The following is a 229,217-nucleotide window of genomic DNA, read 5'->3' as shown; positions in this document are numbered from 1 at the left end:
CGAGCGGCTCGCGCAACAGATCGGCGGTGTGGTGATCGAGCTCACCCGCCGGGGTCACGACGGCGCTGGCGCCCTCTTCCCGCACCTCGACCCGTAGCCGGCCCGACTGTGCGCTGCCGACCGTCCCACGGTCCATGCCGTCATCTCTCCCGACCGTCGTGGCTGCTGACTCGCCCTCGAACACTACGCCTTCTCCACACTCCCCGACACCCGAACAATCACCCACAAAGGGACATATCGTCACAGTAGGCACTTGCGACGGTGTCCCGGAACCGGGTAGGCCTAGTAGTGACACCAATCAACACGGCCGGCTTCGGAGGCGCCGCACACCGCAGTGCACGTATTGGCATCGGCGGCCATATGCCGAGAACGATGGAGGACATCATGTCACCCCGGCTCGACGAATCGCATACCCAGAGGGCGACGTCGACACCCTCTCTGGAAGACGGTCTCGACGACATCGCCCACCCATCGGGCGACTCGCTCGACGACCTCCCGGAGATCCCCCCGTACGACGAGGTGGGGCCGGTGGACGCACGGGCCCTGTCCAAGACCCTCTTCGAGCGCCTCGAATCGCTCGAGGAAGGCACGCACGAATACTCATACGTCCGCAACACCCTGGTGGAGCTGAACCTCGCGCTCGTGAAGTTCGCCGCCTCCCGGTTCCGCTCGCGCAGCGAACCCATGGAGGACATCATCCAGGTCGGGACGATCGGCCTGATCAAGGCCATCGACCGCTTCGAGCTGAGCCGAGGCGTGGAGTTCCCCACCTTCGCGATGCCGACGATCGTCGGCGAGATCAAGCGTTTCTTCCGTGACACGAGCTGGTCCGTGCGGGTCCCGCGCAGGCTCCAGGAGCTCCGCCTCGACCTGGCCAAGGCCGGTGACGAGCTCGCCCAGAAGCTCGATCGCGCTCCGACAGTGGGAGAGTTGGCGGAGCGCCTGGGTCTCACGAACGACGAGGTCGTCGAGGGCATGGCCGCGTCGAACGCGTACACGGCCTCGTCGCTGGACGCCCAGCCCGAGGAGGACGACTCCGAGGGCGCCCTGGCCGACCGCATCGGCTACGAGGACCACGGGCTGGAGGGCATCGAGTACGTCGAGTCCCTGAAGCCGCTGATCGCCGGGCTGGCACCGCGTGACCGACAGATCCTTTCCCTCCGGTTCGTCGCCAACATGACGCAGTCCGAGATCGGGGACGAGCTGGGCATCTCCCAGATGCACGTCTCCCGACTGCTGTCCCGCACGCTGGTCCGCCTGCGCAAGGGGCTGACCCTCGACGAGTAGCACGCGTCGGCCACGACGAAACATTTCGGCCGGGTGCGGCAGGAGCCATGTTCCTCCCGCACCCGGCCGAACTGTGTCCGGGCCCCGGCCGCCCGCTCAGACCTCGCGCACGCCCCTGCGCCACACACCCGTGACCAGGGGCACGCCCGGCCGGTAGGCGAGGTGGACATGGCTGGGCGCGTCCAGCAGGACCAGGTCGGCGTACGCGCCCGGGGTGAGGCGGCCGATGTCGTCCCGGCGCAGCGCCCGCGCGCCCCCGGCCGTGGCCGACCAGACCGCCTCGTCCGGCGTCATCCGCATGTCCCGCACGGCGAGCGCGACGCAGAAGGGCACCGACGATGTGAAGGACGAACCGGGGTTGCAGTCGGTCGACAGGGCGACGGTGACGCCCGCGTCGAGCAGACGGCGGGCGTCCGGCCACTCGGCACGGGTGGAGAACTCGGCGCCGGGCAGCAGGGTGGCGACCGTACGGCTGTGGGCGAGGGCGTCGACGTCGGCGTCGGTCAGATGGGTGCAGTGGTCGGCGCTCGCCGCGTCCAGTTCGACGGCGAGCTGCACGCCGGGGCCGTGGGAGAGCTGGTTGGCGTGGATACGCGGGTGCAGCCCCTTGGCCTTGCCGGCGGTGAGGATCGCGCGGGCCTGGTCGCCGTCGAAGGCGCCCTTCTCGCAGAAGACGTCGATCCAACGGGCGTACGGGGCGCAGGCGTCGAGCATCTCGCCGGTGACGAGGTCCACGTACGCGGCAGGGTCCTCGGCGTGGTCCGGGGACACGATGTGCGCGCCCAGGTAGGTCACCTCGTCGGTGTGCCGGGCGGCGATGCGCAGGGCCCGCGCCTCGTCCTCGACGGTCAGGCCGTAGCCCGACTTCGTCTCGAAGGTGGTCGTGCCCTGGCGGAGGGCCTCGTGGAGGTAGCGGGTGAGGTTCGCCTCCAACTCCTCGTCGCTGGCGGCGCGGGTGGCGGCGACGGTGGTGCGGATGCCGCCCGCGCTGTAGGCCCGGCCGGACATCCGGGCGTTGAACTCGGCGGTCCGGTCGCCCGCGAAGACGAGGTGGGAGTGGGAGTCCACGAAGCCGGGGAGCACCGCCCGGCCACCGGCGTCGACCCGATTGTCAGTGGCGGGTGCTTTGCTTCGTTCACCGGTCCACGCGACGCGTTGACCGTCGATGACGAGTGCCGCGTCCCGGATCAGGCCGAGAGGGGATCCGTCGCCGAGAGAGGGGTCGTTGGTGACCAGGGCAGCGATGTTGGTGATGAGTGTGCTGGCGGTGCTCGCGGAGTGGGCGGGGCTGTCGGTCGTCGGGCTGCTCATGGCGTCCTTGGTGGCCTTCTCGGCGGTCGGGTCGGGTGCGGGCTCTGCTTCGGGTGCGCGGTCGGGCCTCATCCGCGCAGGGCTGCGACGGCCTCGGCGAGCGCCTTCGGCACATCCGGTACGAGGGCGTGCGCCCCGTCCCGTACGACGTGCCGACCTCCCACGACCGTGTGCGACACGTCTGCTGCCGACGCGGCGAATACAGCCGTCTCCGCGCCCAGCCGTGGAAGCGGGCCTGCCGTCCTGACGGAGTCGAGCGCGATCGTCGTGAAGTCGGCGAGCGCTCCGGGCTCCAGGGTGCCCGCCTCGTCCCAGCCGAGCGCCGCGTGGCCGTCGGCCGAGGCCGCCCGCAGGAGGGCCGCCGCCGTCCAGTGGCCGCGGGTGCGGCTGCGGAGCCGTTCGTTCAGCTCCATCGCGCGGGCCTCTTCGAACAGGTCGATGACGGCGTGGCTGTCGGAGCCGAGGGAGAGCGGGGAGCCGGCCCGTTGGAGGGCGACGGCCGGTCCGATGCCGTCGGCGAGGTCGCGTTCGGTGGTGGGGCACATACAGGTGCCGGTGCCGCTGCCGCCGATCAGCGCGATGTCGGTGTCGGTGAGGTGGGTGTTGTGGACGCCGGTGGTGCGGGGCCCCAGGACCCCGTGGTCGGCGAGGAGTTGGGTGGGGGTGCGGCCGTGCGCCGCGTGGCAGGCGTCGTTCTCGGCCGTCTGCTCCGACAGATGGACGTGCAGCGGGGCCCGCCGCTCCTCGGCCCAGCGGGCCACGGTCGCCAGTTGTCCGGCGGGCACGGCCCGTACGGAGTGGATGGCCGCCCCGATCCGCGCGTGATCCCGTTCCTTGAGAACAGAACAGCGTTCGGCCCAGGCGTCCGCGGTGCCGTCGGAGAAGCGGAGCTGGTGTTGGTCGGGTGCCTGGCCGAAGCCGGAGGAGAGATAGGCGGTGTCGAGAAGGGTGATCCGGATCCCGGCCTCGGCGGCGGCCGCGATCAGCGCCTCGCCCATGGCGTTCGGGTCGGCGTAGGGGGTGCCGCCGGGCGCGTGGTGGACGTAGTGGAATTCACCGACGGCGGTGATGCCGGCGAGCGCCATCTCCGCGTACACGGCGCGGGCGAGCGCGTGGTAGCTGTCGGGGGTCAGCCGGTGCGCCACCTGGTACATGACCTCGCGCCAGGTCCAGAAGGTGCCCGAGCCGACCTGGACGGTGGCGCGCAGGGCCCGGTGGAAGGCGTGGCTGTGGGCGTTGGCCAGTCCGGGGAGGGTGAGCCCCCGGAGGGGCTCGGCGCCGGGGGGCGGGGTGGGGGTGCCGGTGTGGACGGCGGTGATGCGGCCGGCCCGGGGGCTGCCCGGCCCGGCCACGGTCAGGGTCACGCCCGGCTCGACGTCGCTGCCGAGCCAGGCGTGTTCGAGCCAGTAGGTCGTCTCCGTCACCTGCGGGCCAGCCCTTCCAGTACGTCGGCGAGCGCGGTCACCCCAGCCAGGCAGTCGTCCTCGGCGGCGTGCTCGGCCGGGGAGTGCGAGACGCCCGTGGGGTTGCGTACGAACAGCATGGCGGTCGGGACGTGTCCGGAGAGGATCCCGGCGTCGTGTCCGGCGCCGGTCCCGAGCACCGGCACCTTCAGCTCGGCGGCGCCCCGGCCGAGGATGCGGGCGAGTTCGTCGCGCAGGGCGTGCTCGAACTCGACGACCGGGGTGAAGGACTCGCGGACGACGTCCAGTTCGACCCCGTGGAGCTGGGCGTAGTCGCGGGCCGCCTCCTGGATCGCGTCGACGACCGTGTCCAGCGTCTCCTGGTCCTCGGCGCGGGAGTCGAGCCAGCCGCGGACGAGGGAGGGGATGGCGTTCACCCCGTTGGGTTCGACGGAGATCTTGCCGAAGGTGGCGACGGCGCCGGCGAGCCGTGCCTCGCGGCGGGCGGCGAGCACGGTCTCCGCGTACGACAGCATGGGGTCGCGGCGGTCGACGAGCCGGGTCGTGCCCGCGTGGTTGGCCTCGCCCCGGAAGTCGAAGCGCCACCGTCCGTGCGGCCAGATGGCGCTGGCGATCCCGACGGCGTCGCCGGACAGGTCCAGTGCCCGTCCCTGTTCGACGTGCAGTTCGACGAACGCGCCGATCCGGGCGAGCCGCTCGGGGTCGGCGCCGATGCCCTCCGGGTCGTACCCGGCGGCCTCCATCGCCTGCGGCAGGGTCACCCCGTCGCCGTCGGTCAGCCGGTGCGCCTGTTCGACGGTCAGCTGCCCCGAGCTGAGCCGGGAGCCCACGCAGGCGAGGCCGAAGCGGGCGCCCTCCTCGTCGCCGAAGTTCACGATCCCGATCGGCTTGTCGAACCGGGCGCCCCGGGCGCGGAGTTCGTCGAGCGCGGCGAAGGAGGACACGACGCCGAGGGGGCCGTCGAAGGCCCCGCCGTCGGGTACGGAGTCGAGGTGGGACCCGGTGACGACGGCGTCGCCCTGCCGGGGGTCGCCCAGCCAGGCCCACTGGTTGCCGTTCCGGTCGACCTCGTGGGTCAGCCCCCGGTCGCGGGCCTGCTCCTCGAACCAGGCCCGGCACTCGGCGTCCGCGCCGGTCCAGGCGAACCGCCGGTATCCACCGGAGTCGGGGTGCCGCCCGATGGGGAGGAGATCACGCCACATCTCGTGGAAGGAGGCGCCGCCGGGCCCGGTCGGGCCCGCGGGTGCCGGTGAGGCGGCGGCTCCCGCCAGGGAGCCGCCGTCGTGGCCGCCGTGGCTCGGGGTCACGCGTCCTCACCCTCGCCGTTCGCGGCGTCGGCGCCCTCGCGCATCGGTACCCGCACGCCCCGCTCGTCGGCGACCGACTCGGCGATGTCGTAGCCGGCGTCGACATGGCGGATGACGCCCATGCCGGGGTCGTTGGTGAGGACGCGGCGGATCTTCTCGCCGCCCAGCTTGGTGCCGTCGGCGACCGTGACCTGGCCGGCGTGGATGGAACGGCCCATGCCGACGCCGCCGCCGTGGTGGAGGGAGACCCAGGAGGCGCCGGAGGCGACGTTGACCATGGCGTTGAGCAGCGGCCAGTCGGCGATCGCGTCCGAGCCGTCGAGCATGGCCTCGGTCTCGCGGTAGGGGGAGGCGACGGAGCCGCAGTCGAGGTGGTCGCGGCCAATGGCCAGCGGGGCGGCCAGTTCACCGCTCGCGACCATGTCGTTGAAGCGCTCGCCGGCCTTGTCGCGCTCGCCGTAGCCGAGCCAGCAGATGCGGGCGGGCAGGCCCTGGAAGTGGACGCGCTCGCCGGCCATCTTGATCCAGCGGTGCAGGGACTCGTTCTCGGGGAAGAGGTCGAGGATCGCCTTGTCGGTCTTGGCGATGTCGGCGGGGTCGCCGGACAGGGCGGCCCAGCGGAAGGGGCCCTTGCCCTCGCAGAACAGCGGCCGGATGTAGGCGGGGACGAAGCCGGGGAAGGCGAAGGCGCGGTCGTACCCGGCGAGCTGGGCCTCGCCGCGGATGGAGTTGCCGTAGTCGAAGACCTCGGCGCCGGCGTCCTGGAAGCCGACCATGGCCTCGACGTGCCGGGCCATGGACTCGCGGGCGCGGGTGGTGAAGCCGGCCGGGTCCTTGGCGGCGTAGGAGGCCATGTCGTCGAAGTCGACGCCGACGGGGAGGTACGACAGGGGGTCGTGGGCCGAGGTCTGGTCCGTGACGATGTCGATGGGGGCGCCCATGGCGAGGAGCTGCGGGACGAGGTCGGCGGCGTTGCCGAGGACGCCGATGGACAGCGGGCGGCGGGCGTCGCGGGCCTCGGTGGCGAGCTGGAGGGCGTGGTCGAGGTTGTCGGCCTTCACGTCCAGGTAGCGGTGCTCGATGCGGCGCTCGATGGCGCGCGGGTCGCAGTCGATGCAGAGCGCGACGCCGTCGTTCATGGTGACGGCGAGCGGCTGGGCGCCGCCCATGCCGCCGAGGCCGGCGGTGAGGGTGATCGTCCCGGCGAGGGTGCCGCCGAACTTCTTGGCGGCGACGGCCGCGAAGGTCTCATAGGTGCCCTGGAGGATGCCCTGGGTGCCGATGTAGATCCAGGACCCGGCGGTCATCTGGCCGTACATGGTCAGGCCGAGCTGTTCCAGGCGGCGGAACTCCTCCCAGTTCGCCCAGTCGCCGACGAGGTTGGAGTTGGCGATGAGGACGCGCGGGGCCCACTCGTGGGTCTGCATGACACCGACGGGGCGGCCGGACTGGACGAGCATCGTCTCGTCCTGCTTGAGGGTCCTCAGGGTGCGGACCATGGCGTCGAAGGAGCGCCAGTCGCGGGCGGCCTTGCCCGTGCCGCCGTAGACGACGAGCTTGTCGGGGTGCTCGGCCACCTCGGGGTCCAGGTTGTTCTGCAGCATGCGGAGGGCGGCTTCCTGCTGCCAGCCCAGGGTGCTCAGTTCCGTACCGCGCGGGGCTCGAACAGGGCGGGGTCCTGACACGGGTCTGCCTCCTCGATTTACAGCAACTATTCACATCCTGACTCGATGAATAGAGCTAGTCAATACGCCCGTACGCCAGCGACGGCGCGCCATGGATGTTTGGCTGGACACACTGGGTGCATGGGCCCGGGAACGACACCACCACGGGGGGACGAGATGGGAGACGCGACGCGCGGGGCCGACGGGACGGGGCCCGCCGCCCGGCGTGACGGGGCGGCGGAGGATCCCGCCGCGCGGCGGGAGAGCGCGGCCGCGGACCGCGCTTCCCGGCCGGACGGGGACGCCGAGGCGGACGCCGAGCGCACGCTCCGGCTGTTCGAGACGGACGACGAGCGCGCGGCCCGGCGGGACGACGCCGTGCGGGCGGCCGTGGAGCAGGGGCTGCTCGGACCGGCCACCCCGCTGATCGGGCTGCTGGACGTCGCCGGGATCCGGGCGTCGGCGGCGGCACTGCGGCGGGCGTTCGACGAGGTGACGGCGCCCGGCACACCGGTGCTGCACGCGTTCGCGGTGAAGGCGACACCGCTGGTGCCGGTGCTGCGGCTGCTGCGCGAGGCGGGGATCGGCGCGGAGGTCGCGAGCGCCGGTGAGCTGGCCCTGGCGCGGGCCGCCGGGGTGTCGCCCCGGCAGACCGTGCTGGACTCCCCCGCCAAGACCCCGGCGGAGCTGCGGGAGGCACTGGCGCTGGGCATCGCCGTCAACGCGGACAACCCGCAGGAGCTGGACCGCCTCGACGCGCTCGTCCGCTCCGCCACCACCCGCTCCCCGCTCGGCATCCGGGTGAACCCGCAGGTGGGCGGGGGCGCGATCGACGCGCTGTCCACCGCGACGGCCACCTCGAAGTTCGGGGTGCCGCTGCGGGACGAGGGCGCCCGGGAGTGGGTCGTACGGGCGTATCTGGAGCGGCCGTGGCTGAGCCGGCTGCACGCGCACTCCGGGTCGCAGGGCATGCCGCTGTCGCTGATGACCCGGGGGATCGCGGAGACGTACGAACTCGCCGAGGAGATCAACCGGCGGATCGGGCGGCAGCAGATCGACACGATCGACATCGGCGGCGGCCTGCCGGTGAACTTCGCGTCGGAGGCGGCGACACCGACGCACGCACAGTACGCGCGGCTGCTGGCGGAGGCGGTGCCGGGGCTGTTCGACGGGCGGTACGGGCTGGTCACCGAGTTCGGACGGTCGCTGCTCGCCAAGCACGGGACGGTGGTGGCGCGCGTGGAGTACACCAAGAGCGCGGGCGGGCGGGCCGTGGCGGTCACCCACGCGGGGGTGCAGGTGGCGGCCCGGACGGTGTACGCGCCGGGGGCGTGGCCGCTGCGGATCGCGGCGTACGACAGCAAGGGCCGGGTCAAGGAGGGGCCGGCGGTCGAGCAGGACGTGGCGGGACCGGCCTGCTTCGCGGGCGACCTGCTCGCCCGGGGGCGCTCCCTGCCGCGCCTCGAACCGGGGGACTACGCGGCGGCGTTGGACACCGGGGCGTACTACTTCGCGCACCACTACGGGTACAACTCGCTGCCAAGGCCCGCGATCCACGGCTACGCGCCCGGTGAGGGCGAGGGCGGGGTGCGTTTCGCGGTGGTCCGGCGGGCGCAGACGACGGAGGAGATCGTCGTGGAGTCGGGCGGCGGGGAACGGTCGGGGCTCCTGGGGCTCTGACGCCCCTCCACCACCTGGTAAATACCGTGCGGCGGGCGGACGTTGCCCCGGCCCGTCGCGCGGCTCCCCGCGCGTTCGCCAACGCCGTTCCCCGCGCGTCCGCCAACGCGGGGGCTCGCGGGATGCCGGACGCTTCACTTCGCGCGCCCCGCGCGCCCCCCACAATGGTTGCTGCCCGGCGGTCCATCCCGGGTCCGTATGCGCGTGGATCGCATACCCGCACCTCAGCGCACCGGCCGCCCTCGCGGACCTCAACAGCGGTGAAAATGAGGCAAGTCGACCCACCTTAGTCACCTCTCCGCATGTTCCGCTGGAAATTGCCAGATCACTCACCCCTCGCGCACACGTTGCGTAGCGTCTGCGTCACTCAGCCGAACCGCAGGCAGGAGGGGAGCCACGGTGCCCGGAATCGACGAGTGTCTGGTGGAGGCCATGAGGCTGCCCGGTGCCCTGGGCGCCGCGGTGGTCGACTGGACCAGCGGACTGGCGCTGGGCACGGTCGGGGACGCACCCGGCGGTGACCACGAGACGACCGCGGCGGAGGCGGCGGAGCTGGCCCGGCTCGCGGCGGAGCACCGGGCGTTCGCCCCGGAGGAGGGTTCTGACTGGTCCGGGGCCGATCTCCCCGTCGAGGACCTGATCGTCAGCAACCGCGACACGTACCACGTGCTGCGGTTCGTGCGGACGACGTTCGACAGCAGTGTCTTCCTGCATCTGTGGCTGGCCAGGTCGGACGGCAATCTCGCGCTGGCCCGGATCCGGCTGGGCGAGATGGCGGGGCGGCTGGTGCTGGCATGAGTGTGATCACCACATCGGCTCCCCCACTGCCCGTGCGCGGCGAGCACACCCGGCACGCCGTCTCCCCCATGCTGCACCGGCTCGCCGCCGAGCGGGCCACCGGCGTCCTGCTGCGCGAGTCCGGCTCGCTCTATCTGTCCGACGGCGAGGTCGTGCACGCCGAGAGCCCCCGCTCCCCCGGGCTCGACGTGCTGCTCAGCGCCGGGGGCGTCCTCGACACCGACGGCTGGCGCGAGGCCGTCGACACGGCGGGGGCCGGGCTGCGGGTCGGACGGTTCCTCGTCGACAGCGGCCGGGTCACCAAGGGCGCGCTGGAACTGTGCCACGCGGGCGCCATGTTCGACGCGGCGTACTTCGTGCTCGGGCCGAGCAGCGCCCCGGCCCGCTTCCGCTACGGGGCCGCGCACTGGCTGGGACCGATACGCCCGGTGCCGGTGGCCACGATCACGCGGGAGGCGCTGCGCCGCAGGGACCTGCTGCACCGCATCTGGCCCGACGCTGCGGCGGACGACGCCCCGCTGATGCGGGCGGTCGGCCTCTCCTCCCCACCGGTCCCCATCCGCCAGGGGGCCGTGCTCGACCAGATCAACGGTTTCCGCACCGCCGCCGACATCTCCCTGACCCTCGGCCGCCCCACCTTCCACACCCTGGTGGCCGTCCGCCGACTGGCCGCGGCGGGCCTCATCTCCCCGGCACCACCCCATCCGCCCAGAACCCCACCGGCACCGGACACCACCCCGGGCCGCACCGCACCCGCACCGGACACCCCACAGGGCCCCTCCGCGCCGACACGGGCCACCGTCCCGTACGCCACCCCCTACGCCGCCCCGCACCCCGGCTCGTACGGCGCCCCCGACGGCCCCGCGGGCGGCTCCCCGGCCGGGACGGCCACCGCGCCCGGCACCCTCCCACCGGAGCCGGCCGACGTACCGGGCTCCACCCCGCCGCACCCCGTCCCCGTCCCCGCACCGCCGTGGCCGCTGGTCACCGCCGACCCCGACATCGCCCTACTGCAAAGGCTCAGGGATGCGCTGGAGGCCCTTTGAGCGGCAGCGGGAGCGCCCCGCCGAGAGGAGATTACCCATGGCCGCCGAGGCGGAAGTCCTCGACGAACTGCACCGGTTGCGGGCCCGTGTGCCCCAGCTGACCGGGGCGCTCGCGGCCAGCGTGGACGGGCTGGTGCTGGCCCACGACACCCCCGGCGTGGAGCCGGAGGGCCTGGCCGCACTCACCGCCGCCGCACTGGGCGTCGCCGTACGCATCACCGACGCGGGCGGCCGGGGCGACCTCCGCGAGCTGCTGCTGCGCGGCGAGCAGGGCTATGTGGCGACGTACGCGGCGGGTGCCTCCGCCGTGCTCACGCTGCTCGCCCAGGACCGGGTCAACGTGGGCCGGCTGCACCTGGAGGGCCGCCGGACCGGCACCCGTATCGGGGAGCTGGTCGACGCCTCGCCCCGCCGCGCGGCCGACCCGGTCGCCGGCCGGGCCGCGATCAAGGCCCCGGCCGACACGACCGGGCGGAGCCCGGCCAGGTCCCTCGCCCGGACGCCCCCGGGCACCGAACCGACCACGTCGCAGACGCCGTCCAGGGCCACGGTCAGGTCGACCATGCCCCGCCGGACGCCCGGCGCCTCGACCGCACGATCCACCCCCCGTACCACTCCCAACGCACCGACCACGTCAGAGAGTTGAAAGGACCGCACATCATGGCCAACACCGAGACCGCACTCAAAGAGGCCCTTGCGTCGATCGAGGGCGCGACCGGCGCCGCCCTCGTCGACTACACCAGCGGCATGGCACTGGGCACGATCGGCGGCAGCAAGGGCTTCGACCTCACCGTCGCCGCCGCGGGCAACACGGACGTCGTCCGCGCCAAGTTGCGCACCATGGAGCACCTCGGCCTCAAGGGCGAGATCGAGGACATCCTGATCACCCTGTCCGACGCCTACCACCTGATCCGGCTGCTCACCGGCCGCGGCGGCAACGGCCTCTTCCTGTACCTGGTGCTCGACGCCAAGCGGGCCAACCTGGCGATGGCCAGGCACCAGTTGAGGAGGATCGAGGCGGAACTGGAGGTCTGACACCCCCAAGGCCCCCCCACGAGGCGGCGCACCCCGACCGGGGCGCGCCGCCCAGGCATGCCCCGCGGCACCCGCACGCCCGTGCGAACGTCAAGCCGCCCCCTCGGCTACCGTGTCCGCCTCGGGCCGAGAGGAGAAGGTGACGGTGCGCAGAGCGGTACGGGGGGCGGCGCTCGCCCAGGTGGCGGTGCTGGCCGGCCTGTTGGCGGGGTGCTCGCAGCCGGCGGAGGGCGACGGGGCCAAGCCGTCGGCCTCGGCCAACGGGGCGGCGGACTCCGCCGGCTCCGGCAAGGGGGACGACGTCGCCGCGAGCGGCGGTTCGGTGGGCGCGGCCGGTTCCGCCTGCGAGCTGCCGATCGCCTTCGACACGGCGGAGAACTGGAAGGCGGAGGCCATCGACACCGGCACGGCGGAGGGCGGGGACGAGGTCGCCGCCGAACTGGCCGAGGCGCTGCTGCACCAGGGCCCCTTCACCGCCGCGTGCGAGATCGACGCCAAGCCCGCCGGGAACCTCGGCTTCATCCGGGTGTGGAGGGGCGAGGCGGGCGCCGGGGCCGGGGACGCTCGGGCGCTGCTCAGGGAGTTCGTGAAGGCCGAGGGCGACACCAGCAAGGCGAAGTACAGCGCCTTCTCCTCGGACTCCGACGTCTCCGGCGCCGAGGTCGAGTACCTCTACACCAGTGAGGCGCTGGACGCGACGAAGAAGGAACGGGCCTTCCTCACCGTGACCGCCGAGGGCCCCGTCGTCGTCCACCTCGGCGGCCTCGACACCGGGGAACACGAGGACATGCTCCCGGCGTACGAGCTGGCCAAGCGGACCCTGCGCACCACCTGAGCCGACCCCCCGGCGAAGCTCCGGACTGCGGATGCGCGGCGAGACGTGGCCCCGGGCCGGGCGCGGCCCGGTCAGGCGCCGCTCTGCTCCGGCCCGGCGAGCACGGCACGGCAGTCCCGCCAGGCCGCCTCGCCGAGCAGGTCGCGGAAGCCGGTGAACAGGGCGAGCAGTTCGGGACCCCACCGCTCGCGGAAGGCGGGGTCCACGTCGGCGATGTCCAGTTCGTTGGCGGCCGACAGCGCGGCGAAGTCGCGCCGCAGCCGCGGCCCGGGGGTGTGCGTGCGGCCGGTGAAACGGTCGTGGAAGGCGCCGTCCGGCAGGCTGAGGGTCGGATAGGTGGCCTCGCGGTCGCAGGAGGCATAGAGGTACACGATCGCCTCGGCCTCCTGGCCGATCACCGCGGCGAGCTCCGCACGGCGGGCCGGCGCCAGCAGCGCCGTCGGGAAGCCGTCGGTGCCGTAGAACGCGTGGGACAGGCCCGCCAGACACAGCGCCGGGCGGGCGCCCCACGCCGCGAGCCGGTCCCGTACCCGCTGGAGATGGGCGAGCAGGGTGCCGCCGGGGTGCGCGACACCGGCGGCCCCGGACGCGCGCAGCAGCGCGAGGGCGCCCTCGGTCGCGGCGGAACCAGCGGGCACGGCGGAAGCAGCGGACACGGCCTCGTCCTTTCGGCGGGCGGAACCTCCGGTCGGCGCCCTTACGGCACCACGAAGATCCTCGGCTGATGCCGTTGCCCCAGTCAATCCTGGGGTTTTCTTGCCCCCACCCAAGACGGAGCTAAGACGGAGCTATGAGGCCGCTCGCTGGTGAGGGCCTCCTACGCCCGCCCGGCCGCCGTCGCCCTCGTGGGCCGCCTGCCGCCGCCGGGGCCCGCGTCGCCCGCGGCGGAGCCCGTCGACCGGTAGGCGGTGACGCGCTTGCCGGCCGGGGCGCCGCCGCGGGGCGAGAGCCAGTCGACGCGGACCCACAGCAGGTGTCCGTCGGCGCGTTCGCGGCGGCCGAGCCGGCCCGCCTTGAGCCACAGGCCGGTGCCGGCGCCGGCCAGCAGCATCCCGCCCGCCGCCGGGACGGCGAACGACGAGGCGAGTGCCGCTACGAACGCGAGCAGCAGCCACCAGCGGTGTCCGCGCCGCCAGTTCCGCAGGGTCACCGCACGGTCCTGGAGCACATCGTGCTTGCCCGCCCGCGCGGCCCCGCGCGCCAGTGCCGCGTACCGGCCCCGCCGCAGCGCGGCGACGACCACGGCCGCGACGATGAACAACGCCGCCCCGCCGAGCACCCCGATCCGCCGTCCGGTCACCCCCGACGGCACCAGACCGGCACCCGCCGCGATCATTCCGAGCCACCCCATGGGTGCCGCCCCGGCCCGTACCACGACGGCCACCCGAGCCAGCCCCTGTCCTCCGCGCGCCACTCTCCCGCCTCCCGTGTCCCAGGTTCGGTTTCCCTGTCGTACGTCGGTCGCCAGGTACGTTAACCAGCGAACGTGAAACGTGTCTGAGAAAGCGGGATACCACTCACCGGGCCGGAACCCAAGAGGTACTACTCCACGAACAGTCCCCGGGCGGCGGCCTTCGTGTCGAACTCCTCCAGGCGCGCCTGCGCCTCGGGCAGGTCGTCGCACATGGCCTCCAGCAGCACCCGTCCGAGCAGCATCGGCGCGCAGGCGGTGTCGAAGGCCAGGCCGGTCCCGACGGCGGCGGGGAGCAGCAGGTCGGAGACCTTGGCGACGGGCGCGAACGCGGAGTCGGCGACGGTGACGACGGTCAGCCCGGCCTCCTTGGCGTACGCGAGGCTGTCGACGACCTCGCGCGGGTGCCGGGGCAGCGCGAAGCAGAGCAGCGCGGTGGCCCCGGCGCGTACCGCCGCGTCGATCCGGTCGTGGAGCATGCTGCCGCCCTCGTGCAGCAGCCGTACGTCGGGGTGGACCTTCCCGGCGAAGTACGCGAAGCCGTACGCCTGGGCGGCGGCGGCCCGCAGGCCGAGGACCGGCAGCGGCCTGGACGCGGCGAGCAGCCGCCCGGCGCGTGCCACCGGGGCGGGGTCGGCGAGCACCTCGGCCAGGTGGCGCAGGTTCTCGATCTCGGCCTCGACGGCCTGCTGGTACTCGTTGAGGGCGGCGGCGGCCGATGCCGGTTCGGCGGGCGCGACCTCGCGCAGGTGCCGGCGCAGCGCGGGGTATCCGTCGAAGCCGAGCGCCACCGCGAACCGGGTCACCGACGGCTGGCTCACCCCGGCGAGTTCCGCCAGTTCCACGCTCGACAGGAACGGCACGTCGGCGGCGCGCCGCACCATGCTGTGGGCGATCCGCCGCTGAGTGGGCGTCAGCCGGTGTCCCTCGAACAGGGTCTGCAGGCGCGCGGCGGGGCTGTCCGCACCGCTCGCCGCCGCCGTGCCGCCGGTGTTCCGCTCGGCGCTCATGCCGCGCTCCCGTTCCGCATTGGGCCTCCCTCGATCAGCGCAGCGCAGCACCCACCTTATTCAGTCACCGAAAAGTCTGCATGAGCCTATGCATCATCTTTGTCGCGGGGCCGTGTGTGCCGGGTCTGCTCGGCTCCCGGTCCCGCCCGCGCGGCCGGGGGTGCCGGGACCCCTGGGGCGCCTCCCGCGGGCGGGCGGCGTCCCAGGGGCCGGGGTGATCAGAAGCGGCCGGCCAGGCCCGGGATGCCCGGGGGTGTCGGGAGCGGCAGCGGGTTGGGGGTGGCGCGCTCCTCAGCGCCCGGACGGGCCTTGCAGGTGACGTCCTTCGCGGGGAGCTTGCCGGTGGTCAGGTAGGCGGTGGCCGTCTTGTCGGCGCACGACTTGTTGCCGTAGATGCCGTGTCCGACGCCTCCGGCGACCGTGACCATCTTCGCGCCCTTCATGACGCGGCGCAGGCCCTGGCCGCTGGTCAGCGGCGTCTGGGAGTCCCACTCGTTCTGGAGGATCAGCGCGCCGACCTTGTTGTCGATCGTGGTGGCGGGCTCACTGCCCTGCTTCTTCCAGAAGGCGCACGGTTTGATGGAGGAGGCGAAGTCGCCGTACAGCGGGTACTTGGCCTTGTCCTTGATCGCGTCCTCGCGGTACTGCTCGGGATCGCGCGGCCAGTCGCGGGTGTCGGCGCAGACGACGGCCCAGAAGGCGGCGTCGTTGTTGTCCTTGGGCACGGTCCGGCCGAAGGACGGCGGAACGGGCTCCGGCGTCCTGGGCTTGCCGGTGCCGGCCGACGGGGTCTTGTCCGCGGCCTTCTTCAGTTCGACGACCGCTTCGGCGACGTCGCGCGTGCCGCCGAAGAACAGGGCCCGCAGGCCGGAGCGGATGTCGTCACCGGTCAGCAGCGTGCCGTCGAGGTCGATCGGCTTGCGGTCGGCCCGGGCGACCAGGTCGTAGAAGGTCGTGCGGACCGCATCGGGAGTGGCGCCCAGCTTGTACTTGGCGTCCCGTGCGGCGGTCCACTCGGTCCACCGGGTGAAGGCGGGTTCGGCGCCCTCCGCCCAGACCTGGATCATCCCGCGCCAGATCCGGGCCGGGTCGACGGCGCTGTCCAGCACGATGCGGTCGGAGCGCTTGGGGAACAGCTGCGTGTAGACGGCTCCGAGATAGGTGCCGTAGGAGTATCCGAGGTAGGAGATCTTCTTCTCACCGAGCACCGCGCGGATGACGTCCATGTCCCGGGCGGTGTTGCGGGTGGTGAGGTGGCGGAGCTTGTCGCCCTGCTTCTTGTCGCACTTCTCGGCGACGGTCCGGGCCCACTTGACGTCCTTGTCGAACGTCTCGGGCTTGTACGGCCGTTCCCAGTTCCGCTCGCCGGACGTCAGGCCGCAGCCGACGGGGGAACTCAGGCCGATGCCCCGCGGGTCGAAGCCGACGAGGTCGTATGTGTTCTTCACCGACTTCGGCAGTTCGCGGGCCATGTAGTACGGCATGTCGACGCCCGGACCGCCCGGGCCGCCCGGGTTGAGCAGGAGCACACCGCGCCGTTCCTTCTTGGTGCTCGTGCGCATCCGGGATATCTCCAGGTCGAGCTTCTTGCCGCCCGGCTTGGCGTAGTCCAGCGGCACCTTGATCGTGGCGCACTGGAGCGAGGCGGGCAGCGACTTGTCGCAGCGGTGCCAGGAAGGTTTCTGCTTGAGGTAGGGGCGCAGGGGGTCACCCGCGGCGGATGCGGCGGTCGGGGTCAGCACGGGGACCAGCGTGGTGACGGCGCTGACCGCCACGAGGAGGGCTATTCGGCTGTTGCGCACGCGTGTGGCGTCCTTGGGTCGATGGGTGAGGGACGCGACCCATCCTGTCGAGCACGGAACGCGGAGTGATCCTTCCACGGGACGGAGTTCCTCCCCCCTTGGGCGGAGGGGGAGTTGGCGCCGAATAGTGCTGGGGTCGGACAACCGCGACCGGCTGTTTGCCGTCCGGGGTGAAAGAGGGGGGCTGTCCCCAGTGCCGGGCGGGTCGCGGCTGCCTACCGTGAGAGGCATGACCGGAATGGATGCCCGTGACGCGCAGCTCGGGGACGCCGAGCTGAAGAAGGAACTCGCCGCGACCCTGCACGCGCGCAGGGAACTGGGCGAGGACTACGAGTCCGCACTCGTGGAGTCGTTCCTGGAGAAGGTGGACCAGCGCATCGACGGCGCGGTCGACCGCCGGGTCCGGCGCCAGGTGGCGGAGCAGCAGGTGGTGGTGGCCCGCGGCTCCCGCTCACCCAAGTCCACCGACTCCTGGGGCGAGCGCTACGGCTTCGGCGTCGTCTCCCTCGTCGTCGCCATCCCGCTCTCCGGCATCGGCGGCGGCGTGGCCGAACTCCCCGGTCTCTTCGTCACCTGGGCGGGCATCGTCGGCGTGAACGTGGCCTGGGCGCTGCGCACGTCCCCGCGCCTGGGCAGGCGGAAGGGCGACACGTCCGGTGACCCGGACTGGCGGGAGTAGGAGTGCGCCGGGCGCGAGCCACGAGGCGCGAAGCAGGAGATATATGCGCGGGGACCGCCGCACCCCCGTGTGACGGGGGGCGGGACGACGGCGGTCCCCGCGGGGACGCGGGCCGGGTCAGGCCGGGCTTCGCGTCCGTGGCGTCCATGGAGGTCCGGGAGCCGCTCCGGAGGTCCTTGACGCCGTTTCGGATGCCGGCCGGGGCGGGGAGCCGCTCCCGCCCTGCCGACATCCACTAATGTGCCGGACCCGTGTTAAGCGGGTGCTGCGCGCACGTGACGCGCTCGTACCACTTCTGCGAAGTCGCACGCGATACCCGCTCAAATCTTCAGCCACGAAGCCCTCTCGGAGGGATTCCTCCGGGTATGGGCCGAAGCCGGTCCCGTTCGGTCCTACTGCTTGCCGCCGTCCTTGGCGAGGAACGACAGCAGGTCCTGGCGGCTGACGACCCCGGTCGGCTTGCCCTCGACCAGCACGATCGCCGCGTCGGCCCGGCCGAGCACGGACATCAGGTCGCCGACCGGCTCACCGGAACCGACCTGCGGCAGTGGCGCCGACATGTGCTTCTCCAGCGGGTCGTCGAGCGAGGCCCGCTGGGTGAACAGCGCGTCGAGCAGCTCCCGTTCGACGACGGACCCCACGACTTCGGCGGCCATGACGTCCGGGTGCCCGGCACCCGGCTTCACGATCGGCATCTGGGAGACGCCGTACTCGCGCAGCACCTCGATCGCCTGACCGACCGTCTCGTCCGGGTGCATATGGACGAGGGAGGGGATGGAGCCGCCCTCCTTGTCGGTGAGGACGTCGGCGACGCGGGCGCTCGGCCCCTCGTCCTCCAGGAAGCCGTAGTCGGCCATCCACTCGTCGTTGAAGATCTTGCTGAGGTAGCCACGCCCGCTGTCCGGGAGCAGCACGACCACGACGTCGTCCGGGCCGAGCCGCTCGGCGACGCGCAGCGCGGCGACGACCGCCATGCCGCAGGAGCCGCCCACCAGGAGCCCCTCCTCCTTGGCCAGACGCCGGGTCATCTGGAACGAGTCCTTGTCGGACACGGCCACGATCTCGTCGGCGACGGTCCGGTCGTACGCCGTCGGCCAGAAGTCCTCACCGACGCCCTCGACCAGGTACGGCCGACCCGACCCGCCGGAGTACACGGAGCCCTCGGGGTCGGCGCCGATGACCTGGACGCGGCCGCCGCTCGCCTCCTTGAGGTAGCGCCCGGTGCCGGAGATGGTCCCGCCGGTGCCGACCCCGGCCACGAAGTGGGTGATGCGCCCCTCCGTCTGTTCCCACAGCTCAGGGCCGGTCGAGTGGTAGTGGGACTCGGGATTGTTGGGGTTGGAGTACTGGTCCGGCTTCCAGGCGCCGGGCGTCTCGCGCACCAGCCGGTCGGAGACGTTGTAGTACGAGTCGGGGTGCTCGGGGTCGACGGCCGTGGGGCAGACCACGACCTCGGCGCCGTACGCGCGCAGCACATTGATCTTGTCGGTGCTCACCTTGTCGGGGCACACGAAGATGCACTTGTACCCCTTCTGTTGCGCGACGATCGCGAGGCCGACGCCCGTGTTGCCGCTGGTCGGCTCGACGATCGTGCCGCCGGGCTGCAGCTCTCCGCTCTTCTCCGCCGCCTCGATCATGCGCAGGGCGATGCGGTCCTTCACGGACCCGCCGGGATTGAAGTACTCAACCTTGGCCAGGACGGTCGCCTGGATGCCCTCGGTCACGCTGTTGAGCCTCACGAGCGGGGTGTTGCCGACGAGGCTGATCATCGAGTCGTGGAATTGCACCGTTGTCTCCGGAGCCGCAAAAGTGATGGTCGTGATGTCACGCCAGCCTAAGCCCCGCCCCTCTTGATCCCCTCACTGTTCATTCCCCGCAGGGATTGGCCGAGGGCCGCTTCGGGGCAATGAGTGGTTGTACGGCTACGAGGAGGTGGCGGCGACGCATGTCGAGCATGTCCAGAGCGAGGGTGGCCCGGCGCATCGCGGCGGGCGCGGCGTACGGCGGCGGCGGCATCGGACTGGTCGGGGCGGCGGCCGTCGGCGTGCTGCTGGCCGAGGTGCGGATGGCCAAGCGGGTCGTCGGCAACGGCAACAGTCCGCATCCGCCGAGCGCGGAGGGCCTCTACGGCCGTGCCTACGGCAGTCGGTACGGCCGCCCGTTCGGCCCGTTCGCCCCGCACTACGGCACGAACGGCCCCTCCGAGGATCCGCCGATCCGTCTGGTCATGCTGGGTGACTCCACCGCCGCGGGCCAGGGCGTCCACCGGGCACGGCAGACGCCGGGCGCGCTCCTCGCCTCGGGGCTCGCGGCGGTGGCGGAGCACCCCGTGGAGCTGCGGAACGTCGCACTGCCGGGCGCCCAGTCCGACGACCTGGACCGCCAGGTCGCGCTGGTCCTGGAGGACCCGGCCCGGGTCCCCGACGTCTGCGTGATCATGATCGGCGCGAACGACGTGACCCGCCGCATGCCGCCGACCCGCTCGGTGCGGCACCTGTCGGCCGCGGTACGCCGACTGCGCACGGCCGGCGCGGAGGTCGTCGTCGGCACCTGCCCCGACCTCGGCACGATCGAGCCCGTGCAGCAGCCCCTGCGCTGGCTCGCCCGACGGGCGTCCCGGCAGCTGGCGGCCGCCCAGACGATCGGTGTCGTCGAGCAGGGCGGCCGTACGGTGTCGCTGGGCGACCTACTGGGCCCCGAGTTCGCGGCGAACCCCCGCGAGCTGTTCGGCCCCGACAACTACCACCCCTCCGCGGAGGGGTACGCGACGGCGGCGATGGCCATACTCCCCACCGTGTGCGCGGCGCTCAACCTGTGGCCCGCGGAGGAGGAGCGCCCCGACGTCTCCCGCCGCGAGGGCTTCCTGCCGGTCGCCCGTGCGGCCGCCGAGGCGGCGTCCGAGGCCGGCACGGAGGTGACGGCGGCGATGCCGACGGGACCGAGGGGACCGTGGGCCCTGCTGAAACGGCGCCGGCGCCGCCGGGTACCGGCGACGGACCCGGCCCCCACGACGGCGACCGCGCCGGGCGCCCAGTAGCTCGGGGGTGCGTGTGCTTGGGCGGGTGCGAGTGGTTCGTGGTTTCTCGCGCAGTTCCCCGCGCCCCCTGGAGGGACGGGCCTGCGGCCCGCCCTCCCCATGAAAAGCACGGGGCGCAGCCCCGGCCGCTTTTCAGGGGGCGCGGGGAACTGCGCGACCAGCCCCCACGCACCCGCAGTCGCCCAAGCACACGCACCCCCGAGCTCCTAGGCGCCCCGGCCCCAAAAAAGCAAGCGCTTAGAAAAGTGCGGTCGGAGTCACACCTCCATGCCCGTGACCTCGACCATACGTACGGGTAACTTCCCCCACAGCCCTGCCCCGCCCGACCGGGGGCACCGTCTGTACGCCAATGGAGCCGTGATGCCCGAAGCCGTGATCGTCTCAGCCGCCCGCTCCCCCATCGGCCGCGCCTTCAAGGGCTCGCTCAAGGACCTGCGCCCCGACGACCTGACCGCCACCATCATCCAGGCGGCCCTGGACAAGATCCCGGCGCTGGACCCCAAGGACATCGACGACCTGATGCTCGGCTGTGGTCTCCCCGGCGGTGAGCAGGGCCACAACCTCGGCCGGATCGTCGCCGTGCAGATGGGCATGGACCACCTGCCGGGCTGCACCGTGACCCGTTACTGTTCCTCCTCGCTGCAGACCTCCCGCATGGCCCTGCACGCCATCAAGGCCGGCGAGGGCGACGTCTTCATCTCGGCCGGCGTCGAGATGGTGTCCCGCAGCGTGAAGGGCAGCAGCGACGGCATGCCCGACACCCACAACCCGGTGTTCGCCGAGGCGGAGGCCCGTACGGAGGCCGTGTCGAAGTCGGTCGGCGCCACCTGGCACGACCCGCGTGAGGACGGCCTGCTCCCCGACGCGTACATCTCGATGGGGCAGACCGCCGAGAACCTGGCCCGCTCCTGGGGTGTGACCCGCGAGGACATGGACGAGTTCGGTGTCCGTTCGCAGAACCTCGCCGAGGAAGCCATCAAGAAGGGCTTCTGGGAGCGTGAGATCACCCCGGTGACGCTGCCCGACGGCACCGTCGTCAGCAAGGACGACGGCCCCCGCGCCGGCGTCACCCTGGAGGCCGTGCAGGGCCTGAAGCCCGTCTTCCGTGAGGACGGCCTGGTCACCGCCGGCAACTGCTGCCCGCTCAACGACGGCGCCGCCGCCCTCGTGATCATGTCCGACACGAAGGCCCGCGAGCTGGGCCTGACCCCGCTCGCCCGGATCGTCTCGACCGGCGTCTCCGGCCTGTCCCCCGAGATCATGGGCTACGGCCCGGTGGAGGCGTCCAAGCAGGCCCTCTCCCGCGCCGGCCTGACCATCGGCGACATCGACCTCGTCGAGATCAACGAGGCGTTCGCCGCCCAGGTGATCCCCTCGTACCGCGACCTGAACATCCCGCTGGAGAAGCTGAACGTGAACGGCGGCGCCATCGCCGTCGGCCACCCCTTCGGCATGACCGGCGCCCGCATCACCGGCACGCTGATCAACTCCCTCCAGTTCCACGACAAGCAGTTCGGCCTGGAGACGATGTGCGTCGGCGGCGGCCAGGGCATGGCGATGGTCATCGAGCGCCTCAGCTGACCTCTTTGCCGTAGCCGCACGGGAACCCACCGTGACGCTGTGGCCCGGAGTCCCGGAATCCCCGGGGCTCCGGGCCGTTTTGTGATCCAATCTCCCCCAGGATGTGACCTATCTCCCCCCGGAGAGCGATTTACGCAGGTCAGAGCCGTTTCACCACGAAACACCCAGGCAAAGTCCTGTCCCTTTCGTGACGTTACGCACTGACAGCTGGTTAGTCCGCCCTTCAAGCTGATGTAGGAAGTCGGGGGTCGACTTTGAACCGGGAGTACGTCAGTGAGCGCCATGCCGATCGCCTTGCTGCTCACCACGGCCGCCACCGCCGCCGTGGGCGTCGCCGTCCTGCACAGCCTCACGGGGCTGCGCCGTCAGGTCGCCGCTCTGCGGAAGGAACTGGCCGAGAGCCGGCCCGCCGGTGCGCGGGCCGTCGTGCCCGCCGCCCGTCCGGCCGCGGACACGGAGGAGATACGCGCTGCCGTGGCCGAGGCGCTCGCCGAGGAGCGGGAGCGTGAGCTGGCCGAGGCGCGGGCGTTCTGGGCCGCCCAGGAGGCCCGTGACGCCTCCGACGCGCCCACCCTGCTGGGTCTGCCCGACAGTGAGCTGTTCCTGCCCCGGCAGTCCGATTTCGCGGGCCTGGAGCACCTGGAGCCGGTGACCGAGCCGAGCCTGGAGGGCGACGAGTTCGCCGGGGAGTCGGCGGAGCTGGCCGCGGCCCGCCGCCGCCACCCCTCGCACCCCGACTTCGTGCCGGTGCAGTCCCCGGTCGCCAACGACCATGAGCGCACCGTGGCCTGTCTGGAGGACCTGGCCGCCTCCCGCACCGAGCTGGCCGACGTCCGTCCGGGCCCGCTCGGCACCCTCGACGTGTATGTCTTCGCCGACGGCACCACCCTGTGCATGACCCCCGGTCACCGGGAGACCGCCGAGCGCCTCGCCAAGGCCCTCCAGTCCGGTGACACCCCGGTCCTGCTGGGCGGCTCGGGCGTCTCGGGCGCGTACACCCTCACGTTCGAGTGCGGCGACGACATGGTCTACATCCTGGCGGACCGGGTCATCGCCTCCCTGTAGGCGACCTGCGAGGGGCGCCCGGCGGGATCACACACCCGCCCTCTTCTGGGCCTCCTCCACCAGCGCCACCGCCTCCGCCAGCCCGGCCTCGTCGGCCAGCACCAGCGCGAGATCGTTCCCGGCGACCATCACCTGATCCGCCGCGGCGAACATGCCCGCGTCCGGCATCTCCCGGGGCGCCTGATCGGGCGCCTCCAGCCGCTGGGCACGCAGTGCCAATTCCCTGGCCAGCCCCAGTGCCTCCGCCGCGGCGCCCCGTTGCAGCCGGCTCTGCGGCGCGGCCCGCAACCGGTCGGCGAAATGGTCCACGGCACGGGTCAACGGCGTCGTATCAAGCACGCCGCGAGCGTACGCGCAGGAACCGGACTGTTGCCAACACGCCGCCACTCAGGCAACGTGACCTGAAGGACCGGCTTACATTTCCTTTCGTCCGGAGGCGCCGATGTCCCAAGTCTTCTCCGAGGAGACCCATCGCAATCTGCTCGCCCGCATCCCCCATTGCACCGGTCGTGAAATCTCCGACTGGCTGCGCAAAGTCGATGATGGACCCGCTCTCCACAACTTCGAGGAGAAGGTCAGCTGGCTCCGGCACGAGTACGACCTCGCGTACGGCCATGCCAAAGCCATCGTTCATGAGTACGACCTGAGGAGGGCCGCGAGGAAGCTCCGCTGAGAGCGCCCTGACACCACGAAGGGCCCCCCGACCGTGAGGTCCGGGGGCCCTTCGCCTGGCCGACTGCGGGAGGGCGGGCGCGGGCCCGCCCCCCTGCTAGTCGTCGCCGCTGAAGATGGCGACAAGGCGGAGCATCTCGATGTAGATCCACACGAGGGTCATGGTGAGGCCGAACGCGGCCAGCCAGGACTCCTCACGCGGGGCGCCGTACGCGATGCCGTCCTCGATCTGCTTGAAGTCGAGGGTCAGGAAGAACGCGCCGAGCAGGATCGCGAAGATGCCGACGATCGCGCCGAGCGGGCCCATGCTGCGCAGACCGCCGTCGGGGGCGACCCCGAAGACGACCAGCAGCAGGTTGACCGCCATCACCAGGATGAACGCGATCGCGATGGTCAGACCGATACGGGCGTACCGTGCGGTGACCCGGATCCAGCCGGCCTTGTAGACCAGCAGAGTGGCGCCGGAGACGGCCATGGTGCCGAGCACCGCCTGGAAGGGCGCGCCGTCCCACTGGCTGTTGAACATCTCGCTGATCACGCCGAGGAACACGCCCTCGAAGGCGGCGTACGCGAGGATCAGCGCGGGCGAGGCCTTGCGCTTGAAGGACTGCACCATCGCCAGGACGAAGGCGATCAGCGCGGCACCGACGGCCAGGCCGTAGCTGCTGGGCGAGACCGGCAGGAGGGTCCAGGCGAGAACGGCGCCGACGATGACCGTGCCGAGGGTCATGCCCGTGCGCATGACGACGTCGTCCATCGTCATACGGCCGGCGGTGACCGGGGCCTGCGGCGGGGCGCCGTGCTGGAGGTCCTGCTGGGCGTACGGGTTCGTCGCGTAGGGGTTGGCGCCCTGCTGGGCGTACGGGTTGCCCTGGGTGCCGACAGCTGCTCCCCCGGCCTGCGGCGCGGTGTTGAAGCCCGCGTAGCCGTTGTCGCGGCTGAACCCCCGTCGCGAGAAGACCGGGTTGCTGCTCCTCATTTCACTCCTCCATGGCCACCCTGCGTGGCCTTGGCTCAAGAGTAATAGGTAGGCAAAGGGATTGACTCTAGTGCTCAGGGAGGATCTTTCCCCTGCCGTGTCATCGAACACGCTACGCGTCTCCCTGATTCCCCGCCCCAACCCCCTCAACCTCTGACCAAGCCGCTACCGGCTCGCGACCATTCGGAGATCAACGCAGCGGTGCGGGCGGGCGTCGAGGCGGACTCCACCGCTCCTCCGGGCGCGCGGGTGGCGGGGCGGGAACGAGGCAGGAGGGAAAGGGGAGGCGGGCCTGCGACCTTTCGGGTGCCGGCGGAAAGCACGCGGCGAACCGAGGGACGACCCAAGGAACCTAAGGAGAGGGATCCGGTGCCTACCCTGCTCGACACCGACCGCTCACGCGGTGAGACGCCCGAGGCGTCGGCCGCGCCCGCCCCGGAGGCCACCGCTCCCGCCGCGGGGCACTCCCGTGACTGGCCGCGCCTGCTGACCACGTTCGATCTGCGGGGAGCCCGCTACCGGGTCATCCCGCACGCGCCGGAGGCCCGTGTCGAGGAGGCCAGCAGGCTCCGGGACAACCCTCTGGAGCAGTCGGCCCGGTGCCACATGGTCCGGGTCAGGCGGGGCCGCCGCGTCATCCGGGACGTCGTCGCGGTGGTGCCGGGCGACCGGACGGTCGACCTGGTCGCGGTGGCCCGGCTGTTCGGCGGTACGGCGGCCTCGTTCACCCCGCCGGAGGAGGCGGAGCGGCTCAGCGGGACCCCGCGGGGCGCGGTCCTCCCCTTCGCCTGCGGTCCGGAGCTGGAGCTGGTCGTCGCCCCGGCGCTGCTGGAGCACGAGGAGATCTACTTCACCGCGGGCCGCCTCGACCTCTCGGTCGCGATCCGCACCGAGGACTACAAGGTGCTCGCCCGCCCCCGGTTGGCACCGATCGCCGGCTGAGCCGACACCCGCGCCGGGCCACGGGGCCGCTGGGCCACCGGACCACCGGGCCACCGGACCACAAGGCTTCCGGACCACCGGACCGCCGGGCCACCGGACCGCCGGACCGCCGGGCCACCGGGCCACCGGACCGCCGGGCCACCGGGCCACCGGACCGCCGGGCCGCCGGGCCGCCGGGCCGCGGAGCCATCAGGCCACAAGGCCGCTGGGCGTCCGGGCCTCCGGGCCACGGGGTCACGAGGCCGCCTGGCCCGCAGCACCATCGGGGCCCCCGGCGCCGGAGCCTCGGGCCTACGCGGGCCACGGGACCCCGGACCGCCGGGTCACCGAGCCACCAGGCCACCGGGCCACGAGGCCGCCGGGCCGCCTGGCCCGCAGCACCATCAGGGCCCCCGGCGCCGAAGCCTCGGGCCCAGGCGGGCCACGGGACCCCGGACCGCCGGGCCACCAGGCCTACGGGCCACAGGGCCACGAGGCCGCCGGGCCGCCTGGCCCGCAGCACCATCGGGGCCCCCGGCGCCGAAGCCTCGGGCCTACGCGGGCCACGGGGCCACCCAGACCGCCGGGCCACCGCACGCACCGTCGCGGTCCCCGGCTCCCCCTCGACTCCCCGGCCGGTTGTCCCCCGGCCGGCCGGGGCTCCCACCCCGCCGCCGGGCCCCACACCGGCGGCCTTCGCACCCGCGGCCCCCGGGCCACGGGGCCCCCGCTTCCGGGTCCCGCGCGAGACGGTTCCCCCCCCCGTCCGTCTCCGCGCGGGGCCCGGGATCTCTCCCGGCCGACGCCCCGGATTCCCGCGCGGTGCCGCACATGGCAGCCCGGGGAGGCGGGCGGGAACAGGACGGGAACGGGACGGGAACGGGGCCCGGCATGCTCGCCCTTCAACGACCGGAGCCGGGTCGCGCGCCCGGAAGGAACCTCGGAGAGGACCCCAAGCCATGCCCAAGATCGTGCTCGCCTCCGGCAGCATCCGCCGGGAGTCGGCGAACGCCGCCGTGATCTCCACCGTCCGGCGGCTGTTGGAGCAGCGGGACGAGAGCTACGAGGTGACGGAGCTGTCGCTGCGTCACTTCCCGCTGTTCGACGAGGACCTGGAGAGCGACGGCGGCACACCCGAGCTGCTCGCCGCGAAGGCGCAGGTCGCGTCCGCCGATGTGCTGATCATCAGCAGCCCCGCCTACAACGGTTACCCGTCGGGCGTCCTCAAGAACGCCCTCGACTGGCTGTCCCGGCCGGGCGACGCGGACCGCGCGCCGCTGGAGGGCCTGCCCACGGTCGTCGTCAGCGCCTCCCCGGGCCCGGCCGGCGGGGAGAACGTACAGCCGCACGTCCGTCAGATCCTCGGCAACTGCGGTGCCACGCTCATCGACTGCGACCAGGTGGCGGTCGGCAACGCGATCGAGCTGCGCACACCGGAGGGCGTCATCACCGAGCCCTCCGTGGTCAAGGCCCTCGACGGTCTGGTCGACGCGGTCGCCGGCCACCTCTCCGCCACTCCGCAGGAAGCGGCGGCGTAACCGACCGGGTTCCGGCTCCGGTTCCTCCACAACAAGAGAGAGGCGGGCTCGTGACCATGGCGGGTCGAATCGACGACCGGCGGCTGCTGCTGGTGCTGCCCCGGTACCGGGTCGTCCGGAAGGCCGTCGCCGCCGGATTCGACGTGTGGTCCCTGTGGGATCCCGGCCTCGCCGACGCGCGGAGCCTGCGCCAGATCGAGGACGCCTCGCACGAGCTCCTGCTCACGGACCACTCCGACGAGCAGGGGCTGCGTGCGTTGGTGAGCGGGACCGTGCGGCGGCACGGCATCGGCCATGTGCTGCATCTGTCCGCCGACGACCCGCTGGAGCTCGTGCTGCCGGCGCTGGAGGAGGGCTGGCGGCTCGGCCGGGCCCCCAACCCCCCGTCCGCCGTCCGTGCCCTGAGCCGTGTCCGCCCCGCCCCGCCCGATCCGCTTCCTCGTCCCGGTCCCTCCGGCCCCGTGCCGGAGTGGCCGGGATTCAGCGTTCAGGCGTTCTCCGCGGAGGGACGACATCAGGTCATCGGGGTGACCGCCCGCCGCGGCACGGGCCATCTCCATCCCGCGCCGCCCGCTGCGCTGGACCGGTCCGTGGTGGACCGGCTGGTCACCGGGGCGCTGGACGCGGCGGGACACCGCTTCGGACCGGCGCACTTCGAGTTCGCGGCCACCTCGGACGGTCCTCGTCTCCTGGCGGCGCGGGCCGGTCTCGGCGGTGACCGCATTCCGCTGCTCGTGGACATCGCCCGGGGCCTCGATCTCGAGGCGGCGGTATTCGCCGCTCTCCTCGGCAAGGAGCTGGGCCCGGTGCCCGAGCCCGCCCGTTTCGCCGCGATCGATTTCTTCCGCATGCCCGCGGGGCGACTGCGCACGGTCGCGGGAATCGACAGCATCTGTGCCCTGCCGTATACCCAGGCGGTGAATTTCCCCTATTCCCCTGGGGACTCCGTTCCTTTTCCGGACGGCACCGGCAACGGATATGTGGTGGTGTCCGGTGGGACCGCGCAGGAGGCGGCTCGGCGCAGCGATGGCGCGGTGGAACTTCTCCGCGCCGACGTGCGGGAGGAGAAACCGGTCGACGATCCGGTTTGTAAACCGGTCGGGAAGCCGGTTTCAGAACCGGATGGAAACCCGGTTTCGAAACCGGTCGGGCAGCCGGAAAAGGGAACGGGACGGCGGTCGGCGGAAAGACGGGTAGAAAGGCGGGAAGAGGCGCGGGAATGAGGCGGTAACGGTGCTGTTTTCCCAGCTCAGAGGCGAGGAAGACGCAGGTCGGAAGAGAGGAACGGCACGGGAGGAGGTACTGGAAATGTCGGTGGTGTCAGAGGAGATGACATCCACCGAAGGGGCACAGAATGCGCGGCAAGATGACCGGCGTGATCGGCGTTTTCGCTACGGCTGGCATGTGGGGGATTGCTGTGACAGGTCCGGTCGGCTCTCTTCTGGCGGACGACCACGGGCCCTCCGGCGCAGCCGCGCGAGTCATCCTGGCCGACGACCACGGCCCCTCGGTCGCGCCTCTCGACGACCACGGCCCCTCGGTCGCGTCCGCCTGGGGTCCGCTGAACGACGACCACGGCCCCTCGGTCGCGTCGGCGTCGGGTCCCCTGAACGACGACCACGGGCCGTCGGTCGTACGGCGGTCGCCGGTGCTCCAGGCGGCATGAACCACCCGGTACGTCGTACCACCTGATCCACCGCGTCCCGGGCGAGCTTGCCCACCGGTCTCCCGGTGGGCCACGGGCGGCGGCAGACGGGAGCCGCTGCGGGCCCCGGCCTCGAAAGGACGAGGCCGGGGCCCGATGTCTGTTCCGGCACCGGTCGTCCGGTGCCGGCGGGGGCCGGGTCAGGCGAGGCGGCGGGCCTCGCGCGGCACCCCCATCTCGGCGAACAGCTCGTCGGCCCGGCGCCGGTGCTCCTGGGCGCTCCCGTAGTCGCCGAGTTCCTCGCCGGCCCTCGCCAGGCCGTGCAGCGCCTGCGCCGTCTCGTAGCGGAAGGCGATGCCGGAGGCCAGGTCGTGGGCGTTGCGATGCCGGTCCCGGGCCTCGGAGAACTTGCCCAGCGCGCGCAGTACCCGGCCGGCGGCGTTCTCCACCGTGGCCCGGCGCGCGGTGGTCTCGGCGGCGGCCAGTTCCGCGGCCCGCTCGATGTAGGGCAGCGCCTGCTCGGGCCGGCCGAGCATCACGTAGGCGTCGGCGCAGTAGGACAGGATGAGGGCCGTGTTGGCGGGCTTGTTCAGCCGGTCGCAGAGTTGCAGCGCCTCGTCGAGCCGTTCCAGGGCGGTCTGCGGTCTTCGTAGGCCCAGCAGAGCCAGGGCCAGCGTCGACAGGGAGACGATCGAGTTGCTGATCTCCCCGATCTCCCGGTACAGCGCGAGCGAGCGTGCCGCAGCGTCGGCCGCCTCCTGGTAGCGGCCCAGGCGGGCGTTGACCGAACTGAGCAGGCCAAGGCTCACCGCCTCCTCCCGCACCTGGCCGAGTTCCTGCTGCACGCGCGCCGAGCCGGTGAGCAGTTCCAGTGCCTCGGCGAACTTGCCGAGGCTGTTGTAGACCTGGCCCAGTCTGCTCATGCACACGGCCTCGCCGAGCCGGTCGCCGCCGCGGGCGACGTCCAGCGCCTCCCGCAGATGCGCGGCGGACTCCTCGTACAGGCCGAGCCGCCACTGCCCCATCGCGAGGTTGGTCAGGCTGATGCGCAGCAGGACCGGCTGTCCGAGGCTGCGGGCGGCCGCGACGGCGGCCCGGTTGGTCTCCTGGAGGTCGTGCGGGTAGTTCCTGATGTGGGAGTGGAAGCCGAGGGCGCGCGGCAGGTACGCGGCGTGCAGCAGGTGGCCGTTCCGCACGGCCAGGTCCACCGCCGACAGCAGGCTGTCCCGCTGCCGGTCCAGCCACTGGAGGGCCTCGTCGGCCGTGGCGAAGCCGGGGTGGAGGGGGCGGCCGGGCGGCAGGAACTCCGGGAACCGGGGCCGCTTCGGGAAGAGCGTGTCGCAGGCGCTCTCCGCCGTCAGCACATAGTGGTCCAGGAGCCGCCCCACCGCCTGGTTCTCCTGCTCCGCGGCCTGCTCGGTGCCGAGGAGGCCGCGGGCGAAGCTCCGGACGAGATCATGCATCCGGTACCAGCCGGGCTCGTGCTGTTCCAGCAGGTGGGCGTCGAGCAGATGCTCCAGGACCTCCTCGGCGTCATGGGGGTGGCAGTCGAGGAGGGCCCCGGCGTCCGCGGGGTCGATGTTCCGGCCGGGGTGCAGGCCGAGCAGCCGGAAGGCGGTGCGCTTGCCGTCGTCCATCGCCTGGTACGACATGCGCAGCACGACCGCGACGCTGCGGCCGGTGGAGTTGAGTTCGTCCAGGCGGCGGGTCTCGTCGCACAGCCGGTCCACGAGCCGCTGGATCGTCCAGTGGGAGCGGTTCCTGAGGCGGGCGGCGGAGATCCGGATCGCGAGGGGCAGCCGGCCGCAGAGCCGGATCAGCTGGGCGCACGCCTCCGGTTCGCGCTCCACCCACTCCCGGCCGAGGGTCCGGGCCAGCAGTTCGGTGGCGTCGTCGTCGGTCAGCACGTCCAGCGAGAGCCAGCGGGCGCCGTCCAGGTCCACCAGGCGGGGACGGCTGGTGACGATGGTGAGGCAGTCGGGGGAGGCCGGGATCAGCGGCATGACCTGGTCGGCGGTGGCGGCGTTGTCGAGGACGATCAGCAGCCTGCGCTGCGCGGTGATCGAACGCCACAGCGCGGTACGGGCCGCGGGGTCGTCGGGCAGTTCCTCGCTGGGCACCCCCGCCGACGCCAGCAGCGCGTCGAGCGCGGCGGCCGAGCTGAGCGGCTCCTGGCCGGGGGTGAATCCGCGCATGTCGACGAAGAGCTGGCTGTCCGGCCAGTACGGGGCGAGCTGGTGGGCGGCCTGCACGGCGAGCGCGGTCTTGCCGCTTCCGCCCATGCCGTCGATGGCGACGATGTGCGCCCAGACCCCGTCCTTGTCGAGGGCCGTCTCACGGATCCAGTCCATCTCGGCGGCCCGGCCGGAGAAGTCCCGCAGCGCATACGGCAGTGTGCTCGGCGCCGAGGGCATGGCCGGCAGGGGCGGGGCGGGCACGGCCGAGGGCGTCGACGCGGCGGAGGGCATCGACGCGGCGGACGGCGCCGGGAGGGCGGACGGCGTGGTCGGGCCGGGCTCGGCCGACGGCGGGGACGGAGCGGTGGCGGGCGGCGCGGTCGGCTCCCTCACCGGCTCGGGCAGGGCCAGTTCGGGGCTCTGCCGCAGGATGTCCTCGTAGAGCTTCGTCAGGGCCCCGCTGGGGTCGATGCCCAGTTCCTCGGCGAGCAGATGGCGGACGCGCCCGTACTCCTCCAGGGCCTCGGCCTGCCGTCCCGTGCGGTACAGCGCCAGCATCAGCTGTCCGCGCAGGGTCTCGCGCAGCGGGTGCTGGTTGACCAGCACCCGCAGTTCGCCGACGACCGACGACGCCTCGCCGGCCGACAGCTGGAGGCTGAACAGCTGCTCGGCGGCCGCCAGGTGCTGCTCCTCCAGCGCCGCCGAGGCCGCGTCGATGACCGAGCCGCCGAAGCCCGCCATGACCGGGCCGCGCCACAGCTCCATCGCCGCCCTGAGCTCCTCCGCGGCGAGGGCCCGGCGGCCTTCCTCCACGGCCTTGCGCGCCCTGCGCAGCCGGGACCGGTACTGGCTGAGGTCCAGCTGGTCCTCGCCCACCGACGCCCGGTAGCCGGGGCCGTCGGTCAGTATCATCTCGGCCCCGCCCGGTATGCGCTGCCGTAGTTCGGCGACCGCCTTGCGGATCTGGTGCGAGGCGCTGATCGGCGGATTGTCGTCCCAGGCCGCCTCCACCAGGCGCGGCACGGGAACAACGCGGTTCGCTTCCAGGAGCAGCATCACCAGTGTGCGCGAACGCAGAGCCCCGCCCAGTTTCAGCGGCGAATCCTCGTACCAGCCTTCGAGAACGCCAAGGATTCGGAATCTCGGGCTCCGAATTTCTGCAGCACGATGTGCCATCTTCGCACAGCCCCCCGTCGACGATCTTTCAGGTCTGATCGACAGCTGCCAGATTCTATGCAGGCTTGTTCGATCGCATCAATTGAAACTTGTACGCTCCGCAACCGCAGTGTCACGGTAAACGCTTATTTCCCGTGACGGCTCACCAGGTCAACCGGTGGCCATTTTCAACCCCTCGTTCCGGAGCGCCCGTTCTGCCCCTGTGGCGCACGGCGCCAGCGCCTTCCCGCCATGCGGGACCGATGCGGAATCGGGCCGGGAAAGGCTCGGTACCGCCGACGGCCAGTGTGTTTTTTGGCCGGGAGTAGCCGCTCCGGCCGCCGTCCGGAGGGGGAAGGCCGATGTACGACCATCGCGACCACGTCGCAGAGATCTGCTCCAGGCTGTTCGCCTCGATGCCGCGGCGCGGCCAGCGGCTCAAGGCGGAACAGTACGTCCGGGCCCTGCTGTCGGTGCCCGGACGCAAGACGCTGCGGAACATCGCCGACTGGATGGAGGGCGAGCCCGCCGACCGGGAGCCCGCCAAGCAGAGCGTCCACCACTTCATCAGCAACTCCTCGTGGGACTGGACGCGGGTGCGGCACGCGCTCGCCGGGTACGTCGAGGACACCGTCGCTCCCCGCGCGTGGGTGGTCCGGCCCCTGGTGATCCCCAAGGCGGGGCCGCACTCCGTGGGCGTCGACCAGCAGTTCGTGCCGCACCTCGGCCTGACCGTCCACGGGCAGCAGGCGTACGGCGCCTGGCTGGCGTCCGAGCACACGGCCGTCCCCTGCGACTGGTCGCTGCTCCTCACCCGCACCTGGCTGGACGACCCCGGCCGGCGCCGCCGCGCGCAGATCCCGGCCGGCACGCTGCCCGCCGGGCCGGAGGAGGTCGCGGGCCGACTCGCCCTCGACGCGAGCCGCGGCCTGCCGTCGCGGCGGCCCGTCGTCATCGACGCGGAGGGACTCGATCCCACGCGGATGCTGCGGATGCTCGTGCCGGCCGGGGTCCCCGCCGTCGTCCGGGTGCCCGCGTCGACGCCGCTGCGGGTCGACCCCGCCGTCCTGCACAGCTACAGCGAACGGCCGTCCACAGCCGATCAGCTCGTCGCCGGGTGCCGGTGGCTGTGGCGGCCCGCCGAGGGACGCGGGGTACGGGCCGCGCTCCCGGTCGTCCTGCCCGCCGCCCCACGGCAGCCGCTGCTGCTCCTCGCCCGGTGGACGGCCGGAACCCGGGGCCCCGACCGCTACTGGCTGGCCACCACGCCGGCCCTCGGCCCGGCCCCCGGCTCGGGCACGCCCGCCGGCTCGGGGACACCGTCCGGCTTGGGCACGCACTCCGGCTGCGGCACGGCCCCCGTCCCGGGCGCGCCTCCGGGCGTCGGCGCAGCGCGCGGGACCGGTGCGCCGTACCGCTCCGACGAGACCCCGCTCGCGCTCGCCGTGCTGGCCGACACCGTGGAGCTGGCCTTCCGTCAGGTGTCCGAACAGACGGGGATACGGGACTTCGCGGGCCGCTCCTTCCAGGGCTGGCACCGGCACATGACCCTCGCGTCGGCGGCACACGCGGCGGCGGTACTCCGTGACCGCCGGGCCGTGCAGGGGGTGCGCGCGGCGTAGCACCGTCCGGCGGGGGCGGGCGGCGCCGGGGCTCGTGTCGTCCGCTCAACGCCCGTGCGCCGGGGCCGACTCCCGCTCAACACCCCTGCGCCGGGGCCGACTCCAGCCCGCGCCCCGGCATGGGCACCGGTCCGTTCCTCAACCGGGCCCCGGCGGCGGCCCGTTGCCCAGGACGCAGCGCCGAGTCACCATCGCCGCCCGCGCCCGGCCCCGCGTGCCGGGGCACCACCAACAGCCCCGCGGCGCGGGAGGGGCGTTCACCAGCCCCGTGGTACGGCCGGTCAGCCGCAGCGGCGCCCGTCACCGGCGATCAGGCCCGTCCGGGCCCGCGCCCGGCCCCGCGTGCCGGGGCACCACCACGAGACCCGCGGCGCGGGAGCGGCGTTCACCAGCCCCGCCGTACGGCCGGTCAGCCGCGGCGACGCCCCGCCGTCGGCGATCAGGCCCTCCTCGCACCCGCCCGTTCCCCGCCCGAACCCGGCACCCGCCCGTTGCCCCGACGCAGACCCGGCACCCGCCCGGCACCCGCCCGGCTCCCAGCCGGAACCCCGCACCAGGCCCTCGCCCGACCCGGACCCGGCACCACCCCCATTCCCCGACCGGCCCCCCGGCTCGTTCGAGCCCACCCCGAGCCGACCTCCAGCCCTCTCCGCGAGCGTTGCGTACGCAGCGGATGCGAGGAGACGACGATGACGGAGGCAGGGACTGTCGCGGGGGTCCCGGTGGATGCCGTACGGCAGGTGGGAGTCCCGCGGCAGGTCCTGCCTCCGTGTGGTCCGGCGGAGCGGCGGGCCGCCCTGGAGGCGGTGCTCGGTGACCCGGGCGACGCGGCGAACCCGCTGGGGGACGCCGGGGTGCTCGCGGCGGAGCGCCGCGGGGACCTGCCGCTCGGCGGTGAGCCGTCGCTCGCGTCGTTCGGGCTGCACGAGGACTTCGTGCCCGAGGAGCACGGCGGGCGCCTGGCGGGACTGGACGAGGCCGCCGCCCTGCTGCGGGCGGTGTTCCGGCGGGACGCCGCGCTCGGCCGCGGCTACGGCTCCGCCTCCCTGGGCGCCGCCCTGTACCCGTGGTGCTTCGGCACCGCCGGGCAGCGCGCCGCCACCGCCCGCCTGCTGCTCGCCGGTGAGCGGATCGCCGGCGGCGCGGCCGTCGAGGAGGGCCTGACCGCCGACGGCGGGGCGCCGCTGCGGCTGACCGGCCGTACGGCCGGGCTGGTGAACGCCCCCCGCGCCGCGGCACTCGTGGTGGTGCCCCGGCACGCGGGGCCGGGCGCGGGCGGCGACGGTGAGTCGGTGCTGCTCCTGCGCCGCGGGGACCTGCCGCCGGGCGCGGTGGGACAGCTGTCGCCGTACGACGTCGGCGTTCCGCCGCGCATCCCGGCGGGTGAACTCGTGCTGGACGACTGGACGGTGCCGGCCGGAGCGGTGATCGGCGAGGTGGGCGACGGCCAGTGGGTCACCCGCCGGGTGGCGCAGGCCCGCCTCCCGCTGCTCCCGTCGATGGCGGTCGGCTGCGCCGACACCGCTCTGCGCGCCGTGCTGACTGCGGTGCTGACGGAGCGGGGCGGGGTGCGGGGCATGCGCTCCCGGGTCACGCGCCGCACCGTGGTGGGCGCGTTCGCGGACCTGCTGGCCGCGGACTGCCTGTCGCTGGTGACGCTGCGCTCGCTGCACCTGATGCCGGAACGGTCGAGCATCTGGTCGGCAGCGGCCAGGTATCTGGTGCTGCGGCTGCTGCAGGAGGGCGTGGGCGACCTGATGACGGTGCTGGGGACCGACTCGCTGCGGGACGGGGACGGTCTCGGCACGTTCCACAAGCAGGTCCGCGATCTCGCGGCGATGCCGCCCGGCCCCGCCGGATCGGCCGCCGCCCTCGCCACGCTGCTGCCGCAACTGCCCACCCTGGCCCGACGTTCCTGGACGGCTCAGGGGCCGCCGGCCCTGGCGGAACTGTTCCGGCCGGACGGGCCGGTGCCGCCCCTGGCGGGCGCGCGGCTGAAACTGGCGGCGGCCGACGACGGCCTGACGGTGCTGCTCGCGCGGGCCCGCGACGGGCTGGCCGACGAGGGGCTCGCGAACTGGCCGACCGCGCTCTCGGACGAACTGGCCGCACTGCGCGACCAGTGCCGGCGGCTGCCCGAGCTGGATCCCGCCGTGCTCGCCAACCCGCGCGGCTTCGCCCTGAGCGAGCGCTACGCGCTGCTCGCCGCGGCCGCCGCCTGCCTCGGGGTGTGGCGTGCGGCCCGGCGCGCGGGCACCGGCGGGTTCCTCGCCGAGCCGGCCTGGCTGCTCACCGCGCTGGGACGGATCTGTGTGCGTCTCGGCCTGCCGGTGACGGCCGCTTCGGCCGACCACGAGGACGTGATGCTCGCCGAGGCCGTACGGCGCTGCCGCGAGGGTCACAGCCTCGATCTGTACGACACCGCGCTGGGCACACCGGCCCGGCACCGCGAGAAGGGATGAGCATGTCCGTACGCCGTGGTCTGGCAGGGCCGCCTCCGCTGCGCGTCACCTCCCCCGACGGTCCCTGGGAGGCGCTGAGCGGCGCCGTCCGCGACGGCGGGTACGGGCTGGCGTACGGCCTGGCGAGCGAATGGGCGCCCGCGGCGCGCGGTCCCGCCCTGCGCGGGCTCCTCGGTCACGAGTACGGCCGCTACCTGGCGGTGAACGGTGAGGAGGCCCGCGCCCGGTTCGCCGTGTCGCGCCTGGTGCTGAAGCACGGGGCGGCCGCGGTGCTGGGCGCCGACCCGGCCGACCTGGAGCTGGCCCGCCGCCCGAACGGCCGCCCGTATCTGCGGGGGTGCGGGCGGCTGGACGTGAGCCTCAGCCACACGGGCGACGTCGTCGCGGTGGGGCTGAGCCGGCTGGGCCCGATCGGCGTGGACGTCGAACCGCAGGACAGGGCGGCGTACGGCACGGGCCTGGAGGAGGACGTGTGCACGGCCCATGAGCGGGCGGCCCTGGGATGGCTACCGGAGGAGGACCGCAACGCCGCGGTGATCCGGCTGTGGACGCTCAAGGAGGCGTACACGAAGGCGCTGGGCCTCGGCATGCGCCTGTCGTTCCGTTCGTTCGGGTTCACCACCCCGTCGACCCGGACGGCCGCGCCGCGGCTGCTGGGCACGGACGGGCTGCCCGCCGACGACGGGGGCTGGCACTTCGAGACCCACACCCTCGACGACCGGTGCACCCTCAGCGCGGCCGTGGGGCCGGCGCCCCATGCCGCCGCCGGGACGGTGGACGCGTCCGGGATGGTGGACAGCGGCCTGATGCGGGCGGTGATGACCTGCTCCCGCAAGGACGCCCTGGCCACGACCGGCGCCGAGGACGGCGACGGCACGGGGAGGACCGCGTGAGCCGGCACTCCCCGGCGGACGCCCGCATGGTCGAGGTCGGCGACGGGGTGTACGCGTACGTCCAGCCGGACGGCGGCTGGTGCCTGAACAACGCGGGGCTGATCACCGCCGGCGGGCGGCCCGCGCTGATCGACACGGCGGCCACCGAGGCACGGGCACTGGCGCTGAGGGAGGCGGTCGCTGCCGTCGCCACGCGTCCCCCGCGTTATGTGGTCAACACCCATCCGCACGGGGACCACACCTTCGGCAACCGGTTCTTCGCGGACGACGCGGTGGTGATCGCCCACGAGGCGACCCGCGCCGAGATGGACCTGGCCCAGCTGCATCTGACCGGGCTGTGGCCCGAGGTGTGCTGGGGCGATCTGGCCGTGGAGCTGCCGACCCTGACGTTCCGTGAGCCGGTGACGCTGCATCTGGGCCATGTCCGGGCCGAGTTGACGCATCCGGGCGTGGCGCACACGACCAACGACACCGTGGTGTGGCTGCCGGAGCAGGGGGTGCTGTTCGCGGGCGACCTGGTGATGAACGGGGCCACGCCGTTCTGCCTGACCGGGTCCGTGGCGGGCACGATCGACGTCGTCGGCAAGCTGCGGGCGCTCGGGCCGCGGGTCGTCGTGCCCGGTCACGGCCCGGTCGGCGGGCCGGAGTTGCTGGACACCACCGAGGAGTACCTGCGCTGGGTGCAGGACTTGGCGGGGCGGGGCCTCGCGGCGGGTCTGACCCCGCTGGAGACCGCGCGGGAGGCCGACCTCGGCCCGTACGCGGAACTCCTCGACAGCGAGCGGCTGGTGCCGAATCTGCACCGGGCGTTCGCGGAGGCCGGCGGCGCACCGCCAGGCCATCCTCTCGACATCGGACTGCTGTTCTCGGAAATGGTCGAGTTCCACGGCCGCCTCCCCGAATGCCACGCATGAGAGACCGAAAGGGGCAGAAGTGAGTGTCATCCAGGAGACCGAGGAAGCGCCGGCGGCCGCCGGCACCACCCGGGCACGGGTGCAGGAGCTGACCTCGCTGCGCGCGGCGGTGGTCGCGGGGCCGGGCGAGAAGGCCACCTCGGCGCAGAAGGCGAGGGGCAAGCTGACCGTACGGGAGCGGCTGGACATCCTGTTCGACGAGGGCTCGTTCGTCGAGATCGAGGGGCTGCGCCGGCACCGTGCCACGGGCTTCGGGCTGGAGGACCGCCGTCCGCACACGGACGGGGTCGTCACCGGCTGGGGCACGGTGGACGGCCGGCCCGTCTTCGCGTACGCCCATGACTTCCGGATCTTCGGCGGCGCGCTCGGCGAGGCGCACGCGCAGAAGATCCACAAGCTGATGGACCTGGCGGAGTCCGCGGGCGCGCCCGTCGTGGGGCTGTGCGACGGCGCGGGCGCCCGTATCCAGGAGGGGGTGACGGCCCTCGCCGGGTACGGCGGCATCTTCCGCCGCAACGTGCGCAACTCCGGGGTGATCCCGCAGATCAGCGTGATCATGGGGCCCTGCGCGGGCGGCGCCGCCTACTCCCCCGCACTGACGGACTTCGTGTTCATGGTGCGCGGCACCTCGCAGATGTTCATCACGGGCCCCGACGTGGTGCAGGCGGTCACCGGCGAGCAGATCACCCATGACGACCTGGGCGGCGCCGATGTGCACGCCGAGCGGTCCGGGGTGGCGGGGTTCGTGTACGACAACGAGGAGTGCTGCCTGCGGGACGTACGGCACCTGCTGTCGTTCCTGCCGTCGAACAACCGGGAGACGCCGCCCGGCGGCCCCACCTGCGACCCCTCGGACCGGCGCGTGGAGGCGCTGGTGGACCTGGTGCCGGCCGACCCGAACCAGGCCTACGACATGACGAAGGTCATCGAGGAGATCGCGGACCACGGCGAGTTCTTCGAGGTCCACGAGCGGTGGGCGCCGAACGTGATCTGCGCGCTGACCCGCATGGGCGGCGAGGTGGTGGGCGTCGTCGCCAACCAGCCCCAGCGGATGGCCGGGGTGCTGGACATCGAGGCCAGCGAGAAGGCCGCCCGCTTCGTGCAGATGTGCGACGCCTTCAATATTCCGCTGGTGACGCTGGTGGACGTGCCGGGCTTCCTGCCGGGCGTGGACCAGGAGCACGGCGGTGTCATCCGGCACGGCGCCAAGCTGCTGTACGCCTACTGCAACGCCACCGTGCCACGGGTCCAGCTCATCCTGCGCAAGGCCTACGGCGGCGCCTACATCGTCATGGACTCGCGGTCCATCGGGACGGACGTGTCGCTGGCGTGGCCGATCAACGAGATCGCCGTGATGGGCGCGGAGGGCGCCGCGGGCGTCGTCTTCCGCCGGCAGATCGCGCAGGCGGACGACCCCGAGGCCATGCGGGCCCGCCTGGTCAAGGAGTACAAGGAGGAGCTGATGCACCCGTACTACGCGGCGGAGCGGGGTCTGGTCGACGATGTCATCGACCCGGCCGACACCCGGTCCGTCCTCATCCGCACCCTGTCCGTGCTGCGCTCCAAGCACGCGCCGCTGCCCAGCCGCAAGCACGGGAACCAGCCCCAGTGAGCGCCGACGGCACGCCCACCGGACCGGAGGCGCAGACGCGGGACGTGCTCAGCGGCGCGTCCTGGCGGATCACCCGCGGCGATCCCACACCGGAGGAACTGGCCGCGCTGGCCGTCGTCCTGGCGGCCCGTCTGCGGGCCGCGCAGGCCGACGACGGCACCGCGGCGCCGCTGCGCGGCGCGTCCTGGGACGGCGGCCCGGAGCGCCGCCCGGCGCCCGCCTGGACGGCGCGCTCCCTGCCGGGCTGGCGCTCGGCGGCGTGACGACCCGTCAGGACGCCGCGCCGCAAGGAGAACAGGGCGAGAGTGACACTCTCGCCCTGTCGGCGTAGGGGGGCACCTCGCACCACGCCTACCGTTCTGGTCATCACCTCACAGAACGCGGCAACCGGCATTCTTCGCCCCCACATGAAGAGGAGCAAGCGTGGTGCGGTTCAACCTCATAGGCCCGTTCGAGATCGTCGCGCAGGACGGCAGATCGTATCTGCCGAGCACGCCGAAGGTGTGCCAGACCCTGGCGTTGCTGCTGACCCGGGCGAACGAGATCGTCACGTCCGACTCCCTCATCCACGAGCTGTGGGGCGAGAGCCCGCCCCGCAGCGCCGTCACGACGCTCCAGACCTACGTCTACCACGCCCGGCGCATGTTCGTGGCCGAGAACCTCGTCCCCGCCGAGCGGCCCCTCCTGGTCACCCGCGCCCCCGGCTACGCCGTCCAGGTCGAGGACGACGAGGTCGACATACGGATCTTCGAGCGGCTGGTCGCCGAGGCGCACACCGACCTCGGGGCGCACCGCTACGAGTCGGCCGTGCGCAGGATCGACGGGGCCCTGGAGCTGTGGCGGGGGCCCGCCCTGTCCAACATCCCCGCCGGTGACCTGCTCACCGGGCACATCGTGCACCTGGAGGAGCTGCGCATCCGGGCGCTGGAGATCCGGATCGAGGCGGAGGGCGGGCTGAACCGGCACCGCGAGTCCATTCCCCAGCTGCGCAAGCTCGTCAACGACTACCCGCTCAACGAGTGGTTCCACAGCCGGCTCATCATGGCGCTCGGCTCCTCCGGGCGGCGCGCGGAGGCCCTCCAGGCGTACCAGAACCTGCGGCGCATCCTCGCGGAGGAGCTGGGCCTGGAGCCCTCCGCGGACCTTCAGCGGCTCCAGCTGGAGCTGCTGGGTTCCCGACCGGACGGCGGGACGCGGGGGACCCCGCACTCCGGTTCCGGGAACACCGCGCAGGGCCCCACGCGACTGCCCGTCTTCACCTGAGCACCTCACACGTTCGCCCCCGCCGGCCCTGGGCCGGCGGGGGCGAACGTGTGTCGGGGGACCGTACGGCTCAGGACTTCTTCGCCGCGAAGTCGCGGACGCTCTCGGCGATCCAGTCGACGCGCTGCTCGTCCAGGCCCGGGTAGACGCCCACCCAGAAGGTGTGCTCGGCGACGAGGTCGCTGTTCACCAGGGAGCCCACCACGCGGTGGGGGCGGTCCTGGTAGGCGGGGTGCCGGGTGAGGTTGCCGGCGAAGAAGCGGCGGGTGCCGATCTTTCGGGCCTCCAGGAAGTCCACCAGTTCCTTGCGGGTGAAGCGGGCCTCGGGGCGGACCGTGAGGGCGAAACCGAACCAGCTGGGGTCGCTGTCGGGCGTCGCCTCGGGCAGGATCAGTCCGGGCACGCCGTCCAGTCCCTCCCGCAGCCGGCGCCAGTTGGCGCGGCGGGCGTCGCCGAAGGCGTCCAGCCGGCGGAGCTGGCTCAGGCCGAGGGCGGCCTGGAGGTCGGTGGCCTTCAGGTTGTAACCGACGTGGGAGAAGATGTACTTGTGGTCGTAGCCGTGCGGCAGCGTGCCCATCTGGTAGTCGAACCGCTTGAAGCAGCGGTTGTTCTCCCCCGGCTCGCACCAGCAGTCCCGGCCCCAGTCGCGCAGTGACTCCACGATCCGGGCCAGCGACAGATTGCTGGTGAGGACGCAGCCGCCCTCGCCCATCGCGATGTGGTGCGCCGGGTAGAAGCTGGTGGTGGCGATGTCGCCGAAGGTGCCGGTGAGTTTGCCGCGATAGGTCGAGCCGACGGCGTCGCAGTTGTCCTCGATCAGGAACAGGTCGTGTTCCTCGGCGAGCGCGGCGATCTCCTCGACGGCGAACGGGTTGCCCAGGGCGTGGGCGATCATGATGGCCCGGGTGCGCGGGCCGATGGCCGCGGCCACCCGTTCCGGGGTGGTGTTGTACGTCGGGATGTCGACGTCGACGAAGACGGGCACGAGGCCGTTCTGGATGATCGGGTTGACGGTGGTCGGGAAGCCCGCCGCGACGGTGATCACCTCGTCGCCGGGCCGCAGCCGGCGGTCCTCCAGCAGGTGCGAGGTGAACGCGGACAGCGCCAGCAGGTTCGCGGAGGAACCGGAGTTGGCGAGGTGCGCCTTGCGCAGTTTGAAGTACCGGGCGAAGTCCCGCTCGAAGCGGCGGGAGCTGACCCCCGACGCGATCCGCATCTCCAGCGCGGCCTCGACGAGCGCCGCCCGGTCCTCGGCGTCGAAGACGGCGCCGGAGGGCCACACCTCGGTCTCGCCGGGCACGAACGCGCCTCCCCCACCGCCGTGCTGGTCGCCGTGGGCGTGGTAGTCACGGACCTGTTCCAGGATGCGGGCCTTGGCCGCCGCCCGCTCCTGCTTGGCCTCGGGGGAACCGGTCACCAGGGTCTCGGTCATCGAGCATCGCCTCCCACGGCGTACTGGGCCTGTCGTTGGATGTCGGCGGTGAGCTCCGCCTGTCGGGTACTGATCGCGCCGGACGTACCGGCCTCGTCGCCGGTCGGGTCGTCGCTCGGGTCGTCGGTCGTGCCGCCCCCCGGGCCGCCGGTCGCCTCGACGCCGGCGACCGCGTGGGCGAACGCCTCGACGCCGCCGAGGCACTGGTCGTACGGCTCCAGCTCGTGGCGCCGGACGCCGTCCGGGCCCTCCAGCAGCAGGACGGGGCGGTGGTCGGGGGGTGGGGTGAAGGCGTGGTCGAGGCGGAGCCTGCCGGTGCTGCCGAGCACTTCGTAGCGGGACGTGTACCGGTGCTCCATGCCGAAGGTGAGGTGGGCCGTGGCGCCGTCCGCGTCCCGGGACAGCAGGGCCGCGCCCGCCACGTCCACGCCCCGCGCGGGATCGGTGCTCAACACCGCGCCCGCGACCCGCAGCTCCGGGCCGAGCAGCAACTGGGCGGCCCGCAGCGGGTACACGCCGACGTCGAGGAGGGCGCCGCCGCCGAGGTCGGGGCGGTAGCGGATGTCGGCCGGGGGCCGCGGGGGGATGGTGAAGGCGGCCGAGACCGCGCGGACCTCGCCGACGGCGCCCCGTGCGATCAGGTCGAGCACCGCCCGGTGCTGCGGATGGTGGACGAACAGGTAGTTCTCCCGCAGCACCAGCCCCGACTTCCGGGCCAGGGCGACCAGTTCGGCGGTCGTGCGGGGGTCGGTGGTCAGCGGCTTCTCGGCGAGGACGTGCTTGCCCGCCTCCAGGGCGGCGCGCACCCAGTCGGCGTGCAGCGCCGCAGGCACCGGCACATACACCGCGTCCACGCGGGGGTCGGCGAGCACCGCCCGGTAGTCGGGCAGCGCGTCGGCCCCGTACGCGGCGGCCAAGGTCCTCGCGCGATCGGGGTCGCGGCTCGCCACGGCGGTCAGGGTGATGCCGGGCGCGCGGGACACGGCGGGCAGGACCCGGCGGACGGCGATGTCGGCGGCGCCCAGCAGGCCGAGCCGTACGGTGCGCCCGGTCATCGGTCCCGCTGCCGCAGGAAGCGCAGGCAGGTCAGCAGGTTGCGGGCCTCGACGTTGACGTGGTTGGAGTACCTCAGCAGGCTGCCGAGCTGTCCGGGCGTCATCCAGATGTGGTCCTCGCCCGCGTCGAGCGGCACGCCGTCGTCGGCCTCGACGGCGAGGTAGCGGTTCTCGGCGTGGTGGAAGCGGCCGCCCTCCTCCGAGTGCACCACGTCGAACAGGATCCGCGACGGGTCCGCCGACAGGACCGTGTCGAGGAAGCGGGGCCGCTCGTCCTCGGGGCGGCCCTCGTAGTTGGCCGGGCAGCACTGCACGCTCGGCGCCATCTCGGCGATGTCGCGGGAGCCGGCCTCCGTGCGGGCGTTCACCAGCACATGGCGGCGGCCGTCGATCCACCGGGTGAGGAAGGCGATCACACCGCGTCCGGCGGGGGCCAGCATCGGCTGCGACCAGCGGGCCACCTCGCGGCCGTCCGCCTCGACGTCCACGCCGATCACCGAGAAGTAGCGGCCCTCCTCGTGGACGAAACGGTCCCCGGTGTGGGTCCAGCCCTTCACCTCGGCGAGCGGGATACGACGCCGGTGCAGGTCCTGCGGGGCCTTGACGTCGGTGAACCAGCTGAGCAGCTCGGTCATCGAGTGCCGGCCGCGGTCCTCGGCGCCGGGCCCGCCGAGGTCGTCGGGCCAGGGCGCCGGCAGGCCCGACAGGACGGTGCGGGTGTCCATGTTGACGATGTTGTCCAGGGCGAGCAGGTCCCCGATCTGCTCCAGGGTCAGCCAGCAGAAGCCCTCGCGCGGCGGCACGTCCTCGTCGGGCGGCAGCTCCACGATCATGTTCCGGTTGCGCTTGCTGTGGAACCAGGAGCCCTGCTCGGACTGGAGCGCGTCGAACAGGACCCGCCGCCGGGGCGGCGCCAGGAAGTACTCCAAGTACGGGACGGCGCCGCCCTGGTGGACGCGGGTGAAGTTGGACCGGGTGGCCTGCACGGTCGGGGACATCTGCAGGACGTTGATGTTGCCCGGCTCCATCTTGGCCTGGAGCAGGAAGTGCCGCACGCCGCCGAAGTCCTTGACGAGGATGCCGAGGATGCCGGCCTCGGGCTGCACGATGATCGGCTGCGTCCAGGACCGGGTCTCCCGGCGGCCGGTGGTGATCTCGACGCCCTCGACGGTGAAGAACTTCCCCGTGCGGTGCCGCAGGTTCCCGGTCTCCGGGTCGCTCGCCCAGCCGTCCAGGGCGTCGAGCGGCACGGGCGTCACCCGGTGCCGGTGGGTGCGGTTCCGTTCGGCGAACCAGTCGAGGAACTCCGACGTCTGTCGGAAGCGGAACACAGTGGGGAACACGGTGGGGCCCTCCCGGTCGGCTGCTGTGCCGCCAGCATTCGGCACGGCGGTAGAAGGGGGCTCGAAGTCGGGGCGCGGCGGTGACCTGGGGTTTAGGGCCCTTCTGATGGATCTCCGCGGGAGAAGGAGCGGCGTTCGGTGCGTGCTCTCGGTGTGCCGGGCGGAAGCCCTCGTAGCGGAGCTACTAGGGCTTTTGTCCGGTGCGGCGAGTGGGGGTACCCCCTGCTCGAAGAGCTTGGGGGAGTGCCGGGCGTCGCGACGCCGCGGAGATCCATCAGAAGGGCCCTAGGGGTAAGCAGGACCGGCGGGTGCCGTGGGGGCACCCGCCGGTCGGAGGGCGCGGGCCCAACCGGGCTCGCGCGGGCCGTCGTTCAGGCTTGGCGGTCGCCGACCTCCGCCAGTGCCCTGAGGACGGCGGTCTGCCGGGTGTCGCGCTCGCGCACCAGCTCCTCGTACGACGAGCCGCCGTACACCTCCTCGGCCTGCTCGATGAGGGACTGGATCGTCGCCTCGTCCAGGGTGGGGCGGCCGAGCAGCTCCCAGCCCTTCTCCAGGCCGGAGCCGAGCGTGCCCAGCCACTTGCGCAGGCCGCCCGTGCCGCCGCCCAGGTGGAAGGCGAGGAAGGGACCCACGGTCGCCCAGCGCAGCCCGATGGAGTGCGTGACGACGCGGTCCAGCTCCTCCAGGGAGACCACGCCCTCCTTCACCAGGTGGATCGACTCGCGCAGCAGCGCGGACTGCAGCCGGTTCGCCGCGAACGCGAGGACCGGCTTGCGCAGCACCACCGGGACCCGGCTCACCGACTCGAAGAACGCCACGGCCTCCCGCACGGCCTCCGGTGAGGTGCGCTCACCGGCGACGACCTCCACGAGCGGGACGACGTGCGGCGGGTTGAAGGGGTGGCCGACGACGAGCCGGGTGGAGTCGGCCATGAGCGCGCCCATGTCGTCGGGGTTGAGGGTGGAGGTGGAGGACAGGATCAGCGCGTCGGGCCGGGCCGCCTTGCCGATCCGGGCGAAGAGTTCCTGCTTGAGTTCCAGGTTCTCCGGCGCGTTCTCCACGACGACGTCGGTGTCCGCGACGGCACGCTCCACGTCGGGCTCGAACTCCAGGCGCTCCCCGAACCCGGCCGGGTCCCCGCTCCCCTCGGGGAGGAACGGGGCGAACAGGTCTAGGGCCTCCTGGACGATGCGCGGCGCGTCGGGCCTGCGGCTGTTGACGCGGACGCGCAGTCCGTGGCCGAGGAACAGCGCGATCCAGCCGAGGCCGATGGTGCCGGCGCCGATCACGGTGACCGTCCGCGGCGGTGCTGGGGTGGTCATGGGTGGGTGCCTCGCTTCGGGGTCGACGGGCCGGCGGTCATCGGGCGGCGGACAGCTTCGGGATGACGTGCTCGGCCATCAACCGCATGGTCGTGGCGGCGTCCTCGAAGGACAGATGGCCGGAGTGGACGCCGAGGCTGATGGTGATGTCGTCGCCGAACCACTCGGCGATCTGCTCCAGTTGGGCGCGGACCTGGTCCGGGGCGCCGATGAGGAGCTTGTTCTGCGCCAGCTTCCCCTCGAAGTGCGAGGTCCTCGTGGCCTCGACGAGCTTCTCGTAGCCGGGGTAGGCGGAGCTGCGCGTGGTCTCCCAGGAGGCGACGGCGGCGCGGATCGCGGCGGAGTTGCGGTCGTCGTCGTGACGGCCCTTCGTCCGGGCCGTGTCGCCGTCCTCGGACACCACGCACGGGTAGCTGAAGTGGATCTGCTCGGTGCCCGGGGTGCGGCCGGAGGCGGCCCACTCCTCGCGGTAGACGGCGAGCCGGCTCTGGAGCTCCTCGGTGGACATCACGTTGGGCACGGTCTGGAGGTGGTGCCCGGCGCGGCCCGCCTCGGCGCAGGACTCGGCGCTGCGGGCGGTGGTGACGAACACCGGCGGGTGCGGGTCCTGCACCGGGCGGGGCAGCAGGGTGACCGGGCCGAAGCGGTGGAAGCGGCCCTCGAAGACCACGTCCTCCTCGGCCCACAGCCGCTTGATCGCCTCGACGCCCTCGGTGAAGCGGTCCTTGGACTCGTCGATGGGGATGCCGAACGCCGTGAACTCGTCCGGCAGGAAGGCCCGTCCGAACGCGGCGTCGACCCGGCCGCCCGACATGGCGTCGAGCATGGCCAGCTTGCCCGCCAGCTTCACCGGGTGCTGGAAGGCGGGGATGGTGGCGCTGGTGCCCAGCCGGACCCGGCGGGTGCGGCCCGCGGCGGCCGCCAGGAACGTCACCGGGTCGGGGCTGTAGCCGCCGTACGCGAAGAAGTAGTGCTCGACCATCTTCACGTGGTCGAAGCCCAGTTCCTCGGCGAGGTCCACCAGGCGCAGCGCCTCGTCGAAGTACTGCGGGGCCGGTTTGTCGGCGGGGCCGACGGTGGGGAAGAAGACGATGCCGAACTTCATCGTGTGCTCCTCAGTCCCGGGCCGAGCCGTCGTGGGTCAGATCGCGCTGCCGCACCTGCCAGGCGCCGTTCACCCGGACGAGGTGGTCGTGGCAGACGACGCTGGCGAAGATCTCCAGCTGCCCGCCGCGCGGGGTGCGCATGGCGAGGGCGTACGCGCGGGTGCGCACCGAACCGTCGGCCTGGGGGCGGACGTCGAGCATGCCCAGCCAGTGCCGGAAGTCGATCTTGTCGGCGTCGAGGCGCTCCTGCCGTGCCCGGGACGAGGCACGGATCACCTCGCGGCCGCGCAGCGGCTCGGCCAGCCGGCTGGCCTCGGCGAACACCGCGTCGGTGGTGAAGGTGTCGGCCCAGTCGTCGGGCCTGCCGTCGTCCAGCAGGCCCATCTGGCGGGCGTAGAACTGCTGGACCTCCGCGTACAGGTCGGCCGGGGCGAACGACGCCGTCGCCTGGTCCGGGGTGGTGGGGTGGCTCATGCCAGCTGCCTTCCGTAGGTCGTGTGACAGGTCGGTACGAGGACGGGGGCGGCGCCGGGATCAGCCGGCGGCGGGCTCCAACAGCCGGGCGCCGTACGCACCGCCCGCGGTGTCGAAGCGCAGGGCGACATGGCTGGCCAGGCAGTGCACGTCGCGCCAGATCCGCTGGAGGGGGTGGGCGGCGAGCTGGCCGGTGCTGCCGACGGTGCGGAACAACTGCCCGACGACGTCGACGAGCTGGTCCACGGCGTGCGCGCAGTCGGCGGGGTTGCGCACCTGCTCCAGGGGGGTCGCCGCGGGGGCGTCGGCGACGCGGGCCGCGCGCTCCAGCAGCAGATGGGCCGCGTCGACCGTGACGGCGGCACGGGCGAGGGCGATCCGGGGGCCGGGGTTGCGTTCGTCGGTGTCCATCGCCGTGTGCTCGGACCACACCCGCAGCGCGCCGCGGGCCGCGCCGAGCGCGGGGGCGGCGAACAGCAGGCCGCTGACCAGCCGCAGCGGAACGGTGTGGCAGCGGGCGGTGGAGGCGACGGCGCGCCCGGCGAGCATGGTGTCCCGGGTGAAGCCGCGGTGCCGGGGCACGAAGACGTTGTCGACGGTGAGGGTGTGGCTGCCGGTGCCGCGCATACCGATCGCCGACCAGGTGTCGACGACCTGGTAGTCGGCGCGGGGCAGCGCGAAGAACCACGGCACGTGCCGGTCGTCCTGCGGCACCAGCGCGCACACCAGCGCCCAGTCGGAGAAGCCGACCGCGCTGGTGAACTCCCATTCGCCGGTCACCCGCCAGCCGTCCGCGACCTCCGTGACCGCGCCCCTCGGCATGAGCGCGCCGACGACCACGGTGTCGGGGCCGCGCTCCCACAGTTCCCGCTGGCCCCGCTCGGGCAGGTAGGCGCCCATGCGGGCGGCGCCCGCGGTGACCGACGCACACCAGGCGGCCGAGGTGCAGCCCTCCGCCAGCGCGGCGACCGCGTCCAGCAGTTCCCGGGCGCCGCCCTCGGCGCCGCCGAAGCGGGCGGGCACGAAGTGCCGTGCGAAGCCGGCACGGACGATGCCGTCCGTGACCGCCGGTGCCAGTTCCCGGTCGGTGTCCGCGTCGGCGGCGTACCGGGCCGCGGTCGCGGCGAGGTCACCGGCGCGCTCCGGCAGACCGGTTCGGCTGGTTGTCGACTGGCTCGGCATAGAACCCACTTCCTCACCCGGTGATCTGCTGGAACCCGTCCGGCACCGCCGCACGCCGCCCACCGTGCGGGGGCCCGGTGGAACCGGTCTCGAGCCGCGCTCGACGGGGCGGCCCGTGTCGGGGTACGAGCCGTCCGCCCCGTGCCGCGGCTGAGTGCCCCACGGTGGCCGCCGGGGGTTGGGGGCCGGTCCAGGACGCCTTGAGATGCGCTCGATGCGGGGGGGCGGCGGGGGGTGGCCCGGACGCCGGGGTTCGGCCGGGACACCGGGGGTTGGCCGGGGACACCAGGTCGGGTTGGGGAACGCCGGAGCTCGGCCGGGACACCGGGGGTCGGCCGAGGACACCGGGTCGGGTTGGGGAACGCCGGAGCTCGGCCGGGACACCGGGGGTCGGCCGAGGACACCGGGTCGGGTTGGGGAACGCCGGAGCTCGGCCGGGGACGCCGGGCTCACCGGAGGTCGCCGCAGGTTGCCGGAGGGTCGGACGCCGTCCGGGGGCTCAGTCGCCGGGTCGGCCGTCGGGGACGAGGCGGCGGTGGCGGACCAGCCAGCCCGAGCCTTCGTCGGCGCGGACGAGTTCGTCGTGGCAGACGAGGGAGCCACGGATGTCCAGGGCGCCGCCGCGGGGCGTGGCCATGGCGAGTGCGTAGTACCGGGTGCGCAGCGAGCCGTCCTCGCCGGGGCGGACGTCGAGCATGCCGAACCAGTGGCGGAAGTCCCAGCCCTGGGCGGCGATATGGGCGACCCCGGCGGCCACCGAGGCGCGGATGGCCTCACGGCCGACGTCGGGTGTGTCCCCGGCCAGCTCGATGACCGCGTCCTCGGTGAACGTCTCCGCCCAGGCGTCGGGGTCGGCGTCCGCGCCCTCGATCAGGTGCATCTGCCGGGCGTAGAACTGCTGGACGCCGGCGTACAGGGAGGCCGGAACGGGCGCGCCGGCGGGGGAGGCGAGGAGCTCCGGGCCCATGACCGGATCCGGGGTGGTGCGGGCGTCCGGCGCCGTACCGGGGCCCGGGGTCGTGCCGAGGTCCGGGGTGGTGCCGGCGTCCGGCCCCGTGTCGGGGTCCGGGATCGTGCCGAGGTCCGGCGCCGTATTGGGGTCCAAGGCCGTGCCGGGGCCCGGGGCCGTGCGGGGAGCCGGCGCCATGCCGGGATCCGGCGCCATGCCCAGGGGCGGGGCCGTGCCCAGGGGCGGGGCCGTGCCCAGGGGCGGGGCCGTACGGGGGGCCGGGGTCGTGCTGGTGCCCGGCATCACGAAGGGGTCCGTGGGCATAGGTGGGGGCCTTTCGTCGGGCGGTGGCGTGTGTGGCGGCGAGTGTCGGTGCCGTCTCTCGAGCACGGGTTGAGCCGCCCCCGGCACGGTCACGGCAGCGGAGTCCACCGCAGACCCGATGTCCACGGAAACGAGGTAACCGCCATGCGCGTGCTGTTCAACGTCTCCCCCGGCCTCGACCACCTGTATCCGGCACTGGGCCTGGCCTGGGCGTTCCGTACGGCCGGCCACGACGTGGCCGTGGCGACCGCGGGCGTCTCCGTCGACGCCGCGGCCCGGGCGGGCCTGACCGTGCGGGACGTCGCCCCGGACGCCGACTTCAGCACGGTGTTCCCGAAGAAGGGCACACCCGAGGAGCGCGTGCGGATGATGCGGGAGCGGGGCGCGGAGATCACCCGCTCGCAGCGGACGCCGGAGATCATCCTGGAGAAGTTCGGCCTGATCAACGACATGATGGCCGACGGGACGCTGGAGTTCGCCCGCGGCTGGCGCCCCGACCTGATCGTGTACTCCCGGTTGCAGGGCACCGCGCTGCTCGCCGCCCGCGACCTCGGCGTCCCGGCGGTGGAGAACGGCTTCAGCTTCCTGCGCGAGGGCGACCTCCCGTCCCGGATGCTCCCCCACCTCGCTCCGACGTTCGAACGGCTCGGTGTGCCGGTGGAGCTGCCGTTCGTGCAGCCCGTGTACTTCGCGCCGCAGAAGCTGATGCGCGGCGAGGGCGAGGGCTGGTCGATGCGGTCGATGCCGTTCCAGGGCGGCGGTGTGCTGCCGGACTGGCTGGCGGCGCCGAAGGAGCGGGCGCGGATCGTGGTGACGCTCGGCACCATCGTGCCGGGCGTGGCCGGTTCGGGCAGCCTGCGCAGTGTGCTGGACGCCTCGGCGGGTCTGGACGTCGAGTTGATCCTCGCGCTCGGCGACAACGTCGACCTGGCGCCGCTGGGCCCCCTCCCGGAGAACGTGCGGCCGGTCGGCTGGACCCCGCTCAGCGCGCTGATGCCGACCCTCGACGGCGTCGTCCACCACGGCGGCTGCGGCACCATGCTCGCCGCCGCGCAGTCCGGCGTCCCCCAGCTGGCCATGCCGTACGGGGCCGACAACTGGATCAACGCCTCGATCATCGAGAGCGAGGGCATCGGCTTCGACCGGCAGCCGGAGCAGGTCGACGCCTCCGTGCTGCGCGCCCTGGTCGAGGACGGGCCGGTCCGCAAGAACGCCGCCGCGCTGGCCGAGGAACTGGCCGTGGAGCCCGGCCCGGACCACATGGTGACCCGTCTCGTCGAGCTGGCGGGCAAGGGGCGCTGAACCCCCGACCATCCGGCCGCGGACCTCGACCGCGCCACGACCCGGACTCGACCGGCGGTGGAGCGGGCGCCGAGAGCATCGGCCGTATCTGAAAGAGGAAGGCAGGCAAGCACGTGAGAACCCAACTGTCGCCCATGGCCGTGCGCGGCCTCGGTGTCGCCCTGGGCACCGCCGCCCTGACGGCCGCGACCGCGTTCCCGGCGGGAGCGAAGACCACCGTCACCGACCTGGGCACGCTGCCCGGCGGCACGACCAGCCTCGCGTACGCCGTGAACGACGCGGGGACCGTCGTCGGCTCCTCGGCGAACGCCGACGGTGTCACCCGCCCGGTCCGCTGGAGCGCCGACGGGCTGATATCCGACCTGGGGACGCTGCCGGGCGACGTGTCCGGCACGGCGTACAACATCAACCGCGCGGGTGTCGTCGTGGGACGCTCGGTCGGCGCCGACAAGGCCGAGCACGCGGTGCGCTGGACCCCCGACGGCCGCACCGCGCAGCTCGCGGGGCTGCCCGGCTCGACCCGGAGCAGGGCCTACGGCGTGAACACGCACGGGGTCGCCGTGGGCTTCTCGGCCACGCCGGAGCTGGTGTACAAGGCGCAGCGCTGGGACGTGGACGGCAAGGCCACGCATCTGCCGCCGCTGCCGGGCGATGTGTCCAGCGCCGCCGCGAAGATCAACGACAGCGGGGCGGCCGTCGGCTTCTCCGGCACCTCCGACGGCAAGCAGCACGCGGTGCGCTGGAACGCCGACGGCACCGCGGTGTCCCTCGGCGGCGTCCTGCCCGGTGACGACTCCAGCCAGGCCAGCTGGATCAACAACCGCGGGGCCATGGTGGGCAACTCCTACCGGGCGGGCAAGGGGTACGACGGCCCCTTCCACGCGGTCAAGTGGACGCGCTCGGGCACGGCGGTCCCGCTGAGCCCGCTGCCCGGTGACACGGGCTCGGCGGTGTACGGCATCAACGACGCCGGTGTCGCGGTCGGGTTCTCGTACACGCCGGGCGGGGTGTTCCACGCGGTGCGCTGGTCACCCGGCGGCCAGGTCACCAACATCGGCGCGGTCGTGTCGGGGCCGAGCGAGGCGTACCTGCTGAACAACGAGGGCGTCACCGTCGGCTATCTGACCACCGATCAGGGCACGGTCCGCGCGGCCCGCTGGAGCGGCTGAGCGGTCCCCGACGCGAGGAGGAGCACATGGCATCGCCACAAGCGGTGAGCGAACGGCACGAGGTCACGGTGCGGGCGGCGGCCGGCGACGTCTACCGGCTGCTGACGGATCTCGACGCCTGGCCGCGGATCTTCCCGCCCTTCGTGCACCTGGAGCGGCTCAATTCCGTGGACGGGTACGAGCGGGTCGGCATGTGGGCGCTGTCCGGGGCGGGTGAGCCGGCCGACGACCGCGTCGAGCACTGGGTGGCGCTGCGCCGTACCGACGAGGACACGCTGCGCGTCGAGTTCCGGCCGGAGCGCGTGGAGCCGCCGCTGGAGTCGCTGTGCCGCACCTGGTCCGTGGAGGCGGCCGGGGACGACCGCTGCGTGGTGCGGCTGGAGCACGACTACCGGCTGAGGGACGACGACCCGCAGGCCGCGGAGGCGGTGCGGCGCACCACCGAGGAGATCGCCCACAGCGAGCTGGCCGCGCTGCAGACGGCCGCCGAGATCACCTGCCGCTTCCCCGAGCTGCTGATGACGGTCGAGGACGCGGTGGAGATCGACGGGCCGCCCGAGGAGGTCTACGCGCTGCTCTTCGACGCGGCCGGGTGGCCCTCGGTGATGGCGCACGTGGTCCGGGCCGAGGTACGCGCGAGCGGACCCGGGGCGCATGTCCTGGAGATGGAGACGCTGGAGCGGCACGGCGGCCGGTTCACCACGCGCACCGCCCGCGTGGGGCTGCCGCACCACGGGATCGCGTACAAGCAGCTGCTGCTGCCGCCGCTGGGTAGTTCGCACCATGTGCGCTGGCGGATCGGGGCCGGCCCGGATGGTTCGACGACGGTGGCGTCCCGGCAGACGGTGGTGATCAGGGAGTCCGGCATCGCGGCCGTCCTCGGGGAGGGCACCGGGCTGGAGACGGCGCGTGAGTTCGTGCGGGCCGAGCTGAGTTCCAAGGTGCGGCTGATTCTGGACGCCGTGAAGGAGCGCGTCGAGTACAAACGGCAGCACGATCAAGGCGAGCGCAGTGGAAAGGACGCATGATGCGAGCGGCGACGTTGTCCTCGTTCGGGCCCCCCGAGGTGCTGGAAGAGACGACGCTGAAGGAACCGCAGGCCGGGCCGGGTGAGGTCCGGGTACGGGTGAGGGCGGCCGGGGTGCTGCCGTTCGACGTGCGGGTGCGCGGCGGGTGGACCCCGCCGTTCATCAAGCGCGAGTTCCCGATGGTGCTGGGCAACGAGTTCGCCGGGGTCGTCGACCAGGCGGGCGAGGGCGTGACGGCGTTCGCGCCCGGCGACGAGGTGCTCGGCTACAGCGTGCTCGGCGCCTACGCGGAGTACCTGACGGTGCCCGCCGACCAGATCGTCCGCAAGCCGGCGGACATGCCGTGGGAGATCGCCGCCGGTTTCCCGGGCAACGGGCAGGGCGCGCACATGGCACTGTCGACCGTGGGCGTGGAGCCGGGTGACACGGTGCTCATCAACGCGGCCGCCGGCGGCTTCGGCACGTTCGCCGTGCAGCTGGCCCTGGCCTGGGGCGCGGGCACGGTCATCGGCACGGCCAGCGAACGCAACCACGACCATCTGCGGGCCCTGGGCGCCGTGCCGGTCACCTACGGCGAGGGGCTGGAGGAGCGGGTGCGGGCCATCGCGCCCGACGGGGTGGACGCGGCCGTCGACGCGGCCGGCCCCGAGGCGCTGCGGGCGTCGGTGGCGGTGGCGAAGAACCGCGACCGGGTGGTCACGATGATCGCCACGGAGGAGGCCGAGCGCCTGGGCCTGCGGGACGTGGCCGGTGCCCGGTCGGCGCAGCGGCTCGCGGGACTGGTGGAGCTGTACACGCAGGGCAAGGTGACGATCCATCTGCGCGCCACGCACCCGCTGGCCCACGCCGCTGAGGCGCACCGGGACGTGGAGAGCGGGCACGGCCGGGGCAAGGTCGTGCTGACCGTCGACTGAGCGCGCGCAGGACCGGGCCGCCACGGGCGCCGGTCCCCTGAAGGGGCGGGCCCTGCCGGGGCTCGCCCCTTCCGGCGTCGGTGCCCCGCGGCCCGCGCGGCACCCACGACCTCCGAAGAACCCACGACCTCCGAAGAACCCACGGCCTTCGAGGTGCCCACGACCGGGGCTTCGAACGGGTGGGCGCACGCTCGTCACGACGACGGCACGAGCCGACGACGACAAGCCGACTACAGAGGTGAGCAGGACGTGAAGGGAATCATCCTCGCCGGCGGGAACGGCACCCGGCTCCACCCCATCACCCTCGGGGTCTCCAAGCAGCTGCTCCCGGTCTACGACAAGCCCATGGTCTACTACCCGCTCTCGGTGCTGATGCTGGCCGGCATCCGGGACATCCTCGTCATCTCCGCGCCGAAGGACCTGCCGCAGTTCCGCCGGGTCCTCGGCGACGGCAGCCGGCTCGGCCTGCGCCTGTCGTACGCCGAGCAGCCCGAACCGCGGGGCCTGGCCGAGGCGTTCGTCATCGGGGCGGACCACATCGGCGACGGCCCGGTCGCGCTGGTCCTCGGTGACAACGTCTTCCACGGCCCCGGCTTCTCCCAGGTGCTGCGCGGCCATCTCCCGCACCGGGAGGGCGCGTTGCTGTTCGGCTACCCGGTGCGCGACCCGGAGCGGTACGGCGTGGGCGAGGCCGACGCGGAGGGCCGTCTGCTGTCGGTCGAGGAGAAGCCGAAGCACCCGAGGTCCAACCGGGCCATCACGGGCCTGTACTTCTACGACAACGACGTGGTCCGCATCGCCCGGAACCTGAAGCCGTCGGCGCGCGGCGAGTTGGAGATCACCGACGTCAACAAGGAGTACCTGGCTCGTGGTCAGGCGCGTCTGGTGGACCTGGGGCGCGGCTTCGCGTGGCTGGACACCGGCACGCACGACTCGCTGCTCGACGCCTCCCTGTACGTGCAGACGCTGGAACGGCGCCAGGGCCTCAGGATCGCGTGCGTGGAGGAGGTGGCGCTGCGGATGGGGTTCATCGACGCGGACCAGTGCCACCGGCTGGGCGAGGAGCTGGGCAAGTCCGGCTACGGGGAGTACGTGATGGCGGTCGCCCGCGCCGCGCGGGCCGACGGCACGACGGTGGGCGCCCAGGCGGGCGTCTCGACGGGCATCACGGCGGACCCGCGGGGCATCCGGCGGGTGGCGTGACGGGAGCGCGGGAGAGGGACCGTCCGGTCATCCACAGGACGACCGGACGGTCCCTTCGTGGGTGCGTGCGGCCGTGGGTCCCACGCCGACGCGGACGCGCGGGTGCAGTCGGTCGCCACGGTGACGTCAGTGGTGTCCCGACTCCGCCGGCTGTCCCTCCTCCTGCTCCACGCCGGTCTCCGGCTCCCTCGGCTTGCGCGGCATGAGGAGCGCCGGCAGCAGCATCAGCGCGACCAGGCCGAGCACCCACCAGAACGTGTCGCCGTACGCCGCCGCGTCCCCCGCCCCCGCCTCACCGGGCGCGGCGGTGAGGCCGACGGACAGCAGCAGGGCGACGACGGCCGTGCCGAAGGACGCGCCGACCCGCTGCCCGACCGCGATCAGTACGGTGCCCCGCGCGATGCGGTCGGCGGGCACGTCACGGTAGGCCGTGGTGATGACGGCCACGCCGATGACACCCAGGCCGAGGCCCCGCACGCACAGGGACAGGCCGAGCAGCAGGTCGCCGGGGTGCTCGGCGAGCTGGGTGAAGGCGACGGTGCCGAGGGCGGCGACCACGGTGCTGCCGAGGATGAGGGTGCGCGGGTCGTACCGGTCGGTGAGCGCGCCGGCCAGCGAGATGCCGATCAGCATGCCGAGGCCCTGCGGGGCGAGCAGCCAGCCCGTGGTGGAACTGTCGTGGCCGAGCACCCGCGTGTAGTACAGCGGCAGCACGAAGAGGGTGCCGTAGATGGCCACGCCGTGCAGCAGGATCAGCGCCGAGGAGGTGGAGAACACCCGGGAGCGGAACAGCCGTACGTCGAGCAGGGGGTCCGTGGACCGCGCGGAGTGCACACAGAACCCGGCGACCAGGGCGAGGCCGGCCAGCAGCACACCGAGGGTGAACGGGTCGGTCAGCTGGGACACGTCCCGGACCCGGGAGAAGCCGTAGACGAGGGCGACCATGCCGGGCGGCAGGAGCAGCATGCCGACGCGGTCGACCCGGGTGCCGCGCCGCTCGCCGGAGGAGGGCAGCACCTTCCAGGCGAGGGCGAGGGCGAGCAGGATGACAGGCACGTTGACGAAGAAGATCCACCGCCAGCCCGCCGCGTCGATGATCAGCCCGCCGGCCACCGGGCCCATGATGGGGGCGAGTTGTCCGGGGATGCCGACCAGGCTCATCACCCGGCCGAAGCGCTTCGGCCCGGCCGCCTCCGCGAGGATCGCCTGCACCATCGGCAGCACCATGCCGCCGCCGATGCCCTTGACCACACGGAAGGCGATCAGGCTCTCCACGGACCAGGCGAGTCCGCACAGCACCGAGCCGGCCAGGAACACCACGAGGGCGAACATCCACATCCGCTTGTCGCCGAAGCGGTCCACGGCCCAGCCGACGAGCGGGGTGACCAGGGCCAGGGTCAGCAGATAGGACGTGTTGACCCAGGACAGCGCGGTCTCGGAGGCGTCCAGTTCCTCACCGATGTCGTTCAGGGCGACACTGACGATGGTCGAGTCCAGGAGGGACGCGATGGCACCGATGAGGAGGGTGCCCGCGAGGACGAGGAGCTTGCGGTCCAACCGTTCGGGGGGCGAAGTCTGCATGAGGGCAACCTAAGAGCCCCTGATCCCGCCCCCTTCGAATCCCGCTCGAGATCCGGCCACCTCCCGGACGCCCGCGCGCCGGCTGCCCGCCAGGTCCGGACGGGTACGGCAGCGCTGCCGGGCCGTCGGGGCGGACGGTACGGCAGCGCTGCCGAGGGGCCCGGGGGGCCGGTGTTCAGGCCGGGTTGATGTCGATGCGTCCCATCTGGCCGCCGGAGGAGTGGCCGAGCTGGTGGCAGTGGTAGAGGTACTGGCCGGTGTAGGGGCCCCAGGTCATGGCGATCTTCACGGTCTCGCCGGGGCCGAGGCACACGGTGTCCTTGAGTCCCGAGTCCCGGACGCCGGCCGGTTGGCCGTTGCGTTCGAGGACCCGGAAGTACGTCAGGTGCGTGTGGAAGCTGTGGTACAGGTGGAAGTCCGGGGGCGCCGGGAGCGGTGCCTCCACGTTGCGGATCGTCCAGATCTCGCTGCTGCCGACGGTGGTCGCCACGTCGACCCGGTCCGGGTCGTAGCTGACGCCGTTGATGGTCATCGCGGGGAACGTGCGCAGCTCGAAGTCCCGTTCCACCGTGCCCCGCGGCACCGGCGGCAGTGTGGAGAGTCGGGCCGGCACCTCACTGTTGTCGGTGCTCCTGCGGTCGATGTCGAAGCGGAGCACCTCGGGGCGCTCGGTGGGCAGGGCGCCGGTGTTCTCCAGCACCACCGACTGGCCCACGGCGTAGCGGGAGAAGTCCACGACGACCTCGACGCGTTCGCCGCCCAGCATCAGCAACTCGTCGCGTTGCACGGGGCGTTCCAGCAGACCGCCGTCGGAGGCGATCTGGGTGAAGGGCGTGCCGTCGGCGAGCCGCAGCCTGATGTAGCGGTTGGCGCAGGCGTTGTAGAGGCGCAGCCGGTACTTGCGGGCCGCGACCTTGAAGTACGGCCGCTCCTTGCCGTTGACCAGCATGTGCGGGCAGTCGGAGGGGCGGGTGTAGCGCAGGGTGCCGTCGGTCTCCACGCGGGCGTCCCGGATGACCAGCGGCACGTCGTAGGCGCCGCGGGGCAGCGGCAGCTTCCTCTCCTCGGCGTCGCTGATCAGGTAGAGCCCGTGCAGGCCCTTGTAGACGTTCTCCGCCTCCAGGTGGTGTGCGTGGTCGTGGTACCAGAGGGAGGCCGCCCGCTGCTTGTTCGGGTAGTGGTAGGTCCGGTTGCCGCCGGGTGCGATGACGTCCATGGGGAGGCCGTCGTGCTCGGAGAGGACCTCGCCGCCATGCAGGTGGACGGCGGCGTTCACGGTCAGGTCGTTGTACTGGCGCACCTCCACCGCGCGCCCGTGGCACGCCTTGATGGTGGGGCCGGGGAACGTGCCGTCGAAGGTGCGGACGCGGGAGGTCAGCCCTTTGACGATCTCGACGTCGGCCTCCCGCATCCGCATCTCGTAGATGTCGGTGGTGGCGCCGCGGGTGACGGGGGTGAGGGTCTTCGGCAGCGGCAGGGCGTGCGCGAAGGGCACCGTCTCCGCGAGGTCGCCGGCCGCGGCGGCGGATCCGCTGCCGCTCAGCCCCTCCCAGGGGAACAGCGCGGCGGCGCCGCCCACGACGGCGGCCTTGAGCAGATGGCGTCGGTTCAGCATGATCGGGTTCTCTTCTCCACGAGTCTCGGCGGACGGTCCGCGCGGTGCCGTGCGCTCGACGGCACCCCGACGGCGACGGCGAGCAGCAGACCGGCCGGGGCGCAGATGCGCAGCGCGGTCAGGGCGTGGTCGCCCGCCGCGGTCCACGACTCGGCGGGCGCGCCGGGGGTCAGGGCGATCGCGAGGGCGGTCACGGGCACGGCGACGGCCGCGCTCACCACGCCGCCCACGAGGGCGAAGGTCCACGCCCCGCCGCCCAGGTGGCGCACGGTGTGTGCGGCGAGGGCGAACAGGGGCAGCAGCAGGTACAGGGCGGCCGTGGCCAGCGCGAGGTACAGCACGGGCCCGCTGCCGTCCCCGCCGGCGTGCGCGGTGTGCCCGGCGGCGGACGGGCCGCCGCCGTGCCACCAGGCGTGGTCGCCGGGCTGCGGGGCGGGCGGACGCGTCCGCTCGTACGCGATCCAGGCGACGGCGGCTGCCTGCGCGAAGGCGCAGACGCCCAGCGCGAGCGGCCGCAGGGACAGGACCGCACGCCAGGCGACCCGCCGGGCACGCAGGGCAACCCCACGGACGAACCGCCCCGGCCCCTCGGGCCAGGTCGCCGGGCGCGCGGTCAGGCTCACGGTCCGGTGTCCGTTCCGTCGTGATCCGTCGTGCGGGCCAGCGCGTCCCACTCCTCCCACTCCGCGAGGCGGTCGCGCAGCACGCGGGGGGCGAGGTCGGCGGCGCTGTTGCCGAGCAGGATCCTGAGCGGCGGCCGCTCCGCGTCGAGCAGCTTCAGCAGGGCCTCGCCCGCCTTGCGTGGGTCGCCGGGCTGGAGGTGGGCGTACGCCCCGGACAGTCCGTGCCGCCGCCCCGCGAGCACCTCGTCGTACTCGGGCATGGGCGTGGCGCGGACCATGCTGCCGGCGCTCCACTCGGTGCGGAACTCGCCGGGCTCGACGATCGTGACGCGGATGCCGAAGCCGGCGACCTCCAGCGCCAGGGTCTCGCTCATGGCCTCCAGGGCCCACTTGCCGGCGCAGTACATGCCGAGGTTCGGGTAGGTCGTGAGGCCGGCGATGCTGGACATCTGGAGGATGTGGCCCGCCCCCTGGCGGCGCATCACCGGCAACACGGCCTGGGTGACCCACAGCGCGCCGAAGAAGTTGACGTCGAACTGGTCCCGGACCTGCCGTTCGTCGACCTCCTCGACGCCCCCGGCGAGGCCGTAGCCCGCGTTGTTGAGCAGGACGTCGATCCGGCCCGCCCGCTCGGCGGCCTCGGCGACGGTGGCGAGGACGGCGGCGCGGTCGGTGACGTCGAGGGCGAGCGCGACGACACGGTCGCCGTACCGTTCGACCAGGTCGTCGAGGGTCTCGGGCTTGCGGGCGGTGGCGACGACGGTGTCGCCCGCCTCCAGCGCGACCTCGGTGATGGCCCGGCCGAGGCCCCGGGAGGCGCCGGTGACCAGCCAGGTGCGCGGGGTGTGCCCGCTCATCGCGCGGCCGCCCTGCGCTTCTCGGCGTACTCCTTGGCGTGGCCCAGCGTGGCGCGGCTGTTGGAGCCGAGGGCGCCGCGGATGAACTCGCGGGCCTCGGGCACCCCCGCGTCGGGCCCCAGGATCTTCGTGATGTTGTCGGCGTTGAGGACCACGGTGTGCTGGGAGGTGGCGGTGGTGACGCCGTCCTCGTCCTCGTCGAGCTGCCAGTAGCCGGTGTGCAGGGTCATCAGCGCGGGCAGGGTGGTCTGCTTGTAGGCGATGCGGTGGTGGGGGAAGCAGACGCGGATCGACTCGGTGGTGTGCCGGGAGCCGTCCTTGGTGAGGGTGTCCATGCGCAGCACTTGCAGGCCCGGGGTGTCCTCGCGCAGGGAGACCTCGGCGACGTGCGGGAGGCGCTCGCGCCAGCGGTCGGCCTCGTTGATGAAGTCGTACACGTCCTTGGCGGAGCCTTCGATGCGGACGCTGTCCTCGAAGGAGAGGGTGAGCCCGACGGCCCGCACGGCGAGTTCCGCGTTGGTCTTCAGGGAGGCCAGCTCGGCGCGGCTGTTGCGGTCCACGGCCGCGTCGATCCAGGCGAGCCGCTCGGGGTCGTCGTCGATCGCGGAGTAGTCGTGCAGGAGCCGCACGCGGGACTCGGCGTCGCCGAGCGGTTCGATGATCCAGGTGCCGCCCATCGCGGCCACCGGCGGGGCGGGGACCTCCTGGCGGAACTCGATGCGCAGCTCCTCGGGGTGCAGGACGCGGCGCGACGTCCAGTTCTTCGGCTCGCCGTTGGCGGTGGCCCAGATCCGGATGCGCTCCTCGCGCTCGCCCTTCTCGACGTGGTCGACGTAGACGGACGGCGGGAAGATCCGGGGCCAGTTCTCCACCTCGGCGATCAGCCGGTACAGCTCGGCGGCCGGGGCGGCGACGGTGATCTCGTGCTCGACCTCACGGGTCGTCATGTCCTTCTCCCTTTTCGTCGGGCCGGTCAGAAGTTGCCGAGGCCGCCGCAGACGTTCAGGGCCTGCGAGGTGATGGAGGCGGCCGTGTCGGAGGCCAGGTAGCCGACGAGGCCGGCGACCTCCTCGGGGGTGGAGTAGCGGCCGAGCGGGATCTTGGCCTGGAACTTCTCCAGGATCTTGTCCTCGGTGGTGTCGTACGCGTCGGCGTAGCCCTGCCGCACGCGCTGCGCCATGGGCGTCTCGACATAGCCGGGGCACACGGCGTTGACGGTGATGCCGGTCGGGGCGAGCTCGTTGCCGAGGGCCTTGGTGAAGCCGACGACGCCGTGCTTGGACGCCGAGTAGGGGGCGCCGAGCACCACGCCCTGCTTGCCGGCGGTGGAGGCGATGTTGATGATCCGGCCGCGGTCCTTGTGGCGCATGCCGCCGGTGGTGAGGACCTCGCGGGTCATCCGGAAGACACTGTTGAGGTTGGTGTCGATGACGTCGTCCCACAGCTCGTCGGTGAGGTCGGCGGTCACCCCGCCCCCGTTGCGGCCGGCGTTGTTCACGAGCACGTCGACGGTGCCGAAGCGGTCCACCGCGGCCCGCACGAACGCCTTGACGTCGTCGGCGGAGCGCACGTCGCAGGCGACGCCGTCCACCTCCAGGCCCTCCTCACCGAGTTCCTTGACCGTGTCGCGCACGGCGTCCTCGCCGCGCGCGCAGAGGAACACCCGGTGGCCCTGCTGCGCCAGCAGCCGGGTCACCGCGAGGCCGATACCGCTGGTCGCACCCGTGACGACGGCGACCCGTCGCTCCTGTTCCGACATGAGCTCTCCTGGATAGTCCGGTCCTGGCGGCAGGAGGTTCGCGTCCGGTGCTGGAGCGGCGCTCGAACACCTCTCGGGACCGTCGGCGGCGGCCCGTCCGCCATCGCGCCGACCATCACGGCTCGATCCCGTGTCGAGGGGATCCGGCCAGAGTCGGCCCCGACACGAGGACCTGAGAGGCGGCTATGATCAATCTCTTCCAGCCCCAGGTGGGCGCTGAGGAACTGAACGCGATCGCCGATGTGTTCGAGGACAGATGGCTCGGGCACGGCCCCCGCACCAAGGCCTTCGAGGCGGCCTTCGCCGCGCACCTCGGAGTGGACGCCGAGCACGTCGTCTTCCTCAACTCCGGTACCGCCGGACTCTTCCTGGCGCTGGAGTCGCTGGACCTGGAGCGGGGCGACGAGGTCGTGCTGCCCTCGCTCAGCTTCGTCGCGGCGGCCAACGCGATCCTGACCACCGGGGCGACGCCGGTCTTCTGCGATGTCGACGCCCGCACCCTCAACCCCACCGCCGAGGACGTCGAACGTGCCCTGACCGACCGCACCCGCGCGGTGGTCGTGCTGCACTACGGCGGCTACCCGGGCGAGGTCGCGCGGATCGCGGAGCTGTGCCGGGAACGGGGCGTCGCCCTGGTCGAGGACGCCGCCTGCTCGGTGGCCTCCCGGGTGGACGGGCGGGCCGTGGGCACCTTCGGCGACCTCGCCATGTGGAGCTTCGACGCCATGAAGGTCCTGATCACCGGCGACGGCGGCATGATCTACGCCAAGGACGCCGAACGGGCCGCCCGGGTACGGCGCCTGGCCTACCACGGGCTGGTCCAGCCCAGCGGCTTCGGCTACGCCAAGGTGTCGGCCCGCTGGTGGGAGCTCGACGTCCCCGAGCCGGGCCGGCGGGTCATCGGCAACGACATGACCGCCGCCATCGGCGCCGTGCAGCTGCGCCGACTGCCCGAGCTGGTCGGCCGCCGCCGGGAGATCGTCGCCCTGTACGACCGTGAACTCGCCGACGCCGAGGGGCTGTTGCTGCCGCCGCCGCTGCCGGAGGGCCACGAGTCGACGTACTACTTCTACTGGGTGCAGATGGACCCGCGGATCCGGGACGCCGTGGCGGGCGACCTGCTGGCCGCCGACATCTACACCACCTTCCGCTACGCCCCGCTGCACAAGGTGCCGGCGTACGCGCACGGCGCGCCCGAGCCGGGCCTGCCGGGCTCCGACTGGGCGGCCGACCGCACCCTGTGCCTGCCGCTGCACCCGGGCCTGTCCGACGCCGACGTGCTCACCGTGGTCGCGGCGCTGCGCAAGTCCGTCGCCGAGCGCACGGCGGAGGTGACGGCATGAGGATCCTCGTCACCGGCGGCGCCGGCTTCATCGGCTCCCACTACGTACGCACCCTGCTGGCCGGCGGCTACGAGGGCTTCGAGGACGCCCGCGTCACCGTCCTCGACAAGCTGTCCTACGCCGGGAACACCGCCAACCTGCCGATGGACCACCCCCGGCTGGACTTCGTGCGGGGCGACATCCTCAACACCGAGCTGCTGGACCATCTGCTGCCGGGGCACGACGCGGTGGTGCACTTCGCCGCCGAGTCGCACGTCGACCGGTCGGTGGCCGGCGCCGCCGCCTTCGTCACCACCAATGTCCTCGGCACCCAGAGCCTGCTGGACGCCTGTCTGCGGCTCGGCGTCGGACCGGTGGTGCAGGTGTCCACCGACGAGGTGTACGGCTCGATCGACAGCGGCGCGTGGACCGAGGAGGAGCCGCTGCTGCCCAACTCGCCGTACTCGGCGTCGAAGGCCGCCGCCGACCTGTTGGCCCGCTCCTACCACCGCACCCACGGCCTCGACGTCCGCGTCACCCGCTGCACCAACAACTACGGCACCCACCAGCACGTCGAGAAGCTCATCCCGAACTTCGTGACCCGGCTGCTGCGCGGCATGACCGTCCCCCTCTACGGCGACGGCTCCAACATCCGCGAATGGCTGCACGTCGACGACCACTGCCGGGCCGTCCAGCTGGTCCTCACCGGCGGGCGGGCCGGGGAGATCTACAACATCGGCGGGGCGACCGCGCTGACCAACCTGGAGATGACGAAGCGGCTGCTCGACCTGTGCGGCGCCGACTTCTCGTCCGTCCAGTACGTCGAGGACCGCAAGGGCCACGACCTGCGCTACGCCATCGACGACCGCAAGATCCGCGCCGAACTCGGCTACGCGCCCCGCCGCACGCTGGACGAGGGGCTGCGCGAGGTCGTCGCCTGGTACCGGGACCGCCCCGACTGGTGGAAGCCGCAGGCCGACGCCACGTCCACGGGGGGTGCGGCATGAGGCTGTACTGCTTCCCGCACGCCGGCGCCGGCACCTCCGCGTTCGCCCGCTGGCCCGAGCAGTTCGGCCCGAAGGTGGAGGCCGTGCCGGTGCTGCTGCCCGGCCGGGACGCCCGCCGCCGCGAGACCCGCGTCACCGGGCGCCGCGCCCTCTTCGCCGACCTGCTGCGCCACCACAAGCCCGTGCCCAGCTCCCCCTACGTCCTGTACGGGCACAGCCTCGGCGGCATGATCGCCTACTCGGTGGCCCGTGCCCTGGAGCAGGCCGGACGCCCGGCCCCCGCGCTGGTGGTCGTGGGCGCCTGCCCGCCGCCGGACGCCCGGGTGCGGCTCGTCCAGGCCGCCGATCTGCCGGACTGCCGGCTGATGGAGACGCTGCGGGAGGCGGGCGCCGTACCACCCGACACCCCGCGCGGCGGGGTGTGGCAGCGCTCGGCCCTGAAGGTGATCCGCGACGACCTGCGGCTCGCCCAGTCCCTGCGGGAGGCCGCCGACGGACCCCTCTCGGTGCCGCTGCTCGCCGTCTCCGGCGACCTCGACCCACTCGCGGGGCGGGAGGTGATGGCCGGCTGGCGGGACTGGACCACCGGCCCGTTCGTCGAACGCACCCTCCCCGGCGACCACTTCTTCCTGCGCGGGCCGACGCTGCCGCGGCTGCTGGACCGGGCGTGCCGGGTCGTGCAGCGCCGGGCCGGGACGCCGGAGTCCGCCGGGGCCGCCCGTACCCACCCGACCACCTGGACCGCACCTCAGCAGGAGGACTCTCCCGTGAAGGACGACAAATGAACCGACGACAAGTGAACCGACGTGTCGTCATCACCGGTATCGGGGTGGTCGCCCCGGGCGGCGTGGGCACCAAGGAGTTCTGGTCGCTGCTGACCGCCGGACGGACCGCGACCCGCGGCATCACCCTGTTCGACGCCTCGTCGTTCCGGTCCCGGATCGCCGCCGAGGCCGACTTCGACCCGCTGCTGCACGGCTTCACCCCCGAGGAGGCCGAACGCCTGGACCGGGCCGCGCAGTTCGCCCTCGTCAGCGCCGACGAGGCCCTGCGCGACAGCGGCCTCTCCCCCGAGGGCCTGGACCCGCTGCGCACAGGGGTGACGCTGGGCAGCGCCGTCGGCTGCACGATGGGCCTGGACCGCGAGTACAACACCGTCAGCCGGGGCGGCTCCACCTGGCAGGTGGACCACACCCTCGCCGTACCGCACCTGTTCGACTACTTCGTGCCCAGCTCCATGGCGGCCGAGGTCGCCTGGCGGACCGGCGCGCAGGGCCCGGTCTCCATGGTCTCCACCGGCTGCACCTCGGGCCTGGACTCCATCGGGCACGCCGTCGAGCTGATCCGCGAGGGCAGCGCCGACGTGATGGTCGCCGGTGCCACGGAGGCGCCGATCTCCCCGATCACGGTGGCCTGCTTCGACGCCATCAAGGCCACCTCCCCCCGCAACGACGAACCCGAGACGGCCTCCCGCCCGTTCGACGCCTCCCGCAACGGCTTCGTCCTCGGCGAGGGGTCGGCGGTGCTGATCCTGGAGGAGTTCGAGGCCGCCCGCCGACGCGGCGCGCACGTCTACGCCGAGATCGCGGGCTTCGCCACCCGCTGCAACGCGTACCACATGACCGGCCTGACGAAGGACGGCACCGAGATGGCCGAGGCGATCCGGGTGGCCCTCGACGAGGCCCGCCTCGACCCCACGGCCGTCGACTACATCAACGCGCACGGCTCCGGCACCAAGCAGAACGACCGCCACGAGACGGCGGCGTTCAAGCGCAGCCTCGGCAGCCACGCCTACGAGGTGCCGGTCAGCTCCATCAAGTCGATGGTCGGGCACTCCCTGGGCGCCATCGGCTCCCTGGAGGTCGCCGCCAGCGCGCTGGCGATCGAGCACAACACCGTGCCGCCCACCGCCAACCTGCACACCCCCGACCCCGCCTGCGACCTGGACTACACCCCGCTGACCGCCCGCGAACAGCGCACCGACACGGTGCTCAGCGTGGGCAGCGGCTTCGGCGGTTTCCAGAGCGCGATGATCCTGACCCGCCCGCGCACGGGAGAGGCAGCATGACCACCCAGACCCTCGACCGCTCCGCCGCCGCCACGGACGGCCCCTCCCCGGGCACGCCCCTGGTCACCGGCCTCGGTGTGACCGCGCCCAACGGCCTGGGCACCGAGGCCTGGTGGGCCGCGACCCTGCGCGGCGAGAGCGGCATCCGGCCCGTCACCCGCTTCGACGCCGACCAGTACCCGGCGAAGCTCGCCGGTGAGGTGCCCGGCTTCGATCCGGCCGCCCACGTCTCCAGCCGGCTGCTCCCGCAGACCGACCACATGACGCGGCTGGCACTCGCCGCCGCCGCGGAGGCCCTCTCCGACGCCGGTATCGACGCCTCCAAGCTGCCCGACTTCTCCGCGGGGGTCGTCACCGCCGCCTCGGCGGGCGGCTTCGAGTTCGGCCAGCGGGAGCTCCAGGCCCTGTGGAGCAAGGGCGGCCACCACGTCAGCGCCTACCAGTCGTTCGCCTGGTTCTACGCCGTCAACACCGGCCAGATCTCCATCCGGCACGGGCTGCGCGGACCCAGCGGGGTGCTGGTCACCGAGCAGGCCGGCGGCCTCGACGCCGTCGCGCAGGCCCGCAGGCAGCTGCGCAAGGGCGTTCCGGTGCTGCTCACCGGCGGCGTGGACTCCTCGCTGTGCCCGTGGGGCTGGGCGGCGCACCTGGCCGGCGGCGAGCTGAGCACCGTCGAGGACGCGGCCCGCGCGTATCTGCCGTTCTCCGCCGACGCGTGCGGCCATGTCGCCGGTGAGGGCGGCGCGTTGCTGGTCCTGGAGGACGCGGCCGCGGCCCGCGCGCGCGGCGTCCACGGGTACGGCACGGTCGCCGGATACGCGGCGACCTTCGACCCGCCACGCGGCAAGGGCGCCCCGCGGCTGGACGCGGCCGCCGAACTGGCCCTGGCCGACGCGGGGCTGGCCGCCGCCGACGTGGACGTGGTGTTCGCGGACGCGGCGGGCCGCCGGGACGCCGACCGGGCCGAGGCGGATGCGCTCGCCGCGCTGTTCGGCGCGCGGGGTGTGCCGGTCACCGCCCCGAAGACCATGACGGGACGGCTGGCGGCGGGCGGTGCCTCGCTGGACCTGGCGGCGGCGCTGCTGGCGCTGCGGGACCAGGTGATCCCGCCGACCGTCAACGTGTCCGAGCCCGCCGACGACTGCCCCGTGGACCTCGTCACCGGCGAGGCCCGCCCCGCCGCCCTGCGCACCGCGCTGGTGCTGGCGCGCGGCCGGGGCGGCTTCAACGCGGCGATGGTGGTCCGCGCCGCCGGCTGACCGTCCCCCTCACACCTCACTCCCCTGTTGTCCTTCGAAATCCCCTGGAACCGAAAGCGATTGAGAGGAAACCCCATGCCCGCACTCACCATCACCGAGCTGACCGACCTGCTGCGCGAGTGCGCCGGTGAGGCCGAGGCGGTGAACCTCGACGGCGATGTGCTGGACGTCCCGTTCGAGGTCCTCGGCTACGACTCGCTGGCCGTCCTGCAGACCACGGGCCGCATCGAGCGCGACTACGACGTGACCCTCGACGAGGACGCCGTCACGGACGCCGAGACGCCCCGCCAGTACCTGGAGCTGGTCAACGAGGCCATCTCCGTGAAGGCCGCCGCCTGATCCGCGGGCGGCCCGCCAGGTAGCCGTTCCTCCCTTCCGCACCCCTTTTCGGGCCCGTGTCCCGGCCGAGCGCCGGGCACGGGCCCGACGTGCGTTTTCCCCGCAAACCGGCAGAACCCTTGAACTATCAACGGGAACCGGAAGGAATCACACCGGGACGGACACGGGACCGCAACCGGAGACGCTCGGCACAGCCACCCCTGATGAGAGGAGGGGCCAGATGTCCGCGACGAAGGCGGTCTCCCCCGCCCCCGAACGCCGGGCCGGCGCCCGGCCCGCACCACCCGGCGGTGCCCGGTGAAACCCCGTGCGGCCGACGCCGTGACGGCCGCGCTCGCGCCCGTGGTGTGGGGCAGCACCTACCTCGTCACCACCGAGTTCCTGCCGGAGAACCGCCCGTTGCTCGCCGCCACGGTCCGCGCCCTGCCGTCCGGGCTGCTGCTGGTCCTGATCACGCGCAGCCTGCCGAGGGATGTGTGGATCGGGCGGGCCGCCGTGCTCGGCGTGCTCAACATCGGCGCGTTCTTCGCCCTGCTCTTCGTGGCGGCGTACCGCCTGCCCGGCGGTATCGCCGCGCTGATCGGCTCCCTCCAGCCGATGCTCGTCCTCGGCCTCGCCGCCTTGCTGCTCGGCGAGCGGGCCCGCGGCCGGGACCTGGCGGCCTGTCTGCTCGGCACGGCGGGGGTGGCGCTGCTGGTGGGCGCCTCCGCCACCGCCCTCGACCCGGTCGGGGTGGCCGCCGCGCTGGGCTGCGCCGGCTGCATGGCCCTCGGCATCGTGCTCACCAAGCGGTGGGGCCGCCCGGCCGGGCTGGTGGCCTTCACCGGCTGGCAACTCGCCCTGGGCGGACTGTTCCTGCTGCCTCTGACCCTGCTGTTCGAGGGGCTCCCCCAGCGGGTCACGACCGTGAATCTAACGGCCTACGGCTATCTGTGCCTGGTGGGCGCGGTGTTCGCCTACACCGTGTGGTTCCGCGGTGTGGAGCGGCTGCCCGCCGTGGCCGTGTCCCTCCTGGGCCTGCTCAGCCCGGTCGTCGCCGCGCTGCTCGGCCTGGTGGTGCTCGGTCAGGGCTTCACCCCGCCGCAGCTCGCCGGGGCCGCCGCCGTCCTGGCCGGGATCGTCCTCGCCCAGCTCCCCTCCCTCCGTCCCGCACGACCCCAGCGAAAGGAAAGCCATGAGCACCGCAACCGTCCAGGGCGCCGTCATCAAGTCCGGCGAACTGGAGTTCCGTCAGCTTGACGGCTGCCGGGTCGCCACAGCGGTCGGCCCGCACCTCGGGGCGCGGATCGTGCGGCTCGACGTGGTCCGGGTGCCCAGCGGTGCCGTGTGGCGGCCGCAGTCCTCGGCGCACGAGGAGAACGTCGTGGTCGTCTTCGCGGGCTCCGGCTCCGCCGCCTCCGGCGCCGCCCGCAGGCGCGTCAACCGCGCCGACACGGTGTACACGCCGACCGGCGACCTGTACGAGCTGAGCGCCGACGCCGGCATGGACCTCACGGCCTACGTGTGGAACACCACGCTGCGCCCGGACCGCGCCCCCGGCACCGAGCCCCGCCGCTTCTCCCGGTTGTGGAACGAGGAGACCCAGCTGAAGGGCTTCACCGGCACCGGCCAGGCGGAGGCCTCCGCCCGGACCGCCACCATGAACTTCCTCTTCTGGCCGGGCACCGGCTCCCCGCAGCTGTGCCTCCACTGCGGCTTCATGCAGCCCGGCGAGTACTTCAACGTCCACGTCCACCCCGAGAGCGAGGAGGCGTTCATCGCCTTCGAGGGCAGGGGCCAGCTCCACCTCGACGGCCAGTGGTACGACGCCGAGCCCGGCGACGTGCTCTACGCGCCCCCCGGAGTGCCGCACGGCACCCGGCACCCCGACGAAGACCCCGCCGCTCCCCGCTTCGCCACGTGCGGTGGCCCCACTCCGTTCGATCCGGTGCTCTATCAGCGCGCCGGTGTCTCGACAAAGGTCCGGTGATCTTCAGACATGTGCAGAATATTCGGCCACTTCGACGCCCTGGCCACACCGCACGAGCTGCGGTCCGTGGCGGCGGCCCAGCGGCACGGCGGCCCCGACGCGCAGACCCACGCGTACGGCGCGGGCTGGGCGCTGGGCAACAACCGGCTCGCGATCATGGATCTCGACGGCGGGGACCAGCCGTACACCCTCGGCGAGGACATCGTCGTCGTCTTCAACGGCGAGATCTACAACCACGACGAGCTGCGGCAGAAGCTCTCCGCCCGCGGGCACACCTTCCAGGACACCTGCGACGGCTCGGTCATCCCGGCCCTGTACGCGGAGTACGGGGCGGCCTTCCCCGAGTACCTCGACGGCATGTACTCGGTGGCCGTCGTCGACCTGCGCGGTGAGCCGACGCTGTACCTCGCCACCGACGAGGTCGGCATGAAGCCGCTGTACTACCACTGGGACGCGGCCCGGCGGCACCTGTACTTCGCCTCCGAGCTGCCCGCCCTGCTGTCGTTCCGCCAGGTGGGGGCCACCCCCTCGGAGGCCGGCCTCGACGCCTACCTCGCGACGAAGACGCCGTTCGGCGAGCAGACCATGTTCGAGGGCGTCAAGGTGCTCCCGCCCGCCGCGACCGTCCGGGTCACCCGCGCCGGCGGCATGCACGTCACCATCCGCCCCACCACCGGTGCCCGCGCCCCGCACTGCGCCGAGCCGGAGGCCGCCGCGCACGTGCGGTCGCTGCTGCGCACCGAGGTGCACCGGCTCACCGAGGCCGACGTCCCCGTCTCCGCGATCACCAGCGGCGGCCTGGACTCCAGCCTCGTCACCGTGCTGGCCGCCGAGAAGGTGCGCGACCTGCACTCCTTCAACATCGCGTACACCGGCACGTGGCCGTCCGACGAGCGGGCGTTCGCCCGGGAGGTCGCCGAGCGGGCCGGCACGACCCATCACCAGGTGGAGATCGACCCGGCGACGTTCCCGTCGCTGCTGGCCGACGTCGTCTGGCACCTCGGGCAGCCCAACGCCGACCCCATCACCCTGTCCACGTACGCCCTGTTCGGCGCCGTCCGCGACGCCGGCTTCAAGGTCGCCATCACCGGTGACGCGGCCGACGAGCTGTTCGGCGGCTACGACCGGCTGAAGAAGGCCATGGACGCCCCCTTCGGCACGGACTGGGTGCCGGACTACGTGGAGGCCCTCGCCGCCGTCCCGAGGAACCTCCGGGAGAGCCTGTACTCCTCGGACTACCTCGGCTTCGTCACGGCCAACGGCTCCGCCGCCGAGGAGATCACCGAGCGGCTGCGCGCCTCCACCGCCGACCGGATGACCACGCTCACCGAGTTCGAGATCGGTGAGCGGCTGCCCGCCTACCACCTGCGCCGCGTCGACCACCTGTCGATGTCGGCCTCGGTCGAGGTGCGGCTGCCGTTCTGCCAGCCGAGCGTCGTGCGCTACGCCCGCTCCCTCAAGGCCGACCTCAAGATCGACGGCACCCGCCGCAAGAAGGTGCTGTACGCGGCCGCCGACGGGCTGCTGCCGGAGTCGGTCCTGAACCGTCCGAAGCAGCCGTTCACGCTGCCCATCACGGCCATGCTCCAGCCCGGCCAGGCCCTGTTCGACCACGCCCGCGACCTGCTGGCCGAGGACCGGCTGCGCCGCGGCGGCAAGCTGAACCCGCGCAAGGTCGAGGAGCTGTTCCACGTCCAGGCCGAGTCCCCGAACGACCGGGCCTCGCTGGCCATCTGGTCGCTCATGGTCCACGAGCTGTGGCTGGACCAGTTCTGCTCACCCGCCGGCACGGTCGCCGGGAGCGTCCCGGGGGTGACGGTGTGATCGGCTACATCGCACGGGCCGTGGGAGCCCCGACCCCCACCCTGGTCCTGGACCACCGCCAACTGCCGCGGGACGAGGAACGGCTCACCCCGGTGCTCACCCGGATCCGGGAGTGGCTGGAGGCCAACGGCCGCGGCGACATCCTGAAGTTCGCGCTCGTCGAGCCGTCCGCGCATCCCATGTTCGACCTGGACTACCGGTTCGTGCAGGGGCTGACCGGCGGCGTCGACCGGTTCGACTTCAAGGGCAGCTGCGGGCACTCCATCCTCGCCTCGGTGGTCGCCGCCGACGGCCAGGCGTGGCTGCCCCGGCTCGCCCCCGGCGGCCGGGTCCGGGTCCGGGTCATCAACAACGGCGACCACGTGGTGTGCGAGGTGGACGAGGCGCGCCGCCGCAGCGGCAGCTTCACCGTGCATTTCCTCCAGGACGCGGGCGCCCGCCTCGACGAGCTGCTGCTCACCGGCAACCCGGTGGACCAGTTGATCACCGGGACGGGCGTGCAGGAGGCGTCCCTGGTCTCCATGGGCAACCCGTATGTGTTCGTGGACGCCGAGGAGTTGGGCCTGAACAGTGTGGAGGAGCTGTTCGGGGCGGGCGACGACATGTACGAGCGGATGCTGGAGATCCGCAGGGCCGCCTGCGAGCTGCTCAAGTGGCCCACCGACGGGGTCTTCCCGAAGATCGCGGCCGTCGGCCAGTACACGGAGGGCCGGCTCGCCGTGCGGGCCATCTCCGTGCCCAAGTGGCACCCCAGCATCGCGCTGACCGGCACTACCTGCCTGGCCGCCGCCTCCAGCATCCCGGGCACCGTCCCCGAGCGGCTGGCCCGCCGGGCCGGGCTGTCGCGCGGGGTCATCGAGATCGACACCCCGGGCGGCAGCACCGCCGCCGCGGCGTCGGTGGCGGGGCGCGGCGACGGCGCCGACACCCTGCACTGGGTCAGCGTCAGCCGCAAGCTCGCCCAGCTCGACGAGCCGGCGTGCATCGCCTCGCTCAAGAACTACGACTACAAGGAGGAAACGGCATGGCTCCCGCTGGCGGTCTGACCCTCACTCAGGCGGGTACCGGGGCCGCGACCCGCGCCGAACTCGCCGAGCGGTACGCGAGCCTCACCGAGGTCCTGCACCGGCACGCGCAGAGCGCGGACGCCGTCGCGAAGCTCCCGGAGGAGGTCTTCGCCGCCCTGCGCGCCTCGGGGATCCTCGGTGCGGCCATCGCCGTGGAGTACGGCGGCCAGGGGGGCGACTCCCTGCTCACCAACCGGCTGATCGAGCTGACGGCCGCCGCGGACCCGTCGGTCGCGATCATCCTGTTCCAGCACTACGCCGTCAGCTCCCGGATCAGCGAGTGGGGCAGCGAGGCCCAGCGCGAGCGCTACCTGCCGCGGCTGGCGAGCGGCGAGTGGATCGCCGCCTCCGCGTGGAGCGAGTCCGGTTCGGGCGCCGACAAACGCAACCTCGCCACCAGGGCGCGGCGCACCGAGGGCGGCGGCTGGCTGTTGGAGGGCGCCAAGGCGTTCACCACGGGAGCGGGCCTGGCCGACGTGTATCTGGTGCTCGCCCAGACGTCGGCGCCGACCGACGGCGTCGCCAGCACCTACGGCAGCGACGGCCAGACGTTCTTCCTCATCGAGGCGGGCAACCCTGGCCTGTTCGCCAACACCGGCATGGACCTGGTCGGCATGCGCTCCTCCGCGACCGGTTTCGTCGAGTTGACGGCCTGCGAGGCCGACGACTCGGCGGTGCTCGGCCCGGTGGGCGCGGCGGTCCGGATCATCGCCGGGGTGCGGGAGTCCGGTGCCACGCTGGGCGCCGTCTCGGCGGGGATCGCCGCCGCCGCGTACCGGACGGCGTTCGCCCACGCTCAGCGCCGCGGCCTGGAGGGGCAGCAGGCGGTGCGACACCGGCTGGTGGACCTCGCCGCGAAGGTGGAGGCCGCCCGTGCCCTGGTCGACGCGTCGGCCCGCCGGGACTCGGCGGAACCGGGCAACACCACCCTCTACAGCAAGATCCTCGGTTCGCGGATCTCGGAGGAGGTCGTGCAGGAGGCGCTGCGGCTCCTGGGCAGCGCCGGCTATCTGCACGACCACCCGCTGAACAAGCTGGCCCGCGACGCCCGCGCGGTCGGCCTGATGGGCCCGACGAACGACCTGGCCCGGGAACTGGTCAGCGCCCCCTGGACCGCCGCCTGATCGCGGCCTGACCGCCATCTGATCGCCGCCCGACAGGCGGCCTGACCGCCCCCGTCCGCTCCCTGTCCGCGGCCGCGCCGCGGCATCACCTCATCCACCGTCCTGCCCACCCATCGACCCGGAGGACCTGTGACGCAGTCCTACGACCTCGTCGTCACCAACGCGCGCGTAGTCACCCCTGACGGGGTCACGTCCGGAGGCCTCGCCGTCTCCGGTGAGCGAATATCGGCGATCCTCGCGGACGGCGAACAGCCGCCCGCCAAGGAGACCATCGACGCCGGGGGCCGCTATCTGCTGCCCGGCGGCATCGACCCGCACGTCCACTTCCGTACACCGGGCCTCACCCACAAGGAGGACTGGGCGCACGGCAGCCGGGCGGCGGCCGCCGGCGGTGTCACCACCGTCATCGACATGCCCAACACCCAGCCGCCGCTGATCGAGCCGGAGTTGGCCGCGGAGAAGGCGTCCACCGTCTCCGGTGACTCCCTGGTCGACTTCCGCTTCCACATGGGCGTCACCGTCGACAGCGTGGAGAACCTCCGCCGTCTCCAGCCCCGCCAGGCGACCTCGGTGAAGGTCTTCATGACCGGCCACCACACCGCGCCCAACATCATCCGCGACCCGGTCGTCCTCGACCGGATCTTCCAGGTCGCCGCCGAACGCGGGATCCGGCTGGTCCTGCACGCGGAGGACGACAGCGTCTTCTCGCTGCTGGACGAGACCCAGGACCCGCCGACCGGCTACGACGCGTACGAGTCGGCGCACCCGCGCACGGGCGGCATCGTCGCCTCGTCCCGCGTCATCGAACTGGTGCGCAAGCACGGCACCGCCGCACACATCCTGCACGTCTCCTCCTCCGAGGAGTCGGACCTGCTGAAGGCCGCCGCGAAGGCGGGCCTGCCGATCACCTACGAGGTGACCGCGCACCACCTGTCCTTCTCCGCGCCCGACACCCAACGCCTCGGCGCCCGGATCCGGTTGCGTCCCGCGATCCGCTGCGAGAAGGACAAGGGGCGGCTGTGGGACGCGGTGATGGAGGGCAGCGTCGCCAGCCTCGGCAGCGACCACGCCCCGCACACCGTCGAGGAGAAGCTGCTGGCCGTCGCGGACGCCCCGCCCGGGCTGCCCGGTGTGCAGGAGCTGATCATCGCCCTGTACACGGGGATGCGGCGCCGCTACCCCGGCATGTCCACCGACGAGGCCATGCGGCACGTCGCCCGGCTCACCGCCGAGGGGCCGGCCGACCTGTTCGGGCTGGGTGGCCGCAAGGGCCGGATCGCGGTCGGTCTCGACGCCGACTTCACGCTGTTCGACCCGGACGTCACCTGGATCATGGCCGCGAAGCACACCTACGCCAAGGTCGGCTGGTCGGCGTACGAGGGCTGGACCTTCACCGGCCGCCCCGACGTCACCGTCCGCCGCGGCGAGACCATCTGGGACGGCCGGGACCCGGAGCAGCCGCGCTTCGGCACCGCGTCCGGTATCTGGCTCGACGCCGAACCCGCGGTACCCGGCGGGTTCACCGCGCAGCGCGAGACCAGCGCCTGATCCGCACGGACCGCAGGGGGGGAGGGGCCGACGGTCCCTCCCCACCGCCCCCATCCGCTTCCCGGCCCCTGGAGGACCGATGTCCGCCGTCGCCCCATCGGATTTCACCCGCGCCATGGCCCAAGTGCCGAGCCCCGTCACGATCGTGACCACCACGGACGGCAGCGGCCGGCGCTGGGGATTCACCGCGAGCTCGTTCAGCTCGCTCTCCCTGGACCCGCCGCTGGTGCTGGTCTGCCCCGCCAAGTCGGCCGGCTCGCACGACACGTTCGTGGCCGCCGAGCGCTTCATGATCAATATCCTGTCCGCCGAACAGGCCGCGATCGCACGGCACTTCGCCCGCTCCGGCCACGACAAGTTCACCACCGGCGACATGGTCCCCTGCGAGCTGGACCTGCCCGGTCTGCCCGGCGCCACGGCCCGGCTGGCCTGCACCGCGCACGCGGTGCTCGACGGCGGCGACCACAGTATTCTCGTGGGCCGTGTCGAGGCCGTGTACGTCGGCGACCAGGAGCCGCTCGTCTACCACAACCGCACCTTCACCCGCCCGGAGGCGGCCAGCCCCGCACTGGCCGCGGCCCGCTGAGGACGGAACGCCCTGTGATGAACACCGTGACCGTGTACTCCGACATCGGCTGCCCCTGGGCCTCGCTGGGGCTGTTCAACCTGCGGCGGGCGGCCGCCGAGGAGGGTGTCGCGCTCGCCGTCGACCACCGGGCGTTCCCGCTGGAGCTGTTCAACTCCCGGCCCACGCCCAAGTGGATCCTCGACCCGGAGATCGCCGCCGTGGCGGAGCGGGAACCCGCTCTCGGGTGGACGGACTGGCAGGGCCCGGAGTCCGGCTATCCGGTGACCATGCTGCCCGCCATGGAGGCGGTCCAGGCCGTCAAGACCCAGCCCGGTACGCCGGAGGCGGGCCTGGCCGCCTCGGACCAGCTCGACGCGGCCCTGCGCCACGCCTTCTACGCCGAGTCCCGCTGCGTCAGCGTCCACTCCGAGATCCTCGCGGTCGCCGAGGGCTGCCCGCTGGTCGACACCGCCCATCTCGACGGGGCGCTGCGCCGCGGTACGTGCCGCGGGGTCCTCTTCGACCAGTGGGAGGAGTCGAAGGCGCCGGAGGTGCGGGGCAGTCCGCACTTCTTCCTCCCCGACGGTACCGACCTGCACAATCCGGGCATCGCCTTCACCTGGCCGAAGGGCACGCCCCGGCCGCTGATCACGGAGTACACACCGGCGTTCTGGACGTCCCTGGTCCGCGCCCTGGCCGACCGGGCCCCGGCGGCCTCCCTGCCGGACTGACACCGCGCACGGGGCCGGCTGCCGAACCCTGCTCCCACCGAGATGCGCCGCGGCCCCCGGAACGCACCGTTCCGGGGGCCGCAGCAACCTTCACAGCACACCAGCAGCGCGCCGCTGCGATCGACAACGGGTTCTCACGCACTCACGCCCTGTGAGGGAAGGTGCCCGGAACCGGACTTGAACCGGTACGCCCGCGAGGGGCAGCGAGGTTTAAGCTCGCCGTGTCTGCATTCCACCATCCGGGCAGGCCATGGGCCCCGCGCTGCGGTTCCGAGCCTATCGGGAGGCTTCCCCCGAACAGCGGAACAGCCGACCGATGTTGTCTTATTTTATTGACGTCTGAGGGTGCATCAGCCCATGGAACACGCCATCCGCACTTGCCAATAGCCTTTCGGACGGTGCGACCCGGCGTATGCGGAATGACGGAATTTCACCGCCCGAACGAGCGCCCTCTCGACGCCCCGCACGGTGACGACTGACTCGTGTAGGCCAAACCGTCCGAATACCGCCGCTCCCCAGGTCCGCGTCACACCCGCCTCGGGCCCGCGTCACACCCGCCCCGGGTCCGCGTCACACCCGCCTCGGGTCCGCCGTCACGCCTTGCCTCGGGTCCGCCGTCATCCCCGGCCCGGGTCCGCCGTCACGCCTTGCCCCGGGTCCGCCGTCACACCCGCCCCGGGTCCGCCGTCATCCCCGGCTCGGGGTCGGCCGTCATACCCAGGTATGACGGGGCGTCCCTGCGTCCGTCAGAAGTCTGCCCCCGGAACCGGAACAGCGGCTGACTACACGGCGGCCCGGCGTCGCGACGATGGATACAGCGCCGGAAAAACCGGACACCGCCCCGTCCACCCGCGCACATCCATCCCCTCGAACCCCTCGAACCGTCCAAACGCCGTCGCCCCGACAGGAGTTCCCACCCGTGACCACCACTCCCCTCGCCGACCGGGCCACCGCCGTGGCCGCCCGTGCCACGGAACTGTCGAAGGTCTACGGACAGGGCGAGACCCGGGTCGTCGCCCTGGACCGGGTGACCGTCGACTTCCGGCAGGCCCAGTTCACCGCGATCATGGGCCCCTCCGGTTCCGGCAAGTCCACGCTGATGCACTGCGTGGCGGGCCTGGACAGCTTCTCCGCCGGGTCCGTGCGCATCGGCGACACCGAGCTGGGCTCCCTGAAGGACAAGCAGCTCACCAAGCTCCGCCGGGACAAGATCGGCTTCATCTTCCAGGCGTTCAACCTGCTGCCGACGCTGACCGCGCTGGAGAACATCACCCTTCCGATGGACATCGCGGGCCGCAAGCCGGACAAGCAGTGGCTGGACACCGTGATCGGGATGATCGGTCTCGCCGACCGGCTGAGCCACCGGCCCTCCCAGCTCTCCGGCGGCCAGCAGCAGCGCGTCGCGGTGGCGCGGGCCCTCGCCTCCCGACCGGACATCATCTTCGGCGACGAGCCCACCGGAAACCTCGACTCCCGCTCGGGCGCCGAGGTCCTGGGCTTCCTGCGCAACTCCGTGCGGGAGCTGGGGCAGACCGTGGTGATGGTGACGCACGACCCGGTGGCGGCGGCGTACGCGGACCGGGTCATCTTCCTCGCCGACGGACGGATCGTGGACGAGCTGTACGAGCCGACGGCGGACTCCGTCCTGGACCGCATGAAGCGGTTCGACGCCAAGGGCCGCACCAGCTAGGCCGTGTCAGGCGGCGTTCGCCCCGCCGCGACCGGCGGCGTCCGCCCCGCCTCGGCGAGCGGCACCGCCCGCCGGCCCCGTCCGCCTCCCCACCCCCCCGTCCACCTCACCACCCGACCCCGAACAGGGACCCCTTTCATGTTCCGTACCGCCCTGCGCAACGTGCTCGCGCACAAGGCCAGACTCCTGATGACCGTGCTCGCCGTGATGCTGGGCGTCGCCTTCGTGTCGGGGACGCTGGTCTTCACGAACACCATCTCCGAGGCCTACCAGAAGAGTTCCGCCAAGGGCTTCGACCAGGTGGACGTCGCGGTCCAGCAGGCGTACCGCCCGGACGAGGGCGACCGGATCGCCGAGCAGCCGAAGCTGACGCCGGAGCTGCTGAGGAAGGTCGCGAAGGTACCCGGCGCCGAGTCCGCGACCGGGGTCGTCACCGGCTTCACCGCGCTCGCCGACAAGGACGGCAAGCTGATCGGCGGCGGCTTCCAGTCCCAGGGCGGGAACTACTGGGGCAAGGACGACCCCCGGTACCCGATCGAGGAGGGCCGCGCGCCCCGCGGCCCAAACGAGATCGCCATCGACGCGAAGACCGCCGAGCGCGCCGGGTACAAGGTCGGCGACACCGTCCGGCTGTCCGTCGACGGTCCGGTCCTCAGTCCCACCGTCAGCGGCGTCTTCCGCACGGACGACGGCAACGTCGCCGCCGGCGGCAGCCTCACCCTGTTCGACACGGCGACCGCGCAGAAGCTGTTCCACAGCCCGGGCGCCTACGACGAGATCACCGTGACCGCGACCCCCGGCACCAGCCAGGACCGGCTCCGGTCGGCCATCGACAAGGTCGTCCCCGAGGACGTCGCCGCCACGATCACCGGTGAGCAGCTCGCCGACCGGCAGGCCACGCAGATCGCCGCGTCCATGAGCGGGCTGAAGAACGGCCTGCTGGTCTTCGCCGGCATCGCCCTGTTCGTGGGCACGTTCATCATCGCCAACACCTTCACGATGCTGGTGGCCCAGCGCACCAAGGAGCTGGCCCTGCTGCGGGCGGTGGGCGCCTCCCGCCGCCAGGTGACCCGCTCGGTGCTGATCGAGGCGTTCGTGGTGGGCGCGATCGCCGCGGTCGCCGGTCTGGCCGTCGGGGTCGGCATCGGCGCCGCGATGCGCACGCTGATCAGCACGCTCGGCGAGACCGTCCCCGACGGTCCGCTGGTGGTCACCCCCGGCACGGTCGCCACCGCCCTGCTGGTCGGCGTGCTGATCACCATGCTGGCCGCCTGGCTGCCGGGCCGCCGCGCGGCGAAGATCCCACCGGTGGCGGCGATGAGCAGCGTGCACGCGAAGGCCACGACCAGGTCCCTCGTCCTGCGGAACACGATCGGCGCGCTGTTCTCCGGCGCGGGCGTCGCCACCGTCCTGTACGCCACGACCCTGGAGGGTTCGGACGGCCAGGTGCCCATGGGCATCGGCGCGGTGGTGCTGATCATCGGTGTGTTCGTGCTGACGCCGCTGCTGTCCCGCCCGCTGATCGCGGCCGCCGCACCGGTCCTGCGGATCTTCGGCATCTCCGGCAAGCTCGCCCGGCAGAACTCGGTGCGCAACCCGCGCCGCACCGCCGCCACCGCCTCGGCGCTGATGATCGGCCTCACCCTGATCACCGGTATGACGGTGATGGCGGGCAGCCTCCAGACCGCCATCGGCAAGATGGCCGCCGACTCCATCAAGGCGGACTACGTCGTCTCGATGGCCAACGGCAGCTATCTCTCCTCCGACGTGGAGAAGAAGCTCGCCGGCGCCGAGGGCGTCACTGCGGTCTCGCCGCTGCGCAACGCCGAGTCCCGCATCGACGGACAGACGGAGTACGTCACCGGCGTCAACGGCGACGCGATCGGCGAGCTGACGACGTTCCCCCTCGACGAGGGCGCGTTCGAGGTCGGCGGCACGAAGGTGGTGGTGGACACCGAGAGCGCGCAGCGCAACGGCTGGAAGGCCGGCACGTCGTTCACGGCCGGGTTCGAGGGCGGCGAGCGGCAGAAGCTGACCGTGGCGGGGGTCTACGAGGCCAACGAGCTGATCCGGGGCATCCTCCTGGACAACCGGACGCTGGAGAAGCGACTGCCCGCCGACACCCGCCCGGCCGACATGATGGTCATGGTGAGGACGTCGTCCGGTGCCTCGGACGCCGCCAAGGACCGGCTGGCGAAGGCCCTCGGCGACAACCCGGCGATCAAGATCCAGGACGGCGACGACCTCTCCGACGACATCGCCCAGATGTTCACACTGATGCTGAACCTGCTGTACGGCCTGCTGGCCATGGCCGTGATCGTCGCCGTCCTCGGTGTCATCAACACGCTGGCCATGTCCGTCTTCGAGCGGTCCCAGGAGATCGGCATGCTCCGCGCGATCGGTCTCGACCGCCGCGCCATCAAGCGGATGGTCCGTCTGGAGTCCCTGGTCATCTCCCTGTTCGGCGGTGTCCTCGGCATCGGTCTCGGTGTCTTCTTCGGCTGGGCGGCCGGTGAGCTCGTCGCCTCCCGGATGGCGACGTACGAACTGGTCCTGCCCTGGGCCCGGATGGGTGTCTTCCTGCTGCTGGCGGGCACGGTCGGCGTCCTGGCCGCGATGTGGCCGGCCCGGCGGGCGGCGAAGCTGAACATGCTGGCGGCGATCAAGGCGGAGTAGGGGCGTCGTCACAGCAGCCCGCGGGGCCCGTTCCTTCCCGGAACGGGCCCCGCGGGCGTACGGGCGCTCAGGCGCCCCAGGTGCGGGCCCTGAGCGGCAGCCCCGACGCACCCCCTTCCGGCGTCCGCACCGCGAGCACCTGGTTGACACCGAGGCGGTTGCGTTCGAAGCCGAGGGCGCAGGCGGCCATGTACAGGCGCCACACGCGGGCCCGGCCGGGTCCGGCGAGGGCGACGGCCCGGGACCACTGGGCTTCGAGGTTCGCGACCCAGGCGCGCAGCGTGAGGTTGTAGTGCTCGCGCAGGGACTCCACGTCGCGGACCTCGAACCCGGCGCGTTCGAGCTGGGTCACGGTGGTGCCGATGGGGGCGAGTTCACCGTCGGGGAAGACGTACGCGTCGATGAACCCGTCGATGGAGTACGCGCTCTCGTCGGACTGCGGCCGCCGTGAGATCTGGTGGTTGAGGAGCCGTCCGCCGGGCCGGAGGAGGGCGTACAGGTTCTGGGCGTACTCCAGGTACCTGTCGGCGCCGACGTGTTCGGCCATGCCGATGGAGGAGATGGCGTCGTAGGGCCCGTCGGTGACGTCCCGGTAGTCCTGGACGCGGATCTCGATCCGGTCGGTCAGCCCCTCGTCCGCGACGCGTTTGCGGGCGTACGCGGCCTGTTCCTGGGAGAGGGTGATGCCGACGACGTGCACGCCGTACTCGCGGGCGGCGTGCAGGGCCATGGAGCCCCAGCCGCAGCCGACGTCGAGGAGGCGCTGTCCCGGTGCGAGGGCGAGCTTGCGGCAGATGAGGTCGAGCTTGTCGCGCTGGGCGGCTTCGAGGGTGGTGGTGCCGTCGTCGGTCTTCCAGAAGGCGCAGGAGTACACCATGGACGGGCCGAGGACGATCTCGTAGAAGTCGTTGCCGACGTCGTAGTGGTGGCTGACGGCCCGTTTGTCGGTGCGTCTGGTGTGCAGATGGCGGGTTCTGCGCACCTCTTCGCGGGGCGGCTCGGGCGGCACCAGCACGGCGGGTCCGGCCAGCTTCAGCAGCCCCCGGACGGCCGCGCGGGCCTGCGGGTCGCGCAGGGCGTCGGCGAGGCTCCGGGAGTCGTCGTCCCGCTCCCACACGTGCCCGGCCATCAGGTCCAGTACGGCGTACAGGTCCCCCTCGACGCCCAGGTCACCGGCGACCCAGGCACGGGCGAGGCCCAGCTCGCCCGGCTTCCACAGCAGCCGGCGCAGGGCCCTGCGGTTCCGTACCACCAGCGCGGGGGCCCGAGGGGGGCCGGCCTCCGAACCGTCCCACGCCCGAAGCCGGACCGGGAGCGGGGCCCCGATCACCTGCTCGAACAGGGCCTTCAGCCGCGACGCGGCGTCCTGCATGGCGCACACCTCCGTGACAACAGATCCCGGAATGTCCAACGCCACGGTAAACACGGGCGGGGCTCCGCCGTAGTCCCGGTAGGGGGTGTGTTGTTCGGGTGCGGGTGAGTGGGGGTTGTTCGCGCCCACGCGGCGGAGCCGCATGTGTCACCGCCCCGCGCCCCCGAAGGGCGGGCCGCAGGCCCGTTCCCTTCAGGGGCGCGGGGAACTGCGCGAGAAACCACGACGCACCCGCACCCGCCGACGAACAGGCGCCCCCACCCCACTGGACGCCCCCGGAAACGCCGAAGGACCCCCCGCACCACGGATGGCGGAAGGTCCTTCGGGTCGAACGAAGACGTGACCGGACGAGGTCAGGAGGCCTTGGCCTTCTCCTCGGTCTTGGCGGCAGCCGCGGCCGCAGCGACCGGCGCCGGCTTGGCCGCCTCGTAGAACTCCTCACGAGGCGTCTCGATCGCGCCGAGCGAGACGACCTCACGCTTGAGGAACATCGCGAGCGTCCAGTCCGCGAAGACGCGGATCTTGCGGTTCCAGGTCGGCATGGCCAGACCGTGGTAGCCACGGTGCATGTACCAGGCGAGACGGCCCTTGAGCTTGATCTTCATCTTGCCCATGACGATCATCGCGACGCCCTTGTGCAGGCCGAGACCCGCCACCGCGCCCTTGTTGGAGTGCGCGTACTCCTTCTGCGGGAAGCCCCGCATACCGGAGACCACGTTGTCGCCGAGGACCTTCGCCTGACGCAGCGCGTGCTGCGCGTTCGGCGGGCACCAGGCGTTCTCGACGCCGGCCTTGCGGGCGGCGACGTCGGGGACCTGCGCGTTGTCGCCGGCGGCCCAGATGTAGTCGGTGCCCTGGACCTGGAGGGTCGGGGCGGTGTCCACATGGCCGCGGGGGCCGAGCGGCAGACCGTAGCGGGAGAGGACCGGGTTCGGCTTGACGCCGGCGGTCCAGACGATCGTGTTGGAGTCGACCTCCAGGCCGTTCTTCAGCACGACGTGGCCGTCGACGCAGGACTCCATGGAGGTGTTGAGGTAGACCTCGACCCCACGGCCCTCCAGGTGCTCCTTGCCGTACTTGCCGAGCTTCGGGCCGACCTCGGGGAGGATCTTGTCGGCGGCGTCGACGAGCACGAACCGCATGTCCTCGCGGGACACGCTCTTGTAGTACTTCGCGGCGTCGCGGGCCATGTCCTCGACCTCGCCGATGGTCTCCGCGCCGGCGAAGCCACCGCCCACGAAGACGAAGGTCAGCGCCTTGCGGCGGACGTCCTCGTCGGTCGTGGAGTCGGCCTTGTCGAGCTGCTCCAGCACGTGGTTGCGCAGGCCGATGGCCTCCTCGATGCCCTTCATGCCGATGCCCTGCTCGGCGAGGCCGGGGATCGGGAAGGTGCGGGAGACGGCGCCGAGCGCGATCACCAGGTAGTCGAAGGGCAGCTCGTACGCCTCGCCGACCAGCGGCGCGACGGTGGCGACCTTGCGGTCCTGGTCGATGGTGGTGACCCGACCGGTGAGGACCTCCGCCTTGGGCAGCACGCGTCGCAGCGGGACGACGACATGCCGCGGGGAGATGCTGCCGGCGGCGGCTTCGGGGAGGAAGGGCTGGTAGGTCATGTACGACCGGGGGTCGACGACCGTGACGGTCGCCTCTCCGTAGCGCATCTTCTTGAGGATGCGCCGAGCTGCGTACAGGCCTACGTACCCACCGCCTACTACGAGGATCCTGGGACGCTCCGTGGTGCTCATGCCATCGAGTATGTACCCGCCATCCGGGGGGTGCTCGTGCGCCCCTTCACAAGCTTCCCCAGGCCCTCTGCTACACTGCGCGACCCTCGTGATCCGGGTTGTCGCCCGACGGGGGAACCCCACCGCACGGCCGACCGTTGTCAATGCCGCGTGAACTGCCCTTCCGGCTCCGCGGACCCCTCGCCGACACTCCGATCGGACCCCGATTGTCACTCGGACGAGTACCCCCCGGAGGCCGTTCGGAGGCACCCTCTGGACCCCTTGGAGCCCCCGAAGGCTCTACGCATCCTCAAAACGTCGCCCAACAGGGCCGATTCTCTTGTGAAGAACTTCACGAAGTTTCCCGGCGGCCCGTCAACGAGGGGCGCCCGAGCACCCCTCGGAGGCGCTCATACGTTATCCGAACAGCTCAACCGAGGCTACCGGTGAGTAGTAAACAGGTCCTCACAGGCGCCCCGAGCCCGCCGGGAGGGCGCCCGGATCCCGGCCCCGCGGCTACGCGACGGACCAGGCGATTCCGTCCAGGATGTCGTGTTCGCTCACCACGACCTCCGCGGCCCCGATCCGCTCCATGATGGCGAGCAGGACGAGCGCGCCGGCGGCGATCACGTCCACCCGGCCGGGGTGCATCGAGGGGATCGCGGCCCGCTCGGCGTGCGTGGAGCGCAGCAGCCCCTCGGTGATCTCCCGGACGCGCTCGTAGGGGATCCGGGAGTGGTGGATGGCCGTCGAGTCGTACGCGGGGAGGTCCTGGGCGATCGCGGACAGCGTCGTGACCGAGCCGGCGAGCCCCACGAGGGTGTGTGCCTCGCGCAGCGGTACGGTCCGCTCTGCGAGGTCCAGGGCGGCCTCGATGTCGGCGCGGACGGCCGCGATCTCCTCGGGGCCGGGGGGATCGACGACGGCGCCGTCCCGGACGAGGTGGCGCTCCGTCATCCGCACGCAGCCGATGTCCACGGAGCGCGCGGCGCGCACATGGTCGTCGCCGACGACGAACTCCGTGGAGCCGCCGCCGATGTCCACCACCAGGAACGGCTTGGCCAGATCGTCCCGGCCCAGCAGCTCCTTGGTGGCGCCGGTGAAGGAGAACTCGGCCTCCTGGTCACCGGAGATCACCTCGGGCTCGACACCGAGGATGTCCATGACGCCCCGGACGAACTCGTCCCGGTTCTCCGCGTCCCGCGAGGCGGACGTCGCGACGAACCGCAGCCGCTCGGCGCCCAGTTCCTTGATGACCGCCGCGTACTCCCGGCACGCGGCGAACGTCCGTTGCAGCGCCTCGGGCGCCAGCCGGCCCGTACGGTCGACGCCCTGGCCGAGCCGGACGATCGTCATCCGGCGCTCCAGATCGACGAGTTCACCCGACGCGGGGTCGGCGTCGGCGACGAGCAGCCGGATGGAGTTGGTACCGCAGTCGATGGCGGCGACACGGGTCACTTGGCGTCCTCCTCCGGGTCGACGGGCTTGGACGCGAAGTAGCCCGACTCACTCGCGTCCACATTCCAGCCCTCACCTTCCGGCGGCCCCGCGGGAATCACGCACGGTCCCTTCGCCCACCACTCCGGCAGCATCGCGATCGCCTCGTCGCCCAGCGGGTTCACCCCGGGGCCGGCGGCCAGCGAGTGCGCCACGAGGACGTGCAGGCACTTCACCCGGTCCGGCATGCCGCCCGCGCTCGGGAAGCCCTCCAGGACCTCGATCTCGTCCCGGCGGGCGATGTAGTCCTCGTGGGCGGCCCGGTAGGCGGCGGCGAGTTCGGGGTCCGTCGCCAGCCGCTCCGTCATCTCCTTCATCACGCCGTTCGCCTCCAGCGTGCCGATCGCGGAGGCGGCCCGCGGACACGTCAGGTAGTACGTCGTCGGGAACGGCGTCCCGTCCGGCAGGCGCGGCGCCGTCTCGACGACGTCCGGCTGCCCGCACGGGCACCGGTGCGCGATCGCGCGCAGTCCGCGCGGCGGGCGCCCGAGCTGCTGCTGGAAGGCCTCGACGTCCGCGTCGGTGGGCTCGGTGCGCGGGGTGGAGGGCGGGGGCGTGTCCATACCTGTACGTAAGTCCTCTGGAGCTCTGGTCGGTTACTGGGCGGCGGCGTCGGCCTTGTCGACCCCGTCCCAGACGTTGGTGTACCAGGGGAGGTGGGCCGCCCCCTGCGTCGTGCGGGACTGCTTCGCCGCGTCCGGGTCGATCATGGTGTAGCCGGTCTCGCCCGGCATGACGTAGTGCAGCCGCTCCCGGATGCGCTGCTCGGCGTACGCGTCGTCCTGCCAGCGCGCCTTGAGGTCGCGCAGCTCCTCGACGCGCTCGCGCGCCTCCTGGCGCTGGCGCCGCATGTCGGCGATCTCGGCGCGCTGGGAGACGTACTGCCTTATGGGGTAGGCGAGGGCCACGATCATCGAGCAGAGGACGAGGGCGAGCAGCGCGGCCCGGCCGGTGAGCCGGGAGCGGCGGGCCTGGCGCCGGGTCTGGGAGCGGTAGACCCGGGCGGCCGTCTGCTCGCCGAGCAGCTTCAGCCGGGTCGCGGTGGAGAAACGGTCCCGGTCCTTCACGGGCATGTCCCACTTCCCCTTCCTACGGGCCCTACGTGCGTACGTCCCCGCACACGGTACGGGACCGGGTACGGGGACGTACGTGCGACGCTTCCTACTGCCGCCCTACGGGCTCAGCCCTTGCTGTGCCCGTGGTCCGCGGAGCGGACGCCGGGAAGGCTGCTCAGCCCTTGCTGTGCCCGTGGTCCGCGGAGCGGACGCCGGGAAGGCTGCTCAGCCCTTGAAGCGCGGGAAGGCGCTGCGGCCGGCGTACACCGCGGCGTCGTCGAGGATCTCCTCGATGCGCAGCAGCTGGTTGTACTTGGCGACGCGGTCCGAGCGGGCCGGGGCGCCGGTCTTGATCTGGCCGCAGTTCACGGCGACGGCGAGGTCGGCGATGGTGACGTCCTCGGTCTCACCGGAGCGGTGGGACATCATGCACTTGAAGCCGTTGCGCTGGGCCAGCTCGACGGCGTCCAGGGTCTCGGTGAGCGAGCCGATCTGGTTGACCTTGACGAGCAGCGCGTTGGCCGCGCCCTCCTCGATGCCGCGGGCGAGGCGCTCGGGGTTGGTGACGAACAGGTCGTCGCCCACGAGCTGCACCTTGTCGCCAAGGCGCTCGGTGATGGTCTTCCAGCCGTCCCAGTCGTCCTCGAACAGCGGGTCCTCGATGGAGACGAGCGGGTACGCGTCGACGAGCTCCGCGTAGTAGTCCGTCATCTCGGCGGCGGTGCGCTCCTTGCCCTCGAAGACGTACACGCCGTCCTTGTAGAACTCGGAGGCGGCGACGTCGAGCGCCAGGGCGATCTGCTCGCCGGGGGTGTAGCCGGCCTCGTTGACGGCCTCGAGGATGAGGTCGAGGGCGGCGCGGTTGGAGTCCAGGTTCGGGGCGAAGCCGCCCTCGTCGCCGAGGCCGGTGTTCAGGCCCTTGCGCTTCAGGACCTTCTTGAGGGTGTGGTAGACCTCGGCGCCCCAGCGCAGCGCCTCGGAGAAGGACTCCGCGCCGATCGGGGCGATCATGAACTCCTGGATGTCCACGTTGGTGTCGGCGTGCGAGCCGCCGTTCAGGATGTTCATCATCGGAACGGGCAGCAGGTGCGCGTTCGGGCCGCCCAGGTAGCGGAAGAGCGGAAGGTCGCTGGCCTCGGAGGCGGCGTGGGCGACGGCGAGGGAGACGCCGAGGATGGCGTTGGCGCCGAGGGAGCCCTTGTTGTCGGTGGCGTCCAGGTCGAACATGGCCTGGTCGATCAGGCGCTGCTCGGTGGCGTCGTAGCCGACGAGCTCCGGGCCGATCTGCTCGATCACGGCGAGGACGGCCTTCTCGACGCCCTTGCCGAGGTAGCGGTTGGGGTCACCGTCGCGGAGCTCGATGGCCTCGAAGGCGCCCGTGGAGGCGCCGGACGGGACGGCGGCACGACCGGTGCTGCCGTCGTCGAGGCCGACCTCGACCTCGACCGTGGGGTTGCCTCGGGAGTCCAGGATTTCCCGGGCTACGACGACGTCGATGGACGGCACGAGCATCTCCTTCTTGGGATGTGACGCATTGGTGCGGGGCCACGGGGGCCGTGCGACTAGAGCCTAACCGCCCCGGGGCCGTCGGCAGCCGACCGACCGTCCCGTGGACAGACAGACCGTACCCATTGTTCCAGCCCGGAACAAAGGGGGGTGGGCGGGAAAGTGAACAGAAGGAGGAGCACGGCGGCCCCGGACACAGAAAAACCCCGCCCCGGTGCGTACGGGGGAATGCGCACCGGGGCGGGGAGCCCGTGGGGACGGGGGACGGCCCTCACGAGGTCTTCACTCAGGAGGACACGGCTGTGAGCGGATCCGGGTTCAGCCGGGGAGCGGCCTCTTTTCGGCCCGGCCGAACCGCGGTCCCGGCCCGGCCGCGGCGGACCCCAGGGGTCCGGCCGCGGCGACCGTCCGGAACCGGCCGTCAGCTCAGGTGGAGCTGCTGGCCGGGGTAGATGAAGTCGGCGTCGTCGATGATGTCCTTGTTCAGCTCGAAGAGCTTCTCCCAGCCACCCTTGACGTGCTTCTTGGCGGCGATGGCACTGAGGGTGTCGCCCTTGACGACCTTGTACTCGCCGTCGCCCTTCTTGACCTTCTTGCCGGTCGGGGTCTCGACGGTGGCGCGCTCGGAGGAACGCGAGGCGCGGGTCTCCTGGGTGCTCTTCTGCGAGGAAGAGGAGGAGTCCGAGGAGGAGCCGCCCGAGCCGGAGTTGCCGGAGGAGGCGGCGGCACCGTCGTACGAGGCGCCGGACAGGCCCTTGCCGCAGACCGGCCAGGCACCCTTGCCCTGGCCCGCGAGGACCTTCTCGGCGATGGCGATCTGCTGGGCCTTGCTGGCCTGGTCGGCGGTGGAGGCGTACTGCGTACCGCCGTAACCGGCCCAGGTGGAGGCCGAGAACTGCAGACCGCCGTAGTAGCCGTTGCCGGTGTTGATGGACCAGTCGCCGCCGGACTCGCACTGGGCGACGGCGTCCCACTCGGACTCGGTGGCGGCGGAGGCGCTGCCGGCCGCGATGAGCGGGGCGGCTATCGCGGCGGCGCCGGTGACACCGGCGACGGCGATGGCACGGGCGGTCTTGGACGGACGGCGGTGCTTGCCCTTGCTGGAAAACAGCATGGAGTGATCCCCTCACCGACGCCTACGAGGTGAGCTGTCGGGTTCGGGCCGGTTGAGTTGCCCGGCCGCACCCGCTCGCCTTCCGGCTCACGTGATGCGGCTTCACCCCGAGCCGGTACCGGCGGTGTGACCCCGAAGGGCCTCAACCGCCGGACCCGGCACAAACCTTGGGTCCCCCGCTCCTGCCTACGGCGCTTGACGCGACGACTGTTCCGAGCGGCCGTCGGCAGGATTCGGCGTGACGACCGCAGGGGCCCGCTGTGGCGAGCGGTCACGACCGTAAACACGTGATTCGCCGAATTTCAAAGACGATCAGGGGGTCTGTGATTCATCTCCCACCGAGATCAAAACGGGCATTAAGGGGCGAACCGTGACCTGAACTGCCGCTACTTTTCGCCCGTTTCGGCACCGACTTCCAGGGTCTGACCGGGAAGGATGAGGTCCGGGTCGGTTCCGACCGTGCCCTCGTTCTCGGCGTACAGCTCCCGCCACCCGCCGCTCAGCTCAAGTGAGTCGGCGATGGCCGTCAGACTGTCCCCGGGACGGACGGTGTACGAGCCGTCGACGGCCTCGCGGGACGCGTCACCGCCGCGGGAGGCATGACGGCCGGTGGAGGCGTCACCGCGGGAGTCGGCCACGTCGGTGTGGACGCCTTCCTCGGCGCTGGCGCCACGGTGGCGACCGGTGCCGGCGTCGGCATCGCCGCTGGTGGAAGGGGTGTCGCCCGGCGTGGAGTTGTCCGAGTCACCGCTCTTGGCGTCGGCCTCGACCGAGCTGTCGGATCCCTGTGCACCGCCGGCACGGTCGGAGTCCGAGGACTCGGAGGAGTCGCCCGCGTCCGCGTCGGCCTTGGTGGAGCCCCCGGAAGCACGGGGGGATGAATCGGATGAACCGGACGAATCCGATGATGTGGCGGAATCCGACGAGTCACTGGACTTGGTGGAGTTGTCCGACGAGTCGGACGAACCGGATGAATCACCCGAGCTGGACGAATCCCCCGCCACGCCGGTGTCCACGTCGGCCGAGGCGGAGTCGCCGTCGAGGTTGTGGAGGAGTCCACAGGTCGACCAGGCGCCCACACCCTGGTCGTCGAGGATTCTCTCGGCGACCGCGATTTGCTGCGAACGGCTGGCCTGGTCGGGGCTGGTCGCGTAGTCGAGGCCACCATGGTTCTCCCAGTCGCCCTGGGAGATCTGGAGGCCGCCGTAGCGCCCGTTCCCGGTGTCCGCGCTCCAGGAGCCACCGCTCTCGCACTCCGCCACCTGGTCCCAGGTGGTTCCACTGGCCGCACTGGCGCCGGTGGCGCCGAGGAGCGGGATGGCGATGGCGGAGCCTGTCACTCCGGCCGCGACGAGGAGTGCCGGAGCCTGACGGGGGCGACGGTGACGACCGTTCCCGGAGAGCATGCGGTTGCCTTTCACGCGACAGCAGAGATCTGCGCGAGGGATGTGACGACACCCTTCGCACTGACGTGTGAACGTAGCCGTAGACGATCAGTTGTCACAAGTTAATGCAGCGGAGATCACGTGAAGATCACGAACTTGAGGGTGTGTCACCTTCAGTCGCTGTTCCTGATAGGGGCACGGGCCGTTCATCAGCCCTGACGCGGTGTGAACTCGACGGGAAGGGTGCGCAGTCCGCGCATGATGAGCCCGCCCCGCCAGCGCAGGTCGGCCGGGTCGGCGGAGAGCCGCAGGTCGGGCAGGCGGGTGAGGAGCGTCGCCAGCGCGGTCTGCCCCTCCAGGCGGGCGAGGGGCGCGCCCAGGCAGTAGTGGATGCCGTGGCCGTATCCGAGGTGCTGGTTGTCGCGGCGGGACAGGTCGAGGGTGTCGGGGGCGGCGAAGCGTGCCGGGTCTCGGTCGGCCGCCGCGAGGACGACCAGCACCGGGTCGCCGGGGGCGACGTCCTGCCCGCCGACGGTGAGCGGCTGCGTGGCGAACCGCCAGGTGGCCAGCTCCACGGGGCCGTCGTAGCGGAGGAGTTCCTCGACACCGGTCTCCAGCAGGGCGGTCTCGCCCGCGGCGAGGGAGGTCTGGAGCCGGGCGCGCTGCTCGGGGTGGGTGAGGAGGGCATAGGTGCCGTTGCCGATGAGGTTGACGGTGGTCTCGAAACCGGCGAACAGAAGGATGAAGGCCATGGCGGCGGCCTCGTTCTCGGTGAGGTGCTCACCGTGGTCCGAAGCGCGGATGAGACCGGAGATGAGGTCCTCGCCGGGGCCGGGTTCGGCGGGCAGCGCCTCGCGCTTGCGGTGGATGAGGTCCGCGAGATAGCCGCGCATCTTCTTCACCGACCTCGCGACGCCGCCGCGCGGGCCGCCGCCGTGCCGGATCATCATGCCCGCCCAGTCCCGGAAGTCGTCCTGGTCCTCGCGAGGGACGCCGAGCAGGTCGCAGATCGCGTAGATGGGCAGCGGGAAGGCGAACTCGTGGATGAGGTCGGCCTCGCCCTTCTCCGCGAACCGGTCGATGAGGTCGTCCGTCAACTCCTGGACCCGGGGGGCGAACTCGGCGACCCGGCGCGGCGTGAAGGCCTTGGAGACGAGGCGGCGCAGCCGGGTGTGGTCCGGCGGGTCGATGTTCAGCAGGTGCGTCATCAACTCGGCCTTGCGCTCACCGGGGATACCGGTCTTGCCCTTGGCGTGCGCGGGCTCGTCGTGGTGCGCCGGGTTCTTGGACAGACGCTGGTCGGCGAGGGCCTGCTTGGCGTCGGCGTACCGGGTGACCAGCCAGGCCTCCACACCGCTGGGCAGCTTCGTACGGTGCACGGGCGCGTGCTCACGGAGCCAGGCGTAGGCGGGATAGGGGTCGGTGGCGAACTCCCAGGTGAACAGGGCGGGGGCCGGGGCCGGGGCGGGGACCTGGCCGGGGGGCGGCTGCGGCTGGGTGTGCGGCTGCGGCTGGGAGTGCGGCGGGTGGGGCTGGTTGGTCACTCGTCGACGGTATCGGGCTGGTCGCCGGGGGGAACGGGCAGCAGGCCCAGGGCGCGCATCGCGAAGTAGTGGTCCAGTTCGGCGGCCCGGTGCAGCCACTTGTCGGCCTCGTCGGTGTCGCCGCGTTTGCGGTGGTGCAGCGACAGCCAGTAGGCGGCGTCGCCGCTGCCCTGCGCGGCGTCCTCCTGGAGCAGCCGCGTGACCTCGTCCCAGGGGCCGTTGCCCATACGGAGGAGGAGAGCGCCGAGACTGCGGGACGCGGCAGGATGGCCCGCCTCCTTCGCCTCGCGGAAGAGCCGCTCCGCCTCCTCGTCGTGGTCGCCGACGCGGTGCAGGTACGCGGCGAGCGAGTGGACGGCGTGGGCGTCGCCGAGCGCGGCACCGCGGCGGAGCCAGAACTCCGCGTCCGGGCTGTTCCGGTAGTACAGCGCCCGGCCCAGGCTGGTGGCCGCCTCCTCGTGACCGGCCCGGACCGCCCTGACGAACCAGCGGAACGCGTCGCCCCGACCGTAGCCCAGCAGCAGATCGCCCAACTCGTGCGCAGCCGCCCCGTCCCCCGCCTCGGCCGCCGTCCGCAGCAGCGCCTCCGCGCGCTCGCGGTGCAACCGCCCCGCCTCACGCGCCGCCTCGACGCTTCCGCCCTGCGCGGCGATCTCCAGATACCGGATCGCGGCCGCCTCGTCCCCGGCATCGACCAGGTGCGCCGCCCACTCCTCGGCGGCCTCGCGGTGCCCGGCCTCCGCGGCCCGGCGGATCAGGTCCGCGCGTTCCTCCCCGCCCACACGCTCGGCGAGGGCGACCATCAGGTCCGGTTCGCCCGCCTCGATCCGCGGGCGCAGCGCCGCGCGGGCCGCGTCCAGCACGGCCTCGCGGTCGATCCGCGCGCCGCCCTCCGCCGCGTCCAGCAACAGCCACCACACCGCGTCCGGCACCGGCTCCAGGTCCTCCGCGCGCAGATCCTCCGCACGCAGGGCCTCCGCCCCGGCGACCAGCGCCCCGTACGCCCGCCAGGTGCGGTGCTCCTCACCGGCCACGAGCAGGCCCGAGACCCCGAACATGCGGGTCGTGGCCCAGGTGAGGGCGTCCTCGAACGACTCGCGTTCCTCCGTGCCGTACTGCTCCTGCACCTGTCGGAGCAGCTCCGTCGGTACGGCGCCCTTCACTCCGCACCGCGCCAGGTCGACGGCGGCCCGGACCAGCAGCTGTCCGCGCGGATGCTCCACCTTCGTCCCCGGCCGCCGCCACTCGTCGTACATGGTGTGCCCGATCGCGAAGTACGACGCGGCGCCCTCCTCGCCGCTCCACATGTACGCCGGGTACGCGCGCGGGTCGTCGAGATCCTTGAGGCGCTCCAGCTCGGCGTCGCTCCACTTCCGCGGAACCTCGACCGTGCGGGCCTGGTTCAGGGCGAGGCCGATGGGGTCGCTCATCATCCGGCGCTGGTAGTACTCCTCGGAGCGCATCGTGCCGAGCAGCACCACGCCGAGGCGGGCGAGCGGCCCCAACAGCCTCCGGTCCAGCCCGCCCTCGCCGAGGTGGTCGGTCAACTCGTCCAGCCAGACGACGTACTTGCCGGGCACGCCCTTCAGCGCGGCGAGCACCTCCCGCAGGTCCTCCCCCGGGTCGGGGGCGTACAGCCGGTACCCCTCCAGCGACCGCACCCCGTGCCACGCCGTGTACGACTTGCCCACGTACCGCTCGCCGAGGACCAGCACCAGTCCGCTGTGGGCGAGTTCGGCGCGCAGGGCGTCGTCGCAGTCGCGCGGCACGTACGGCGGCACCTCGGGCTGTCCCGGTATGCGCCGGGTCGGGCCCACGCCGAACTCGAGCGGCTCCACCTCGCCGACCGGCTGCCACGCGGCCGGGTCGAGCACGCTGCCGTGCCGGTCGTGCTCGGCGCCGGTGGCGCGGTCCTCGCGGGCTGCGGCGGGGCGTTCGTCGGCCGAGGGCCCCTGCGAGAGGTGGCCGATGTGGCCGGCCTGGATGACGATGCCGGTGGCGTTGCCGGTGTAGGCGTTGCCGATGTTGCCCCCGGCAGCGATGGACCTGCTGCCGGTGGCTTCCACGGACCGCTTGCCCCCGGTCTCCTCGTCCGACTCCCGCCCCACTCAAGCCCCCACGCGTCGCGACCACCCGTGAGGACAACGGTACTAAGCGTCCAGCCCTTCGGCTGCCCGCACGGCGTCGCGGTACGAGCGGGCGGCCGCCCGGAGTGCCGCCTCCGGGTCGACGCCCTCGGCCTCGGCCCGCACGGCCATCGCCAGCAGCGCGTACCCGATGCCGTCGCCCGCGGGGAGCGGGACGTCCAGGTCGGCCGTGCGGACACGGGACGCGAGCTTCGAGGCGAGCGCCAGGCCGGGCTGGCCGAGGGGTATGCCGTCGGTGACCGACTCACGCCGCTTCTCGACGGCCTTGGTACGCAGCCAGTGCTCCTTGACCTCCTCCGGTGTGGTGGCGGTCGCGTCGCCGAAGACATGGGGGTGACGGTGGATGAGCTTGGTGACGATGGTGGCGGCGACGTCGTCGATGGAGAAGGGCGCCTCGGGGTCCTCCTCGGCGATCCGGGAGTGGAAGACGACCTGGAGGAGGACGTCGCCCAGTTCCTCGCGGAGTTCGTCCCGGTCGCCCTCCTCGATCGCCTCCACCAGTTCGTAGGCCTCCTCGATGCCGTACTTGGCGAGGCCCTTGTGGGTCTGGCGGGAGGACCAGGGGCATTCCTCGCGGATGCGGTCCATGACCTGGATCAGGTCGAGGAGGCGGGCGCCGGGGAGGTCGTAGGAGGCGGGGAGGAGCTCCAGTGACGGCATCCGCAGGCGGCCGGAGCCGGCGAGGCGGGCCAGGCCGTCGGTGAGGCGGGGTTCGCCCTCGGCGGTCGCCACGACGACCACGGTGCGGTCGCCGACGCAGACGTCGACCAGCTCCTCCGCGGTCGGGGCGGCCTGCTCGACCGTGATGCCGGCCTCCCGCAGATAGGGCAGCTGCGGGTGGGCCTCGTCCGCGCACAGGACGCGGTCGGCGCCGCGCAGGGCCTGCCAGGCGGGCCAGGAGAGCAGACCGGGTGCGACACGGTGGCTGGTGGTGAGCAGGACGACCCTGCCGGGGCCGGGGGCGGGGTCCGCGGTGTCGGGGGCGTCGTCGGGACGGTGTGCGTTCACCCCACGAACGTAACCCACGCCACCGACGACCCCCGAAGTTATCCACAGGCAGGGGTCGGCGTGCATCCACAGGCAGGGGCCGCCATGCCGCGGCGTGCGGTCGGGAGGCGGCGGACCGCGGTGCGGCGACGGTCGTCGGTGGGCCCTCGCCGAGCGGGTCAGGTCGGCTGCTGCTGGGTCGCCTTCGTGACCTCGCGGACCCACGGCGTCTTGCTGTCCGCCAGGCCGAGCCGGCCGTCCTGGGCGACGCCCCAGGAGCCGTAGCGCGGGTTGAGGTCGACGCCGAGTTTCTCGGACGCGTCGGCCATCGCCTTCCAGAAGACGGTGCCGCCCTCGGGGCTGTTCATGTCGGCGCCGAGCGCGCCGGCGAGCTTCTGGACCTCGACGTCGCTGCGGAGGCTCTCCTCCAGGTGCTCGGGAGCGACGCTGTACTGCTGGAGCCAGGCCGCCTCCAGCGCCTCGGAGCCGCCCGCCTCGTGCTCCAGGTCGGAACGGTACTGCTGGACTTCCTTGCGGGTGACGGTCACACCGGCGTCCTCGAGCGCCCGGTCGAGGACCTTCTCCAGGACCATGCCGTTCAGCGTGTTGCGGGTGAGGGTGCCGGTCTGGGCGACGAGGCGCTGGTACTGGGCGTCGTCGCCGCTGGCGGCGCGCTGGGCGGTGCGCACGTCGTTCACCCGGTTCTCCAGTTGCGCGACCGTGATCCGCTCGCTGCCGACGACGGCCGCGGCGCCTGGATGCGCGTCGCTCCCGCAGGCGGTCAGGAGGGGAGCCGCGGCGGCGATCGCGGCGGAGAGGACGAGCGCGGTGCGACGACGGCGGTGCAAGTTGGCCTCCCGAGGAGATTGTGCGGCGGTGCACAAGGTCTTGCGGTGATCGATGGTAGGCAGTGGCCCTGCTCTCGGCCAGCCATTCGACCAACGATTCACACCGACTTCCGGCACCGCCGCACCGCGAGACCGCCCCCACTGGCCCCCACCGCACACCGGACGCCGCTCACCGTCCGGTCATCCGACGATCGCCACCGGTGCGTCCCACGCGTCACGGTCCACGGTGATCGTGTGGCCGCCGCGGCTCTCCTTGCTGTTGACCATGTACTGATGGGCGCGGTGGTGCCCGGTGTACAGCGTCGAGGCGTACGGCCAGTCGCTGGTCGTCGTGTTGACCTTGTCCCACTTGGCGTACCAGAGGTTGCCCGGCAGGTTGGTGCGGTCGGTGGCGGTGGCGATCGCCTTGGCGCTGGAGCTGCTGAAGCCGTAGAAGCCGGAGCGGTACTGCTTGGCGGCGAGCGCCTTGTGCCAGGCCCGGACGTAGGTGAGGACGGCGTCGTTGCACGCGGTGTTCGTGATGTCGTACGCCTCCATGTCGAGGTAGAGCGCGCTGCCGGGCTTCATGCCGAGGGCGGCGGCCTTGGCCACGGCGTCGGCTCCGTCGGCGGCGCCCTGGGAGGCGGCGGTCGACGCGGTGATCACCTCGGGGCTGGAGCCGCTCTGGCAGGGCGGCTGGGCGCCCACGTAGAGGGGGACGAGTTTCCAGCCGAGGGTGTTGACCGACTTCACCCAGGACGCGGTGAGGTTGGGCTGGGCGCAGCCGCGGTTCTTGCCGCCGATGTAGACGGCCGCCGCGCCGTAGAAGCCGGTGTTCCATGCCTTCATCGCGGACAGGGACGGTGCCGTGCAGGTGTCGAAGGCGCGGCCCGTGTAGACCTTCGCGGACGGCCAGGCGGTGGTCGTGGCGAGGGAGTTCTGCGCGGCGACGCCGGCCCCGGCGAGCACGGCGGCGCCGACCGCGGTCCAGGCGATGTATCGGCGCTTGTGGGACTGCCGGTGGCTCGGCTTCCCGGACCGTCTGCGGCTGGTCGTCTCGTCGGACATGCTTGGTCCCACCCCTTGATCGATCTGTGTGTGCACAGCTAAGCGGTGTCGGCTCCGCGTTCGGGAAACACCGCCTCTGCGGTGCGGCAAACTTCGGCCAAGGCGGCGCAAAACATACGCCTGCCGGGGGGTGTCAGCCGCGCACCTGCCCCAGCCACTGCAGGGTCCGCCGGACCTCGCCGGCCAGGGGGTGGCCGGGGCCCCGCAGGCGCTCCACGTCGAGCAGGAGGCGGCCCAGGGTCTCGTGGGCGGCGCCCCGGTCGCCGAGGGCGAGGAGCAGGTGGCCTATGCGGCGGCGGACGTCGAGGGCCAGCTCGGGGTCGCCGCCCACGTACTGGTTCTCGAAGTACGGCAGCAGCGAGCGGTACTCCGCGAGGGCCGCGGCGGGTTCGCCGAGCTGTTCGAGGCACTGGGCGGAGTCGTAGCGGAAACGCAGGGACTGCGGGTCGGCCTGGCCCGCCTCGGCGGCGCGTTCGTCGGCGAGGCGGCGCAGCTCGGGCAGGGCGCGGCGGTACTGGCCGTCGTCCATGAGCGTGGCCGCGTACTGCTTGCGCAGGGTGCGCACGACGGGTGAGTGCTCGCCGTGCTGGGCGGCGGCGGCCGGGAGGATCGCGCCGAGGATGTCGACAGCCTGGGTGATACGGCCCTCGCCGAGGAGCCGCTTGACCTCGTCGACGGCGCCCGCGACATCGGGCTTGTCGACCGGAGGGGCCTCGGCCGGGGCGGCGGAGGGCTGCGGCGCGGGGATCCGGGCGCGGTCCGGCCAGGGGGCGTGCGGGCGCAGGAAGGGGCGGGTGGGGTCGAGCGGCGAGCCCGTGGGCATGCCGCGCGCCGGGAGGAGCGGCAGGAGCTGCTCGTAGGTCTCCTGCGCGGAGGACGGGCGGTGCTGCGGATCCTTGGAGAGCAGCCGCAGCACCAGCGTCTCCAGGGCCTCGGGGACCTCGGGGCGGATCCGGCGGACGGGGACGGGCGGCTCGTACAGATGGCGGTGGAGGACGCCGAGGGCCGTGGAGCCCGTGAACGGCACGTTCCCGCTGAGCAGTTCGTGCATCAGCACACCGAGGGCGTACAGGTCGGTGTACGGGCCGACCGCGCCGCCCATGGCCTGCTCGGGGGCCATGTAGGCGGGGCTGCCGATGGGCGAGCCGGTATGGGTGAGGCGGGTGGTGTCGGTGTCCATCACGGAGGCGACACCGAGGTCGAGAACGGTGACCGTGCCGTCCTGCTTGACCATCACGTTCCGCGGCTTGAGGTCGCGGTGGATGATCGGCACCGCGTGCACGGCGGACAGCACCGCGCACAGCTGGGCGGCGACCGCGACCGTCCACTGCCACGGGTAGGGGTCGTGCTCGGCGAGGTGGTCGGAGAGGTCGGCCCCGTCGACGTACTGCATGACGAGGAACAGCTCCTCGCCCTCACTGCCCGCGTCGTGCACGGTGACCAGGCCGGGGTGGTCGACCTGGGCCGTGACCCGGCACTCGCGCACGAAGCGGCGGCGCAGCTCGTCGGCCTCCTGGCCGGCGACCTTGTCCGGGCGCAGCAGCTTGACCGCCACCCGCCGGTCGAGGCGCTGGTCGTACGCCGTCCACACCTGGCCCATGCCGCCCTGCCCGATGAGGGTGGACAGTTCGTAGCGGCCGGTGATCAGGCGTCCGGTCCCCTGGGTCACCGGTCTCCTTCGTTTCTGCGGAGATAGTCACTGAGCTCGTCGAGTTCGGCGCGCACCTGGTCGATGCGGGCCGGGCCGGGGCGCTGCTGATCCGGCGCGGGCCCCGGCTGGACGGGGGGACCCGGGATCGGCGTCGACTGCGACTGGACGGGCGGCTGCGGGGCCGGGGTGTAGGGCTGCGGCTGCGGGACCTGCACCGGCGGGTAGCTGTAGCCCGTCTGCTGGGAGTAGACCGTGGTCCGGGCGTACGCCGAGGGCGGGGCCGTGCGAGCCGGGCTGAAGTGGCGTATGTCCGCGTACAGGTAGTACGCGACGGTGGCCGCGAGTCCGCCGAACAGCATCGACATGCCGACGTCACCGCGCCAGGTGGTGAACTCCTCCTTGCCCGGGTCGCTGCCGATGATGTACAGCGTCGCGACGATGTGCACGACCGACAGGGCGAACAGGAACCAGTCGCGCGGTTTGCGGGTGACGGTGGCCAGTCGCAGCAGGCTGGCCCAGCCGAGGAGGCCGCAGCTCATGACGGTGACCACCACGAAGATCACACGCAGCGTGACCGGCGCCCCCTGCGAGGGGCCGGGGGGCTGTTGCGGCGCGTAGCCGTGGCCGTGCATGGCTGCTCCTGAAGGCCTGGTGGAAGTGGACCGCGATGTCGTTCCGAGCGTATAGGTCGACCACGACAAGCGGTCCAGGGTTGTGGACAACCGTTGCAGTCCTGGTCACGCCACCCGGAGCGGAGTGGTTCCGTCCGGTGGAACCGTGTCGGTCGTCCCGGCGGATCCACACGATCGTTCGACGGACCCACCTGATCGTAAGGGCAGTTCGTCTTTTTCAGTCCGGGGAGACCGTTCCGTCCGTCAGTCCGTCGTACATACCGCGCACGAGCCGGGTGCCCAGGCGGCCCGCCTCGCGGAGCGCGTCCTCGAAGGCGGCGAGTGCCCGGAACCGCTCACCGTAGCGGCGCTGCTGCTCCAGGGGCAGCCGGGGCAGTTGGAGGCGGCGTACGTCGAGGCGGCTGGCGGTCGAGGCGTAACTGCTGGCCTGGCGGCTATTGGCGGTGCCGCGCAGGAACCCGGCGACGAACCACGCGTCGAGCGCCGCCGGGTCGGGGCGCAGGAGCGTGAGGTTGCGGCCCAGGGCGGCTCCGGCGGTGTCCTCGTCGACGACGCGGGCGATCCCGCCGCCGCCGAGGACGGGGACGACGATGTCGCCCCGCTCCACCAGCACCGGCTCCTCCCCGGTCTCGGTGAGGGTCCCCGACGGTGCCGTGCCCGCCAGGACATCGTGGTCGGTCAGCACACGCGCGTGCGGGCCGTTCCCGCCGGTGCGCAGCAACAGGGCCCCGCCGCGCGCGAGTTCCCCCACGGTGGTGAGCGGCCAGCGCGGCGGCTGCGTCTCGTCCGCGAGCGGGGGCGTGAGATCGGCGGTCAACCGCAGGGTCTCGCCGAGGCGTTCGCGTACGGTGCCGAGTTCCGCGGCCGAGCCGCCCGCGGCCGGTGGCGGCAGATGCCGGGCGGGGGCCAGGTCCACGTCGTCGTCGAGCAGTTCGATGACCGGCATCGAACGGCTCAGCCCGGGGCGTTCCACGGCCTCGCCGGTGCGGTCGAACGGCTTCCACGCCTCCAGCACGGCGGCTGTCACGGCCGCCCAGTCGACCCCGCCCCGCCCCTCGGCGCCGAGCCGCCCGGTGTCCACGAGCAGCAGCTCCGGCGACGCCGGCGTCCTGCCCGGCCGACGCAGCACCCACAGGTGCAGCCCGATGTTGTACGGGGGTGCCGCGCCGACCGGCAGGGCGATCACGGCGCGCAGAGCGCCGCGGCGCAGCAGGTCGGCGCGGATACGGCGCCCGGAGCGGCGGCTCGCGACGGCCGGCGGCATCAGCAGGACGGCGGTGCCGCCGTCCTCCAGCCGGGCCAGCGCGTGCTGCACCCAGGCGAGTTCGGATTCGGTGCGGGCCGGGAAGCCGTACTCCCAACGCGGGTCGTAGGCGAGTTCGTCGTGGCCCCAGTTGCGCTCGTTGAACGGCGGGTGGCAGAGCACCGCCTCGGCCCTGAGGTGTGCGTGGGCGTCCGCACGGAGGCTGTCCCCGGCGGCGGTGCGGATGGCGCTCTTGGTGCGCAGGGCGAGCCGCAGCGCGGTGAGGGCGGCCAGTTCCGGGGCGCTGTCCTGGCCGTGGAGCTCCTGGCCGGGGCGGGGTGCGACGGCGCGCAGGAGGGCGCCGGTGCCGCAGGCCGGGTCGAACACGGTGCGGGCGGGCCCGGCGAGTTCGGCCATCAGCTCGGCCAGCTCGCCCGGAGTGAGCGTGTACTGGCGGGGGTTGGCGTCGAGATGGCGGGCCAGCAGGAACTCGAAGGTCTGCCGCGCGCCCAGGTCCGCCGCGAGCTCCGTGGCGCCCCGCAGCAGCGGGATCGAGGGCCGCAGCTCGGCGGCCGTGGGTGCATGCACGGCGGGCTCACCGGCCGGGCCGAAACGCGGGCCGAGAAGCTGCGCGAGGTGGTCGGCCAGAACTCCGGCCAGCTGTTCGTCGTCGCCCGTGGCGCTCGACTCCAGCCAGGCCAGGGGCCGGTCGTGGAGGTACAGCAGGGCGCAGCCGGCGTGCACCAGTGCCGTGACGGGGCCGTCGGGGTGGCCGGTGACCTGCTGCCAGACCCGCTCCTTGAGCGGGACCTCGGCGAGCTTGCCCTGCTTGCGCAGCCACTCCTCGACGTCGGTCAGCGCGAAGGACGGGCTGGTCTCGGTGCCGCCGACCGGCCTGGGGAAGTCGGCATGGCGGCGGCGCCAGTTGCTGACGGCGGCGCGGCCGACGCCGGCGAGCCGCGCGATCTCCGCGGCGGTGACCTCTGTCCCGTTGTCCTGCACGCGCCCGGCTCCCCTCGTACCTGGTGTGTGGCGTTGAGCATACCGACGCACGCAAGATCTACCGCTTCACGCCGTGTACGCACTCGTTATCGTGAACCGTGTTGACTCGGTTCACAAGCTCTGCTGTGATTAACCCATCGAACGACGGACCGCCCGCCTCGGGTGGTCACACCTCGTCGTGCGGTCACCCACCAGGAGAGGAGGCACGACCATGGGCATGAAAGCGCAGCTCGCACTGCATGCGGCGGTCGGTCTCCTCGTCATCGGAGTGGTCTCGGCGAACGCCGGGAGCGGTGACAGTGCCTCCTACGGCACCGGATCCGCCGACCGCTTCAAGACCTTTGTGAACACTCACGGCACCTCCGCCGAGAGAGTCGCCGTCTCGCATGTCACCGACGTGCACAGACCCGCGCCACCCGCGGGCGGGACCGACTCCGCCGACGTTCTCACGGACCTCACCGGCGGCCCACCGGGCGGCGGCACCCGCCCCGCCCGGCTGATCGCCGCCGCCTTCGCCGACTGGAAGCACGACGAGCGGGGCCACGTCACGGTTTACGGCGCGGCGGGCGAGCAACTCGCCACCCGCGCCTACTGACAGACACCTCCGCCCGTCGGGCGGGTGGTCACCGCCCGTCGATCCGAGATCACCGCTCACCGCTCACGTCCGCCGCCGCACGCACACCCGTGCCCGCGTGCGGCGGCGGCACCGCTCACCCATCACATCCCAGGGGGACCTCCCATGCGTCGCACCGCACTCGCCGCTCTCTGCATCGCCGCAGCGGCCACCTTCTCGCTCACCGGCTGCCTGCCCGGCGAGGACAAGTCGAACGAGCCGTTCTCCGGCCTGAGCGGCGGCGAGATCGCCGACAAGGCCGTGAAGGCCACCTCCGACGCCGACTCGCTCCGGATGAAGGGCGAGATCCAGGACGACAGCGCCGGCGGCACGATCAACCTCGACATGGCCCTCAACAAGAAGGGCGACTGCGCCGGCACGATCGGCATGAAGGACGGCAAGGCCGACCTGATCAAGACCGGCGACACGATCTACATGAAGTACGACGAGGCGTTCCTGCGCGCCCAGGGCGGCGGTTCCTCCAAGGAGGAGACCGACATGATCGTGGAGATGCTGGCCGGCAAGTGGACCAAGACGTCCGCGACCGCCGAGGACTCCAAGGAGATGGCCAGCTTCTGCGACCTGGACACCGTGCTCGCCGACTTCGAGGACACCAACTCCGACGCCGAGCGCGGCAAGACCACCACGGTCGACGGCACCCCCGCGATCCTCCTCCACGAGAAGGACGGCAAGGACCGGTACACCCTGTCCGTCGCCACCAAGGGCAAGCCGTACCTCCTGCGGGTCGTGAGCAAGTCCGCCAAGGAGCCGGGCGACATGAGCTTCACCGACTACAACAAGCCGGTCCCGGCCGACGCCCCCAAGGGCAAGGTCATCGACCTGGACAAGGACTTGAGCTGAGCCAACACCCCGGGGCTCGCATCGGGCACGACCCGCACGAGCCCCGGGGCGCGGGAGACAGGCACACCGCACAAGCCCCCGCCGCGCGCGCGAGCCCCACGGCGTCCGAGCCGCCCCGCGCTCAGCACGCCACGGTGCACGCCCTGGACGACCTGGACGACCTGGACGCCCTGGGTCGACGGCCTTCTCCGGCGCTCGGTACAGCGATCCCTCAGGGCCTCAGTCCGCGTGGAAGCGGGCCGGGGCCTTGGTCGGGTTGCCGCCGCCGGGGAGCTTCTGGTCGGGGCAGGCGCTCAGCACCCGCTTCATCGCGGACTGTTCGGCCGAGGTGACCCACAGCTCGTACTTCTTCTTCACGGCGACCTGGGCGGCCACATACGTGCACCGGTAGGCCTTGTTGGGCGGGAGCCAGGTGGCCGCGTCGCCGTCGCCCTTGCCACGGTTGGTGCCCGCGTCGACCGCGAGGAGGTTGAGCGGGTCGTTGGCCAGGGCTATGCGCTTGCTGTCGTCCCACTTCTGGGCGCCCTTCTGCCAGGCGTCGGACAGGGCCACGATGTGGTCTATGTCGATCTGGCTGCGGCCCCGCACGAACGACACGTCCTCGCCGGTGTACGGGTCCGGGTCGAGCACACCGGAGGCCACCCGGCAGTCCCCGTCGCGGAACTTCACGTCCTCCAGGTCGCGTCGGAGTATGTCGTCCCGGGTGTCGCAGTCATTGGAGTCGGTGTCGGCCCAGGGGCTGCCGAACTCCTCCCGGTCGTAACCGGTCTTCGGCGCACGGCCCTTGACGGTCAGGGACTCCGCCGCGGCCAGAGCGGGGCCTCCCCCGCCCGGGTTGTCCGCCGGCCCCGCGGAACCCTCCGTGCCCGGTTCACAGCCGCTCACGGCGGCGACCAGTACCAGGGAGGCGACGGCCACCCCACCCCTCAGACGCACCACGCGACCCTCCTCACTGTCCTTGCTGGTTGCTTCGGTCCGGTTGCCCTGCCTGTGTTCCCTGCCCACTCCGGCCGACACCGTAGCCCCCGTGGGTAAGGGGCGGATCGGCAGGCGCCGGCTCCGGGCTCACACCTTGCCTATCCCCAGCGTCGTCTCCGACGGCAGCAGCCCCGAGCCGATCGCGGCGACCCAGAACTCACCCAGCAGGTCGGCGAGTCGCGCGGTGTTCGCCGGGCCGAGCAACCGCCAGGGCGCGGAGGCCAGTCGGTCGGTGTGCCGCTCGACCTCCCGGCGCAGGCTCCGGCCGGCTTCCGTGGCCGTACCGTCGGCGTCGACCAGTCCGCGTGCGGCAAGGCGGTCGCGGGCGGCCGACCATTCGGCCGGGGTCCAGCCCCGGCTCTCGAAGCGTGCCTCCGATGCCGCGCCTATCGCCGCGAAGGAGACGAGGGATTCGGCGGGGTCGAGGTCCGCGATCAGCAGGGCCGCGAGGTGACCGTCCCCCCGGTGCTCGCGCAGGATCGTCGCCGCCCGCCAGAGCTGGAGGTGCGCGGGCTCGGGCCAGGGCAGTTCGGCGTTGGCAGCGGCCAGCGGGCGGCCCGCGGTACTCACGGACTCGGCGGCGCGGCGGGCCAGGGCGGCAGCCTCCGCGAGTTCGGGACTGTGCGTACGCTCGCCGAACAACCCGCGGTACATGAGGTCGACCGCCCGGTCCCGAGCCGCGAGCACGGCCTCCGGGCTCGCGGTCCGCCAGGCCTGCTCGATGTGCTCGGCGACCATGCGCGGGCTGAAGCTGTAGAAGGCGGAGGCCACCCGCTCGCTCCCGGCCGCGCCCAACGGGGCCGCCCGGTAGGCGAAGTAGCTGGGCCAGCGCTCCGTCACGTCGTATCCCAGCGCGGCGGCCTCCTCGAAGGTTTCCGGCGCGTAGTAGAAGACGGCGTGCAGCGGCTCCAGCAGGTGCCACATCCGGCGGACCTCGCCCAGCGCGACGCCGCCGCCCTCACCCCGGCCCTCATCCACACCCACACCACTCGCGTTGACGCTGACGCTGACGTTCTCGGACATGGCACATCCCCCTCGCCGCTCCCCCGGCCCCTACGACCGAGTCAGAACTTGTCACTGACAAGATTGCCCGACCGGCCGCAAACTTGTCAACGACAAGATTGGGCGTACGCTGACCCCATGCCGCGCACCAACTCCCCGGACGACGACCGTCCTGACAGTCCAGACCGTCCTGACACCCCAGACCGTCCCGACACCCCAGGCCGTCCCGACCGCCCCTACCACCACGGCGATCTACGGCGCGCGATCCTCCGCGCCGCGCTCGATGTCATCGCCGCCGACGGGCCTTCCGCGCTCAGCCTGCGGGACCTGGCCCGCCGCGCGGGCGTCTCGCACGCGGCGCCGGCGCACCACTTCAAGGACCGCACGGGGCTGCTCACGGCGATCGCGGCGGAGGGCCACGCGCTCCTGGCCAGCACGCTCACCGAGGCCGCCGACCTGCGGGACGCGGGCGTCCGCTACGTCCGCTTCGCCCGTGAGCACCCGGCCCATTTCCAGGTGATGTTCCGCCCGGAGCTGCTCCGCGAGGGCGACCTCGAACTGACCACCGCCCGCGCCCTGTCGGGCGAGCGGCTGCGCGACGCGGTCAGCACGGCCCGCCCCGACTTCGGCGGGGCGGACCCCCGGCTGGCCGGCATCGCCGCCTGGTCCCTCTCCCACGGCTTTGCGACGCTGCTCCTCAGCCACAACCTCGACGCGGTGGTCGGCGACCGGGACCCGGAGGACGTCTTCCGCACGGCGACGGAGCTGCTGTTCCCGTCCACAGGACGGTGACCACCGCCGTCATCGAAAACAGAAACAGCGGGGACCAGCGGGACGGAACGCGGCGCCGGGCCCCGGCGCACCCCGCCCCCCGCCCCCCTCACACCTACACCTACACCTACGGCACCTGCACCTACGACCCCAGAATCGAAGCCAGGAACTCCCCCGTCCACCCCAGCAACTCCCGCCCGAGCAGCGGCTTGCCGCCGACCTTCGCCGTCTTCGGGCGGGGGACCAGCACCTGGTGGACGGCCGGCTTGATGACCGTGCCGGGGTAGAGCCGCTTCAGGCGCAGCTCCTGCGACTCCCGCAACTCCACCGGCGCGAAGCGGATGTTGTTGCCCTGGAGCACGATCTCGCCGACGCCGCAGGCCCGCGCGAGCATCCGCAGCCCGGCCACCAGCAGCAGGTTCTCCACCGGCTCGGGCAGCTTGCCGTAGCGGTCGACGAGTTCCTCGCGCACCGCGGTGATGTCGGCCTCGGTGTTGACGGAGGCGATGGCCCGGTACGCCTGGAGACGGAGCCGCTCGCCGGGCGCGTAGTCGTGCGGGACGTGCGCGTCGACCGGCAGCTCGATCTTGACCTCGAGCGGCGGCTCCTCCTCGATCTCCCCGGTCTCCAGCTGGCGCCGGTAGTCCGCGACCGCCTCGCCGACCATGCGGACGTACAGGTCGAAGCCGACGCCCGCGATGTGGCCGGACTGCTCGCCGCCGAGCAGGTTGCCCGCGCCGCGGATCTCCAGGTCCTTCATCGCCACGTACATGCCCGCGCCCATCTCGGTGTGCTGGGCGATCGTGGCGAGGCGTTCGTGCGCCGTCTCCGTCAGCGGCTTCTCCGGCGGGTAGAGGAAGTACGCGTAGCCCCGCTCGCGACCTCGGCCGACGCGGCCGCGCAGCTGGTGGAGCTGGGACAGGCCGAAGGTGTCGCCGCGCTCCACGATCAGGGTGTTCGCGTTGGAGATGTCGATGCCGGACTCCACGATCGTCGTGGAGACGAGCACGTCGAACTTCTTCTCCCAGAAGTCGACGACGACCTGCTCCAGTGCCTGTTCCGACATCTGGCCGTGGGCGGTCGCGATGCGTGCCTCGGGGACGATGTCACGCAGCCGGGCGGCCGCGCGGTCGATCGACTCGACCCGGTTGTGGATGTAGAAGACCTGGCCCTCGCGCAGGAGTTCACGGCGGATGGCCGCGCCGATCTGCTTCTCCTCGTACGGGCCGACGAAGGTCAGGACCGGGTGGCGTTCCTCCGGGGGTGTCGTGATCGTCGACATCTCCCGGATGCCGGTGACCGCCATCTCCAGGGTTCTCGGGATCGGAGTCGCGGACATCGTCAGGACGTCGACGTTGGCGCGGAGCTTCTTCAGCTGCTCCTTGTGCTCGACGCCGAAGCGCTGCTCCTCGTCGACGATGACGAGGCCGAGGTCCTTGAACTTGGTCTCGGAGGAGAACAGGCGGTGGGTGCCGATGACGATGTCGACCGAGCCCTCGCGCAGCCCCTCCAGGGTGGCCTTGGCCTCGGTGTCCGTCTGGAAGCGGGACAGGGCCCGGACGCTGACCGGGAACTGCGAGTACCGCTCGCTGAACGTGCCGAAGTGCTGCTGCACCAGCAGTGTCGTGGGGACGAGCACCGCCACCTGCTTGCCGTCCTGGACGGCCTTGAACGCGGCGCGGACCGCGATCTCCGTCTTGCCGTAGCCCACGTCGCCGCAGATCAGGCGGTCCATCGGGACCGTCTTCTCCATGTCCTCCTTGACCTCGGCGATCGTGGTCAGCTGGTCGGGTGTCTCCGCGTACGGGAAGGCGTCCTCCAGCTCCCGCTGCCAGGGGGTGTCCGGGCCGAAGGAGTGGCCGGGGGCGGCCATGCGGGCGCTGTAGAGCTTGATCAGGTCGGCGGCGATCTCCTTGACCGCCTTCTTCGCGCGCGCCTTGGTCTTCGTCCAGTCGGCGCCGCCGAGGCGGTGCAGCGTGGGTGCCTCGCCGCCGACGTACTTGGTGATCTGTTCCAGCTGGTCGGTGGGGATGTAGAGGCGGTCGCCGGGCTGGCCGCGCTTCGCGGGGGCGTACTCGACGACGAGGTACTCGCGGGTCGCGCCCTGCACGGTCCGCTGGACCATCTCGATGTAGCGGCCGACGCCGTGCTGCTCGTGGACGATGTAGTCGCCCGATTCGAGGGTGAGCGGGTCGATGGTCTTGCGGCGGCGGGCGGGCATGCGGGCGCCGTCCTTGCCGGCCGCCTTCTGCCCGGACAGGTCGGTCTCGGTGAGGACCGCGAGCTTCAGGGACGGGGCGATGAAGCCGTAGTCGATGGAGCCGCACGCCACGTGCACCACGGAGGGGGCGATCTTCCCGAGGTCGGCCTCCAGACGGGCCGCGATGCCCTCGCCGCCGAGGACCTCGACCGTGCGGGCGGCGGGGCCGTGGCCCTCGGTCACGAAGACCGTGCGCCAGCCGTCGGCGAGCCAGCCCTTGGTGTCCGCGAGCGCCTTCGCGGTGTCGCCGCGGTAGGTCTCGGGGGCCTGCATGCCGAGCTTGAGGGTGTCCCCGTCCAGCTCCTCGTCGGCGGCGAACGGCGACACCGACCACCACATCATGTCCAGCTCACGGGCGCGGTCGCGGACGTCCGCGATGGACCACAGGGAGGCCGCGTCGACATCGATCGGCGCCTCGCCGCCGCCCGCCGTGGCCGCCCACGACGCCTGGAGGAACTCCTGCGAGGTGGCCACCAGGTCCGCGGCGCGCGTGCGCACCCGCTCCGGGTCGCAGACGACCGCCATCGCGCCCTTCGGCAGGACGTCGATCAGCAGCTCCATGTCGTCGACGAGGACCGGGGCGAGGGATTCCATGCCTTCGACGGCGATGCCCTCGGCGATCTTGCCCAGGAGTTCACCCAGCTCGGGGTGGCGTTCGGCGAGGGCGCGGGCGCGCTCGCGCACGTCGTCCGTGAGGAGGAGCTCACGGCAGGGCGGTGCCCACAGGCCGTGCTCGGCGACTTCCAGGGAGCGCTGGTCGGCGACCTTGAAGTACCGGATCTCCTCGATGTCGTCGCCCCAGAACTCCACCCGGAGGGGGTGTTCCTCGGTGGGCGGGAAGACGTCGAGGATGCCGCCGCGTACGGCGAACTCGCCGCGCTTCTCGACCAGCTCCACGCGGGAGTACGCGGCCGCCGCGAGCGCCTCGACCGTGCGGTTCAGGTCGGCGCTCTCGCCGCTGCGCAGGGAGACGGGCTCCAGGTCGCCGAGGCCCTTGACCTGGGGCTGGAGGACGGAACGCACGGGGGCGACGACGACCTGGACCGGGCCGGTCTCCGGGTCGTCGGGGCGCGGGTGGGCCAGCCGGCGCAGGACGGCGAGGCGGCGGCCGACGGTGTCGCTGCGGGGGCTGAGGCGCTCGTGGGGGAGGGTCTCCCAGGCCGGGTACTCGACGACGCCCTCCGGGGGGAGGAGGGAGCGCAGGGCGGCCGCGAGGTCCTCGGCCTCGCGGCCGGTGGCCGTGACGGCGAGCACGGGCCGGCCGGCGTCCCTCGCGAGGGCCGCGACGGCGAAGGGCCGGGCCGCCGGGGGGCCGACCAGGTCGACGTGGGTGCGGTGGCCGTCGGCCGCCGCCCTGATCGCTTCCGCGAGGGGGGCGTCCTTGACTACGGCGTCGAGCAGACCGTGGAGGCTCATGAAGGGCGTTTCCCGTCCGGGGGGTCAGGCTGCGGCTGGGGTACAGCGGGGGCAACACGAGCGCCCGACCTCATGGGAGGGGCCGGGGGTGTCCAGGGTACGACGGGTGGTGGGGGTGGTGCGGAGCCTGTGGACAACCGTGGTGGGCCTTGTCAGGGGGGTCGGCCCGCCGGGTTCGCCCCCGCCGCCCTCACCCGTCCCGTCCCCAAGGGCTCGGTCCCTTCGACCCCGCGGGGGCTGCGTCCCCGGGCCCCGCGGAGGAAGGAGAGGGGCCTGCGGTGCTCGCTCGGCTGCGGACCGTCGTGGTCGCTCGCGCAGTTCCCCGCGCCCCTCGGGGGTGCCTGCGGTCGGCTCTTGACTCACCGCTTCGTCGTGGTCGCTCGCGCAGTTCCCCGCGCCCCTTTCGGTGGCTGCGGTCCACTTTCGGCTGACCGCCTCGTCGTGGTTCCTCGCGCAGTTCCCCGCGCCCCTCAGGGCACCGCCCGCCTCAGGGCACCGCGCTCCTCAAGGCGCCGCGCTGCTTTCGATGCTGCTGTCGGCCTCGCCCGGGTGGCCCCGCCCCCGACTCCCTATCCCATTCCACGGGAATACGGAACACCTTCTTCAATTCCGCGCACTGCACCAAGGGACAATTGGCGCCCCTCCGTGGACATGGCACCGTGGCGATCGCTTCCCGAGCAGCAGCCAACCAGAAACGGAGAAAACCATGACCACGTTACGCAGAGTAATTCCCGGCGCGACCCTTTCGGCGGTTCTTCTACTGACCGGCGCCGCACCCGCCCTCGCCGGTCCCGGGGCGGACGGTGGGGCGTCCACACAGGCGGTCGCCGGCGTCACCAAGGCGCAGAAGCTGTCGAAGCTGAGCACCCTGACGGGGAACTCGTCCGGCTCGCAGACCAAGTGGTACACGGCGCTCGGGCAGTACCGGCAGCACAAGCCGGCGATCACGAAGTACAAGTTCAACTGGAGCACCAACTACTGCAATTCGTCTCCGGAGAAGATCTGGGGCGGGTACGACTTCTCGTTCGCCTGCTACCGGCACGACTTCGGATACCGCAACTACAAGACGATCGCGGGCAAGGCCACATTCAAGCGGTCCCACAAACTCCGGATCGACAAGGCATTCCTGGGCGACATGAACCGTGCCTGCGGACAGAAGTTCTGGGCCGACCCGCTGACCCCGCCCATCCGCAAGCAGGCCAAGGCCGCGTGCCTGAAGACGGCGAAGAAGTACTACCAGGCCGTCCGCGCCGCCGGCTGACGCCGCCCTCGCCCGCCCCCCGCACGTCCCCGCCCGACCGCGCGGGACCAGGCGACACCGCCGCCGCAGGAGCAGACGGCGAGCAGCCGCAGGAGCAGGCGGGCACGAGAACGGCGGGGCGTGGGGATCACTCCCACGCCCCGCCGTCCCCCGCCCTTCACAGCCCCTCGGGCGGGACCCCCGTACCGGTCCGAGGAGCCGGTCCGCCTAGGGCGTCCCCGGCACTTTCCCCGCCGCCATCAGTCCGTCGCGATCGCGTTGAGGACGTTCATCCGGCCCGCCCTGAACGCCGGGACGAGGGCGGCGAACAGGCCCACGAACGCCGAGCCGATGAAGACACCGATGATGGTCGGCCACGGGATGTCCAGGACCTCCAGGCCCTCCAGGGCGAGGAGCCGCTGAGCGGTGGCGCCCCAGCCCATCCCCAGGCCCAGGCCCAGCAGCGCGCCGAACAGGGCGATCACCACGGACTCCAGGCGGATCATGCGGCGCAGCTGGCGGCGGGAGAGGCCGATGGCCCGCATGAGGCCGATCTCCCTGGTGCGTTCGACCACCGACAGGGCGAGGGTGTTCACGACACCGAGGATCGCGACGACGATCGCCAGGGCCAGCAGGCCGTACACCATGTTGAGCAGCTGACCGACCTGGTCCTGGAGGGCCTGCTTGTAGTCGGTCTGGTCCATGACCTTGACCGTGGGGTCCTTGGCGACGGCCGTCTTGAGCGCGGCGTACGCCTGGTCCTTGCTGCCCTCGTCCGCCTTGGCGAGCAGGGCCGTGTCCAGCGGCACCCGCTCGGCCGGCACATAGCGTTCGACGGTCGTGAGGTTGGTGTACATCGCGCCCTGGTCGAGGCCCGTGTCGTCGGAGGTGATGGCCGCGACCTTCAGCTTCGCGGTGCGGCCCCCGTCGAAGGCCACGGTCAGGGTGTCGCCGACCTTCACGCCCGCCTTCTCGGCGAACTCGGAGCCGACGGACATCGCGTCGTCGCCGTACGCGGCCGCGAGGTCACCGGAGACGGTCTCGCGGCGCAGGTCCTCGGCGTAGGTGGCCTCGGCGGCGAGCAGCTGTCCCGACTCGGAGGTGCCGTCGGGCGCGGTCACCTTGGCCGGGGTCTCCTTCATCCGGGTGACGTGGCCGAGGCCCTCGACCCCTTCGACCGCCTTGACGGTGGCGGGGTTGAGGGGCTTGCCGCCGTTGCCCGCGGTGATGATGAAGTCGGCGCCGACCGATTTGTCCAGCTCGGCGGTGGCGGAGGTCACCATGGAGGAGCCGACCACGGAGAGGCAGGCGACCAGGGCCAGGCCGATCATGAGGGCCGCGCCGGTGGCGCCAGTGCGGCGGGGGTTGCGCAGCGCGTTGCGCTCGGCCATCCGGCCGACGGGTCCGAAGGCCCGCAGCAGTACGGCGCTGAGCACCCGCACGACACCGCCCGCGAGGAGCGGGCCGATCACGACGAAGCCGATGAGGCTGAGGACGATGCCCACGCCGAGGATCAGCGAGCCCTGCTTCGCCTGGTCGGCGGTGGCCGCCAGGTAGAGCGCGAAGGCACCGGCGCCGGTGAGCACCAGGCCGACCAGGCCCCGTACGAGTCCGGCCTTGCCGTCCGCCGGGGTGCCGGCGTCGCGCAGCGCGGCCATCGGGGAGACCTTGCCCGCGCGGCGGGCGGGCAGATAGGACGCGAGGACGGTGACCACGATGCCCAGCAGCATGCCGATGGCGGGGGTCGTCCACCGCACCGTCAGGTCGCGGGTGGACAGTTCCATGCCGACGGCCGACATGAGCTTCATCAGCCCGACCGCGAGGCCGACGCCCGCGCCGACACCGATGAGCGAGCCGAGGACGCCGAGGAGCGTCGCCTCGACGAGCACCGACCGGTTGACCTGTCCGCGGGAGGATCCGACGGCCCGCATCAGACCGATCTCGCGGGTGCGCTGGGCGACCAGCATCGAGAACGTGTTGATGATCAGGAAGACGCCGACGAGGAACGCGATCCCGGCGAAGCCGAGCATCCCGTACTTGATGACGTTCATGAACTCGTCGACGTCGCTGCGGTTGGCGTCCGCGGTCTCCTGCTGCGTACGGACCTTGTACGCCGTCTCCTGGGCGCCCTTCGCGCCTTGCTCGCCCTTGCCGCCCTGCTCCGTCCCCGCCGTGAGCGTGGCCAGGGCCGAGCTGACGTTCCGCTTCAGCCGGATGTCGCTGACGCCCGCCTCGGCGGTGACGTTGACCTGGGTGAACCGGCCGGTGGCGCCGAGGAGTCCGCGCTGGGCGGTGGCGGTGTCGAAGAAGACGACGGCGGCACCGGGGTTGGTCACCTTGAACGAGGCGATGCCGACGATCCGGGCGGTGATGTCCCCGCCGACGGTGATGGTGCGCAGCTCGTCACCGAGCTTCAGTCCGTGCTTGTCGGCGGTGTCGGCGTCGACCATCACCTGGGTCGGGCCGCGCGGGGCGTGCCCGGAGGTGATCTCCATGGAACGGAGGTCGTTCTTCGTCCAGTTGCCCGCGATGGTGGGGGCGCCGGTGGAGGACCCCATGTTCTTGTTGTCGCGGTCGACGACGGTCACGTCCATCGAGGAGACGGCGCCCTCGGCCGACTTGGCGCCCTCGACCGCGGCCACCTCCTTCACCAGGGAGGCGGGCAGGGAGTCGGGGCGGCCGGTCCGGGACACCTCGTCGGACTCACCGCCGGCCGCGGAGACCGTGACGTCGGAGGAGGTGGCCGCGAACAGCTTGTCGAAGGTGGTGCCCATGGTGTCGGTGAAGACGAGGGTGCCCGTCACGAACGCCACCGACAGCAGGACCGCGACGGCCGACAGCGCCATCCGTCCCTTGTGCGCGAAGAAGTTGCGCATCGATGTCTTCATCACGCTCATGACGTGCGCCCCCGGGCGTCGAAGTCCTTCATGCGGTCCAGGACCTGGTCGGCCGTCGGCTGGTACATCTCGTCGACGATGCGCCCGTCCGCCAGGTACAGCACGCGGTCGGCGTAGGAGGCGGCCACCGGGTCGTGGGTGACCATCACGATGGTCTGGCCCAGTTCGTCGACGGAGCGCCGCAGGAAGCCCAGCACCTCGGCGCCGGCCCGCGAGTCGAGGTTGCCGGTCGGCTCGTCCCCGAAGATGATCTCGGGGCGCGCCGCCAGGGCCCGGGCCACGGCGACGCGCTGCTGCTGGCCGCCGGAGAGCTGGGTGGGCCGGTGCTTCAGCCGCTGGGCGAGCCCGACGGTCTCCACGACCCGGCCGAGCCACTCCTTGTCGGGCTTGCGCCCGGCGATGTCCATGGGGAGCGTGATGTTCTCGAGGGCGTTCAGCGTGGGCAGCAGGTTGAACGCCTGGAAGATGAACCCGATCCGGTCCCGGCGCAGCTGCGTGAGCTTCTTGTCCTTCAGACCGGTGATCTCGGTCTCGTCGAGGTAGATCTGACCGCTCGTCACGGTGTCGAGTCCGGCGAGGCAGTGCATGAGCGTGGACTTGCCGGACCCCGAGGGCCCCATGATCGCGGTGAACCGACCCCGCGCGATGTCCACGTCCACATGGTCGAGGGCGACGACACGGGTCTCACCGGACCCGTACGCCTTCACGACCTGCCGCGCCCGTGCGGCAACGGCCGTACGCCCTCCAGTACCCCCGTGCCTAGTGATGGTCACAGCCGATGTCACGGTATGTCTCCTAAGTCGGTCAACAGATGGTGCTGTTGCTCAGCGGTGGTGCTGTCGCTCGGTGGTGCCTTGAGTCTGGTGGCCCAGGGGTGTCCCGCGCGCTGGTGCTCGGCGCAGTCTTCTGCTGGGGAAAACCCCACCCCCATGGGTCCGGCCCCCACCCCCATGGGTCCGGCCCCCACCCCCATGGGTCCGGCCCCCACCCCCGCGGGTCCGGTCCCCACCCCCGTGGACCCCGGTTGCACCGCCCCCCAGCGGCGTAAAGCCAGGTTAAGGACGGGTACCGTCCCGTCTCTTCCTCCGGCGGTACGAACCCGCCCCTGGTCGGAGTACGGAGATACCCCTAAGGGACCTCCACCGAGGGGTGGAGCCGGTCTCAGGGTTCGACTCCACCTTCCGGCGCAGTGAGGTTGCACCCTGCCGTGACGTGAGGGACAAGTGGCATGGTGGTCCCCGGCAGATAGATGCAGGGGGAAGGAATCCTGTGGGCGAGACACGACCCGCGCTACGCGACTCGGCACAGCCCACCGGATCCGGCAGACGAGGGGCGGTCACCGCCGCGCTCATGCTGGCCATGGGCCTGGCCGCGCTGGACTCCACGATCGTCTCGACCGCCGTCCCGCAGATCGTCGCCGACCTCGGTGGTTTCTCCGTCTTCTCCTGGCTGTTCTCGGGCTATCTGCTCGCCGTCACCGTCACCCTCCCCGTCTACGGCAAGCTCTCCGACACCTTCGGCCGCAAGCCGGTGCTGATCGCGGGCGCCGCCCTGTTCCTGCTGGGCTCGCTGCTGTGCGCGCTGGCCTGGAACATGGGCGCGCTGATCGCCTTCCGGGTCGTCCAGGGCCTCGGCGGCGGGGCGCTCCAGGGCACGGTGCAGACGCTGGCGGCCGACCTCTACCCCCTGGAGGAGCGCCCCAAGATCCAGTCCAAGCTGTCCACGGTGTGGGCGGTGTCCGCGGTGGCCGGCCCCGGCGTGGGCGGGGTCCTCGCCGCCTACGCGGACTGGCGCTGGATCTTCCTGATCAACCTCCCGCTCGGCGCGGCGGCCCTGTGGCTCCTGGTCCGGCATCTGCACGAGCCGGTCCGGGAGCGGACCGCGCGGCCCCGGGTGGACTGGGCCGGCGCCCTGACGATCTTCGCCTGCGGGGGCGCCCTGCTGACGGCGCTGGTGCAGGGCGGAGTGGCCTGGGCCTGGCTGTCCTGGCCTTCCCTGACCCTGCTGGGCACGGGGGTCGCCCTCGTCGTGGCGCTGGTCCTGATCGAACGCCGCGCCGCGGAACCGATCATCCCCGGCTGGGTGTGGCGCCGCCGCACGATCGCGGCCGTGAACCTGGCGCTGGCCGCGCTGGGCCTGCTGATGGTGGCGCCGACGGTGTTCCTGGCGACCTACGCCCAGTCGGTCCTGGGCCTGGCCCCGGTGGCCGCCGGCTTCGTCGTCTCCATCTGGACGCTGAGCTGGCCGGTGTCGGCGGCCCTGAGCCAGCACGTCTACCGCCGTATCGGCTTCCGGGACACGGCGATCCTGGGCATCACGGCGGCGGCGCTGCTGCTGTTCGCGTTCCCGTTCCTCCCCTACCCGGGCGAGGCCTGGCAGCCGACCCTGCTGATGCTGCTGCTGGGCGCCGCGCTGGGCCTGTTCCAGCTCCCGCTGATCGTGGGCGTCCAGTCGACGGTGGGCTGGGAGGAGCGGGGCACGGCGACGGCGTCGATCCTCTTCTGCCGCCAGACGGGCCAGACCCTGGGCGCTGCGGTCTTCGGCGCGGTCGCGAACGGCGTGCTGGCCTCCCGCCTGGGTGGCGCGGGCGACCTCGACGCGGTCACCCACGGTCTGGACGCGGGCACGACGGCGGAGCCGGTCCGCCGCGCGGTCGCGGAGGCGGTCCACGCGGTGTACCTGGGAGCGGCGTGCGCGGCGACGGTCGCGCTGCTGGTGCTGCTGGTGGTGGCGCCGCGCAGGTTCCCGGTACTGAAGGACTGAGCACCGCGGCCCGGCAGCGGCACGGCAGAGGACCCTCCGAAAAAACCTGAGTTAATCCGGGTAACACCCCAGGTCAGTGGAGGTTCCAAGAAGAAAGCGCATACCGACCGCTCAGTTTGCAGAAACTGTCGCGCGGTACCGAACCCACAGGTAGCGTTCACGCCCGCCCCCCGCTCCCTGCGGTCCGCAGGCACCGGACCAGAGCCACGCAAGGAGACAAGGGATGACCGACCCGTTCTCGTCACCCCCGCACCGACCCCCCTACCACCCACCCCACCCACCCTCACATCCGCAGCACCCCTCCCCCGCGTACGGCGGACCGCAGTCCTCACCCACCTACGCGCCGCACTCCTCGCCCACCTACGCGCCGCACTCCTCGCCCACGTACGCGACGCCGTACCCGTCCGGGTTCGAGGCGCCCCTCGCGCCGCCGCTCCCCGACGAGTCCGACGACCCCCTCCTGCACCACCACAGCGACCTGCGTCTGCTGCGCAGCGCGTACCGCTGGCAGCGGCGGGTGGCGACGCTGACCGCGCTGGGCTACTTCATGCTGTTCCTGACGCTCTCGGCGTTCGCCCCGTCGTTCATGACGGGCACGGTCACCGGCGGGCTGTCGACGGGGCTGCTGCTCGGGCTGCTCCAGGTGCCGGTGACCTGTCTGGCGATCTGGCTGTACGAACGCACCGCGCGCCGCCGCGTGGACCCGCTCGCGGACCGGATACGCCGACTCGCCGAGGCCGAGGCGCGCCGGGACGCCAAGCGCGAGGCGGACCGCACCCGCCGCAGCACGGACCGCACCCCCCGACGGGGCACCAACCAGAACTCCTCGTGGGGGCCCGCCCGATGATCACCGCCGCCTCCCTCCCGACCGCCGCCGGTGTCCTCACCGAGTTCAGCGGATCGGCGCAGGCCATGTCGCTCGTGGGGTTCACCGCGATCGCGACGGTCACGCTGCTGCTGTGCGTGATGACGGGCCCCGACCGGGACGACCTCGACGAGTTCTACACCGGCTACAGCTCGCTCTCCCCCATGCGCAACGGCCTGGCGATCGCCGGCGACTACATCTCCGCGGCGACGGTCCTCGGCACCGGCGGGGTGATCGCCCTCTTCGGCTACGACGGTGTCGTCCTCGCCCTCAGCACGGCCCTGTCCCTGATGCTGCTGATGTTCCTGCTGGCCGAGCCCCTGCGCAACGCGGGCCGGTTCACGATGGGCGACGCGCTGGCCCGGCGCATGCCCGGCCGGATCGTGCGCATCACGGCGTGCGTCGTGACGCTCGCGGCGCTGATGCCGATGATGCTGGTGCAGCTGGCCGGCACGGGTGACCTGCTGGCGTTCATCCTCGGCTTCTCCAACGACAGTCTGAAGACCGGTGTCGTGGTGATCGTCGGCGCGCTGATGATCGGCTACGCGGCGATCGGCGGGATGAAGGGCACCGCCCTCATCCAGATCATCAAGATCGTGATGCTGCTCGGCTCCGGCGGGATCATCGCCGTACTGATCCTGAACAGGTTCGACTGGGACCCCGGACTGCTGCTGGGCGCCGCGGCGGCGAAGAGCGGTGTCGGCACCGGCTACCTCCACTCCGGGCTCCAGTTCTCGGGCGGCCCGTACCCGGAACTCGACATGATCAGCGCCCAGTTGACCGTCGTCCTCGGCGGCGCCTGCCTGCCCCACGTCACCATGCGCATGTACACCGCGCGCAACGCCCGTCAGGTCCGCCGCTCGCTGTCATGGGCGGTGCCGTCGGTCGCCCTGTTCGTGCTGATCATCTCCGTGGTCGGCTTCGGCGCGACGGCCCTGATCGGCCGCGAGGTCATCGCGGCGGCCGACGCCCAGGGCAACACGGCCTATCTGCTGGGCTCGATGGCGGCGTTCGGCACGGAGGTGTCCACGGCGGAGACGCTGCTGTTCACCACGGTCGCCACGGCGGTGTTCCTGACGCTGCTCGCCTCGGTGGCGGGCATGATCCTCGCGTGCGCCAACTCCCTGGCCCACGACGTCTTCGCGGCCGTCGCGTCCGAACCCCTCACACCCCGCCGTGAGATGACCATCGCCCGGCTCTCCGCGGGCGCGGTCGGTGTCACCGCGATCGTCCTCGCCACACTGGTCCAGAACCACAGTCTGCAGCCGCTGGTCACGCTCTCGTTCTGCCTGGGCGCCTCGGCGATCGCACCCGCCCTGGTGTACGGCCTCTTCTGGCGCCGCTACACCCGTACGGGCCTGATGTGCACGCTCATCGGCGGCACGCTCGCCGTCCTGGTCCTCATGACCGGCACCAACCTCGTGTCCGGTTCCCCGTTCGCCGCGTTCCCGCGCGCCGACTTCAACTGGTTCCCCTTCACCACGACGGGCCTGGTCTCCATCCCGCTGGGCTTCGCCTGCGGCTGGCTGGGCACGGTGTGGTCCGGTCGCGGCAAGGCGGCGGAACAGCGCAGGCAGTACGAGGCGGTGGAGGGCTGGATCCTCGCGGGAGCGGTGGGGAGGGGCAGCGACGACTGAGGCCGCCGAAGGACCACTGGCCGGGGCCGGCCCTCGGTCCCCGGCCGGGATCGGTCCTGAACCGAAGTCGGCCACCGGCCGGCATCGGCCCTCAGCTCCGGCCCTCAGTCACCCGTGAGCGCAGACAGGCTGTCGCGGACGTAGTCCATCTGCACCTTCAGTCCCTCTCCGCGCTCGGCGTGCTCGCGCAGGACCCGCTCGGTGTCCCGTGCGACGCGCTCCTCCCGGACCCGTGCCTCCGCGATCAGCTCGGCGGCACGGGCCTCCGCCTCCGTCTGCGTCTGCGCCGCGTGCCGCTCCGCCTCGGCGAGAGCCCGCTCCGCCTCGACGACCGCGGCCTCCGCACGGGCGACCCGCTCCGCGTGGCGCGCGTCGAACACGGCCTCCCGCTCGGCGACCGCCCGCTCGATGTCGGCCACCCGCTCGGCGAACTCCTTGTCGATCTCCGTGAGCATGCCCTCGGTGCGCTCCCGCACCTCCCGCAGCGCGGCCAGTGCCTCGGTCCGCCCCTCCTTCACGGACAGCCGCGCCGCGATCCGCAGATCGTCCGCCTGCGCCCGGGCCGAGAGCACCCGCTGCCGGGCCCGCTCGTCCGCCTCGCCGCGCACCTGGTCGGCGTACGCCCGCGACTCCTCCCGCAGCCGCCGCGCGGCCTCCTCGGCCTCCTCGACGAACCGCCGGGCATCGGCACGGCCGCCCTCCCGCAGCGCCGCCGCCTCCTCGACGCAGAGCTCGAACAACTGCCGCGCCCGCCCGCCGAGCGCCTCGTACGTCTGCTGGGGCAGCCCGGCGACGGTCTCCCTGAGCCGGGCCAACTCCGCGCCCATCTCCTTGGCGAGCACGGTCAGCCGGGCCGCCCGCTCCCACGCCGCGTCACGGTCCCGCGAGAGGGCCGCCGCGCACGCGTCGACCTGGTCGGGGCGGTAGCCACGCCGTACGACGTCGAACTCGAAGTCGCACCCGTGGGGCGCCGTCGGTGCGCTGCTCATGCTGGGAACCTCTCGCCGGACGCACACGGAATGCCGATGTGGCGCATATCTTGATGGATCAGACAGACGTGTTCACAACACGACACTCCGGGCGAGGGGCCGGGCGGCGGAAGCGCGTCACGCGACACGGCGGACAACGCGGAGGGGCCGGGCCCGGTCGTACGACCGGGCCCGGCCCCTCATGTTCACACCGCCGCCGTCAGCGGCCGCGGCTCACAGCAGGCCGTCCCACATCTGCTCCAGCAGCACCGACCACCAGCTCTCCGGCGAGCCGAGCGCCGCCGGGTCCAGGGCGGCCAGCTGCGCCTGGAAGTCGACGGTCCAGCGGCCCGCCTGCTCCTGGTTCAACCCGAACCGCAGCCGCCACATCCGGCCCAGCAGCGCCAGGCAGCGCGCGAACTCCGGCAGCCCGGTGTTCACGAACTGCGGCGGTACGGGCGCACCGCCCGGCCCCGCCTCCACCGGCACCGCCACGATGTTCGCCGTGCCGTACTGCACACACAGCGCCTTGCCGAAGTCGCTGCCCATCACCAGGTACGAGCCCGCGTCCGCCGCCGGCTGCACACCCCGCTCCTGCGCCAGCTCCGCCAGCGTCGGCACCGGACGCCCCGGCTGGGCCTGCGCCCAGAAGAACGGGCCCATGTCCACCGGCAGTCCGGCCACCACCAGCGTGTGCGCCACGATCGGCGGCACACCCTGGCGCGACACCGCCTGCTGGTCGAACCGGAACACCCCCGGCCCGAACGCCGCCGCCAGCTCCTGCCCGATCGCCTCCGGAGGGATCGGCGGCGCCGGCTGCACCGGCGGCAACGGCGCACGCACCGGCGCGAGTCGCGCCGGACCGTCCGCGACCTGGTGCAACTCGCCCTGGTGCGCCAGCAGCTGCGCCATGCCCTGCTGCCGGCTCGCGTGGTCCTTGCCGTAGGGGGCGATGGACGTGATGCGCGCGTTCGGCCACTGCTCACGGATCATCCGCGCGCAGTAGGCGCCCGGCAGCTCGCACGACTCCAGCTCCGTGTGCAGCTCCAGCACCGCCTCCGGCGGAATGTTCAGCCCGCGCAGCTCGTGGAAGATCTGCCACTCCGGGTGCGGGGTGCCCGGAGCGGAACGCCGGATCACCTGCTGCTCGGAGCCGTCGGGCGCGCGGTACCGCAGGACGGCCTGGTAGCCCGGACCCACGGTCGGCTGCCCCGTCGGCTGCTGCGGATACCCGTACGCCGGCGGGCCGCCCATCGGCTGCCCGGGGTGCCCCGGGTGACCGGGATGACCAGGGTGACCGGGATGACCAGGGTGACCCGGCTGTCCGGGCATGCCCTGCGGGCCCGGCGGCACACCGGGCGGGCCGGGCGGCTGCGGCATGCCGGGCGCGCCCGGACCGCCCACCGCGGGCCCCGCCAGCATCGTCTCGGCGTGATGCACCGGAGCGGGACCACCGGGCGGGATGCCGGGCTGACCCGGAACACCGGGAGCACCCGGCGGCAGCGGAGCCCCCGGACCACCCACGGCGGGCCCGGCCAGCATCGTCGCCGCATGATGCACCCCACCGGCGGGCGTACCCCCCGGCGGATTCGGCGCACCAGGGGCACCGGGAGCACCGGGAGCACCAGGGGCACCGGGAGCACCCGGCTGGCCCGGAGCACCCGGAACACCGGGCGGCAGCGGAGCCCCCGGACCACCCACGGCGGGCCCGGCCAGCATCGTCGCCGCGTGATGCACCCCACCGGCGGGCGTACCCCCCGGCGGATTCGGCGCACCCGGCTGGCCCGGAGCGCCGGGCACGCCCTCGGGCCCGTCCGGGCCGAGGGCGGAGACCATCTGCGTCGGCACGTACGCGCCGGCCGGAGCGGACGGCGGGGGCGTCGCGCCCGGACGGGCACCCGGCGCACCCGGCACTCCCGGCGGAGGCGGCGGCGTACCCGGCCCACCGCTCCTGCCGCCCCTGCGCGGGGGCGGCGCCGCCTTGCTCGTCGCCGCGTCGGCGATGTCCCCGGCGTGCGGCGGCAGCGGACGCCCCGGCGGCGGAGTACCGGGCCCCTGCGGGCCGCCCTGCGGGTACCCGTACGACGGCGTGCCCGGCGGCGGCGTCGCCGGACCGGCCGGCGGCTGCGACTGCGGCTGCCCCGACGGGTCCAGCGCAGGAGCCACAGCTGTGCGCGGGAGCTGGCTGCCACCGGTGATCAGCGCGGTCTTGGCCTCGGGCAGGGCACTGGGCGGCGGGGTGTCGTCCTCGTCGCTCACCTCGGTCAGCTGCGGCGCGAACACCGTGTCCGGCAGCGGCACCGAACGGTCGTCCTCGATCTCGGCGTTGGTGTCCGTACCGGCCCACGGCGTCGCCCCGTCCGGCACACCCGGCACCGCGTCATGCGGCTCGGCGTCCCTCGGCGGCGGCACCGCGTCCCGCACCTCGTCCTCCGCCGACGCGGCCGCCGGCCACGGCGTGGCGTCCGCCGGCACCGGCGCCCCGCCGACGGAAGCCGGGGAGGGCGGGGAGGGCGGGGAGGGCGGACCCGACGGCCCGGCCAAGGTCTCCGGCATCGCACCACCGGCCACGGAGCCCGCCGGACGCGACCCGGCACCGTCCGACCCACCGGCACCAGCACCAGCACCGGAGCCGACAGCCGAACCGGCACCAGCACCGGCGCCCGAACGGCGGTCCGGGATGCCCATCCGGTCCGCCGCGTCCTGCAACCACTCCGGCGGAGTCAGCAGGAACGACGTCTGGTTCAGATCCACCCGCGCCGGAGGAGCCGGCGCCTCGGCGGGCGGCGCCTCCGTCCGGCCGTACTCCTCCTCGTAACGGCGGATCACCTCACCCACCGGCAGCGACGGCCACAACGTGGCCTCCCCGCTGTCCCTAGCGATCACCAGCCGCTGCGCGCCGCCGTCGGACCGCGGACCGTCCGCACGGTCCTCCGCCCACACCACGAACCCCAGGTCGAACTCCCGCACCCGCACCTCACGATGCTGATACGCGGGCAGATCACCGTTGATCCATTCCTCGGCGCGCTCCTGCGCCTGAGCGAACGTCACCATCGAGAACTCACTCCCCCACCGAGGACGTTGCGGCGACCGGCACGGCGCGGGCGAACCCACCGTCCACCATCAGATTCGCCACCGTCTCCAACTCCGGCGGATTGCCCGCCAACCGGGACAGGAACACGTCGAAGTCCTCACCGGCGGGGAGCAGCAGCCGCTCCACCCGCTCGGCCGGCGGCAAGGACGGATCCACATCACGGGCGTCGTCGTACGCGCAGAACCACACCGACCCGATCCGGTCGCCCTTCACCTTCACCGCGACCAGCCCACCCTGCGCGAACGCCACCGCCAGGTAGTCCTTGGTCAGATGGTCCCGCAGACACTTGTTGACGTACACCAGGTCATTGACCGCCGCCTCGTCCCGCACCGTGAAGAACGGCTGGTCCACCAGCAGCCCCAACTCCGCGTCCAGCGCCGCCCCCACGGGAGCACAACCGCCCGCAGCCTTCAGGAACGACCGGTACGCGCCCGGCAACCGGTACCCGAGGTCCTCCTCGACCCCCTGCACCTGCGACTCCGTCACCGCCACCGCCGACGACTTCGGCAACCCGAAGTGCGCCGGCCGCGTCTCCTGCAACGGCCGCGTGCCCCGCTTGCCCTGGTCGACCCGCGCCGTCGCGATACCCCCGTGGTGCCGCAGCAGCGCCTTCACCTCGACCGGCACCAACTCCAGCCGCCGACTGCCCACCACGTGATGCCACGTCCAGCCGTGCGGCGTCGCCACCGGCGGAATCGTGTCCCACAACGCGTGCCCCGACGCCGCCAGCGCCGCGTTCGCGGACACGTAGTCCGTCAACCGCAACTCGTCCACCCCGAACCCCTCCGGGGGATCGGCGATCTCCGCCGCGGCACGCGCGTAGGGCGAGAAATCCGGATAGCCGTGCGCGTCCACACGGACACCCCTCGGATGACGCGCGGCCCGGACCGGGTCCGGAAACTGCACGACCTGCCCGGCGTAGGCCGCGTTCGGCGGCGCGGCTTGCTGCCCGAGCCGACCTGTCGTCATGGCGGTAGCCCCCTGCGGCGTTCTCGACCTGTTCTGGTACTGGCTGACTGTGCTGGCTGACTGGTCATGGCGTCTGTACGGACTGACCACTGGCAGTGAAAAAGGCCCGTCGAAGGCCCCTTCACACTCCCCGACCCGCCCCGGACCCGCACTCGAACGCGGGACCCGCACGGATCGCGGTTGTCGACAGCCTATGCGGTACGGCGACCCCGGTCACCGGCCCTCCGCTTCCGTGACCAGCCGTCACACCACCCTCACCGTGTGCCGAAGCCCGGGCGTGTCGCACCGCCCCAGCTTCCACACCGGCCACGCCGTTTGGCACTCTGTGTCCGCTGACGGGGGATGCGACAGGAGGGGATGACGATCATGAGCACGACGCAGGCAGGACCCTCGGGTGATCCGCGCATCGGCTGGAGCGCCACCGAACTACCGCACACCCCCACCCTCCTCCATCGCCGCGACGGCATCCTGCCCACCGTCGCCGCCGCCCTCTCCGTACGCGGCGAGACCCTCACCGGCACCGCGGCACGCGGCGACCACGCCCCGCCCCTGCACCCCCTCGTCCAGGAGTTCCTCGACTCCCTCGCCACCGCACAACGCGACCGCTTCACCGGCCGCTGCGCCGAGGCCATCCTCATCTCCCGGCTCATCACCACCGCCGACGCGGCCCGCAGCAAGCGCGCCGCCCGCAGACCCATGACCAACGGCGAGGCCCGCAAGGTCCTCAAGCAGGCCAAACTCACCACCCGCCACATCCGCGAGGACGGCGACCCCCTCCACGGCGGCTTCGCCACCCCCTGCCGCTCCTGCACCGCCCTCAGCGCCCACTTCGGCGTCCGCATCGTCGACCCGACCGAGGGCAACTGAACGGGAGCCCCGCACCAGGAGTACTGAGGGAAGCCTCCCGGAGGAAACCCACCGAGCCGGACGGACTCACCGGAACCCCCCGGAACCACCGCCCCCGCCCGACACGTCACCAGCTACGCGAGCACCCACACGCCTCACGCACACCGGACACCTGGAGACCCTCGACCCCCCGCACCGACCCCCAGCCGAACCGCCGACGAACCCCCCGACGAACAAAGGGCAGATGCACACCGACCGCACCTCCACCACGCGCTTCTCCGTACCCGTCGACGCCGCCCTGCGCGCCGCCGGCTGGCAGCCCGGACGCTGGGACATAAAGCAGGCCGAGTTCTGGGCCGACACCCTGCGCGAGCACACCTCGCCCGCGGGACACCGTCACGCGGTCTTCCCGGCCGCGGTCGAGGCCTGGGCCGAATTCGGCGGCCTCCGCCTCACCTCACAGGGCCCCGGCCGCCAACTCGCCCCCGTCGACCTCCACCTCGACCCCCTGCACGGCCTCCACATGGCCCGCACCCTCGGCGACCTCGGCCGCGCCCTCGACACCGAGGTCTGCCCCCTCGGCCACGAGACCGCCACCCGCGCGCTGCTCGCCATCGACACCGACGGCCGCGCCTACGCCCTCGACCACACCGGCGACTGGTACCTGGGCCCCCACATCGACGCGGCCCTCACGACCCTCCTCACAGGCACGGCCCCGACCCGCCTGACAGCCGGCTGAGCGACCCCGCCCGCCCCCGCACCCCGCCACGCGCCGCCATACCCGTGCACGAGCAGACATAGCCGCACGCACGCAGACGCAAGAGCAGCCCCAGGCACGCGCAGACATGGCCGTAGGCACGCCCGGACGCGGCCGAAAGCCCGCTCAGCCGTGGCGACAGCCGTGAACACCAGCAGCCGTAGCCGCCCGCACGCGCGTCGCCGCACCCGTAGCAGCTGTCGGCCTCGCGCGGCGAGCCGCGGGCAGCCGTCGTACCGCAGGGGCGACGCGGGCCATCCCCGCACCGCGCGCCACGCGGAGCGCTACGCCGGTATGACCGCCGACACCCGGAAACCCCCGGCGTCGGTCGGCCCCGACACGAACACGCCCCCCAGCGCGGCCACCCGCTCCTTCATCCCGAGCAGCCCGTTCCCGCCGCTGGGCAGGCGCGCGGCCCCCGCCGCCCCCGGCTCCGGCGGCGGCCCGTTCTCCACCTGCATCGCGATCTCCGCCGAGCGGTGCGCCAGCCGCACATGCGTCTTCGCCCCCGCCGCATGCTTGTGGACGTTCGTCAACGCCTCCTGCACCACCCGGTACGCCGTCTGCTCCACCTCGGCCGCATACACCCGCACCTCCCCCTCCACCGACAGCTCCACGACCATCCCCGCGGCCGCCGACTGCCCCACCAGCACCTCCAGCTCCGCGAGACAGGGCCCCTCCCCCACCTCGTCCTCCGCCCGCGAAGCAGCGGCCGCCGCGGCCGCCCCCACCGCCGCCAACGGCACCGACGCCGGCTCGGCGGACCGCACCGTCGAGAACCCGTCCCCCGACCGCAGCACCCCGAGCATCTCCCGCAGCTCGGTCAACGCCTGCCGCCCCATGTCCCCCACCAGCGCCGCGTTCTTCACAGCCTTCTCGGGGTCCTTGCGCGCCACCGCCTGCAACGCCGCCGCGTGCACCACCATCAACGACACCCGGTGCGCGACCACGTCGTGCATCTCCCGCGCGATCCGCGTCCGCTCCTCGCCCCGGGCCCACTCCGCCCGCTCCTCCGCCCGCTCCGCGAGCAGCTGAAGCTCCCGCTCCAGCGAGTCCGCCCGCTCCCGCAGGCTCTCCATCAACCGCCGCCGGGCCCCCACGTACAGCCCCAGCAGCACGGGCGGCGCCGTCAGCCCGATCGCCACCGTCAGCGCCAGGAACAGCGCGAACCACTCGTCGCCGCCGACCACGGCGTCCCCGCCCACCCCGCCGTCCTCACCCCGGGTGATCTGCGTGGCCTGCACGAACCACACGATGAACACCCCGGTGAACGCCATCCCGGACAGTGCCCCGATGATCCGTCTCGGCGCCTCGGACGCGGCCAGGGTGTAGAGGCCGACGAGCCCCATCAGATACCCCATCTGGGCCGGCGCGACGGCGATGAAGACCAGCACGACGGCGACGGGCCACATCCGCCGCACCAGCAGCACGGAACCGGCGAGCGCCCCGAACACGACCCCCACGGACGCCGGCAGACCCGCGTCCCCGGCGAAGGCGACACCCTCCACGGAGCACTCGACCGCCGACACGAACGCCAGCGAGCCGTCGAGCACGGCCCCCCGCCACCGCTCCCACCACCACGGGCCGACCGGGCGGCCCTCCATCCTGGCCCCGGTGCGGTCTTCCCCCGTCGCGGTCATACCCCCAAGCCTACGTTCGAGCGCCCCCGCTTTTCCGGCGAGTTTCTCGTACTGGCCTACACCACACCGCCCAATCGAACAGAAGCGAAACCACCCGGTATCCCTCGAACTGCTGAATCGCACACCGTTCGACCCCGGAACCCCTCATTCCACCCAGACGGTGAGCCCATGGCACATCCCCATGGCAACTACGCCGACTTCGAAGCCCTGCGGGAGCAAGCGATCACCTTGCGCCGGGCAGGCCTCAGCCGCCGACAGATCCGCGACCGCCTGCACGTCGACAACAACGACATCCTCAACCGCCTCCTGGAGGGCGAGCCCTCTCCCGAGTGGACCAAGCGCCCACGCGCCAAGGACGACCTGCGCGCCAAGGCCAGAGAGCTTCGCACCCAGGGCTGGACGTACGACCGGATCCAGGTGGAGCTGGGCTGCTCGAAGAGCTCGATCTCCCTGTGGGTGCGCGACCTGCCCAAGCCCGAGCGCAGGCGCAGCGCCGAGGAGGCTTCGGCCATCGCCAGGAGAGGCTGGGAGGCCAGGCTGCAACGCCGCGAGGAGGAACGTCGACAGACGAAAGCCGCCGCCATGCACACGGTCGGCGAGCTGTCCGCCCGAGAGGTCTTCCTCGCGGGCGTCGCCCTCTACTGGGCGGAGGGCGCCAAGGACAAGGCGTACTGCCGTCGCGAGAGGCTGCACTTCATCAACAGCGACCCGAACGTCATCGCCTTTTTCCTGCGCTGGCTCGCCACACTGGGCGTGGAGCGCGAGCGGCTCCGCTTCCGGGTGAGCATTCACGAGTCGGCCGACGTGACGGAGGCCGAAGCCTTCTGGGCCGGGCTGGTCGGCGTAGCCCCCTCCGCGTTCCAGAAGGCCAGCCTGAAGAAGCACAACCCGAGGACGACGCGGAAGAACACCTCTCAGGCCTATCGAGGCTGCCTGATCATCTACGTGCTGGGGAGCGCCGACCTGTACCGTCGCATGGAGGGTGCCTGGTACGGCATAGTAGGGGCTGGCGTCGCTTCCGATCTAGGAAATCGGGCATAGCGACTGAACCATCCCGGATCGTCTAAGGGCAGGACAAACGGTTTTGGTCCGTTGAATGAGGGTTCGAATCCTTCTCCGGGAGCCACAGCACACAAGACCTCAGTTCGGGTCCTGACCCCAGCAAGACGGGTCAGGACCCGCTCACATTTCCCCCTCACAGCCCCCCGGTATCCTGCGGATGTCCACACCCCACTCCTCCACAGCCGAAGGGCATCCCCGTGAGCGCAACCCGCCCGGCAGCCGTCGTCGTCCTCGCAGCGGGTGAGGGCACCCGTATGAAGTCGGCCACACCCAAGGTTCTGCACAGCATCTGTGGCCGCTCCCTGGTCGGCCACGTCCTCGCCGCCGCGCGCGAGTTGGACCCGGAGAACCTGGTCGTCGTCGTGGGGCACGCCCGCGAGAAGGTCGCCGCGCATCTGACCGAGATCGACCCGGGCGTACGCACCGCGGTCCAGGCGGAGCAGAACGGCACGGGGCACGCCGTACGGATGGGTCTCGAGGAGCTCGGCGGCGGCATCGACGGCACGGTCGTCGTGGTCTGCGGCGACACCCCGCTGCTGACCGGCGCGACGCTCCGTCGCCTCGCCGAGACCCACGCGGCCGACGGCAACGCCGTCACCGTGCTGACGGCCGAGGTCCCGGACGCCACGGGCTACGGCCGCATCGTGCGGGACGGCGCCTCGGGTGCCGTGACGGCGATCGTGGAGCACAAGGACGCGACGGAGTCGCAGCGGGCGATCCGGGAGATCAACTCGGGTGTGTTCGCGTTCGACGGTCAGTTGCTCGCGGACGCGCTGGGGAAGGTGCGCACGGACAACAGCCAGGGCGAGGAGTACCTGACGGACGTGCTGGGGATCCTGCGGGAGGCCGGGCACCGGGTGGGTGCCTCGGTCGCGGTGGACCACAGGGAGATCGCCGGGATCAACAACCGTGTGCAGCTCGCCGAGGCGCGGCGGATCCTCAACGACCGGCTGCTGACCGAGGCGATGCTCGCGGGTGTGACGGTGGTGGATCCGGCGTCGACGTGGGTCGACGTGACGGTGACCTTCGAGCAGGACGCGCTGGTCCACCCCGGTACTCAGCTGCTCGGTGCCACGCATCTCGGTGAGGGTGCGGAGGTCGGGCCGAACGCGCGGTTGAAGGACACGGTGGTCGGGGCCGGCGCGCGGGTGGACAACACGGTGGCGGACGGCGCGGAGGTGGGTCCGCAGGCGACGGTGGGGCCGTACGCGTACCTGCGTCCGGGGACGCGTCTGGGCCTGAAGGCGAAGATCGGTACGTACGTCGAGACGAAGAACGCGTCGATCGGTGAGGGGACGAAGGTTCCGCATCTGTCGTACGTGGGCGACGCGACGATCGGCGAGTACTCGAACATCGGTGCGGCAAGTGTCTTTGTGAACTACGACGGTGAGCAGAAGCATCACACGACCGTCGGCTCGCACTGCAAGACGGGTTCGGACAACATGTTTGTGGCTCCTGTCACGGTCGGGGACGGTGCGTACACCGCTGCCGGGTCCGTGATCACGAAGGATGTGCCGCCCGGTTCGCTGGCCGTGGCCCGTGGCCAGCAGCGGAATATCGAGGGTTGGGTGGCTCGTAAGCGTCCGGGGAGTCCGTCGGCGAAGGCGGCCGAGGCGGCTGTTCGGGAGGCGGAAAGCGGAAGCTGACCGGAAACGGGTGCGTCGGGGACGGCGTACCGTGATAAGTGCACACCCGCACCCCAGCTGAGCGGTCATCCATGCCCAGCTGTGACACCTCTGAGGAGACAGTGCTGTGACCGGGATCAAGACGACCGGCGAGAAGAAGATGATGTTCTTCTCCGGCCGCGCCCACCCCGAGCTTGCCGAGGAGGTCGCCCAGCAGTTGGGTGTCGGGGTCGTCCCGACGAAGGCCTTCGACTTCGCCAATGGCGAGATCTATGTGCGGTATCAGGAGTCGGCGCGTGGCGCGGACTGCTTTCTGATCCAGAGCCACACGGCTCCGATCAACAAGTGGATCATGGAGCAGTTGATCATGATCGACGCGTTGAAGCGTGCGTCGGCCCGCTCCATCACGGTGATCGTGCCGTTCTACGGTTACGCGCGGCAGGACAAGAAGCACCGTGGTCGTGAACCGATCTCGGCGCGTCTGATCGCGGATCTGATGAAGACGGCGGGTGCGGACCGGATCCTGGCGGTCGATCTGCACACGGACCAGATCCAGGGCTTCTTCGACGGTCCGGTGGACCATCTGTTCGCGCTGCCGCTGCTGGCGGACTACGTGGGCGCGAAGGTGGACCGGAGCAAGCTGACGGTGGTGTCCCCGGACGCGGGTCGTGTGCGGGTGGCGGACCGTTGGTGCGACCGGCTGGGCGCGCCGCTGGCGATCGTGCACAAGCGGCGTGACAAGGACGTGGCGAACCAGGTCACGGTGCATGAGGTCGTGGGTGAGGTCAAGGGCCGTATCTGTGTCCTCGTGGACGACATGATCGACACGGGTGGGACGATCTGTGCCGCGGCGGACGCGTTGTTCGCGCACGGTGCGGAGGATGTCATCGTGACGGCGACGCACGGTGTGCTGTCGGGTCCGGCCGCCGATCGGTTGAAGAACTCGAAGGTCAGTGAGTTCGTGTTCACCAACTCGCTGCCGACGCCGAGCGAGCTGGAGTTGGACAAGATCACGGTGCTGTCGATCGCGCCGACGATCGCGAACGCGGTGCGTGAGGTGTTCGAGGACGGTTCGGTGACGAGCCTGTTCGACGAGCAGTAGGGATCGCGGAGCGGTCGCGTAGAGATCGTTTTGGGTGCGGCCTCCCTTGCCGAGTAGACTGCTGAAGTTGCTCGGCGAGGGAGGCCGTCCGCGTTCTGTGCGCGGGTTCGGCGGTCCGTTATCGACGCGCTCTTCGTAGCAGGCCGTTCGTGGCCGGGTGACCACGTCCGTTGCTATCTCTACGAGGAGTGATCATGTCCGAGGTGAAGCTCACCGCGTCGACGCGTACCGAGTTCGGCAAGGGTGCCGCCCGTCGTATCCGTCGTGACGCCAAGGTTCCCGGTGTTCTGTACGGTCACGGTTCCGACCCGCTGCACCTGACGCTGCCGGGCCACGACCTGCTGCTGGCGCTGCGTACGCCGAACGTCCTGATCTCGCTGGACATCGACGGCAAGACCTCCGAGCTGGCGATCCCGAAGTCGGTGCAGCGTGACCCGATCAAGGGTTTCCTGGAGCACGTCGACCTGCTGCTCGTGAAGAAGGGCGAGAAGGTCAACGTCGAGATCCCCGTGCACACCGAGGGTGAGCTGGCGCCGGGTGGCAACCTGCTGGAGCACGTCCTGAACGCGCTGCCGGTCGAGGCCGAGGCCACGCACATCCCCGAGTCGGTCAGCGTCTCGGTCGAGGGTCTTGAGGCGGGTGCGTCCGTCCTGGCGAAGGACATCGCGCTGCCGAAGGGTGTCTCCCTGGCGGTCGAGGAGGACGCGGTGGTCCTCCAGGTTCTGGCCGCGCAGGCGGAGGAGCCCTCGGAGGAGGGCGCCGAGGGCGAAGAGGTCGCCGAGGCCTGAGCCGTACTGCGACAGCGGTACTGCGATTCTTGATCCAGCCGCCGTTTCCCTTGCGGGAGCGGCGGCTGGTTCGCGTAGGAATGGAGACATGGACGTGACGACCGATCCCGCTGCCCCCTGGTTGATCGCCGGGTTGGGGAATCCCGGGCCCGAGTACGCCATGAATCGGCACAATGTCGGGTTCATGGTGGTGGATCTGCTGGCCGAGCGGATCGGGGGGAGGTTCAAGCGGGCCGGGAAGGCTCAGGCGCAGGTCGTGGAGGGGCGGATCGGGCCGCCGGGGCCGATGAGCCGGCGGGTGGTCCTGGTGAAGCCGATGTCGTTCATGAATCTGTCCGGTGGTCCGGTGAACGCGCTGCGGGACTTCTACAAGGTGCCGGTGGGCAACATCGTGGCCGTCCATGACGAGCTGGACATCGACTACGGGACGCTGCGGCTGAAGCTGGGCGGTGGTGACAACGGTCACAACGGGTTGAAGTCGATGACGAAGGCGATGGGGTCGGACTATCACCGGGCGCGGTTCGGGATCGGGCGGCCGCCGGGTCGGATGCCGGTCGCGGACTTCGTGCTGAAGGACTTCGCGTCGGCGGAGCGCAAGGAGTTGGACTACTTCGTGGACCGGGCGGCGGACGCGGTGGAGTGTCTGGTGATCGACGGGCTGGAGCGGGCACAGGGGACGTACAACTCCTGAGAGGTGAGCTCGGGAGGGATCCGGACAAGTCGTGATCGCATCCTCGTCCGGTTTGGCCTGCGGGAGTTGACCGACCGCGGTGCCATGGCCAATGATCCCGGCCATGCCCGCCAGCCATGCCTCCGTTCCTCGTTCGCGGCACGCCCGTGCGTTGCCGCGCAAGGGTGGTGCGTCGAGCGCGTTGCGGTACGGGCGGCTCGCGGCGATGGGTGTCGTCGCGTTGGTGATCCTTGTCGCCGGGGTGTGGGGTTCCTGGGGCTGCGCCCAGCACGTGATGCTGAGCAAGGGGCGCGAGCAGGGGACGATGACGGTGTCCCGCTGTGAGGGGACGGTCTGCTGGGGGCCGTACGAGCCGGTGTCGGCGGGGTCGACGGCGCGGCAGCGGGTGAGCATCGAGCACTCGGTGGCGGTGCGGACGGGGGAGACGTATTCGGTCGTCGTGAAGCCGGGCAGCAGTGATGTGGTGCGGACGGGCCCGGCGGGTCTGCTGCACGCGTGGGTGCCGCTCGGTGGCGCGCTGCTGCTGTCCTCGGTGGTCGTGGCGGGCGGGTTGCGGATGCGTCGCTCGGCGTGGGTGCTGGGCGGTGCGGGGCTCGCGCTGATCACGGCGGCGTGGGTGGCCCTGTGAGGCCGTCCCTCTGAGAACGACGTGCCCCCGTGGTCGTAGTACGACCACGGGGGCACGGTCGTGTTCGGGGCCGACCGGTGGGGGCTCAGCCGGTGTTGCGCAGGCCCGCCGCCACTCCGTTGACGGTGAGGAGGAGGGCTCGGGCGAGGAGCGGATCGGGGGTCTCGCCGGCGGCGGCCGCGTCGCGCTGCCGCTTGAGGAGGGCGACCTGGAGGTAGGAGATGGGGTCGAGGTAGGCGTCGCGGATGGAGAAGGTCTGCTGGAGGACGGGGTTGGCGTCGAGCAGCTTGTCCTCCCCGGTGATGCGTAGGACCTCGCGGACGGTGAGCTCGTGTTCGGCCCTGATGGTGTCGAAGACGTGCTTGAGCTCGTCGGGGACGAGGGTGTCGACGTAGTGCTGGGCGATCCGCAGGTCGGTCTTGGCCAGCGTCATCTCGACGTTGGAGAGGAAGTTGCGGAAGAAGTGCCACTGCTCGTGCATCTCTTCCAGCACGGTGTCGAGGCCGGCTTCGCGCAGCGCCTTGAGGCCGGAGCCGACGCCGAACCAGCCGGGGACGATCTGCCGTGACTGGGTCCAGCCGAACACCCAGGGGATGGCGCGCAGGCCGTCGAGCGAGACGCCGGAGCCGGGCCGGCGGGAGGGCCGGGAGCCCAGGTGCAGGTCGGCGAGCTGGTCGACCGGCGTCGACGCGAGGAAGTACGTCGGCAGGTCCGGGTCCTCGACGAGGGCGCGGTAGGCGGCGTGGGCGGCGTCGGAGACGACGTCCATGGCGGCGTCCCAGCGGGCGAGGGCCTCGACGGACTGGCGGGGCGCGGTGTGCAGGGCGGACGCCTGGAGGGTCGCGGCGACCGTGAGTTCCAGGTTCTCCCTGGCCAGGGACGGCACGAGGTACTTGTCGGAGATGACCTCGCCCTGCTCGGTGACCTTGATCTCGCCCTCGAGGGTGCCCCAGGGCTGGGCGAGGATCGCGTCGTGGGAGGGGCCGCCGCCGCGGCCGACGGTGCCGCCGCGGCCGTGGAAGAGGCGCAGGCGTACGCCGTAGCGGTGGGCGACGTCGCGCAGGCGGCGCTGGGCGCGGTGGATCTCCCACTGGCTGGTGGTGATGCCGCCGAACTTGGAGGAGTCGGAGTAGCCGAGCATGACCTCCTGGACGTCGCCGCGCAGGGCGACGAGCCGCCGGTAGGAGGGGTCGGCGAGCATGTCCTCCAGGATGGTGTCGGCGGCCTTGAGCTCGTCGGTGGTCTCCAGGAGGGGGACGATGCCGATCTTCGCCCAGCCGGCGTGGAGGTCGATGAGGCCGGCCTCGCGGGCGAGGACGGTGGCGGCGAAGACGTCGTCGGCGCCCTGGCACATGGAGATGATGTACGACTCGATGACCTCGGGGCCGAAGACCTCCAGGGCCTTCTTGACGGTCTCGAACACGCCGAGGGTCTTGGCGCCGTCGGCGTCGAGGGGTGCCGGGGTGGGGGCGAGGGGGCGGCGGGAGCGGAGCTCCTTGGCGAGGAGCTTGTGCCGGTACTCGCGGGGCATGTCCTCGTAGCGCCAGGACTCCTCGCCGAGGCGGTCGAAGAGCTGGCCGAGGGCGTGGTGGTGGGCGTCGGCGTGTTCGCGGACGTCCATGGTGGCGAGCTGGAGGCCGAACGCGGCGAGGGTGCGGATGGTGCGGTTCATGCGGCCGTCGGCGAAGAGGCCGCCGCGGTGCTCGCGCAGCGAGGTCTGGATGAGGGTGAGGTCCTTGAGGAGCTCACTGGTGCCGAGGTAGTCGCGGCCGGGCTCGTGCGGGGTGCCCTTGGCGAGGCGCTGCTTGGTGTTCTCCAGCTTCTGCCGGATGCAGGTGGCCTTGAGCCGGTAGGGCTCCTCCGCGTTGAGGCGCTTGTAGCGGGGGCTGATCTCGGGGAGGGCTTCTAGGTCGGCCTGGAGGGAGGAGAGGAGTTCCTCGGTGGCGCCGGTGTAGCGGATGGAGTTGGAGAGGAAGCCGCGCAGCTCGTCGATGAGGTCGAGGGCGTCGTTGATGCCGTGTTCGTGCTGGAGGATGAGGACGTCCCAGGTCACCTGGGGGGTGACGTTGGGGTTGCCGTCGCGGTCGCCGCCGATCCAGGTGCCGAAGGTGAGGGGGCGGGTGTGGTCGGGGAGCTGGACGCCGACGCGTTCCAGTTCCGCGGTGAGGTCCTCCAGGACGTCGCCGACGGCGTTCGCGTGCAGCTCGTCGAGGTAGTAGATGGCGTTGCGGGCCTCGTCGGCCGGTTCGGGGCGGACGACGCGCAGCTCGTCGGTCTGCCAGACGAGGTCGATGTTCTCGGCCAGTCGGGTGTCGTAGCGGCGGCGGTCGGATTCGATGACCGGGGTCTCCAGGAGCGCGGCGATACGCCGGAGCTTGTTGAGGACCGACCGGCGGGCCGCTTCGGTGGGGTGTGCGGTGAAGACGGGGCGGACGTTGAGGTTCTGGACCGTTTCGCGCAGGTGCTCGGGGTCGGCGTCCTTGAGGCGGTCGGCCGTCCGGGCGAGGAGGCCGCCCTCGGCGGCACGGCGTGCCCTCAGTTCGCGGCCGCGGTGGACCTGTTCGGTGACGTTGGCCAGGTGGAAGTAGGTGGAGAACGCCCGTACGAGCTTGGCGGCGGTCTCCAGTTCCGTGCCGCGCAGCAGTGCGGCGGCGGCTTCGCCGTCCTCGCGGGTCAGGCGGCGGACGCGCTCGACCAGCTCCAGGAGTTCGGGGCCCTCTTGGCGTACGAGGGCTTCGCCGAGCAGATCGCCCAGGCGCCGGATGTCGGCGCGCAGCTCGCTGCTGACCGTCGTGGTCTGGTCGTCGGCACTGCTCACAGGTGCGGCTCCTTGCAGTGTTGAAGCTCGTCTGGGAGGGAACCCGGAGGGCGGCCCAGCGACTCGAGGAGGTGCAGGCGCCGCTTGGTGGGCTTGGCTTCCGGGCAGGAATCAGAGCGGACCGCGCTGTCCGACCGACACCAGGATAGGTGGCCGGTGTCACGGGCAGGCCGCCAGGTGTCCGGTTGACGGCACTGAGTGCCAGATGTGGAGGTCGGAAGCCCCCGTTTTGGGCTGGATGCCGGGACGCGAGGCTGATGGGCTCTTGCCGCCGGGCGACGCGCTGACATACTTACGATGCCGTAGGTTACGGAACCGTAGGGAATGCCGTAAGGCGGCCCGCGCAGCCTGTCGTCGACAGGCACTCCCCCCTCTCTCCACCCTCGACCCCCTAGGGGACGCCCCCATGACCACAAGTTCCGATGTGATCGATGACGCCCCGAAGGCGAACGACTCCCCGGGTTCCGAGCCCGGCGCCCCCACTGTCTCGGCGACGCTGGGCGGCGAGCAGAAGCGGTCGATCGAACAGATCACGCTGCTCCTCTTCATCACGGTGCCGTTCCTGGCGCTGCTGGCGGCGGTGCCGCTGGCCTGGGGCTGGGGGGTGAGCTGGCTGGACCTCGGTCTGCTGGTGTTCTTCTACTACCTGGGCTGCCACGGCATCACGATCGGTTTCCACCGGCACTTCACCCACGGTTCGTTCAAGGCCAAGCGCCCGCTGAAGATCGCGCTGGCGATCGCCGGGTCGATGGCCGTGGAGGGCCCGCTGGTGCGCTGGGTGGCCGACCACCGCAAGCATCACAAGTTCTCCGACGCCGAGGGCGACCCCCACTCGCCGTGGCGCTACGGGGAGACGGTTCCGGCGCTGATGAAGGGCCTGTGGTGGGCCCACATCGGCTGGATGTTCGACGAGGAGCAGACCCCGCAGGACAAGTACGCCCCGGACCTGATCAAGGACAAGGCGCTACGGACGATCTCACGCCAGTTCATCCTGTGGACGGTGGTCTCCCTCGCGCTGCCCGCGCTGATCGGCGGTCTGGTGACCATGTCCTGGTGGGGCGCGTTCACGGCGTTCTTCTGGGGCTCCCTCGTCCGGGTGGCGCTGCTGCACCACGTGACGTGGTCGATCAACTCGATCTGCCACGCGGTCGGCAAGCGCCCGTTCAAGTCCCGTGACCGCTCGGGCAACGTGTGGTGGCTGGCGGTCCTGTCCTGCGGCGAGTCCTGGCACAACCTGCACCACGCCGACCCGACCTCGGCCCGGCACGGCGTCGAACGGGGCCAGCTGGACTCCTCCGCCCGCCTGATCCGGTGGTTCGAACAGCTGGGGTGGGCCTATGACGTGCGCTGGCCGTCACGCTCACGTATCGATTCCAGGCGTATCAAGGGTGAGGACGGCTCCGAGCACCGGAAGGCGCCCGCCGAGGCGGCATGATTGACGCCGTGGCGACCGACTCCAGCAGCACCCCGAGCAATGAGAAGCCGCGGCGTGCTCGCCGCACCCGGATGACGGGCGCCGAACGCCGTCAGCAACTGCTGGAGATCGGCCGCACCCTCTTCGCCGCGAAGGGCTTCGAGGGCACGTCGGTGGAGGAGATCGCCGCGAAGGCGGGGGTCTCCAAGCCGGTGGTGTACGAGCACTTCGGCGGCAAGGAGGGCCTGTACGCGGTGGTGGTGGACCGGGAGATGCGGCGCCTGCTGGACATGGTGACCAGCTCCCTCACCGCCGGCCATCCGCGGGAGCTGCTGGAGCAGGCGGCCTTCGCGCTCCTGGACTACATCGAGGAGTACACGGACGGTTTCCGCATCCTGGTCCGCGACTCCCCGATCCCCCAGTCGACGGGTTCCTTCGCCTCGCTGATCTCCGACATCGCCACCCAGGTGGAGGACATCCTGGGCCGCGAGTTCAAGAGCCGCGGATTCGACCCCAAGCTCGCCCCGCTGTACGCCCAGGCCCTGGTCGGCATGGTCGCCCTGACCGGCCAGTGGTGGCTGGACGTCCGCCGCCCGAAGAAGGCGGAGGTGGCCGCGCACCTGGTGAACCTGTCGTGGCACGGCCTGGACGGCCTGGAACAGAAGCCCCGCCTGATCGGCCACCGCAAGAGCTAGGGCTCGTTCCGTGGCCGGGGCTGCGCGCCTCTGAGGGGCGCGGAGAACTGCGCGACAAGCCACGACGAACCCGCACCCGCGAGAGACCGCACACCCCACCCCCTTGGGCGACGGCAGCGGCTCGTGCCGACCGGGCCGCGGGTGGGCTACGGCTCCCCCGCGGGTGGGCTACGGCGCTCCCGCGGATGGGCTACGGCGTTCCCGTCGAGGTCGAGCGCAGCGGCGCCATCGAGGCCGAGCGCAGCGGCGTCGTCTCCAGCATCTCCGCCGCCATCCGCCCGGCAGGCCGCTCCGTCTGTTCCGCGATGCGCCGGAACGTCTCCTGGGCCTGCCGCGCGGGCCATTCCTCCGGCAGGTGCCGGACGGGCAGCCGAGGGTCGGTCCGAATGATCCGCAGCCACTCTGCGACCAGCCGCAGCCGAATGGCGACGGGGTCGGCGGCGGCGAGGTCCGCGGTGGTCCAGCGTTTGTCGAACGCGGCGTACCGCGCGGCGAGGGCCTCCAGGTCCCAGCTCTCGCGGATCATCAGCCCGATGTCGGTGAACTCGTCGGCGCGGGCGTGGAACACCTTCACATGGGCGTCGAGCCCCAGCTCCGAGACGATCCCCCGTACGTCGACGCGCCCCGGCGCGATCCACAGGCCGCTGTAGAGCGCCCCGAACCCGGACCAGGTGAGCCGGGAGCGCAGATCGTGGCGTTGCCGTTGCCAGGACTCGGGGAGGGAGAAGCCGAGGAGGGTCCAGGTGCCGTCCCAGTCCTCGTTGACGGCGCCGTCGCGCCAGATGCGCTGTCCGCCGTCGCGCAGGATGCCGCTCGCGTGCGGCGTGAGGCCGAAGAACGTCTTCCGTCCTTCGCGCTGCCGGCGCAGCAACCCCCGGTTCACCATCCGCGTCAGCGTCGACCGGACCGCCTGCTCGCCGGTGCCGACGCGTCCGAGGACGTCGATGATGCTCCCCGAGTACACCCCGAGATCGCCCTCGCCGCGGTCCAGCACGTGGTTGCCGAAGAAGGCCAGCACGAGCGACTGCGGCCGCGGCGGCGGCACGTCGACGACATCGACGTCCAGGGTCTCGTCCTCCACAGCGGTAAGGGTACGGAGAGCAGGGGCGGAGCTGGGGTGGGGGCAGGCCCTGCCCTACCCCTCACCCCCCGGCTTCCGGGCGACGACGAAGATGCGGCGGAAGGGGAAGGCCGTGCCGTGGGGGGTGGCCGGGTAGGCCTCGCGGAGGGCGGTGCGGTACTCGGCGACGAAGGGGCCGGCGTCGTCGCCGAGTTCCGTGAGGATCGGCCGCAGCCCCGTCCCCGTGACCCAGTCGAGCACGGCGTCCTCGCCCTGGAGGAGGTGGACGTACGTCGTCTCCCAGGCGTCGACCTCGCAGCCGAGGTCGGCGAGCGTGGCCAGATACGCGGCGGGCATGTGGACGGCGTCGTCGTGGCGGAGGGCGTCACCGAGCCGGTCCCGCCACCGGTCGGACCGGGCGAGCTCCCGCATGAGGCGGTGGCTGGGCGAGTCGAAGTTGCCGGGCACCTGGAAGGCGAAGGTGCCGCCCGGCACGAGGGCGTCCACCCACACCGGGAACCGGTCGAGGTGGCCGGGCACCCATTGGAAGGTCGCGTTGCTGACGATCAGGTCGTACGGCTGAGCAGGCGCCCAGGTGCGGAGGTCGGCGGCGGCGAAGTCGATGCGTCCGCCGCCAGGTGTGGGACCTTCGTGGTCGACGTGCGCCTTGTCGAGCATCTCGGGCGAGTTGTCGTACCCGGTGATGCGGGCGCCGGGCCAGCGGTCGGCGAGCAGCCGCGTGACGTTGCCGGGGCCGCAGCCGAGGTCGGCGATGCGAGGGCGGTCGCTGACGGGCGGCTCGGGCACGTGGGCGAGCAGGTCGACGAAGGCGCGGGCACGGTGGCCGGCGTGGCGCAGGTACTGCTGGGGGTCCCAGGTGGGGGCGGTGGGACCTGTACGGGTGGCTTGGCTGGTGGGGCTGGTGGGGGGCATGGTCGGGCTACCTCCTCGTAGTCCTCAAAGCCGGACACCCAACTCTCGTACGAAAAGCATCTCGACGTCAAGAAACTTGATATCGACCCTCTTGACGGCAAGAGACTTCACATCGACACAACCACTACACTGATCGCCATGGAGGACGAGGTCGATCGGCTGGTCGCAGCGTGGCGCCGGGAGCGCCCCGACCTCGACGTGGAGCCGCTTGAAGTACTCAGCCGGGTGAGCAGACTGGCCCGGCATCTGGACCGTGCGCGCAGGCTGGCGTTCGCCGAGCACCAGCTTGAGCCGTGGGAGTTCGACGTCCTGACGGCGCTGCGGCGCGCGGGTACGCCGTACCAGCTCTCCCCCGGTCAACTACTGACGCAGACGCTCGTGACCTCGGGCACGATGACGAACCGCATCGACCGCCTGGCGAAGAAGGGGCTGGTCGAGCGGTTGCCGGACCCCAGTGACCGTCGGGGGGTGCTCGTGCGGCTGACGGACGAGGGCCGGGACCGGGCGGACCAGGCGCTCGCCGGACTCCTCGACCAGGAACGAGCGATCCTGGCCGAGCTGTCACGGGCCCAGCGGGGTGAACTGGCAGGGCTGCTACGCCAGTTGACCGCCCCGTTCGACAACATCCCCGGCTAGGTCGACGGGTCCGACGCCGGCCCGGCGGGCGAGCGCGACGGCGGCGAGGGTGCTGTGGACGCCCAGCTTGCCGAGGACGTTCTGCATATGGGTGCGGACGGTGTGGGGCGACAGGAACAGGCGCTCGGCGACGGCTTTGCGCCCCAGGCCCGCCACCATGCACCGAAGCACTTCCCGCTCACGCGGCGTGAGGGACTCGACGAGCCGCTCACTCTCCGTGCGGTGCTTGCGGGCGGCGGTCAGTTCGCGGAGCACGCCGGTGAGGAGGGCGGGTGGCAGATGCGTCTCGTCGCGCAGCACTCCGCGGATGACGGTGAGCAGCCGCGAGAGCGAGCAGTCCTTGGCAACCCATCCGGAGGCCCCCGCCTGGAGGGCGAGCGCGGCCCGGCGCGGGTCGTCCTTCTCGGCGAGCACGACGGTCCGTACGGTCGGCTGCCCCGTCCGCACACCGGCGACGAGGGACAGGCCGTCGACGAGGCCGTCCTCGCCTGTGTCCTGCACGGGCACGGGTCCGGAGACGGCGACAGGTCCGCGACCGGCCCCCGTCGGCGCCCCGGAGCCGTACGCGGCCCCTGCGGTGAGGTGGCCGGAGCGAAGGGCAGGCGGCTGACCGTGCCCGCCCAGATCGGCGTCGACCAGCAGCACGTCGAACTTGCGCCCTTCCGCCGCCGCGCGATCGAGGCAGCGCAGCGCGGCCGGGCCACTGCCGGCCGCGGACACGTCGACATCGGGCTCGGCGGCGAGGGCCGCGGCGAGCGACTCGGCGAAGATGCGGTGGTCGTCGACGACCAGGACTCGGATGCGAACCACTGAAACCCCCACTGGTCGGGGGACGACCGGCGCGGGTACGGCGCCCGGAATGTACCCCGGTGTACACCTGGGACGGGGGGCGGCAGCCGCACGGCCGCCGCCGTGCTGAACCGCTACCCCCACTCCGGGCGTCGTACCCGACTTGTCTCGCCCCCTGATCAGCACCGGCCCCCACCGGCGCTGTTCATCAGGGTAAGGCCGGGGGGCAGGAGCGGAAGGTAATTTGCAGAACTGGTAGGCCAACGCGTTTATCGTGTGCCGCATGTTTCGGATCGAGACAGAAGTCGACAAAGAACGAGCCCAATTGCTGCGTTCCCGGCTGCGGGCCACCAACACGGCGGCCTCACCGGTCCTGCGCGAGCTGCGCGGCACCCCCGACGAACGGGAGACGCCCCTGCACATCTGGGCCCTCGACACCACGGGCACGCTGGTGGGCGGCCTCGTGGGCCACACCTGGGCGACCTGGCTCCACGTGACGTACCTGTGGGTCGACGAGAACACCCGAGGCGCGGGCCTGGGTTCCCGCCTCCTGAAGGAGGCCGAACACACGGCCCACACCGACCGCGCCTGCCAGGCCTCCCGCCTGGAAACCTGGGACTTCCAGGCCCCCGACTTCTACAAGAAGCAGGGCTACGAGGTGGTGTGCGTGATCCCGGACTATCCACCGGGGGTTACGGAGTACACGCTGACGAAGCGGTTGGGGTGAGGGGTGCCCCAACCGCTAGAGGGCGCACCTCAGGTGTGTCACCAGAATCAGGAGGAAGCCGCCACCGGGTAGTACAGGATCCGACAGTCATCGAGACGCATGTGCCGAAGCTCCTGCTGCCCACCGGTCACAGCCTCCCGAAGATCACCCCACGCCAGACCCACCCCGCCTCAAGGACGGCATTCCGCAGAGGGTCCCGCAGCTCTGCACCGTCAAAGCGGAAGGTCTCCGTTACTTCGAGACGGCCACCGTTCCCCCGCTCGGTCGTCCACTGTCGGGAGACAAGCCTGTCTGGGCCACGCGTGTACTCCCCCGAGATCGCAAGCCGCGGCGGATCCCCCACCCGGGAGACCTCCCACTGCTCTTCCAGGGCACGCACCTCGTGCTCGTCAGGGACCAGACGCATCCGAACCCTCACCGCACGAATCAGTTGAGATTGGACGAACAGGTTCTGCCAGGCAGGCTCCTCCGTGCGCCACTCCGCCACAAGGTCGGCCCCCTCTCAGGCTCCGTCGTGGATGACATACGGGACGTCAGAAGAGTTGAGACCGAGTAGTGCCGCCCGGACCCCCTCGGCGGTGCGCTGCACAACACCGTCGGCGGGCGCTTGGTTCCTGTCAACATGTCGAAGAGGCCCATGGAATCAACCTATCCCCGCCCGGCCGAGGCGCTCGTCGAGAAGCGCTTGGCCAACTGGTCCCATCACCGCGCGGCGGTCAGGCCGTCAGGTATTTTGGGGTGATTGACGCACTTCAACTCGTCTCGCATCGACTTGGCCAGGGAAATCGCCAAGCCCTCGTGGAAGTCCTCTGAGAATTTCGGCGAATCCACTTTCCCGACCCTGAGCTGAAGCGGGATCCGCTCCTGCTGCCCGGCCTCAGTTCCCTGGATGCGGCAGGGGAAGATCAGACCGATGTCGCCACCCATGAGACTTCTCTCCGCCACGAGGACATCGCCCCCGCCCGCGTACCAGCGACTCGAATCGGACTTCACCTCCTTGACGCTGGATATCGACCACTCCACGGACGAGGAGAAACTTCCAGAGCTCGCCCTGAAGCTGCATACATCATATTCAGCCAACTGATATCGATCCTGAGAAGGAGCCCAGCGTTCAACCTCCTTCACCATTTCACGCGTGAGCTGATCCAGCTTCCGGGCCACGTTCGTGTAACGGATGTCCGCTTCATCCATCATCTGCCGCACGGAGGACATGGCCTTGGGTCCGAATAGCCTGTCGCACGACTGGCGCTGAACCGAAACATCCTCACGCGAGGGCTCCTCGCCGGAGCAGCCCGCAGCGAACACGAGGGCCGCGACGGAACAGTATTGCCCAAGCCGAGCAAACACACCTTTTCTCACTCAGCTCACCTTTTCCAGATCCCCGACCAAAAGTCGACCATTTCCGTAGGAATCCGAAACGCCGAAACCGAATTCTCGCATCTCCGCTTGGGGCATACCCGTAATGTTGGCATAATTCTGAGCAGGCATCCACACTCTTCGCTCACCGAACTCGCGAACTCCCTGAGTGGAAATCAACGCATCGACGTCATTGTTCCATTCATTGCCCTGCAAGTACTCCAGTGTGTGATTTCCATAAGCAGTACTCACTGCGCCACCAGCGGTCTCCATAACCAAAGGCACCGCAATGGAGGCAGCCGCACCGGCCGCAGGTCCGAGCAGAAGTGCCGAGCCCACCCCGACAACAGCACCGATCGAACCGCCGACGGCGAACTTACGCCATTCCGCCTCTTGCTCGTTCTTCAAATTCTCATCGCCCTCGATGTCCTGGAAGCCGGAGCGGATCTCGAACTCCCGGGAGGCATCAATCACTCCGCGCACTTCCGCAGCGTTTCTTGCGAATGTGACGCCAGCATCCTTGTCACCCTCATGAGCGGAAAGTCCACTCGCCATATACGCGTCCTGCGCGGCAGACAAAGCGCTGTATCCCTCTTCATCACGCGCCACAAGCATCAGGAAATTCACACTCTCCGTCCGATTAAAATCAGTGCGCATGCTTCCGTCGCTACTGTGGGCAAAAATCTCGTCCCGGCCCAGGGCATCGCCAGAGCCGCCGAAATTATAAGTGGAGTAGTTGAGGTCGTCGATGTAGGCGGCACCCATGCGGGCCAGACTGTCCTTCATGACATCCGGGGGGGCGTCCTCATTCGTGACGTTGTAGCGGCCGATGACTTTCTTCATGACCTCGGCCGTCTGCTCGTCCCTGTGCAGGCCCTGAGTCTCGGCGCCGTACGGGCGCCCCGTCGTCGCCGACTCGAGGGCGTGCCCGAGGGCGTCCGGGCCGAAGTTGCGGGCCTTCGCTGCCTCGTCGCTACCAGGATGAGAGAGAGTGTCCGCAGGCCACTCGAAATCCTTCTTGGTCAGTTCATCAAAGTAGGTGTAGTCGAGTTGTGCCTTCTTGTTTACAGTCCCATCTTCGTTGTAGACCGTGGGATTCTGGTCGTTGAAGAACTTGGTGGCAGCTTCCGGGCTGTGTGCGAGACCCTCCAGGACGCTGGTCAGCGGATCGTATCCAGCTCCATTCTTTCCTGAAGGATTGAAGCCCAAGTCGAGGTCGTACGAATGTGGCCTGTTGGAGACGAAGCGGTAAGGATCTTTGTGGTGCAACTGCACCACGTGCTCTGCAATGGGATTGATGAATCTGGCGTCATATTTACCATGCCGAAGGAGGCCGCCCAGGATCTGATATCCATAGGGTGACTGAGGCGCCCCCGGCTGGAGTTCGACCGGCTGGGTACCCAAACGGCGGAATTCATTCGCCCAGCTGGACGGGAGATGTGACTTGTTGTCGGGATCCGTTGCCGAGGCCAGGGCCATACCCATGTTGTGCTGGAACTGCTTCGTCAGGGTGAGCCGATTCTCGTCCTTTCCAGCTGTACCGTCCAGCGCCATACGACCGTAGAACTCCAGGGCATCCTTGGGGCCACCGAGGGACCTGTAGAAGGCCGTCGAAAAGTCAGAGTCCTTCGCGTTGTACTTCATGATGGAGTTCAGTTCAGTGAACTGCTTGTCCGTCATCTCCGGACCATGCTTCGCCAGCTCCGAAGCACGCTCTGCCTGTGCTTCGTCGAGGGAGCCGTACGAACTGTGCCCGGCATTGTGCGGGTCGTTGCCGTGGCTCTTGCGCAGAGCCCGTGCTACAGAGGAGTCGATCTCCGAGGCGTGTCCGAGCAGCCGGTTGATCCGGTCCTCCAGCTCCTGCTTGGCGTCGAGCTGCTCTTGGGTCCGCTCATCTGTGTCGCCCCGGATGTGAGCGAAGTAACAGCGGACTTCTCCGCCACCACTGTCCTGGACTCGGACCCCAAGGTTTTTGGCATCCACATGAACCGCGGTCCTGAGCTGCTTCTGGAGCGACGTCAACTCGATGTGCGCGTCGTCGAGAACCTGGTAGATGCTGTCTGCCTCGGAGTGGAGGTCGCCAATCTCCTTCGCCGTCTTCGTGACGAACTGCCGCGTCACCGAGGCGTTCACCCCGGCCCACCGGGCAGCATCCGACTTGGCCTTCATGCCCCTGCGGGCGTCCTCCGCCGCCGCCTTGAGGCCGTCGACCGTGTGCTTCCAGTCGGAGACCGCCGTGCCCAGCTTGCCGAGGTCGACCTCGATCAGGTCCGTATACGCGAAAGCCACCGGGCCACTCCTACTTGAAGTACTTGTCGAGTTCCGATGCGGAAACGGCCGAACCGTCACGGCCACGGAGCGCAGCCGCGATCTTCGCGTCGTCCTGGGCATGCAGCTTCTTGCTGAAGTCCAGATGGTTGGAAATGTGCGCACAGGCCTGGAGAATGGACCTGACCTGGGACGTCCACATCTCGACCGTTGTCTCCAGAACGCCGCCGGTGGCGAATCCGTGGGATTTGAGGGCGGCGGCGGCCTGCATCGTGGAACCGGCGCCCTCCTTGTTCGCACCGGCGCCGGCAATGTCGGCGGCCTTCTGCAGGTCGCCGTGGAGAACGAAAGCCTCGTGGCCCACAGCGCCCAGGTCGTCCTGGTTCACCACGAGGTCACCGTCGACGCCTCCGCCGCCTCCGCTCGCGGCGCTCTGGTTGAGCTGCATGTTCGTCGAGGTCTTCTGGGCGGCGTCGCTCTTAAGCCGCTCCCACTCATCCCAGGCCACCAGCTCGAGCCCTTCTCGTCGTTCCCGTCACGCATCCGCCGCTCGTGGCTGCCGACGGCCATCATCAGAGCCAAATCACGCTACCAACAAGCGCTTCCCACCGGTCTCAGCCGGTCCTATAACGCTCACTTCACGTAGGCACGCAGCGTTTTGCGCGATAGGGACCGTTGTAGGTCCTCGAGGCTCGCTCAGCCATGGCCAGGTCCTTGTGGAGGAGGGACGCTACTGCTCTGGGAGTGGGGAGGGCGGTACGGAGGAGCTGGATGCTGCGGTGCGGCGTACGGGGGTTGTCCCCCAGGTGTGTGATGCGGCGCCGGTGGGTTACCGGCCTCCTGCTGCACGCGGCGTCTACGGGTGATGGTGAGCGCCCCCATGGCTCCGCCGAGTACGGCTACGGCGGCGGCGCCCAGCACGACCCACACGAGGGTGCCGTCCTCCGACTTGCCTGCCGCCTTCTCAGTGTTCCCGTCCCTGGCCGGTCTATCGGCAGCGTCAGTTGCCGACGGCTCGGGAGACGGCGACGCGGAGGCCACCGCGGCCTCGAGGTCGGGAAGCGGGTACTTGTCGGCGGGGCCGGGGTCTCCTGGCTTCTGCAGGGCAATGCGGGGGCGGACAATTCCGTAGCCGATGGAGTCATTGCGCTTGGCGCCGTCGGTGGGGGCGCCGATGGTGTTGAGCATGACCCGGAGGACTTGGTTGTTGGTCCAGTTGGGGTGCTTGGACCAGATGAGGGCAGCGCTGGCGGAGGCGATGGCTGTGGCGTCGCTGGTGCCGCTGGTTTTGCAGAGGCCCGTCTTTCCGCCGCAGGCGTGGACCATGTCTACGCCTGGGGCAGATATGTCCACCTCGGGACCGTACTGAGACATGGGTGCTCGTCGGAGGTCCCTACCTACCGCCCCTACGGCCACGACACCAGGCGTGGCGGCCAATGGGTTGACGCTGCGCGTCGTCTCTGCGTCGTTGCCCATCGATGCGAAGACCAACGAACCCTTGTCAACGGCATAGCGGACCGTCTCGATCAACTCCGGGCTGCTGATGCCGCCACTCATCGATACGTTGATGATCTGAGCTTTTGAATCGACCGCGTATCGGATGCCCTTGCTGAAGTACGCAGAAACTTCAAAGGGACTGACATCGTCAGCATCAGGCATCCGGACAGGGAGAATGTCGGCACTAGGGGCAAGCCCGAACGCGCCGTTTCCGCCCTCAAGCGCACCGGTACCAGCGATGAGCCCAGCCATTCCGGTACCGTGGCCGTCATAGTCCGTATGCTCGTCGCCAGCGCGACTTGAGGGCGCAAAGTCCTTACCATCAAGCACCCGACCTCTGAGGTCAGGATTGTCTGGGTCTACTCCGGTATCAATGACGGCAACTGTGATTCCCTTCCCTGTGCTGATCTGCCACATCTGATCAGCCTTCATGGCATCAAGGAACCACTGTTGCTCACGGATTGACGTGGCATGGGCTGGTGCTCCTGCGACGCCCACCATCAACAGGCTGAGTATCGCCGACGCCGCAGCACGCAGACACCCGTGTCGCGGGCTGGTGGTGGACATGAGTTTGCTGTCTCCGCTCCTGGATGCGCGTCAGTCGATGACCGGTGGGACGGTACGCCCATTGCTCCGTCGAGCACTATCTTCGTCCTGGGGCGAACGGATTGGCCGCACGCTCCTCGTACCCACATTTCTTGAGAAGGTTGACCGGGACCCTTGGGGAGCACCAATGCTTCTGCTCTCTCCAGGCCGCTCTGGTACAGGCACACCACCCACGACGCCGCTTCTCGTCCTACCACTGGAGGTTGCAGCGGTTTCGGCAGCCCCATCCGAAGCAGCATGACCCGGAACCGCACGGCCAGTCCTCTGCGGGCTATTCCCCATGGCACCACCATTTGGCGACGGGAGACGACCAGGGGGCGCCTGCCCCGGCTGGCTGACCGCTCGCCCCACAGGAGCTGTCGGACCCATGGCCGTGCCCATCGGAGGACGACCGGTAGGGCTAGGTGCCCCCACTACCGTTCCACGGTGAATTACTCTTGGCTGCCCCACCGAGGGGGGAGTGACCGAACGGCCGCCGATGATGCCAGTCCCGCCAGAACTCCTGACAGGATTCGTAGAAGGCACGGACTGGCCGGGCATCTGCGGCATACGTCCGGTCACTGACCGCCTATGCGCCGGCGGGCCCCCGCTGGTGGCGCCGTCCCTGCCAGGCACCGGCGGCATCCAACCGGTATGTGGACTGGTTCTGTTCCCTTCCGCCCGTCCCGCGTCGGAAGGACCACTAACGGGGCCTGTCGGAGTCTGCTTGTCCGGCAGCAGGGTCTCCACCGAGTCGAGACCCATCCGGGTCGGAGGCTCCTCTTCCATGTGTACGACACGCTGTGAAGAGGCGCCGTCAAGCGGGGGGCGCAGGTCAGAGGCGTCAGATGCGATAGCTCTGTTTCTACCTGCTCCCTGAAAGTCAACATCGCCACGTGACGGGATGCCCTGCGCCGAATTACCCGGACGCTGGAGGTCAACGCTTTCATAGCTCGAGTCGTCTGGCAGAACCGCGTCCGGCGGCGGCGGAAACTTAGGCCTCTCCAGCGCGTTCAGCTGTACCGCCGAGAACTCGTACGCCTGTCCCAGCTTGATCATCTCGGCCGCCGCCTCCTGGCGGACCTTCTCCTTGCTTTCCGCCAGGGCCGCCAGTTCCGCCGCCGACTTGGTGGAGACTGCGTCCGCGTCCGGGTCGTTCGGGGCCGACGTCGCCGCGACGCTGTTGGCCTCGGCGGCCTTCGTGTCTCGGGGGATCGTCGCCTGGGCTCGGGCGATCGCGCTCGACGCCTGGGCCAGCCACTTCGCTGAGCTTTCGCTGAAGTCGCCCAGGCGGATTGTGGAGTTGGCTAGGTCGGCGGTCCACGTGCGGAACGCGTTCGCTCCCTCGCCCTTCCACTCGACCCACTGTGGGCGGATCTTCAGTTCCTCCGCGATCTTGTGGATCTCTTCCGCCGCCTTGGCCAGGCGGTCCGCGGCCGCCTGTACCGTTCCGCTGTTCGCCTGGTCCAGCCACTGCAACATGCGCTCGTGGCTCATGTCTTCGAAAGGGTTGCCGCCGGGCATCAGATCGTGCCTCCCGCGTCGCCGCCGTCCGTCGGTGTCTGAGGTTCGGTCTGGGGCCCGCTCCCCGTCTCTCCGGGTGCCGTCGGCAGGGCGGGGTCGTACGCGCCGCCGTAGTGTTCCGTCGTCTCCGCGCTGATCGTGGCCATGCGGTCGCGGATGTCGAGGTCGATGTTCTGGTAGCCCTTGTGGGACGCCATGACCGCGATGCCCATGCCCTCCATCGAGTCGGAGAGCAGCTTGGAGAGGTTCTCGAGCTCCGTGATGACCGTCTCGTACGCGGTGAACAGGCCCGCCGCCTGCGCCCACTCACCGTTGCCGCCGCCGAACTGGGCCCGGGCCAGCGGCTCCTGGCCCACCTTGCCGGGGCCCGCGTCCGAGTCCTTGAGGTCGGTGATCAACTGGTCGACGCGCTTCTGGAACGCCGTGAACGACGACAGTTCCGTGGCCACGTCCGCGGCCGCGTCGCGCGCGGTGTCGAAGATGCCCGACACCCACGAGGGGCCCGTCGCGCCGCCCGTCGAACCCCCGTCCGCCATCACTGCCCTTCCCGTAGCACTGGCAACTCATCGACCACTTTAGCCATTTGCTGTGACAGTGTGGCGTCCAGGGCGAGCGGAGCGCATGCGGGTTCGTACTCAGGTGTGGGGCGCGGAGACGGCGGTCAGCGATCGTGCTGGGGATGTCAGCGAGCGTTCGCGGGTGAAATGCGGGAAACACATGCGCGAGGCCGCGCCCCTCCGACGGTGTACGTGAAGCGGTACGTCGCCGGCTGGGCGCGGCCCACAGAGGTCGCCCACGGAGGTCTGGGTCAGGACACCCGCCGCGCCCCCGCCGACGGAACCGCCACGAACACCCTCGGGGTCGTGAAGTCCGCTGCGGCGAACGCCTCCTGGATCGCCTTCGTGACCGTGTCCGCGTCCGCCGACTCGACCAGGACGATCGCCGAGCCGCCGAAGCCGCCGCCCGTCATCCTCGCGCCCAGCGCGCCCGCCGCGATCGCCGTGTCGACGACCAGGTCCAGCTCGGGGCACGAGATGCGGAAGTCGTCGCGCAGTGACGCGTGGCCCTCGATCAGGACGGGGCCGATCGCCCGTGTCTCGCCCGCCTCCAGCAGCGCGACCACCTGTTCCACCCGGTGGTTCTCCGTGACGATGTGGCGGACCAGGCGGCGGACCTCCTCCTCGTCGCCGAGGCGCTCCAGTGCCGCGTCGAGGTCGTCGTATGCCACGTCCCGCAGGGCGTCCACGCCCAGCAGGGCCGCGCCCTTCTCGCAGCCGGCGCGGCGCTTGCCGTACTCGCCCTCGCTGTGGGAGTGCTTGACCTGGGTGTCGACGACCAGCAGTTGCATGCCCCGGGCCGCCAGGTCGAAGGGGATCTGCTTCTGGGAGAGGTCTCGGGTGTCGAGGAACAGGGCGTGGCCCTGCTCGCAGCACGCCGACGCCGTCTGGTCCATGATGCCGGTGGGCGCGCCCACGTAGACGTTCTCCGCGCGCTGGCACAGTCGGGCCAGCTGCCAGCCCTTCAGGCCGAGGTCGAAGAGGTCGTTGAGGGCGAGGGCCACCACGACCTCCAGCGCGGCCGACGAGGACAGGCCGGCGCCCGTCGGGACCGTCGACGTCAGGTGCACGTCCGCGCCGGTCACCGCGTGGCCTGCCTCGCGCAGCGCCCAGACGACGCCCGCCGGGTACGCCGTCCAGCCGCGGTCCGACTCGGGGGCGAGACCGTCCAGCGTCAGCTCGACCACACCGCCGTCCACGTCGGAGGAGTGCAGGCGCAGCACGCCGTCCGTGCGGCGGGAGACCGCGGCGACGGTGGTGTGCGGGAGGGCGAAGGGCATGACGAAGCCGTCGTTGTAGTCGGTGTGCTCGCCGATGAGGTTGACCCGTCCCGGCGCCGCCCACACCCCGTCCGGCGCCGTCCCGTACAGCTCCTCGAACCGCTCGGCGACAGCGACCTCGGCCCCGGACTCCACGGACCCGGACTCCACGGCTCCGACCTCCACGGCCTCGCCCTCTACGGCCTCGCTCATGCCCTGACCCTCACCTTTCCTTGCCCACCGGCCGACGATCCGGCCGAACCTACCGACCGCGACACCGGCCGAACCTACCGACCGGCACCCCGGCCCACACCACCCCGGCCGACGCCCTCACCGGCCGACGCCCTGACCCGTGAAACACCGGGGACGACCTCACGCGTACACGACCGGGGACGACCTCACCCGGCCTGTCGCCGCGCGAACTCCCACGCGTCCGCCACGATCCCCGCGAGGTCCGCCCGGGACGGGTTCCAGCCGAGGCGGTCGCGTGCCGTGGCCGCGGAGGCGACCAGGATCGCCGGGTCGCCGGCGCGGCGGGGGGCGACGACCTCGGGGATGGGGTGGCCCGTGACCTCGCGGACCGTCTCGATGACCTCGCGGACGGAGAAGCCGTTGCCGTTGCCCAGGTTGCAGATGAGGTGCTCGCCGGCCACCGCGGCGTCCAGCGCCAGCAGGTGCGCCTCGGCGAGGTCCGCGACGTGGATGTAGTCGCGGACGCAGGTGCCGTCGGGCGTCGGGTAGTCGTCGCCGAAGACGGAGATCGCCTCGCGGCGGCCCTGCGCGACCTGGAGGACCAGCGGGATCAGATGGGACTCGGGGTCGTGGCGCTCGCCGCAGGAGCCGTAGGCGCCGGCCACGTTGAAGTAGCGCAGCGACACCGCGCCCAGGCCGTGGGCGGCCGCCTCACCGGTGATCATGTGGTCGACGGCGAGCTTGGACGCGCCGTAGGGGCTGGTCGGACGGGTCGGCGCGGACTCCACGATCGGGGTGGTCTCGGGCTCGCCGTAGGTGGCGGCGGTCGAGGAGAAGACGAGCGTGCGCACGCCCGCCTCGCGCATCGCGCCGAGCAGCGCCATGGTGCCGCCGACGTTGTTGTCCCAGTACTTCTCGGGCTTCACGGCGGACTCGCCGACCTGTGAGAACGCGGCGAAGTGGAGCACCGCGTCGAAGGACGCGTCCAGCCACTTCGCGGCGTCCCGGATGTCGCCCTCGATGAAGGACGCGCCCGCCGGTACGCCCTCGCGGAAGCCCGTGGAGAGGTTGTCGAGGACGACGACCTCGTGGCCCGCCTCCAGCAGATGCTGGGCGACCACGCTGCCGACGTATCCCGCACCGCCCGTGACCAGGTACTTGCCGCTCATGAACTCGCTACCTCTCGCAGTCGCTCGGCCGCGCGCTCCGGCGGCACGTCGTTGATGAACACGTTCATGCCGGATTCGGAACCCGCGAGAAACTTCAGCTTGCCGGAGGTGCGGCGGATGGTGAAAAGCTCGAGGTGGAGTGCGAAGTCGTCGCGGTTGACGCCCTCGAAGTCCTCCAGCGCGCCGAACGGTGCCTGGTGCCAGGCGGCGATGTACGGCGTGGGCGGTTCACCTTCGCCGAAGATCCGGTCGAAGCGCCTCAAGAGTTCCAGATAGACCTGGGAGAACTCTGTACGCGCGTCCTCGTCGAGCGCCAGGAGGTCCGGCACGCGGCGGCGGGGGTAGAGGTGGATCTCGTACGGCCAGTGCGCCGCGTACGGCACGAACGCCACCCAGTGCTCGGTCTGGAGGACGATCCGGTCGCCGGCGAGTTCGCTCTCCAGTACGGCGTCGAAGAGGTTCTCCCCGCCGGTGGCGTCCTTGTGGGCGGCGAGCGAGCGCAGCATCAGGGCGGTGCGGGGGGTGGTGAAGGGGTAGGCGTAGATCTGCCCGTGGGGGTGGCCGAGGGTCACGCCGATCTCCGCGCCCCGGTTCTCGAAGCAGAAGACCTGCTCGACGGAGGGGAGATGCGACAGCTCCGCGGTGCGGTCGGTCCAGGCCTCCAGGACGAGGCGGGCCTGCTCCTCGGTGAGGTCGGCGAAGGACGCGTTGTGGTCCGAGGTGAAGCAGACGACCTCGCAGCGGCCGGAGTCGCCGGCCAGTGACGGGAAGCGGTTCTCGAACACGACGACGTCGTACGAGGAGTCGGGGATCTCGCTGAGCCGGTCGCCCTGGGAGGGGCACAGGGGGCATTCGTCGGCCGGCGGGTGGTAGGTGCGGCCCTGCCGGTGCGAGGCGATCGCGACGGAGTCGCCGAGCAGCGGGTCCCTGCGTACCTCCGAAGTGGTGACGGTGCGTTCCAGGGGGCGCTTGTCCACCGCGTCGCGCACGGTGTCGTCGCGCAGGTCGTAGTAGATCAGCTCACGACCGTCGGCCAGCCGGGTCGAGGTCTTCTTCACGCCGGACTCCCCATCCGTACCCGCAATCGAGCGATCAAGCGATCAAGCCATCACGACATCGAGCTCACCAAACAGAACCGAACACATCAAAGCACAAGTCCCCAAGCGCGTCACCATCACAATTAAACAAAGATCACCAGAACACCAACCGATGGCACCACTCGTGTCATCCGGCTCCCCTGCCCCCTGCCCCGCTGCCGTCATCCATCCGAAGTCACCGAACGAAGTGAGCCGCGCATGCAGAATCTCGCCGCCGAGCTACGGCTCCACACCGACTGGCTCGACTACACGATCCTGGCCGTCTACTTCGTCGTGGTCCTCGGCATCGGGTTCGCCGCCCGGCGGTCGGTACGGACGAGCCTCGACTTCTTCCTCTCCGGGCGTTCCCTGCCCGCCTGGGTGACGGGGCTCGCGTTCATCGCGGCCAACCTGGGCGCCACCGAGATCCTCGGCATGGCCGCGAACAGCGCGCAGTACGGCGTCTACACCACGCACTGGTACTGGATCGGCGCCATCCCGGCCATGGTCTTCCTGGGCCTGGTGATGATGCCCTTCTACTACGGCAGCAAGGTCCGCTCGGTCCCCGAGTTCCTGCTGCTGCGCTTCGACCGGGGCGCGCATCTGCTCAGCTCGATCCTGTTCGCCTTCGCCGCGATCCTGATCGCCGGGGTGAACCTGTACGCCCTCGCCATCGTCGTCGAGGCGCTGCTGGGCTGGCCGGAGTGGGTGTCGATCGTGGTGGCCGGGTTCTTCGTGCTCGCGTACATCACCCTGGGCGGCCTCTCCTCGGCGATCTACAACGAGGTCCTCCAGTTCTTCGTGATCCTCGCGGCGCTCATCCCGATCACCGTGCTCGGTCTGAAGAAGGTCGGCGGCTGGGACGGTCTGTCCGACTCGCTGACGGCGAGCAAGGGCCCGGACTTCGTCACCGCCTGGGACGGCACCGGCATCGGCAACGACAACCCGCTCGGCGCGAACTGGCTGACGATCGTCCTCGGCCTCGGGTTCGTCCTCTCCTTCGGCTACTGGACGACGAACTTCGCCGAGGTGCAGCGCGCGCTGTCCGCGAAGAACCTGTCGGCGGCCCAGCGCACCCCTCTCATCGCCGCCTATCCGAAGATCTTCATCGTGTTCCTGGTGATGATCCCGGGGCTGGTTGCCGCCGTCCTCGTACCGGGGTTCGGCACGGACGAGTCGGGCTACCAGTACAACGACGCGATCCCGTACCTGATGCAGGACCTGCTCCCGAACGGCGTCCTCGGTATCGCCGTCACCGGGCTCCTCGCCGCGTTCATGGCGGGCATGGCGGCCAATGTGTCGTCCTTCAACACCGTGTTCACCAACGACATCTGGGCGAAGTACGCGGTCCGGGACCGCGAGGACGAGTACTACGTCCGCTTCGGGCGGTTCATCACGGCGATCGGGGTGCTCGCGTCGATCGGGACGGCGTTCCTCGCGTCGTCCTTCTCCAACATCATGAGCTACCTCCAGACGCTGTTCTCCTTCTTCAACGTGCCGATGTTCGTCGTCTTCATCATCGGCATGTTCTGGCGGCGCGCGTCGATGAAGTCCGGCTTCTGGGGGCTGCTCGCCGGGACGACGGCCGCGATGATCAACTACTTCGTCCTCTACAAGCGGGACGTCCTCGACATCCCCACCGACCAGGGCGCCAACTTCGTCTCCGCGATCGCCGGGTTCGTGGCGGGCGCGGTGGTGATGGTCGCGGTGTCCCTCTTCACCGCGCCGAAGCCGGAGGAGGACCTCCAGGGGCTGGTGTACGGGACGCGCTCCCCCGGCATGGAGGAGCCGCCGGCCGAGGGCGACGACGCGTGGTACCGCCGGCCGGCGCTGCTCGGCTGGGGCGCGATCGTGCTGGCCGCCGCCTGTTACATCCCGTTCTCGTTCTGACGACCGGAGGACCGATACCGATGTCCGACTTCCCCGAGCCTCCTGAGCACTCCGGACGCCACGACGACGCCGGGCACGGCGGGCGGGAGCACCCCGATCACGCCGCCCGCTCCGGGTACTCCGAGCGCGACGTCCAGCGCGAGGTCACCGAACTGGAGGGCAGGTCCACCACGGCGGCCCGCCTCTTCGACATCCGCCGCATCATCGGCGGCCTCTTCGTGGTCTACGGCGTCATCGTCACCCTCGCGGGCATCACCGCGTCCGACGCCGAGATCGACAAGGCGGAGGGAATCAACATCAACCTGTGGACGGGCCTCGGCATGCTCGCGTTGGGGGTGTTCTTCTTGGCGTGGCTGTGGCTGCGGCCGATTCGGCCGGCGGAGCATGCGGAGCGCATGGAGCAGTAGGAGCAGGCCTGCGAGTGGCGGGAGGGGGAGGGAAGAGGGCCGGAGCCGCTTAGGCCCTCCTACGTCACTCGGGGGCGAAAAGGTCGGCCGGGTCGGTCACTTCATAGGCGCGGGCTCGAAGGATCTTGAGTTGGTCCATGTCGGTGGTTCCCAGGACTCTGCTCTGCACCGCGGATGGCACCTCGATCCCCCGCCTGTACAGAAGTCTCAGACCAGGCGTTGCAGCCGCCTCTGTTCGACGCCCTCCATGTAGCCCTCGGTCCAGGCCTGCTCTGCGGCCTCCAGACACGCTCGTCGCACCGAGGGATGCCAGATGTACGGGGGCAGCTTCCACCGGGCCCGGTCGGTCCCGGACTCCTTGCTCAACGGGTCAGGTTTCGTCACTGTCGAAGAGGTCGGCCGCGTCCGTGACGTCGTAGGCGCGGTCCGCCCAGACCTGGAGCAGGTCGGGGTCGGTGCAGTTGCGTACCTTCCGCCTGACGGAGTCGGGTACGTCGAGGTGACGCCGGTCGAGGGTGCGCAGGATGCTCGCGATCCGCTCCTCCACGCGACCCTCCTCGCGCAGCTTCACGGCGACCGGGTTCTTGAAGAAGTAGTTCACCGTCATCATCAGCTCCCTCCACACCTTCTTCGCCTGGTCGTCCACCAGGCCTGACTCGACGAGTTCCGCGAACACAGACGCAGTCTCCGGGTTCACGGTCTCCAGAACCGCCGCGAGCGGTTCCAGTATCGCAGCGGCGTCCGGGCCTCTACCATGCGTGATCGCCGAGAACACGGCGAGGGTGACGTCCCGTGCGACCTCCGCCTCGTCGGCCACCACGGGGACGTTTTCCGGCCCCAGGACGAGCGGCCTCACGACCAGCGAGGACCAGCTCGGCAGGCCCAAGCGGATGGGCTGGGCGGCCCACCGGGCCGTGGAGCGGCTCTGCGTCATGACGATCAGCACCGGCTGGCAGCCGTATTTCTCGTGGAGGTACGAGAGGTAGTACGGCCAGCTGCCCCGCTTCCTCTCGTCCCTCTTCCCCTGCGATTCCAGAACCAATAGGAAGTCACCCTCGTCGGTGTCCACGCGTACGAGGCTGTCCACCCTGCGCTCGACCGGAGCGATCTCGGTCAGATCCGTATTGACCACGGAGATCACGCGCGGCTCCGGAAACGGCACGTGGAATAGCCTCCGGAAGCTGCGGATCATCCCTTCGGTGTCCTTCTGACAGATCTGATGCAGTACCTCGTGCGACGAGCTGACCATCGGTTCTCCCTCCTTTCGTTCGGCTGATCAACGAGTCACGCTGCGGCCAGGTCACACGGCAGTTCGCACCACACGTATTTGCCCGACTGTCCGAACCGGGAGGACGGCTGCCAGCCCCAGGTGTTCGTGCAGGCCCGCACGAGGGCGAGGCCCCGGCCGGCCTCGGCGTGCGGCTCCCCCGGGCTGCCGGGCGGGCCGGGTGGCTCCGGGTCCCCGTCCCACGCGCCGATCCACAGCGCGCCACCCGTCCAGCGCACGCGCAGGGCCGCGGGTCCCTTGGTGTGCAGCACGGCGTTGGCGATCAGCTCGGTGGCGAGGAGTTCGGCGGTCTCCAGGAGGGAGGACAGACCGTACATCGTGAGGATGAGCCGGAGGGTACGGCGGGAGACGGTGACGGCTCGGGGGTCGTGGGGGATGTGGAGGACGTATTCCCAGGGGTCGGCGCCGGCTGTGGGCATGAGTGACTCCGTTCGGGGGTGGGGGGTTGAGGGGAGCGGAGGGTGCGGGCGGTGGCATTGCCGCAGCCGTCATGGCGTGACGGAGTGGTGCGCTTCCAGAACCCCGGCATTCCGCAGAGTGCGTAGCGCGTCACTGACGGTATGCCTAAAATTTATGACCCGGCAAGTCGTTCACGTACCCTGACACCCGAACGAGGCAGGGCGGACGGCACGTTGATCGATGGAGCTGGCGCATGGCCACGAGACGAAACCCCACCGCTCGACAGGTGCGCCTGGGCACGGAGTTGCGCAGAATGCGTGATACCGCAGGCCTGAAAGCCACTCAGGCGGCGGCTCTGCTGGGGACGACCTCCGCCCAGATGAGTCAGATCGAGTCCGGCATCGCAGGCGTGAGCGAGGATCGCCTGCGCCGCATGGCCGCCCATTACTCCTGCACCGACCGGGAGTTGGTCGACGCACTGGTGGCGATGGCGGCCGATCGGACGCGGGGCTGGTGGGAGAAGTACCGAGGGCTGCTGCCCGCGTCCTTCCTCGACCTGGCCGAGTTGGAGCACCACGCCACACTTCGGCACAACGTGGAGTTCCTGTACATCCCCGGCCTGCTCCAGACGGAGGACTACGCTCGCGCGATCTTCTCGTACCGGGTTCCCGAACTCCACTACGGCGAGCTGGAGTTGCGCGTACGCCATCGCATGGACCGGAAAGTGGTCATCGAGGGCCCCGACCCGGCGCCCTACAGGGCGGTGATCCACGAGTCGGCGCTGCGCATCCGAGTCGGCGATCGTGCCGCCGCACGCGCCCAGCTCCGCCATGTCCTGGATCTCTCGGAAGCCGACCACGTCACCGTGCGCGTCATCCCGTTCGACCTGGACGGTTTCGCGGGGGCCGCGAGCGCGATGACGTACGTCGGCGGGCCGGTGCCCAAGCTGGACACGGCGCTGCGCGACACCCCTCACGGCACGGCGTTCATCGATGCCGAAGCCCAACTCGGCGCGCTTCGAACGCTTTTCCGTAAGGTGGAGGCTGTGTCACTGGAACCCGAGCGTTCGCGTGACTTCATCCACCGACTGGTGAAGGAACTGTGAGGCAGCGGCATGGCGACCCCCGACAACTGGCAGAAGTCGTCGTTCTCAGGCTTCGGCGACGGCAACGACTGCGTGGAGCTGGCCACTGACCCGGACGACATACGCGACATCCGCCTCCGGGAGTCCGACACCCCGACCACCCAGCTCCAAACGACCCCCGCCTCCCTCGCCAGTCTCCTCCTGCACATAAAGGCGGCCGGCCGACGCCATGTGTCGGCCCACTGAGGAAGCATGGAGCGCTTCATGGCTCAAGCCCTGCACTGGCAGAAGTCCACCTTCTCCGGTGGCGCCGAGGGCAACGCGTGCGTCGAACTGGCCGCCGTCCCCGGATGCATACGTCTCCGCGAGTCCGACTCCCCCTCCACCCACCTCCGCACCACCCCCGCCCCCCTCGCCGGTCTCCTCCTCCATATAAAGGCGGGCCGTCGACGTGCGAAGGCCCGCTGAGGAAGGAGGGAGCACTTCATGCCTCAGGCCCTGCTCTGGCAGAAGTCCACGTACTCCGGCGGCGGTGAAGGGGACACCTGTGTCGAACTGGCCGCCAGCCCCAGATGCATACGTCTCCGCGAGTCCGACTCCCCCTCCACCCACCTCCGCACCACCCCCACCCCCCTCGCCGGTCTCCTCCTCCACCTCAAGGCGAGCCGCTGAGGTAAACCCCCGGTGACACGCGGGGGCTCGCTGGATGGTGGGGCTGACGTGCTCGTTCCTACGGTGGGGCCATGTCTACCCCCACGCCTCTCACCGCCCACCGCACCGCCTGCCGTCCCGGCCTCCGTCCAGCCCGGCGCACCGGCGCCGCCACGACCGTCCTCCTCGCCCTCGCCCTCCTCGGCACCCTCTCCCCCGCCCACGCCACGGCGGACCCCCTCCAACGCGACGCCGACGCCGTGCGGGACAGCGGTGTCACCGGAGTGTCCGTCCGGGTGGACTCGCCCCTTGGTGCACGGACCGCACGAAGTGGCGTGGGGGACCTCCGGACCGGGGCTCCGGTACCGCCCGCCGAGTACATCCGGATCGGCAGCACCACCAAGACGTACGTCGCGACCGTCGTCCTGCAACTCGTCGGCGAGGGACGGCTGTCCCTGGAGGACTCCGTGGACCGGTGGCTGCCCGGCGTCGTCCGCGGCAACGGCAACGACGGGCGGCGTGTCACCGTCCGCCAGTTGCTCCAGCACACCAGCGGGCTGCCGGACTACATCGCTGACGTCCTCCCGGACATGAGCGCCGCCGGCTACCTCAAGCACCGCTCCACCACATACAGCTCCCGGCAGCGCGTCGCCTTCGCCATGACGCATCCGCCCGTCTTCGCGCCGGGCACCCGCTGGGAGTACTCCAACACCAACTACATCCTCGCCGGGATGGTGATCGAGGCGGTCACCGGCCGGAGCTGGGACAAGGAGGTCGAGGAGCGGATCCTGCGTCCGCTGCGGCTCACCCGGACGTACGCGCCGGGCGACGACCCCCGGCTGCCCCGCCCCCACGCGCGGAACTACCAGCAGTTCGAGGCGGCGGAAACGCGAGGCGGGTCGGCATCAGCCGCAAGCCCCGGTTCCCTCACCGACACCACCCTTGCCTACCTCCCCTTCGACGGGGACGCCGACGGGTCGCTCATCAGTACGACCGCCGACACCAACCGCTTCTTCTCGGCGCTCCTCGGCGGACGCCTCCTCGCCCCCGCCCAGCTCGCCGAGATGCGGCGCACGGTCGCCGTGCCCGACACCCCCGGCGAAGTACCCGGCTCCCGGTACGGGCTGGGGCTGGCCTGGACGCCGCTGAGCTGCGGCGGCGGCTACTGGGGGCACAGCGGCAGCGGCTTCGGCTATCTGGCGTGGCCCGCGACCACCGGCGACGGCCGGGTGTCCATCACCGTCGCCGTGCACAGCCGGCCCGCCGACGAGACGACCGCCGTCCGGCAGATCCGCGCCATCACGGATCTGGTCGACCACGCGGTCTGCGCCCAGCCGCACCGGCAGGAGGGCAAGGGCCACAGGGATCGTACGTAGCCGTAGCCGTAGCCGTCGGCCCGGCCTCCTCCCGTCGAACGGACCCGCCTGCCGGCTGCCTACTCCTCCACCCCCGCCACCCCCTGCGCCACCGGCCCCGCCCGGTCCAGCAGGCCCGTTCGGGCCGCCAGGGCCGCCGCCTCCAGTCGTGAACCCACGCCCAGCTTCATCAGGACCCGTTGGACATGGGTGCGGGCCGTCGACGGGGCGATGCCCATGCCCGCCGCGATCAGCCTCGTGTCCTCGCCGTCCGCGACGCGGACCAGGACCTCCACCTCGCGCGGGGTCAGCATCTGGAGCAGGCGCTGGCCCTCGTCGTCCGGCTGGGCCGCCGGGTTCAGCAGTTCGCTGAACGCGCTCTGGAGCAGTTGCGGCGCCACCGCCGCCTCTCCCGCACGGGCCTTCATGATGGCCCGCTCCACGCCCTCTATGCGTTCGTCGTGCCGTACGTAGCCGGACGCGCCCGCGGCGAACGCGGCGGCTATGCCGCGCGGGTTGGGCACCGGGCCGAGCACCAGTACCGCCACCTGCGGTCGTTCCCGCTTGATCCTGACCACCGGGTCGAAGATCCCCGGCTCGGCGGGTGTCGCCGTGCCGAGCAGGCACACCTCGGGTGCCCTGCTGATCACCAGTTCCGCCGCGCCCGCGGCGGGTGCCGCCGCGGCGAGCACCCGGTGCCCCCGCAGCTTCAACGCCGAGGCCAGCGCCTCGGCGAGCAGTCGGTGGTCGTCGACCACCATGAGCCGCACTCCCATCGAGCCAGCCACCCCCCAGTCCCCCAATGGTTGCCAACTATGGCCGCCCACCGGGCCTCACGGACAGAAGCCCCCCGACTCCGCCGTCTGCTCCCCCGCTCTCATGCCCCCGGAAGCTACACGCTTGTTCGACGTTGCGCTCCCCCTACCGGAGAGAAGTGCCCCGGATTACCGAAATCCCTCCCATTCGGGAGTGATGCGGGATACGTGCACGGCCCCGCCCCTGACCAGGGGCGGGGCCGTCGCGCGGGACCCAGGGGGCGCGTGGGGTTACTTCGCCCCGAAACCGAGCGCCGTGTACTCCTTTTCGTCCTCGTCGTAGGGCTTGCTGACCAGGTCCTTGCCGATGAAGAACCGTCCGTCGGTGTAGAGCATCTCGCTCAGCGTCGGCACCATCGCGCTGATCGCGCGGAGGACCGACTCGGACGACGGGGTCTCGATGAGGGTGGTCTGCTTCAGCGTCTTGCCGTCGATGGAGACGACCTGGGCGCCCTTGTCGTACGGGCCGTCCTTGAAGGCGATGACGTTCGGGCCGTCCATGCGGATCGGGAACAGCTCGTAGTCGTCACCCGCGTCCACCCGGTCGCCGGTGGGCTTCCCCGTGGCCAGCGAGAAGGAGACGATCTCGTTGGTCCTGCTGTAGGAGCCGGTGCCGTCGTGGTTCTCGGTCGGCATGTACACCTTGTCGTTGCCGACGTAGATGCCCTTGCAGGACCAGACGCCGCGGACCGGGCAGTCGTAGTTGTACTTCTTGTCCGGGATGGAGATCTTGGCGCGCAGCTTGCCCTTGTCGTCCAGCGAGAAGATGTCGCTGGTGCCGGTCAGCGGCACGTCGCTGCCGGTCACCACGCCGAACACCACCGGCTTGGTGGAGATGATCTTGGCGCGGTCGATGCCCGAGGGCAGCTTGTACGTCCACTTGACGCTGCCCGACTTCGGGTCGAGCAGCTGGACCTCGAAGGTCTCCTCGCCGTAGTCGCCGCACTTGCGGACCGCGACCAGCTGGGCGCCGCCCGCGTAGCCCTCGTCCGTGCACTCGCCGGCCTTCGGCGACCACAGCACCTTGCCGGAGTTGACGTCGAAGGCCGCGCCACCGGAGTAGCCGCCGGCCGCGGCGACCGTCGTACCGGAGATGGTGACCTCGCCGAACGGGACCTTGCTTCCGCTGACGTCGGCGCTCTTGGTCCAGATCTCCTTGCCGGTGTCGACGTTGAACGCGATGACCTGGGTGCACGCCGGGCGCTCGTCGGCCTTGCTGCGCTTGGCCTCCTCGGTGATCACCACGGAGATCCCCTCCGTGGTGATCTCACGGGAGCTCGCGCAGGTCTGGCCGGGCAGGTCCAGCGTCCACTTGGCCTTGCCGCTGTCCGGCTCATAGCCGACGATCTTGTTCAGACCGGCCTTGGCGTACGTCTTGTCGGTGAGCCAGGACCCCTTGACGCTGTCGATCTGGCCCTTGTCCTTGATCTCGTGCGCCGGGACCTGGAAGAGGACCTTGGCGCTGGAGTTGGAGGGCGCCTTCTCCTGAGCCTCGGCCGGGATCTCCACACCGCCGGACGACGAGCCGCCGGACGACGAGGTGCCGCCGTCGGTGCCCTTCGGGTCGTCCTTGCCGCCGGTCGTCCCCTCGGAGCTGGCGGTGTTCTTCTTGTCGTCGTCGCCGCCCTTGGAGGTGGCGTACCAGACGCCGCCGCCGACGATGAGGGCGATGGCCGCGACCGCCGCGGTGATGATGATCGCCGTGGAGTTGACCTTCTTCTTGCCGCCGGGGGCATGCGGCTGCATCGCCATCGTCGGCTGCTGGTAGCCGTACGGCTGACCGGGCTGTCCGTAGGGCTGCTGACCGTACGGGCCGGGCTGCGGCTGCCCGTACGGGCCCGGCTGACCGGGCTGGCCCGGGTAGCCGTAGCCGGGCTGCGGCTGCGGCGGGGGCGTCTGCGGGTAGCCGTACCCCGGGCCCTGCGCGGGCGGCGGCGTCTGCGGCGGGCCCGCGGGAGGGGTCTGCTGCGGGTAGCCGTAGCCGGGGCCCTGCGCGGGCGGCGGGCCCTGCGGCGGGGGCGTCGGGGCGCCGAAGCCGCCGGCCGGCGGGGGTGTGGGCGCGCCGAAACCGCCCTGTGGCGGGGTGTCCTGCGGGGGCTGGGCCGGGGGCTGCGGCGGCTGGTTCGGGGGCGGGCCCGGCGGCTGGTTCGGCGGGGGCGGCGGCTGCGTCATGACGTGAATACCTCGGAGCGGAAATCGGAAGGCGGGTGAGGGACGAGAGGGGAGGTCGACCGGGACGCCGGTCCCCGGCTCATTTGCCGTAGGCCAGCATCAACTTCTCCTTCGACTCGTCCACGCCCGTCAGCAGGGTGGTGGAGATGTAGAAGCGCCCGTCCACGTAGTCGATGGCCTTCGAGTAGAAGGAACTCTCGATCTTCGCGGCGCTGTCCGGCATCTGCAGGAGCTTCGTGACCTTGGGCTTGGGGCCCGTGGTGGGGAACGACACGATCTGGCCGCCCTCGCCCCCGTACGTCGACTCGACGTACGCGATCAGCTGGGAGTTCTCGATCCTCACGGCCGACATGGCCGCGTCGGCGGGGGACTTGACCCGCCACTTCTCCTTGCCGGTGGACAGGTCGACGGCGACGATCTCGTTCGCGTCGTCCTTCGCCTCGGTCGGCAGGTAGAGGGTGTCGGCGTCGGCCGCGATACCGGAGCAGCCCTGGAGGTTGCGGGAGATGATCCCGGTGTCGCAGTCGGGCTTGAAGGAGCCCTTGATGTCGAGCTGGGAGCGGGTGGAACCGTCGGCCTTGAAGGCGGAGATGTTCCACTTCTTCTCGTCCTCGTTGCTGAGGTAGAGGACGAGCGGGTTCAGCGCGTACACGTGGTCGACCCGCCAGCCCTTGGGGATCTTCCGCGTCCACTTGGCCTTGCCGGTCTTCGGGTCGAGTTCCTGGACCTCGTCGTGTGCCTTGTCCTCGGAGCCGACCGCGCAGGAGGAGACGGCGACCAGCCGCGCTCCGCCCGCGAACCCGCCCGGGTAGCAGGCCTGGCCGTACTCCTTCTTGTCCCAGAGCTTCTTGCCGGTGTTGACGTCGTACGCGGTGCCGGACTGCGAGCGGCCCACCATGAGCGTGTCACCGGTGACGGACAGCCCGACGCTGATGTTGCTGTCGAACAGGGCGCCCTTCTCCAGCTCGGCGGTCCAGCCCGTCTTCCCGGTGTCGAGATCGATCTGCTGGAGCTGGTCGCACTCGGAGTCTTTGCTGGTGCCGCGCTTGGAGGCGACCACGATGTGACCGTCGGCGGTCGGCCGCGGGGTGACCGTGCAGATCTCGCCCTTGAACTCGATGGGGTCCCAGGCGGGGTCGCCGCTCTCGACGTCGAACGCGAACAGCTGCTTGTACGCGGCCTTCACGGCGACCTTGTCGGTGACCCACAGACCGGGCGCGTCCGCACCCGAACCGGGCGCGTCCGGCGCGCTCTTGTACCAGAGCACCTTCGCCTCGCCCGCCTTGCGGCCCTCGTTGAGGTCGGAGATGTCGAGGTCCTCGCCGCCGCCCCCGCTGCCGTCGCCCGGGTTGACGGGCGCGGACGGGGAGGAGGACGTCTTGGGGTCGTCGGCGCCCTTGCTCGCGCTCTCCTTGGCGACCGGCTTCTTCTTGCCGCCGTCGTCACCGAGGCTCGTCACCGTGAACACGGTGCCGCCGATCACGAGGAGCGCGGCCACCGCCGCGCCGACCGCCAGGGCCGGCTTGCCCTTGAAGGGGTTCTTGGAGCCGCCGCCCGACGGCGGGGTGGGCGCGCCCGGGTACTGCCCCTGCGGGTAGCCGTAACCGGCTTGCGGCGGTGGGGTGTAGGGCCCCGGCTGCTGCGCGTACGGCCCGGGCTGCTGCGCGTACGGGCCCGGCTGCGCGGGCGGTTGCTGCGGGTAGCCGTAGCCCGGGGTCGGCGCGGGCGGGCCCTGCGGCGGAGGGGTCTGCGGATAGCCGTACGGCTGCTGCGGTCCGGGGTTCTGCGGAGCTCCGAAGCCACCCTGAGGCGGCTGGTTGGGTGGCTGAGTCATCAGCGCGTTTCCCCCTGTTCGCTGCTTTCGAGCCACCCGTCGTCACGCGTGGTGTCGCTTCCCGGACTGTTGTCAGTCGGCTCTTTCTATCACTGCGACACGACCGTGCACGGGGCCGGTCGCTCCCCTGTTCCCAAGGGAGAACCGCCCCGTAATGCCTCCGTTACGCTCCTTCACGCCCCCTTCACGGGACGCACGCCCCTTGCCCCGCAAGGCTTCAGAGGCACTCGGGGGACGGGGGAACACCGGGCGCCGACAACGCCCTGACGGGGCGCGGGGAACCGCGCGACCAGCCACCCGCATCCGGCACCCGGCATCGAACAGCGGCCCCCACTGCGAAGGCCCGCATCCGACAACCGCTACGCGTCCTCCGCGAGTTCAAGCCAGCGCATCTCCAGCTCGTCCTTCTCCCCCGCCAACGCCCGCAGTTCCGCGTCGAGTTCGGCCACCTTGGCGAAGTCCGTCGCGTTGTCGGCGATCTGCGCGTGCAGCTTCGTCTCCCGCTCGGAGAGCTTGTCCAACTGCCGTTCGATCTTCTGGAGTTCCTTCTTCGCGGCGCGCGCGTCGGCCGCGGACACGGTCTTCTCCGAGGCCGAGGCGGCGGCCTTGGCGGCGACCGGCGAGGCCGCCGCGGCGGCCTCCTCCATGGCGTGGCGCCGCTCCAGGTACTCGTCGATCCCGCGCGGCAGCATCCGCAGCGTGCCGTCACCCAGCAGAGCGAACACCCGGTCCGTCGTCCGCTCGATGAAGAACCGGTCGTGGGAGATGACGATCATCGAGCCGGGCCAGCCGTCGAGGAGGTCCTCCAGCTGGGTGAGGGTCTCGATGTCGAGGTCGTTGGTGGGCTCGTCCAGGAACAGGACGTTGGGCTCGTCCATCAGCAGCCGCAGCAACTGGAGCCGCCGCCGCTCACCGCCGCTGAGGTCGCCGACCGGCGTCCACTGCTTCTCCTTGTTGAACCCGAAGGTCTCGCAGAGCTGCCCCGCCGTCATCTCGCGCCCCTTGCCGAGGTCGACCCGGTCGCGGACCTGCTGCACGGCCTGGAGCACCCGCCACTCGGGGTCGAGTTCGGCGACCTCCTGGGACAGGTAGGCGAGCTTGACGGTCTTGCCGGTGACGACGCGTCCCGCGACCGGCTGCTTCTCGCCCTCGCTGCGGGCGGCGTCGGCCATGGCCCGCAGCAGCGAGGTCTTGCCGGCGCCGTTGACGCCGACGAGGCCGATGCGGTCACCGGGGCCGAGCTGCCAGGTCAGATGCTTCAGCAGCACCTTCGGCCCGGCCTGGACCGTGACGTTCTCCAGGTCGAAGACGGTCTTGCCCAACCGGGTCGACGCGAACTTCATCAGCTCGCTGGTGTCCCGCGGCGGCGGTACGTCCGCGATCAGCTCGTTGGCCGCCTCGACGCGGAAGCGGGGCTTCGACGTACGGGCGGGGGCGCCGCGCCGCAGCCAGGCCAGCTCCTTGCGGACGAGGTTCTGCCGCTTGACCTCCTCGGTCGCGGCGATCCGCTCCCGCTCGGCCCGCGCGAAGACATAGTCGGAGTAGCCGCCCTCGTACTCGTAGACCGAGCCCTTCTGCACGTCCCACATGCGGGTGCACACCTGGTCGAGGAACCAGCGGTCGTGGGTGACGCAGACCAGCGCGGAGCGACGCTCCCGCAGGTGCTTGGCCAGCCAGGAGATGCCCTCGACGTCCAGGTGGTTCGTCGGCTCGTCCAGGACGATCAGGTCCTGCTCCTCGATGAGCAGCTTGGCGAGCGCGATACGGCGCCGCTCACCGCCGGAGAGCGGGCCGATGACGGTGTCGAGGCCCTGCGGGAAGCCGGGCAGGTCGAGGCCGCCGAACAGCCCGGTGAGGACGTCCCTGATCTTGGCGTTGCCCGCCCACTCGTGGTCCGCCATGTCCCGGATGACCTCGTGCCGGACGGTGGCGGCGGGGTCCAGGGAGTCATGCTGGGTGAGCACGCCGAGGTGGAGGCCGCCGGAGTGGGTGATCCGCCCGGTGTCGGCCTCCTCCAGCTTGGCGAGCATCCGGATGAGGGTGGTCTTGCCGTCCCCGTTCCGTCCCACGACTCCGATCCGGTCCCCTTCGGAGACGCCGAGCGAGACCCCGTCGAGCAGGGCGCGGGTGCCGTACACCTTGCTGACGTTCTCGACATTGACCAGGTTGACGGCCATTACTCTCCTGCCACGGGGACGATCGACCCTCCAGGGTAGTCGGCGACCGGCCCCTGCCGGGGGGACGGGTGGGGTCGGCGGGTGCGGGTGGGTGGGGGGCTGGTCGCGCAGTTCCCCGCGCCCCTGAAAAGCGGCCGGGGCTGCGCCCCGTGCTTTTCATGGGGAGGGCGGGCCGCAGGCCCGTCCCTCCAGGGGCGCGGGGAACTGCGCGACCAGCCCCCACTCACCCGCACCCGCCCGACAACAGTGGCCCCCGAGCTACTAGGCGCCCCGCCCCACCCGCTCCACCAGCAGCCACCCCGCGAGGGTCATCCCCACCGCCGCCGGGGCCGTCACCTGGACCGCGATCAGCAGAGCCGTCCGTCCCTCGAAGAGTCCGCCGAAGCCGACCATCGACAGCCCGAGGACGCCGAACAGGCAGAGGGTCACGCCGAGGGCCGCGGCGATCCCCGCGTACCCGGCACGCGCCGCCGGCCCGGCGGGGCGATCCTGCCCGCCGCGGGCCGCGGGCCGTTCGAAGCCACGGAACGCGGCCACGAGCACGGCCGTCAGCACGGCCGCCGCAGCGAGCCGCAGGGGCAGCTGGGCCCACCAGGCACCGGTCGCCGGGACCGGCAGAGCCGTGTCGAGGGCGAGCAGCACCCCGTACACGCCGAGCATCGCGGTCAGGTGCCACAGGAACGCCGTCATCGAGATGCCGTTGGCCGCCACGACCGCCCGCCACACCCTCGGCCGCTCCAGCCATCGCGTGACCGGCCCGCGCACCCATTCCACCGCGCCGACCAGCCACACCCCGTGGCACAGCAGCGCGAACGTCGGCGGCGCCATGTTCGACACCTTCTCGCCGGGCATCCCGACCATCGACAGCGGATACGGCCCGTACGCCACCAGCAGCGCGGCCCCGGCGAGGCCCGCCCCGGCGAGCAGGTACGGCCGCGTCAGCATGCCGTCGGCGCGCAGGAATCCGAGCTGGTGGACGGCGAGCCAGACGAAGGCGAAGTTCAGAAACTCGACGTACGGCACACCGAGCGCGAAGCGCAGCACGTCCACGGCGGCGGCCGCCGCGACGAGCCCGCCGAACGCGCCCCACCCCCATCGCTCGTGCAGCCTCAGCAGCGGCGGGGTGAACGCCACCATCGCCAGGTAGATCCCGATGAACCACAGCGGCTGCGCCACCAGCCGCAGCGCCACGTCGAGCAGTCCGCCGCCCTGTCCACCGAGGTGCAGGAGGACGGCGGCGGCGCCCCACACCCCGATGAACACCATGGTGGGCCGCAGCAGCCGCTGGAGGCGGGCGCGCAGGAAGGCCGGGTAGACGGAGGCGGCCTCCGGGGCCTTGCGGCGCAGGGAACGGTAGGAGAGGGCGTGCGAGAAGCCGCCGACGAAGAAGAACACCGGCATGATCTGCAACGCCCAGGTGAGGATCTGCAGCCGTGGCTCGACGGCGAGGAGGTTGCCGACCTCCACCCGGCCGTCGCCGCCCGTCGTCACGGCCGCCATCAGCCAGTGGCCGAGGACGACCGTGCCGAGCGAGGCGACCCGCAGCAGGTCGACGTACCGGTCACGGCTGGACGGGGTGGCGGCGGCGAGTGCGCTCGCGCTGACGCTGGCAGTCATGGGAGTACGGTCGCGCGGCACCCCGGGCGGCGGGCAGCGCTCAGGTACTCAAGTCGGGTCTGAGTACGTGCGGTTGGGCCCCCGTGGGGCCCGGGCGCTACGGGAGGATCGTCGCGCCCGGCGCAGGGGAGGCGGCCACGCGGGCCGCCTTGCACACGCCGGCGGTGCGGAGCCCCTCGGCGACGGTGTGCGCCGAGGCGGCGTCACGGGCGAGGAAGGCCGTGGTCGGCCCGGAGCCGGAGACGAGGGCGGCGAGCGCCCCGGCCGCCCGGCCCGCGGCGAGGGTGTCGGCCAGCTGCGGGAACAGGGAGAGGGCGGCGGGCTGGAGGTCGTTGGAGCCGGGCAGGAACGCCGCGAGGGCGTCGACGTCGCCCTTGGCGAGCGCGTCGAGCAGCGTCTGGGAGGCGACGGGCTCGGGTACCTCGTCGTTCTCGTGGAGCCGGTCGAACTCCCGGTACACGGCCGGGGTGGAGAGCCCGCCGTCCGCGACCGCGAACACCCAGTGGAAGACGCCGCCCACCTCCAGCGGCGTCAGCCGCTCGCCGCGCCCGGTGCCGAGCGCCGCCCCGCCCACCAGGCTGAACGGCACGTCGCTGCCCAACTCGGCGCAGATGTCGAGGAGTTCCGCACGGGAGGCGCCGGTCCCCCACAGCGCGTCGCACGCGACCAGCGCGCCCGCGGCGTCCGCGCTGCCGCCGGCCATGCCGCCCGCCACGGGGATGTCCTTGGCGATGTGCAGCCGCACGGCCGGGTCGATGCCGTGGCGTGCGGCGAGGGCGAGCGCGGCCCTGGCGGCGAGGTTGGTGCGGTCCATCGGGACCTGGTCGGCGCCGGGGCCCTCGCAGGTGACGGTCAGTTCGTCGGCGGGGGTGGCGGTGACCTCGTCGTACAGCCCGACGGCGAGGAAGACGTTGGCCAGGTCGTGGAACCCGTCGGGGCGGGCGCCGCCGACCGCGAGCTGGACGTTGACCTTGGCGGGCACGCGGACGGTGACGCTCACGACGGGCGGGACTCCTCGGTGTGCTGGGCGTGCTGGGCGGTGTCGAGGGCGTCGGCGTCGGCGCGGTTCTCGGCGATCGCGGCGAACTCCTCGACGGTCAGGGCCTCGCCGCGGGCCTGCGGGGAGACACCGGCGGCGACGAGCGCGGCCTCGGCGGCGGCGGCGGAGCCCGCCCATCCGGCGAGGGCGGCGCGCAGCGTCTTGCGCCGCTGGGCGAACGCCGCGTCGACGACGGCGAAGACCTCGGCCTTCGTCGCGGTCGTCTTGATCGGTTCGGTGCGGCGGACGAGCGACACGAGGCCGCTGTCGACGTTCGGCGCCGGCCAGAAGACGTTCCGGCCGATCGCGCCGGCCCGCTTGACCTCCGCGTACCAGTTCGCCTTCACCGAGGGGACGCCGTACACCTTCGAGCCGGGCCCGGCGGCGAGCCGGTCGGCGACCTCGGCCTGCACCATCACCAGGGTGCGCTCGATCGTCGGGAACGTGTCCAGCATGTGCAGCAGCACGGGGACCGCGACGTTGTACGGGAGGTTCGCGACGAGGGCGGTGGGCGCCGGGCCGGGCAGCTCGGCGACGTGCATCGCGTCCGAGTGCACGAGGGCGAAACGGTCGGCGCGGGCCGGCATCCGGGCGGTGATCGTCGCGGGGAGCGCGGCGGCGAGGACGTCGTCGATCTCGACGGCGGTCACCCGGTCGGCGACCTCCAGCAGCGCGAGTGTCAGGGAGCCGAGGCCCGGTCCCACCTCCACGACGACATCGTCCGGGCGGACGTCCGCGGTGCGCACGATCCGGCGCACCGTGTTCGCGTCGATCACGAAGTTCTGGCCGCGCTGCTTGGTGGGCCGCACACCGAGCGCTGCCGCGAGTTCGCGGACGTCGGCGGGGCCCAGGAGGGCGTCGGGGGTGGGGCTGCTCACGAGCACCAGGGTACGGGGGCCGGGCGCCTGGTAGCTCGGGGGTGCGTGTTCGTTGGCGGGTGCGGGTGGTGTGTGGTTTCTCGCGCAGTTCCCCGCGCCCCTGAAGGCTTGGGCCTGCGGCCCGCCCTTCATCCTGAAAAGCACGGGGCGCAGCCCCGGTCGCTTTTCAGGGGCGCGGGGAACTGCGCGAACAACCCCCACTCACCCGCGGCCGCCAACGAACACGCACCCCCGAGCTACCAGGCGCCCCGCTCATCCCGAAGGCGCGCACCGCTCATCCCCGAAGCCGCGCCCCGCAGTGGGGCCACGGGCTCGCCCCCCGCTGCGCGTACAGCTTCTTCGCCCGCATCGTCTGTTCCGCTGCCGACGCGTCCTGGGGGCGGCCCCGGCCCCCGAGGCTCTGCCAGGTGTGCGTGTCGAACTGGTAGAGCCCCCCGTACGTGCCGGACGGGTCCACCGCGTTCGGCCGGCCTCCCGACTCGCACGCTGCCAGAGCCGCCCAGTTCAGCCCGTCCGCCCCGGCCACGGACGTCGGCAGCCGCTTCGTCCCCACCTTCACGATCCGGTCCTGCGGCTCCCGCACCACCTCGGTCCGCATCAGCCGGGGCCGCTGGGCGACCCCGTTGACCGTGCGGAGCGCGTACGTGACACGCCGGGTCCCCGGCCGGCCGGCCCGCTCGACGACCTCGGTGCCCTGGAAGAGCGAGGGGTTCTCGGTGCGGTGCACCCGGAACGGGATCGGCTCCTCCCGCACCTCCGTCGAGCCGGTCACCCGCAGCACGGTGACCGTCTGCCCGTCGCGGGGGAAGCTCGTCGGCGGGACGGAGGTGGTGTCCTGTTCGCGCAGGGTGACCCCGGCCTCCGCCACGGCCTCCCCGACCGTCGCCGCGTTGGTGCGGACCGTCCGCGTCCGCCCGTCCGCCATGACGGTGACGGTCCGCTCGGTGCGCACGTCCAGTTCCAGGCCCGCGCGCCCGATCCGCTGGGAGCGCGAGGTGGAGACGTACGCGCCCTCCGCGCGCACCCCGAGCTGCTGGAGCGCCCCGTCGACCGTGCGGGCGGTCGTCCACACCTCGCGCCGGTGGCCGTCGAGGGTGAGGCGGACGGGCCGGCCGTAGAGCACGGCGACCTCGTCGCCGCTGGTCAGGGCGGTGCCGGGGGCGGGGGCGACGACGTCGTGCGTACCGAAGGCGACGCCCTCGTCGGCGAGGAGTTCGGCGACGTCGTCGGCGAAGGTGTGCAGGGTGCGCGGCTTGCCGTCGACGGTCAGCTCGATCGCCTTGTCCTTCGCCACGAACGCGGAGGTCCCGCCGGCGAGGAACGCCACCACCAGGGCCTGCGGCACCAGCCGCCGCAGCGAGCCCGGCCGGTCCGCGGCCCGTCTGCGCCGCACCGCCTGCCGGGAGCCGCCGGGCCCCGCCGGGCTGCCCGCCTCGGTGTCCGCTCCGGCCTCGTAGGCGGGGCGGTAGGTGTCCCCCGGGACGCCCGTGTCCCCGTGGACGCCGTACGGCCGGGTCTCGGCGTCGTGCGGCTGCGGGCGCGGGCGCGGCGGCTCGGGGGTGTCGTACGTCCGGTGGGTGTCGTAGGTCTCGTACGGCGACGGCGGTGAGGACTTCACGTTGCTCACGACGACACGCTCCAGAGGCGATCCGGGTCCGGGTCGGGCGACGTGAACCTAGCGGACGGCGGTCACCCTCCCAAGCAACGCGGTCACACAGTGTCGCGACACGGGGGCGCTCATCATCTTTTCGCGTCCCCCGTACGGCCGACGGGGCGTGATCCGTCAGTAATCGAACGCCCTCGCCGTGTTCGCCGCGATCGCCGTCGCCAGGGCGTCCTCGTCGATGCCGCGCACCGCGGCCATCGCCCGGACCGTGACCGGAATGAGATACGGCGCGTTGGGCCGTCCGCGGTACGGCGCGGGCGTCAGGAACGGCGCGTCGGTCTCCACGAGGACGAGTTCGAGGGGGGCGACGGCGAGGGCGTCGCGCAGCGGCTGCGCGTTCTTGAAGGTCATGTTCCCGGCGAAGGACATGAAGTAGCCGTGCTCGGCGCAGATCGCGGCCATGGCGGCGTCGCCGGAGTAGCAGTGGAAGACGGTCCGCTCGGGCGCGCCCTCCTCCTTCAGGACGCGCAGCACGTCCTCGTGGGCGTCGCGGTCGTGGATGACCAGGGCCTTGCCGTGCCGCTTGGCGATCTCGATGTGCGCGCGGAACGACCGCTCCTGGGCGGCCTTGCCCTCCGGGCCGGTCCGGAAGTAGTCGAGCCCCGTCTCGCCGACGCCCTTGACCTGCGGCAGCGCGGCCAGCCGGTCGATCTCGGCGAGCGCCTCGTCGAGGGCGGCGTCACCGCCGGCGGCGCGCGCCCCCTGCCGGGACCAGCCGTCGGGGTCGCCGTGCACGATGCGCGGGGCCTCGTTGGGGTGGAGGGCGACGGTGGCGTGGACGGCGTCGTACCGGGCGGCCGTCTCGGCGGCCCACCGCGACCCCTTGATGTCGCAGCCGACCTGCACGACCGTCGTCACCCCCACGGAGGCGGCCTTCGCGAGGCCCTCCTCGACGGTGCCGGACTGCATGTCCAGATGGGTGTGCGAGTCCGCGACGAGCACCTGGAGGGGTGCGGGCAGCGGGGGCGCGGCGTTCTTGTCCTGCTTGGCGGAGGCGGTGCCGGAGTCGTTCGAAGGCATGCCCCGATCCTACGAATCGCCGGATCGGGGCATGCCCTCAAGGCTCGCCGGGGGGAGGACGGCTCGCCTTGCGCAGGCTCGCCGGGGGTCAGCTCGCCTTGCGGTGGAAGGGGTGCAGGAGGTCGGAGAGGTGCCAGTGGTGGTGTCCGGTGGCCGGCTTCTCACCCGACGGTGCCTCGGTCCGCCCGGCCTCCGTCTCGTCGGACGGGGTCTCGACCGGGCGGGGCTTCGGCACGGTCCGGCGCCGCTCGGCGTCCCGCACCGAGGAGACCTGGCCGGCGCGCATGATCCGTACGACATGACCGTCGCAGTTCTGGCAGGTGGGCCGCGACAGCGGCGACGGCACGACATGACCGTCGGCCACGTACATCACGAAGTCGTGCCCCTGGGCGTCGTTGTGGTGCTCTATCTCGTACGACTGCTCCCAGCCGTGCCCGCAGCGCATGCAGGCGAACGAATACGACTCGTGAACGACAGCGGTGGCGGTGCTCCGTAGTACGGCCCGCTCTGCGATCTCGGTCATGCCAGCTCCTTTTGTCCGCTGGACCGTGAGGACCTTGTATGCCCTCACGACCAGTGGACGCCCGGGGCGGGGCCGAATGCACCCGACCTGCCGTCTGTTGAAGCCGATTTGGCCTCCCTTTGTGGGAAGACCCCCCGTCCGAGACCCGCGCTTTGCATGGCTTTACCGGGGCATGGGAGCGGTCCCTCGGAGTGCGGGTGGGTGGGGGCTGATCGCGCAGTTCCCCGCGCCCCTGAAAAGCGACCGGGGCTGCGCCCCGTGCTTTTCAGGATGAAGGGCGGGCCGCAGGCCCGTTCCCTTCAGGGGCGCGGGGAACTGCTCGAGCAACCACGAACCACCCGCACCCGGCAACGAACCCGCACCCCTACGGCGCCCCCCGCTTTGCGGCAACGACCGCGTCGAACACCTCCCGCTTCGGCACCCCCGCCTCCACCGCCACCGCGGCGATCGCCTCCTTGCGCCGCTCCCCCGCCTCCTCCCGCACCCGCACCCGTCGGACCAGCTCGGCCGCGTCCAGTTCCTCCGGGCCCTTCTCCGGCGCGCCCTCGACCACGACCGTGATCTCGCCGCGCACCCCCTCCGCCGCCCAGGCGGCCAGCTCTCCGAGGGGGCCCCGCTTGATCTCCTCGTACGTCTTGGTCAACTCGCGGCAGACCGCGGCACGGCGCCCCGCGCCGAAGACCTCGGCCATCGCGGTGAGCGTCGCGTCGAGGCGGTGGGGGGCCTCGAAGTAGACGAGGGTGCGGCGCTCGTCGGCGACCTCGCGGAGCCGGCCGAGCCGCTCGCCCGCCTTGCGCGGCAGGAAGCCCTCGAAGCAGAAACGGTCGACGGGCAGACCGGACAGGGCCAGTGCGGTGAGCACGGCGGAGGGGCCGGGGACGGCGGTGACCCGGATGTCCTTCTCGACAGCCGCCGCGACCAGCCGGTACCCGGGGTCGGAGACCGACGGCATCCCCGCGTCCGTGACGAGCAGTACCCGCGCGCCCCCGGCCAGCGCCTCGACCAGTTCCGGGGTGCGCGCCGCCTCGTTGCCCTCGAAGTACGACACGATCCGGCCGCTCGGCTGCACACCCAGCGCCTGGGTGAGCCGGCGCAGCCGCCGGGTGTCCTCGGCGGCGACCACGTCCGCACCGCTCAGCTCCTCGGCCAGCCGGGGCGGGGCGTCCGCGACGTCGCCGATGGGAGTACCTGCCAACACAAGGGTTCCTGTCACACCCCCCATCCTCCCAGCCGCTCGGGCAGGCGGGCGAAGCGCGGGAGGCGACGGGGCCACATCCCCGACGCACGGGACTCCCACAGCGGCGTTCCCTACGATGGCGCGGTGACCAGTACCGCGTCCTCCACGGACACCCGGCAGGACCAGGCCACCGAAGACCAGCGGCCGTCGTGGCAGCAGCGGCTGCGCCGTTTCGGCTACTCGGCGCCGCGCAGAAGCGACGTGAGCGCCCGGCTCGTGCCCCCGTACACCCGGCCCGGCCCGCGTTTCTGGGCCTCGATCGGGGTGGGCGAGGGTCTCGCCGAGCGCCTTGTGCGCTGGTCGGCGTGGGGCGGTCCGCTGCTGGTGACACTGGTCGCGGGGCTGCTGCGGTTCTGGCACCTGGGCAACCCCAAAGCGGTGATATTCGACGAGACCTACTACGCCAAGGACGCGTGGGCGATCGTCCACCGCGGATACGAGGTCAACTGGGCCAAGAACGCCAATGAGCTGATCCTCCAGAACAACGGGAACGTGCCGATCCCCACGGATGCGGCGTATGTGGTGCACCCGCCCGTCGGCAAGTACGTCATCGGTCTGGGCGAGCTGATGTTCGGGTTCAACCCGTTCGGCTGGCGCTTCATGACGGCCGTGCTCGGCACGCTGTCGGTGCTGATGCTGTGCCGGATCGGCCGCCGGATCTTCCGCTCGACGTTCCTGGGCTGCCTGGCGGGCGGGCTGATGGCGGTGGACGGGCTGCACTTCGTGATGAGCCGCACGGCGCTGCTCGACCAGGTGCTGATGTTCTTCGTGCTGGCGGCCTTCGGCTGTCTGGTCATCGACCGGGACAAGGCACGCGCGCGGCTGGCGGCGGCCCTGCCACGGGACGGCGACGGGGTCGTACGGCCCCACCCGCTCGTCGCGGAGACGACCCGGCTGGGCCTGCGCCCGTACCGGCTGCTGGCGGGGCTCTGCCTCGGCCTGGCCTTCGGCACCAAGTGGAACGCCCTGTACTTCCTGGTGTTCTTCGGAATCATGACGGTGCTGTGGGACTACTCGGCGCGCAAGGTCGCCGGTGCCCGTCAGCCGCTGATCGCAACGCTCCAGCGCGACCTGGGCTGGGCGTTCCTGTCGACGGTCCCGGTGGTGATCGTCACCTATCTGGTCTCGTGGACCGGCTGGATCGTCTCCCCGGACGACGGCACCGGCGGCTACTACCGCAACTGGGCGGCGACCGAGGGCAAGGGCGGCTGGTTCGCCTGGCTGCCGGACTGGCTGCGCAGCCTGTGGCACTACGAGCACGCGGTCTACGAGTTCCATGTGGGCCTGTCGTCGCCGCACACGTACCAGTCGAACCCGTGGAGCTGGATCATCGCCGGCCGGCCGGTCTCGTACTTCTACGAGTCGCCGCCGCCCGGCACGGACGGCTGCCCGACCGACACCGTCGAGAAGTGCGCCCGCGAGGTCCTCGCCATCGGCACCCCGCTGCTGTGGTGGGCCGCCGCCTTCGCGACCCTCTACGTCCTGTGGCGCTGGCTGTTCCGCCGCGACTGGCGCGCCGGCGCCATCGCCTGCGGGATCGCCGCCGGGTACCTCCCCTGGTTCCTGTACCAGGAACGCACGATCTTCTACTTCTACGCCGTCGTCTTCCTGCCCTTCCTGTGCCTGGCCGTGGCGATGCTCGTCGGCGCCGTCCTCGGCCCCGCGGCGGCCACGGAACGCCGGCGTGTGGCCGGCGCCGCCGCGGCGGGCGTGCTCGTGCTCCTCATCACCTGGAACTTCATCTACTTCTGGCCGCTGTACACCGGGCAGCCCATCCCGATCGACGGCTGGCGTTCACGGATGTGGCTGGATACCTGGGTCTAGGTGTTCAGGGCCTGTCGGGGCGCGCCTGCCGGCACGGGCCGATCAGCACACGTTGGCCGTCGAGTTGGCCCAGAAGACGAGGAACGACCAGGTCTGGGCGCCGATGGTGCCGTCGACGACGATGCCGGCGCACTGCTGGAACCGCTTCGTCGCCGCACTGGTGACGGGTCCGAAGTTCCCGTCCACGGCCAGCCTGGGTCCCGTCATCGAGTTGTTCAGGTAGCACTGGGCCTGCCGGACGGCGCTGCCCGACGAGCCGATCTTCAGGGTGGGCCGCTGGATGGTCTGGTTGCAGACGTCCACGGTCCCGTGCGTGACGGGCCTCTCGGGTGCCGCCGCGCGCGCCGTCGTCGTGCGCGCCGGGGAATCAGGGCTCTGGGGTACCGCTATGGCCGCGCCTCCCGCGAAGACCAGCGAGGCGGCCAGGGTCACGCAAGTGGTCGAGCGTCGCATGTCTCTCGCCTCCAAGAACCACCCCCGGGAAACACCCCCAGTACCACCGTGCACTTCAGCCCCATGAGTCGCATCCCGGCGACCGGCCCCGGTCCGCACCGCGATCGGCGTTCGCGTATGTGGAAAGGCGTCCGGGGCTAACGATTCGGGGAACACCCGTCCCGTTCGTCACCCGACGCGCTTACAGTGAGGCGCGGCAAGCGATTTCTGAACATGTTCAAAGCGGTCCGGGTCAGCTGCCCGGACCGCTCACGGGGAACGAACGGGGAGAGGTCATGCGCAAGGGGGCCAAGGTCGCCATAGTCGGCGGCGTGCTCGTGGTGCTGGTGGGGGGCGCCGGGTACGGGGCGTACAACTTCTTCGACGCGCTGAACGACGGGACGGGCACGGAGAGACGGACGGGCCCGCCGAGTTCCGACGAGGTCGCGGAGACCACGGAGAAGTTCTTCGCCGCGTGGGAGAAGGGCGACACGAAGACGGCGTCGTCGTACACCAACGACGCGGTGGGCGCGGGGAGGTTGCTCGGGGAGTACGCCGGCGCCGCGCGGATCGGCGAGGTGCGGATCGCGCCGGGCGAGCCGACCGGGGCGGGCGGCCGGACCGTGCCGTTCTCCGTCCGGGCGACGGTGTCGTACAAGGGGAAGACCGAGAAGCTCGCGTACAAGAGCCGGCTGACCGTGGTGCGGGGCGAGACCACCGGGCGGGCCCTGGTCGACTGGGCGCCGTCCGTCGTGCACCCGGACCTCAAGAAGGGCGACGAGCTGTACACCGGGGAGGCCGGGGCGCCGCCCATCAAGGCCGTGGACCGTGACGGCGCCGTCCTGACGAAGGAGAAGTACCCCTCCCTCGGGCCGATCCTGGACACCCTGCGCGAACGCTACGGCGACAAGGCGGGCGGCACCCCCGGCATCGAGCTGGCGATCCGGCACACCGCCACCAACGCCGCCGACACCCCCCTGCTGACCCTCGCCGAGGGCAAGGCGGGCGAGCTGAAGACGACGATCAGCGCGAAGGTGCAGGCAGCCGCCGAGAAGGCCGTCGAGAAGTACGCCGAGTCGTCCGTGGTCGCCGTCAAGACCGGCACCGGTGAGGTGCTGGCCGTCGCCAACCACCGCGGCGACGCCTTCAACGCGGCGTTCGAGGGGGAGGTGCCGCCCGGCTCCACCATGAAGATCCTCACCGCCGCCACGCTCATCGACAACGGCGTGGCCACGATGAACGGCCCCGCGCCCTGCCCCGACACCGCGACCTGGCAGAGCCAGACCTTCAAGAACCTGCCGGGGATGAAGCCCGACGAGTCGTCCGGCGCGACGCTCGCCAAGGCGTTCATGCGGTCCTGCAACACGGCCTTCATCAAGCTGATCGACGAGGACCCGATGGACGACGCCTCGCTGACGAAGGAGGCGCGGGAACGGTTCGGCCTCGGCAGGGACAACTGGAAGACGGGCATCACCTCCACCGACGGCACGGTGCCGGAGTCCGTGGGGCCGGACCGCGCGGCCAACGCGATCGGGCAGGGCCAGGTCACGATGAACCCGCTGAACATGGCGTCGGTGACGGCCACCGCGATCACCGGCAAATTCCGCCAGCCGTACCTGGTCTCGCCCGACCTGGACGACCGCGAACTGGCCACGGCACGGGGCCTGGACCCCGCCACCGCCTCGCAGCTCAAGCAGATGATGAAGCTCACCGCGACGTCGCCGCAGGGCACCGCCGCACGCGTCATGTCCGGACTGACCGGCGACATCGGCGCGAAGACCGGCTCCGCGGAGGTCGACGGACAGGACGTGGCGGACAGTTGGTTCACCGGCTTCCGCAACGGTGTCGCCGCGGCGGCGATGGCGGAGGCGGGGGGCCGCGGGGGCGAGGCGGCGGGGCCGATCGTGGTGGACGTACTGAGGGCCGGAGGCTGACGGGGCGGCGTTCGGGATGCGCCGTGGGGGATGCGGTTTCGTCGCGGAGTGCGGGTCGGTGGGGGCCGTTCGCGCAGTTCCCCGCGCCCCTGAAGGCTTGGGCCTGCGGCCCGGCCTTCATCCGGTGGCGCCGTTGAAAAGCACGGGGCGCAGCCCCGGTCGCTTTTCAGGGGCGCGGGGAACTGCGCGAGAAACCACACACCACCCGCACCCGCCGTCTCACAGTCACCCCCAACCCCTGAGGCACCCGGCCCCGAAGCTCTAGGGTGGGGGTCCTCGTTGTGCGCAACGAGAGGCAACCGCAGCGGAAGGTCGGGAGCGTGGGTAAGAGAAGGCGTGTCGACGATCGGAAGTCGGCGAGGCCGGCACGGCCGGACTCGGCGCACACGGCACCGGCCCCCGCGCCGGCACCGGTGCCGTCGGACCCGGCGAAGTCACCGGCGAGGTCCCGGCGCCCCGCCGTCCTGGCCGGCGCGGCGGTCGTCGCGCTCGGCGGCGGCGCCTTCGCCGTGTACTCCGTGTTCGGCGGCGGCGCGTTCGCCGAGGACCGCTCGTCCGCCGGCGACGCCAAGCCCGTGAAGACCGGCCCCTTGTCCGCCGCCGAGGTCCGGACCGCCACGACCGCCTTCCTCACCGCCTGGCAGAAGGGTTCCGTCGCCAAGGCCGCCGCCGCCACGGACGACTCCGCGGCGGCACGCACCGCGCTGACCGGCTTCGCCAAGGACGCCCACGTCAAGGACGTCACCCTCACCCGCGGCAAGCGCGCGGGTGACGACGTCGCCTTCTCGGTCAAGGGCACGGTGTCGTACAAGGGCACGGACAAGCCGCTGTCGTACACGTCGTCCCTGACCGTCGTGCGGGCCGAGAAGGACGGTGAACCGGTCGTCGACTGGCGGCCGTCCGTCGTCCACCCTGAGCTCGGTGAGGGCGACCGGCTGGTCACCGGTGAGGCGGGGACGCCCCCGGTGAAGGCCCTGGACCGGGACGGCGGGGAGCTGACGGCGAAGAAGTACCCGTCGCTGGGCACGGTCCTGGACGGGCTGCGGGAGAAGTACGGCAAGAAGGCCGGCGGCAAGGCGGGCGTCGAACTGCGCGTGGTGCGCGCGAAGGCCGAGAAGGGCAAGCAGAAGAACGCCGACAAGACGCTGCTGGAGCTGAGCGAGGGCACGCCCGGCGAGGTGAGGACGACCCTCAGCCCGTCCCTCCAGGCCGCCGCGGAGCAGCAGGTGAACACCAGGAAGCGGGCGTCGGTGGTCGTGATGCGCCCGTCGACCGGCGAGATCCTGGCCGTCGCCAACTCGGGCCACGGCTTCAACGTGGCCTTCCAGGGCTCCCTCGCCCCCGGCTCCACCATGAAGATCGTGTCGTCCGCGCTCCTCATCGACAAGGGCCTGGCCTCGGCGAACAAGGTCCACCCGTGCCCGAAGTACTCGTCGTACGGCGGCTGGAAGTTCCAGAACGACGACAAGTTCAAGATCAACGGGGGGACGTTCAAGGCGAGCTTCGCCCGCTCCTGCAACACCGCCTTCATCTCGCAGGCGAAGAAGCTCGACGACAACTCGCTGACCCTGGAGGCCCAGCAGGTCTTCGGCCTCGGCATGAACAACTGGGCGATCGGCGTGCCGACCTTCGACGGCGCGGTGCCGGTGCAGAGCGCCGCCCCGATGGCCGCCTCCCTGATCGGGCAGGGCGGGGTGCGGATGAACCCGCTGAACATGGCGTCCGTGGTGTCGACGGCCAAGACGGGCGTCTTCAAGCAGCCCTACCTGGTCGCCCCGTCCGTCGACGGCCGCACCCTCGCGACCGCCTCCCGGCCCATGTCGGGGACCGTCCGCTCGCAGCTGCGCGAACTCCTTCAGTACACCGCCGCGGCGGGTACGGCGGCCGAGGCGATGGCGGGCCTCGGCCCCGACTTCGGCGCGAAGACCGGCTCGGCGGAGGTCGACGGCCAGAAGGAGCCCAACGGCTGGTTCACCGCATGGAAGGGCGACCTGGCCTCCGCCGGCGTCGTCCAGGAGGGCGGCCACGGGAGCGAGTCCGCGGGCCCGATCGTGGCGGCGCTCCTCAAGGCGGGCAGCCGCTGAGCGCGGCGGTTCAGGTCCCGGGCGCGTCCGCCCGCTGCGCGGAACGGTCCTGGACCGCCCTCTCCTCGTACCCGTCGGAGGAGGCCGCGAGGCACCAGTCGAGCATCGACGGCCAGGGCCCGTAGCCCGAGTCGGGGTTGAGGTGGGCCTCGCCCGGCAGTACGTCGACGGGCAAGCCCAGCGGTTCGGCGTACGCGGTGGCCGCGCCCTGCGGGCAGTACGGGTCGTTGTCGGTGCCGACGACGCGGGTGAACGCGGCGGCCGCCGCGACCCGCTCCGGCTTCAGCGGCGGCGGGGCGAACTCGGCGATCTCCGGGTTCTCCAGGGCGACCTCCGCGGACGGCGGCGCGACGAGGACGACCCGCTCGACCGGCCCGGACAGGACGTCGTCGCGGGCCACGGCGTGCAGCCACAGCAGACAGGCGAGGCTGTGGCACACCACGGTGACCCGTCTGCCCGCCAACTCCCCGAGCAGCGCGTCCAGCTCCGCCAGCCACCGCTCCAGATCCGGATCGTCCGCCTCCGGAAGTTGCGGGTACACCACCTCGTGCCCCAGGTCGGCGAGCCGGTCGGCCAGCCAGTACTGCCAGTGCCCGGCCGGCCGGTGGTTCTGCCAGCCGTGCAGCACGAGGAAGGCGCGGGGGGTGTGGGTCGATGTCGGCGGAGTCTCTGTCATACCCCGATCGTCGGGGAACCGGATCACTCCGGTCCAGTGCCGTCTCTGTGTCCGGACGGGATTTCGGCTGCGGGTGAGTGGGGGTTGTTCGCGCCCACGCGGCGCAGCCGCATGTGTCACCGCCCCGCGCCCCTGAAGGAACGGGCCTGCGGCCCGCCCTTCATCCTGAAAAGCGCGGGGCGCAGCCCCGGTCGCTTTTCAGGGGCGCGGGGAACTGCGCGAGAACCACGACGCACCCGCACCCGCCGAAACCACACGCACCCCCGAGCTATTAGGCGCCCGGCCACGACCGGGTAGCGCTACGGTGCCCGCCATGACCACCGACTCACAGGACACCGGCGCCCACCCCCGTTTCGCCGAGGCGCTCGACACCCTCGGCCTCACCGAACTGCGCACCCGGATCAGGCGGTTCCCGGACGCGACCCGGACCGCCGCCGAGGCCGCCGCCGCGATCGGGTGCGAGTTGAGCGAGATCTGCAAGTCCCTCGTCTTCGCCGCCGACGGCGTCCCCGTGGTCGTCCTGATGGACGGCGCGTCACGGGTCGACGTGGAACTCGTACGGCGCGAACTCGGCGCCGAGAAGGTCACCCGCGCCAAGGCGGACGTCGTCCGGGAGACGACGGGCTACGCGATCGGCGGCGTCCCCCCGTTCGGGCACCGGACCAGGACCCGGGTCCTCGCGGACCGTTCGCTGCTCGACCACGCCGTCGTGTGGGCGGCGGCCGGCACCCCGTACACCGTCTTCCCGATGGCCCCCGACGCGCTCATCGCGCAGGCGGGCGCCACCCCGGTGGACGTCCGCGAGCAGAGCGCGTGACGCCGCTGGTCACCGCGGCGGTGCTGCTCGCCGCGGTCACCCACGCCAGTTGGAACGCGATAGCCCACAACATCACGGACAAGCTCGTCGGCTTCACGCTGATATCCGGCGGCGGCGCCCTCATCGGCTTCGCGGCCGTGCCGTTCGTGCCCGTGCCCGAGCCCGCCGCCTGGCCCTACCTCACCGCCTCGACGATCCTTCACCTCTTCTACTACGTGCTGCTGATGACGTCCTTCCGGCTGGGCGACTTCGGCCAGGCGTACCCCATCGCCCGCGGCTCCGCGCCCCTCGTCGTCACCGTTCTCGCCGCCGTCTTCACCCACGAGGTGCCGGACGGCTGGGCCGCGGCCGGCATCCTGCTGAGCTGCGCCGGGCTGACCGGGGTCGCCCTGTGGGGCCTGCGCGGGGCCCGGCCGCGCTGGGCCGCGATCGGCGCGGCGCTCGCCACGGGCCTGTCGATCGCGTCGTACACGGTCGTCGACGGCCTCGGTGTACGCGCCGCCGGGTCGCCCATGAGCTACATCGCCTGGCTGATGGCGCTGGAAGGGCTGGCCGTCCCCGCGTACGCGGTGTACCGCTGGCGCGGCGAGACGGTGGCGTTGCTGCGCCCGGTCGCCGCCGTGGGCCTGCTCGGCGCCGCGCTGTCCGTGGTGGCATACGGCCTGGTCCTGTGGGCCCAGACGAAGGCGGAGCTGGCGCCGATCGCGGCGCTGCGGGAGTCGTCGGTCAAGCCTTGCTGATGCAGCAATAACTGCGCTGGTCAGAGGGCTGGACCCCGAGCACGCGCTCGACCTGCTTCATCTCGCGGTCCAAGACGCATCAGCCCTGGCTCAGCATTGGGATGCGGACCGCGATGAGTTCTGGTCCATGCGCAGGTCCATCCCTGTACGAAGTGAGAGGAGAGGCGTGATGGGTGCACCCGAAGTCCTGCTGGAAGGCGTCGTATTCGGCGAGTCACCGCGCTGGCACAACGAACAACTCTGGTTCTCCGACTGGGGCGCGAACCAGGTGATCGCGCTTGACGTCGACGGCCGCCACGAGGTGGTCGTAACCGTCCCGTCATTCCCGATGTGCATCGACATCCTCCCTGACGGGCGACTGCTCATCGTGGACTCGGCACAACGACGGCTGCTGCGCCATGAACCCGACGGATCACTCGTCCAGCATGCCGACCTTTCCAAGGTCTCGGAGAAGCCGTGGAACGACATCGTGGTCGACGACCAGGGCAATGCCTATGTCAACACCATCGGTTTCGACTTCCCCGACGGTGAGTTCGCGCTGGGGTTGATCGTGCTCGTCACGCCGGAAGGCAAAGTCAGTCAAGTCGCCGACGACCTCGCGTTCCCCAACGGCATGGCGATCAGCCCGGACGGTGGCACGCTGATCGTCGCTGAGTCGTACGCGAACCGGCTCACCGCCTACGACATCGGCAGCCACGGTGGCCTGGGTAACCGCCGTGTCTGGGCGGAGACACCCGGCGACCACCCGGACGGGATCTGCGTGGATGCCGAGGGCGCCGTCTGGTACGCCGACGTCGGCAACCAACACTGCGTTCGTCTGCGTGAGGGCGGTGAGGTGCTCGCTACGGTCGACTTCGATCGCGGCGCCTTCGCCTGCGCGCTCAGCCGGGGGGACGACCCCCGCCTGTTCGTCGTCGGCCAGGCCTGGGGCGGACCCGAGTCGCGGCACCCCAGCGGGCGGGTCGTGGCGTTTCCGGCCCCAGCACCGGGTGCCGGGAAACCCTGACCCAGCCAAGCCCGGCATCCGGCGCCGGTATTGACCGCCTTCCATGTCCGGCCTGCGGGCGGGCAACCGCATCGCGTGCGCCCAGGGGAGCTCGATCAAGCCCTGCTGATGCAGCAATGACACCCACCTGAACTGGTCGAATACCTGATCACCGCGCCCGGCTGCCCCGCTACGAGTCCCCCTGCGGCAGAGTGCTCAGATCCAGGACATCGGCCGGCAGTGGGGGCTGAATGTCCATTCGGTCGTTGAAGCCGCTGTACTTCGTGACGCGGCGGAAGTAAGGGTCCTTGTAGTCGACCCTCAGCAGGTACGGCTTGCCCTCGGCAGCCACATAGAAGGTGTGGACGCCCTCTTCGGTTTCGTCGTCCGCCACCTTTACGGGGATGACCGGCTCGCCGTCGAGCTCGGTCAAGGTTCCCCGGGTCGCCCTGCCCAACGACGAGGACAGGAACTGCCATGCGCAGTCGGCCAGGCCGTCCGCTCCCCTGGCCTCGCTCACCGGGCTCTTCAGCCAGGGTTTGTGCCGCATCGCGGGGACCGTCTTCCGTCCCCACATCTCGAGGTACATGTCGTTGGGATGGATGTAGTCCGTCTCGCCGATCCGGATCTGCTCCATCCTGGCCCTCCCGGAGCCATAGGACGCGGTCGACTTGAAGGTGCATCTGCCCTTGAGATCAGTCGTCAAGCTGCCGGTGGATCGGTTACCGGTGGTGGCCGAGGTGACATGCCTGACGATGGTCACCGAGGTGAGAGCCTTCATGGTGCGGTCGGACTCGCGGAGCAACTGGTCGGCGGAGCGCGTGTCAGCCACAGCGTCAGCCGCGTCACCGACGTCGGCGCATCCGACCGCAACAGAACCCAACAGGCACAGCGCAGCGGTGATCGTCTTCGTACGCATGGTCCCCCTGAGGTGTAGGGCGGCAGGCTACCGAAACGAACCGCTCCGCATCTTGGCAGGTCTGGCCACCCGCCCGGCAGCCATCCACGCCCCCTGAAGCAGGCCCGGCACGCTCGCCCGACCTGGCCCCAGCGACCTATGAGCAGAGATCGTCGGCTCACCGGCCTCCGGCGCAGGTCGGGGCTCATCACCCGTCACCCTCAGCCGCGCCCTGAGCGAGCGCAGGCTGTCGGCGACCGGGTGGGCGGGGGCCGCGGAGGCCGCGGCTCGGCCAGACCGTGCGTCGGCGGGCCCGGAGGAGCACTCTGGAAACAGCGGGTTTCCGGAGGTGATCGTCATGATGCACACCGCTGTGGGATGGCACATCGAGCTGGAGTTCCAGGAGGACGAACAGAAGACACGGGCGGCGGCGCTCGTACGGCTGCCCGACGGCAAAGAGGTCCGGGCCAACGGGTACGCGAGCCGCCACCACACCGACTCCAATCAGCCACGGGTCGGCGAGGAGATAGCGGGCGCCCGGGCCCTCAACGAGCTGGCCATGAAACTGCTCACCAAGGCGCACGACGAGATAGACGAGGCGACGGGCAGGACGTCCCACCCGATAGCCCTCTGAGCTGCGACATGTCCGGGTGACCGGGCGGCTGCCCGCGGCCCCGCGCGGCCGTGGGCAGCCGTCCGCCGTGTCGGTGGGGCCGTCGGGCGGTCGGCCGTGGACGGGGTGCCAAGCGACTGTGGACTGGGTGCGAACGACAGCGCGAGCCGTGTCGCGCATGCTGGGATCGCCGCTCACGGAGGGCGGCCGTCCGGTTCATCGGAGCGCGCCAGGGCATTCTGCGGGGGAGTTCTGGGGCGTCTTCGGTGTCCGGGCGGCCGCGTCTTCGCTCCGCTGGGGTGGGGCGGGGCGCCTTATGGGTCGGGGCGCGCTCTCGTTGGCGGCTGCGGGTGGGTGGGGACTGGTCGCGCCCACGCGGCGGAGCCGCATGTGTCACCGCCCCGCGCCCCTAAAGGGCGCGAAGCGCCTTTACCAGAGACTGGGCCCTCGGGTCCGCTGTGACCGTTTTGCGGTAGCCGTTGGTGACGTAGGCGAACGCCGTGGCCGTGTCCGGGTCGGCGAAGCCGAGGGGGCCGCCCCGGCCGGGGTGGCCGAAGGAGCCGGGGCCGAGGAGCGGGGACGCGGTGCCGTGCAGCATGTAGCCGAGGCCGAAGCGGGTGTTGATGACGAGGGTGCGGTCGGGGCCGGCCGACTCCTCCCCGCGGGCCGCCTCCATCGTGGCCGGGGCGAGCAGCCGTACGCCGTCGATCTCGCCGATCAGCGCGGCGTAGAAGCGGGCCAGGGCGTCCGCCGTGGCGATGCCGTTGGTGGCGGGCAGCGCCGTCGCGCGGTACGCGGGGTCGTTCTGGTCGGGGAACGGGGTGATCGCGGCGAAAGCGCGCCGGGTGAGGGAGTCGGGGTCGTCGTAGGCGGCGGTGACCGACCGCTTCGCGCGCACGCGCAGTCCCCCGGTGGGTTCGGGTGCCGACGGCAGCCGCCCGGCGCGGCCCACCCGGCCCTCGGCCGCCACCGAGTCGGGCAGACCGAGCCAGAGGTCGAGCCCGAGGGGCGCCGCGATCTCCGACGCGATCCACTCACCGGCGCCCCGGCCCGTCACACGCCGGACCAGCTCGTCGAGGAGCCAGCCGTACGTCAGGGGGTGGTAGCCGTGCGCGGTGCCGGGCTCCCAGGCGGGGGCCTGCGCGGCGACGGCGTCGGGGCCGCGGCGGGGGTCCAACGCCTCGGCGGGGGTGAGGGGGTGGTCGAGGACGGGCAGGCCCGCCCGGTGGTTGAGGACGTGCCGTACGAGGACGCCGTCCTTGCCGTGCGCCTTGAACTCGGGCCAGTAGCGGCCCACCGGGGCGTCCAGGTCCAGCTCGCCGCGCTCGGCCAGCATCAGCAGCGCGGCGGCGGCGACGCCCTTGGTGGCGGAGCGCAGGATCTGGGCGGTGCCCGGCTGCCAAGGCTCGTCGCCGTCCACGTCGCGGGTGCCGGCCCACAGGTCGACGACCTTGCGGCCGTGCCGGTAGACGACGACCGCCGCGCCCTTCTCGCCGAACGCCTCGAAGTTGCGGAGGAACGCCTCCCGCACCGGCTCGAAGCCCTCGGCGACCGTGCCGTTCACATCCACGCCGGCGCTCCGTTCCGTTCACTCGCCACGACGACGGGTGCAACGTACACGCACGGCGGGGGATTCCTCCGGCCGGGGCTCGGGGTGCAGCGCCGGACTTCCCCCATGCCCCGTGGGGCCTCAGCCCAGCACGATCGTCACGTCGATGTTGCCGCGGGTGGCGTTGGAGTAGGGGCAGACCTGGTGGGCCGCGTCCACGAGCTTCGCCGCGATGTCCTGGTCGAGGACGGGCAGGGAGACGCTGAGGGCGACGGCGAGGCCGTAGCCGCGCTGCTTGTTGGGGCCGATGCCCACCTTCGCGGCGACCGTGGAGCCGGTGAGGTCGTAGCCCTCGCGGCGGCCGACGAGGACCAGCGCGTTGTGGAAGCAGGAGCTGTAACCGGCCGCGAACAGCTGCTCGGGGTTGGTGCCGTTGCCGTCGCCACCCAGCTCGGGGGGCATGGCGACCTTCAGGTCGATGTAGCCGTCCTGGCTGCTGATGTAGCCGTCCCGGCCACCGTGCGCGGTGGCCTCGGCCACGTACATGATCTTCGCCGGACGGGTGTCCGGACGGGCCTCCGGAGGAGTGTCGGAGCGGGTCTCGACAGCGGCGCCGTCAGTCATGAATGAGCCTCCCCCAGGAAAAGCGCGCACAAGTACATCGTGCACAAGGTACCGGCTGGTAGGTGGGAGTGGTTACCAGGGGGTAGTAACCGGCGGTAACAACGAGTGGCCCCGGAGACAGGGGCGCGGTGAGCGGTGTTGCGGGGCCGCATCCGTCCCCGTCAGGTGGCCGTCTTGGGTGTGGACCGTCCCCGTCAGGTGGCCGTCTTGGGTGTGGACCGTCCCCGTCAGGTGGCCGTCTTGGGTGTGGACCGTCCCCGTGAGGCGGCCGTCTTGCGCGTCGACCGTGCCCGTCAGGTGGCCGTCTTCCGCGTCGACCGCTCCGCCCGTGCCGCCAGCTCCCACAGCTCCGCCCGCAGGCGGGCCACGTCGCCGCCCCGCAGGCCCGTGGCGGCGGCCAGTGTCTCCGGGACGGCCTCCGCCCGGTCGCGGAGCTGTTCGCCGGGCCCGGTGAGCGTGATCCGGACCGAGCGCTCGTCGCGCGCGGAGCGGCGTCGGCTCAGCAGGCCCGCCGACTCCAGCCGCTTCAGCAGCGGCGAGACCGTGCCGTAGTCCAGCCGCAGGGCGCCGGCCAGCTCCTTGACCGTGGTCTCACGTCGCTCCCACAGGCAGAGCATGACCAGGTACTGCGGGTAGGTGAGGCCGAGTTCGTCGAGCAGCGGGCGGTACGCGGCCGTGACCGCGCGCTGGGCCGCGTACAGCGCGAAGCACAGCTGCTCGTCGAGGAGCAGCGACCCGGGCCCCGCGGCGTCCTCTTGGTTCGTCACGCGCCCCATTGTCCTCAGCTCCCCGCGGCGACCGACCTCGGGTCGAAGCCGAACGGCAACTCCAGGCGGTGGGCCCGCATCAGCTCGTCGTCCGCGAGGAGTTCACCGGTGGGTCCGTCGGCCGCGATGACGCCCTCGCTGAGCACCAGCGAACGCGGGCACAGCTCCAGGGCGTACGGCAGGTCGTGGGTGACCATGAGGACGGTGACGTCCAAGGAGCGCAGGATGTCGGCGAGTTCGCGGCGGGAGGCGGGGTCGAGGTTGGACGACGGTTCGTCGAGGACGAGGATCTCGGGCTCCATGGCGAGCACGGTGGCGACGGCGACCCGGCGGCGCTGGCCGAAGGAGAGGTGGTGCGGCGGCCGGTCCTTGAACTCGGCCATGCCGACCCGGGCGAGCGCGCGGTCGACGCGGGCCTCCAGTTCGGGGCCCTTCATCCCGGCCGCGGCCGGGCCGAACGCGACGTCCTCCCGCACGGTCGGCATGAACAGCTGGTCGTCGGGGTCCTGGAAGACGATGCCGACCTTCCGCCGGATCTCCGCCATGTGCTGCTTGCCGACCGGCAGTCCGGCGACGGCGACCGTGCCGGCGCCCCCGGTGAGGATGCCGTTGAGGTGCAGGACGAGGGTGGTCTTGCCGGCGCCGTTCGGCCCGAGCAGCGCGACCCGTTCGCCCCGGCCGATGGTGAAGTCGACGCCGAAGAGGGCCTGGTGGCCGTCGGGGTAGGCGAAGGCGAGCCCGGCGACTTCGAGGGAGGGGTGTGCGGATTCCTTGGACACGGTCACAGGGTCCATCCCAGCAGACAGACGACGAGCGCGGCGAACGGGAGGGCGGAGGCGTACGACCACTGCGCCCGCGAGGCGGTCACCTCGTCGATCACGGGCATGGTGCCGGCGTACCCCCGGCTGATCATGGCGAGGTGGACGCGTTCCCCGCGTTCGTAGGAGCGGATGAACAGCGCCCCGGCGGACTTGGCGAGCACGCCCCAGTGCCGTACGCCGCTCGCCTCGAAACCGCGTGACTCGCGGGCGATCCGCATCCGGCGCATCTCGTCGGTGATGACGTCGCCGTAGCGGATCATGAAGGAGGCGATCTGGACGAGCAGCGGCGGCAGCTTGAGGCGTTGCAGCCCGAGGAGGAGTTCGCGCAGTTCGGTGGTGGCGGCGAGGAGGACGGACGCGGCGACACCGAGGGTGCCCTTGGCGAGGACGTTCCAGGCGCCCCACAGTCCGCCGACGCTCAGCGACATGCCGAGCACCTCGACCCGTTCGCCCTGCGCCACGAACGGCATGAGCAGGGCGAAGGCGACGAACGGCACCTCGATCAGCAGCCGCCGCAGCAGGAACCCGGCGGGCACCCGGGCGATGCCCGCGACCGTGGCGAGGAGCACCGCGTACAGCGCGAACGCCCACATCGCCTCGCGCGGGGTCGACACGACGACGACCACGAAGGCGAAGACGGCCGCGAGTTTGGTGTGCGGCGGCAGGGCGTGCACCGGCGAGTGCGCGTGCCGGTAGAGCTTGTGGGCGTGACCGGCGCCCATGTCAGACGCTCTCGGGCAGGGAGGACGGGGAGGTCGTCTCGGTCTCGCCGGCCCGGCGCCTGCGCACGGCCCAGAAGATCCCGGTGCCGGCGACGACGGTGACGCCGACGCCGATCACGCCCGCGAGACCACCGGAGAGCCGGGCGTCGGTGAGGCCCTTCACGCCGTAGTCGGCGAGCGGGGAGTCGGCGGCCGCGTGGTCCTCCACCTTGGCGTCGATGCCCTTGTCGGCGGCGACCTTCTCCAGCCCGTCCGGGTTCGCGGAGGCGTAGAAGCTGACGACACCGGCGAGGAGGAGGGAGGTGCCGAGCCCGGCGAGGAGGAGCTTGCGGGGCGACCGGGCGGCCACCGGCACGGGCGCGGGACCGGCGGCGGGGGCGGCGTCGACGAGCTCGCCGTTCACCCGGAGCTTGAGCGGGGCGGTCAGCCCGCGGGCGCCGTGCACGAGGTCCGGGCGTACGGCGATGACGGCGCCGACCGTGGCGGCGGTGATCGCGGCCTCGCCGATGCCGATGAGGGTGTGCACGCCGACCATGGCGGTGAGGACGGAGCCGAGCGGCACGTCCGTGGTGCCGCCGATCGCGTAGACGAAGGTGAACGCGACGGCCGCGGCGGGCACCGAGAGGAGCGCGGCGACGAAGGCGGAGACGGTCACGGAGCGGCGCTTCCTCGGCAGGACCTTGACCAGCCCGCGGAAGACGGCGTACGCCACGACGGTGGTGACGACGGCCATGATGGTGATGTTCACGCCGAGCGCGGTCAGGCCGCCGTCGGCGAAGAGGATGCCCTGCATGAGGAGCACCACGGACACGCACAGCACCCCGGTACAGGGGCCCACGAGTATCGCGGCGAGCGCACCTCCCAGCAGGTGTCCGCTGGTGCCGGCCGCGACCGGGAAGTTCAGCATCTGCACGGCGAAGATGAACGCGGCGACCAGTCCGGCGAGCGGCGCCGTCCGCTCGTCCAGCTCCCGGCGCGCCCCGCGCAGGCTGACGGCGACAGCACCTGCGGCAACGACACCGGCGACCGCCGAGACGGGGGCATTGATGAATCCGTCGGGGACATGCATGCGAGGGCTCGCTCTCCGGATCGCCCGGTGGCGATCGCATCCGGCTGCGCGTGGCTGGAACCTTACGATGATAGGGCCTTATTGCGAGGGTCTTGCAAGAGCGCCTTCACTTCGAATAGCGAACGGATCGCCAGTGCCTGGTCGGCCCGACACTCTCCCCCACGGGCGGATGGCGGAAAATATGCGACATTGGAGGGGCACGGAGAGCGGATCAACAGCTTCTGCTTGGGTCACTCAGCGTGAGGAGCCGCCCGATGTCTGTCACCGTCGAGCAGTACGCCCGGGCTCATGTCGTCACGGACTCCCCCGAGGACCGGGACACGGTCCCCGTGATCCTCCGCTACGACCCCGACGGCGGCCCCACCGCCGTCCACGTGGGGCTGCCCGGCCCCCACGAGTGGACGTTCCCCCGCGACCTCCTCGAACGCGGCCTGCGCACCCCCGCGACCGCCGGCCCCGTCAGCATCTGGCCCTGCGGCCGGGTCCAGGCCGTCATGGAGTTCCACTCCGCCCACGGGGTCGCGGTGATGCAGTTCGACACGAAGGCCCTGATCCGCTTCCTCCGCCGCACGTACACGGCGACGCCGGTCGCGCACTGAACACCGGCGGTCGCGTAGGGGACGCCGGCGGGTCGCGCACTGAACACCTGCGGTCCCGCTGAACGCCGGCCATCCGGTCGAGCGGCATGACCGGATGGCCGTCGAGCAGAATGACCGGATGGCCGATGAGATGCACAAGAGCGGGCTCGCGGCGCCCAGTTCACTCCGCGGGCTGTGGGTGGTACGGCACGGGCAGAGCACCGCGAACGTCGCCTTCGCCGAGGCCGAGCGCACCGGCTCGACGGAACTGCCGGTCCCCGGACGGGACACGGACGTCCCCCTGTCTCCACTGGGACGTGAACAGGCCCGGTCGCTGGGCGACTGGCTCGCCGGGCTGGACGAGGGGACGGGGCCGGACCTCGTGGTCTGCTCGCCGTACGCGCGGGCCCGGGAGACCTGGCAGGTCATGGCCGCGCACCCACGGGTGACCCCGCCTCCGCTGCTCGTCGACGAGCGCCTGCGGGACCGGGAGATGGGCATCTTCGAACTGCACCCACCGGGCGCGCTGCGGGCCCGCGCCCCCGAGGAGGCCGCGCGACGGGCCCTGCTCGGCGAGTGGGCGTACCGGCCGCCGGGCGGCGAGGCGATGGCCGATGTCGCGCTGCGCGTACGGGACTTCATGACGGAGCTGGACCGGGCCGCGCCCGGACGGCGGGTGCTGCTCGTGGCGCACGACGCGATCGTCATCACCCTCCGCTTCGTCCTGGCCGGCCTGGGCGCGCCCTCCCCCGACACACTGCCGCCGGTCCCCAACGCGTCGGTCTCGTGCTGGAACGGCACAGGCGGACGGCTGAAGCTGGTGCGGTGGGGCGACACCGCGCACCTCGCCTGAACCACCGCCCCCTCGGCGCACGTCTCTGACGGCGACCACGACTCTGGCGGCGACCACCCCTACGACGCCGACCACGACTCGACCAGTACCTACGACGACGTCTCGATGACGACGGAGGGACACCCCATGACGGAGCAGCCCGATTCCGAGCCCGTGCTCTCGCGGGTGGAGCCGCTCGGCGGCGGCCTGTACGCGGATGAGCCCTACGAGGCGGCCCTCGGTGACCTGCGCAGGACCGTCGGCGAGGTCTCGGCGGCCCTGCGCGACGCCGCCGGAGCCACCCGCGAGCACCTGCTCGCACGCCAGCGGGAGCTGAACCGGCTCCAGTTGGGCCTGCGCCCCGACGACACGGACGCCCTGGCCGACGCGCACGCCCTGTGCCACCGGGTCCGTACGGAACTGGCCCGACTGCCGGGCGGCGACGCGTGAGCCGGTCGCCGAACGACCCCGCGACGTCGACGGGGACATCGGCGGGGACGCCGAAGGGGCCGGCCCTCGAAGGGCGGCTGCCCCTCGCCGAGAACCAGCGGATCTTCCGCGAGGAGATCGCCCCCGTCTTCCTCGACGGCTGCGCGCCGCAACGGGCCCCGGTCGCCGTCATCGTGGCCGGGCAGACCGGCGCCGGGAAGACCGCCGTGACCCGTATGGTCAAGGACGCGCTGGACCGGGGCGGTCCCTCGGCCTGGATCAACATGGACTTCTACAACCCGCACCACCCGGAGTACGCCCGCTGGCAGGCCGAGCGCCCCCAGGAGGCGGACGCGCTGGTCCGCCCGGACGGCGACCGCTGGTGGGAGCAGGCCCAGGACCTCGCCCTCTCCCGCGGCTACAACATCCTGCTCGAATCCGCGATGGTCACCCCGGCCGAGTACGAGGACATCTGCCGCCGCATCCGCTCGGCGCGGCTCCCCGACGGGGTCGCCCCGTACCGCATCGAGACCGCGTTCGTGGCCGTGCCCGGCCCCGTCAGCCGACTCGGCGTCATGACCCGCTACCTCGACGAACTCCAGCGGCACGGCCACGGCCGCCTGGTCGACCCCGACATCCACGACGCGGCACTGCGCGGGGTCGTACGGGGCGCCGCCGCCCTGGAACGGGAGGGCCTGGGCGACTTCGCCTCGGTGCTGCGCCGGGGCGGGGAGACCGTGCACATGCAGCACATCGCCCCCGGTGGCCCCTCCTCCGACGTCACGGGGACGCCAGGGGCCGGGGCGTCGCTGGTGGCGGCCGTCGAGCGGGAGCACGCGCGCGTGCAGACGACCGCCGAGGCGGCGCAGTTCGTGGCGCGGCACGCGGCGGCGGTCGTGACGGCCCCCGACTACGCCCTGCCGGAACTGGACCGCATCGCCCGCTCCGCCGCGCCGATCCTGCCGGCGCCCGAGGCCCCGTGGCGCGCCGTGGCCGATCGCGCGGCCGCGCTGCGCACGGCGGAGCCGCCGCACCGGCCGGAGCCCACGCTCCTGGCCCGCGGCGATCACGAGGTCATCGACCTCCTCGCCCACAACCTGGCCGAACGACACATCGCCGTCTCCCGGGGCGACACCAACCCGGCGACCGCCGCGCGACACGAACACACCACCGACCGCCTGCTCGGCGAACTGTCCCGCCGCTCCGCCCTGCCCCCGGAGGCCCGCGGCGCCGAGGAAATTCACCGCCGGGCCCTGCGAGCGGACCCCATGCCTCAGGCGACCCCGCCACCGGCCCGACAGGGGCCGGGAACGGGAACGGGAACCGGGGTTGGCGCGGTCGCGGGGGCCGCGGCAGGCTCAGGCGCCACGGCCAGGGCCGACGTAGGTACCGGAACCGGGGCCGGGACCGGGAGCAACCCCACCGCGGCCGCCGCGGCGGCACGCAGCCGGTCGGTGGTCGCTCCCCAGACACCGACGAGCGGTACGCGTACGCCCACCGCCCCTCCCCGCGCCCTCCCGGCCACCCGTCCCGCCGAACCGCCGCCCGGACGCGCCCGCTGACCGGCGGCCCGAACCGCCCACCCGTCCCACACGGGCCACACCAGCTGTCCCGGCTACACAGGAACCGTGAGATTCGCCGTGTATCCCTTCTCCACGCTGCCCTTCATCGTGGCCAGCTGCTGGTCGTAGCCGTCGCTGAAGATGCCGTCGGTCTCCAGGGAGAGCTCGCTGAGGTGGGTGACGCTCTGGCGGTAGCCGTCCGTCGCGTAGACGGTGTCGCACACGTCCTTCGGGAACGCGAGCTGCGACGTGACCACGATGTCCTGCGCGGCGGTGGCGTCGTCGAGACTGTCGTACACCTCGAAGTGGATGTGCGGCCAGCGGCCGGTGTAGCAGCCCGGGAAGACCGACGTGAAGGTGACCTGGCCCTTGGCGTCGGTCTCCTGCACGCCGCGCAGGTAGTTCTCGTCGGTGACGCCGTCCGAATAGAGGGAGTAGCGGCCCTCCCGGTCGCAGTGCCAGAGGTAGACGGCCGCGCCCTTCTTCGGCGTCCCGCACCCGGAGTCCGCCGCGACGACGGTGAGGGTCACCGTCAGCGGTACGCCCTCGGCGACACCGTTCGCCGGGCCGATGCTCCTGGTGATGTCCCGGCGGACGACACCGCTCTCCCTGAGCACGTCGGGCCCGTTGGAGCCGTCGCCGGGGTACGGGCCGGCCGTCTCCGTCGGGATGGTCTCGCAGTCGGCGGCGGACGCGGACGAGCCGGAGGGCGACGAGGAGGACGCCGACGACGTCCCGCCCGACTCGTCCGAGGAACAGGCCGCCACCAGGGGCACCATGCTCGCCCCGGCCAGCAGCCGGATCATGCGCCGCCGCGCCAGCACCGGCAGATCGTAGGAGAGCCCTCGATCGAACTCGTCAACATGGTCATGCCCGTGACTGGGACCGTGGCTGCGGCTGCGGCTGTGCGGTGTGTCGCTCATGGTGGAGGCCTGCGCGCTCTCTGTTCCGTCCGTCATGCCACGCGCGATGCTACGAGCCCAACCTGTGGAAAGTTCGAGTTCCTTGCTCGGCGGCGTCACGCGGTGGGACCGTCACGCCCCGACCTCCCCGTCCACGCCCTCCCTCAGGAGGTCCGCGTGGCCGTTGTGGCGGCCGTACTCCAGGAGGACATGGACCATGACCATCCGCAAGGAGACCTCCTCGTCCCAACGCGGCTGGCGGCCGGTCAGGTCGAGGGAGGGGGCCGCGCCCTCAATACGGCGGGAGTGCTCCACCTCCGCCTCCCACGCGGCGAACGCCTCCGCCCGTGTCGAGGCGCTGTCGTCGTACGCGGCCTGGAAGTCGATCTCGTCCGACCAGACCATGGGCGCGTCGTTGTCCTCGAACACCCGGCGGAACCAGGCCCGTTCCACCTCGGCCATGTGGCGGACCAGCGCGAGCAGCGACAGCGTCGACGGCGGCATCGACCGCTGTCGCAGCTCCGTGTCGGTGAGGCCCTCGCACTTCATGGCGAGGGTCGCGCGGTGATAGTCGAGGAAGGCCCGCAGCGTCTCCCGTTCGGATCCGAAGTGGGGCGGCCCCACCCGCTTGTCCTCGGCCATCGGCCGTCCTCCTCGTTCTCGGGTTCCCCGAAGCCGTCGGGAGCCGTGCCCGTCCGACGTCGGGTGTGTTCAGAGAATCTTGTCGAAGAAGGTGCGGATGTCGGCGGCCAGGGTCTCCGGCTCGTCCATCCCCACGAAGTGGTGGCCCGGATTGGACTCGGGCCAGTGCACGATCCGGTTGTCGCGCTCGGCGAGGCGGCGGACGGCGGGCGGTCCGCAGTACACGCCGGTCGGCACCTGCCGTTGCCCCTCCGGCCAGGTGAACTCGTCCCGCTCGTACATGAACCAGGACGACGTGCCGGACGTCCCGGTCAGCCAGTAGAGCGTGACGTTGGTGAGGAACAGATCGCGGTCCATGCCCTGGACGCCGAAGTCCCGGAACTTCTGCATCATCCACGCGAGCTGGGCGACCGGGGAGTCGTGCCAGCCGTACGCGAAGGTCTGCGGGGTGTGGCGGAGCAGAGTGTGGTGGTCGACCCCGCCCTGCGACCACTGCTGGATCATGTCGTACAATGCCCGCTCGTCCGGCGTCAGTTCGGGCAGGTCCTTCTCGGTCGGGAAGCCGAACCCGCCGTTGATGTGGACGCCGATGACATGCGCGGGGGCCGCGCGGGCCACCGCGGGCGCCAGGTACGCGCCGAGGTCGCCGCCCTGGGTGCCGTAGCGGTCGTAGCCGAGGCGGCTCATCAGCTCGGCCCACATGCGGGCCACCCGGTCGACGCCGAAGCCGGTCTCGCGCGGGCCCTCGGAGAAGGCGAACCCGGGGACGGACGGGGCGACGACATGGAACCCGCGCTCGGTCAGCGGGCCGATCAACCGCGTGAACTCGACGACCGAGTTGGGCCAGCCGTGGGAGAGGAGCAGCGGCACGGCGTCCGGCCGGGGCGAGCGGACGTGCAGGTAGTGGACGTCGAGGCCGTCGATCGTGGTGAGGTACTGGGGGAACGCGTTGAGCCGGCGTTCGTGGGTCCGCCAGTCGTACGCCGTGCGCCAGTACTCGGCCAGTTCCTTGACCTCCGCCACGGGGACTCCCCGGTCGGCCCCCTCGCCCGGCAGCTGTCGCGGCCAGCGCGTGCGCGCCAACCGGTCGTTCAGGTCGTCCAGTTCGGCCTGCGGGATGTCGATGCGGAAGGGGCGGACCTGCGTGTCCATGATCGCTCCGGTTGCCTCGGCATGGGCTGGTACGACCAGGCTAGGAGCCATATAGGCCAGGTCTTGTCCTCTATCGCCTCGGCGCGCCTCCATCGGCCGCCCCCGGGGGCATGCGGCCGGTGAGGGCTCCCCGTCCCCACGGGGCCCTCACCGGCGGTTCTGCGGGGAAGCCGTCGCGTCAGGCGCGCACGAGTTCCTCGTCCCGCTTCCTGCCCTTGGCGGCGTCGCCCCGCGTGCGCAGGCCCTCGCCCTCGACGTCGACGTTGGGCAGCGCCCGGTCCAGCCACTTCGGCAGCCACCAGGCCTTGTCGCCGAGCAGGGCGAGGACGGCCGGGACGATGGCCATCCGGACCACGAAGGCGTCGAAGAGGACCGCGACGGCGAGGCCGAAGCCGATCATCTTGACCATCGACTCGCTGGAGCCGATGAAGCCCGCGAAGACCGCCATCATGATGACCGCCGCGGCCGTCACCACCCGCGCCCCGTGCCGGAAGCCGGTGACCACGGCCTGTCCGGGACGCTCGCCGTGGACGTACGCCTCACGCATCCGGGTCACCAGGAAGACCTCGTAGTCCATGGCGAGACCGAAGACGACGCCCACCATGAAGATCGGCATCATCGACATGATCGGGCCGGTCTCCTCGACGCCCACCACGTCCGCCAGCCAGCCCCACTGGAAGACCGCGACCACAGCGCCGAGCGCCGCCATCACGCTGAGCAGGAAGCCGAGGGCCGCCTTCAGTGGGACGAGGACGGAACGGAAGACCACGATCAGCAGCAGAAAGGCGAGGCCGACCACCAGGACCAGATACGGCACGAGCGCGTCGTCGAGCTTCTGGGAGACGTCGATGTTCATCGCCGTCGCGCCGGTGACCAGGACGTTCGCGTCGGAGTCGGCCTTGATCGCCGGTCCGGCGCCGCGGATCTCGTGGACCACGTCCTCGGTCGCCACGGACGACGGCTTGGAGTCGGTGACCACGGTGATCATCGCCGTGTCCCCGGCCTTGTTGTACGTCGCCGGGGTGACCGTGACGACGCCCTTCATGTCCTTGACCTCGTCGGACACCTGCTTGACGGCGGCCTTCGGGTCGCTGGAGGACTTCGCGTCGACCACGACCATCAGCGGGCCGTTGGAGCCGGGGCCGAAGCCCTCGGAGAGGAGGTCGTAGGCGCGGCGCTGGGTGGTGGACGTCGGCTGGGAGCCGTCGTCGGGCAGGCCGAGTTCGAGGGAGCTCGCCGGGATCGCGGCGGCGCCGAGGCCGATCACGGCCACGAGCAGCACCATCACCGGCCTGCGGACCACGAAACGGGCCCACCGCGTCCCCATGTTGGGCTTCTCCATGTTGGGCTTCTCCGCCGCGACGCCCCCGCCGGCCGGGGCCTTCGCCGACGCGCCCTCGGTGCCACCGGTCCTGGCCGACGCTGCCACGCCGCCACCGATCCTGGCCGACGCCCTCTCGGTGCCCTTGACCTTCGCCGACGCCCGACCGCCGCCCATCCAGCGGGCCTTGTGCCCCGCCGGCCGGACCTTGGCGCCCGCGTAGCCGAGGAGCGCCGGGACCATGGTGAGGGCGATGAGGACGGCGACGGCGACCGTGCCCGCCGCCGCGACGCCCATCTTGGTGAGCATCGGGATGTTGACGACCGCGAGGCCGACGAGGGCGATGACGACGGTCAGTCCGGCGAAGACCACGGCGGAGCCGGCCGTACCGGCGGCCCGGCCCGCGGCCTCCTCGCGGTCGCGGCCCTCGGCGAGCTCCGCGCGGTAGCGGGAGACGATGAAGAGGGCGTAGTCGATGCCGACCGCGAGGCCGATCATCATCGCGAGCGTCGACGTGGTGGTGCCGAGGTCGAGGGCGCTCGCCAGCGCGGTGATCGAGGCGACGCCGATGCCCACGCCGACGAGGGCGGTCAGCAGCGGCAGCCCGGCCGAGACCAGCGAGCCGAAGGTGATGACGAGGACGACCGCGGCGACCGCGATGCCGATGATCTCCGTGGACCCGGTGTGCGGCACGGCCTGGAGGGCGTCACCGCCGATCTCCACGGTCAGCCCGCTGTCCCGGGCACCCTCGGCGGCGTCCTCCAGCGCGTCCTTGGAGGCGTCCTTCAGCTCCATGCCGGAGACCTCGTACCGCACCTGGGCGTAGGCGATCGTGCCGTCCTTCGAGACCGACCTGCTCTTGAACGGGTCGGTGACGGAGGTGACCTCGGAGCCGGTGTCCAGTTCCTTGACGGTCCGCTCGACGGCCGCCTTGTTCGCGGCGTCGGCCATTTTCTCCCCGGAGGGCGCCTTGAACACGACGCGTGCGGTGGCGCCGTCGGCGTTCATGCCGGGGAAGCGCTGGTCCAGCAGGTCGAAGGCCTTCTGCGCCTCGGTGCCGGGGATGGAGAAGGAGGACGAGCCCGCGGTGGGCGCGGAGGCGGCGCCGACGCCCGCGAGGGTCAGCAGCGCGACCCAGATCAGGGCGACGAAGTGTCGTCGCCGGAAGGCGAGTCGGCCCAGTTTGTAGAGGAAGGTGGCCACGGGCGGTACTCCCGTTCGTCAGGTCGTGGACATGCAGGAGGGCAGGGGTGATCGGCCCGTGTGCTGCTGTACCGGGGAGTACGCGAACAGGGTCGATCGGCCCGACGACGTGAGCGGTGGCGTCAGGTGGGGCTCAGCCGCGTGTCACGCGGCGATGGCTCGGGGTGCGTCAGTCGGTCGGTACACCGAGGGCGGGGAGGACCACGGCGTCGATGTACGAAACGAGGAAGGCCTGGGTCGGAGGCAGCTCTTCGAGCAGCGTCCGGGTCACGAAGGCACCGAGCATCATGTGCATCACGAAGTCGAGCGCCGGGTTGTCCGGCCGGACCTCACCGCGTTCGACCGCGCGTGCCAGCAGCCGCTGGAACTCGGCGACCTGCGGTTCGATGAGGAACTCCCGGAAGGCCACCAGAAGCTCGGGGTTCGTGTGCACCGCCATGGCCAGGCCCCGCATGAGCGCGGAGTTCTGCGCCATGACGCAGTCGTCCTCGCGCCGCGCCAGGGCGTGCAGGTCGCCGCGGAGGGATCCGGTGTCGACGGCACAGGCGCCCATCGACTTCTCCTTGCCGATCGCCTTCGCGACCAGCTCGGCCTTGCCGCCCCACTGGCGGTAGAGGGTGGCCTTGCTGGACCTGGTGCGGGCGGCCACGGCGTCCATGGTGAGGGCGTCGTAGCCGACCTCCCGGAGCAGGTCGAGCACGGCCGCGTACAGCTCGGCCTCGCGCTCGGGCGTGAGTCGACTGCGGCGCGCCGTCGCGGTCTCAGTCATCCCACTCTCCCCACTCCCACTGGACGTTCGAGACGACAAGGCTACCGGTCATGTGCCGGGGCACAGGCCGGTCGACCCGCTTCTCGAACGAAACGGTTTCGTACGCTTACGAAGATACCCCGAGCCTTAAAGAAACGAAACGGTTTCGTTCGTGTCTTGAGTCACGGACCCCCTGTCACGGACCCCCGGTCACGGCCTCCCGGTCACGGGCCCCGGGTCACGGGCCCCGGGTCACGGGCCCCGGGTCACGCGCCCCGCGGCGCCTCCCCCGGACCGCCCGCACCCGCCCCGCCCTCGAACCGCCCCCCACCCTCCCCCCGAACGCCCCGCGCACAAGTTGCCGCGCCCCCCGACCCGGCAAAGCATGGGGAGGTGAGCGACTCATACGAGACCGGAACCGGCCGGGGCACCCCCGGCTACCTGCGCTTTCCCCACATCGGCGGCGACCGCGTCTGCTTCGTCGCCGAGGACGATCTGTGGCTGGCCCCGCTCGACGGCTCCGACCGTGCCTGGCGCCTCACCGTCGACCGTACGAAGGTCGCCACCCCGCGTTTCTCGCCCGACGGCCGCCACATCGCGTACACGAGCTGGCGCAGCATCGTGCCGGAGATCCATCTGGCACCGGTGGACGGTGGCGGGCCCGCGCGCCGCCTCACCCACTGGGGCAGCCCCGACACCGAGGTCTGCGGCTGGACGCCCCCCGACGAGGAGGGCCGCTCCGACATCCTGGCCGTCGCCTCGCACGGCGAGCCCTTCTCCTACTACACCTGGGCGTACAAGGTCCGCCTCGACGGCGACCCCGGCCGCAAACTGCCCTGGGGGCCCGTCTCCGCCCTCCAGGTCGCCGAGATCGACGGCGAACGCCGCACCCTGCTGCTCACCGGCACGCCCCCGCACGAACCGGCCTCGTGGAAGCGCTACCGCGGCGGCGCCATGGGCCGCCTCTGGCTGCACGGCGAGCGGCTGCTGCCCGACCTCGAAGGGCATCTGCACTCCCCCATGTTCGTCGGCGGCCGTATTGCCTTCCTCTCCGACCACGAGGGCATCGGCAACCTCTACTCCTGCGCGTACGACGGCTCCGACCTGCGCCGTCACACCGACCACGACGCGTTCTACGCCCGGCACGCGGCGAGCGACGGCAGCCGGGTGGTGTACCAGTGCGCGGGCGACCTGTGGATCGTCGACGACCTCGCCCCCGACGCCGTGCCCCGCCGGCTCGACATCCGCCTCGGCGGATCGCTCACCGGGCGGCGGCCGTACCAGGTGCCGGCCGCGCAGCACATCGACGGTCTCTCCGTCGACGAGACGGGCCGGGCCAGCGCCGTCGTCGTCCGCGGCAGCCTGTACTGGCTGACCCACCGCGACGGACCCGCCCGGACCATCACCGACACCCCCGGCGTCCGCGTCCGGCTGCCCGAGATGCTCGGCTCCGGCGGCCAGGTGGCGTACGTGACGGACGCCGACGGCGAGGACGCCGTCGAGATCGCCTACCTCCCCCGCGCCACCGGCGACCGCGAGCCCCGCCGTCTCGCCTCCGGCGCGCTGGGCCGCGTCCTGGAGATGGTCGCGGACCCGGCGGGCGAGCGTCTCGCCCTCGCCGCGCACGACGGCCGGCTGCTGCTGCTCGACGCCACGGAGGAGTCCAACGGCGAGGTCACCGAGATCATCACGTCCCTCAACGGGCCCGTCCGCGACCTCGCGTTCTCCCCCGACGGCAGTTGGCTGGCCTGGTCCCATCCGGGCATCGGCCGCAGTCTGCGCCAGATCAAGATGGCCCGCCTCAAGGACCGGCTGATCGTCGACGTCACGGGCGGCCGCTTCGAGGACGAGAACCCGGTGTTCACCGGCGACGGCCGCTATCTGGCGTTCCTGTCCTGGCGCGGCTTCGACCCGGTCTACGACGTCCACACCGGCGACCTGTCCTTCCCCCTCGGCTGCCGTCCCTATCTGGTCCCGCTCTCCTCCGCCACGCCCTCCCCGTTCGCCCTCAACCCCGACGGCCGTCCGGTCGCCGGGGGCATGGACCCCGGCGAGGACGAGGAGACCGGCGGCGCGGTCACCGTGGAGGTCGAGGGCCTGGAGAACCGCGTCACGCCGTTCCCCGTCACCGCCTCCAAGTACTCGGCGCTGTGCCCGGTGAACGGCGGCGGTCTGGTCTGGCTGCGCTGGCCGATCTCCGGCGCCCTCGGCGAGACCTTCGCCAACCCCGACGACATGACCGGGCGCCCGACCCTCGAGTACTTCAACATCAGCAAGGCGAAGAGGTCCGAACTCGTCTCCCACCTCGACTGGTTCGCGATCAGCGGCGACGGCACCCGTCTCGTGGTCGTCGACGAGGGCGACCTGCGGGCCGTGCCCTCCACCGAGTCCGGTGACAGCGACAGCACCGTCTGGATCGACCTGCGGCGCATCATCCACGAGGTCGACCCGGCCCCCGAGTGGCGCCAGTCCTACGCCGAGGCGGGCCGGCTGATCCGCGCCTACTTCTGGGACCCGGACATGAGCGGCATCGACTGGGACGGGGTCCTCGACCAGTACCGGCCCCTCGTCGAACGGGTCGCCTCCCCCGACGAGTTCGCCGACCTCCTGCGCGAGGTCCTCGGCGAACTGGGCACCTCCCACGCGTATGTGTCCCCCGCCCGACGCAACGAGGGCCCGCCCCACTACCAGCGCCGCCAGGGCCTCCTCGGCGCCAACTTCGTCCGCCGGGACGACGGCTGGCAGGTCCGCCGGGTCCTGCCCGGCGACTCCTCGGACTCCAAGGCCCGCTCCCCGCTCGCCGGTACGGGCATCCGCGAGGGCGCCGTCCTGACCCATGTCGACGGCCGCCCGGTGGACCCGACGACGGGCCCGTTCCCCCTGCTGGCGGGCGCGGGCGGTACGACGGTGGAGCTGACGTTCACCCCGGCGGAGGGCCAGGGTCGCGCGCGCCGCGTGGCCGTGGTCCCGCTGCTCGACGAGCGCCCCCTGCGCTACCAGGACTGGGTCGCCAAACGCCGCGAGGTCGTCCATGAACTCAGCGGCGGCCACTGCGGCTACCTCCACATCCCCGACATGGGCGGCTCCGGCTGGGCCCAGTTCAACCGCGATCTGCGCATGGAGGTCTCCCGCCCGGCCCTGATCGTGGACGTGCGCGGCAACGCGGGCGGCCACATCAGCGAACTGGTGGTGGAAAAACTCAGCCGCAGGATCATCGGATGGGACCTCACCCGGGGCGCGCAGCCGGTGTCGTACGCCTCCAACGCGCCGCGCGGGCCGGTGGTCGCGCTGGCCGACGAGGCGACCTCGTCCGACGGCGACATGATCACGGCGGCCTTCAAGCTGCTGGAACTCGGCCCGGTCGTGGGCCTGCGCACCTGGGGCGGCGTCGTCGGCATGACCGGCCGCCACCAGCTCGGCGACGGCACCGTCATCACGGTCCCCATGAACGCCGCCTGGTTCGACGCGTACGGCTGGTCCATCGAGAACCGAGGCGTCCTGCCCGACGTCGAGGTCCACCGCACCCCCCTCGACTGGGCCGAGGGCCGCAACTCCCAGCTCAGTGCCGCGGTCACCCTCGCCCTGGACCTCCTCAAGACCCATCCCGCCGCGAGCCCCCCGGACTACAGCAACGTGCCGGACAGGTCCCGCCCCAAGCTGCCGCCGAGGAACGTCGGCTGAGAGAGCCACCGGCGAGGACCGGCGGCCGAGAAGCTGCCGGCGAGGACCGGCGGCGGACATGAGAACGGGGTGCCCTCCGTGAAGAGGGCACCCCGTTCAGGACCTCAGCGGACGCTCGACTCAGATGTCGTAGTCCTGCTGGAACCGGTCCTCGGCGTCACGCAGGTCGCGGTCGCGCTCGTGCTCGCCCTGCGGCTGCCGGCCGCGCTGCCCAGGCTGCTGCTGAGCCCGCTCACGCTCCTGACGCGCACGCTCCTCGGGGGACAGTCGCTCCGACTCCTGCGGAGCCCGCCCGGCCTTCTGCCGCGCCTGGTGCTTGAGCTGCTCGCTCTTCTCCTGGAACTGGTCCTTCATGCCCATGTGGTTTCACTCCCAATGTGGGTGAGGGGATCGGGCCTCGACCAGACAAACACGGGCGGACATTCAACGCATTTCGATCACTCACTCACGGTCACCGACCACCCGGCGCTCCCGTTCGTCAGCGGCACCTCCCGCCCCCACCAGCCCGGTCGGCACCCCCCGCAGCCGCCCCTCGAACCGCCGCACCTCACGCGGCCCGAACGCCCCGATGAGCCCCGGCAGATACCCGCGTACGCCCTGCATGCCCCGCAGCCACCACTGCCCGTAGACATGCCCGGACCGCCGTTCGATCCCGGCCACGATCCGGTCCACGGCCGGACCCAGCGGATAGGTCTTCCCGGCCGGCCACGGCAGCCGCTCCCTCAACTCCCGCATGGCGTGCTCCTGATCGGCCCCGCGCACCATGTCCGTGTCGGTCCATGACAGATACGCGACCCCGACCCCCACGCCCTTGTGCCCGACCTCGGCCCGCAGACTGTGCGCGTACGCCTCGACGCCCGCCTTGGACGCGCAGTACGCCGTCATCATCGGCGCCGGGGTGATCGCGGCGAGGGAGGCGATCTGCAGCAGATACCCCCGGCTCTCCACGAGCGCGGGCAGGAACACCCGCCCGGTCACGGCCGATCCGACGAGGTTGACCTCGATGACCCGCCGCCAGGCGTCCGGGTCGGAGTCGACGAAGGGACCGCCGTTGGCGACACCCGCGTTGGCGACCACGATGTCCACCCGGCCGAAGCGCTCCTTCACCTCGGCGGCGACCCGCGTCATCGCCTCGTGATCGGTGACGTCGGCGTGCCAGAACTCGCTCTCGCCGTAGAGGCGTTCACCGACCCCCTTCAACTCGTCCGGCTCCAGCCCGACGAGCGCGACCTTCGCCCCGCGCACCGAGAGCTTGCGGGCGAGGAGTTCCCCCACGCCCCGCGCGGCCCCGGTGACCACCGCGACCCGCCCCTCCAGGACGTTGCCCCTGCTGCCGCCCCTGCTCATGCGCCCGCCTCCTCCAGCTCGTCCCGCTCGGTCCGTGGTCCGTACGCCGTCACCAGCCCGCGTATCCGGGCGGTGACCGCCTCCGGGGCCTCCACCGGCGACATGTGCCCCACACCCGTCAGCTCCGTCACGCCCACGCAGTCCGGCAGCGCGGCGGCCAGCGTCCGCGCATGCACCGGCGGGGTCATCCGGTCCGCCGTGCCGACGAGGACGGCGGCCGGCACCGTCAACGCCCGTACACCGTGGTCGAGGTCGAGCGTGTCGAGGACGCGCGACCAGGCGTGCCGCACCCGCGCCGGGCACGCGTGCACGATCCGCGCGCACGCCTCGACCATCGTCGGCGACGCACCGGGGCCCATGGTGGCGTACTTCAGGATCCGCCGGGCGACCGGTGTGACCGGCCCGAGCGGCGCCCGCGACCCGAGGACCTTGGCGGTGAGCCAGGTGCGCGTCCGTCCGGGGCGGCCGGGCACGACGAGCGCCTCGGACACCAGCTTCGAACTGCCGGTGCTGCACAGCAGTACCGCCGCCGCGTGCTCCCGGACACCGGCCCGTGCCCCGGCCGCCATCAGCGTCATCCCTCCCATGGAGTGCCCGACGAGCACGGCCTTCTCGCCGGGTGCGAGCGTCGCCGCGAGCACCGCCTCCAGGTCGTCCGCGAGGGCGTCCGTGCCACACAGGGCGGAAGCGGGGCTGCGGCCGTGGCCGCGCTGGTCGTAGGCGATCACCCGGTGGTCGACGGCGAGGTCCCGGATCTGCGCCGCCCAGAACGCGGTCGAGCAGGTCCAGCCGTGCACGAGCACCACCGCGGGCGCGTCGTCCGGCCCGTGGGTCTCCACGTGCAGCCGGGCGCCGTCGGCGGACACGGCCGTCAACTCCCGTACGGCGACGGGCGGGGCGTAGGGCCCGTGCTTCACATGGGTCAGTCGGGTCACGCTCCGGCCTCCACCTTCGTCGCCTCGGTCGCGGTCGTCCCCCGGGCCTTCCCCGTGCCGGGCGGCGGCACCCGCAGCACCTCGTACTCGGCGAGATCCACCCGCCGGGTGGCGCCGCGGAACTCCGTGGTCGTGCCGGGCCAGATGGTGGTGTTGCGGCCGTGCGCGTCGAGGTACCAGCTGGTGCAGCCGCCGGTGTTCCAGACGGTCCGCTCCATACGCTTCTGCACGCGCAGGTTCCAGGCGTCCACGGCGTCGACCCGGGCGTCGAGGGCGACCCGGCCGCCCAGCACGTCCAACTGCCGCAGGAAGTCCGCCATGTAGTTCAGCTGGGACTCGATCATCAGGATCATGCTGGAGTTCCCGAGGCCCGTGTTGGGCCCGATGATCGTCATCCAGTTCGGGAACCCGGCGGCCGACGCACCGCGCAGTGCCCGCATCCCGCCGTCGGCCCAGGACTCGGCGAGGGTCCGGCCGTCGGCGCCCACGACCCGGTCGGCGATGGGCATGTCGGTGACGTGGAACCCGGTGCCGAAGACGATCGTGTCGACCTCGGCGGTGGTCCCGTCGGCCGCGACGAGCGTGGAGCCCTCGACGCGGGCGAGCCCGGAGGCGACCACGTCGACGTTCGGCCGGGTGAGCGCCGGATAGTAGGTGTTCGACAGCAGGATCCGCTTGCAGCCGATGCGGTAGTCGGGCGTGAGCTTGGCGCGCAGGTCCGGGTCCTTGATCGCCCGTGCCATGTTCCGCCGGGCCATCCGCTCCACCAGGCCCAGCTGTTCGGGCCGCTTGGTGAAGGCCTGCACCTGGAGCTCCCGGATGCCCCACAGCAGCCCGCGCCGGGCCTGCGTGGTGAAGGGCAACTGCCGGTGCAGCCACCGCTCGGCCCGGCTGATGTCACGGTCGACGCGGGGCAGCACCCACGGCGGGGTCCGCTGGAACAGGGTCAGCCGCCCGACCTCGGGCTGGATCGCGGGCACGATCTGGATCGCCGAGGCGCCCGTGCCGACCATCGCGACCCGCTTGCCGCGCAGGTCGTAGTCGTGGTTCCAGCGCGCGGAGTGGAACACCTCGCCGGGGAACGAGTCGATGCCGGGCACCTCGGGGACCTTGGGATCGGAGAGCGGCCCGGTGGCGGAGACCACGACATCCGCGGAGAACCGCCCGCCGCTGGTCTCGATCTCCCAGCGCAGCCGTTCCCCGTCCCAGCTCATCCGCTTGACCTCGCAGTGCGGCCGGATGTGCGGCCGCAGCCGGAAGACATCGGCGACATGCTCCAGATACGCCCGGATGTGCTCCTGCCCGGAGAAGGTGCGCGGCCAGTCCGGGTTGGGCGCGAAGGAGAACGAGTACAGGTGCGACGGCACGTCACAGGCGCACCCCGGGTAGTCGTTGTCCCGCCAGGTGCCGCCGACCGAGCCGCCCCGCTCCAGCACGACGAAGTCGGTGATCCCTTCCCGCCGCAGCCGTACGGCGGCGCCCAGACCGCCGAACCCGGCCCCGATCACCGCCACCCGGACGTGCGGGTGGGAGGGCTCACCCCCGCCCCCGTCCGCATGCCCCTGCCTGTGCCCCTGCCCCTGCTCGGCCATCCGGTACCTCCACGCCTCATCGCGTGCGCACACCGCGTCCGCACCCTGCGTCCGCACCTCACGTCCACGCCAGTAATCACTGGCGTGATGGCGAGAGTAGGGCAGGACCGTACCGATGGGTAGGGGTTGGGTGCTGCCGAGTTACCGCCGGTACAACATAGGCTTCCCACGTGGCAGCAGACGGCGAGCGACGCGAGTACCGCATGGAGGAGCTGGCCAGGGAGGCCGGCATCACCGTACGCACCCTGCGCTTCTACCGGGAGCGCAGACTGATCCCGCCGCCCCGCCGCGAGGGCCGCATCGCCTGGTACGACGACACGCACCTGGCCCGGCTGCGCACGATCTCGGCCCTGCTGGAACGCGGCCACACCCTGAACGGCATCGCGGAACTCGCCGAGGCCTTCGACCAGGGCCGCGACGTGGGCGAACTGCTCGGCCTCGGCGAGCCCACCGAGGAGACCCCGGTCCGCCTCACCCCCGAGGCCCTCGCCGACCACTTCGGCGACCAGGCGACCCCCGAGAACCTCTCCGCGGCCCTCGACCTCGGCTACCTCGCCACCGACGGCGGCGAGATCGTCCACATCAGCCGCCGCCTCCTCGACGTCTCCGCCGCCCTGGTCCGCGAGGGCATCCCCCTGGCCGACGTCCTCGCCACCGGCCGCCAGGTCCGCACCCACGCCGAGGCCCTGGCCACCCTCTTCACCGACCTCATCCTCAACCACCCCGACCACACCCCCGAAGACCTCGAACGCCTCCGCCCCCTGGCGAAGAGCGTGGCGGAAGCAGAACTGTCGATGGCCCTGGACCGACGCCTGCGGCAGCAGGCCTGGGCCGACACACCCGATCGGTCCGCGAAGCCGCAGGACATGGGCCCCGGCTCCTCACACACATGAGCCTTCGAGCAGATGCACCCCATCGGGTCCCATCGGGTCACATGGGGCCCGAACACAGACTCATGCAGGTTCGCCACCCAAGAGTGAGATCGAAAGGCCCCGGCGGCTGTGCCACCAGCCCCGGGGTGTGGCCGACACTTGCAGGAGTCCTGACCAGTACGAAGCCATCGTGTGGGCCCGTGTGGATCGGGCCGTCCGATCCACGGAACACCTGACCGAGTTGATCACGTGGGGGCGTGTGCAAGCCCGGACACTCGTCTTCGGAGTCCCGGAAAGCGATCGCCCCATTGCCGTGACGCCTGCGACGGACGGCTCCGTCATCGACAGGTGCATGGAACTGGCCCATGCCGCCGAGCAGGAAGCACGCACCATCTCGTCGCGACTCACCAGCAGTCACGAGGTCCTGCGGGCAGCCGGTCGCTACGCCGGCGGACTCGTCCCCTTCGGATACCGGAGAGCACCTCACCCTTCAGGCAGTGGCTGGTCTCTGACCCCCGCCCCTGAGACCGCCATCCTCGTCGGCATGATCGTGGCCGACGTGCACGCCGGGCTGTCCCTGATCGAGATCGCCCGTGGTTTGAACGAGGCGGGCGTGCCCGCCCCCAGGGACCGGCACGCGCAACTCCAGGGGCGTCCCATGGGCGGCCGTCGCCACGGCCGCGACTTCGAGCACTTCCGCTGGACATCGGGCACCCTGTCCAAGGTGCTGCGCAGCCCGTCCTCATGGGTCATCGCACACACGGTGGGCAGACGGTTCGCGATACGTCCGGTGCTCCCGTACTCATCGGGGAGCCGCTGCTGTCCGACAAGGAGTTCCACGCACTGCAGGACACCCTTCTGGCCCGCTCCAACGGCACCCGCCGCCCGAGGCGCGGGACGACTTCCCTGCTCACAGGCATCGCGCACTGCGCGGGGTGCGGAGGACGCATGTACTTCGCCAGGCGCAAGGGCTACGCATACGGCGATTACGTATGCCGCGCGACCGCACGCGGCGAGGTATGCCCCGCCCCCGCAGCGATGCGCTCGGACTGGCTGGAGGCCTTTACAGTCGACCGCTTTCGTGAGGCCGCCGGAATGGACGCAGAGAGATCGATCAGCCGCTCGACTCTTCTTGAGGGTGGCGCGCGAGTCACCGTCGGCAAAGGCCGCTCCGGCGGTGGACCTTCCAGGCCGGCGGGTCCGGACACCTCGCGGCTGACCTTCACGTTCCCACACGCCCAAGTGGGCCACGGCGACTGACGCGGCGCGGTCCGGATCTCAGAGGGCGCACAGCGGTGTCTGCGTGCCCTCTGCTCCGCTCTCCCGTTCGCGTCACATCTCGAAGACCACCGTCACGGGCGCATGGTCCGACCATCGCCCCGCGTGGGTGGCGGCACGCTCGACGACAGCCTTCACCGCCCGAGCCGCCAGACGAGGGGTCGCCGCGGCGAGGTCGATGCGCCATCCGCTGTCGTTGTCGAAAGCCCTCCCCCGGTACGACCACCAGGTGTACGGGCCTTCGACGTCGGGGTGCAGGGCGCGCACGACGTCGACGTAGCCGCCGTCGGCCTCGTCGAAGACGCGGTCGAGCCAGGCGCGCTCCTCCGGGAGGAAGCCGGAGTTCTTGACGTTGCCGCGCCAGTTCTTGAGGTCGGCCTCGCGGTGGGCGATGTTCCAGTCGCCGCACACGACGACCTCACGCCCGTCGGCGGCGGCCCGCTCGCGCAGTTCCTTCAGATAGGGGAGGAACTCCCCCATGAACCGCACCTTCTCGTCCTGCCGCTCGGTCCCGACCTCACCGGAGGGGAGGTAGAGGCTGGCCACGGTGACGCCGGGCAGATCGACCTCGACATAGCGTCCGGTGCCGTCGAACTCGGCCGACCCGAACCCCACCCTCACCCGGTCGGGTTCACGCCGGGTGTACAGCGACACCCCCGCGCGCCCCTTGGCGGCGGCCGGCGCGTGCACGACGAACCACCCGTCGGGCTCACGCACCGCCTCGGGCAGCTGTCCGGGCTCGGCCCGCACCTCCTGGAGGCACAGCACATCCGCGGTGGTTTCGCCGAGCCACTCCACGAAGCCCTTCTTCGCGGCGGCCCGGAGCCCGTTCACATTCACAGAGGTCACAGTGAGCACCGCTGCACGATACCCGTACATTGGACTGTGTCCAGATTCCGACCAGCCCGCTCACCCTCCTCGGCACATGCATAGTTGTACGATGCACGACATGATTATCCGTCCCGTACGCTTCGACCACCCCGACGCAGTCAAGCTGAACGACGAGGTCCAGGCCGAGTACGCCGTCCGCTACGGCGACGGCGGGGACGCCACCCATGTCGACCCCGCGCACTTCATGTCGCCGGCCGGGCTGTATCTGATCGCCTACGACGGCCACGACAGACCGGTCGCGACGGGCGGCTGGCGCTCCCAGGACGCGAGCGACGAGGGCTACCTCGACGGGGACGCCGAGATCAAGCGCATGTACGTCACCCCGGCCGCCCGCGGCCTGGGCCTGGCCCGCCGCATCCTGACCGAGCTGGAGACCGACGCCCGCGCGGCCGGCCGTACGCGCATGGTCCTCGAAACGGGCACGAAGCAGCCCGAGGCCGTCGCCCTCTACGCCTCCAGCGGCTACGAGCCCTGCGCCAAGTTCGGCTACTACCGCTTCCACGAACTGAGCCTCTGCTTCGCGAAGCCGCTCTGACCGGGACGGGACGGCACGGAACGGGCCGAGCCCGGCGGCGGGAGAATCCCGCAGGAAAATCCCCATGCTGCCGTCACCCCCCGCCCCCTACCGTGACCCCGTGAAAGAGAACCGCCGTCTGCGCCGCATGGTCGTGGGTCACACCACCTGGCTCTGGACGGTCCGCCGACGCTCCCACCGCGCTCACGGCCACTGCCGGCTGAAGCTCACGCTCTACCCGGAGGGTCCCGGGCGCCGCCGCCTGGTCCTGGTCTTCGCGCCGGCCGAGAACCGGACCGTCTCCAGCTGTTACTTCGCGGCCGGCGACCTGGTCCGCCTCCCGGACCACACCTGGCTCAACCTCTACGAACCCGCCACGGTCCGCCGCCTCCTGGACGCCGCGTCCCCCGCCCTGGACCGCTTCCCGTCCGCCCACACGGTCGAACTGGACGGCTGGCCCTACTTCGACACGATCACGGCCCCGACGCCCACCGCTTCCACGGCAACCGCCTGACAACACGTCAGAGCCCCCAGTGGTGATACCACTGGGGGCTCTGAGCTGCGTGGACCTGAGGGGATTTGAACCCCTGGCCCCCTCGATGCGAACGAGGTGCGCTACCGGACTGCGCCACAGGCCCTTGCAACGAGTGAAACTCTAGCATCCCCATCCGGCTGCTTGGAAATCCGTTCCCGGTGGGCCGCCGATCCCCTTCCGGCCGGCTCGTGGCTGGTCAGGGAGTGGGCGGACCAGGGGGCCGGGAGTCACTCGTTGGCCGCCCGGGGGCGGTCGCCGTCCTCGTACTGGTCGAAGAGCGGTGTGCGGCCGCGTTCGCGGGAGCGGCGTGCGGACGCGGCGCGGCGGGCGTCGGAGCGGCCGCCGTCGGGGGTGTCCGCTGCCTCGGGCGGCCCGGCGTCGGCAGGGTCCTCCTCGGCGGCGGGCTCCGACTCGGCCTCCCGCGCGCCGACGTGCGGGTCGGCCGCGCTGGAGCGCGCGGAGCTCCACGCGTCCGGTGCGCCGAGGTCGACCCCGGAGGTGGCCCGGGGGGCGACCGGCGCGGTGACGTAGGTAGGGAGCGGAACGGGGACCGGGTCCCAGCTCTCGCCCTGGCCGGGCTTGCGCTGACGCTCGCGCTGCTGGTCGATCCACTCGGCGTGGTCGGTCTGCTCGACGAGGGCCCGGCGGTCGGCCGCGAGGGCGTTCAGGTCCGGCCTGGTCTCCTCGTTCGTCTCTGGCCCGTCCTCCGGCTCGTCGGCGTCCACCGCTTCGGTCACCGGCCGCCGCCTGGGCTGCCGCTCCCGCAGTTGCTGCGCCGCCACCTCGGCCCGCCTGCGGTCCATGACGTACGCGAACCGCTTGCGCTCCTGGCGGCGCAGATGCGCGATGTACGCGCTCAGCAGCACCGCGGGGACGGCAGGCGCCCACAGGAAGGCGAGTCCGCCGACCGCGGCGACCACCGCGCCGAGGGTGAAGGCGAGGAAGAGCATCACGGTCGTACGCCGCCGGCGCGCGAGCACCTTCGTGCGCCGGGCCCGCGCCTGGGCCTCCGCCGAAGCCGCCTTGCGTGCGGCCGCCTTCCGCTTGCCCGCCTGCGAGGGAGAGGAGGAAGAGGAAGAGGAGGGCGGCGAAGTGGGCGAGGCGGCTGCCGCGGACTTCGCGCGGGCGGCGCCCTGCATCCCGGCTCCGCCCTGCACCCCGGCCGCGCCCTGCGCCCCGGCCGAGGCCTGCGCGGCCATCGGCTTGCCTGCGCCGGCCTGCTGGGGCATCGGCTTGCCCTGCGGGCCGGCCTTGCCCTGGGGCGCCGGTTTCCCGGGCTGCTGCTGCGCCTGCTTCGGGTGCTGCGGTGACTCACCCCGCTCCACGGGGAGTTGAGCCTTCGTGTGCGCCCGGTGCGGGGGCATGGCGAAGGCCCGGACGTCCACCGAGTGGGTGACGGCGTCCGGATCGGCGTCGAGCTCCCCCTCGTCGGTGGAGCGCGCCCGCAGGTCCTTGGCGTATCGGCGCTCCATGCCCGCCCGTCCGGAAAGCAGCCGGATGGCGGTGCTGAAGCGTTCCGTCGGACGGGCTTCGTTCAGCTCGTCCTGCCTACGGAGCCACATCGGCACCAAGTAGGCGGCCCAGGCCCCGACGATGACTGCGTAGATGAGGCCGCTGCTGCTCACGCTCACACCGTAGAGGGGTTTGCGTGGGGCCATCTGCCAATTGGGCCGGTGTGTCGCACGATCTGGCTGATATTTCGAGCTTTTTTTGTGACCGATCCGATCAGCTGGCCACCGAGAGCGGGAATTTCACGCATCGAGAGCGAATCGAGTACGCACCGAGAACGCTTCGACTCGTTCAACTCGATCGCGGGTCGATCACCTTTCTTCGAACATGTATTTCATTTATTGAGTCGGTCCCGGCTTGCCCACGTCGGATCCGGCGTTGCGCCCGTGCCGTGCCCGTTCGCGCTGCCAACGGCCGAGCAGCCCCTCGGGGACCTCTTCCGCGGTGAGGGCGAAGACCAGATGATCACGCCAGGCACCGTCGATGTGAAGATATCGTGGACGAAGGCCTTCCTCGCGGAATCCGAGTTTCTCCACGACCCGTCGGCTCGGCCGGTTCTCGGGGCGAATGCAGACCTCGATGCGGTGCAGTCCGACGGTTCTGAAGCAGTGGTCGACGACGAGCGCCACCGACGTCGGCATGACCCCGCGCCCGGCCACCGACTCGTCGATCCAGTAGCCGACGTGCCCCGAGCACATCGAGCCCCAGGTGATCCCCGCGACCGTCAACTGCCCGACGAGCCGCCCCTGGTACTCGATGACGAACGGCAGCATCCGGCCCGCGTTCGCCTCCGCCCGCAAATGGCGGACCATCTGACGGTATGTCGGCCGGTGCGCGATGGGCCCGCTCGGTGTGGGCGGCGGGATGGTCGCCTCCCAGGGGCGCAGCCAGTCCCGGTTGCGCCGGTTGACCTCGCGCCAGGCCCGCTGGTCGCGCATCCTTATGGGCCGGAGGACCACATCGCCTTCCACCAGCACTACGGGCCAGGATGGGCTGTTCAGCTCGCACCCCCATGGGGTCCGGAGGGTCGCTGGTGGTCCTCGGCGGCGAGTGAGGCGGGGGAGGCGGGGGCGCCCTCGCCTTGGGCCGGCCGCGGGTGGTCGCCGCCGCGGATCTGGTCGACGGCGTGGGTCAGCAGCGGTTCCAGGACGGCCAGACCGTCCCGGACGCCGCCGGTGGAGCCCGGCAGGTTGACGATCAGGGTGCGGCCGGCGACTCCGGCGAGGCCCCGGGAGAGCGCCGCCGTGGGCACCTTGTCCCGGCCGTACGCCCGGATCGCCTCGGGAATGCCGGGCACCTCGTGGTCGAGGACCGCGCGGGTCGCCTCCGGGGTGCGGTCGGTGGGTGAGACGCCCGTACCGCCGGTGGTCACGATCACGTCGTACCCGGCGTCCACGCCCGCGCGCAGCGCCGCCTCGACGGGGTCGCCGTCGGGCACCACCTGCGGCCCCTCCACGGCGAACCCGAACCGCGCCAGCCCCTCCGCGATCAGCGGCCCGCCCTTGTCCTCGTAGACCCCGGCGGAGGCCCGGTTGGAGGCGGTCACGACGAGCGCGCGGTACGCGGCGGGCGCGGCCTCGGCGGAGGCGGCATCCGGGGCCGACGGGTGTGCGGCACCCGCGACCGAATCGTGCACGGCCGAATCGTGCGGGGCCGAATCGTGCGGGGCCGACCCGTGCCGGGCCGGGTCCGACGCCGGGTGCGGGGTGTCGCTCATGAGCGGCTCCAGTCGCCCGACTTGCCGCCCGTCTTCTCCTCGACGCGCACGTCCGTGATGACCGCGGCCTTGTCGACGGCCTTGACCATGTCGATCACGGTGAGCGCGGCGACGGAGACGGCGGTGAGGGCCTCCATCTCGACGCCCGTGCGGTCCGTGGTCTTGACGGTGGCCAGGATCTCGACGGCGTCGTCCGCGACCGACAGGTCGAGTTTGACGCCCGACACCGACAGGGGGTGGCAGAGCGGGATGAGGTCGGGGGTGCGCTTGGCGCCCATGATCCCGGCGATGCGCGCGGTGGCGAGGGCGTCGCCCTTGGGGACGCCCTCGCCGCGCAGCAGTTCGACCACCTTCGGTGAGACCAGGACCCGGCCGCTGGCGCGGGCGGTGCGCGCGGTCACGTCCTTCCCTGAGACGTCGACCATGCGCGCGGCGCCCGCCTCGTCGATGTGGGTCAGTCGGTCCTGCGGCGTACTCATGGTGGTGTGGCGCTCCCGGTCGGGGCCCGTCGCGGTGCGGCGCGCGGCCTGTTGTGCGCGACACGGTACGCCACCCTCGGTGGTTCGGCCGAGCAGGACCGCTGCGGCCGCGGATCGCCTCCGCGGGACCTCAGCCCAGCAGGACGACCTCGACCTCCGTGCCCGGTTCGACGGACTCGGTGTCCTCGGGGATCACGATCAGCGCGTCGGCCTGCGCCAGGGCCGCGACCAGGTGCGATCCGGCGCCCCCGACGGGCGTGACCTGTCCGTCGGCGTAGGTGCCGCGCAGGAACTGGCGGCGCCCGGCGGGCGAGGTCAGCGTCTTGGGTGCCTGGAGGATCGCCGTGGTCGTCGGACGGTGGACGTCCTCCAGGCCCATCAGGGTACGGATGGCGGGCCGGACGAACAGTTCGAAGGAGACGTACGACGACACCGGGTTGCCCGGAAGGGCGAGCAGCGGGGTGTGGTCGGGGCCGATGGTGCCGAAGCCCTGGGGCTTGCCGGGCTGCATGGCGAGCTTGCGGAACTCGATGCCGGCGCCCTCCTCGTCCTCGTCGGCGACGGACTCCAGGGCTTCCTTGACGACGTCGTACGCCCCGACGCTGACGCCGCCGGTGGTGACCACGAGGTCGGCGCGGACGAGCTGGTCGTCGATGGTGGCGCGGAGGGTCTCGGCGTCGTCGGCGACGGCGCCGACGCGGTAGGCGATCGCGCCGGCGTCGCGGGCGGCGGCGGTGAGGGCGAAGCTGTTGGAGTCGTAGATCTGGCCGGTGCCCAACTGCTCGCCCGGCGGGATCAGTTCGCTGCCGGTGGAGAGCACCACCACGCGCGGGCGCGGGCGTACGCGTACGGAGGCCCGGCCGATGGCGGCGAGCAGCCCGAGCTGCGGCGGGCCGAGGACGGTGCCCGCGGCGAGGGCGCGCTCCCCGGCCTTCACGTCGCTGCCCTGCGCGCGTACGTGCGCGCGTGCCTCGGCGCCGCGGTGCACGGCGACCTGGCCGGTGGCGTCGTCGGGGCTAGCGCTCCGGGCGCGCATCCCGGAGACGGGGCCCTCGCCGAGGCCGCCGTCGGTCCACTCCACGGGGATGACGGTCTCCGCGCCGGGCGGCAGAGGGGCGCCGGTCATGATGCGGGCGGCCTCGCCGGGCCCCACGTGGGGCTGCTCGGCCGCGCCCGCCGCCACGTCCCCGACGACCGTGAGCACGGCCGGGAACTCCTCGCTCGCGCCCGCGACGTCCGCGACCCGCACCGCGTACCCGTCCATGGAGCTGTTGTCGAACGGCGGCAGCGACACCGGCACCGTGACGTCCTCGACCAGGACGCAGCCCTGGGCGTCGAGGAGCTGTAGCTCGATGGGTTCCAGGGGACGGACGGTGGCGAGGACGTCCTCCAGGTGCTCGGTCACCGACCACAGGTGGTCCCGGCCGGTGGCGCGGGTCGCGGCGCTGCTCAAAGTGGCTACATCTCCTCGGCTACGAAACTACGGAGCCAGGTCCGGAAGTCCGGGCCCAGGTCCTCACGTTCGCACGCGAGTCTGACAATGGCACGCAGATAGTCGCCACGGTCCCCGGTGTCATAGCGGCGGCCCTTGAAGACCACGCCGTGCACGGGGCCGCCGACCTTCTCGTCCGCGGCGAGTTGCTGGAGGGCGTCGGTGAGCTGGATCTCGCCGCCGCGGCCCGGCTCTGTCTTGCGCAGGACGTCGAAGATCTGCGGGGCGAGGACATAGCGGCCGATGATCGCGTAGTTCGACGGGGCGTCGGCCGGGTCGGGCTTCTCGACCAGGCCCGTCACCTTGACGACGTCGCCGTCCTCGGTGGCCTCCACGGCGGCGCAGCCGTAGAGGTGGATCTGCTCGGGGGCGACCTCCATGAGCGCGATGACGCTGCCGCCGTGCTGTTCCTGGACCTCGACCATGCGCTGGAGGAGCGGGTCGCGGGGGTCGATCAGGTCGTCGCCGAGGAGGACCGCGAAGGGCTCGTTGCCCACGTGGGGGGCGGCGCACAGGACGGCGTGGCCGAGGCCCTTGGGGTCGCCCTGGCGGACGTAGTGGATGGTCGCCAGGTCGCTGGACTCCTGGACTTTGGCGAGCTTGCTGCCGTCGCCCTTCTTCTCCAGGGCCGACTCGAGTTCGTGGTTGCGGTCGAAGTGGTCCTCTAGGGGACGCTTGTTGCGTCCGGTGATCATCAGGACGTCGTCGAGCCCCGCCGACGCGGCCTCTTCGACCACGTACTGGATCGCGGGCTTGTCCACGACCGGCAGCATCTCCTTGGGAGTGGCTTTGGTGGCCGGGAGAAAGCGAGTACCGAGACCCGCGGCGGGAATGACAGCCTTACTGATCCTGGGGTTCGCCTCAGTCATGTCCGCAACCATATCCGGTGCCTTTAGGAAGATTCTGTGGCTCCGGTTAATTCGCTCTCATATGAGCAGATTAGAAGGGTACTGGGGCAACCTGTGAGTCAGATGGGTCGCGAAGCGGAGCCTCCCAAACGAACGTTGCGCAAAGAGTTCCTCGCGGTGAGGAACGGGTTGACAGACGATGACGTGAGGCGAACGGCGGACGCCCTGGTCGGCCGGGCCCTCGGCCTGCCCGAACTGGCGCAGGCGCGCACGGTCGCGGCGTATGTCTCCGTGGGGCGCGAACCGGGCACCCTCGCACTCCTCGACGCGCTCCGCGCGCGCGGGGTGCGCGTCCTGCTGCCGGCCCTCCTCCCGGACAACGACCTCGACTGGGGTGTGTACGAGGGAGCGGGCTCCCTCGCGCGCGTGCGGCACGGCGGCGGTCGGATGGCCCTCCTGGAGCCCACCGGCGAGCGCCTCGGCACCGACGCGGTGACCACCGCCGACGTCGTCCTCCTGCCCGGGCTCGCCGTGGACGCGCGCGGGATGCGGCTGGGCAGGGGCGGCGGCTCGTACGACCGTGTCCTCGCCCGCCTGGAGCGCGCGGGAGCCGACCCGACGCTGGTGGTGCTGCTGTACGACACGGAGGTGGTGGACCGGGTCCCCGAGGAGCCGCACGACCGCCCGGTGCACGCCGCGGTGACCCCTTCGGGGGTGCGCCGCTTCCGCTGACCGGACGCGAAGAAGCGACCCCCACGCGTGCGTGGGGGTCGCTTCTTCGCGTTCCGCTCGGTCAGCCGGTCACGGCTTCAGCAGCAGCGTGTCGCTCGTGCTCTCCTGGACCGCCTTGTTCGAGAAGGCCCACGTGAGCAGCTCGCCCTTGACCCACTTGCCGGTCTGGTCCGTGTAGTGCGCGTTGTACGCGTGGCCGGACGCACCCGTGAGGTTGATCCACTTGGACTTGTCGAGGTCCCCGAGGTTCACGACCATCCGCATCGACGGCACCCACACGACCTCGTAGCCGCCGGCCGCGTTCCAGCCGGTGGCGTTCACCGTGGCCTCGCCGCCGCCGAGCTTCCAGGGGCCTCGGTTGAGGATGTACTTCACGAAGCCGGGGCCCTCGGTACCGAGCGTCTGGTTCTTCAGGAACAGGCGGTGCAGCCGGCCCCAGCTCCAGGTGTCGATGTCCTTGCCGAGCTTGGCGGTCAGCTCCCAGCGGGCGTCGCGCATGGCCCGGGCGAACAGCTCGTCACGGGTGTCGGCGGCGTCCTGGTTGCGCAGCGCCGGCGTGGACCACCAGGCGTTGTCCTGGTCGCCGATGATCCGGCGGACCACCTCGAACCAGCGGTCGCCGCCGTCCGGCTGCGCCTGGTCGGCGTCGCGCTTGCCGCACTCGCGCACCCGGCGGTCCTCGTCGGCGGGGCCGGTGCTGTCGACCGGCTCGACGGAGAGGCACTGGCCCTCGACCCGCAGTTCCTTGGGCAGCTTGTTGCCGAAGGCGAGCTTGAGGATGTTGCGCCAGACCGAGTTGAAGTACGCGGCGGCGGCCGAGTCGGCGTCCTGGGTGTAGTCCCAGCCCTCCAGGAGCTTCTGCGCCTCCCGGATGTGCTTGTCCTTGACGTCGATCTTCAGCAGCAGCGGGACGAGCAGCTTGGCGATCTCGCTGCTGTTGTCCATCTGCATCTGGCGCATGTCCTCGGTGGAGATCTTCCCGCCGCCCTTGATCTTCGACTCGATCAGGCTGGTGATGCGCTGCGCGCGCGTGCCGTAGCCCCAGTCGGTGGTGAGGGTGTAGGGGTACTTCTCGTCGACGACGGCCTGGTTGGCGGTGACGATGTAGCCGCGGTCCGGGTCGTACTCGAAGGGCAGTTCGTCCTGGTCGATGTAGCCGTTCCAGCGGTACCGGGTGTCCCAGCCCGGTGCGGGGATCGAGCCGTCGCCCTTGCCGCGGGTGGGGATCTTGCCGGGCAGCTGGTAGCCGATGTGGCCCTTGGTGTCGGCGTAGATCAGGTTCTGGGAGGGCACGTCGAACAGGGTGGCGGCCTTGCGGAAGCCGTTCCAGTCGGCGGCCCTGTTCATCGCGAAGACGGCGTCCATGGTGGTGCCGGGCTCCAGCGCGGTCCAGCGCAGGGCGATGCCGTAGCCGTCGCCGCGGTCGGGGGCGTCCCGGTCGACGGTGGCCTTCTTGCCGACCTGGACGAGTTCGTTGCTGCGGTCGGACAGCAGGGGGCCGTTGTTGGTGGTGCGGACGACGATCTTCTTGTCGGAGCCGCCGGCGACCTGGATGGTCTCCTCGCGGGACTCGAACGGCAGCACCTTGCTGCCGTACTGGTAGCCGTCGCCGGTGAGCTTCTCCAGGTACAGGTCGGTGACGTCGACGCCGGAGTTGGTCATGCCCCAGGAGACGTCCCGGTTGTGGCCGATGACCACGCCGGGCATACCGGCGAAGGTGTAGCCGGCGACGTCGTACTGGCACTTCTGGGAGACCGACTTGCAGTGCAGGCCCATCTGGTACCAGACGGAGGGCAGCGAGGCCGACAGGTGCGGGTCGTTGGCGAGCAGGGGCTTGCCGGTGATGGTGTGGCTGCCGGCGACGACCCAGGAGTTGGAGCCGATGCCGTTGCCGTTCACTCCGACGGCCTCGGGCAGGTCCTCCAGGACGTCGTAGAGGCCCGTCAGCTGGGTCTGGACGGCCGAGGAGTCGGAGGAGGCGCCCGTGCCGGTCCCGGTGCCCGTGCCGCCGGTGTTCGTGCCCGTGCCGCCCGTGCCGGTGCCCGTTCCGCCCGTGCCCTGCGCGGCGCCGCCGGCGTTCTGCGAGGTGCCCGAGCCGTCGGTCCAGGTCTTGGTGAGCTCGTCGTACGTGCCCTCCTGGACGATCGCCTTGTTGCGGTCGTACGGGTACTGCGGGTACAGGTCGGCGATCTGCTTGGGGCCGAGGCGGCTGGTCATCAGGGCCCGGTCGATCTCGTCCTGCATGTTGCCGCGCAGGTCCCAGGCCATGGCCTTCAGCCAGGCCAGGGAGTCGACCGGGGTCCACTCCTCGGGCTTGTAGTCGTTGGCGAAGCCGAGGGCCGCGTACTCCAGGGAGATCTCCTCGCCGTCCTTGCCGGCGAGGTAGGCGTTGACCCCCTTGGCGTAGGCGTCGAGGTACTTCTTCGTCTCGGCCGAGATCGTGGACTTGTACTCCTCCTCGGCGACGCGGTGCCAGCCGAGGGTGCGCAGAAACTCGTCGTTGTCGACCTGGCCCTCGCCGAACATCTCCGAGAGGCGGCCGGCCGTCATGTGGCGGCGCACGTCCATCTCGTAGAACCTGTCCTGCGCCTGGACGTAGCCCTGCGCCATGAACAGGTCCTCGTCGGAGGAGGCGTAGACCTGCGGGATCCCGTAGCCGTCGCGCTTGACGTCGACCGGGCCGGACAGGCCCTCCAGGGTTATGGAGCCCTTGGTCTGCGGGAACGAGGCGCGGACCGTGCTGATGGACCAGAACGCCCCGAAGCCGACGCCGCCGATGAGGGCCAGAACCAGGATGATCAGGAGAAGGCGTACTTTGCGCCCCTTTTTCCTGCCGGACTTGCCGGACTGCTGACCGGAGGAGGCGGTGGTGTTGGGGGGCATCGCTGTCCTTGCTGTCCTAACACGAGCGGCAGGTCGGGCTGTGCTTTGTACTGAACGCTGGAGCAACCATAGGCGCAGGGCCCGACACGACTTGACGCGGAGTCGGGAACTGGCACAGACGGACGGTCGATCATGCACCCGCAAGCGTCAAGAAATCGTCAAGAGTTAGGTAAGGTAACGAAGTACTTGCACTGAAGTAACCCCCGCAGCACGGTTCCCGTGATCGGCTTCGTATGCCCTCACGCGCACGTGCCCGCTTCAGGTGCTCGGCAGCCCACCACCATCTGGAACCACGTGCGGTTCGGCGAGAAAGGTACGACCCTCTGACTGTCCATGACCTCAACCAGCTCCTGCTCGTCTGCTCGCTCGTCCTCCTGGTCGCGGTGGCCGCGGTCCGGATCTCGTCGCGCAGCGGGCTCCCCAGCCTGCTCGTCTACCTCGGCATCGGCATCGCCATGGGTCAGGACGGCATCGGGGACATCCACTTCGACAACGCCGAACTGACCCAGGTCATCGGCTACGCGGCCCTCGTCGTCATCCTGGCGGAGGGCGGCCTCGGCACGAAGTGGAAGGAGATCAAGCCGGCCCTGCCGGCCGCCAGCTCGCTGGCGCTGGTCGGGGTCGCGGTGAGCGTCGGGGTGACGGCCGCGGGAGCGCACTACCTGATCGGCCTGGAGTGGCGGCAGGCGCTCATCATCGGCGCGGTGGTGTCCTCCACGGACGCGGCGGCCGTGTTCTCCGTGCTGCGCAAGATCCCCCTTCCCGCGCGCGTGACGGGCATCCTGGAGGCCGAGTCCGGCTTCAACGACGCCCCGGTGGTCATCCTCGTCGCCGCGCTCTCCACGGCCGGGCCGATCGAGCACTGGTACGCCCTGATCGGTGAGATAGCCCTCGAACTGGCGATCGGCGCCGCCATCGGCCTCGCGGTGGGCTGGCTCGGCTCGTGGGGCCTGAGGCATGTGGCCCTGCCCGCCTCCGGTCTCTACCCGATCGCCGTCATGGCCATCTCCGTCGCCGCGTACGCTGTCGGCGCGCTCGCCCACGGCAGCGGCTTCCTCGCCGTCTACCTGGCCTCCATGGTGCTCGGCAACGCCAAGCTGCCGCACTGGCCCGCCACCCGCGGCTTCGCCGAGGGCGTCGGCTGGATCGCCCAGATCGGCATGTTCGTGCTGCTCGGCCTGCTCGTGACCCCGCACGAGATGGGCGACGACATCTGGCCCGCGCTCGTCATAGGTCTGGTGCTCACCATGGTGGCGCGACCGCTGAGCGTCGTCGTGGGCCTGGTGCCGTTCCGGATCCCGTGGCGCGAGCAGGCCCTGCTGTCGTGGGCCGGCCTGCGCGGCGCGGTGCCCATCATCCTGGCGACCATCCCCATGGTGAGCGGCGTCGAGGGCAGCCGCCGGATCTTCAACATCGTCTTCGTACTGGTCGTGGTCTACACCCTGGTCCAGGGGCCGACCCTGCCCTGGCTGGCCCGCAAGCTGCGGCTGGGCGGCAGCGGCGACGAGGCCGCCGACCTCGGCATCGAATCGGCGCCCCTGGAGCGACTGCGCGGGCACCTGCTGTCGGTGGCCATCCCGAAGGGGTCCCGTATGCACGGCGTCGAGGTCAACGAGCTGCGGCTGCCCGCGGGCTCGGCCGTCACCCTCGTCGTCCGCGACGGCACGTCCTTCGTGCCCCTGCCGACCACCGTGCTGCGTCGCGGGGACGAACTCCTCGTCGTCGCCACCGACCCCGTCCGCGACAGCGCGGAACGCCGCCTACGGGCCGTCGGCCAGGGCGGCAAGCTCGCCGGATGGCTGGGCACGGGGAACGGCAACGGCGGACCCGGCCGCCCCACGGGGCGTTAACAACAGATTTCGAACCGTTCACGCCATTCCGATTCGGAGGCCCGGCCGCCAGTAGTGCTCATTTTCACAGGTGAACCACCCGTTCCCCCTGTACGATGAAGGTGCACTTGATCGGACCAACTCTGTCTGACGCAGAGCTGGCGCGACCGTATGGCGGCCGGATCGCCCCCTTCCGCGGGCATCGGCATCTACCGCAGTAGCGCAAGAGGACAGCTCTCGGCGCCCGGCCCCCGCGACCTGGGGGCCGCGCTACCAGGCGGCGGAAAGGCACGGGCCGTGGCATCCACGGTCACCTCGAAGGCGTCCCGCCCGGGATACGGGCAGCTGCTGCGCACCCGCGGCGCGTGGACTTTCCTTCTCCCCGGTTTCGCGGCACGCCAGCCGTTCGCGATGCTGACGCTCTCCCTCGTGCTGCTGGTGCAGCACACCACCGGCTCGTACGGGGCGGCGGGCGCCGTCGCCGCCGTCACCGGTGTCTCCATGGCGCTGTTCGCCCCGTACAGCGGCCGTCTCGCCGACCGCTACGGGCAGCGCGCCGTCCTGCTCCCGGGCATCCTCGTCCACGGCGTGTCAGCCCTCTCCCTGACGGCGCTGGCACTCGCCCACGCCCCCCTGTGGGCGCTGTTCGCCGCCGCCGTGCCGACCGGTGCCTCGGTGCCGCAGATCGGGCCGATGGTGCGGGCCCGCTGGGGCGTCAAGCTCAAGGGCTCGCCCCTGATGTCGACCGCGGCGGCCTTCGAGTCCGTCACCGACGAGCTGACCTTCGTGCTCGGCCCGCTGCTGGCGACCGCGCTGTGCACCGCCGTGCACCCCGCGGCCGGACTGTTCACCGAGGCCGCGCTCACGCTGATCGGCGGGCTGCTCTTCGCCGCGCAGCGGAGCACGCAGCCCGCGGTCGTACCCGCGTCCCACGCGCGCGTGGAGCACGGTTCCGCGCTGTCGGTCCCGGGTGTGCGCGTCCTGATCGTCGCCTTCCTGGGCATCGGTTCCGTCTTCGGCGGCATGCAGGTGTCGCTCGCCGCCTTCAGCGAGTCGATCGGCGAGCCCGGCATGAACGGCGTCCTGTACGGCGTCTTCGCCGCCGGCAACATGCTCTCCGGCATCGTCTGCGGCGCGATCGCCTGGAAGGCGACTCCGCGACGCCGCCTGATCGCCGGATACACGGCCCTCGCGCTCGTGGCCTCCGCCCTGTGGACCGCCGATTCCGTGGCCGTGCTCGCCGCCCTGGGGCTCCTGGTCGGTATGTGCATCGCGCCCGCGCTGATCACCGGCTACACCCTGGTCGAGAGCCTCGTCCCGGCGGGCGCCCGCACGGAGGCGTTCACCTGGCTGACCGGCGCGGTCGCGCTCGGCCAGGCGGCCGCCGTCACGGCCGCCGGACAGCTGGAGGACCGGCTGGGGGGCGGTGCCGGGTTCCTGGTGCCGATGGCCGGTACGGCACTGGCGCTGGTGACCCTGCTGGCGCTGCGGTCACGCCTGGTGGCACGGCCCCGGAGCCTCACCGTCGCGCGTGTCGTCGGTCACCGAGTGCCGGTGACAGTGGACTGATGGCCGGGGAATAGGTCACTATGGACCGTCGTTAGCACTCATCGAGTGAGAGTGCCAGGAGGAAGACCAGTGCCGACGTACCAGTACCAGTGCACCGAATGCGGTGAGGGCCTCGAAGCGGTGCAGAAGTTCACCGACGATGCCCTGACCGAGTGCCCCAGCTGCAACGGCCGCCTCAAGAAGGTGTTCTCCGCGGTCGGCATCGTCTTCAAGGGCTCCGGCTTCTACCGCAACGACAGCCGCGGCTCGTCGTCGAGCAGCAGCCCGGCGTCGTCGAAGTCGTCGTCGTCCTCGGACTCGAAGGCCGCGGCCTCGACGTCGTCGTCCGACGCGAAGTCGTCCTCGGGCTCGTCCTCGACCAGCAGCAGCTCCAGCAGCACCTCCGCCGCGTAGTACGCGCGCGGGCGCTTCCTTCCGGGCCCTGCCGTCGTTCGCCGACGGCAGGGTCTTCGGCGTCCCCCGGCCCGGTTAGGGTGCGGGCATGGCGAACACGGAGCAGTTGGGCAACGCGGTGGCCACGTCCACGGGATCGTCGGCGGCCACGTCGACGGGATCGTCGGCGGCCGACCGGGCGGAGATCGGTGTCATCGGGGGTTCGGGGTTCTACTCCTTCCTCGACGACGTGACCGAGATACAGGTGGACACCCCGTACGGGCCGCCGAGCGACTCACTGTTCCTCGGCGAGATCGCCGGCCGCCGGGTCGCCTTCCTCCCGCGCCACGGCCGCGGCCACCATCTGCCACCGCACCGCATCAACTACCGCGCCAACCTGTGGGCGCTGCGGTCCGTCGGGGCGCGCCAGGTCCTCGGCCCGTGCGCGGTGGGCGGGCTGCGCCCCGAGTACGGCCCCGGCACGCTCCTGGTGCCGGACCAGATGGTGGACCGCACGAAGTCCCGGGAGCAGACCTACTTCGACGGCCTGCCCCGTCCCGACGGCACGATCCCGAACGTCGTCCACGTCTCGCTCGCCGACCCGTACTGCCCCGCCGGGCGCAAGGCGGCCCTGGAAGCGGCCCGCGGCCGTGACTGGGAGCCGGTGGACGGCGGCACCCTCGTCGTCGTGGAGGGCCCCCGCTTCTCCACCCGCGCCGAGTCCCTCTGGCACCAGGCGCAGGGCTGGTCCGTCGTCGGCATGACCGGCCACCCCGAGGCGATCCTCGCCCGCGAGCTGGAGCTCTGCTACACGTCCCTCACCCTCGTCACCGACCTCGACGCGGGCGCCGAGACCGGCGAGGGCGTCTCCCACGAGGAGGTCCTGGAGGTCTTCGCCGCGAACATCGACCGCCTCCGCGGCGTCCTCTTCGACACGGTCACCGCGCTGCCGCCGACCGACACCCGCGACTGCCTGTGCACGAAGGCACTGGGCGGCATGGACCCGGGGTTCGAACTGCCGTGACGGGGGGTGGCCGGGAGGGACGGGGGTGGTGACGGCGTGTGGCCGGGCGGGACGGTGATGACGGCAGCGCCGGAGCCTCCTGTTCCGGCCGCGGGGTGACCGACCTGGCAGCAGGTGGGGACGGCCCGCCGGAACGCCTCGTTCGGGTGGCGGGGTTTTCCACAGTCGGTGGACGATCCACAGGGCCCGGCGGGCTCCGCCGCGAAGCCTCATCGTGGGACCGCAAGCCGATCTCACGCAGCAGGTGGTGACCCCATGTCCCGTCCTTCGTCCCCGCTCTCGTCCACGCCCACGCCCACGTCCACGTCCACGCCCACGCCCACGCCCACGCCCACGCCCACGCCCACGCCCACGGCTAGGCTCGCGCCCACGGCTTCGCCCCGGCCCGCGCCCACGCACTTGTCCCCCTCGTCCCCCTCGGCTTCCCCGGCCCGCTCTGACTCCTCGGTCTCCTTACCGTCGGCGATCTCGTCCTCGCGCGCATCCGGGTCCGTGTCCGCCCGTCTGCCCTCCTGGGCCGCCGGGCCGCCCGGTGCCGACGCGCCTCCCACCTGCGAGGTCCCGCACTTCGCACCGCTACGGATCCGGGGCGGCGCACAGCGGATGCGGCGCCTCGCCCGCTGCCGGAGGCGGGCCATGGCAGCTGGTCTGGCGGTGACCGCCGCCGCGCTGCTGGCTACGGGGGCGGGTCCCGGGGAAGGGGAAGCGGAGGGCGAACGGGTCAGGGGGCACCCCGTGGCCGACCCCGCACCCGAGCGCCGGGCCACCACCGGGACGGTCACCGCGCCGGTACGCATCGCCGACGGCGCGACGGTACGGCTGCTGCGCCCCGGCGACCGCGTCGACGTGATCGCGGCGGAGCATTCCGCCACGGGCGGCGACGCGCGAGTGGTCGCGCGGGGCGCCCGCGTCACGAAGGTGCCGGCGGCGAGCGCCACGGAGAGCGGTGCCCTGATCGTCCTGTCGGTGCCCCGCTCCACGGCGGCGCGCCTGGCCGGCGCGGGCGCGACCTCCCGCCTGGCGGTGACGCTGTGGTGAGGCGCCCGGCCCCCGGCCGCACGTCAAGTCCCACATTGGTGGGACCCAATTGGACAGCCGGCGCGGG

Annotated in this window: 197 protein-coding genes, 3 tRNA genes, 2 pseudogenes and 1 riboswitch (1 of these 203 running past the window's edge); of the genes and pseudogenes, 94 read left to right on the top strand and 108 right to left on the bottom strand. The window is 71.7% G+C overall.

From position 1 onward, the window contains the following. Positions 1-136: the start of an STAS domain-containing protein gene (locus M8J73_RS11105; protein ID WP_055540172.1), read on the bottom strand. It extends 233 nt beyond the left edge of the window; 136 of the gene's 369 nt are visible here — the first part of the coding sequence; it begins with the start codon at positions 134-136; the stop codon falls past the left edge of the window. Between the two features lie 248 nt (positions 137-384). Here M8J73_RS11105 and M8J73_RS11100 point away from each other — a divergent pair, with 248 nt between their 5' ends. Beyond that, positions 385-1,287 (top strand): RNA polymerase sigma factor SigF, encoded by a 903-nt coding sequence (locus M8J73_RS11100; RefSeq protein ID WP_055540174.1) that lies wholly within the window; start codon positions 385-387, stop codon positions 1,285-1,287. A 96-nt stretch (positions 1,288-1,383) separates the two neighbouring features. On the opposite strand, the gene hutI is transcribed toward M8J73_RS11100, so the two are convergent. The 4 genes from hutI to hutU form a co-directional block, all read right to left on the bottom strand. Continuing rightward, the gene (gene hutI, locus M8J73_RS11095; protein ID WP_055540171.1) at positions 1,384-2,670 is read right to left on the bottom strand and encodes an imidazolonepropionase; all 1,287 of its coding nucleotides are present in this window, start codon (positions 2,668-2,670) and stop codon (positions 1,384-1,386) included. Further along, the gene (locus M8J73_RS11090; protein ID WP_249828537.1) at positions 2,667-4,022 is read right to left on the bottom strand and encodes a formimidoylglutamate deiminase; all 1,356 of its coding nucleotides are present in this window, start codon (positions 4,020-4,022) and stop codon (positions 2,667-2,669) included. The genes hutI and M8J73_RS11090 overlap by 4 nt, the downstream gene beginning before the upstream one ends. Further along, a complete protein-coding gene (locus tag M8J73_RS11085; RefSeq protein WP_249828554.1) occupies positions 4,019-5,224 on the bottom strand; it encodes an allantoate amidohydrolase in 1,206 nt (401 codons plus the stop codon). The genes M8J73_RS11090 and M8J73_RS11085 overlap by 4 nt, the downstream gene beginning before the upstream one ends. A 101-nt stretch (positions 5,225-5,325) precedes the next feature. Beyond that, entirely contained in the window at positions 5,326-7,014 is a 1,689-nt protein-coding gene (gene hutU, locus M8J73_RS11080; protein WP_055538430.1) for a urocanate hydratase, read from the bottom strand. Positions 7,015-7,170: 156 nt separating this feature from the next. On the opposite strand from hutU, the gene M8J73_RS11075 reads away from it, so the two are divergent. The 6 genes from M8J73_RS11075 (at position 7,171) to M8J73_RS11050 (ending at position 12,387) form a co-directional block, all read left to right on the top strand. Then, on the top strand, positions 7,171-8,673 hold the full coding sequence (locus M8J73_RS11075) for a type III PLP-dependent enzyme domain-containing protein (protein WP_055538429.1): 1,503 nt from the start codon (positions 7,171-7,173) through the stop codon (positions 8,671-8,673). 399 nt (positions 8,674-9,072) lie between these two features. Then, positions 9,073-9,471, top strand: coding sequence for a hypothetical protein (locus tag M8J73_RS11070; protein WP_055538428.1), 399 nt, complete (start codon positions 9,073-9,075; stop codon positions 9,469-9,471). After that, a complete protein-coding gene (locus M8J73_RS11065) occupies positions 9,468-10,517 on the top strand; it encodes a DUF4388 domain-containing protein (protein ID WP_249828536.1) in 1,050 nt (349 codons plus the stop codon). The genes M8J73_RS11070 and M8J73_RS11065 overlap by 4 nt, the downstream gene beginning before the upstream one ends. A gap of 37 nt (positions 10,518-10,554) precedes the next feature. Continuing rightward, positions 10,555-11,163, top strand: coding sequence for a roadblock/LC7 domain-containing protein (locus tag M8J73_RS11060; protein WP_249828535.1), 609 nt, complete (start codon positions 10,555-10,557; stop codon positions 11,161-11,163). A 14-nt stretch (positions 11,164-11,177) separates the two neighbouring features. Continuing rightward, positions 11,178-11,552, top strand: coding sequence for a roadblock/LC7 domain-containing protein (locus M8J73_RS11055; RefSeq protein WP_159768319.1), 375 nt, complete (start codon positions 11,178-11,180; stop codon positions 11,550-11,552). Positions 11,553-11,691: 139 nt separating this feature from the next. Then, positions 11,692-12,387: a lipoprotein gene (locus tag M8J73_RS11050; RefSeq protein ID WP_055539819.1), complete on the top strand. Its 696-nt coding sequence runs from the start codon at positions 11,692-11,694 to the stop codon at positions 12,385-12,387. Positions 12,388-12,458: 71 nt separating this feature from the next. Here M8J73_RS11050 and M8J73_RS11045 read toward each other — a convergent pair whose 3' ends face one another. From M8J73_RS11045 to M8J73_RS11030, 4 genes are all read right to left on the bottom strand, one after another. Beyond that, the gene (locus M8J73_RS11045) at positions 12,459-13,043 is read right to left on the bottom strand and encodes a DUF6817 domain-containing protein (RefSeq protein WP_240501403.1); all 585 of its coding nucleotides are present in this window, start codon (positions 13,041-13,043) and stop codon (positions 12,459-12,461) included. 161 nt (positions 13,044-13,204) lie between these two features. After that, the gene (locus M8J73_RS11040; RefSeq protein ID WP_055539821.1) at positions 13,205-13,801 is read right to left on the bottom strand and encodes a hypothetical protein; all 597 of its coding nucleotides are present in this window, start codon (positions 13,799-13,801) and stop codon (positions 13,205-13,207) included. A gap of 128 nt (positions 13,802-13,929) precedes the next feature. Beyond that, positions 13,930-14,808 (bottom strand): MurR/RpiR family transcriptional regulator, encoded by an 879-nt coding sequence (locus tag M8J73_RS11035; protein ID WP_055539822.1) that lies wholly within the window; start codon positions 14,806-14,808, stop codon positions 13,930-13,932. 218 nt (positions 14,809-15,026) lie between these two features. Beyond that, on the bottom strand, positions 15,027-16,610 hold the full coding sequence (locus M8J73_RS11030; protein ID WP_055539823.1) for an alpha/beta hydrolase: 1,584 nt from the start codon (positions 16,608-16,610) through the stop codon (positions 15,027-15,029). Positions 16,611-16,839: 229 nt separating this feature from the next. On the opposite strand from M8J73_RS11030, the gene M8J73_RS11025 reads away from it, so the two are divergent. Next, a complete protein-coding gene (locus M8J73_RS11025; RefSeq protein WP_079054954.1) occupies positions 16,840-17,289 on the top strand; it encodes a hypothetical protein in 450 nt (149 codons plus the stop codon). A gap of 392 nt (positions 17,290-17,681) precedes the next feature. Here the strand turns inward: M8J73_RS11025 and M8J73_RS11020 are convergent, their stop codons facing one another. Next, positions 17,682-19,076, bottom strand: a complete 1,395-nt coding sequence (locus M8J73_RS11020; protein ID WP_055539825.1) for a cystathionine beta-synthase — start codon at positions 19,074-19,076, stop codon at positions 17,682-17,684. A 158-nt stretch (positions 19,077-19,234) separates the two neighbouring features. Here M8J73_RS11020 and M8J73_RS11015 point away from each other — a divergent pair, with 158 nt between their 5' ends. The 3 genes from M8J73_RS11015 to M8J73_RS11005 all read left to right on the top strand — a co-directional run bounded on the left by M8J73_RS11015 (position 19,235) and on the right by M8J73_RS11005 (position 22,972). Further along, complete coding sequence (locus tag M8J73_RS11015) at positions 19,235-20,326, top strand: SGNH/GDSL hydrolase family protein (RefSeq protein ID WP_206187897.1); 1,092 nt, start codon at positions 19,235-19,237, stop codon at positions 20,324-20,326. A gap of 360 nt (positions 20,327-20,686) precedes the next feature. Then, a complete protein-coding gene (locus M8J73_RS11010) occupies positions 20,687-21,907 on the top strand; it encodes an acetyl-CoA C-acetyltransferase (protein ID WP_055539774.1) in 1,221 nt (406 codons plus the stop codon). 282 nt (positions 21,908-22,189) lie between these two features. Continuing rightward, complete coding sequence (locus tag M8J73_RS11005) at positions 22,190-22,972, top strand: hypothetical protein (RefSeq protein ID WP_055539773.1); 783 nt, start codon at positions 22,190-22,192, stop codon at positions 22,970-22,972. Between the two features lie 27 nt (positions 22,973-22,999). On the opposite strand, the gene M8J73_RS11000 is transcribed toward M8J73_RS11005, so the two are convergent. Beyond that, a complete protein-coding gene (locus tag M8J73_RS11000; RefSeq protein WP_206187893.1) occupies positions 23,000-23,311 on the bottom strand; it encodes a hypothetical protein in 312 nt (103 codons plus the stop codon). Between the two features lie 103 nt (positions 23,312-23,414). Between M8J73_RS11000 and M8J73_RS10995 the strand changes: the two genes are divergently transcribed. Continuing rightward, the gene (locus M8J73_RS10995) at positions 23,415-23,645 is read left to right on the top strand and encodes a DUF4287 domain-containing protein (protein WP_055539772.1); all 231 of its coding nucleotides are present in this window, start codon (positions 23,415-23,417) and stop codon (positions 23,643-23,645) included. A gap of 96 nt (positions 23,646-23,741) precedes the next feature. Here the strand turns inward: M8J73_RS10995 and M8J73_RS10990 are convergent, their stop codons facing one another. After that, a complete protein-coding gene (locus M8J73_RS10990; RefSeq protein ID WP_055539771.1) occupies positions 23,742-24,623 on the bottom strand; it encodes a Bax inhibitor-1/YccA family protein in 882 nt (293 codons plus the stop codon). Between the two features lie 369 nt (positions 24,624-24,992). On the opposite strand from M8J73_RS10990, the gene M8J73_RS10985 reads away from it, so the two are divergent. The 4 genes from M8J73_RS10985 to M8J73_RS10970 all read left to right on the top strand — a co-directional run bounded on the left by M8J73_RS10985 (position 24,993) and on the right by M8J73_RS10970 (position 28,748). Next, positions 24,993-25,565, top strand: coding sequence for a YbaK/EbsC family protein (locus tag M8J73_RS10985; RefSeq protein WP_249828534.1), 573 nt, complete (start codon positions 24,993-24,995; stop codon positions 25,563-25,565). Between the two features lie 938 nt (positions 25,566-26,503). Further along, positions 26,504-27,082 (top strand): NADPH-dependent FMN reductase, encoded by a 579-nt coding sequence (locus tag M8J73_RS10980; RefSeq protein WP_055539105.1) that lies wholly within the window; start codon positions 26,504-26,506, stop codon positions 27,080-27,082. A gap of 56 nt (positions 27,083-27,138) precedes the next feature. Next, on the top strand, positions 27,139-28,305 hold the full coding sequence (locus M8J73_RS10975; RefSeq protein ID WP_249828533.1) for an ATP-grasp domain-containing protein: 1,167 nt from the start codon (positions 27,139-27,141) through the stop codon (positions 28,303-28,305). Positions 28,306-28,499: 194 nt separating this feature from the next. After that, complete coding sequence (locus M8J73_RS10970) at positions 28,500-28,748, top strand: hypothetical protein (protein WP_157873094.1); 249 nt, start codon at positions 28,500-28,502, stop codon at positions 28,746-28,748. Positions 28,749-28,927: 179 nt separating this feature from the next. Here M8J73_RS10970 and M8J73_RS10965 read toward each other — a convergent pair whose 3' ends face one another. Next, positions 28,928-31,960, bottom strand: coding sequence for an AfsR/SARP family transcriptional regulator (locus M8J73_RS10965; RefSeq protein WP_274757696.1), 3,033 nt, complete (start codon positions 31,958-31,960; stop codon positions 28,928-28,930). Positions 31,961-32,421: 461 nt separating this feature from the next. On the opposite strand from M8J73_RS10965, the gene M8J73_RS10955 reads away from it, so the two are divergent. The 7 genes from M8J73_RS10955 to M8J73_RS10925 all read left to right on the top strand — a co-directional run bounded on the left by M8J73_RS10955 (position 32,422) and on the right by M8J73_RS10925 (position 40,825). Then, a complete protein-coding gene (locus tag M8J73_RS10955) occupies positions 32,422-33,681 on the top strand; it encodes an IS701 family transposase (protein ID WP_055541905.1) in 1,260 nt (419 codons plus the stop codon). 689 nt (positions 33,682-34,370) lie between these two features. Beyond that, positions 34,371-36,143, top strand: coding sequence for an acyl-CoA dehydrogenase family protein (locus M8J73_RS10950; protein ID WP_249828532.1), 1,773 nt, complete (start codon positions 34,371-34,373; stop codon positions 36,141-36,143). A gap of 2 nt (positions 36,144-36,145) precedes the next feature. Beyond that, positions 36,146-37,036 (top strand): 4'-phosphopantetheinyl transferase family protein, encoded by an 891-nt coding sequence (locus M8J73_RS10945; protein ID WP_055538343.1) that lies wholly within the window; start codon positions 36,146-36,148, stop codon positions 37,034-37,036. Further along, on the top strand, positions 37,033-37,950 hold the full coding sequence (locus tag M8J73_RS10940; protein WP_308408344.1) for an MBL fold metallo-hydrolase: 918 nt from the start codon (positions 37,033-37,035) through the stop codon (positions 37,948-37,950). Before M8J73_RS10945 ends, M8J73_RS10940 begins: the two co-directional genes overlap by 4 nt. Positions 37,951-37,969: 19 nt before the next feature. Continuing rightward, on the top strand, positions 37,970-39,562 hold the full coding sequence (locus tag M8J73_RS10935; protein WP_055538344.1) for an acyl-CoA carboxylase subunit beta: 1,593 nt from the start codon (positions 37,970-37,972) through the stop codon (positions 39,560-39,562). Next, positions 39,559-39,825, top strand: a complete 267-nt coding sequence (locus M8J73_RS10930) for an acyl-CoA carboxylase epsilon subunit (protein ID WP_055538345.1) — start codon at positions 39,559-39,561, stop codon at positions 39,823-39,825. Before M8J73_RS10935 ends, M8J73_RS10930 begins: the two co-directional genes overlap by 4 nt. 160 nt (positions 39,826-39,985) lie before the next feature. Further along, positions 39,986-40,825, top strand: coding sequence for an AfsR/SARP family transcriptional regulator (locus M8J73_RS10925; protein WP_240501199.1), 840 nt, complete (start codon positions 39,986-39,988; stop codon positions 40,823-40,825). A gap of 70 nt (positions 40,826-40,895) precedes the next feature. On the opposite strand, the gene rfbH is transcribed toward M8J73_RS10925, so the two are convergent. The 8 genes from rfbH to M8J73_RS10885 form a co-directional block, all read right to left on the bottom strand. Next, a complete protein-coding gene (rfbH, locus tag M8J73_RS10920) occupies positions 40,896-42,257 on the bottom strand; it encodes a lipopolysaccharide biosynthesis protein RfbH (protein WP_055538346.1) in 1,362 nt (453 codons plus the stop codon). After that, entirely contained in the window at positions 42,254-43,312 is a 1,059-nt protein-coding gene (locus tag M8J73_RS10915; protein ID WP_055538347.1) for a Gfo/Idh/MocA family protein, read from the bottom strand. The genes rfbH and M8J73_RS10915 overlap by 4 nt, the downstream gene beginning before the upstream one ends. Next, complete coding sequence (locus M8J73_RS45240) at positions 43,309-44,655, bottom strand: NDP-hexose 2,3-dehydratase family protein (protein WP_240501201.1); 1,347 nt, start codon at positions 44,653-44,655, stop codon at positions 43,309-43,311. The genes M8J73_RS10915 and M8J73_RS45240 overlap by 4 nt, the downstream gene beginning before the upstream one ends. Positions 44,656-45,026: 371 nt before the next feature. Beyond that, positions 45,027-45,977, bottom strand: coding sequence for a 3-hydroxyacyl-CoA dehydrogenase NAD-binding domain-containing protein (locus tag M8J73_RS10905; protein WP_055538348.1), 951 nt, complete (start codon positions 45,975-45,977; stop codon positions 45,027-45,029). Positions 45,978-46,014: 37 nt separating this feature from the next. After that, positions 46,015-47,082, bottom strand: coding sequence for an LLM class flavin-dependent oxidoreductase (locus M8J73_RS10900; protein ID WP_055538349.1), 1,068 nt, complete (start codon positions 47,080-47,082; stop codon positions 46,015-46,017). Positions 47,083-47,092: 10 nt separating this feature from the next. Continuing rightward, positions 47,093-47,557 (bottom strand): nuclear transport factor 2 family protein, encoded by a 465-nt coding sequence (locus M8J73_RS10895; RefSeq protein ID WP_249828531.1) that lies wholly within the window; start codon positions 47,555-47,557, stop codon positions 47,093-47,095. Between the two features lie 60 nt (positions 47,558-47,617). Then, positions 47,618-48,739 carry an acyl-CoA dehydrogenase family protein gene (locus tag M8J73_RS10890; protein WP_055538011.1) on the bottom strand — a complete coding sequence of 374 codons (1,122 nt, stop codon included), beginning with the start codon at positions 48,737-48,739 and terminating at the stop codon, positions 47,618-47,620. Positions 48,740-49,238: 499 nt separating this feature from the next. Continuing rightward, entirely contained in the window at positions 49,239-50,012 is a 774-nt protein-coding gene (locus M8J73_RS10885; RefSeq protein ID WP_249828530.1) for a nuclear transport factor 2 family protein, read from the bottom strand. Between the two features lie 144 nt (positions 50,013-50,156). Between M8J73_RS10885 and M8J73_RS10880 the strand changes: the two genes are divergently transcribed. From M8J73_RS10880 to rfbA, 5 genes are all read left to right on the top strand, one after another. Continuing rightward, the gene (locus tag M8J73_RS10880) at positions 50,157-51,314 is read left to right on the top strand and encodes a nucleotide disphospho-sugar-binding domain-containing protein (RefSeq protein ID WP_055538455.1); all 1,158 of its coding nucleotides are present in this window, start codon (positions 50,157-50,159) and stop codon (positions 51,312-51,314) included. A gap of 113 nt (positions 51,315-51,427) precedes the next feature. Beyond that, the gene (locus M8J73_RS10875) at positions 51,428-52,483 is read left to right on the top strand and encodes a hypothetical protein (protein WP_157873122.1); all 1,056 of its coding nucleotides are present in this window, start codon (positions 51,428-51,430) and stop codon (positions 52,481-52,483) included. Between the two features lie 26 nt (positions 52,484-52,509). Further along, positions 52,510-53,511, top strand: coding sequence for an aromatase/cyclase (locus M8J73_RS10870; RefSeq protein ID WP_079054795.1), 1,002 nt, complete (start codon positions 52,510-52,512; stop codon positions 53,509-53,511). Beyond that, positions 53,508-54,425 (top strand): NADP-dependent oxidoreductase, encoded by a 918-nt coding sequence (locus M8J73_RS10865; protein WP_206187819.1) that lies wholly within the window; start codon positions 53,508-53,510, stop codon positions 54,423-54,425. Before M8J73_RS10870 ends, M8J73_RS10865 begins: the two co-directional genes overlap by 4 nt. Positions 54,426-54,674: 249 nt before the next feature. After that, a complete protein-coding gene (gene rfbA / locus M8J73_RS10860; protein WP_055538451.1) occupies positions 54,675-55,628 on the top strand; it encodes a glucose-1-phosphate thymidylyltransferase RfbA in 954 nt (317 codons plus the stop codon). 126 nt (positions 55,629-55,754) lie between these two features. On the opposite strand, the gene M8J73_RS10855 is transcribed toward rfbA, so the two are convergent. The 6 genes from M8J73_RS10855 to M8J73_RS10830 form a co-directional block, all read right to left on the bottom strand. Beyond that, the gene (locus tag M8J73_RS10855) at positions 55,755-57,209 is read right to left on the bottom strand and encodes an MDR family MFS transporter (protein WP_063799195.1); all 1,455 of its coding nucleotides are present in this window, start codon (positions 57,207-57,209) and stop codon (positions 55,755-55,757) included. Between the two features lie 175 nt (positions 57,210-57,384). Beyond that, positions 57,385-58,824 (bottom strand): multicopper oxidase family protein, encoded by a 1,440-nt coding sequence (locus M8J73_RS10850; protein ID WP_055538449.1) that lies wholly within the window; start codon positions 58,822-58,824, stop codon positions 57,385-57,387. After that, entirely contained in the window at positions 58,818-59,447 is a 630-nt protein-coding gene (locus tag M8J73_RS10845) for a hypothetical protein (protein WP_055538448.1), read from the bottom strand. Before M8J73_RS10845 ends, M8J73_RS10850 begins: the two co-directional genes overlap by 7 nt. Next, a complete protein-coding gene (locus tag M8J73_RS10840; protein ID WP_055538447.1) occupies positions 59,444-60,304 on the bottom strand; it encodes an oxidoreductase in 861 nt (286 codons plus the stop codon). Before M8J73_RS10840 ends, M8J73_RS10845 begins: the two co-directional genes overlap by 4 nt. Then, positions 60,301-61,251, bottom strand: coding sequence for an aromatase/cyclase (locus M8J73_RS10835; protein WP_055538446.1), 951 nt, complete (start codon positions 61,249-61,251; stop codon positions 60,301-60,303). The genes M8J73_RS10840 and M8J73_RS10835 overlap by 4 nt, the downstream gene beginning before the upstream one ends. A gap of 26 nt (positions 61,252-61,277) precedes the next feature. Further along, positions 61,278-62,063, bottom strand: a complete 786-nt coding sequence (locus M8J73_RS10830) for a 3-oxoacyl-ACP reductase (RefSeq protein ID WP_055538445.1) — start codon at positions 62,061-62,063, stop codon at positions 61,278-61,280. A 185-nt stretch (positions 62,064-62,248) separates the two neighbouring features. Between M8J73_RS10830 and M8J73_RS10825 the strand changes: the two genes are divergently transcribed. From M8J73_RS10825 to M8J73_RS10760, 14 genes are all read left to right on the top strand, one after another. Further along, positions 62,249-63,406: a DegT/DnrJ/EryC1/StrS family aminotransferase gene (locus M8J73_RS10825; protein WP_055538444.1), complete on the top strand. Its 1,158-nt coding sequence runs from the start codon at positions 62,249-62,251 to the stop codon at positions 63,404-63,406. Then, positions 63,403-64,392 carry a dTDP-glucose 4,6-dehydratase gene (gene rfbB / locus M8J73_RS10820; protein WP_055538443.1) on the top strand — a complete coding sequence of 330 codons (990 nt, stop codon included), beginning with the start codon at positions 63,403-63,405 and terminating at the stop codon, positions 64,390-64,392. The genes M8J73_RS10825 and rfbB overlap by 4 nt, the downstream gene beginning before the upstream one ends. Next, on the top strand, positions 64,389-65,177 hold the full coding sequence (locus M8J73_RS10815) for a thioesterase II family protein (RefSeq protein ID WP_063799194.1): 789 nt from the start codon (positions 64,389-64,391) through the stop codon (positions 65,175-65,177). Before rfbB ends, M8J73_RS10815 begins: the two co-directional genes overlap by 4 nt. Beyond that, a complete protein-coding gene (locus tag M8J73_RS10810) occupies positions 65,174-66,460 on the top strand; it encodes a beta-ketoacyl-[acyl-carrier-protein] synthase family protein (RefSeq protein WP_157873121.1) in 1,287 nt (428 codons plus the stop codon). The genes M8J73_RS10815 and M8J73_RS10810 overlap by 4 nt, the downstream gene beginning before the upstream one ends. Beyond that, positions 66,457-67,719 carry a ketosynthase chain-length factor gene (locus M8J73_RS10805; protein WP_055538441.1) on the top strand — a complete coding sequence of 421 codons (1,263 nt, stop codon included), beginning with the start codon at positions 66,457-66,459 and terminating at the stop codon, positions 67,717-67,719. Before M8J73_RS10810 ends, M8J73_RS10805 begins: the two co-directional genes overlap by 4 nt. A 75-nt stretch (positions 67,720-67,794) precedes the next feature. Further along, positions 67,795-68,058 carry an acyl carrier protein gene (locus tag M8J73_RS10800; RefSeq protein ID WP_055521569.1) on the top strand — a complete coding sequence of 88 codons (264 nt, stop codon included), beginning with the start codon at positions 67,795-67,797 and terminating at the stop codon, positions 68,056-68,058. Positions 68,059-68,355: 297 nt separating this feature from the next. Next, positions 68,356-69,297 carry an EamA family transporter gene (locus tag M8J73_RS10795; RefSeq protein ID WP_055538440.1) on the top strand — a complete coding sequence of 314 codons (942 nt, stop codon included), beginning with the start codon at positions 68,356-68,358 and terminating at the stop codon, positions 69,295-69,297. Continuing rightward, positions 69,233-70,027 (top strand): cupin domain-containing protein, encoded by a 795-nt coding sequence (locus tag M8J73_RS10790; protein ID WP_055538439.1) that lies wholly within the window; start codon positions 69,233-69,235, stop codon positions 70,025-70,027. Before M8J73_RS10795 ends, M8J73_RS10790 begins: the two co-directional genes overlap by 65 nt. Before the next feature lie 9 nt (positions 70,028-70,036). Then, positions 70,037-71,851 carry an asparagine synthase (glutamine-hydrolyzing) gene (gene asnB / locus M8J73_RS10785; RefSeq protein WP_055538438.1) on the top strand — a complete coding sequence of 605 codons (1,815 nt, stop codon included), beginning with the start codon at positions 70,037-70,039 and terminating at the stop codon, positions 71,849-71,851. Continuing rightward, positions 71,848-72,897 (top strand): PrpF domain-containing protein, encoded by a 1,050-nt coding sequence (locus M8J73_RS10780; protein WP_055538437.1) that lies wholly within the window; start codon positions 71,848-71,850, stop codon positions 72,895-72,897. The genes asnB and M8J73_RS10780 overlap by 4 nt, the downstream gene beginning before the upstream one ends. After that, a complete protein-coding gene (locus M8J73_RS10775; RefSeq protein WP_079054794.1) occupies positions 72,876-74,042 on the top strand; it encodes an acyl-CoA dehydrogenase family protein in 1,167 nt (388 codons plus the stop codon). Before M8J73_RS10780 ends, M8J73_RS10775 begins: the two co-directional genes overlap by 22 nt. Before the next feature lie 129 nt (positions 74,043-74,171). Then, entirely contained in the window at positions 74,172-75,590 is a 1,419-nt protein-coding gene (locus M8J73_RS10770) for a dihydroorotase (RefSeq protein WP_055538436.1), read from the top strand. Between the two features lie 79 nt (positions 75,591-75,669). After that, the gene (locus tag M8J73_RS10765) at positions 75,670-76,176 is read left to right on the top strand and encodes a flavin reductase family protein (RefSeq protein ID WP_055536785.1); all 507 of its coding nucleotides are present in this window, start codon (positions 75,670-75,672) and stop codon (positions 76,174-76,176) included. A 17-nt stretch (positions 76,177-76,193) separates the two neighbouring features. Beyond that, entirely contained in the window at positions 76,194-76,889 is a 696-nt protein-coding gene (locus tag M8J73_RS10760) for a DsbA family oxidoreductase (RefSeq protein WP_055536784.1), read from the top strand. Positions 76,890-77,051: 162 nt separating this feature from the next. On the opposite strand, the gene M8J73_RS10755 is transcribed toward M8J73_RS10760, so the two are convergent. Further along, positions 77,052-77,134: transfer RNA gene (locus tag M8J73_RS10755), tRNA-Leu, on the bottom strand. Positions 77,135-77,808: 674 nt separating this feature from the next. Here M8J73_RS10755 and M8J73_RS10750 point away from each other — a divergent pair. Together M8J73_RS10750 and M8J73_RS10745 are read left to right on the top strand one after the other, a co-directional pair. Next, positions 77,809-78,579, top strand: coding sequence for an ABC transporter ATP-binding protein (locus M8J73_RS10750; RefSeq protein WP_055521304.1), 771 nt, complete (start codon positions 77,809-77,811; stop codon positions 78,577-78,579). A 138-nt stretch (positions 78,580-78,717) separates the two neighbouring features. Then, positions 78,718-81,255 (top strand): ABC transporter permease, encoded by a 2,538-nt coding sequence (locus M8J73_RS10745; RefSeq protein ID WP_055542572.1) that lies wholly within the window; start codon positions 78,718-78,720, stop codon positions 81,253-81,255. 67 nt (positions 81,256-81,322) lie between these two features. On the opposite strand, the gene M8J73_RS10740 is transcribed toward M8J73_RS10745, so the two are convergent. From M8J73_RS10740 to M8J73_RS10665, 16 genes are all read right to left on the bottom strand, one after another. After that, positions 81,323-82,627 (bottom strand): SAM-dependent methyltransferase, encoded by a 1,305-nt coding sequence (locus tag M8J73_RS10740; RefSeq protein WP_107424139.1) that lies wholly within the window; start codon positions 82,625-82,627, stop codon positions 81,323-81,325. Between the two features lie 353 nt (positions 82,628-82,980). After that, positions 82,981-84,372 carry an NAD(P)/FAD-dependent oxidoreductase gene (locus M8J73_RS10735; RefSeq protein WP_249828529.1) on the bottom strand — a complete coding sequence of 464 codons (1,392 nt, stop codon included), beginning with the start codon at positions 84,370-84,372 and terminating at the stop codon, positions 82,981-82,983. A gap of 495 nt (positions 84,373-84,867) precedes the next feature. Beyond that, positions 84,868-85,809 carry a Ppx/GppA phosphatase family protein gene (locus M8J73_RS10730; RefSeq protein ID WP_055540668.1) on the bottom strand — a complete coding sequence of 314 codons (942 nt, stop codon included), beginning with the start codon at positions 85,807-85,809 and terminating at the stop codon, positions 84,868-84,870. Next, positions 85,806-86,411 (bottom strand): DUF501 domain-containing protein, encoded by a 606-nt coding sequence (locus M8J73_RS10725; protein ID WP_055540667.1) that lies wholly within the window; start codon positions 86,409-86,411, stop codon positions 85,806-85,808. Before M8J73_RS10725 ends, M8J73_RS10730 begins: the two co-directional genes overlap by 4 nt. A 33-nt stretch (positions 86,412-86,444) precedes the next feature. Beyond that, complete coding sequence (locus tag M8J73_RS10720; RefSeq protein ID WP_055540666.1) at positions 86,445-86,921, bottom strand: FtsB family cell division protein; 477 nt, start codon at positions 86,919-86,921, stop codon at positions 86,445-86,447. A gap of 207 nt (positions 86,922-87,128) precedes the next feature. Then, positions 87,129-88,409 carry a phosphopyruvate hydratase gene (gene eno / locus M8J73_RS10715; protein WP_107424049.1) on the bottom strand — a complete coding sequence of 427 codons (1,281 nt, stop codon included), beginning with the start codon at positions 88,407-88,409 and terminating at the stop codon, positions 87,129-87,131. A 421-nt stretch (positions 88,410-88,830) separates the two neighbouring features. Further along, positions 88,831-89,523, bottom strand: coding sequence for a LysM peptidoglycan-binding domain-containing protein (locus M8J73_RS10710; RefSeq protein WP_249828528.1), 693 nt, complete (start codon positions 89,521-89,523; stop codon positions 88,831-88,833). A 4-nt stretch (positions 89,524-89,527) separates the two neighbouring features. Then, positions 89,528-89,727: riboswitch (cyclic di-AMP (ydaO/yuaA leader) on the bottom strand. Between the two features lie 182 nt (positions 89,728-89,909). Further along, complete coding sequence (locus tag M8J73_RS10705; protein ID WP_055537482.1) at positions 89,910-90,929, bottom strand: LysM peptidoglycan-binding domain-containing protein; 1,020 nt, start codon at positions 90,927-90,929, stop codon at positions 89,910-89,912. Positions 90,930-91,117: 188 nt separating this feature from the next. After that, positions 91,118-92,452, bottom strand: a complete 1,335-nt coding sequence (locus M8J73_RS10700; protein WP_372503927.1) for a cytochrome P450 family protein — start codon at positions 92,450-92,452, stop codon at positions 91,118-91,120. Continuing rightward, positions 92,449-94,560, bottom strand: a complete 2,112-nt coding sequence (locus tag M8J73_RS10695; protein WP_055542390.1) for a tetratricopeptide repeat protein — start codon at positions 94,558-94,560, stop codon at positions 92,449-92,451. The genes M8J73_RS10700 and M8J73_RS10695 overlap by 4 nt, the downstream gene beginning before the upstream one ends. A gap of 42 nt (positions 94,561-94,602) precedes the next feature. Continuing rightward, a complete protein-coding gene (locus tag M8J73_RS10690; RefSeq protein ID WP_249828527.1) occupies positions 94,603-95,607 on the bottom strand; it encodes a nucleoside triphosphate pyrophosphohydrolase in 1,005 nt (334 codons plus the stop codon). A 158-nt stretch (positions 95,608-95,765) separates the two neighbouring features. Next, the gene (locus tag M8J73_RS10685) at positions 95,766-96,434 is read right to left on the bottom strand and encodes a SurA N-terminal domain-containing protein (protein WP_249828526.1); all 669 of its coding nucleotides are present in this window, start codon (positions 96,432-96,434) and stop codon (positions 95,766-95,768) included. Positions 96,435-96,614: 180 nt separating this feature from the next. Next, a complete protein-coding gene (locus tag M8J73_RS10680; RefSeq protein WP_055543045.1) occupies positions 96,615-97,481 on the bottom strand; it encodes a glycoside hydrolase domain-containing protein in 867 nt (288 codons plus the stop codon). A 133-nt stretch (positions 97,482-97,614) separates the two neighbouring features. Further along, positions 97,615-99,108, bottom strand: coding sequence for a serine/threonine-protein kinase (locus M8J73_RS10675; protein WP_274757630.1), 1,494 nt, complete (start codon positions 99,106-99,108; stop codon positions 97,615-97,617). Positions 99,109-99,146: 38 nt separating this feature from the next. Then, entirely contained in the window at positions 99,147-99,764 is a 618-nt protein-coding gene (locus M8J73_RS10670; protein WP_063799333.1) for a hypothetical protein, read from the bottom strand. A 217-nt stretch (positions 99,765-99,981) separates the two neighbouring features. Next, on the bottom strand, positions 99,982-102,009 hold the full coding sequence (locus tag M8J73_RS10665; protein ID WP_055542640.1) for an N-6 DNA methylase: 2,028 nt from the start codon (positions 102,007-102,009) through the stop codon (positions 99,982-99,984). 211 nt (positions 102,010-102,220) lie between these two features. Here M8J73_RS10665 and M8J73_RS10660 point away from each other — a divergent pair, with 211 nt between their 5' ends. Both M8J73_RS10660 and M8J73_RS10655 read left to right on the top strand, forming a co-directional pair. Then, on the top strand, positions 102,221-102,604 hold the full coding sequence (locus M8J73_RS10660; RefSeq protein WP_055542639.1) for a hypothetical protein: 384 nt from the start codon (positions 102,221-102,223) through the stop codon (positions 102,602-102,604). Between the two features lie 144 nt (positions 102,605-102,748). Next, the gene (locus M8J73_RS10655) at positions 102,749-103,483 is read left to right on the top strand and encodes a hypothetical protein (protein ID WP_055542638.1); all 735 of its coding nucleotides are present in this window, start codon (positions 102,749-102,751) and stop codon (positions 103,481-103,483) included. Positions 103,484-103,702: 219 nt separating this feature from the next. Here the strand turns inward: M8J73_RS10655 and M8J73_RS10650 are convergent, their stop codons facing one another. Both M8J73_RS10650 and M8J73_RS10645 read right to left on the bottom strand, forming a co-directional pair. After that, complete coding sequence (locus M8J73_RS10650) at positions 103,703-104,422, bottom strand: HNH endonuclease family protein (protein ID WP_055542637.1); 720 nt, start codon at positions 104,420-104,422, stop codon at positions 103,703-103,705. Positions 104,423-104,548: 126 nt separating this feature from the next. Further along, positions 104,549-105,385: an SCO6745 family protein gene (locus tag M8J73_RS10645; protein WP_249828551.1), complete on the bottom strand. Its 837-nt coding sequence runs from the start codon at positions 105,383-105,385 to the stop codon at positions 104,549-104,551. A 216-nt stretch (positions 105,386-105,601) separates the two neighbouring features. Between M8J73_RS10645 and M8J73_RS10640 the strand changes: the two genes are divergently transcribed. Continuing rightward, positions 105,602-106,255 (top strand): TetR/AcrR family transcriptional regulator, encoded by a 654-nt coding sequence (locus M8J73_RS10640; protein ID WP_079055086.1) that lies wholly within the window; start codon positions 105,602-105,604, stop codon positions 106,253-106,255. Positions 106,256-106,376: 121 nt separating this feature from the next. Here M8J73_RS10640 and mfd read toward each other — a convergent pair whose 3' ends face one another. Then, positions 106,377-109,910 (bottom strand): transcription-repair coupling factor, encoded by a 3,534-nt coding sequence (gene mfd / locus M8J73_RS10635; protein WP_249828525.1) that lies wholly within the window; start codon positions 109,908-109,910, stop codon positions 106,377-106,379. A 706-nt stretch (positions 109,911-110,616) separates the two neighbouring features. On the opposite strand from mfd, the gene M8J73_RS10630 reads away from it, so the two are divergent. Next, complete coding sequence (locus M8J73_RS10630) at positions 110,617-111,171, top strand: phospholipase A2 (RefSeq protein WP_249828524.1); 555 nt, start codon at positions 110,617-110,619, stop codon at positions 111,169-111,171. A 239-nt stretch (positions 111,172-111,410) separates the two neighbouring features. Here M8J73_RS10630 and M8J73_RS10625 read toward each other — a convergent pair whose 3' ends face one another. Then, positions 111,411-114,047, bottom strand: a complete 2,637-nt coding sequence (locus M8J73_RS10625; protein WP_249828523.1) for an ABC transporter permease — start codon at positions 114,045-114,047, stop codon at positions 111,411-111,413. Next, positions 114,044-114,832: an ABC transporter ATP-binding protein gene (locus M8J73_RS10620; protein ID WP_249828522.1), complete on the bottom strand. Its 789-nt coding sequence runs from the start codon at positions 114,830-114,832 to the stop codon at positions 114,044-114,046. The genes M8J73_RS10625 and M8J73_RS10620 overlap by 4 nt, the downstream gene beginning before the upstream one ends. Before the next feature lie 484 nt (positions 114,833-115,316). On the opposite strand from M8J73_RS10620, the gene M8J73_RS10615 reads away from it, so the two are divergent. The 3 genes from M8J73_RS10615 to M8J73_RS10605 all read left to right on the top strand — a co-directional run bounded on the left by M8J73_RS10615 (position 115,317) and on the right by M8J73_RS10605 (position 119,312). Next, positions 115,317-116,810: an MFS transporter gene (locus M8J73_RS10615; RefSeq protein ID WP_249828521.1), complete on the top strand. Its 1,494-nt coding sequence runs from the start codon at positions 115,317-115,319 to the stop codon at positions 116,808-116,810. A 223-nt stretch (positions 116,811-117,033) separates the two neighbouring features. Next, positions 117,034-117,657 carry a DUF485 domain-containing protein gene (locus tag M8J73_RS10610; RefSeq protein ID WP_249828520.1) on the top strand — a complete coding sequence of 208 codons (624 nt, stop codon included), beginning with the start codon at positions 117,034-117,036 and terminating at the stop codon, positions 117,655-117,657. After that, positions 117,654-119,312 (top strand): sodium/solute symporter, encoded by a 1,659-nt coding sequence (locus tag M8J73_RS10605; protein ID WP_249828519.1) that lies wholly within the window; start codon positions 117,654-117,656, stop codon positions 119,310-119,312. The genes M8J73_RS10610 and M8J73_RS10605 overlap by 4 nt, the downstream gene beginning before the upstream one ends. A gap of 104 nt (positions 119,313-119,416) precedes the next feature. Here the strand turns inward: M8J73_RS10605 and M8J73_RS10600 are convergent, their stop codons facing one another. The 3 genes from M8J73_RS10600 to M8J73_RS10590 form a co-directional block, all read right to left on the bottom strand. Then, on the bottom strand, positions 119,417-120,301 hold the full coding sequence (locus tag M8J73_RS10600; protein ID WP_055542515.1) for a hypothetical protein: 885 nt from the start codon (positions 120,299-120,301) through the stop codon (positions 119,417-119,419). Positions 120,302-120,514: 213 nt separating this feature from the next. After that, the gene (locus M8J73_RS10595) at positions 120,515-123,334 is read right to left on the bottom strand and encodes an SUKH-4 family immunity protein (protein ID WP_249828518.1); all 2,820 of its coding nucleotides are present in this window, start codon (positions 123,332-123,334) and stop codon (positions 120,515-120,517) included. Positions 123,335-123,341: 7 nt separating this feature from the next. Next, positions 123,342-124,343, bottom strand: coding sequence for an SMI1/KNR4 family protein (locus M8J73_RS10590; RefSeq protein ID WP_055542141.1), 1,002 nt, complete (start codon positions 124,341-124,343; stop codon positions 123,342-123,344). A gap of 357 nt (positions 124,344-124,700) precedes the next feature. On the opposite strand from M8J73_RS10590, the gene M8J73_RS10585 reads away from it, so the two are divergent. Both M8J73_RS10585 and M8J73_RS10580 read left to right on the top strand, forming a co-directional pair. Then, entirely contained in the window at positions 124,701-125,210 is a 510-nt protein-coding gene (locus M8J73_RS10585; protein WP_055542142.1) for a YwqJ-related putative deaminase, read from the top strand. Positions 125,211-125,433: 223 nt separating this feature from the next. After that, positions 125,434-125,928, top strand: a complete 495-nt coding sequence (locus tag M8J73_RS10580; RefSeq protein WP_055716836.1) for an SUKH-3 domain-containing protein — start codon at positions 125,434-125,436, stop codon at positions 125,926-125,928. Between the two features lie 302 nt (positions 125,929-126,230). On the opposite strand, the gene M8J73_RS10575 is transcribed toward M8J73_RS10580, so the two are convergent. Beyond that, complete coding sequence (locus M8J73_RS10575; RefSeq protein WP_249828517.1) at positions 126,231-127,586, bottom strand: sensor histidine kinase; 1,356 nt, start codon at positions 127,584-127,586, stop codon at positions 126,231-126,233. 168 nt (positions 127,587-127,754) lie between these two features. On the opposite strand from M8J73_RS10575, the gene M8J73_RS10570 reads away from it, so the two are divergent. The 7 genes from M8J73_RS10570 (at position 127,755) to M8J73_RS10540 (ending at position 133,482) form a co-directional block, all read left to right on the top strand. Beyond that, on the top strand, positions 127,755-128,627 hold the full coding sequence (locus M8J73_RS10570) for a hypothetical protein (RefSeq protein ID WP_055541136.1): 873 nt from the start codon (positions 127,755-127,757) through the stop codon (positions 128,625-128,627). Between the two features lie 11 nt (positions 128,628-128,638). Further along, positions 128,639-128,712 (top strand) — tRNA-Gln (locus tag M8J73_RS10565). Positions 128,713-128,845: 133 nt separating this feature from the next. After that, positions 128,846-130,294 (top strand): bifunctional UDP-N-acetylglucosamine diphosphorylase/glucosamine-1-phosphate N-acetyltransferase GlmU, encoded by a 1,449-nt coding sequence (gene glmU / locus M8J73_RS10560; RefSeq protein WP_079055089.1) that lies wholly within the window; start codon positions 128,846-128,848, stop codon positions 130,292-130,294. A gap of 106 nt (positions 130,295-130,400) precedes the next feature. Next, positions 130,401-131,375, top strand: a complete 975-nt coding sequence (locus M8J73_RS10555) for a ribose-phosphate diphosphokinase (RefSeq protein WP_055522386.1) — start codon at positions 130,401-130,403, stop codon at positions 131,373-131,375. 194 nt (positions 131,376-131,569) lie between these two features. Then, positions 131,570-132,163, top strand: a complete 594-nt coding sequence (locus tag M8J73_RS10550; protein ID WP_055541138.1) for a 50S ribosomal protein L25/general stress protein Ctc — start codon at positions 131,570-131,572, stop codon at positions 132,161-132,163. A gap of 88 nt (positions 132,164-132,251) precedes the next feature. Beyond that, complete coding sequence (gene pth, locus M8J73_RS10545) at positions 132,252-132,854, top strand: aminoacyl-tRNA hydrolase (RefSeq protein WP_055541139.1); 603 nt, start codon at positions 132,252-132,254, stop codon at positions 132,852-132,854. A gap of 103 nt (positions 132,855-132,957) precedes the next feature. Beyond that, on the top strand, positions 132,958-133,482 hold the full coding sequence (locus M8J73_RS10540; RefSeq protein WP_240501583.1) for a hypothetical protein: 525 nt from the start codon (positions 132,958-132,960) through the stop codon (positions 133,480-133,482). Positions 133,483-133,567: 85 nt separating this feature from the next. Here M8J73_RS10540 and ppc read toward each other — a convergent pair whose 3' ends face one another. Beyond that, positions 133,568-136,300, bottom strand: a complete 2,733-nt coding sequence (ppc, locus tag M8J73_RS10535) for a phosphoenolpyruvate carboxylase (protein WP_249828516.1) — start codon at positions 136,298-136,300, stop codon at positions 133,568-133,570. A 406-nt stretch (positions 136,301-136,706) separates the two neighbouring features. On the opposite strand from ppc, the gene M8J73_RS10530 reads away from it, so the two are divergent. Together M8J73_RS10530 and M8J73_RS10525 are read left to right on the top strand one after the other, a co-directional pair. Further along, positions 136,707-137,735: an acyl-CoA desaturase gene (locus tag M8J73_RS10530; protein ID WP_055539989.1), complete on the top strand. Its 1,029-nt coding sequence runs from the start codon at positions 136,707-136,709 to the stop codon at positions 137,733-137,735. Beyond that, the gene (locus M8J73_RS10525) at positions 137,732-138,409 is read left to right on the top strand and encodes a TetR/AcrR family transcriptional regulator (protein WP_055539988.1); all 678 of its coding nucleotides are present in this window, start codon (positions 137,732-137,734) and stop codon (positions 138,407-138,409) included. Before M8J73_RS10530 ends, M8J73_RS10525 begins: the two co-directional genes overlap by 4 nt. A gap of 190 nt (positions 138,410-138,599) precedes the next feature. Here M8J73_RS10525 and M8J73_RS10520 read toward each other — a convergent pair whose 3' ends face one another. Both M8J73_RS10520 and M8J73_RS10515 read right to left on the bottom strand, forming a co-directional pair. Next, entirely contained in the window at positions 138,600-139,490 is an 891-nt protein-coding gene (locus M8J73_RS10520; RefSeq protein WP_055539987.1) for a PaaX family transcriptional regulator, read from the bottom strand. Positions 139,491-139,544: 54 nt separating this feature from the next. After that, positions 139,545-140,402 (bottom strand): trans-aconitate 2-methyltransferase, encoded by an 858-nt coding sequence (locus M8J73_RS10515; protein ID WP_249828515.1) that lies wholly within the window; start codon positions 140,400-140,402, stop codon positions 139,545-139,547. Positions 140,403-140,540: 138 nt separating this feature from the next. Between M8J73_RS10515 and tamR the strand changes: the two genes are divergently transcribed. Then, entirely contained in the window at positions 140,541-141,038 is a 498-nt protein-coding gene (gene tamR / locus M8J73_RS10510; RefSeq protein WP_055712124.1) for a MarR family transcriptional regulator TamR, read from the top strand. Here tamR and M8J73_RS10505 read toward each other — a convergent pair. Further along, positions 140,997-141,848 carry a response regulator transcription factor gene (locus tag M8J73_RS10505; protein ID WP_249828514.1) on the bottom strand — a complete coding sequence of 284 codons (852 nt, stop codon included), beginning with the start codon at positions 141,846-141,848 and terminating at the stop codon, positions 140,997-140,999. The genes tamR and M8J73_RS10505 overlap by 42 nt on opposite strands. A 262-nt stretch (positions 141,849-142,110) precedes the next feature. Here M8J73_RS10505 and M8J73_RS10500 point away from each other — a divergent pair, with 262 nt between their 5' ends. Beyond that, complete coding sequence (locus tag M8J73_RS10500; RefSeq protein ID WP_055537607.1) at positions 142,111-142,554, top strand: GNAT family N-acetyltransferase; 444 nt, start codon at positions 142,111-142,113, stop codon at positions 142,552-142,554. A gap of 127 nt (positions 142,555-142,681) precedes the next feature. Here M8J73_RS10500 and M8J73_RS10495 read toward each other — a convergent pair. The 9 genes and pseudogenes from M8J73_RS10495 to galT all read right to left on the bottom strand — a co-directional run bounded on the left by M8J73_RS10495 (position 142,682) and on the right by galT (position 154,019). After that, a pseudogene (locus tag M8J73_RS10495) lies at positions 142,682-143,193 on the bottom strand (hypothetical protein). 63 nt (positions 143,194-143,256) lie between these two features. Further along, positions 143,257-143,757 (bottom strand): hypothetical protein, encoded by a 501-nt coding sequence (locus M8J73_RS10490; protein ID WP_157873071.1) that lies wholly within the window; start codon positions 143,755-143,757, stop codon positions 143,257-143,259. 156 nt (positions 143,758-143,913) lie between these two features. Then, positions 143,914-146,199 carry a hypothetical protein gene (locus M8J73_RS10485; RefSeq protein WP_055537599.1) on the bottom strand — a complete coding sequence of 762 codons (2,286 nt, stop codon included), beginning with the start codon at positions 146,197-146,199 and terminating at the stop codon, positions 143,914-143,916. Between the two features lie 10 nt (positions 146,200-146,209). After that, positions 146,210-146,686 (bottom strand): hypothetical protein, encoded by a 477-nt coding sequence (locus tag M8J73_RS10480; protein WP_055537598.1) that lies wholly within the window; start codon positions 146,684-146,686, stop codon positions 146,210-146,212. Between the two features lie 188 nt (positions 146,687-146,874). Then, entirely contained in the window at positions 146,875-148,242 is a 1,368-nt protein-coding gene (gene mycP / locus M8J73_RS10475; RefSeq protein ID WP_079054708.1) for a type VII secretion-associated serine protease mycosin, read from the bottom strand. A 1,541-nt stretch (positions 148,243-149,783) separates the two neighbouring features. After that, the gene (locus M8J73_RS10470) at positions 149,784-150,320 is read right to left on the bottom strand and encodes a DUF2563 family protein (RefSeq protein WP_240501086.1); all 537 of its coding nucleotides are present in this window, start codon (positions 150,318-150,320) and stop codon (positions 149,784-149,786) included. Positions 150,321-150,592: 272 nt separating this feature from the next. Further along, a complete protein-coding gene (gene galK, locus M8J73_RS10465; RefSeq protein WP_240501085.1) occupies positions 150,593-151,813 on the bottom strand; it encodes a galactokinase in 1,221 nt (406 codons plus the stop codon). Positions 151,814-151,998: 185 nt separating this feature from the next. Then, the gene (gene galE, locus M8J73_RS10460) at positions 151,999-152,961 is read right to left on the bottom strand and encodes a UDP-glucose 4-epimerase GalE (protein WP_055537596.1); all 963 of its coding nucleotides are present in this window, start codon (positions 152,959-152,961) and stop codon (positions 151,999-152,001) included. Beyond that, the gene (gene galT / locus M8J73_RS10455) at positions 152,958-154,019 is read right to left on the bottom strand and encodes a galactose-1-phosphate uridylyltransferase (protein WP_055537595.1); all 1,062 of its coding nucleotides are present in this window, start codon (positions 154,017-154,019) and stop codon (positions 152,958-152,960) included. The genes galE and galT overlap by 4 nt, the downstream gene beginning before the upstream one ends. 237 nt (positions 154,020-154,256) lie before the next feature. Here galT and M8J73_RS10450 point away from each other — a divergent pair, with 237 nt between their 5' ends. Together M8J73_RS10450 and M8J73_RS10445 are read left to right on the top strand one after the other, a co-directional pair. Continuing rightward, entirely contained in the window at positions 154,257-155,927 is a 1,671-nt protein-coding gene (locus M8J73_RS10450) for a sodium:solute symporter family protein (protein ID WP_055537594.1), read from the top strand. Positions 155,928-155,947: 20 nt separating this feature from the next. After that, on the top strand, positions 155,948-156,334 hold the full coding sequence (locus M8J73_RS10445) for a hypothetical protein (RefSeq protein WP_240501084.1): 387 nt from the start codon (positions 155,948-155,950) through the stop codon (positions 156,332-156,334). A 207-nt stretch (positions 156,335-156,541) separates the two neighbouring features. Here M8J73_RS10445 and M8J73_RS10440 read toward each other — a convergent pair whose 3' ends face one another. The 3 genes from M8J73_RS10440 to M8J73_RS10430 are packed head-to-tail and all read right to left on the bottom strand — an operon-like array spanning position 156,542 to position 158,041. Beyond that, positions 156,542-156,700, bottom strand: a complete 159-nt coding sequence (locus M8J73_RS10440; RefSeq protein ID WP_157873070.1) for a hypothetical protein — start codon at positions 156,698-156,700, stop codon at positions 156,542-156,544. A 4-nt stretch (positions 156,701-156,704) separates the two neighbouring features. Continuing rightward, complete coding sequence (locus M8J73_RS10435) at positions 156,705-157,583, bottom strand: hypothetical protein (protein WP_055537593.1); 879 nt, start codon at positions 157,581-157,583, stop codon at positions 156,705-156,707. 35 nt (positions 157,584-157,618) lie between these two features. Next, entirely contained in the window at positions 157,619-158,041 is a 423-nt protein-coding gene (locus M8J73_RS10430) for an ATP-binding protein (RefSeq protein ID WP_055537603.1), read from the bottom strand. Between the two features lie 233 nt (positions 158,042-158,274). Between M8J73_RS10430 and M8J73_RS10425 the strand changes: the two genes are divergently transcribed. The 5 genes from M8J73_RS10425 to M8J73_RS10405 all read left to right on the top strand — a co-directional run bounded on the left by M8J73_RS10425 (position 158,275) and on the right by M8J73_RS10405 (position 161,132). Next, positions 158,275-159,126, top strand: a complete 852-nt coding sequence (locus tag M8J73_RS10425; protein ID WP_055543433.1) for a helix-turn-helix domain-containing protein — start codon at positions 158,275-158,277, stop codon at positions 159,124-159,126. Positions 159,127-159,135: 9 nt separating this feature from the next. After that, on the top strand, positions 159,136-159,351 hold the full coding sequence (locus tag M8J73_RS10420) for a DUF397 domain-containing protein (protein ID WP_055543434.1): 216 nt from the start codon (positions 159,136-159,138) through the stop codon (positions 159,349-159,351). 6 nt (positions 159,352-159,357) lie between these two features. Next, complete coding sequence (locus M8J73_RS10415; protein WP_308408343.1) at positions 159,358-159,573, top strand: DUF397 domain-containing protein; 216 nt, start codon at positions 159,358-159,360, stop codon at positions 159,571-159,573. A gap of 18 nt (positions 159,574-159,591) precedes the next feature. Next, complete coding sequence (locus M8J73_RS10410) at positions 159,592-159,777, top strand: DUF397 domain-containing protein (protein ID WP_249828513.1); 186 nt, start codon at positions 159,592-159,594, stop codon at positions 159,775-159,777. Between the two features lie 71 nt (positions 159,778-159,848). Then, positions 159,849-161,132 (top strand): serine hydrolase domain-containing protein, encoded by a 1,284-nt coding sequence (locus M8J73_RS10405; RefSeq protein WP_249828512.1) that lies wholly within the window; start codon positions 159,849-159,851, stop codon positions 161,130-161,132. A gap of 59 nt (positions 161,133-161,191) precedes the next feature. On the opposite strand, the gene M8J73_RS10400 is transcribed toward M8J73_RS10405, so the two are convergent. From M8J73_RS10400 to rsmI, 11 genes are all read right to left on the bottom strand, one after another. Beyond that, positions 161,192-161,887 carry a helix-turn-helix transcriptional regulator gene (locus M8J73_RS10400; protein WP_249828511.1) on the bottom strand — a complete coding sequence of 232 codons (696 nt, stop codon included), beginning with the start codon at positions 161,885-161,887 and terminating at the stop codon, positions 161,192-161,194. A gap of 270 nt (positions 161,888-162,157) precedes the next feature. Beyond that, entirely contained in the window at positions 162,158-164,098 is a 1,941-nt protein-coding gene (locus M8J73_RS10395) for an outer membrane protein assembly factor BamB family protein (protein ID WP_249828510.1), read from the bottom strand. A 79-nt stretch (positions 164,099-164,177) separates the two neighbouring features. Then, entirely contained in the window at positions 164,178-165,932 is a 1,755-nt protein-coding gene (locus tag M8J73_RS10390) for an outer membrane protein assembly factor BamB family protein (RefSeq protein WP_055540034.1), read from the bottom strand. A 359-nt stretch (positions 165,933-166,291) separates the two neighbouring features. Continuing rightward, positions 166,292-168,109, bottom strand: a complete 1,818-nt coding sequence (locus M8J73_RS10385) for an ABC-F family ATP-binding cassette domain-containing protein (protein WP_249828509.1) — start codon at positions 168,107-168,109, stop codon at positions 166,292-166,294. Between the two features lie 261 nt (positions 168,110-168,370). Continuing rightward, the gene (locus M8J73_RS10380; protein WP_249828508.1) at positions 168,371-169,726 is read right to left on the bottom strand and encodes an acyltransferase family protein; all 1,356 of its coding nucleotides are present in this window, start codon (positions 169,724-169,726) and stop codon (positions 168,371-168,373) included. A 97-nt stretch (positions 169,727-169,823) separates the two neighbouring features. Continuing rightward, positions 169,824-170,726 (bottom strand): 4-(cytidine 5'-diphospho)-2-C-methyl-D-erythritol kinase, encoded by a 903-nt coding sequence (locus tag M8J73_RS10375; RefSeq protein ID WP_055541284.1) that lies wholly within the window; start codon positions 170,724-170,726, stop codon positions 169,824-169,826. After that, positions 170,723-171,643 carry a 16S rRNA (adenine(1518)-N(6)/adenine(1519)-N(6))-dimethyltransferase RsmA gene (gene rsmA / locus M8J73_RS10370; RefSeq protein WP_055541286.1) on the bottom strand — a complete coding sequence of 307 codons (921 nt, stop codon included), beginning with the start codon at positions 171,641-171,643 and terminating at the stop codon, positions 170,723-170,725. Before rsmA ends, M8J73_RS10375 begins: the two co-directional genes overlap by 4 nt. A gap of 274 nt (positions 171,644-171,917) precedes the next feature. Next, positions 171,918-173,270, bottom strand: a complete 1,353-nt coding sequence (locus M8J73_RS10365; protein ID WP_055543162.1) for a resuscitation-promoting factor — start codon at positions 173,268-173,270, stop codon at positions 171,918-171,920. A gap of 156 nt (positions 173,271-173,426) precedes the next feature. After that, a complete protein-coding gene (locus M8J73_RS10360) occupies positions 173,427-174,329 on the bottom strand; it encodes a TatD family hydrolase (protein ID WP_055543163.1) in 903 nt (300 codons plus the stop codon). Positions 174,330-174,417: 88 nt separating this feature from the next. Next, on the bottom strand, positions 174,418-174,852 hold the full coding sequence (locus tag M8J73_RS10355; protein WP_055543164.1) for a hypothetical protein: 435 nt from the start codon (positions 174,850-174,852) through the stop codon (positions 174,418-174,420). A gap of 364 nt (positions 174,853-175,216) precedes the next feature. After that, positions 175,217-176,065 carry a 16S rRNA (cytidine(1402)-2'-O)-methyltransferase gene (gene rsmI / locus M8J73_RS10350; RefSeq protein ID WP_249828507.1) on the bottom strand — a complete coding sequence of 283 codons (849 nt, stop codon included), beginning with the start codon at positions 176,063-176,065 and terminating at the stop codon, positions 175,217-175,219. Positions 176,066-176,173: 108 nt separating this feature from the next. Here rsmI and M8J73_RS10345 point away from each other — a divergent pair, with 108 nt between their 5' ends. Further along, complete coding sequence (locus M8J73_RS10345) at positions 176,174-177,913, top strand: dolichyl-phosphate-mannose--protein mannosyltransferase (protein ID WP_055538091.1); 1,740 nt, start codon at positions 176,174-176,176, stop codon at positions 177,911-177,913. 42 nt (positions 177,914-177,955) lie between these two features. On the opposite strand, the gene M8J73_RS10340 is transcribed toward M8J73_RS10345, so the two are convergent. Continuing rightward, positions 177,956-178,366 carry a peptidoglycan-binding domain-containing protein gene (locus M8J73_RS10340; protein WP_063799180.1) on the bottom strand — a complete coding sequence of 137 codons (411 nt, stop codon included), beginning with the start codon at positions 178,364-178,366 and terminating at the stop codon, positions 177,956-177,958. A gap of 275 nt (positions 178,367-178,641) precedes the next feature. On the opposite strand from M8J73_RS10340, the gene M8J73_RS10335 reads away from it, so the two are divergent. Together M8J73_RS10335 and M8J73_RS10330 are read left to right on the top strand one after the other, a co-directional pair. Further along, complete coding sequence (locus tag M8J73_RS10335) at positions 178,642-180,279, top strand: penicillin-binding transpeptidase domain-containing protein (protein ID WP_249828506.1); 1,638 nt, start codon at positions 178,642-178,644, stop codon at positions 180,277-180,279. Between the two features lie 464 nt (positions 180,280-180,743). Next, entirely contained in the window at positions 180,744-182,363 is a 1,620-nt protein-coding gene (locus M8J73_RS10330; protein ID WP_249828549.1) for a penicillin-binding transpeptidase domain-containing protein, read from the top strand. A gap of 10 nt (positions 182,364-182,373) precedes the next feature. Here M8J73_RS10330 and M8J73_RS10325 read toward each other — a convergent pair whose 3' ends face one another. Continuing rightward, positions 182,374-183,039: an RBBP9/YdeN family alpha/beta hydrolase gene (locus tag M8J73_RS10325; RefSeq protein WP_055542716.1), complete on the bottom strand. Its 666-nt coding sequence runs from the start codon at positions 183,037-183,039 to the stop codon at positions 182,374-182,376. A 313-nt stretch (positions 183,040-183,352) separates the two neighbouring features. Here M8J73_RS10325 and M8J73_RS10320 point away from each other — a divergent pair, with 313 nt between their 5' ends. The 3 genes from M8J73_RS10320 (at position 183,353) to M8J73_RS10310 (ending at position 185,602) form a co-directional block, all read left to right on the top strand. Next, a complete protein-coding gene (locus M8J73_RS10320; RefSeq protein ID WP_055540414.1) occupies positions 183,353-183,856 on the top strand; it encodes a YbaK/EbsC family protein in 504 nt (167 codons plus the stop codon). After that, entirely contained in the window at positions 183,853-184,596 is a 744-nt protein-coding gene (locus M8J73_RS10315) for an EamA family transporter (RefSeq protein WP_055540415.1), read from the top strand. The genes M8J73_RS10320 and M8J73_RS10315 overlap by 4 nt, the downstream gene beginning before the upstream one ends. A 169-nt stretch (positions 184,597-184,765) precedes the next feature. Beyond that, positions 184,766-185,602, top strand: coding sequence for an SMP-30/gluconolactonase/LRE family protein (locus M8J73_RS10310; RefSeq protein ID WP_055540416.1), 837 nt, complete (start codon positions 184,766-184,768; stop codon positions 185,600-185,602). A gap of 169 nt (positions 185,603-185,771) precedes the next feature. Here the strand turns inward: M8J73_RS10310 and M8J73_RS10305 are convergent, their stop codons facing one another. Further along, a complete protein-coding gene (locus M8J73_RS10305; protein WP_055540417.1) occupies positions 185,772-186,500 on the bottom strand; it encodes a hypothetical protein in 729 nt (242 codons plus the stop codon). Between the two features lie 337 nt (positions 186,501-186,837). Here M8J73_RS10305 and M8J73_RS10300 point away from each other — a divergent pair, with 337 nt between their 5' ends. Further along, positions 186,838-187,113 carry a DUF1876 domain-containing protein gene (locus M8J73_RS10300; RefSeq protein ID WP_055540418.1) on the top strand — a complete coding sequence of 92 codons (276 nt, stop codon included), beginning with the start codon at positions 186,838-186,840 and terminating at the stop codon, positions 187,111-187,113. A gap of 388 nt (positions 187,114-187,501) precedes the next feature. Here M8J73_RS10300 and M8J73_RS10295 read toward each other — a convergent pair whose 3' ends face one another. The 6 genes from M8J73_RS10295 to M8J73_RS10270 form a co-directional block, all read right to left on the bottom strand. After that, positions 187,502-188,662 (bottom strand): serine hydrolase domain-containing protein, encoded by a 1,161-nt coding sequence (locus tag M8J73_RS10295; RefSeq protein WP_249828505.1) that lies wholly within the window; start codon positions 188,660-188,662, stop codon positions 187,502-187,504. Positions 188,663-188,782: 120 nt separating this feature from the next. Beyond that, positions 188,783-189,265: an organic hydroperoxide resistance protein gene (locus tag M8J73_RS10290; RefSeq protein WP_055540481.1), complete on the bottom strand. Its 483-nt coding sequence runs from the start codon at positions 189,263-189,265 to the stop codon at positions 188,783-188,785. A gap of 293 nt (positions 189,266-189,558) precedes the next feature. Continuing rightward, complete coding sequence (locus tag M8J73_RS10285) at positions 189,559-190,032, bottom strand: MarR family winged helix-turn-helix transcriptional regulator (protein WP_274757628.1); 474 nt, start codon at positions 190,030-190,032, stop codon at positions 189,559-189,561. Between the two features lie 14 nt (positions 190,033-190,046). Next, positions 190,047-190,826 (bottom strand): energy-coupling factor ABC transporter ATP-binding protein, encoded by a 780-nt coding sequence (locus tag M8J73_RS10280; RefSeq protein ID WP_055540483.1) that lies wholly within the window; start codon positions 190,824-190,826, stop codon positions 190,047-190,049. After that, positions 190,814-191,575: a cobalt ECF transporter T component CbiQ gene (cbiQ, locus tag M8J73_RS10275; protein WP_055540484.1), complete on the bottom strand. Its 762-nt coding sequence runs from the start codon at positions 191,573-191,575 to the stop codon at positions 190,814-190,816. The genes M8J73_RS10280 and cbiQ overlap by 13 nt, the downstream gene beginning before the upstream one ends. A 1-nt stretch (position 191,576) precedes the next feature. Beyond that, positions 191,577-192,644, bottom strand: a complete 1,068-nt coding sequence (locus M8J73_RS10270; protein ID WP_055540485.1) for an energy-coupling factor ABC transporter permease — start codon at positions 192,642-192,644, stop codon at positions 191,577-191,579. 254 nt (positions 192,645-192,898) lie between these two features. On the opposite strand from M8J73_RS10270, the gene M8J73_RS10265 reads away from it, so the two are divergent. From M8J73_RS10265 to M8J73_RS44745, 4 genes are all read left to right on the top strand, one after another. Next, a complete protein-coding gene (locus M8J73_RS10265) occupies positions 192,899-193,243 on the top strand; it encodes an SsgA family sporulation/cell division regulator (protein WP_055522317.1) in 345 nt (114 codons plus the stop codon). A gap of 118 nt (positions 193,244-193,361) precedes the next feature. Continuing rightward, on the top strand, positions 193,362-194,075 hold the full coding sequence (locus M8J73_RS10260; protein ID WP_240501527.1) for a histidine phosphatase family protein: 714 nt from the start codon (positions 193,362-193,364) through the stop codon (positions 194,073-194,075). Positions 194,076-194,201: 126 nt separating this feature from the next. After that, the gene (locus tag M8J73_RS10255) at positions 194,202-194,504 is read left to right on the top strand and encodes a hypothetical protein (RefSeq protein WP_055540486.1); all 303 of its coding nucleotides are present in this window, start codon (positions 194,202-194,204) and stop codon (positions 194,502-194,504) included. Next, positions 194,501-196,045 carry a zeta toxin family protein gene (locus tag M8J73_RS44745; RefSeq protein ID WP_274757627.1) on the top strand — a complete coding sequence of 515 codons (1,545 nt, stop codon included), beginning with the start codon at positions 194,501-194,503 and terminating at the stop codon, positions 196,043-196,045. Before M8J73_RS10255 ends, M8J73_RS44745 begins: the two co-directional genes overlap by 4 nt. 53 nt (positions 196,046-196,098) lie before the next feature. On the opposite strand, the gene M8J73_RS10240 is transcribed toward M8J73_RS44745, so the two are convergent. From M8J73_RS10240 to M8J73_RS10220, 5 genes are all read right to left on the bottom strand, one after another. Then, positions 196,099-196,968, bottom strand: a complete 870-nt coding sequence (locus M8J73_RS10240) for an intradiol ring-cleavage dioxygenase (RefSeq protein ID WP_249828548.1) — start codon at positions 196,966-196,968, stop codon at positions 196,099-196,101. 111 nt (positions 196,969-197,079) lie between these two features. Continuing rightward, a complete protein-coding gene (locus M8J73_RS10235; protein WP_055537614.1) occupies positions 197,080-197,589 on the bottom strand; it encodes a DinB family protein in 510 nt (169 codons plus the stop codon). A 69-nt stretch (positions 197,590-197,658) separates the two neighbouring features. Beyond that, positions 197,659-198,741 carry an epoxide hydrolase family protein gene (locus M8J73_RS10230; RefSeq protein WP_055537615.1) on the bottom strand — a complete coding sequence of 361 codons (1,083 nt, stop codon included), beginning with the start codon at positions 198,739-198,741 and terminating at the stop codon, positions 197,659-197,661. Between the two features lie 178 nt (positions 198,742-198,919). Continuing rightward, positions 198,920-201,265, bottom strand: coding sequence for an MMPL family transporter (locus tag M8J73_RS10225; protein ID WP_055537616.1), 2,346 nt, complete (start codon positions 201,263-201,265; stop codon positions 198,920-198,922). A 169-nt stretch (positions 201,266-201,434) separates the two neighbouring features. Then, entirely contained in the window at positions 201,435-202,034 is a 600-nt protein-coding gene (locus M8J73_RS10220) for a TetR/AcrR family transcriptional regulator (protein ID WP_055537617.1), read from the bottom strand. 372 nt (positions 202,035-202,406) lie between these two features. Between M8J73_RS10220 and M8J73_RS10215 the strand changes: the two genes are divergently transcribed. Next, a complete protein-coding gene (locus M8J73_RS10215; RefSeq protein WP_055537806.1) occupies positions 202,407-205,694 on the top strand; it encodes a S41 family peptidase in 3,288 nt (1,095 codons plus the stop codon). Positions 205,695-205,814: 120 nt separating this feature from the next. On the opposite strand, the gene M8J73_RS10210 is transcribed toward M8J73_RS10215, so the two are convergent. The 4 genes from M8J73_RS10210 to M8J73_RS10195 all read right to left on the bottom strand — a co-directional run bounded on the left by M8J73_RS10210 (position 205,815) and on the right by M8J73_RS10195 (position 209,568). Beyond that, on the bottom strand, positions 205,815-206,054 hold the full coding sequence (locus M8J73_RS10210; RefSeq protein WP_055537807.1) for a hypothetical protein: 240 nt from the start codon (positions 206,052-206,054) through the stop codon (positions 205,815-205,817). Positions 206,055-206,135: 81 nt separating this feature from the next. Continuing rightward, positions 206,136-207,041 (bottom strand): SDR family oxidoreductase, encoded by a 906-nt coding sequence (locus M8J73_RS10205; RefSeq protein ID WP_249828504.1) that lies wholly within the window; start codon positions 207,039-207,041, stop codon positions 206,136-206,138. Then, the gene (locus M8J73_RS10200; protein WP_055542493.1) at positions 207,038-207,976 is read right to left on the bottom strand and encodes an alpha/beta fold hydrolase; all 939 of its coding nucleotides are present in this window, start codon (positions 207,974-207,976) and stop codon (positions 207,038-207,040) included. Before M8J73_RS10200 ends, M8J73_RS10205 begins: the two co-directional genes overlap by 4 nt. Continuing rightward, on the bottom strand, positions 207,973-209,568 hold the full coding sequence (locus tag M8J73_RS10195; protein ID WP_249828503.1) for a flavin-containing monooxygenase: 1,596 nt from the start codon (positions 209,566-209,568) through the stop codon (positions 207,973-207,975). The genes M8J73_RS10200 and M8J73_RS10195 overlap by 4 nt, the downstream gene beginning before the upstream one ends. A gap of 203 nt (positions 209,569-209,771) precedes the next feature. On the opposite strand from M8J73_RS10195, the gene M8J73_RS10190 reads away from it, so the two are divergent. The 3 genes and pseudogenes from M8J73_RS10190 (at position 209,772) to M8J73_RS45230 (ending at position 211,700) form a co-directional block, all read left to right on the top strand. Then, a complete protein-coding gene (locus tag M8J73_RS10190) occupies positions 209,772-210,461 on the top strand; it encodes a MerR family transcriptional regulator (RefSeq protein ID WP_055539633.1) in 690 nt (229 codons plus the stop codon). A 331-nt stretch (positions 210,462-210,792) separates the two neighbouring features. Continuing rightward, positions 210,793-211,119: pseudogene (locus M8J73_RS45235) on the top strand (recombinase family protein); the annotation flags it as partial. Positions 211,120-211,184: 65 nt separating this feature from the next. Beyond that, entirely contained in the window at positions 211,185-211,700 is a 516-nt protein-coding gene (locus M8J73_RS45230; protein WP_308408342.1) for a recombinase zinc ribbon domain-containing protein, read from the top strand. Between the two features lie 72 nt (positions 211,701-211,772). On the opposite strand, the gene M8J73_RS10175 is transcribed toward M8J73_RS45230, so the two are convergent. Continuing rightward, entirely contained in the window at positions 211,773-212,597 is an 825-nt protein-coding gene (locus tag M8J73_RS10175; RefSeq protein WP_079054929.1) for an exodeoxyribonuclease III, read from the bottom strand. 70 nt (positions 212,598-212,667) lie between these two features. Here M8J73_RS10175 and M8J73_RS10170 point away from each other — a divergent pair, with 70 nt between their 5' ends. Together M8J73_RS10170 and M8J73_RS10165 are read left to right on the top strand one after the other, a co-directional pair. Beyond that, on the top strand, positions 212,668-213,144 hold the full coding sequence (locus M8J73_RS10170) for a GNAT family N-acetyltransferase (RefSeq protein ID WP_055539634.1): 477 nt from the start codon (positions 212,668-212,670) through the stop codon (positions 213,142-213,144). Positions 213,145-213,244: 100 nt separating this feature from the next. After that, on the top strand, positions 213,245-213,637 hold the full coding sequence (locus M8J73_RS10165) for a hypothetical protein (RefSeq protein WP_240501370.1): 393 nt from the start codon (positions 213,245-213,247) through the stop codon (positions 213,635-213,637). A gap of 50 nt (positions 213,638-213,687) precedes the next feature. Here M8J73_RS10165 and M8J73_RS10160 read toward each other — a convergent pair. The 7 genes from M8J73_RS10160 to galU all read right to left on the bottom strand — a co-directional run bounded on the left by M8J73_RS10160 (position 213,688) and on the right by galU (position 219,724). Next, positions 213,688-213,761: transfer RNA gene (locus M8J73_RS10160), tRNA-Ala, on the bottom strand. Positions 213,762-213,885: 124 nt separating this feature from the next. Further along, a complete protein-coding gene (sepX, locus tag M8J73_RS10155) occupies positions 213,886-215,283 on the bottom strand; it encodes a divisome protein SepX/GlpR (protein WP_055539636.1) in 1,398 nt (465 codons plus the stop codon). A gap of 222 nt (positions 215,284-215,505) precedes the next feature. Further along, positions 215,506-216,138 (bottom strand): GNAT family N-acetyltransferase, encoded by a 633-nt coding sequence (locus tag M8J73_RS10150; protein ID WP_055539644.1) that lies wholly within the window; start codon positions 216,136-216,138, stop codon positions 215,506-215,508. 26 nt (positions 216,139-216,164) lie between these two features. Next, positions 216,165-216,713 carry a MogA/MoaB family molybdenum cofactor biosynthesis protein gene (locus M8J73_RS10145; RefSeq protein ID WP_079054933.1) on the bottom strand — a complete coding sequence of 183 codons (549 nt, stop codon included), beginning with the start codon at positions 216,711-216,713 and terminating at the stop codon, positions 216,165-216,167. Between the two features lie 167 nt (positions 216,714-216,880). Further along, positions 216,881-217,363, bottom strand: coding sequence for a cyclic pyranopterin monophosphate synthase MoaC (gene moaC / locus M8J73_RS10140; protein ID WP_055539637.1), 483 nt, complete (start codon positions 217,361-217,363; stop codon positions 216,881-216,883). 130 nt (positions 217,364-217,493) lie between these two features. Beyond that, positions 217,494-218,816 carry a molybdotransferase-like divisome protein Glp gene (gene glp, locus M8J73_RS10135; protein WP_055539638.1) on the bottom strand — a complete coding sequence of 441 codons (1,323 nt, stop codon included), beginning with the start codon at positions 218,814-218,816 and terminating at the stop codon, positions 217,494-217,496. A 5-nt stretch (positions 218,817-218,821) separates the two neighbouring features. Then, positions 218,822-219,724 carry a UTP--glucose-1-phosphate uridylyltransferase GalU gene (gene galU, locus M8J73_RS10130; RefSeq protein ID WP_055539639.1) on the bottom strand — a complete coding sequence of 301 codons (903 nt, stop codon included), beginning with the start codon at positions 219,722-219,724 and terminating at the stop codon, positions 218,822-218,824. 102 nt (positions 219,725-219,826) lie between these two features. On the opposite strand from galU, the gene M8J73_RS10125 reads away from it, so the two are divergent. Further along, a complete protein-coding gene (locus tag M8J73_RS10125; RefSeq protein WP_079054931.1) occupies positions 219,827-220,435 on the top strand; it encodes a 5-formyltetrahydrofolate cyclo-ligase in 609 nt (202 codons plus the stop codon). Positions 220,436-220,504: 69 nt separating this feature from the next. Here the strand turns inward: M8J73_RS10125 and M8J73_RS10120 are convergent, their stop codons facing one another. Next, positions 220,505-223,318: a penicillin acylase family protein gene (locus tag M8J73_RS10120; RefSeq protein WP_055539641.1), complete on the bottom strand. Its 2,814-nt coding sequence runs from the start codon at positions 223,316-223,318 to the stop codon at positions 220,505-220,507. Between the two features lie 233 nt (positions 223,319-223,551). On the opposite strand from M8J73_RS10120, the gene M8J73_RS10115 reads away from it, so the two are divergent. The 4 genes from M8J73_RS10115 to M8J73_RS10100 all read left to right on the top strand — a co-directional run bounded on the left by M8J73_RS10115 (position 223,552) and on the right by M8J73_RS10100 (position 228,112). Next, complete coding sequence (locus M8J73_RS10115) at positions 223,552-225,168, top strand: potassium/proton antiporter (protein WP_240501371.1); 1,617 nt, start codon at positions 223,552-223,554, stop codon at positions 225,166-225,168. Between the two features lie 276 nt (positions 225,169-225,444). Then, positions 225,445-226,716: an MFS transporter gene (locus M8J73_RS10110; RefSeq protein WP_055539642.1), complete on the top strand. Its 1,272-nt coding sequence runs from the start codon at positions 225,445-225,447 to the stop codon at positions 226,714-226,716. Between the two features lie 69 nt (positions 226,717-226,785). After that, positions 226,786-227,109: an FmdB family zinc ribbon protein gene (locus M8J73_RS10105; RefSeq protein ID WP_079054932.1), complete on the top strand. Its 324-nt coding sequence runs from the start codon at positions 226,786-226,788 to the stop codon at positions 227,107-227,109. 88 nt (positions 227,110-227,197) lie between these two features. Further along, positions 227,198-228,112 (top strand): S-methyl-5'-thioadenosine phosphorylase, encoded by a 915-nt coding sequence (locus M8J73_RS10100; protein WP_249828502.1) that lies wholly within the window; start codon positions 227,198-227,200, stop codon positions 228,110-228,112. Between the two features lie 233 nt (positions 228,113-228,345). On the opposite strand, the gene M8J73_RS10095 is transcribed toward M8J73_RS10100, so the two are convergent. Beyond that, positions 228,346-228,663, bottom strand: coding sequence for a hypothetical protein (locus tag M8J73_RS10095; protein ID WP_249828557.1), 318 nt, complete (start codon positions 228,661-228,663; stop codon positions 228,346-228,348). An 85-nt stretch (positions 228,664-228,748) separates the two neighbouring features. Between M8J73_RS10095 and M8J73_RS10090 the strand changes: the two genes are divergently transcribed. Beyond that, complete coding sequence (locus M8J73_RS10090; protein WP_372503925.1) at positions 228,749-229,150, top strand: hypothetical protein; 402 nt, start codon at positions 228,749-228,751, stop codon at positions 229,148-229,150. Positions 229,151-229,217: the final 67 nt, after the last annotated feature.

It is taken from the genome of Streptomyces neyagawaensis (genome assembly GCF_023516595.1).
Lineage (GTDB): Bacteria > Actinomycetota > Actinomycetes > Streptomycetales > Streptomycetaceae > Streptomyces > Streptomyces neyagawaensis.
The sequence above is the reverse complement of the archived record's forward strand: the minus strand, read 5'-3'. Positions and strand labels throughout refer to the sequence as shown.

Excerpts from the sequence above, each read along its gene's own strand:
- M8J73_RS11100 (WP_055540174.1), top strand. The coding sequence starts at position 385 with ATGTCACCCCGGCTCGACGAATCGCATACCCAGAGGGCGACGTCGACA.
- hutI (WP_055540171.1), bottom strand. The coding sequence starts at position 2,670 with ATGAGGCCCGACCGCGCACCCGAAGCAGAGCCCGCACCCGACCCGACC.
- M8J73_RS11085 (WP_249828554.1), bottom strand. The coding sequence starts at position 5,224 with ATGTGGCGTGATCTCCTCCCCATCGGGCGGCACCCCGACTCCGGTGGA.
- M8J73_RS11075 (WP_055538429.1), top strand. The coding sequence starts at position 7,171 with ATGGGAGACGCGACGCGCGGGGCCGACGGGACGGGGCCCGCCGCCCGG.
- M8J73_RS11065 (WP_249828536.1), top strand. The coding sequence starts at position 9,468 with ATGAGTGTGATCACCACATCGGCTCCCCCACTGCCCGTGCGCGGCGAG.
- M8J73_RS11060 (WP_249828535.1), top strand. The coding sequence starts at position 10,555 with ATGGCCGCCGAGGCGGAAGTCCTCGACGAACTGCACCGGTTGCGGGCC.
- M8J73_RS11055 (WP_159768319.1), top strand. The coding sequence starts at position 11,178 with ATGGCCAACACCGAGACCGCACTCAAAGAGGCCCTTGCGTCGATCGAG.
- M8J73_RS11035 (WP_055539822.1), bottom strand. The coding sequence starts at position 14,808 with ATGAGCGCCGAGCGGAACACCGGCGGCACGGCGGCGGCGAGCGGTGCG.
- M8J73_RS11025 (WP_079054954.1), top strand. The coding sequence starts at position 16,840 with ATGACCGGAATGGATGCCCGTGACGCGCAGCTCGGGGACGCCGAGCTG.
- M8J73_RS11015 (WP_206187897.1), top strand. The coding sequence starts at position 19,235 with ATGTCGAGCATGTCCAGAGCGAGGGTGGCCCGGCGCATCGCGGCGGGC.
- M8J73_RS11010 (WP_055539774.1), top strand. The coding sequence starts at position 20,687 with ATGCCCGAAGCCGTGATCGTCTCAGCCGCCCGCTCCCCCATCGGCCGC.
- M8J73_RS11005 (WP_055539773.1), top strand. The coding sequence starts at position 22,190 with ATGCCGATCGCCTTGCTGCTCACCACGGCCGCCACCGCCGCCGTGGGC.
- M8J73_RS10995 (WP_055539772.1), top strand. The coding sequence starts at position 23,415 with ATGTCCCAAGTCTTCTCCGAGGAGACCCATCGCAATCTGCTCGCCCGC.
- M8J73_RS10990 (WP_055539771.1), bottom strand. The coding sequence starts at position 24,623 with ATGAGGAGCAGCAACCCGGTCTTCTCGCGACGGGGGTTCAGCCGCGAC.
- M8J73_RS10980 (WP_055539105.1), top strand. The coding sequence starts at position 26,504 with ATGCCCAAGATCGTGCTCGCCTCCGGCAGCATCCGCCGGGAGTCGGCG.
- M8J73_RS10975 (WP_249828533.1), top strand. The coding sequence starts at position 27,139 with ATGGCGGGTCGAATCGACGACCGGCGGCTGCTGCTGGTGCTGCCCCGG.
- M8J73_RS10965 (WP_274757696.1), bottom strand. The coding sequence starts at position 31,960 with ATGCTGCTCCTGGAAGCGAACCGCGTTGTTCCCGTGCCGCGCCTGGTG.
- M8J73_RS10955 (WP_055541905.1), top strand. The coding sequence starts at position 32,422 with ATGTACGACCATCGCGACCACGTCGCAGAGATCTGCTCCAGGCTGTTC.
- M8J73_RS10950 (WP_249828532.1), top strand. The coding sequence starts at position 34,371 with ATGACGGAGGCAGGGACTGTCGCGGGGGTCCCGGTGGATGCCGTACGG.
- M8J73_RS10945 (WP_055538343.1), top strand. The coding sequence starts at position 36,146 with ATGTCCGTACGCCGTGGTCTGGCAGGGCCGCCTCCGCTGCGCGTCACC.
- rfbH (WP_055538346.1), bottom strand. The coding sequence starts at position 42,257 with ATGACCGAGACCCTGGTGACCGGTTCCCCCGAGGCCAAGCAGGAGCGG.
- M8J73_RS10915 (WP_055538347.1), bottom strand. The coding sequence starts at position 43,312 with ATGACCGGGCGCACCGTACGGCTCGGCCTGCTGGGCGCCGCCGACATC.
- M8J73_RS10905 (WP_055538348.1), bottom strand. The coding sequence starts at position 45,977 with ATGACCACCCCAGCACCGCCGCGGACGGTCACCGTGATCGGCGCCGGC.
- M8J73_RS10900 (WP_055538349.1), bottom strand. The coding sequence starts at position 47,082 with ATGAAGTTCGGCATCGTCTTCTTCCCCACCGTCGGCCCCGCCGACAAA.
- M8J73_RS10895 (WP_249828531.1), bottom strand. The coding sequence starts at position 47,557 with ATGAGCCACCCCACCACCCCGGACCAGGCGACGGCGTCGTTCGCCCCG.
- M8J73_RS10890 (WP_055538011.1), bottom strand. The coding sequence starts at position 48,739 with ATGCCGAGCCAGTCGACAACCAGCCGAACCGGTCTGCCGGAGCGCGCC.
- M8J73_RS10885 (WP_249828530.1), bottom strand. The coding sequence starts at position 50,012 with ATGCCCACGGACCCCTTCGTGATGCCGGGCACCAGCACGACCCCGGCC.
- M8J73_RS10880 (WP_055538455.1), top strand. The coding sequence starts at position 50,157 with ATGCGCGTGCTGTTCAACGTCTCCCCCGGCCTCGACCACCTGTATCCG.
- M8J73_RS10870 (WP_079054795.1), top strand. The coding sequence starts at position 52,510 with ATGGCATCGCCACAAGCGGTGAGCGAACGGCACGAGGTCACGGTGCGG.
- M8J73_RS10865 (WP_206187819.1), top strand. The coding sequence starts at position 53,508 with ATGATGCGAGCGGCGACGTTGTCCTCGTTCGGGCCCCCCGAGGTGCTG.
- M8J73_RS10855 (WP_063799195.1), bottom strand. The coding sequence starts at position 57,209 with ATGCAGACTTCGCCCCCCGAACGGTTGGACCGCAAGCTCCTCGTCCTC.
- M8J73_RS10850 (WP_055538449.1), bottom strand. The coding sequence starts at position 58,824 with ATGCTGAACCGACGCCATCTGCTCAAGGCCGCCGTCGTGGGCGGCGCC.
- M8J73_RS10840 (WP_055538447.1), bottom strand. The coding sequence starts at position 60,304 with ATGAGCGGGCACACCCCGCGCACCTGGCTGGTCACCGGCGCCTCCCGG.
- M8J73_RS10835 (WP_055538446.1), bottom strand. The coding sequence starts at position 61,251 with ATGACGACCCGTGAGGTCGAGCACGAGATCACCGTCGCCGCCCCGGCC.
- M8J73_RS10830 (WP_055538445.1), bottom strand. The coding sequence starts at position 62,063 with ATGTCGGAACAGGAGCGACGGGTCGCCGTCGTCACGGGTGCGACCAGC.
- M8J73_RS10825 (WP_055538444.1), top strand. The coding sequence starts at position 62,249 with ATGATCAATCTCTTCCAGCCCCAGGTGGGCGCTGAGGAACTGAACGCG.
- rfbB (WP_055538443.1), top strand. The coding sequence starts at position 63,403 with ATGAGGATCCTCGTCACCGGCGGCGCCGGCTTCATCGGCTCCCACTAC.
- M8J73_RS10815 (WP_063799194.1), top strand. The coding sequence starts at position 64,389 with ATGAGGCTGTACTGCTTCCCGCACGCCGGCGCCGGCACCTCCGCGTTC.
- M8J73_RS10810 (WP_157873121.1), top strand. The coding sequence starts at position 65,174 with ATGAACCGACGACAAGTGAACCGACGTGTCGTCATCACCGGTATCGGG.
- M8J73_RS10805 (WP_055538441.1), top strand. The coding sequence starts at position 66,457 with ATGACCACCCAGACCCTCGACCGCTCCGCCGCCGCCACGGACGGCCCC.
- M8J73_RS10800 (WP_055521569.1), top strand. The coding sequence starts at position 67,795 with ATGCCCGCACTCACCATCACCGAGCTGACCGACCTGCTGCGCGAGTGC.
- M8J73_RS10790 (WP_055538439.1), top strand. The coding sequence starts at position 69,233 with ATGAGCACCGCAACCGTCCAGGGCGCCGTCATCAAGTCCGGCGAACTG.
- asnB (WP_055538438.1), top strand. The coding sequence starts at position 70,037 with ATGTGCAGAATATTCGGCCACTTCGACGCCCTGGCCACACCGCACGAG.
- M8J73_RS10775 (WP_079054794.1), top strand. The coding sequence starts at position 72,876 with ATGGCTCCCGCTGGCGGTCTGACCCTCACTCAGGCGGGTACCGGGGCC.
- M8J73_RS10765 (WP_055536785.1), top strand. The coding sequence starts at position 75,670 with ATGTCCGCCGTCGCCCCATCGGATTTCACCCGCGCCATGGCCCAAGTG.
- M8J73_RS10760 (WP_055536784.1), top strand. The coding sequence starts at position 76,194 with ATGAACACCGTGACCGTGTACTCCGACATCGGCTGCCCCTGGGCCTCG.
- M8J73_RS10745 (WP_055542572.1), top strand. The coding sequence starts at position 78,718 with ATGTTCCGTACCGCCCTGCGCAACGTGCTCGCGCACAAGGCCAGACTC.
- M8J73_RS10740 (WP_107424139.1), bottom strand. The coding sequence starts at position 82,627 with ATGCAGGACGCCGCGTCGCGGCTGAAGGCCCTGTTCGAGCAGGTGATC.
- M8J73_RS10735 (WP_249828529.1), bottom strand. The coding sequence starts at position 84,372 with ATGAGCACCACGGAGCGTCCCAGGATCCTCGTAGTAGGCGGTGGGTAC.
- M8J73_RS10725 (WP_055540667.1), bottom strand. The coding sequence starts at position 86,411 with ATGGACACGCCCCCGCCCTCCACCCCGCGCACCGAGCCCACCGACGCG.
- M8J73_RS10720 (WP_055540666.1), bottom strand. The coding sequence starts at position 86,921 with ATGCCCGTGAAGGACCGGGACCGTTTCTCCACCGCGACCCGGCTGAAG.
- M8J73_RS10710 (WP_249828528.1), bottom strand. The coding sequence starts at position 89,523 with ATGCTGTTTTCCAGCAAGGGCAAGCACCGCCGTCCGTCCAAGACCGCC.
- M8J73_RS10705 (WP_055537482.1), bottom strand. The coding sequence starts at position 90,929 with ATGCTCTCCGGGAACGGTCGTCACCGTCGCCCCCGTCAGGCTCCGGCA.
- M8J73_RS10680 (WP_055543045.1), bottom strand. The coding sequence starts at position 97,481 with ATGTCCGACGAGACGACCAGCCGCAGACGGTCCGGGAAGCCGAGCCAC.
- M8J73_RS10670 (WP_063799333.1), bottom strand. The coding sequence starts at position 99,764 with ATGCACGGCCACGGCTACGCGCCGCAACAGCCCCCCGGCCCCTCGCAG.
- M8J73_RS10660 (WP_055542639.1), top strand. The coding sequence starts at position 102,221 with ATGGGCATGAAAGCGCAGCTCGCACTGCATGCGGCGGTCGGTCTCCTC.
- M8J73_RS10655 (WP_055542638.1), top strand. The coding sequence starts at position 102,749 with ATGCGTCGCACCGCACTCGCCGCTCTCTGCATCGCCGCAGCGGCCACC.
- M8J73_RS10645 (WP_249828551.1), bottom strand. The coding sequence starts at position 105,385 with ATGTGGCACCTGCTGGAGCCGCTGCACGCCGTCTTCTACTACGCGCCG.
- M8J73_RS10640 (WP_079055086.1), top strand. The coding sequence starts at position 105,602 with ATGCCGCGCACCAACTCCCCGGACGACGACCGTCCTGACAGTCCAGAC.
- mfd (WP_249828525.1), bottom strand. The coding sequence starts at position 109,910 with ATGAGCCTCCACGGTCTGCTCGACGCCGTAGTCAAGGACGCCCCCCTC.
- M8J73_RS10630 (WP_249828524.1), top strand. The coding sequence starts at position 110,617 with ATGACCACGTTACGCAGAGTAATTCCCGGCGCGACCCTTTCGGCGGTT.
- M8J73_RS10625 (WP_249828523.1), bottom strand. The coding sequence starts at position 114,047 with ATGAGCGTGATGAAGACATCGATGCGCAACTTCTTCGCGCACAAGGGA.
- M8J73_RS10610 (WP_249828520.1), top strand. The coding sequence starts at position 117,034 with ATGACCGACCCGTTCTCGTCACCCCCGCACCGACCCCCCTACCACCCA.
- M8J73_RS10605 (WP_249828519.1), top strand. The coding sequence starts at position 117,654 with ATGATCACCGCCGCCTCCCTCCCGACCGCCGCCGGTGTCCTCACCGAG.
- M8J73_RS10600 (WP_055542515.1), bottom strand. The coding sequence starts at position 120,301 with ATGAGCAGCGCACCGACGGCGCCCCACGGGTGCGACTTCGAGTTCGAC.
- M8J73_RS10595 (WP_249828518.1), bottom strand. The coding sequence starts at position 123,334 with ATGGTGACGTTCGCTCAGGCGCAGGAGCGCGCCGAGGAATGGATCAAC.
- M8J73_RS10590 (WP_055542141.1), bottom strand. The coding sequence starts at position 124,343 with ATGACGACAGGTCGGCTCGGGCAGCAAGCCGCGCCGCCGAACGCGGCC.
- M8J73_RS10585 (WP_055542142.1), top strand. The coding sequence starts at position 124,701 with ATGACGATCATGAGCACGACGCAGGCAGGACCCTCGGGTGATCCGCGC.
- M8J73_RS10580 (WP_055716836.1), top strand. The coding sequence starts at position 125,434 with ATGCACACCGACCGCACCTCCACCACGCGCTTCTCCGTACCCGTCGAC.
- M8J73_RS10575 (WP_249828517.1), bottom strand. The coding sequence starts at position 127,586 with ATGACCGCGACGGGGGAAGACCGCACCGGGGCCAGGATGGAGGGCCGC.
- M8J73_RS10570 (WP_055541136.1), top strand. The coding sequence starts at position 127,755 with ATGGCACATCCCCATGGCAACTACGCCGACTTCGAAGCCCTGCGGGAG.
- M8J73_RS10550 (WP_055541138.1), top strand. The coding sequence starts at position 131,570 with ATGTCCGAGGTGAAGCTCACCGCGTCGACGCGTACCGAGTTCGGCAAG.
- pth (WP_055541139.1), top strand. The coding sequence starts at position 132,252 with ATGGACGTGACGACCGATCCCGCTGCCCCCTGGTTGATCGCCGGGTTG.
- M8J73_RS10540 (WP_240501583.1), top strand. The coding sequence starts at position 132,958 with ATGCCCGCCAGCCATGCCTCCGTTCCTCGTTCGCGGCACGCCCGTGCG.
- M8J73_RS10530 (WP_055539989.1), top strand. The coding sequence starts at position 136,707 with ATGACCACAAGTTCCGATGTGATCGATGACGCCCCGAAGGCGAACGAC.
- M8J73_RS10525 (WP_055539988.1), top strand. The coding sequence starts at position 137,732 with ATGATTGACGCCGTGGCGACCGACTCCAGCAGCACCCCGAGCAATGAG.
- M8J73_RS10515 (WP_249828515.1), bottom strand. The coding sequence starts at position 140,402 with ATGCCCCCCACCAGCCCCACCAGCCAAGCCACCCGTACAGGTCCCACC.
- tamR (WP_055712124.1), top strand. The coding sequence starts at position 140,541 with ATGGAGGACGAGGTCGATCGGCTGGTCGCAGCGTGGCGCCGGGAGCGC.
- M8J73_RS10500 (WP_055537607.1), top strand. The coding sequence starts at position 142,111 with ATGTTTCGGATCGAGACAGAAGTCGACAAAGAACGAGCCCAATTGCTG.
- mycP (WP_079054708.1), bottom strand. The coding sequence starts at position 148,242 with ATGTCCACCACCAGCCCGCGACACGGGTGTCTGCGTGCTGCGGCGTCG.
- M8J73_RS10470 (WP_240501086.1), bottom strand. The coding sequence starts at position 150,320 with ATGGCGGACGGGGGTTCGACGGGCGGCGCGACGGGCCCCTCGTGGGTG.
- galK (WP_240501085.1), bottom strand. The coding sequence starts at position 151,813 with ATGAGCGAGGCCGTAGAGGGCGAGGCCGTGGAGGTCGGAGCCGTGGAG.
- galE (WP_055537596.1), bottom strand. The coding sequence starts at position 152,961 with ATGAGCGGCAAGTACCTGGTCACGGGCGGTGCGGGATACGTCGGCAGC.
- M8J73_RS10450 (WP_055537594.1), top strand. The coding sequence starts at position 154,257 with ATGCAGAATCTCGCCGCCGAGCTACGGCTCCACACCGACTGGCTCGAC.
- M8J73_RS10445 (WP_240501084.1), top strand. The coding sequence starts at position 155,948 with ATGTCCGACTTCCCCGAGCCTCCTGAGCACTCCGGACGCCACGACGAC.
- M8J73_RS10435 (WP_055537593.1), bottom strand. The coding sequence starts at position 157,583 with ATGGTCAGCTCGTCGCACGAGGTACTGCATCAGATCTGTCAGAAGGAC.
- M8J73_RS10430 (WP_055537603.1), bottom strand. The coding sequence starts at position 158,041 with ATGCCCACAGCCGGCGCCGACCCCTGGGAATACGTCCTCCACATCCCC.
- M8J73_RS10425 (WP_055543433.1), top strand. The coding sequence starts at position 158,275 with ATGGCCACGAGACGAAACCCCACCGCTCGACAGGTGCGCCTGGGCACG.
- M8J73_RS10420 (WP_055543434.1), top strand. The coding sequence starts at position 159,136 with ATGGCGACCCCCGACAACTGGCAGAAGTCGTCGTTCTCAGGCTTCGGC.
- M8J73_RS10415 (WP_308408343.1), top strand. The coding sequence starts at position 159,358 with ATGGAGCGCTTCATGGCTCAAGCCCTGCACTGGCAGAAGTCCACCTTC.
- M8J73_RS10410 (WP_249828513.1), top strand. The coding sequence starts at position 159,592 with ATGCCTCAGGCCCTGCTCTGGCAGAAGTCCACGTACTCCGGCGGCGGT.
- M8J73_RS10405 (WP_249828512.1), top strand. The coding sequence starts at position 159,849 with ATGTCTACCCCCACGCCTCTCACCGCCCACCGCACCGCCTGCCGTCCC.
- M8J73_RS10400 (WP_249828511.1), bottom strand. The coding sequence starts at position 161,887 with ATGGGAGTGCGGCTCATGGTGGTCGACGACCACCGACTGCTCGCCGAG.
- M8J73_RS10395 (WP_249828510.1), bottom strand. The coding sequence starts at position 164,098 with ATGACGCAGCCGCCGCCCCCGCCGAACCAGCCGCCGGGCCCGCCCCCG.
- M8J73_RS10390 (WP_055540034.1), bottom strand. The coding sequence starts at position 165,932 with ATGACTCAGCCACCCAACCAGCCGCCTCAGGGTGGCTTCGGAGCTCCG.
- M8J73_RS10385 (WP_249828509.1), bottom strand. The coding sequence starts at position 168,109 with ATGGCCGTCAACCTGGTCAATGTCGAGAACGTCAGCAAGGTGTACGGC.
- M8J73_RS10380 (WP_249828508.1), bottom strand. The coding sequence starts at position 169,726 with ATGACTGCCAGCGTCAGCGCGAGCGCACTCGCCGCCGCCACCCCGTCC.
- M8J73_RS10360 (WP_055543163.1), bottom strand. The coding sequence starts at position 174,329 with ATGCCTTCGAACGACTCCGGCACCGCCTCCGCCAAGCAGGACAAGAAC.
- M8J73_RS10355 (WP_055543164.1), bottom strand. The coding sequence starts at position 174,852 with ATGACCGAGATCGCAGAGCGGGCCGTACTACGGAGCACCGCCACCGCT.
- M8J73_RS10340 (WP_063799180.1), bottom strand. The coding sequence starts at position 178,366 with ATGCGACGCTCGACCACTTGCGTGACCCTGGCCGCCTCGCTGGTCTTC.
- M8J73_RS10335 (WP_249828506.1), top strand. The coding sequence starts at position 178,642 with ATGCGCAAGGGGGCCAAGGTCGCCATAGTCGGCGGCGTGCTCGTGGTG.
- M8J73_RS10325 (WP_055542716.1), bottom strand. The coding sequence starts at position 183,039 with ATGACAGAGACTCCGCCGACATCGACCCACACCCCCCGCGCCTTCCTC.
- M8J73_RS10320 (WP_055540414.1), top strand. The coding sequence starts at position 183,353 with ATGACCACCGACTCACAGGACACCGGCGCCCACCCCCGTTTCGCCGAG.
- M8J73_RS10310 (WP_055540416.1), top strand. The coding sequence starts at position 184,766 with ATGGGTGCACCCGAAGTCCTGCTGGAAGGCGTCGTATTCGGCGAGTCA.
- M8J73_RS10305 (WP_055540417.1), bottom strand. The coding sequence starts at position 186,500 with ATGCGTACGAAGACGATCACCGCTGCGCTGTGCCTGTTGGGTTCTGTT.
- M8J73_RS10300 (WP_055540418.1), top strand. The coding sequence starts at position 186,838 with ATGATGCACACCGCTGTGGGATGGCACATCGAGCTGGAGTTCCAGGAG.
- M8J73_RS10290 (WP_055540481.1), bottom strand. The coding sequence starts at position 189,265 with ATGACTGACGGCGCCGCTGTCGAGACCCGCTCCGACACTCCTCCGGAG.
- M8J73_RS10280 (WP_055540483.1), bottom strand. The coding sequence starts at position 190,826 with ATGGACCCTGTGACCGTGTCCAAGGAATCCGCACACCCCTCCCTCGAA.
- cbiQ (WP_055540484.1), bottom strand. The coding sequence starts at position 191,575 with ATGGGCGCCGGTCACGCCCACAAGCTCTACCGGCACGCGCACTCGCCG.
- M8J73_RS10270 (WP_055540485.1), bottom strand. The coding sequence starts at position 192,644 with ATGCATGTCCCCGACGGATTCATCAATGCCCCCGTCTCGGCGGTCGCC.
- M8J73_RS10265 (WP_055522317.1), top strand. The coding sequence starts at position 192,899 with ATGTCTGTCACCGTCGAGCAGTACGCCCGGGCTCATGTCGTCACGGAC.
- M8J73_RS10260 (WP_240501527.1), top strand. The coding sequence starts at position 193,362 with ATGGCCGATGAGATGCACAAGAGCGGGCTCGCGGCGCCCAGTTCACTC.
- M8J73_RS10255 (WP_055540486.1), top strand. The coding sequence starts at position 194,202 with ATGACGGAGCAGCCCGATTCCGAGCCCGTGCTCTCGCGGGTGGAGCCG.
- M8J73_RS10240 (WP_249828548.1), bottom strand. The coding sequence starts at position 196,968 with ATGAGCGACACACCGCACAGCCGCAGCCGCAGCCACGGTCCCAGTCAC.
- M8J73_RS10235 (WP_055537614.1), bottom strand. The coding sequence starts at position 197,589 with ATGGCCGAGGACAAGCGGGTGGGGCCGCCCCACTTCGGATCCGAACGG.
- M8J73_RS10230 (WP_055537615.1), bottom strand. The coding sequence starts at position 198,741 with ATGGACACGCAGGTCCGCCCCTTCCGCATCGACATCCCGCAGGCCGAA.
- M8J73_RS10220 (WP_055537617.1), bottom strand. The coding sequence starts at position 202,034 with ATGACTGAGACCGCGACGGCGCGCCGCAGTCGACTCACGCCCGAGCGC.
- M8J73_RS10210 (WP_055537807.1), bottom strand. The coding sequence starts at position 206,054 with ATGGGCATGAAGGACCAGTTCCAGGAGAAGAGCGAGCAGCTCAAGCAC.
- M8J73_RS10205 (WP_249828504.1), bottom strand. The coding sequence starts at position 207,041 with ATGAGCAGGGGCGGCAGCAGGGGCAACGTCCTGGAGGGGCGGGTCGCG.
- M8J73_RS10195 (WP_249828503.1), bottom strand. The coding sequence starts at position 209,568 with ATGGCCGAGCAGGGGCAGGGGCACAGGCAGGGGCATGCGGACGGGGGC.
- M8J73_RS10190 (WP_055539633.1), top strand. The coding sequence starts at position 209,772 with ATGGAGGAGCTGGCCAGGGAGGCCGGCATCACCGTACGCACCCTGCGC.
- M8J73_RS45230 (WP_308408342.1), top strand. The coding sequence starts at position 211,185 with ATGGGTCATCGCACACACGGTGGGCAGACGGTTCGCGATACGTCCGGT.
- M8J73_RS10175 (WP_079054929.1), bottom strand. The coding sequence starts at position 212,597 with ATGTACGGGTATCGTGCAGCGGTGCTCACTGTGACCTCTGTGAATGTG.
- M8J73_RS10170 (WP_055539634.1), top strand. The coding sequence starts at position 212,668 with ATGATTATCCGTCCCGTACGCTTCGACCACCCCGACGCAGTCAAGCTG.
- moaC (WP_055539637.1), bottom strand. The coding sequence starts at position 217,363 with ATGAGTACGCCGCAGGACCGACTGACCCACATCGACGAGGCGGGCGCC.
- galU (WP_055539639.1), bottom strand. The coding sequence starts at position 219,724 with ATGACTGAGGCGAACCCCAGGATCAGTAAGGCTGTCATTCCCGCCGCG.
- M8J73_RS10125 (WP_079054931.1), top strand. The coding sequence starts at position 219,827 with ATGGGTCGCGAAGCGGAGCCTCCCAAACGAACGTTGCGCAAAGAGTTC.
- M8J73_RS10120 (WP_055539641.1), bottom strand. The coding sequence starts at position 223,318 with ATGCCCCCCAACACCACCGCCTCCTCCGGTCAGCAGTCCGGCAAGTCC.
- M8J73_RS10115 (WP_240501371.1), top strand. The coding sequence starts at position 223,552 with ATGCCCTCACGCGCACGTGCCCGCTTCAGGTGCTCGGCAGCCCACCAC.
- M8J73_RS10100 (WP_249828502.1), top strand. The coding sequence starts at position 227,198 with ATGGCGAACACGGAGCAGTTGGGCAACGCGGTGGCCACGTCCACGGGA.
- M8J73_RS10090 (WP_372503925.1), top strand. The coding sequence starts at position 228,749 with ATGGCAGCTGGTCTGGCGGTGACCGCCGCCGCGCTGCTGGCTACGGGG.